This is a genomic window from Mycobacterium sp. (genome assembly GCF_965277065.1).
GTDB lineage: Bacteria > Actinomycetota > Actinomycetes > Mycobacteriales > Mycobacteriaceae > Mycobacterium.
Genome location: NZ_CBDIBT010000019.1, coordinates 1027136 through 1255333 on the forward strand (window position 1 = coordinate 1027136; position 228198 = coordinate 1255333).

224 protein-coding genes, 13 pseudogenes and 2 riboswitches (2 of these 239 only partly in view) are annotated in these 228198 nt (G+C 65.9%); of the genes and pseudogenes, 92 read left to right on the plus strand and 145 right to left on the minus strand.

Translation table 11 applies throughout. The features are described 5' to 3' along the window. Positions 1–728 carry the 3' portion of an o-succinylbenzoate--CoA ligase gene (gene menE, locus ACQY5A_RS22160; protein WP_428343284.1) on the plus strand. The gene continues 364 nt to the left of window position 1, outside the view, so 728 of the gene's 1092 nt are visible here — the last part of the coding sequence; its start codon lies off the left edge, out of view; it ends in the stop codon at positions 726–728. A gap of 36 nt (positions 729–764) precedes the next feature. Then, positions 765–2516, plus strand: coding sequence for an NAD-binding protein (locus tag ACQY5A_RS22165; protein ID WP_428342438.1), 1752 nt, complete (start codon positions 765–767; stop codon positions 2514–2516). Between the two features lies 1 nt (position 2517). Here the strand turns inward: ACQY5A_RS22165 and ACQY5A_RS22170 are convergent, their stop codons facing one another. Next, complete coding sequence (locus tag ACQY5A_RS22170; RefSeq protein ID WP_428342439.1) at positions 2518–3294, minus strand: S-methyl-5'-thioadenosine phosphorylase; 777 nt, start codon at positions 3292–3294, stop codon at positions 2518–2520. A gap of 39 nt (positions 3295–3333) precedes the next feature. On the opposite strand from ACQY5A_RS22170, the gene ACQY5A_RS22175 reads away from it, so the two are divergent. After that, positions 3334–4206: a 1,4-dihydroxy-2-naphthoate polyprenyltransferase gene (locus tag ACQY5A_RS22175; protein ID WP_428342440.1), complete on the plus strand. Its 873-nt coding sequence runs from the start codon at positions 3334–3336 to the stop codon at positions 4204–4206. A 7-nt stretch (positions 4207–4213) separates the two neighbouring features. Here the strand turns inward: ACQY5A_RS22175 and ACQY5A_RS22180 are convergent. Together ACQY5A_RS22180 and ACQY5A_RS22185 are read right to left on the minus strand one after the other, a co-directional pair. Then, positions 4214–5129: pseudogene (locus ACQY5A_RS22180) on the minus strand (NADP-dependent oxidoreductase). A 47-nt stretch (positions 5130–5176) separates the two neighbouring features. Next, positions 5177–5788, minus strand: coding sequence for a TetR/AcrR family transcriptional regulator (locus tag ACQY5A_RS22185; RefSeq protein ID WP_428342441.1), 612 nt, complete (start codon positions 5786–5788; stop codon positions 5177–5179). A 156-nt stretch (positions 5789–5944) separates the two neighbouring features. On the opposite strand from ACQY5A_RS22185, the gene ACQY5A_RS22190 reads away from it, so the two are divergent. From ACQY5A_RS22190 to ACQY5A_RS22205, 4 genes are read left to right on the plus strand one after another with little or no spacing between them, the layout of a single operon-like run. Beyond that, positions 5945–6835 (plus strand): NAD(P)-dependent alcohol dehydrogenase, encoded by an 891-nt coding sequence (locus ACQY5A_RS22190; RefSeq protein ID WP_428343285.1) that lies wholly within the window; start codon positions 5945–5947, stop codon positions 6833–6835. 50 nt (positions 6836–6885) lie between these two features. Next, on the plus strand, positions 6886–7944 hold the full coding sequence (locus ACQY5A_RS22195; RefSeq protein ID WP_428342442.1) for an NAD(P)H-binding protein: 1059 nt from the start codon (positions 6886–6888) through the stop codon (positions 7942–7944). A 15-nt stretch (positions 7945–7959) separates the two neighbouring features. Next, on the plus strand, positions 7960–8142 hold the full coding sequence (locus ACQY5A_RS22200; RefSeq protein WP_428342443.1) for a hypothetical protein: 183 nt from the start codon (positions 7960–7962) through the stop codon (positions 8140–8142). A 57-nt stretch (positions 8143–8199) separates the two neighbouring features. Further along, positions 8200–9066: an LLM class F420-dependent oxidoreductase gene (locus tag ACQY5A_RS22205; protein WP_428342444.1), complete on the plus strand. Its 867-nt coding sequence runs from the start codon at positions 8200–8202 to the stop codon at positions 9064–9066. 118 nt (positions 9067–9184) lie between these two features. Here ACQY5A_RS22205 and ACQY5A_RS22210 read toward each other — a convergent pair whose 3' ends face one another. After that, positions 9185–9514 carry a DUF4229 domain-containing protein gene (locus ACQY5A_RS22210; protein WP_428342445.1) on the minus strand — a complete coding sequence of 110 codons (330 nt, stop codon included), beginning with the start codon at positions 9512–9514 and terminating at the stop codon, positions 9185–9187. A gap of 47 nt (positions 9515–9561) precedes the next feature. Between ACQY5A_RS22210 and ACQY5A_RS22215 the strand changes: the two genes are divergently transcribed. Beyond that, a complete protein-coding gene (locus tag ACQY5A_RS22215) occupies positions 9562–9723 on the plus strand; it encodes a hypothetical protein (RefSeq protein WP_428342446.1) in 162 nt (53 codons plus the stop codon). A gap of 35 nt (positions 9724–9758) precedes the next feature. On the opposite strand, the gene ACQY5A_RS22220 is transcribed toward ACQY5A_RS22215, so the two are convergent. The 8 genes from ACQY5A_RS22220 to ACQY5A_RS22255 form a co-directional block, all read right to left on the minus strand. Next, complete coding sequence (locus tag ACQY5A_RS22220) at positions 9759–11042, minus strand: MinD/ParA family ATP-binding protein (protein WP_428342447.1); 1284 nt, start codon at positions 11040–11042, stop codon at positions 9759–9761. 89 nt (positions 11043–11131) lie between these two features. After that, positions 11132–12097 carry a c-type cytochrome biogenesis protein CcsB gene (gene ccsB, locus ACQY5A_RS22225; protein ID WP_428342448.1) on the minus strand — a complete coding sequence of 322 codons (966 nt, stop codon included), beginning with the start codon at positions 12095–12097 and terminating at the stop codon, positions 11132–11134. Next, on the minus strand, positions 12094–13638 hold the full coding sequence (gene resB, locus ACQY5A_RS22230) for a cytochrome c biogenesis protein ResB (protein WP_428343286.1): 1545 nt from the start codon (positions 13636–13638) through the stop codon (positions 12094–12096). Before resB ends, ccsB begins: the two co-directional genes overlap by 4 nt. 47 nt (positions 13639–13685) lie before the next feature. After that, positions 13686–14450, minus strand: a complete 765-nt coding sequence (locus ACQY5A_RS22235) for a cytochrome c biogenesis CcdA family protein (RefSeq protein ID WP_428342449.1) — start codon at positions 14448–14450, stop codon at positions 13686–13688. Beyond that, positions 14447–15040, minus strand: coding sequence for a TlpA disulfide reductase family protein (locus tag ACQY5A_RS22240; protein WP_428342450.1), 594 nt, complete (start codon positions 15038–15040; stop codon positions 14447–14449). Before ACQY5A_RS22240 ends, ACQY5A_RS22235 begins: the two co-directional genes overlap by 4 nt. Continuing rightward, the gene (locus ACQY5A_RS22245; RefSeq protein WP_428342451.1) at positions 15037–15645 is read right to left on the minus strand and encodes a histidine phosphatase family protein; all 609 of its coding nucleotides are present in this window, start codon (positions 15643–15645) and stop codon (positions 15037–15039) included. The genes ACQY5A_RS22240 and ACQY5A_RS22245 overlap by 4 nt, the downstream gene beginning before the upstream one ends. After that, complete coding sequence (hemL, locus tag ACQY5A_RS22250; RefSeq protein ID WP_428343287.1) at positions 15645–16976, minus strand: glutamate-1-semialdehyde 2,1-aminomutase; 1332 nt, start codon at positions 16974–16976, stop codon at positions 15645–15647. The genes ACQY5A_RS22245 and hemL overlap by 1 nt, the downstream gene beginning before the upstream one ends. Before the next feature lie 113 nt (positions 16977–17089). Next, a complete protein-coding gene (locus ACQY5A_RS22255; RefSeq protein WP_428342452.1) occupies positions 17090–17545 on the minus strand; it encodes a hypothetical protein in 456 nt (151 codons plus the stop codon). Between the two features lie 107 nt (positions 17546–17652). On the opposite strand from ACQY5A_RS22255, the gene ACQY5A_RS22260 reads away from it, so the two are divergent. Continuing rightward, positions 17653–18048: a nitroreductase family deazaflavin-dependent oxidoreductase gene (locus tag ACQY5A_RS22260; RefSeq protein ID WP_428342453.1), complete on the plus strand. Its 396-nt coding sequence runs from the start codon at positions 17653–17655 to the stop codon at positions 18046–18048. A gap of 2 nt (positions 18049–18050) precedes the next feature. Here the strand turns inward: ACQY5A_RS22260 and ACQY5A_RS22265 are convergent, their stop codons facing one another. The 5 genes from ACQY5A_RS22265 to ACQY5A_RS22285 all read right to left on the minus strand — a co-directional run bounded on the left by ACQY5A_RS22265 (position 18051) and on the right by ACQY5A_RS22285 (position 23492). Then, positions 18051–19874 carry an amino acid permease gene (locus ACQY5A_RS22265; protein ID WP_428342454.1) on the minus strand — a complete coding sequence of 608 codons (1824 nt, stop codon included), beginning with the start codon at positions 19872–19874 and terminating at the stop codon, positions 18051–18053. Between the two features lie 168 nt (positions 19875–20042). Next, positions 20043–20441: a nitroreductase/quinone reductase family protein gene (locus ACQY5A_RS22270; RefSeq protein ID WP_428342455.1), complete on the minus strand. Its 399-nt coding sequence runs from the start codon at positions 20439–20441 to the stop codon at positions 20043–20045. Positions 20442–20635: 194 nt separating this feature from the next. Then, a complete protein-coding gene (locus tag ACQY5A_RS22275; protein WP_428342456.1) occupies positions 20636–22012 on the minus strand; it encodes an amino acid permease in 1377 nt (458 codons plus the stop codon). 39 nt (positions 22013–22051) lie between these two features. Beyond that, positions 22052–22645, minus strand: a complete 594-nt coding sequence (locus ACQY5A_RS22280) for a helix-turn-helix domain-containing protein (RefSeq protein ID WP_428343288.1) — start codon at positions 22643–22645, stop codon at positions 22052–22054. Next, positions 22632–23492 carry an oxygenase MpaB family protein gene (locus tag ACQY5A_RS22285; RefSeq protein WP_428342457.1) on the minus strand — a complete coding sequence of 287 codons (861 nt, stop codon included), beginning with the start codon at positions 23490–23492 and terminating at the stop codon, positions 22632–22634. Before ACQY5A_RS22285 ends, ACQY5A_RS22280 begins: the two co-directional genes overlap by 14 nt. 124 nt (positions 23493–23616) lie before the next feature. Between ACQY5A_RS22285 and ACQY5A_RS22290 the strand changes: the two genes are divergently transcribed. Continuing rightward, on the plus strand, positions 23617–24504 hold the full coding sequence (locus ACQY5A_RS22290) for an alpha/beta hydrolase (protein WP_428343289.1): 888 nt from the start codon (positions 23617–23619) through the stop codon (positions 24502–24504). Here ACQY5A_RS22290 and ACQY5A_RS22295 read toward each other — a convergent pair. The 11 genes from ACQY5A_RS22295 to ACQY5A_RS22345 form a co-directional block, all read right to left on the minus strand. Continuing rightward, positions 24465–26630, minus strand: coding sequence for a heavy metal translocating P-type ATPase (locus ACQY5A_RS22295; protein WP_428342458.1), 2166 nt, complete (start codon positions 26628–26630; stop codon positions 24465–24467). The two genes, ACQY5A_RS22290 and ACQY5A_RS22295, sit on opposite strands and share 40 nt — an antisense overlap. Next, on the minus strand, positions 26627–26878 hold the full coding sequence (locus ACQY5A_RS22300) for a hypothetical protein (protein ID WP_428342459.1): 252 nt from the start codon (positions 26876–26878) through the stop codon (positions 26627–26629). Before ACQY5A_RS22300 ends, ACQY5A_RS22295 begins: the two co-directional genes overlap by 4 nt. Further along, the gene (locus ACQY5A_RS22305; protein WP_428342460.1) at positions 26875–27420 is read right to left on the minus strand and encodes a DUF3093 domain-containing protein; all 546 of its coding nucleotides are present in this window, start codon (positions 27418–27420) and stop codon (positions 26875–26877) included. Before ACQY5A_RS22305 ends, ACQY5A_RS22300 begins: the two co-directional genes overlap by 4 nt. Positions 27421–27467: 47 nt before the next feature. Then, on the minus strand, positions 27468–27908 hold the full coding sequence (locus ACQY5A_RS22310) for a hypothetical protein (protein WP_428342461.1): 441 nt from the start codon (positions 27906–27908) through the stop codon (positions 27468–27470). Next, positions 27905–28888, minus strand: coding sequence for a porphobilinogen synthase (hemB, locus tag ACQY5A_RS22315; protein WP_428342462.1), 984 nt, complete (start codon positions 28886–28888; stop codon positions 27905–27907). Before hemB ends, ACQY5A_RS22310 begins: the two co-directional genes overlap by 4 nt. Before the next feature lie 79 nt (positions 28889–28967). Beyond that, positions 28968–30620, minus strand: a complete 1653-nt coding sequence (locus ACQY5A_RS22320; RefSeq protein WP_428342463.1) for a uroporphyrinogen-III synthase — start codon at positions 30618–30620, stop codon at positions 28968–28970. A 38-nt stretch (positions 30621–30658) separates the two neighbouring features. Continuing rightward, positions 30659–31585 carry a hydroxymethylbilane synthase gene (hemC, locus tag ACQY5A_RS22325; RefSeq protein ID WP_428343290.1) on the minus strand — a complete coding sequence of 309 codons (927 nt, stop codon included), beginning with the start codon at positions 31583–31585 and terminating at the stop codon, positions 30659–30661. Positions 31586–31598: 13 nt separating this feature from the next. Next, the gene (locus ACQY5A_RS22330; RefSeq protein WP_428342464.1) at positions 31599–32942 is read right to left on the minus strand and encodes a glutamyl-tRNA reductase; all 1344 of its coding nucleotides are present in this window, start codon (positions 32940–32942) and stop codon (positions 31599–31601) included. Between the two features lie 97 nt (positions 32943–33039). Next, positions 33040–33300: a glutaredoxin family protein gene (locus tag ACQY5A_RS22335; RefSeq protein WP_428342465.1), complete on the minus strand. Its 261-nt coding sequence runs from the start codon at positions 33298–33300 to the stop codon at positions 33040–33042. A gap of 23 nt (positions 33301–33323) precedes the next feature. Beyond that, positions 33324–33764: a hypothetical protein gene (locus ACQY5A_RS22340; RefSeq protein ID WP_428342466.1), complete on the minus strand. Its 441-nt coding sequence runs from the start codon at positions 33762–33764 to the stop codon at positions 33324–33326. Between the two features lie 245 nt (positions 33765–34009). Next, entirely contained in the window at positions 34010–34741 is a 732-nt protein-coding gene (locus tag ACQY5A_RS22345) for a DUF5632 domain-containing protein (protein WP_428342467.1), read from the minus strand. A gap of 2600 nt (positions 34742–37341) precedes the next feature. Between ACQY5A_RS22345 and ACQY5A_RS22350 the strand changes: the two genes are divergently transcribed. From ACQY5A_RS22350 to ACQY5A_RS22400, 11 genes are all read left to right on the plus strand, one after another. Further along, a complete protein-coding gene (locus ACQY5A_RS22350) occupies positions 37342–38304 on the plus strand; it encodes a hypothetical protein (protein ID WP_428342468.1) in 963 nt (320 codons plus the stop codon). Between the two features lie 46 nt (positions 38305–38350). Then, entirely contained in the window at positions 38351–38662 is a 312-nt protein-coding gene (locus tag ACQY5A_RS22355; RefSeq protein ID WP_428342469.1) for a WXG100 family type VII secretion target, read from the plus strand. Then, positions 38655–38945 carry a WXG100 family type VII secretion target gene (locus ACQY5A_RS22360; protein WP_428342470.1) on the plus strand — a complete coding sequence of 97 codons (291 nt, stop codon included), beginning with the start codon at positions 38655–38657 and terminating at the stop codon, positions 38943–38945. Before ACQY5A_RS22355 ends, ACQY5A_RS22360 begins: the two co-directional genes overlap by 8 nt. Before the next feature lie 355 nt (positions 38946–39300). Then, on the plus strand, positions 39301–41538 hold the full coding sequence (locus tag ACQY5A_RS22365) for an ADP-ribosyltransferase (protein WP_428342471.1): 2238 nt from the start codon (positions 39301–39303) through the stop codon (positions 41536–41538). A 5-nt stretch (positions 41539–41543) separates the two neighbouring features. Then, positions 41544–42161: a hypothetical protein gene (locus ACQY5A_RS22370; protein WP_428342472.1), complete on the plus strand. Its 618-nt coding sequence runs from the start codon at positions 41544–41546 to the stop codon at positions 42159–42161. Positions 42162–42637: 476 nt separating this feature from the next. After that, a complete protein-coding gene (locus tag ACQY5A_RS22375) occupies positions 42638–44788 on the plus strand; it encodes an ADP-ribosyltransferase (RefSeq protein ID WP_428342473.1) in 2151 nt (716 codons plus the stop codon). Continuing rightward, positions 44785–45000, plus strand: a complete 216-nt coding sequence (locus ACQY5A_RS22380; RefSeq protein WP_428342474.1) for a hypothetical protein — start codon at positions 44785–44787, stop codon at positions 44998–45000. The genes ACQY5A_RS22375 and ACQY5A_RS22380 overlap by 4 nt, the downstream gene beginning before the upstream one ends. Before the next feature lie 17 nt (positions 45001–45017). Beyond that, the gene (locus ACQY5A_RS22385; RefSeq protein ID WP_428342475.1) at positions 45018–45209 is read left to right on the plus strand and encodes a hypothetical protein; all 192 of its coding nucleotides are present in this window, start codon (positions 45018–45020) and stop codon (positions 45207–45209) included. 63 nt (positions 45210–45272) lie between these two features. Further along, the gene (locus tag ACQY5A_RS22390; protein ID WP_428342476.1) at positions 45273–46202 is read left to right on the plus strand and encodes an HAD family hydrolase; all 930 of its coding nucleotides are present in this window, start codon (positions 45273–45275) and stop codon (positions 46200–46202) included. A 40-nt stretch (positions 46203–46242) separates the two neighbouring features. Beyond that, positions 46243–46755: an FAS1-like dehydratase domain-containing protein gene (locus tag ACQY5A_RS22395; protein WP_428342477.1), complete on the plus strand. Its 513-nt coding sequence runs from the start codon at positions 46243–46245 to the stop codon at positions 46753–46755. A gap of 35 nt (positions 46756–46790) precedes the next feature. After that, positions 46791–47663, plus strand: coding sequence for a cyclopropane mycolic acid synthase family methyltransferase (locus ACQY5A_RS22400; RefSeq protein ID WP_428342478.1), 873 nt, complete (start codon positions 46791–46793; stop codon positions 47661–47663). 4 nt (positions 47664–47667) lie between these two features. Here the strand turns inward: ACQY5A_RS22400 and ACQY5A_RS22405 are convergent, their stop codons facing one another. From ACQY5A_RS22405 to ACQY5A_RS22445, 9 genes are all read right to left on the minus strand, one after another. After that, complete coding sequence (locus ACQY5A_RS22405) at positions 47668–48729, minus strand: lysophospholipid acyltransferase family protein (RefSeq protein WP_428342479.1); 1062 nt, start codon at positions 48727–48729, stop codon at positions 47668–47670. Then, on the minus strand, positions 48729–49850 hold the full coding sequence (locus ACQY5A_RS22410) for an SDR family oxidoreductase (protein ID WP_428342480.1): 1122 nt from the start codon (positions 49848–49850) through the stop codon (positions 48729–48731). The genes ACQY5A_RS22405 and ACQY5A_RS22410 overlap by 1 nt, the downstream gene beginning before the upstream one ends. Before the next feature lie 31 nt (positions 49851–49881). After that, positions 49882–49983: a 30S ribosomal protein bS22 gene (locus ACQY5A_RS22415; RefSeq protein ID WP_003402602.1), complete on the minus strand. Its 102-nt coding sequence runs from the start codon at positions 49981–49983 to the stop codon at positions 49882–49884. Between the two features lie 244 nt (positions 49984–50227). Next, the gene (locus tag ACQY5A_RS22420) at positions 50228–50479 is read right to left on the minus strand and encodes a cell division/environmental response transcriptional regulator (RefSeq protein ID WP_428342481.1); all 252 of its coding nucleotides are present in this window, start codon (positions 50477–50479) and stop codon (positions 50228–50230) included. Positions 50480–50618: 139 nt separating this feature from the next. Then, the gene (gene proC / locus ACQY5A_RS22425) at positions 50619–51494 is read right to left on the minus strand and encodes a pyrroline-5-carboxylate reductase (RefSeq protein WP_428342482.1); all 876 of its coding nucleotides are present in this window, start codon (positions 51492–51494) and stop codon (positions 50619–50621) included. A 53-nt stretch (positions 51495–51547) separates the two neighbouring features. Beyond that, positions 51548–52363 carry a thioesterase family protein gene (locus tag ACQY5A_RS22430; protein ID WP_428342483.1) on the minus strand — a complete coding sequence of 272 codons (816 nt, stop codon included), beginning with the start codon at positions 52361–52363 and terminating at the stop codon, positions 51548–51550. 85 nt (positions 52364–52448) lie between these two features. Then, positions 52449–53288, minus strand: a complete 840-nt coding sequence (locus ACQY5A_RS22435; RefSeq protein ID WP_428342484.1) for a sugar phosphate isomerase/epimerase family protein — start codon at positions 53286–53288, stop codon at positions 52449–52451. A 17-nt stretch (positions 53289–53305) separates the two neighbouring features. After that, positions 53306–54277, minus strand: a complete 972-nt coding sequence (locus ACQY5A_RS22440) for a hypothetical protein (protein ID WP_428342485.1) — start codon at positions 54275–54277, stop codon at positions 53306–53308. Then, positions 54274–55275 carry a hypothetical protein gene (locus ACQY5A_RS22445; protein WP_428342486.1) on the minus strand — a complete coding sequence of 334 codons (1002 nt, stop codon included), beginning with the start codon at positions 55273–55275 and terminating at the stop codon, positions 54274–54276. Before ACQY5A_RS22445 ends, ACQY5A_RS22440 begins: the two co-directional genes overlap by 4 nt. 86 nt (positions 55276–55361) lie before the next feature. On the opposite strand from ACQY5A_RS22445, the gene ACQY5A_RS22450 reads away from it, so the two are divergent. Next, positions 55362–56177 (plus strand): hypothetical protein, encoded by an 816-nt coding sequence (locus tag ACQY5A_RS22450; RefSeq protein ID WP_428343291.1) that lies wholly within the window; start codon positions 55362–55364, stop codon positions 56175–56177. A gap of 4 nt (positions 56178–56181) precedes the next feature. Here the strand turns inward: ACQY5A_RS22450 and regX are convergent, their stop codons facing one another. The 6 genes and pseudogenes from regX to ACQY5A_RS22480 form a co-directional block, all read right to left on the minus strand. After that, positions 56182–56865, minus strand: a complete 684-nt coding sequence (gene regX / locus ACQY5A_RS22455; RefSeq protein ID WP_428342487.1) for a two-component sensory transduction protein RegX — start codon at positions 56863–56865, stop codon at positions 56182–56184. A 13-nt stretch (positions 56866–56878) separates the two neighbouring features. Beyond that, positions 56879–58117 (minus strand): sensor histidine kinase, encoded by a 1239-nt coding sequence (locus ACQY5A_RS22460; protein ID WP_428342488.1) that lies wholly within the window; start codon positions 58115–58117, stop codon positions 56879–56881. Positions 58118–58247: 130 nt separating this feature from the next. Continuing rightward, positions 58248–59000 (minus strand): phosphoglyceromutase, encoded by a 753-nt coding sequence (locus ACQY5A_RS22465; protein ID WP_428342489.1) that lies wholly within the window; start codon positions 58998–59000, stop codon positions 58248–58250. Between the two features lie 147 nt (positions 59001–59147). Then, positions 59148–59763 (minus strand): annotated as a pseudogene (locus ACQY5A_RS22470) (YbjN domain-containing protein). Then, the gene (gene mshA / locus ACQY5A_RS22475) at positions 59760–61100 is read right to left on the minus strand and encodes a D-inositol-3-phosphate glycosyltransferase (RefSeq protein WP_428342490.1); all 1341 of its coding nucleotides are present in this window, start codon (positions 61098–61100) and stop codon (positions 59760–59762) included. Before mshA ends, ACQY5A_RS22470 begins: the two are co-directional and overlap by 4 nt. 35 nt (positions 61101–61135) lie before the next feature. Continuing rightward, positions 61136–62437 carry an ROK family protein gene (locus tag ACQY5A_RS22480; protein ID WP_428342491.1) on the minus strand — a complete coding sequence of 434 codons (1302 nt, stop codon included), beginning with the start codon at positions 62435–62437 and terminating at the stop codon, positions 61136–61138. A 194-nt stretch (positions 62438–62631) separates the two neighbouring features. On the opposite strand from ACQY5A_RS22480, the gene ACQY5A_RS22485 reads away from it, so the two are divergent. Next, on the plus strand, positions 62632–63420 hold the full coding sequence (locus tag ACQY5A_RS22485; protein ID WP_428342492.1) for an SDR family oxidoreductase: 789 nt from the start codon (positions 62632–62634) through the stop codon (positions 63418–63420). Here the strand turns inward: ACQY5A_RS22485 and ACQY5A_RS22490 are convergent. Together ACQY5A_RS22490 and ACQY5A_RS22495 are read right to left on the minus strand one after the other, a co-directional pair. After that, on the minus strand, positions 63395–64714 hold the full coding sequence (locus ACQY5A_RS22490) for a L,D-transpeptidase (RefSeq protein ID WP_428342493.1): 1320 nt from the start codon (positions 64712–64714) through the stop codon (positions 63395–63397). The genes ACQY5A_RS22485 and ACQY5A_RS22490 overlap by 26 nt on opposite strands. 46 nt (positions 64715–64760) lie before the next feature. Continuing rightward, positions 64761–65825: a UDP-N-acetylmuramate dehydrogenase gene (locus tag ACQY5A_RS22495; protein ID WP_428342494.1), complete on the minus strand. Its 1065-nt coding sequence runs from the start codon at positions 65823–65825 to the stop codon at positions 64761–64763. 26 nt (positions 65826–65851) lie between these two features. Here ACQY5A_RS22495 and ACQY5A_RS22500 point away from each other — a divergent pair, with 26 nt between their 5' ends. Beyond that, positions 65852–66376 carry a DUF2505 domain-containing protein gene (locus ACQY5A_RS22500; protein WP_428342495.1) on the plus strand — a complete coding sequence of 175 codons (525 nt, stop codon included), beginning with the start codon at positions 65852–65854 and terminating at the stop codon, positions 66374–66376. Here ACQY5A_RS22500 and ACQY5A_RS22505 read toward each other — a convergent pair whose 3' ends face one another. Continuing rightward, positions 66377–66811 carry an SRPBCC family protein gene (locus tag ACQY5A_RS22505; protein ID WP_428342496.1) on the minus strand — a complete coding sequence of 145 codons (435 nt, stop codon included), beginning with the start codon at positions 66809–66811 and terminating at the stop codon, positions 66377–66379. It lies immediately after the preceding gene. Between the two features lie 103 nt (positions 66812–66914). Here ACQY5A_RS22505 and ACQY5A_RS22510 point away from each other — a divergent pair, with 103 nt between their 5' ends. From ACQY5A_RS22510 to ACQY5A_RS22520, 3 genes are read left to right on the plus strand one after another with little or no spacing between them, the layout of a single operon-like run. Next, positions 66915–67730: a carbon-nitrogen hydrolase family protein gene (locus ACQY5A_RS22510; RefSeq protein ID WP_428342497.1), complete on the plus strand. Its 816-nt coding sequence runs from the start codon at positions 66915–66917 to the stop codon at positions 67728–67730. Next, positions 67727–68662 (plus strand): LmeA family phospholipid-binding protein, encoded by a 936-nt coding sequence (locus tag ACQY5A_RS22515; protein ID WP_428342498.1) that lies wholly within the window; start codon positions 67727–67729, stop codon positions 68660–68662. Before ACQY5A_RS22510 ends, ACQY5A_RS22515 begins: the two co-directional genes overlap by 4 nt. A 13-nt stretch (positions 68663–68675) precedes the next feature. Further along, positions 68676–69797 (plus strand): LmeA family phospholipid-binding protein, encoded by a 1122-nt coding sequence (locus ACQY5A_RS22520; RefSeq protein ID WP_428342499.1) that lies wholly within the window; start codon positions 68676–68678, stop codon positions 69795–69797. Here the strand turns inward: ACQY5A_RS22520 and deoC are convergent. The 6 genes from deoC to ACQY5A_RS22550 form a co-directional block, all read right to left on the minus strand. Further along, a complete protein-coding gene (gene deoC / locus ACQY5A_RS22525) occupies positions 69794–70459 on the minus strand; it encodes a deoxyribose-phosphate aldolase (RefSeq protein ID WP_428342500.1) in 666 nt (221 codons plus the stop codon). The genes ACQY5A_RS22520 and deoC overlap by 4 nt on opposite strands. After that, entirely contained in the window at positions 70459–70890 is a 432-nt protein-coding gene (locus ACQY5A_RS22530) for a DUF2599 domain-containing protein (RefSeq protein WP_428342501.1), read from the minus strand. Before ACQY5A_RS22530 ends, deoC begins: the two co-directional genes overlap by 1 nt. 4 nt (positions 70891–70894) lie before the next feature. Then, the gene (locus ACQY5A_RS22535) at positions 70895–71158 is read right to left on the minus strand and encodes a DUF2516 family protein (RefSeq protein ID WP_428343292.1); all 264 of its coding nucleotides are present in this window, start codon (positions 71156–71158) and stop codon (positions 70895–70897) included. Between the two features lie 98 nt (positions 71159–71256). Beyond that, complete coding sequence (locus tag ACQY5A_RS22540; RefSeq protein WP_428342502.1) at positions 71257–71868, minus strand: heparin-binding hemagglutinin; 612 nt, start codon at positions 71866–71868, stop codon at positions 71257–71259. A gap of 58 nt (positions 71869–71926) precedes the next feature. Beyond that, on the minus strand, positions 71927–72319 hold the full coding sequence (locus ACQY5A_RS22545; protein ID WP_428342503.1) for a helix-turn-helix domain-containing protein: 393 nt from the start codon (positions 72317–72319) through the stop codon (positions 71927–71929). Between the two features lie 98 nt (positions 72320–72417). Next, a complete protein-coding gene (locus tag ACQY5A_RS22550) occupies positions 72418–73719 on the minus strand; it encodes a DUF445 domain-containing protein (protein ID WP_428343293.1) in 1302 nt (433 codons plus the stop codon). 254 nt (positions 73720–73973) lie between these two features. Here ACQY5A_RS22550 and ACQY5A_RS22555 point away from each other — a divergent pair, with 254 nt between their 5' ends. Both ACQY5A_RS22555 and ACQY5A_RS22560 read left to right on the plus strand, forming a co-directional pair. Then, positions 73974–74675: a TetR/AcrR family transcriptional regulator gene (locus ACQY5A_RS22555; RefSeq protein ID WP_428342504.1), complete on the plus strand. Its 702-nt coding sequence runs from the start codon at positions 73974–73976 to the stop codon at positions 74673–74675. Between the two features lie 17 nt (positions 74676–74692). Then, a complete protein-coding gene (locus ACQY5A_RS22560; RefSeq protein ID WP_428342505.1) occupies positions 74693–75706 on the plus strand; it encodes a prenyltransferase in 1014 nt (337 codons plus the stop codon). An 11-nt stretch (positions 75707–75717) separates the two neighbouring features. Here the strand turns inward: ACQY5A_RS22560 and ACQY5A_RS22565 are convergent, their stop codons facing one another. From ACQY5A_RS22565 to ACQY5A_RS22585, 5 genes are all read right to left on the minus strand, one after another. Then, entirely contained in the window at positions 75718–76605 is an 888-nt protein-coding gene (locus ACQY5A_RS22565) for a cyclopropane mycolic acid synthase family methyltransferase (protein WP_428342506.1), read from the minus strand. Between the two features lie 89 nt (positions 76606–76694). Further along, entirely contained in the window at positions 76695–77630 is a 936-nt protein-coding gene (locus ACQY5A_RS22570; protein ID WP_428342507.1) for a cyclopropane mycolic acid synthase family methyltransferase, read from the minus strand. 172 nt (positions 77631–77802) lie between these two features. Then, complete coding sequence (locus tag ACQY5A_RS22575; protein WP_428342508.1) at positions 77803–78663, minus strand: 3-hydroxybutyryl-CoA dehydrogenase; 861 nt, start codon at positions 78661–78663, stop codon at positions 77803–77805. A 219-nt stretch (positions 78664–78882) separates the two neighbouring features. Continuing rightward, on the minus strand, positions 78883–80169 hold the full coding sequence (aceA, locus tag ACQY5A_RS22580; protein WP_428342509.1) for an isocitrate lyase: 1287 nt from the start codon (positions 80167–80169) through the stop codon (positions 78883–78885). A gap of 261 nt (positions 80170–80430) precedes the next feature. Next, positions 80431–81225, minus strand: coding sequence for an acyl-ACP thioesterase domain-containing protein (locus tag ACQY5A_RS22585; protein ID WP_428342510.1), 795 nt, complete (start codon positions 81223–81225; stop codon positions 80431–80433). 170 nt (positions 81226–81395) lie between these two features. Here ACQY5A_RS22585 and ramB point away from each other — a divergent pair, with 170 nt between their 5' ends. Together ramB and ACQY5A_RS22595 are read left to right on the plus strand one after the other, a co-directional pair. Continuing rightward, a complete protein-coding gene (gene ramB, locus ACQY5A_RS22590) occupies positions 81396–82817 on the plus strand; it encodes an acetate metabolism transcriptional regulator RamB (RefSeq protein ID WP_428342511.1) in 1422 nt (473 codons plus the stop codon). Further along, complete coding sequence (locus tag ACQY5A_RS22595; protein WP_428342512.1) at positions 82814–83377, plus strand: carboxymuconolactone decarboxylase family protein; 564 nt, start codon at positions 82814–82816, stop codon at positions 83375–83377. Before ramB ends, ACQY5A_RS22595 begins: the two co-directional genes overlap by 4 nt. Here ACQY5A_RS22595 and ACQY5A_RS22600 read toward each other — a convergent pair. The 7 genes from ACQY5A_RS22600 to ACQY5A_RS22630 all read right to left on the minus strand — a co-directional run bounded on the left by ACQY5A_RS22600 (position 83368) and on the right by ACQY5A_RS22630 (position 87917). Beyond that, positions 83368–83658 carry a hypothetical protein gene (locus tag ACQY5A_RS22600; RefSeq protein ID WP_428342513.1) on the minus strand — a complete coding sequence of 97 codons (291 nt, stop codon included), beginning with the start codon at positions 83656–83658 and terminating at the stop codon, positions 83368–83370. The two genes, ACQY5A_RS22595 and ACQY5A_RS22600, sit on opposite strands and share 10 nt — an antisense overlap. A gap of 128 nt (positions 83659–83786) precedes the next feature. Then, positions 83787–84332, minus strand: coding sequence for a cupin domain-containing protein (locus tag ACQY5A_RS22605; RefSeq protein ID WP_428342514.1), 546 nt, complete (start codon positions 84330–84332; stop codon positions 83787–83789). Positions 84333–84527: 195 nt separating this feature from the next. Then, positions 84528–85922, minus strand: coding sequence for a dihydrolipoyl dehydrogenase (gene lpdA, locus ACQY5A_RS22610; RefSeq protein WP_428342515.1), 1395 nt, complete (start codon positions 85920–85922; stop codon positions 84528–84530). A 10-nt stretch (positions 85923–85932) separates the two neighbouring features. Further along, positions 85933–86091 (minus strand): hypothetical protein, encoded by a 159-nt coding sequence (locus ACQY5A_RS22615; RefSeq protein ID WP_428342516.1) that lies wholly within the window; start codon positions 86089–86091, stop codon positions 85933–85935. Between the two features lie 75 nt (positions 86092–86166). Next, on the minus strand, positions 86167–86610 hold the full coding sequence (locus ACQY5A_RS22620) for a nitroreductase/quinone reductase family protein (protein WP_428342517.1): 444 nt from the start codon (positions 86608–86610) through the stop codon (positions 86167–86169). Between the two features lie 63 nt (positions 86611–86673). Continuing rightward, complete coding sequence (locus ACQY5A_RS22625; RefSeq protein WP_428342518.1) at positions 86674–87399, minus strand: PIG-L deacetylase family protein; 726 nt, start codon at positions 87397–87399, stop codon at positions 86674–86676. A gap of 23 nt (positions 87400–87422) precedes the next feature. Continuing rightward, entirely contained in the window at positions 87423–87917 is a 495-nt protein-coding gene (locus ACQY5A_RS22630) for a MarR family winged helix-turn-helix transcriptional regulator (RefSeq protein WP_428342519.1), read from the minus strand. A 426-nt stretch (positions 87918–88343) separates the two neighbouring features. On the opposite strand from ACQY5A_RS22630, the gene ACQY5A_RS22635 reads away from it, so the two are divergent. The 3 genes from ACQY5A_RS22635 to ACQY5A_RS22645 are packed head-to-tail and all read left to right on the plus strand — an operon-like array spanning position 88344 to position 91270. Next, positions 88344–88994, plus strand: coding sequence for a superoxide dismutase (locus ACQY5A_RS22635; RefSeq protein WP_428342521.1), 651 nt, complete (start codon positions 88344–88346; stop codon positions 88992–88994). A gap of 47 nt (positions 88995–89041) precedes the next feature. Then, the gene (locus tag ACQY5A_RS22640) at positions 89042–90547 is read left to right on the plus strand and encodes an aldehyde dehydrogenase family protein (RefSeq protein WP_428342522.1); all 1506 of its coding nucleotides are present in this window, start codon (positions 89042–89044) and stop codon (positions 90545–90547) included. Between the two features lie 3 nt (positions 90548–90550). Next, positions 90551–91270, plus strand: a complete 720-nt coding sequence (locus ACQY5A_RS22645) for a dienelactone hydrolase family protein (protein ID WP_428342523.1) — start codon at positions 90551–90553, stop codon at positions 91268–91270. Between the two features lie 53 nt (positions 91271–91323). Here ACQY5A_RS22645 and ACQY5A_RS22650 read toward each other — a convergent pair. Next, positions 91324–91605 (minus strand): annotated as a pseudogene (locus ACQY5A_RS22650) (hypothetical protein); the annotation flags it as partial. Further along, positions 91589–92506 carry a sterol desaturase family protein gene (locus tag ACQY5A_RS22655; RefSeq protein WP_428342524.1) on the minus strand — a complete coding sequence of 306 codons (918 nt, stop codon included), beginning with the start codon at positions 92504–92506 and terminating at the stop codon, positions 91589–91591. The pseudogene ACQY5A_RS22650 and the gene ACQY5A_RS22655, both read right to left, overlap by 17 nt. A gap of 38 nt (positions 92507–92544) precedes the next feature. Here ACQY5A_RS22655 and ACQY5A_RS22660 point away from each other — a divergent pair, with 38 nt between their 5' ends. Further along, a complete protein-coding gene (locus tag ACQY5A_RS22660) occupies positions 92545–93192 on the plus strand; it encodes a TetR/AcrR family transcriptional regulator (RefSeq protein WP_428342525.1) in 648 nt (215 codons plus the stop codon). Between the two features lie 91 nt (positions 93193–93283). Here the strand turns inward: ACQY5A_RS22660 and ACQY5A_RS22665 are convergent, their stop codons facing one another. Genes ACQY5A_RS22665 through adh form a run of 4 tightly spaced genes read right to left on the minus strand, consistent with a single transcriptional unit; the run spans position 93284 to position 96191 of the window. Beyond that, complete coding sequence (locus ACQY5A_RS22665; protein ID WP_428342526.1) at positions 93284–93838, minus strand: hypothetical protein; 555 nt, start codon at positions 93836–93838, stop codon at positions 93284–93286. A 25-nt stretch (positions 93839–93863) separates the two neighbouring features. Next, positions 93864–94142 carry a putative holin gene (locus ACQY5A_RS22670; RefSeq protein ID WP_428342527.1) on the minus strand — a complete coding sequence of 93 codons (279 nt, stop codon included), beginning with the start codon at positions 94140–94142 and terminating at the stop codon, positions 93864–93866. Between the two features lie 28 nt (positions 94143–94170). Further along, positions 94171–94668 (minus strand): DUF779 domain-containing protein, encoded by a 498-nt coding sequence (locus ACQY5A_RS22675; RefSeq protein ID WP_428342528.1) that lies wholly within the window; start codon positions 94666–94668, stop codon positions 94171–94173. Then, complete coding sequence (gene adh / locus ACQY5A_RS22680; protein ID WP_428342529.1) at positions 94668–96191, minus strand: aldehyde dehydrogenase; 1524 nt, start codon at positions 96189–96191, stop codon at positions 94668–94670. The genes ACQY5A_RS22675 and adh overlap by 1 nt, the downstream gene beginning before the upstream one ends. Positions 96192–96324: 133 nt before the next feature. Between adh and ACQY5A_RS22685 the strand changes: the two are divergent. Further along, positions 96325–98339 (plus strand): annotated as a pseudogene (locus ACQY5A_RS22685) (prolyl oligopeptidase family serine peptidase). After that, positions 98336–99013: an LpqN/LpqT family lipoprotein gene (locus ACQY5A_RS22690; protein ID WP_428342530.1), complete on the plus strand. Its 678-nt coding sequence runs from the start codon at positions 98336–98338 to the stop codon at positions 99011–99013. Before ACQY5A_RS22685 ends, ACQY5A_RS22690 begins: the two are co-directional and overlap by 4 nt. Here the strand turns inward: ACQY5A_RS22690 and ACQY5A_RS22695 are convergent. Then, a complete protein-coding gene (locus tag ACQY5A_RS22695) occupies positions 99010–99513 on the minus strand; it encodes a hypothetical protein (protein ID WP_428342531.1) in 504 nt (167 codons plus the stop codon). The genes ACQY5A_RS22690 and ACQY5A_RS22695 overlap by 4 nt on opposite strands. 1 nt (position 99514) lies before the next feature. Then, the gene (locus ACQY5A_RS22700; RefSeq protein ID WP_428342532.1) at positions 99515–100867 is read right to left on the minus strand and encodes a molybdopterin-dependent oxidoreductase; all 1353 of its coding nucleotides are present in this window, start codon (positions 100865–100867) and stop codon (positions 99515–99517) included. Positions 100868–100971: 104 nt separating this feature from the next. Here ACQY5A_RS22700 and ACQY5A_RS22705 point away from each other — a divergent pair, with 104 nt between their 5' ends. Next, on the plus strand, positions 100972–101874 hold the full coding sequence (locus ACQY5A_RS22705) for a crotonase/enoyl-CoA hydratase family protein (RefSeq protein WP_428342533.1): 903 nt from the start codon (positions 100972–100974) through the stop codon (positions 101872–101874). Between the two features lie 5 nt (positions 101875–101879). Here ACQY5A_RS22705 and ACQY5A_RS22710 read toward each other — a convergent pair whose 3' ends face one another. The 5 genes from ACQY5A_RS22710 to ACQY5A_RS22730 form a co-directional block, all read right to left on the minus strand. Then, complete coding sequence (locus ACQY5A_RS22710) at positions 101880–103088, minus strand: MFS transporter (protein ID WP_428342534.1); 1209 nt, start codon at positions 103086–103088, stop codon at positions 101880–101882. A gap of 18 nt (positions 103089–103106) precedes the next feature. After that, positions 103107–104297, minus strand: a complete 1191-nt coding sequence (locus tag ACQY5A_RS22715; protein ID WP_428342535.1) for a class I SAM-dependent methyltransferase — start codon at positions 104295–104297, stop codon at positions 103107–103109. A gap of 59 nt (positions 104298–104356) precedes the next feature. Next, positions 104357–104938 carry a fasciclin domain-containing protein gene (locus ACQY5A_RS22720; protein WP_428342536.1) on the minus strand — a complete coding sequence of 194 codons (582 nt, stop codon included), beginning with the start codon at positions 104936–104938 and terminating at the stop codon, positions 104357–104359. A gap of 38 nt (positions 104939–104976) precedes the next feature. Then, on the minus strand, positions 104977–106707 hold the full coding sequence (locus ACQY5A_RS22725) for a cytochrome c biogenesis protein DipZ (RefSeq protein ID WP_428342537.1): 1731 nt from the start codon (positions 106705–106707) through the stop codon (positions 104977–104979). 112 nt (positions 106708–106819) lie between these two features. After that, complete coding sequence (locus tag ACQY5A_RS22730) at positions 106820–107338, minus strand: fasciclin domain-containing protein (protein WP_428342538.1); 519 nt, start codon at positions 107336–107338, stop codon at positions 106820–106822. Positions 107339–107630: 292 nt separating this feature from the next. Here ACQY5A_RS22730 and ACQY5A_RS22735 point away from each other — a divergent pair, with 292 nt between their 5' ends. The 7 genes and pseudogenes from ACQY5A_RS22735 (at position 107631) to ACQY5A_RS22765 (ending at position 114420) form a co-directional block, all read left to right on the plus strand. Then, entirely contained in the window at positions 107631–108932 is a 1302-nt protein-coding gene (locus ACQY5A_RS22735; protein ID WP_428342539.1) for an NAD(P)/FAD-dependent oxidoreductase, read from the plus strand. Further along, positions 108926–109621 (plus strand): annotated as a pseudogene (locus tag ACQY5A_RS22740) (DUF1365 domain-containing protein); the annotation flags it as partial. The gene ACQY5A_RS22735 and the pseudogene ACQY5A_RS22740, both read left to right, overlap by 7 nt. Positions 109622–109624: 3 nt before the next feature. Further along, on the plus strand, positions 109625–110893 hold the full coding sequence (locus tag ACQY5A_RS22745; protein ID WP_428343294.1) for a class I SAM-dependent methyltransferase: 1269 nt from the start codon (positions 109625–109627) through the stop codon (positions 110891–110893). Next, complete coding sequence (locus ACQY5A_RS22750) at positions 110890–111678, plus strand: DUF1295 domain-containing protein (RefSeq protein ID WP_428343295.1); 789 nt, start codon at positions 110890–110892, stop codon at positions 111676–111678. The genes ACQY5A_RS22745 and ACQY5A_RS22750 overlap by 4 nt, the downstream gene beginning before the upstream one ends. A gap of 35 nt (positions 111679–111713) precedes the next feature. After that, positions 111714–112274 carry a sigma-70 family RNA polymerase sigma factor gene (locus ACQY5A_RS22755; RefSeq protein WP_428342540.1) on the plus strand — a complete coding sequence of 187 codons (561 nt, stop codon included), beginning with the start codon at positions 111714–111716 and terminating at the stop codon, positions 112272–112274. Further along, complete coding sequence (locus ACQY5A_RS22760) at positions 112271–112966, plus strand: anti-sigma factor (RefSeq protein ID WP_428343296.1); 696 nt, start codon at positions 112271–112273, stop codon at positions 112964–112966. Before ACQY5A_RS22755 ends, ACQY5A_RS22760 begins: the two co-directional genes overlap by 4 nt. Positions 112967–112992: 26 nt before the next feature. Then, positions 112993–114420: an NAD(P)-binding protein gene (locus tag ACQY5A_RS22765; RefSeq protein WP_428342541.1), complete on the plus strand. Its 1428-nt coding sequence runs from the start codon at positions 112993–112995 to the stop codon at positions 114418–114420. Here the strand turns inward: ACQY5A_RS22765 and ACQY5A_RS22770 are convergent. Both ACQY5A_RS22770 and ACQY5A_RS22775 read right to left on the minus strand, forming a co-directional pair. Continuing rightward, positions 114385–115227, minus strand: a complete 843-nt coding sequence (locus ACQY5A_RS22770) for a hypothetical protein (protein WP_428342542.1) — start codon at positions 115225–115227, stop codon at positions 114385–114387. The two genes, ACQY5A_RS22765 and ACQY5A_RS22770, sit on opposite strands and share 36 nt — an antisense overlap. Then, on the minus strand, positions 115227–116762 hold the full coding sequence (locus ACQY5A_RS22775; RefSeq protein WP_428342543.1) for an aldehyde dehydrogenase family protein: 1536 nt from the start codon (positions 116760–116762) through the stop codon (positions 115227–115229). The genes ACQY5A_RS22770 and ACQY5A_RS22775 overlap by 1 nt, the downstream gene beginning before the upstream one ends. 94 nt (positions 116763–116856) lie before the next feature. On the opposite strand from ACQY5A_RS22775, the gene ACQY5A_RS22780 reads away from it, so the two are divergent. Beyond that, positions 116857–117690 (plus strand): SMP-30/gluconolactonase/LRE family protein, encoded by an 834-nt coding sequence (locus ACQY5A_RS22780; RefSeq protein WP_428342544.1) that lies wholly within the window; start codon positions 116857–116859, stop codon positions 117688–117690. A gap of 4 nt (positions 117691–117694) precedes the next feature. Here the strand turns inward: ACQY5A_RS22780 and ACQY5A_RS22785 are convergent, their stop codons facing one another. Next, positions 117695–118213 carry a mycothiol transferase gene (locus tag ACQY5A_RS22785; RefSeq protein ID WP_428342545.1) on the minus strand — a complete coding sequence of 173 codons (519 nt, stop codon included), beginning with the start codon at positions 118211–118213 and terminating at the stop codon, positions 117695–117697. A 10-nt stretch (positions 118214–118223) separates the two neighbouring features. After that, positions 118224–118397 (minus strand): annotated as a pseudogene (locus tag ACQY5A_RS22790) (VOC family protein); the annotation flags it as partial. 112 nt (positions 118398–118509) lie between these two features. Between ACQY5A_RS22790 and ACQY5A_RS22795 the strand changes: the two are divergent. Beyond that, entirely contained in the window at positions 118510–120231 is a 1722-nt protein-coding gene (locus tag ACQY5A_RS22795; protein ID WP_428342546.1) for an N-acyl-D-amino-acid deacylase family protein, read from the plus strand. Positions 120232–120314: 83 nt separating this feature from the next. Here ACQY5A_RS22795 and ACQY5A_RS22800 read toward each other — a convergent pair whose 3' ends face one another. Beyond that, entirely contained in the window at positions 120315–120692 is a 378-nt protein-coding gene (locus ACQY5A_RS22800; RefSeq protein ID WP_428342547.1) for a heme-binding protein, read from the minus strand. A 168-nt stretch (positions 120693–120860) separates the two neighbouring features. Next, positions 120861–122486 (minus strand): chaperonin GroEL, encoded by a 1626-nt coding sequence (groL, locus tag ACQY5A_RS22805; RefSeq protein WP_428342548.1) that lies wholly within the window; start codon positions 122484–122486, stop codon positions 120861–120863. Between the two features lie 272 nt (positions 122487–122758). Here groL and ACQY5A_RS22810 point away from each other — a divergent pair, with 272 nt between their 5' ends. Next, positions 122759–123010, plus strand: a complete 252-nt coding sequence (locus tag ACQY5A_RS22810) for an antitoxin (protein ID WP_428342549.1) — start codon at positions 122759–122761, stop codon at positions 123008–123010. Next, complete coding sequence (locus ACQY5A_RS22815; protein ID WP_428342550.1) at positions 123007–123429, plus strand: TA system VapC family ribonuclease toxin; 423 nt, start codon at positions 123007–123009, stop codon at positions 123427–123429. The genes ACQY5A_RS22810 and ACQY5A_RS22815 overlap by 4 nt, the downstream gene beginning before the upstream one ends. Before the next feature lie 50 nt (positions 123430–123479). On the opposite strand, the gene ACQY5A_RS22820 is transcribed toward ACQY5A_RS22815, so the two are convergent. After that, complete coding sequence (locus ACQY5A_RS22820) at positions 123480–124046, minus strand: TetR/AcrR family transcriptional regulator (RefSeq protein WP_428342551.1); 567 nt, start codon at positions 124044–124046, stop codon at positions 123480–123482. Between the two features lie 100 nt (positions 124047–124146). On the opposite strand from ACQY5A_RS22820, the gene ACQY5A_RS22825 reads away from it, so the two are divergent. After that, positions 124147–125058: an SDR family NAD(P)-dependent oxidoreductase gene (locus tag ACQY5A_RS22825; protein ID WP_428342552.1), complete on the plus strand. Its 912-nt coding sequence runs from the start codon at positions 124147–124149 to the stop codon at positions 125056–125058. On the opposite strand, the gene ACQY5A_RS22830 is transcribed toward ACQY5A_RS22825, so the two are convergent. Together ACQY5A_RS22830 and ACQY5A_RS22835 are read right to left on the minus strand one after the other, a co-directional pair. Continuing rightward, the gene (locus ACQY5A_RS22830) at positions 125055–125756 is read right to left on the minus strand and encodes a M24 family metallopeptidase (RefSeq protein WP_428342553.1); all 702 of its coding nucleotides are present in this window, start codon (positions 125754–125756) and stop codon (positions 125055–125057) included. The genes ACQY5A_RS22825 and ACQY5A_RS22830 overlap by 4 nt on opposite strands. Positions 125757–125778: 22 nt before the next feature. Continuing rightward, entirely contained in the window at positions 125779–126258 is a 480-nt protein-coding gene (locus tag ACQY5A_RS22835) for a VOC family protein (protein WP_428342554.1), read from the minus strand. Positions 126259–126509: 251 nt separating this feature from the next. Here ACQY5A_RS22835 and ACQY5A_RS22840 point away from each other — a divergent pair, with 251 nt between their 5' ends. Then, positions 126510–128201 (plus strand): DEAD/DEAH box helicase, encoded by a 1692-nt coding sequence (locus ACQY5A_RS22840; RefSeq protein WP_428342555.1) that lies wholly within the window; start codon positions 126510–126512, stop codon positions 128199–128201. Between the two features lie 4 nt (positions 128202–128205). On the opposite strand, the gene ACQY5A_RS22845 is transcribed toward ACQY5A_RS22840, so the two are convergent. Together ACQY5A_RS22845 and ACQY5A_RS22850 are read right to left on the minus strand one after the other, a co-directional pair. Beyond that, positions 128206–129648: a PH domain-containing protein gene (locus ACQY5A_RS22845; RefSeq protein WP_428342556.1), complete on the minus strand. Its 1443-nt coding sequence runs from the start codon at positions 129646–129648 to the stop codon at positions 128206–128208. Positions 129649–129692: 44 nt separating this feature from the next. Continuing rightward, entirely contained in the window at positions 129693–130175 is a 483-nt protein-coding gene (locus ACQY5A_RS22850) for a PH domain-containing protein (RefSeq protein WP_428342557.1), read from the minus strand. Positions 130176–130253: 78 nt separating this feature from the next. On the opposite strand from ACQY5A_RS22850, the gene ACQY5A_RS22855 reads away from it, so the two are divergent. The 4 genes from ACQY5A_RS22855 to ACQY5A_RS22870 are packed head-to-tail and all read left to right on the plus strand — an operon-like array spanning position 130254 to position 134955. Then, positions 130254–131177, plus strand: coding sequence for an SDR family NAD(P)-dependent oxidoreductase (locus tag ACQY5A_RS22855; RefSeq protein ID WP_428342558.1), 924 nt, complete (start codon positions 130254–130256; stop codon positions 131175–131177). 30 nt (positions 131178–131207) lie between these two features. Further along, complete coding sequence (locus ACQY5A_RS22860; RefSeq protein ID WP_428342559.1) at positions 131208–131921, plus strand: phosphatidylserine decarboxylase; 714 nt, start codon at positions 131208–131210, stop codon at positions 131919–131921. Beyond that, positions 131921–132787 carry a CDP-alcohol phosphatidyltransferase family protein gene (locus tag ACQY5A_RS22865; RefSeq protein ID WP_428343297.1) on the plus strand — a complete coding sequence of 289 codons (867 nt, stop codon included), beginning with the start codon at positions 131921–131923 and terminating at the stop codon, positions 132785–132787. The genes ACQY5A_RS22860 and ACQY5A_RS22865 overlap by 1 nt, the downstream gene beginning before the upstream one ends. Next, positions 132784–134955: an AAA family ATPase gene (locus tag ACQY5A_RS22870; RefSeq protein WP_428342560.1), complete on the plus strand. Its 2172-nt coding sequence runs from the start codon at positions 132784–132786 to the stop codon at positions 134953–134955. Before ACQY5A_RS22865 ends, ACQY5A_RS22870 begins: the two co-directional genes overlap by 4 nt. 3 nt (positions 134956–134958) lie before the next feature. Here ACQY5A_RS22870 and ACQY5A_RS22875 read toward each other — a convergent pair whose 3' ends face one another. The 5 genes and pseudogenes from ACQY5A_RS22875 to ACQY5A_RS22895 all read right to left on the minus strand — a co-directional run. Continuing rightward, positions 134959–135420, minus strand: a complete 462-nt coding sequence (locus ACQY5A_RS22875) for a GNAT family N-acetyltransferase (RefSeq protein ID WP_428342561.1) — start codon at positions 135418–135420, stop codon at positions 134959–134961. A 74-nt stretch (positions 135421–135494) separates the two neighbouring features. After that, on the minus strand, positions 135495–136259 hold the full coding sequence (locus tag ACQY5A_RS22880; RefSeq protein WP_428342562.1) for a class I SAM-dependent methyltransferase: 765 nt from the start codon (positions 136257–136259) through the stop codon (positions 135495–135497). Beyond that, on the minus strand, positions 136256–137230 hold the full coding sequence (locus ACQY5A_RS22885) for a methylenetetrahydrofolate reductase (RefSeq protein ID WP_428343298.1): 975 nt from the start codon (positions 137228–137230) through the stop codon (positions 136256–136258). Before ACQY5A_RS22885 ends, ACQY5A_RS22880 begins: the two co-directional genes overlap by 4 nt. 323 nt (positions 137231–137553) lie before the next feature. After that, positions 137554–138432 carry an SMP-30/gluconolactonase/LRE family protein gene (locus ACQY5A_RS22890; RefSeq protein ID WP_428342563.1) on the minus strand — a complete coding sequence of 293 codons (879 nt, stop codon included), beginning with the start codon at positions 138430–138432 and terminating at the stop codon, positions 137554–137556. Beyond that, positions 138405–138644 (minus strand): annotated as a pseudogene (locus ACQY5A_RS22895) (crotonase); the annotation flags it as partial. The gene ACQY5A_RS22890 and the pseudogene ACQY5A_RS22895, both read right to left, overlap by 28 nt. A 100-nt stretch (positions 138645–138744) precedes the next feature. Here ACQY5A_RS22895 and ACQY5A_RS22900 point away from each other — a divergent pair. Then, a complete protein-coding gene (locus tag ACQY5A_RS22900; protein WP_428342564.1) occupies positions 138745–139632 on the plus strand; it encodes an SAM-dependent methyltransferase in 888 nt (295 codons plus the stop codon). A gap of 4 nt (positions 139633–139636) precedes the next feature. Here the strand turns inward: ACQY5A_RS22900 and ACQY5A_RS22905 are convergent, their stop codons facing one another. The 6 genes and pseudogenes from ACQY5A_RS22905 to ACQY5A_RS22930 form a co-directional block, all read right to left on the minus strand. Continuing rightward, positions 139637–140293 carry an LON peptidase substrate-binding domain-containing protein gene (locus ACQY5A_RS22905; RefSeq protein WP_428342565.1) on the minus strand — a complete coding sequence of 219 codons (657 nt, stop codon included), beginning with the start codon at positions 140291–140293 and terminating at the stop codon, positions 139637–139639. After that, complete coding sequence (locus ACQY5A_RS22910; RefSeq protein WP_428343299.1) at positions 140293–141408, minus strand: glutamate--cysteine ligase; 1116 nt, start codon at positions 141406–141408, stop codon at positions 140293–140295. Before ACQY5A_RS22910 ends, ACQY5A_RS22905 begins: the two co-directional genes overlap by 1 nt. Positions 141409–141427: 19 nt before the next feature. Next, positions 141428–142126 (minus strand): superoxide dismutase[Cu-Zn], encoded by a 699-nt coding sequence (sodC, locus tag ACQY5A_RS22915; protein WP_428342566.1) that lies wholly within the window; start codon positions 142124–142126, stop codon positions 141428–141430. Positions 142127–142300: 174 nt separating this feature from the next. Beyond that, positions 142301–142993, minus strand: a pseudogene (locus tag ACQY5A_RS22920) (integrase core domain-containing protein); the annotation flags it as partial. A gap of 100 nt (positions 142994–143093) precedes the next feature. Beyond that, positions 143094–144347, minus strand: coding sequence for a DDE-type integrase/transposase/recombinase (locus tag ACQY5A_RS22925; protein WP_428342567.1), 1254 nt, complete (start codon positions 144345–144347; stop codon positions 143094–143096). 73 nt (positions 144348–144420) lie between these two features. Beyond that, positions 144421–145674: a DDE-type integrase/transposase/recombinase gene (locus ACQY5A_RS22930; protein ID WP_428342567.1), complete on the minus strand. Its 1254-nt coding sequence runs from the start codon at positions 145672–145674 to the stop codon at positions 144421–144423. A gap of 82 nt (positions 145675–145756) precedes the next feature. On the opposite strand from ACQY5A_RS22930, the gene ACQY5A_RS22935 reads away from it, so the two are divergent. Then, on the plus strand, positions 145757–147277 hold the full coding sequence (locus ACQY5A_RS22935) for an HNH endonuclease signature motif containing protein (RefSeq protein ID WP_428342568.1): 1521 nt from the start codon (positions 145757–145759) through the stop codon (positions 147275–147277). Between the two features lie 93 nt (positions 147278–147370). Continuing rightward, positions 147371–147823, plus strand: coding sequence for an SRPBCC family protein (locus ACQY5A_RS22940; protein ID WP_428342569.1), 453 nt, complete (start codon positions 147371–147373; stop codon positions 147821–147823). Positions 147824–147947: 124 nt separating this feature from the next. Here the strand turns inward: ACQY5A_RS22940 and ACQY5A_RS22945 are convergent, their stop codons facing one another. Together ACQY5A_RS22945 and ACQY5A_RS22950 are read right to left on the minus strand one after the other, a co-directional pair. Beyond that, the gene (locus tag ACQY5A_RS22945; protein ID WP_428342570.1) at positions 147948–148415 is read right to left on the minus strand and encodes a LytR C-terminal domain-containing protein; all 468 of its coding nucleotides are present in this window, start codon (positions 148413–148415) and stop codon (positions 147948–147950) included. 64 nt (positions 148416–148479) lie between these two features. Continuing rightward, positions 148480–148788 carry a DUF3263 domain-containing protein gene (locus tag ACQY5A_RS22950; RefSeq protein ID WP_428342571.1) on the minus strand — a complete coding sequence of 103 codons (309 nt, stop codon included), beginning with the start codon at positions 148786–148788 and terminating at the stop codon, positions 148480–148482. A 266-nt stretch (positions 148789–149054) separates the two neighbouring features. On the opposite strand from ACQY5A_RS22950, the gene ACQY5A_RS22955 reads away from it, so the two are divergent. From ACQY5A_RS22955 to ACQY5A_RS22975, 5 genes are all read left to right on the plus strand, one after another. Then, positions 149055–149648 carry a peptide deformylase gene (locus tag ACQY5A_RS22955; protein WP_428342572.1) on the plus strand — a complete coding sequence of 198 codons (594 nt, stop codon included), beginning with the start codon at positions 149055–149057 and terminating at the stop codon, positions 149646–149648. After that, a complete protein-coding gene (locus ACQY5A_RS22960) occupies positions 149648–150520 on the plus strand; it encodes an N-acetylglutamate synthase, CG3035 family (RefSeq protein WP_428342573.1) in 873 nt (290 codons plus the stop codon). The genes ACQY5A_RS22955 and ACQY5A_RS22960 overlap by 1 nt, the downstream gene beginning before the upstream one ends. A 10-nt stretch (positions 150521–150530) precedes the next feature. Further along, complete coding sequence (locus ACQY5A_RS22965; protein ID WP_428342574.1) at positions 150531–151391, plus strand: exodeoxyribonuclease III; 861 nt, start codon at positions 150531–150533, stop codon at positions 151389–151391. Between the two features lie 109 nt (positions 151392–151500). Beyond that, the gene (locus ACQY5A_RS22970; RefSeq protein WP_428342575.1) at positions 151501–151932 is read left to right on the plus strand and encodes a hypothetical protein; all 432 of its coding nucleotides are present in this window, start codon (positions 151501–151503) and stop codon (positions 151930–151932) included. A 45-nt stretch (positions 151933–151977) separates the two neighbouring features. Beyond that, entirely contained in the window at positions 151978–156408 is a 4431-nt protein-coding gene (locus ACQY5A_RS22975) for an HAD-IC family P-type ATPase (protein ID WP_428343300.1), read from the plus strand. Here the strand turns inward: ACQY5A_RS22975 and ACQY5A_RS22980 are convergent. Then, positions 156332–156523 (minus strand): annotated as a pseudogene (locus ACQY5A_RS22980) (hypothetical protein); the annotation flags it as partial. The gene ACQY5A_RS22975 and the pseudogene ACQY5A_RS22980 sit on opposite strands and share 77 nt — an antisense overlap. Here ACQY5A_RS22980 and ACQY5A_RS22985 point away from each other — a divergent pair. Then, positions 156467–156748, plus strand: a complete 282-nt coding sequence (locus tag ACQY5A_RS22985) for a hypothetical protein (RefSeq protein ID WP_428342576.1) — start codon at positions 156467–156469, stop codon at positions 156746–156748. The pseudogene ACQY5A_RS22980 and the gene ACQY5A_RS22985 overlap by 57 nt on opposite strands. Before the next feature lie 15 nt (positions 156749–156763). Here the strand turns inward: ACQY5A_RS22985 and ACQY5A_RS22990 are convergent, their stop codons facing one another. From ACQY5A_RS22990 to ACQY5A_RS23005, 4 genes are all read right to left on the minus strand, one after another. Continuing rightward, positions 156764–157102 (minus strand): STAS domain-containing protein, encoded by a 339-nt coding sequence (locus ACQY5A_RS22990; RefSeq protein ID WP_428342577.1) that lies wholly within the window; start codon positions 157100–157102, stop codon positions 156764–156766. Then, the gene (locus tag ACQY5A_RS22995; RefSeq protein ID WP_428342578.1) at positions 157099–161019 is read right to left on the minus strand and encodes a SpoIIE family protein phosphatase; all 3921 of its coding nucleotides are present in this window, start codon (positions 161017–161019) and stop codon (positions 157099–157101) included. Before ACQY5A_RS22995 ends, ACQY5A_RS22990 begins: the two co-directional genes overlap by 4 nt. Next, the gene (locus ACQY5A_RS23000) at positions 161016–161387 is read right to left on the minus strand and encodes an STAS domain-containing protein (RefSeq protein WP_428342579.1); all 372 of its coding nucleotides are present in this window, start codon (positions 161385–161387) and stop codon (positions 161016–161018) included. The genes ACQY5A_RS22995 and ACQY5A_RS23000 overlap by 4 nt, the downstream gene beginning before the upstream one ends. A gap of 87 nt (positions 161388–161474) precedes the next feature. Next, on the minus strand, positions 161475–162146 hold the full coding sequence (locus ACQY5A_RS23005) for an ANTAR domain-containing protein (RefSeq protein ID WP_428343301.1): 672 nt from the start codon (positions 162144–162146) through the stop codon (positions 161475–161477). Between the two features lie 123 nt (positions 162147–162269). After that, positions 162270–162380: riboswitch (TPP riboswitch) on the plus strand. On the opposite strand from ACQY5A_RS23005, the gene thiC reads away from it, so the two are divergent. The 3 genes from thiC to ACQY5A_RS23020 all read left to right on the plus strand — a co-directional run bounded on the left by thiC (position 162372) and on the right by ACQY5A_RS23020 (position 165524). Further along, on the plus strand, positions 162372–164009 hold the full coding sequence (gene thiC, locus ACQY5A_RS23010) for a phosphomethylpyrimidine synthase ThiC (protein WP_428342580.1): 1638 nt from the start codon (positions 162372–162374) through the stop codon (positions 164007–164009). It overlaps the preceding riboswitch by 9 nt. Positions 164010–164070: 61 nt before the next feature. Then, positions 164071–164901 (plus strand): bifunctional hydroxymethylpyrimidine kinase/phosphomethylpyrimidine kinase, encoded by an 831-nt coding sequence (gene thiD / locus ACQY5A_RS23015; RefSeq protein ID WP_428342581.1) that lies wholly within the window; start codon positions 164071–164073, stop codon positions 164899–164901. Next, positions 164901–165524, plus strand: coding sequence for an alpha/beta family hydrolase (locus tag ACQY5A_RS23020; protein WP_428343302.1), 624 nt, complete (start codon positions 164901–164903; stop codon positions 165522–165524). The genes thiD and ACQY5A_RS23020 overlap by 1 nt, the downstream gene beginning before the upstream one ends. 4 nt (positions 165525–165528) lie before the next feature. On the opposite strand, the gene ACQY5A_RS23025 is transcribed toward ACQY5A_RS23020, so the two are convergent. After that, the gene (locus ACQY5A_RS23025; protein WP_428343303.1) at positions 165529–166263 is read right to left on the minus strand and encodes a GAF and ANTAR domain-containing protein; all 735 of its coding nucleotides are present in this window, start codon (positions 166261–166263) and stop codon (positions 165529–165531) included. A gap of 109 nt (positions 166264–166372) precedes the next feature. On the opposite strand from ACQY5A_RS23025, the gene ACQY5A_RS23030 reads away from it, so the two are divergent. The 3 genes from ACQY5A_RS23030 to ACQY5A_RS23040 are packed head-to-tail and all read left to right on the plus strand — an operon-like array spanning position 166373 to position 168530. Further along, on the plus strand, positions 166373–166708 hold the full coding sequence (locus tag ACQY5A_RS23030) for a MerR family transcriptional regulator (RefSeq protein ID WP_428342582.1): 336 nt from the start codon (positions 166373–166375) through the stop codon (positions 166706–166708). Positions 166709–166755: 47 nt separating this feature from the next. Next, entirely contained in the window at positions 166756–168246 is a 1491-nt protein-coding gene (locus ACQY5A_RS23035; protein ID WP_428342583.1) for a flavin-containing monooxygenase, read from the plus strand. An 8-nt stretch (positions 168247–168254) separates the two neighbouring features. Then, entirely contained in the window at positions 168255–168530 is a 276-nt protein-coding gene (locus ACQY5A_RS23040) for a hypothetical protein (protein ID WP_428342584.1), read from the plus strand. Between the two features lie 46 nt (positions 168531–168576). Here the strand turns inward: ACQY5A_RS23040 and ACQY5A_RS23045 are convergent, their stop codons facing one another. The 5 genes and pseudogenes from ACQY5A_RS23045 to ACQY5A_RS23065 form a co-directional block, all read right to left on the minus strand. Beyond that, positions 168577–168918 carry a hypothetical protein gene (locus ACQY5A_RS23045; protein ID WP_428342585.1) on the minus strand — a complete coding sequence of 114 codons (342 nt, stop codon included), beginning with the start codon at positions 168916–168918 and terminating at the stop codon, positions 168577–168579. A gap of 80 nt (positions 168919–168998) precedes the next feature. Beyond that, positions 168999–169469 carry a lipoprotein LpqH gene (locus ACQY5A_RS23050; RefSeq protein ID WP_428342586.1) on the minus strand — a complete coding sequence of 157 codons (471 nt, stop codon included), beginning with the start codon at positions 169467–169469 and terminating at the stop codon, positions 168999–169001. Positions 169470–169587: 118 nt separating this feature from the next. Continuing rightward, positions 169588–170309, minus strand: a pseudogene (locus ACQY5A_RS23055) (AIM24 family protein). Positions 170310–170318: 9 nt separating this feature from the next. Beyond that, positions 170319–170573 carry a hypothetical protein gene (locus tag ACQY5A_RS23060; protein ID WP_428342587.1) on the minus strand — a complete coding sequence of 85 codons (255 nt, stop codon included), beginning with the start codon at positions 170571–170573 and terminating at the stop codon, positions 170319–170321. Between the two features lie 83 nt (positions 170574–170656). Next, positions 170657–171826, minus strand: coding sequence for a BTAD domain-containing putative transcriptional regulator (locus ACQY5A_RS23065; RefSeq protein WP_428342588.1), 1170 nt, complete (start codon positions 171824–171826; stop codon positions 170657–170659). 68 nt (positions 171827–171894) lie between these two features. Here ACQY5A_RS23065 and ACQY5A_RS23070 point away from each other — a divergent pair, with 68 nt between their 5' ends. Then, positions 171895–173745, plus strand: coding sequence for a serine/threonine-protein kinase (locus ACQY5A_RS23070; RefSeq protein WP_428342589.1), 1851 nt, complete (start codon positions 171895–171897; stop codon positions 173743–173745). An 8-nt stretch (positions 173746–173753) separates the two neighbouring features. Here the strand turns inward: ACQY5A_RS23070 and ACQY5A_RS23075 are convergent, their stop codons facing one another. The 6 genes from ACQY5A_RS23075 to thiO form a co-directional block, all read right to left on the minus strand. Continuing rightward, complete coding sequence (locus ACQY5A_RS23075) at positions 173754–175196, minus strand: M28 family metallopeptidase (RefSeq protein ID WP_428343304.1); 1443 nt, start codon at positions 175194–175196, stop codon at positions 173754–173756. A 97-nt stretch (positions 175197–175293) separates the two neighbouring features. Continuing rightward, positions 175294–176277, minus strand: a complete 984-nt coding sequence (locus ACQY5A_RS23080; protein WP_428342590.1) for an anti-sigma factor RsbA family regulatory protein — start codon at positions 176275–176277, stop codon at positions 175294–175296. A gap of 44 nt (positions 176278–176321) precedes the next feature. Continuing rightward, positions 176322–177071, minus strand: a complete 750-nt coding sequence (locus tag ACQY5A_RS23085) for an SGNH/GDSL hydrolase family protein (protein ID WP_428342591.1) — start codon at positions 177069–177071, stop codon at positions 176322–176324. 7 nt (positions 177072–177078) lie between these two features. Next, positions 177079–177840: a thiazole synthase gene (locus tag ACQY5A_RS23090; protein ID WP_428342592.1), complete on the minus strand. Its 762-nt coding sequence runs from the start codon at positions 177838–177840 to the stop codon at positions 177079–177081. Then, positions 177833–178030, minus strand: coding sequence for a sulfur carrier protein ThiS (thiS, locus tag ACQY5A_RS23095; protein ID WP_428342593.1), 198 nt, complete (start codon positions 178028–178030; stop codon positions 177833–177835). The genes ACQY5A_RS23090 and thiS overlap by 8 nt, the downstream gene beginning before the upstream one ends. Positions 178031–178103: 73 nt before the next feature. Continuing rightward, a complete protein-coding gene (gene thiO, locus ACQY5A_RS23100) occupies positions 178104–179120 on the minus strand; it encodes a glycine oxidase ThiO (RefSeq protein ID WP_428342594.1) in 1017 nt (338 codons plus the stop codon). Then, positions 179111–179220: riboswitch (TPP riboswitch) on the minus strand. It overlaps the preceding gene by 10 nt. A gap of 24 nt (positions 179221–179244) precedes the next feature. Between thiO and thiE the strand changes: the two genes are divergently transcribed. Next, positions 179245–179916 (plus strand): thiamine phosphate synthase, encoded by a 672-nt coding sequence (gene thiE, locus ACQY5A_RS23105; protein WP_428342595.1) that lies wholly within the window; start codon positions 179245–179247, stop codon positions 179914–179916. On the opposite strand, the gene ACQY5A_RS23110 is transcribed toward thiE, so the two are convergent. Then, positions 179888–180520 carry an NUDIX hydrolase gene (locus ACQY5A_RS23110; RefSeq protein WP_428342596.1) on the minus strand — a complete coding sequence of 211 codons (633 nt, stop codon included), beginning with the start codon at positions 180518–180520 and terminating at the stop codon, positions 179888–179890. The genes thiE and ACQY5A_RS23110 overlap by 29 nt on opposite strands. Before the next feature lie 224 nt (positions 180521–180744). On the opposite strand from ACQY5A_RS23110, the gene glnX reads away from it, so the two are divergent. Genes glnX through ACQY5A_RS23125 form a run of 3 tightly spaced genes read left to right on the plus strand, consistent with a single transcriptional unit; the run spans position 180745 to position 185287 of the window. Continuing rightward, positions 180745–182064 (plus strand): protein kinase G-activating protein GlnX, encoded by a 1320-nt coding sequence (glnX, locus tag ACQY5A_RS23115; RefSeq protein WP_428342597.1) that lies wholly within the window; start codon positions 180745–180747, stop codon positions 182062–182064. Then, positions 182061–183026 carry a glutamate ABC transporter substrate-binding protein gene (locus tag ACQY5A_RS23120; protein ID WP_428342598.1) on the plus strand — a complete coding sequence of 322 codons (966 nt, stop codon included), beginning with the start codon at positions 182061–182063 and terminating at the stop codon, positions 183024–183026. The genes glnX and ACQY5A_RS23120 overlap by 4 nt, the downstream gene beginning before the upstream one ends. Beyond that, positions 183026–185287, plus strand: coding sequence for a serine/threonine-protein kinase PknG (locus ACQY5A_RS23125; protein WP_428342599.1), 2262 nt, complete (start codon positions 183026–183028; stop codon positions 185285–185287). The genes ACQY5A_RS23120 and ACQY5A_RS23125 overlap by 1 nt, the downstream gene beginning before the upstream one ends. 88 nt (positions 185288–185375) lie before the next feature. Here the strand turns inward: ACQY5A_RS23125 and ACQY5A_RS23130 are convergent, their stop codons facing one another. After that, on the minus strand, positions 185376–186176 hold the full coding sequence (locus ACQY5A_RS23130) for a hypothetical protein (protein WP_428343305.1): 801 nt from the start codon (positions 186174–186176) through the stop codon (positions 185376–185378). 175 nt (positions 186177–186351) lie between these two features. Here ACQY5A_RS23130 and ACQY5A_RS23135 point away from each other — a divergent pair, with 175 nt between their 5' ends. The 3 genes from ACQY5A_RS23135 (at position 186352) to ACQY5A_RS23145 (ending at position 190920) form a co-directional block, all read left to right on the plus strand. Continuing rightward, positions 186352–187671 (plus strand): DUF1800 domain-containing protein, encoded by a 1320-nt coding sequence (locus tag ACQY5A_RS23135; protein ID WP_428342600.1) that lies wholly within the window; start codon positions 186352–186354, stop codon positions 187669–187671. 13 nt (positions 187672–187684) lie between these two features. Then, positions 187685–188878 (plus strand): DUF1501 domain-containing protein, encoded by a 1194-nt coding sequence (locus ACQY5A_RS23140; RefSeq protein WP_428342601.1) that lies wholly within the window; start codon positions 187685–187687, stop codon positions 188876–188878. Between the two features lie 470 nt (positions 188879–189348). After that, on the plus strand, positions 189349–190920 hold the full coding sequence (locus ACQY5A_RS23145; RefSeq protein WP_428342602.1) for a hypothetical protein: 1572 nt from the start codon (positions 189349–189351) through the stop codon (positions 190918–190920). A 1-nt stretch (position 190921) separates the two neighbouring features. Here ACQY5A_RS23145 and ACQY5A_RS23150 read toward each other — a convergent pair whose 3' ends face one another. From ACQY5A_RS23150 to fgd, 3 genes are read right to left on the minus strand one after another with little or no spacing between them, the layout of a single operon-like run. Next, positions 190922–192052 (minus strand): acetate kinase, encoded by a 1131-nt coding sequence (locus tag ACQY5A_RS23150; protein ID WP_428343306.1) that lies wholly within the window; start codon positions 192050–192052, stop codon positions 190922–190924. Between the two features lie 17 nt (positions 192053–192069). Next, positions 192070–194172, minus strand: a complete 2103-nt coding sequence (gene pta, locus ACQY5A_RS23155) for a phosphate acetyltransferase (protein WP_428342603.1) — start codon at positions 194170–194172, stop codon at positions 192070–192072. 5 nt (positions 194173–194177) lie between these two features. Beyond that, complete coding sequence (fgd, locus tag ACQY5A_RS23160; RefSeq protein WP_428342604.1) at positions 194178–195188, minus strand: glucose-6-phosphate dehydrogenase (coenzyme-F420); 1011 nt, start codon at positions 195186–195188, stop codon at positions 194178–194180. A 45-nt stretch (positions 195189–195233) separates the two neighbouring features. On the opposite strand from fgd, the gene ACQY5A_RS23165 reads away from it, so the two are divergent. Then, the gene (locus ACQY5A_RS23165; RefSeq protein WP_428342605.1) at positions 195234–195974 is read left to right on the plus strand and encodes an MBL fold metallo-hydrolase; all 741 of its coding nucleotides are present in this window, start codon (positions 195234–195236) and stop codon (positions 195972–195974) included. Here the strand turns inward: ACQY5A_RS23165 and ACQY5A_RS23170 are convergent. Genes ACQY5A_RS23170 through ACQY5A_RS23195 form a run of 6 tightly spaced genes read right to left on the minus strand, consistent with a single transcriptional unit; the run spans position 195971 to position 201366 of the window. Next, complete coding sequence (locus ACQY5A_RS23170; protein WP_428342606.1) at positions 195971–197314, minus strand: NtaA/DmoA family FMN-dependent monooxygenase; 1344 nt, start codon at positions 197312–197314, stop codon at positions 195971–195973. The two genes, ACQY5A_RS23165 and ACQY5A_RS23170, sit on opposite strands and share 4 nt — an antisense overlap. Continuing rightward, positions 197311–198432, minus strand: coding sequence for an LLM class flavin-dependent oxidoreductase (locus ACQY5A_RS23175; RefSeq protein ID WP_428342607.1), 1122 nt, complete (start codon positions 198430–198432; stop codon positions 197311–197313). The genes ACQY5A_RS23170 and ACQY5A_RS23175 overlap by 4 nt, the downstream gene beginning before the upstream one ends. Then, on the minus strand, positions 198429–199538 hold the full coding sequence (locus ACQY5A_RS23180) for an LLM class flavin-dependent oxidoreductase (RefSeq protein WP_428342608.1): 1110 nt from the start codon (positions 199536–199538) through the stop codon (positions 198429–198431). The genes ACQY5A_RS23175 and ACQY5A_RS23180 overlap by 4 nt, the downstream gene beginning before the upstream one ends. Next, a complete protein-coding gene (locus ACQY5A_RS23185; RefSeq protein ID WP_428342609.1) occupies positions 199535–200041 on the minus strand; it encodes a GNAT family N-acetyltransferase in 507 nt (168 codons plus the stop codon). The genes ACQY5A_RS23180 and ACQY5A_RS23185 overlap by 4 nt, the downstream gene beginning before the upstream one ends. Positions 200042–200085: 44 nt before the next feature. Next, a complete protein-coding gene (locus ACQY5A_RS23190) occupies positions 200086–200991 on the minus strand; it encodes a class I SAM-dependent methyltransferase (RefSeq protein ID WP_428342610.1) in 906 nt (301 codons plus the stop codon). Positions 200992–200994: 3 nt separating this feature from the next. Continuing rightward, positions 200995–201366, minus strand: a complete 372-nt coding sequence (locus ACQY5A_RS23195) for a DUF3054 domain-containing protein (protein ID WP_428342611.1) — start codon at positions 201364–201366, stop codon at positions 200995–200997. A 142-nt stretch (positions 201367–201508) separates the two neighbouring features. On the opposite strand from ACQY5A_RS23195, the gene ACQY5A_RS23200 reads away from it, so the two are divergent. The 5 genes from ACQY5A_RS23200 (at position 201509) to ACQY5A_RS23220 (ending at position 206482) form a co-directional block, all read left to right on the plus strand. Further along, on the plus strand, positions 201509–202057 hold the full coding sequence (locus ACQY5A_RS23200; RefSeq protein ID WP_428342612.1) for a Dps family protein: 549 nt from the start codon (positions 201509–201511) through the stop codon (positions 202055–202057). A 159-nt stretch (positions 202058–202216) separates the two neighbouring features. After that, a complete protein-coding gene (locus ACQY5A_RS23205; protein WP_428342613.1) occupies positions 202217–203314 on the plus strand; it encodes a ferredoxin reductase in 1098 nt (365 codons plus the stop codon). 15 nt (positions 203315–203329) lie between these two features. Further along, positions 203330–204733, plus strand: a complete 1404-nt coding sequence (locus tag ACQY5A_RS23210; RefSeq protein WP_428342614.1) for a fatty acid desaturase family protein — start codon at positions 203330–203332, stop codon at positions 204731–204733. A gap of 175 nt (positions 204734–204908) precedes the next feature. After that, positions 204909–205871: a ferritin-like domain-containing protein gene (locus ACQY5A_RS23215; RefSeq protein WP_428342615.1), complete on the plus strand. Its 963-nt coding sequence runs from the start codon at positions 204909–204911 to the stop codon at positions 205869–205871. Positions 205872–206062: 191 nt separating this feature from the next. Further along, entirely contained in the window at positions 206063–206482 is a 420-nt protein-coding gene (locus tag ACQY5A_RS23220; protein WP_428342616.1) for a hypothetical protein, read from the plus strand. Positions 206483–206499: 17 nt separating this feature from the next. Here the strand turns inward: ACQY5A_RS23220 and ACQY5A_RS23225 are convergent, their stop codons facing one another. Beyond that, the gene (locus tag ACQY5A_RS23225; protein ID WP_428342617.1) at positions 206500–206853 is read right to left on the minus strand and encodes a hypothetical protein; all 354 of its coding nucleotides are present in this window, start codon (positions 206851–206853) and stop codon (positions 206500–206502) included. A 71-nt stretch (positions 206854–206924) separates the two neighbouring features. On the opposite strand from ACQY5A_RS23225, the gene ACQY5A_RS23230 reads away from it, so the two are divergent. Then, entirely contained in the window at positions 206925–208109 is a 1185-nt protein-coding gene (locus ACQY5A_RS23230) for an acyl-CoA dehydrogenase family protein (protein ID WP_428342618.1), read from the plus strand. 13 nt (positions 208110–208122) lie between these two features. Continuing rightward, a pseudogene (locus ACQY5A_RS23235) lies at positions 208123–209270 on the plus strand (acyl-CoA dehydrogenase family protein). A 6-nt stretch (positions 209271–209276) separates the two neighbouring features. Here ACQY5A_RS23235 and ACQY5A_RS23240 read toward each other — a convergent pair. Both ACQY5A_RS23240 and ACQY5A_RS23245 read right to left on the minus strand, forming a co-directional pair. Further along, on the minus strand, positions 209277–209498 hold the full coding sequence (locus tag ACQY5A_RS23240; RefSeq protein ID WP_428342619.1) for a hypothetical protein: 222 nt from the start codon (positions 209496–209498) through the stop codon (positions 209277–209279). Between the two features lie 60 nt (positions 209499–209558). Continuing rightward, positions 209559–210350, minus strand: coding sequence for a hypothetical protein (locus tag ACQY5A_RS23245; RefSeq protein WP_428342620.1), 792 nt, complete (start codon positions 210348–210350; stop codon positions 209559–209561). Between the two features lie 326 nt (positions 210351–210676). Here ACQY5A_RS23245 and ACQY5A_RS23250 point away from each other — a divergent pair, with 326 nt between their 5' ends. Continuing rightward, complete coding sequence (locus ACQY5A_RS23250) at positions 210677–211534, plus strand: SDR family oxidoreductase (protein ID WP_428342621.1); 858 nt, start codon at positions 210677–210679, stop codon at positions 211532–211534. Here ACQY5A_RS23250 and ACQY5A_RS23255 read toward each other — a convergent pair whose 3' ends face one another. From ACQY5A_RS23255 to ACQY5A_RS23290, 8 genes and pseudogenes are all read right to left on the minus strand, one after another. Then, positions 211535–211870 (minus strand): YnfA family protein, encoded by a 336-nt coding sequence (locus tag ACQY5A_RS23255; protein WP_428342622.1) that lies wholly within the window; start codon positions 211868–211870, stop codon positions 211535–211537. It lies immediately after the preceding gene. Between the two features lie 3 nt (positions 211871–211873). Next, entirely contained in the window at positions 211874–213028 is a 1155-nt protein-coding gene (locus tag ACQY5A_RS23260) for a cellulase family glycosylhydrolase (protein ID WP_428342623.1), read from the minus strand. Between the two features lie 74 nt (positions 213029–213102). After that, the gene (locus tag ACQY5A_RS23265; RefSeq protein ID WP_428342624.1) at positions 213103–214770 is read right to left on the minus strand and encodes a hypothetical protein; all 1668 of its coding nucleotides are present in this window, start codon (positions 214768–214770) and stop codon (positions 213103–213105) included. Positions 214771–214903: 133 nt separating this feature from the next. Next, complete coding sequence (locus tag ACQY5A_RS23270; RefSeq protein ID WP_428342625.1) at positions 214904–216145, minus strand: O-succinylhomoserine sulfhydrylase; 1242 nt, start codon at positions 216143–216145, stop codon at positions 214904–214906. Then, positions 216142–216555 (minus strand): rhodanese-like domain-containing protein, encoded by a 414-nt coding sequence (locus ACQY5A_RS23275; protein ID WP_428342626.1) that lies wholly within the window; start codon positions 216553–216555, stop codon positions 216142–216144. Before ACQY5A_RS23275 ends, ACQY5A_RS23270 begins: the two co-directional genes overlap by 4 nt. 56 nt (positions 216556–216611) lie before the next feature. After that, a complete protein-coding gene (gene purT, locus ACQY5A_RS23280; protein ID WP_428343307.1) occupies positions 216612–217781 on the minus strand; it encodes a formate-dependent phosphoribosylglycinamide formyltransferase in 1170 nt (389 codons plus the stop codon). Positions 217782–217876: 95 nt separating this feature from the next. Beyond that, complete coding sequence (locus ACQY5A_RS23285) at positions 217877–218518, minus strand: PaaI family thioesterase (RefSeq protein ID WP_428342627.1); 642 nt, start codon at positions 218516–218518, stop codon at positions 217877–217879. After that, positions 218515–219812 (minus strand): annotated as a pseudogene (locus ACQY5A_RS23290) (adenylosuccinate synthase). The gene ACQY5A_RS23285 and the pseudogene ACQY5A_RS23290 overlap by 4 nt, the downstream one beginning before the upstream one ends. A 147-nt stretch (positions 219813–219959) precedes the next feature. On the opposite strand from ACQY5A_RS23290, the gene ACQY5A_RS23295 reads away from it, so the two are divergent. The 3 genes from ACQY5A_RS23295 to ACQY5A_RS23305 all read left to right on the plus strand — a co-directional run bounded on the left by ACQY5A_RS23295 (position 219960) and on the right by ACQY5A_RS23305 (position 222407). Further along, a complete protein-coding gene (locus ACQY5A_RS23295; RefSeq protein WP_428343308.1) occupies positions 219960–220586 on the plus strand; it encodes a peptidase M50 in 627 nt (208 codons plus the stop codon). 22 nt (positions 220587–220608) lie between these two features. Then, positions 220609–221388, plus strand: a complete 780-nt coding sequence (locus tag ACQY5A_RS23300) for a site-2 protease family protein (protein WP_428342628.1) — start codon at positions 220609–220611, stop codon at positions 221386–221388. 140 nt (positions 221389–221528) lie between these two features. Then, a complete protein-coding gene (locus ACQY5A_RS23305) occupies positions 221529–222407 on the plus strand; it encodes a cation diffusion facilitator family transporter (protein WP_428342629.1) in 879 nt (292 codons plus the stop codon). 5 nt (positions 222408–222412) lie between these two features. Here the strand turns inward: ACQY5A_RS23305 and ACQY5A_RS23310 are convergent, their stop codons facing one another. Next, complete coding sequence (locus ACQY5A_RS23310; protein WP_428342630.1) at positions 222413–222829, minus strand: DUF3151 domain-containing protein; 417 nt, start codon at positions 222827–222829, stop codon at positions 222413–222415. A 109-nt stretch (positions 222830–222938) separates the two neighbouring features. Between ACQY5A_RS23310 and ACQY5A_RS23315 the strand changes: the two genes are divergently transcribed. Then, the gene (locus ACQY5A_RS23315) at positions 222939–223790 is read left to right on the plus strand and encodes a hypothetical protein (protein WP_428342631.1); all 852 of its coding nucleotides are present in this window, start codon (positions 222939–222941) and stop codon (positions 223788–223790) included. A 37-nt stretch (positions 223791–223827) separates the two neighbouring features. Here ACQY5A_RS23315 and fbaA read toward each other — a convergent pair. Continuing rightward, positions 223828–224863 (minus strand): annotated as a pseudogene (fbaA, locus tag ACQY5A_RS23320) (class II fructose-bisphosphate aldolase). A 130-nt stretch (positions 224864–224993) separates the two neighbouring features. Here fbaA and ACQY5A_RS23325 point away from each other — a divergent pair. After that, the gene (locus tag ACQY5A_RS23325) at positions 224994–225647 is read left to right on the plus strand and encodes a DedA family protein (RefSeq protein ID WP_428343309.1); all 654 of its coding nucleotides are present in this window, start codon (positions 224994–224996) and stop codon (positions 225645–225647) included. Between the two features lie 11 nt (positions 225648–225658). Here ACQY5A_RS23325 and msrB read toward each other — a convergent pair whose 3' ends face one another. The 3 genes in view from msrB to ACQY5A_RS23340 are tightly spaced (at most 27 nt apart) and all read right to left on the minus strand, a layout consistent with a single transcriptional unit that may run on beyond the window. Next, positions 225659–226180, minus strand: a complete 522-nt coding sequence (gene msrB, locus ACQY5A_RS23330) for a peptide-methionine (R)-S-oxide reductase MsrB (RefSeq protein WP_428342632.1) — start codon at positions 226178–226180, stop codon at positions 225659–225661. Positions 226181–226207: 27 nt separating this feature from the next. Beyond that, positions 226208–227557, minus strand: a complete 1350-nt coding sequence (locus ACQY5A_RS23335) for a 3-oxoacid CoA-transferase (protein ID WP_428342633.1) — start codon at positions 227555–227557, stop codon at positions 226208–226210. Then, positions 227550–228198: the 3' portion of a glycoside hydrolase family 76 protein gene (locus ACQY5A_RS23340; RefSeq protein WP_428342634.1), read on the minus strand. Its footprint extends 482 nt past the window's final position; the window shows 649 of its 1131 coding nt (coding positions 483–1131); its start codon lies beyond the right edge, outside the window; its stop codon occupies positions 227550–227552. The genes ACQY5A_RS23335 and ACQY5A_RS23340 overlap by 8 nt, the downstream gene beginning before the upstream one ends.

The window sequence follows — 228198 nt, forward strand, 5'->3', positions numbered from 1 at the left end:
AACTCGGTCCGGGCCGGCGCTACACCTCGCTGGTCGCCACGCAGCTGGCCAAAGCGCTGGACCATCCCGCCGCCACGGAGGCACTCGCCAACCTGGACGCGGTGCTGATCGGCGGCGGCCCAGCCCCGAGACCAGTCCTCGACGCCGCGGCGAGCGCCGGTGTCACCGTGGTCCGCACCTACGGGATGAGCGAGACCGCGGGCGGCTGCGTCTACGACGGCGTCCCGCTCGACGGTGTCACACTGCGCATCGACGACGGCCGGATCCTGCTCGGCGGCCCGACGTTGGCCAAGGGCTACCGCAATCCGCCCGACCCCGATCCGTTCGCCGAAGCAGGCTGGTTTCGCACCGACGACCTTGGCATCGTTGACGATTCAGGAGCGCTCAGCGTTCTGGGCCGCGTCGACGACGCGATCAGCACCGGCGGGTTGACGGTGTTACCGCAGCCGGTCGAAGCCACGCTGCGGACCCATCCCGCGGTAGCCGACTGTGCGGTGTTCGGACTGACCGACGAGCGACTGGGCCAGCGGGTGGTCGCCGCCGTCGTGCTGACCAGTGGGTCCGCCGCACCCACGCTCGACACGCTGCGGGCCCACGTCTCACGCACATTGGATCAGACCGCCGCGCCGCGCGAGCTGCATATCGTGAAAGCCTTGCCGATGCGCGGCATCGGCAAGGTCGACCGCTCGGCGTTGATACGGCTGGCCACCGCATCTCGGATGACATAATGCCCTGGTGAACCGGCACGCAGGGATGGTGTGAGCATGCATCGCCACGTCATTGTCAGCGGTGACGACTCACTGGCGACGACGATCGCTGACGAGCTGAAGAACGCCGGCGCGACGGTGGTCAGGCTGGTCACCGGCGAAGAATCCGAAGCCGGGGTCGCCCGCGAGCTCACCCTGGCTGAGGTGTCCCATGCCCTGGCCGTCGTCTGCGCCGGCGATGACGATGCGGTGAATCTCGAAATCGCTTTGCTCGCAAGGAAAGCTAACCCTAACGTGCGCGTGGTGTCGCGGGTGGCCAACGATGTGCTGCGCGAGGCGGTCGCCAACGACAACGGTCCCGGCGCGATCTTCGACGTCGCCGAGCTGGCCGCCCCGGCGGTGGTCGAAGCCTGCCTGTCTCAGGACACCCACGACTTCGTCGCGGCCGGGCTGACGTTCGTCGTCTCGGGCACTACCGCGTCGCGCGAGGCGACGCTGCGCGAGCTCTACGGCGACTTGGCACCGGTGGCCGTCATCCACGGCGAAGACTCCCCCACCCCCGGTGAGCTGGACATCTGCCCCGGCCGGGATCAGCGGGTGCACGCGGGTGACTGGGCGATGATGATCGGCACCGCCGACGAGTTGGCCGCGCGCGGCATCCGGGTCCCGGACTCGTCGAGGTCGCGGTCGCGCCGGACGGTCTTCCGGCGCGCGTTGGACAATGTTCGCGGCGTCATCAACGACTTCAACCCGACGTTCTATCCGGTCGTCGCCGCGACGCTGGTGGTCTTGGTCACCGCCACGTTCGTGCTGCGCTTCGGCTACCGTCCCCCACCCAAGATGGGCTGGGTCGACGCGTTCTACTTCACCATCGAAACAATGACCACCACCGGGTACGGCGACTTCAGCTTCGTCAACCAGCCCACCTGGTTGCGGACATTCTCCACGCTGTTGATGTTCAGCGGTGTGACCACCACCGCACTGCTGGTCTCGTTTGTCGCTGACGTATTGCTTTCGCGCCGTTTCGTTTTCGCCTCGTCACGCCCTCGGGTCGGACATCTGCGCAATCACACCGTCGTGGTCGGGCTCAGTGGTCTGGGCATGCGGGTGGTCCAGGATCTGACCGCAGCCGGACACGACGTCGCAGTGATCGAGCGCGACGAGGACAACCGCTTCCTGTCCGCGGTGCGCGACCTCGACGTGCCGGTGATCTTCGGCGACGCCACGCTGCGCCAGACCCTGCAGGCCGCCAAGGTCGACCGCGCACGCGCCATCGCGGTGCTGACCCGCAACGACATGATCAATATCGAAACCGGCATCGTGCTGACCGAGATGCTCGGCAAGAAGACGGCGACCCGGGAGCACTACACCGACATACCGCTGATCCTGCGGGTGTACGACCGCACGCTGGGCTTCGCAGTGGCACAGCGATTCGGTTTCGAGAACGTCCGCTCCACCGTCGAACTGGCGGTGCCGTATTTCATCGGCGCCGCGATCGGCCTGCAGGTGCTGGGCACGTTCTCGGTGGGCCAGAGTTCGTTCGTGGTGGGCGGCATGCAGGTTGCCGCCGGCAGCGAACTGGACGGCCTGCGGATGTTCGAGCTGTCCACCCAGGCCCGGGTCATCGCGATCGTGACGTCTAACGGGCTGCTCAAGCTGCACCCGCGCCGCGACTCCCGGTTGCACGCCGACGACACCGTCTACCTGGTCGGCCCCTACCGCGAGCTGATCGACACCCTGCGACGGGGACGACCGCCGCGGCAGGCGGGCGCCGAGGACGGGCGCAAGCCGGCGTCCAAAGCCGGCTGACCTACCCCTCGTCGAACGGCAGCGGCATCCCGGTGTGCGACAGGCACTGCTGGCAGGTGTGCTCGGCGCCGACTCGGCCGACGGCTTCGCGAACGAGCTTCTTGAACGGCTCCATGTTCTTCGCGAACACGTCGATGACCTCGTCGACCTTCACCCCGCCGCCGGCCTCGATACCGGCATCCAAATCGGTCACCAAAGCAATTGCCGCATAGCAGATTTCAAGTTCACGGGCGAGCACCGCTTCGGGATAGCCGGTCATGTTGATCAGGGTGAAGCCCGCCGAGGCGAACCACCGACTCTCCGCGCGGGTGGAAAACCGCGGCCCCTCGATGACAACCATGGTCCCGCCGTCCACCACCTCGGGCAGCCCGGTGACCGCCGCGCGCAGCGTCGGGCAATAGGGGTCGGCGAACGACACGTGCGCCGCGCCGGAGTCGAAGTACGTGTCGGCGCGACGACAGGTGCGGTCCACCAGTTGATCGGGCACCACCACCGTCCCCGGACCGTGGTCGACGGTCAGGCTGCCGACCGCGCATGGCGCGAACACCTGCCGAACCCCCAGGGAGCGCAGCGCCCACATGTTGGCCCGGTACGGCACCTTGTGCGCCGGATACCGGTGGTCGACCCCGTGGCGGGGCAGGAAAGCCACCTCGTGGTCACCGATGGGACCCACCGTCACGGGGCCGCTGGGCTCGCCGAACGGCGTGTCCAAGCTGACGCTGCGGGCGGCCGAGTCGAAGAAGCTGTAGAAGCCGCTGCCGCCAATCACTCCAAGCACGGTGATCATTGTCGTGCACGCGCGTGACACGATCACAGGGTGGCCAGTCTTTCGCAGTGGATCGCCGGTGCGCGACCGCGAACCCTCCCCAACGCCATCGCTCCCGTCATCGCCGGCACCGGCGGAGCCGCCTGGCTGCACTCCGCGGTCTGGTGGAAGGCGCTGCTGGCGCTGGCCGTCGCGGTCGCTCTGATCATCGGGGTCAATTTCGCCAACGACTACTCCGACGGCATCCGCGGCACCGACGACAACCGGGCCGGCCCACTGCGGCTGGTCGGCTCGCGATTGGCGGCGCCGCGCTCGGTGCTCACGATGGCGCTAGCCAGCCTGGCCGTCGGCGCGGCGGCCGGGCTGGCGCTCGCGTTGACGAGCGCGCCGTGGCTGATCGCGGTTGGTGCGCTGTCTATCGCCGGGGCGTGGCTCTACACCGGAGGCTCGAAGCCCTACGGCTACGCGGGTTTTGGCGAAGTCGCGGTTTTCCTGTTCTTCGGTCTCGTGGCCGTGCTGGGCACCCAGTTCACCCAGGCGTCGCGGGTCGACTGGGTCGGGGTGGTCCTGGCCGTGACGACGGGAGCGCTGTCGTCGGCGGTGTTGGTGGCCAACAACTTACGAGACATCCCGACCGACGCGGAGTCCGGCAAGGTCACACTGGCAGTGCGGTTGGGCGACAAGGGAACACGCATCTTCTATCAGCTGCTGCTGGCCGGCGCTGCCGTCGCGACGCTGTCGCTGACCGCGGCGACGCCGTGGTGCGCGCTGGGACTGCTGGCCACTCCACTGGCGATACGGGCCGCAAAACCGGTGCGTAGCGGGCAGACCGGGCCCGCGCTGATCCCGGTGCTGCGCGACACCGGTCTGACGATGCTGGTCTGGTCGGTCGCGGTCGCGGCGGCGTTGTCCCTGACGGCTTGAGCCGACGCTAGGCGGAGACGGTCACGATCAGACGCCCAGCAACATGGCCTGCGGCGCTTGCCCTTTGGGCGTCAGCGGCGTGGTCGAGGGTATAGGTCTGCTGGATTGGCATCGACAGGCGTCCCTGCTGTGCCAGCCGGGCCGCCTCGGTGAACGCCGCCGCGGGGTCGAAAACCGTTCCGAATACCTGGGATATCTGGGCGCCGTAGTCGGGCGCGGAGATGTCGGCGATGGATACGACTTTTGTGGGGTCGCCCGTGAGCTCGATGAGCTCGGGGATGACCCCGGAGCCGGCGAGGTCCAGCGCAGCCTCGATGCCGCCGGGGGCGAGCTTGCGCACGCGGTCGATGAGCCCGGGCCCGTAGGTGGTTGGGGGTGGCTCCAAGGGAGGTGAGGTAGTCCTGGTTGCGGGGACCGGCGGTGCCGATCACCTTGATCCCGCGGTTCTTCGCGATCTGGATCGCGGCGGAGCCGACTCCGCCGGCGGCGCCGCTGATCAGCAGCGTTTGACCGGCCTGCACATCGACCAAGTCGATAATGCGGATGGCTGTCTCCACCGGGACGCCGAACCCCGCCGCCTCCTCGAAGGACAGCGCAGCCGGCTTGCGGGCCCAACTCTGCAGGACCGCGTACTCGGCGAAGGTGGCTGATCCCCTGCCAAAGACCGCGTCGCCGAGCTCGACATCGCTGACTCCGTCGCCGACTTCGTCGACGATGCCGGATGCATCCCTACCGGTCCCCGCGGGCAGGGCAAGCGGCATCTGTTCCTGTAGATGTCCGGCACGGACCTTCCAGTCGACGGCGTTCACACCGGCTGCGCGGACCTTGATCCGCACCTGACCGTCCAGGGCATGGGGCTCGCTGACTTCGACAACTTCCAAGACCTCAGGACCGCCGAAATCGCGGAATTGCACTGCTTTCACGATTCATTACCTCTCGCTGGGCTCGAAGCATCGAGGGTGGTCATGGCTCAGCCAGGGCTCGGTGGTCGTAGCCCGTCGCAGATGATGGCGAACAGATCACGCGGGGCCGCATTCGCGTGCGCCGCCGCCTGGCATGCCGCACCGATTAGCCACAACACCGTTATCGCCGACACCTCCGGGCGTACCGCACCGACGGATTGAGCTCGTCCCAACAGCACTCCGACGGCGTCGCCGAGTTCCTCTTTCGCCGCCGCGGCCTCTTCGTACCCCGCGCCTTGGCCCATCATCGCGAGCAGATCCCGTTTGGCGACGGCTTCCTCCATGAAGTGGTCGAGGAAGCCGAAGAAAGCGCCGCCGGGATCGTCCGCATCTTCGGCCAACCGCCGGGCCTCGACGAGGAGTGCCACGAAACGATCGACCATGATCGCCTCGACCAGCTTCTGCTTGGTGGGGAAGTGCCGGTAGAGGGTCCCGACGCCCACGCCGGCCCGCTCGGCGATGGCTTCGACGTGGACTTCTGTCCCCTCGGTTGCGAAGACCAACTCGGCCGTCTTCAAGATGCGGTCTCGGTTGCGCTGAGCATCGGCCCGCAACGGGCGCGTCGACGCGGCGATTGGCGAGTCGCCGTCCGCTGCTGCGTTCGATCTCTGATCCGACAAAGTTCTCCCTTGACAACCGGAGCGACGGCTCCGCATACTATAAACAGAAGCGGAATTACGCTTCCGATCCTATCAGAATCTCAGCCAAGGCAACTACTTCCAGATGGAGTCAAGATGAAGAGAATTCAGTATCACCACTACGGTGGCCCCGAACTCATGCACCTTGAGGACGTCCAGCCGATGTCGCCAGGCAAGGGCCAAGTGCTGGTCCGGGTGCGAGCGGCAGCCGCTAACCCGATGGATTGGAAGATCCGCAGCGGCGCGATGAAATTCATCACCGGCCGTCGCTTTCCCCGAGGATTGGGACACGACTTCGCCGGCACCGTGGTGGGCGTCGGCACGGGCGTCACCCGCTTCGAGGTCGGCGACGACGTGCTCGGCGCGATGAGCATGAAGGCATCGGGCGCATTCGCCGAAATGGTTGTCGCGGAAGAGAACCTGATCGTCATCAAGCCGGTGAGGCTGTCCTTCGAACAGGCTGCGGCCCTACCCACAGTCGGCGTGACCGCATTGCAGTGCGTCATCGACAAGGGCGAACTCCACCCCGGTGAGAGCGTCTTCGTCAACGGCTGCCTCGGCGGGGTCGGCCGAGCCGCGGCTCAGATCGCGCTGATGCACGGCGCGTACGTGGCAGGCAGCTGTCGCGACACCGCGATGGTTGATGCCAAAGCCCTCGGCATCTCTCCCGTGGTGGACTTCGACTTCGACCCAATGCGTCTCAAGGGCCAGTTCGACCTTGTGATCGATACCGCCGGGACCTTGTCATTCAGGGATGCCCGTGCGCTTCTCAAGCCACGCGGACGCATCGTCGACATCAACGCCACCCCCGCGAAGATGGCGAGGAGTCTGTTTTCGCGAGCCTTCAAGCCGTTATTCGCCAAGTACTCACCCGAGGCCCTCGAAACGGTCTCCGACGCCGCCGCGGGCGGCGAGCTGGCTATCCCGGTCGCTGGCGCGGCACCGCTCACACAGGCGATTAACGCGCTCGCCCATCTGGAGCGCGCTCACACGCCCACCGGCGGCAAGCTCGTCATAGTCCCGCAGTAACTATCTGACACAGAACAAACCTGACGTAAGAGCAAAGGAGTAGTGATCCCATGAGCGACGTCTGGATTTTAGGGGCCACCGGCAGGGTCGGTTCTGCCATAGCGCGGGACCTGACCGGCAAGGGTGTCTCAGTGACATTGGTGGGTCGCGACCGTTCGCGCCTGACCGCAGTGGCCGATTCGATCGGCGTCTCCATGGAGGTCGCCGAAGCCGCATCGGAGGAGGCAATTGCAGACCAGATCTCGGCCGCCGCACCGGCGGTGGTAGTCAACACGGTCGGGCCGTTCCGCCAAACGGCGCTGCCCATTGTCAGGGCTTGCGGGCCGGGCGGCTCGTATCTGGACTCCTCCAACGAGTTCGACTCCATCCGCCCACTCCTTGAACTGCACGACGAAGCTGTCAACGCCGACCGCTGTGTCGTCACCGGCGCCGGGTTCGGGGTGCTAGCCACGGAGAGCGTCGTGCTCAAGCTGTGCGATGGGCGACCCCCGGCCTCTCGTGTGCGGGTCGACGCCTTGGCCGCGGCCGAGAGCACAGGACCGCTCGGCCCGACCGTTGCTGCCAGCGTGGTCGACGGCCTGACCAGCGCAGGGCGCCGTTACGAGGACGGGAAACTAGTGCCGTACCGCTTGGGCAGCGACGTCGAGCAGCTCCACCTTCCGGATGGCTCGACTGTCGCGACAGTCGGCATGGCCAGTGGCGAGCTGGAAGCCGCTCAGCGGGCCAGCGGCGCCTCCTTCGCGGTCGCCGCATCGGATCAGGTCCCCAGCGGGGCCGTCGCGTGTGCGATCCTGCCGGTCTTGTCGAGGGTGCTGTCGGTACCGCTCGTGCGCCGTGCCGCTACCCGCGGGATGGCCAACATGAGCATGCCCGCCTCGGGCACGGACCGGAAGACATCCTGGGCGCACGCCCTTGTCGAGTGGGCCGATGGAACGGTTCGGGAGGGGTGGCTGCAAACCGGTGACGCCATGGACTTCACCAGCCAAGTGGGCGTGGAAGTCACGCAGAGCCTACTGAAGGGAGAGGGCCGACCCGGCGCCTACACCCCAGGTGCTCTCCTCGGACCCCAGCTTGCCGTTCGAGCCGGCGGCAGGTTTGTCCTCGACTAAGCGAGAGGAACGAAGGTGATTGACATTGCCGGAGACTCCAATGTCAACCGCGACGCTGAAATCGTCTCGGACGGCGCGGGATTGGGCGGCGACCTCGCTGAGGCGGACGACATCGCGACGACACACCTATATCTGATGAAGAACCGTTTCGTCACCTGCCTAGTCCTCACTGTCGCCGGAGGCGGCGTCCATGTCTGACGCAGCAACCGTAGGCGACCATCGTGATCACCGAAGGATGAAAGAAGTTGACTCGCAATGGAATTAGGCCTACATTTCTTCGACTTCCTGCCTGGCGGCCCGCAGAAGCTCGGACCCACCCTTGCCCGGACTGCCCAAACTGCCGAACAAGCCGGCGCGACAGTGTTCACCCTGGCCGACCACTTCTTTCAGATGGAGGCGGTCGGGCGCGCGCAGGATCCTTTCCTCGAGGGCTACACCAGCCTGGGTTTCCTGGCCGGACAGACCCAACGCATCACACTTGCGATGATGGTCACCGGCGCCACCTATCGATATCCTGGCGTGCTGGCTAAAACGGTCACCACCCTCGACGTGCTCTCGCATGGCCGGTCGATGCTCGGCATTGGGGCGGGATACTACGAACGCGAGCATCTCGCCCTGGGCATTCCCTATCCGCCGCCGGGCCAGCGGTCTGAAATGCTCGAAGAGACACTGCAGATCTGCGCGCAGATGTGGAGCGACAACGACGGCCCCTACTACGGCAAGCACTATCAATTGGCCGAGACAATCTGTGAGCCGCAACCGATTCGGCGCCCACCGATCCTCATCGGAGGTGACGGAGAGAAGAAAACACTGCGGCAGGTCGCCCAGTACGCCGACGTCTGGAACAGTACCGCGCAATCGGCCGACGAACTCGAGCACAAAATCGGCGTCCTGACCCGCCACTGCGAGATCGTCGGTCGAGATCCCGCCGAGATCCGCAAATCCGCGAGCTTGTTCGACCCCTTCCAGGACATCGACGGTTACCTAAGTACGCTGCACTGCTACTCCGCGCTGGGCATCGATCTGGTAACCACCGGCCCCCTGCCCGGCGATCCCGACCCGGTCGGCTTTGTCAAACGGCTGGGCGACGAGGTGATACCCAGACTCGCTCAGATCAGGTGACCAGATTCAGCGCCTCACAACCAGCAGCCGCCAACACCATTCGCGAGCGCAGCTCGCTCGCGCGCGTCGACACAACTTACCCGCAAGTGCACCGGTCTTCTCGACACGTTGACAGCAGTCAACCGGATGTGTCAGAACAGTCGTCGGGCGGCTCTTCACCGCGCAGCCGGGCCTGCAGCTGCTCGCGGTCGGCGCGACGACGGGCGGTCACCTGCTCGAGGCCGGCGGTGGCCTCCCGCCGCAGCGGGGCGAACAGCCACATGCCCAGCGGCATGGCGATGACCAAAGCGAACAGCAGCGCGATCACGATCGGAAGCTCGTGCACTCCGAGGGCCCGACCGATCCCGTAGATCACCGCGGCCAGCGCGGCCACCAAGCCCAACCGAGCGGTGACGTAGAGGAAAACACTGGCGATCGCACGGCTGGCCGAGCTCTGTCCGTTTGACACAGTGCGAGCCTAGGTCGCCGCGTATATTTAGACCAAGGAGGTGTTGAGTGCTGTACCTGCTCCTGGTCTTACTTCTCGGATCGATCGTCTACGTCGGTTGGCGCGCGGCCCGCGCACAGATGAACCGACCGAAGAGCCGCGTCATCGGACCCGACGACGATCCGGATTTCTTGTGGCGATTGAGCCACGGCGATAACCCACGCTCCTAGCGTGATTGCCCCGCTCCGCCTCAATCCCTGCGGCGCTAGATGAAGTGCTCGTTGGATCGCCGCTGATCGCTCGGAAAGCCTTCTGCAACAACGGCTGCCAGTTCGATGAGCGCTTCCCGGGTCTCCCGCTTCAACAGGTCCAGGTCGACCTCAGCGCCTTCTTCGAGATGCGGGTCGAACGGCACCAAGCGCACTGCGCGGCAACGCCGTGAGAAGTGATCGACCACTTTCTGCATGTCGACCTTGCCGGACCGTGGTCGCACCGCGTTGATCACCGCGATCGAGTTGCTCACCAGGTCTTCGTGACCGTGCGCATCGAGCCAGTCCAATGTCGCTGAGGCGCTGCGTGCGCCGTCGATTGATCCGGAGCTGACCACGACCAGCGCGTCGGCCTTGTCCAGCACCGACGTCATCGCCGAATGCAAAAGCCCGGTGCCGCAGTCGGTGAGCACCAGACCGTAGAACCGTTCGAGAATCTCCAGCGTCTGCGCATAGTCGTCGTCGCTGAAGGCCTCAGACATCGCCGGATCACTCTCGGACGCAAGCACTTCCAGCCGGCTGCGACCCTGCGAGGTGTAGCTGCGGACATCGCTGTAACGCTCGATGCCCTCGGCGTCGCGCAGCAGATGCCGCACGGTGGCCGGTGTCTCCAGCGGCACCTTCTGGCTCAAAGTGCCGCGGTCGGGGTTGGCGTCCACGGCCACCACCCGGTCGCCGCGAATCGAGGCGAAGGTCGCGCCCAACGTGGCGGTGATGGTGGTCTTGCCGACGCCGCCCTTCAGCGACACCATCGCGATGCGGTAGCAGCCACGCAGCGGCCGGTTCACCTGGACGGTGAGATCGTTGTAGCGGATCGTCCGCGGGCTCTCCCCGACGTTGATCAGCTGACCCGACAAGCGGTACAGCAACCGGCGCCAGCCCTCCGACGGCGCGGGCTTGACCTGACGCAGCAGGGTGCTGGTGGACAACTCCGGATACCGCGACGGCGGCAGGTTGTGCTGCGCTGCTCCGGCCTCCTGCCCGGGGGGCGGTGCGCCGTAGTTGCCGTAGACCCGTCGGGGGGCGTCGGCGGACTCGACGACCCGGGGAAGTCCCTGATACGGCGTCTCGGCCCAGGCGCGCGGTTCGACGCGGGTCTCCGGGAGCGGCGCGTTCTGCGTCGAGTTGTCGCCGAATCGGCGCTCGGTGCGGAATCCGGCGAACGCCCGCGTCGGCGGCTCGGGAGGCGGCGGCGGTGGTGGTGCGTGTGGCGGCAGTTCGGTCGTCGGATGCTCTCCGCGACGGCCGTCGTTCGGGTCGTACTGCGGATGGTCAGACACGTGAAAAATCCCCTCGTTGCGATACCCGGGACGAGCAGTCCTTTCGATCGAACATATCGCAGCCTCGACCGACGGCCTCCGGGCTGCGGTTATCCCACTCCGGCGTAGGAATGCAGGCCGACGGTGACCAGGTTGACGAAGAAGAGGTTGAACACCATGGCGACGAAGCCGACCACGTTGATCCAGGCCGCCTTGCGGTCCCGCCAACCGGCCGTCGACCGCGCGTGCAGATACGCGGCGTACACCACCCAGGCGATGAAGGCCACCGTCTCCTTGGGGTCCCAACCCCAGTACCGGCCCCAAGCCTCCTCGGCCCAGATCGCGCCGAAGATCACCCCGAAGCCGAAGACCGGGAAGCCGAAGATCGTGGTCCGGTAGGCGATCCGGTCGAGCGTCTGCGCGTCCGGCAGCCGCTGCACCAGCTGGGCCACCTTGCCCGGGGTGTCCGGCTCTGAGAGCCGGGAGGTGCGCAGCAGAAACAGGATGCTGGCGACCCCGGCGACCATGAACACCCCAGAACCCAGGCTGACCACCGAGACGTGGATGGGCAGCCAGTAGGACTGCAGGGCGGGCATCACCGGGGCGGCGTTGGTGTACAGCCACCGGCCGGAGACGGTCAGCAAAATGAGCACCGGCAGCAGCAGGAAGACCCACAGCGGTCGATATTGCGGACGGCGCAACATGATTGCGCCGGCGACCAGCCCGCAGAAGCAGGTCAGGTTGATGAACTCGTACATGTTGCCCCACGGCACCCGCTGGGTGGCCAGGCCGCGCAGCACGATGCACAGAAACAGCAGTCCGATGCCGGCGTAAACCAGCAGCAGCCCGGCCCGGCCGACGCGTTCGTCGAACGGTCGCCGCGGGGCTTGGGTCACCACGCCGGGGGCCGCGCTGTCCGCCCCGACGGCGACAAGCTCGCGGTCGGTCGCGCGGCTGCGCGTGTAGGCGAGCTCGACGGCCAGCAGCAGCAGGGCGACCACCATGATCACCACCGCCGACGTGAACGCCCAGTCGGAGTTGCGCGCCAGTCCGAGGTGGATATGCGTGGTATTCACGGGTTGCTCCTTCCGGTCGCGATCGGCTCGGCCGGCGCCTCGCTCAGGCCGTTTTCCAGCCGCTCGACGAGCCGCTCGAATTCGTCGCCCCAGCCGGCGTTGTCAGTCCGCGCCAAACCGCCTACCTGGACATTCACCGTACCCGCCGTCGCGGTCTCCAGCCGAATCCAGACCCGTCGTCGACGGATCACCAACGACACCACCAGCCCAGCCATCATCGCCATCGCCGACATCAGCACCCAGATCTGCCCCGGGTCGTGGGAGACCTGCAGGTTGACGAACGGCACGGCGCCATCGAAGCGCACGACCGTGCCCGCGGCGGGCCCCTGGTCGATGCGCACCTGCTGGCCGACCCGCAGGTTGACCCGCTTGACCCGGGTGATCCGGTGCTGGTCGATCAGTCGCGGATCCAGGTCGTACAGCGACTGCGGGCGGCCGCTGTCCAGGCCGGTGTCACCGGTGTAGATGTCAATGGCGACCGCAGGCGCGATCAGCGCCGGAAAGCTCGACGACAGCAGGGTCCCCTCGAGTTGCTCGGTGGGTGCCAGCAATCCGGTGATGGCGATCTGATGCTTGCGCCGTTCGGCGGCGTCGGGATAGGTCCCGGCGGGCGGGTCGATGCGCGCGACCCCGGAGGACAGCAACGTCTGCGCGTTGTCGGGCCGCCACTGCACGGTCGAGGTGCGGATCTGCCCGTCCGGGAAGACGACGCTGAACATCGGCGCGTAGCCGTGACCCTGCAGATACACCCGGTCGCCGCTAACGCGCAGCGGGTGGTTGACCTCGAGGCGGTACGGCCGCCAACTGCCGCCGTTCAGGTCGCGCCCGGCCTGATAGTCGATGTCGGCGGCGAACGACGTCGCTTGCCCCGACGGCAGATACTTGGCCTTGAAGTCGTTGACGCGCAGGCAGATCGGGTGCAGCGACGTGCCGTCGACGGTGTTGCCGGCCCGGAACGAGTCGAACACCGCCGGTGACGCCGAGCAGAACCCGGGTCCGCCGTCGGCGATGACGACGACGTTGCCCTCGTAGCCGAACAGCTTGCCGGCGGCCACCGCGACCAGCAGACCCAGCAGCGAGAAATGGAAGACCAGGTTGCCGAATTCGCGCAGATAGCCTTTCTCCGCCGAGATCTCGATGGTCTCGCCGCGCCGCACGGTCGTGCGCCAGCCGCGCAGCCGTTCGGTGAAAGTCTGGGTTAGCTCGTCGGGATCGCCGACGATGGTGGCGACGGCGTGCTTGGGCAGCCGGGACAGGTTGCGGGGTGCGGGCACCGGCGTCGCGCGCATGTTGCGGGCATGCTCGATCATCCGCGGGGTCAGGCAACCCACCAGCGACACGAACAGCAGCGTGTAGATCGCGCTGAACCAGAAACTGCCAAACACGTTGAACGCCTGCAGTTTTTCCAGTACCGGCCCGAGCTTCGGGTGAACGGCCAAGTACTCGTCGACCTTTCGGGCGTTGAGGCTGCGCTGCGGCAGCAGCGCACCGGGCATCGCGCCCAGCGCCAGCAGGAACAGCAGCACCAACGCGGTGCCCATCGATGTCAGCGCCCGCCAGGTGTTGCGGGCATAGGCGAGTAGCCGGCTCAAATCGGCAACCTCACATCAGAGACCAGCCCGTCACGCAGCCAGGACACGAAGTCACCCCAGACGCCGCTGACCAGGGCGACGCCCACCGCGATGAGCAGCACGCCGCCGAAGACCTGCAGCGCCCGGGTGTGACGGCGCAGCCAGCCGAGACCCGCGACGGCCGATGCCGACCCAAAGGCCAGCAGTACGAACGGAATTCCGAGGCCGAGGCAGTAGGCGATCACCAGGACAATTCCGCGGGCGACGCTGGCGCCGTCGGTCGCCGACGCCACGGTGACGACGCCGGCCAGTGTCGGGCCCAGGCACGGCGTCCAGCCCAACGCGAACACCGCCCCCAGCAGCGGCGCACCGGCCAGCGTCGACAGCTGCCGCGGCGCGAACCGGAATTGGCGCTGCAGCGCGGGGACGTAGCCCACGAACACCAGGCCCATCACGATGGTGATTGCGCCCCCGACCCGTTGCAACACAACCTGATTGGTGATCAGCGACGTGGTCATCCCCAACACGGCGACGGTGCCGAGCAGGAACACCACGGTGAACCCGGCGACGAACAGCGCCGCCGACCCGGCCACCCGCCACCGCGCGTTCGCTCCCGCATTGTCGGCCTCGTCGACGCCGACCACCGCGGCCAGATACGACAGGTAGCCCGGCACCAGCGGCACCACGCACGGCGATGCGAACGACACCAGCCCGGCCAGTACCGAGACCGCCAGTGCGAGCAGAAGCGGTCCGGCGGTGGCGGTTTCGGTGAATCCGCTCACTGCGACCCCGGTTCGGCTGCGATCCGCAGGACCACCGGCTGCAGATCGTCGGCGAGCACTTCGCGCAGGAACACCGCGGCCACCCGGTGGCTGCGGTCCAGCACCAGGGTGGACGGGATGACCGACGTCGGGTACTTGCCGCCGAACGCGATCATGGTCCGCATCGCCGGGTCGTAGATCGACGGGAAGGTCACCCTTCGGTCTTTGACGAAGTCCTGGGCGGCCTCGCGGTTGCTGTCGCGAACGTCGATGCCCAGCACGGCAACCCCGCTGCCGCGGGTGGCGTCGTACATGTGCTGCAGCGCCGATGCCTCGGTGCGGCACGGCCCGCACCATTGGCCCCAGACGTTGATGACGACGACCTTGCCGGCGAACTCGTCGAGCGACACGTTGCGCGACGGGTCCATCAGTTCCGGACCGGCGATCGGGCCCGGCCGGCCGCGGTGGTCGGGCGGGTCGTAGAGAATGTCGGTTTTGCCTCCGGGAGAGACGAATTCGAAGGTGCCGCCTTGCGCGACGGCGTCGTCACCGGTAGAGCAGCCGACCAGTAGGCCGGCCGCTGCGACGGCGACGAACGCCAGCTTGCTCAACTGAGTGCCGGCTCGCTGTACAGCACGTCGATCAGCCGATCGCCGTCGAAGACGAGCGAAGTCACCGAGCCCACCGCGCATTCGCGGCGGCGCGGGTCGTGCCAGAGCCGTTTGCCGGTCACCGACAGCCGGCCGGTCCACACCGGAAGCTGGTGGCTGACGCAGACGACTTCGTGCCCGGTGGCCCGCGCGCGGGCCTTATCGATCGCGGTCGTCATGCGGGCCGCGATCTGTTTGTACGGCTCGCCCCAGGACGGGGTGAAGGGGTTGCGGAGGTGCCACCAGAACCGCGGGTCGCGCCAGGCGCCGTCGCCGGGGCTCGCCCGCTTGCCCTCGAAGTAGTTGGCCGACTCGATCAGGTCGGGGTCGGTGTCGACGGTGAGATTGTGACGGGCAGCGATCGGCGCGGCGGTCTCCTGCGCGCGCTGCAGCGGGGAGGCGATGACGGCGACGATGTCACGCTCGGCCAGCGCATCGGCCACCGCCTGAGCCTGTCGATTTCCTTTGTCGGACAACCGAAAGCCGGGTAGCCGTCCGTAGAGAATCTGGTCGGGGTTGTACACCTCACCGTGGCGGATCAGGTGGACTCGGGTCTGTTCGGCCATCAGGGTGTGGTCTCCTTGGCGGCTGCTGCGGCGGTCGCGGCGGCGGGTAGAGCGTCGGCAATGCGGGCGAACGCGGCGTCGTCGAGCGCCGCCGAGACGAACCAGGCCTCGAATGCGCTGCACGGCGGATACACCCCGGCGTCGAGCAGCGCGTGGAAGAACGGCGCGAATCGCCATGTCTCGCTGGCGCGCGCCGCGGTGAAGTCGGTCACCGGCGCCTCGCCGAAGAAGACGCTGAGCATGTTGCCGGCCCGCGGAATTCGGTGTGGCACACCGGCCTCGGTCAAGGCGATTGACAGCAAACCGGCCAGCCGGTCAGCGTTGGCGTCGAGCGCGGCGTAGACCTTTTCGTCCGCGGCCCGCAGCGTCGCCAGTCCGGCGGCGACGGCGACCGGGTTACCGGACAGCGTGCCGGCCTGATACACCGGCCCGAGTGGGGCGAGTCGCTGCATCACATCGGCACGCCCACCGAACGCCGCGGCCGGCAGTCCGCCGCTCATTACCTTGCCGAAGGTGAACAGGTCGGCATCGACGGGATCGACGCCGTACCAACCACTTCGGCTGATCCGGAATCCGGTCATCACTTCGTCGATGATCAGCAGTGCGCCGTGCCCGGCGGTGATCTTTTTCAGCCCGGCGTTGAAGCCCGTCGCGGGTGGGACGACACCCATGTTGCCGGGGCTGGCCTCGGTGATCACGGCGGCGATCTGGTCGCCGAACTTTTCGAAGGTGTCGCGCACCGCGTCGATGTCGTTGTACCGCAACACGATTGTATCGGCGGCGGTCGCGCCGGTGACCCCGGGCGAGGACGGCAGGCCCAGCGTCGCGACGCCGGAGCCGGCGTCGGCCAGCAGCGCGTCGACGTGGCCGTGGTAGCAGCCGGAGAACTTGACGATTTTGGCCCGACCGGTGAATCCGCGGGCCAGCCGGACCGCGCTCATGGTGGCCTCGGTGCCGGAGTTGACCAGCCGGATCAACTCGACCGGCGCCACCCGGTCGATGATCTCGGTGGCCAGTTCGCTTTCACCGGGGGTCGGCGCCCCGAACGACAGCCCGGAGCGGGCGGCTTTGGTGACGGCGTCCACCACCGACGGGTGCGCGTGGCCGAGGATCATCGGCCCCCACGAGCAGACCAGATCGACGTAGCGGTTGCCGTCGGCGTCGGTGAGCCAGTAGCCGTTGGCTTCGGTGATGAAGCGGGGGGTGCCGCCGACCGCCTTGAACGCTCGTACCGGCGAATTCACCCCGCCCGGAATGACCGCGCTGGCAGCGTCGAACAGCTTCGACGAAACCTCTGTATGCACGACTCCAGTGTCCCAGCCGTACGGAATGGTTCGACTACAGGGTGTAGTTGTTCAGGCGATGACCCCATCAGCCACACCAGCCCCGTCACGTCGGGGATGATGCGTGTTCAAATTTGTGATCGCCGGCGATATCAGCCCAGCTAGATGGCGAGCTTCGGCACCACGCTGTGCAACTCCGGCGCGGGATGAGTCAGGCATCCAAGCCGTCGTTCCTCAGCCACGATCGCGGCTGCCTTGGCGTCGACGGCCAACTGCTGTAATTCACGGCGGCAGAGGTCGGCCACGATGAGGCCGTTCATGCGGGTGCACCACTGGACAACCGCGTCGTCATCGCTGGCTTCGGCGCCGGCGAAGAGCAGCGCGTGCAGCCCCTCGAGCTCCGCGTCGTCAAGCGTTTTCAGTGGGCAGCGTTCGCTGGTGGTGCCGCCGACGTCAACGCCGGTGGTCACCGACACCAGCCGGACCAGTAGGGCGTCGGACACCGACCCGGCCCACCGTGCGAGACCCGGATGGCGCGACCGCGACAACTGCGCACAGACACCGAGCAGTGTGGAGGTGGCCCCTTCGGGTAGCTCGCCGACGGCGGGATAAGTCATGTGTGATCCTCCTCATACTGGTGAAGAGGTATTCGGCGCCGAATTCGTCGTGGTTGGGTCCGGCAAGAGGGTTGAGGTCGGCGGCGGCGTAGGAGTTGGATGACGGTATGCAACTACCGCAGCGACTCGCCCGGTTCAACCGGCACGTCACCAATCCAATCCAGCGCATGTGGGCCGGCTGGGCCCCGTCGTTCGGCATCCTCGAGCACGTCGGACGGCGCTCCGGCAAGGCTTACCGCACCCCGTTGACGGTGTTCAACGCCGACGTCGACGGCAAGCCGGGCGTCGCGATCCTGCTGACCTACGGCCCGGACCGCGACTGGTTGAAGAACCTCAACGCCGCCGGTGGCGGGCAGATGCGCCGCCATGGGAAGACATTTCACGTCAGCAACCCGCGAACCGTCACCAAGGAGGAGGCGGCGACCCATGTCACCAGCGGGGCGCACCGGGTCTTCGCCAGGCTGCCCTTCGAACAGGCGGTGCTGCTGACCAAGACCGGCTGAGCTCAGCTCGCCGTCGCGCTGGAAACCACGTGGTGCATCGGGATCGGATAGGTCGCCGCGGCCCGCGCGGTCAGGTCGTCGCGCAGCCACGCGGAATGCTCGACCGGCAACGTCGAGATCACCAGCTGGTCGGGACGGAACTGCTCCACAGCCGTCGCCAGCGCGTGCTCCGGTCGGTAGTCGCCGAGTCCGCCTTGCGCGCGCAGATCGATGGCGCGCATCGCCGCAAGCATGTCGTCGAGGCGCTGCTGGGCTGCCTGGTGGGTGGCGTCCTCGATGTAGACCGGACCGATGTCGGCTTGGCCGGTATCGATCGGGCTGGCTGGAACGCAGACGAAATATTCTGCGTCGCGCCGAGGGTCGACGCGCTCCAGTTCATCGAAGAGCTCTCTGGCGGAGAGGGTTTGGTTCGCGAGTAGCAGTACTCGGGTGGCTGTGCCGGCCGGTTGCGCTTCGGGTTCGGCCGCCTCACGCCGACGTCGCAGCCGGCCGACGAGGTAGAGCGCGATCACCACCGACCACGACAGCAGACCGAGCCAGAGCTGGATGCGGACCGCACGATCGAACGCCATCAGCACCAGCGCACCGACGAGACAGGCGACCGTGATGATCGACAAGGTGGGAAAGAACCACATCTTCACAATGAGGTTCTCCGGCGGCGTGCGACGACGCAGCACGATCTGGGACAGCGCGATCACTAAGTAAATCGACAGCACGATCGCACCGGCCGAGTTGAGCAGGAAGCTGAAGACGGTGTTCGGCGCGACCCACGCCATGACCACGCAGATGAAACCCACGACCGACGACGCCAGGATTGCCACGTACGGCGATCCGCGCCGACCTACCTTGAGCAACTGGCGTGGGGCTTCGCGTCGGGCAGCGAGCACAAACAACATGCGCGACGAGGTGTAAAGCCCTGAGTTCAGACACGACAGCACCGCGGTCAGCACCACCGCATTCATGATGTCGTCGGCGGCCGGAAGTCCCATTACCTTGAACGCCGCCACGTACGGCGAGACGCTGATCTCGCGGGCGTTCCACGGCAGGATCAACGTCAACAGCAAGACCGAGCCGACGAAGAAGATGGCGATGCGGGCGACGACGGTGTTGGTGGCCCGTCGCACCGATCGCACGGGGTCCGGGGTCTCGGCGGCGGCGATGGTGGCGACTTCGGCGCCGACCATGGACGGGATCACCAGCGCGATCGCCCCGAAGACGGCGCCGACGCCCAGCGGAAAGAACCCGCCGTGTGCGGTGAAGTTGCTGAAGTCGTGATGACGATGCGGCCACAACCCCAGCACGAAGGCCGCGCCGAAGCCGAGAAAAGCCACCACGGTCGCCACTTTGGTTGCGGAGAACCAGAATTCGAACTCGCCGAACGACGACACCGAGAACAGGTTTGTCGCTGTCATGGTGGACAGCAGAATCAACGAGGACAGCCACAACGGCGCTGGGAACCAGTAGGTGATGACCTTCCCGCCGGCGATGGCCTCGAAGCCGACCACGACCACCCAGAAATACCAGTAGAGCCAGCCCACCGAGAAGCCCGCCCAACCGCCGAGGGCCTGGCGGGCATATTCGGCGAACGAACCCGTCGACGGGTTCGCGGTGGCCATCTCGCCCAGCATGCGCATCACCAGCGCCATCAGTACGCCGCACATCGCAAAGGTCAAAAAGGCTCCGGGCCCGGTCTTGCTGACCACGAAACCCGATCCCACGAACAGCCCGGCGCCGATCACGCCGCCGATGGCGATCATGTTGAGCTGTCGCTGCGACAACCCCTGATGTAACCCGGAAGCGTCCTGCTCGTCTGAAGCTGCAACCACTACGGCGTCTCCCCCTAAAACTGCGGCCGGTCACCGAACGGCTCAATGACGCGTGTCGATCGGTTCCTGCGTGCCCTTCCATCGACGACGGCAAACGACAGCGGCGCGGCTCTGGTCACCGACCCGAGTGGACCAGCTTCCGGCAAGGGGCCGGGCAGGCTTTGTCCGTCACGTTGTCGCAGTGAGTTCGAACACTGGGTGGTCCGCCGGATCAGGCAACTTGAGGAAGTAGCCGTTGACGGCTCTACCAGCCTTTTGTCGGTACGCGGTCAGGATCGGCCGGCGCTGCGAGGTGGGCGTTTCGTGCGCGACGTACGTCACGGCGCCGGACTTGTTGGTCAACGTGACGGTGGGATTCGCCCGGACGTTTTTGACCCACTGCGACTCCCCGCGTGTGGAGACCAGATAGCGGGTGCCACCGACGTCGACGGTAACGACGGGAATGTGTTGGGACTCCGCACTGCCCCGCCGCGTGACGGTCAGGGTTTCGCTGTTGCTGAGGCCGGTGGCCATTGCGATCCGGTTGAAGACCTTGACGGTGAACCACGGCGGCTTGAGGTAGGCCATACCGAGCGAGTTTTCATTAGATAGCCGACGACCGCAACGACTCGCCCGGTTAACCAGCTGAACACGGTGGGCTAGCGGTCTGTGGTCGCGTTTTCGAGACGGGGCCGCGTTGATACTCGGCAGCCACGGTGTGCCAAGCCCCGCCCGGGGGGTCCGGTCAATGGGTCTAGGCGCTCGGCGGCACCAACAGCGGGTCAGCCGTTGGTGACGGCGGGTATGCGCCACCGACGGGTGACGAAGTAGACCACGACGACGATGACCCAGGACAGCAGGCTAAACCAGAACTGCACGCGCGCGGTGTTGTCGAAGGCCATCTGGACCAGCACCGCGGCGATCCCGGCCACCGTCAGGATCGACAACACCGGGAAGAACCACATCCTGACTTTCAATTTATCCAGCGGTGTCTGTCGTCGTAACACGATCTGCGACAACGCAATCAGCAAGTAGACGAGCAACACGATGGCGCCCGACGAGTTGAGCAGAAACTGAAACACCGTGTTCGGGGCGACTCCGGCCATGATGACGCAGAGGAAGCCCACCACCGACGAACCCACGATCGCGAGGGAGGGCACTCCGCGCCGGCTGACTGTGAGCATCCGGGCCGGCGCTTCGTGTTGCCCGGCGAGCACGAACAGCACCCGGGATGCGGTGTAGAGGCCGGAGTTCAGACACGACAGCACCGCCGTGAGCACCACCGCGTTCATCACATGGTCGGCACCCGGGATGCCCATCTGCCTCAACGCCGCGACGAACGGCGACGAACCCGGCTGCACGGAGTTCCACGGCATGACGACCGTCAGCAGAAAGATCGATCCGACAAAGAAAATCGCGATGCGAGCCGCCACCGCGTTCGTTGCCCGCTGGACGGCGCGCTCGGGGTCGGGGGTCTCCGCGGCAGCGATCGTCGCGACCTCGGCGCCGACCATGGAGAAGATCACCACGACGATGGCACCGAAGGCGCCGTGCCATCCGTTGGGCAAGAACCCGCCGTGGGCGTGCAGGTTGGAAAGGTCGGCATGTCGGTGCGGCCACAGCCCGAAGGCATACATCGAGCCGAGCAACAAAAAGAGCAGGATGGCCGCGACTTTGATTCCCGCGAACCAGAATTCGAACTCGCCGTAGGAGGCCACCGAGAACAGGTTCGTCGCCGTCATCAATACCATCAAGATCAGCGACAGCAACCACAGCGGCGCGGGAAACCAGTAGGTGATGACCTTCGCCCCGGCGACTGCTTCGAAGCCGACGACGATCACCCAGTAGTACCAATACAGCCAGCCGACCGAGAACCCCGCCCAACCACCCAGCGCTTCGCGCGCGTATTCGGCGAACGAACCGGTCGAGGGATTGGCGGTGGCCATTTCGCCGAGCATCCGCATCACCAGGATGATCAGCACGCCACACAACGCGTAGGTCAGGAATGCGGCCGGTCCGGCTTTGCCAATCACGACGCCCGACCCGACGAAAAACCCGGCACCGATGATGCCCCCGATGGCGATCATCGTCAGCTGACGCTGCGACAAGCCCTGTTGCAGTTGCGATGTGGCGCCGCTCATCTCGTGGGTCTCCGGCATGACGGGACGCTAACACCTACGCGCGTGGCCGCGCTCGATTCATACCGGCACGGCGCGCAGCGCAGCGGGCAGGCTGGGCAGGAAATGGGTGGTGGCGAACGCGCGAATGTCGTCGTCGTCGACCATCCTCTGGCGGGCCGGCAACAACAACAGCATCGCTGCGTAACGCAGGATGGTGTCGGCCAGCTCATCCACCGCCGCAGCGCCGATTTGCTCAGCGAACCCGTCCGGGAAGATCACCCGCAACGCGGCGGCCATCCGTTCGACGGCGGCATCCCAGTGCTGGTTGGCCAATTCGAGCATCAGACCAGGCTCGTCGGCGAGCATCCGGGTCAGCACCCGGTGCTGGCGGAACCGCACGATCGAGAGCGTGAACGCCTCGACGTAGTAATTCGATTGCGGCCTGCCGCTTTTCAGCTCGTGGGCGATGTTGGCGAACAGGATCGCGTTTTCGCGGTCGATGACGGCGGCGACCAGGTCGTCGCGGTTGGCGAAGCGCCGGTAAATGGTGGTGCGGCTGACGCCGGCGCGGCGGGCCACGTCGTCGAGCGCCACCCGCCGGAAGCCATGCTGCTGGAATTCGACGACGGCCGCGTCGAGGATCGCGTTGGTGGCTGCGTCAACCCCGGGCATATCCGCCACGTGCAAAACCGTTGTAGCGCAGTCGCATCGGCAGATGGTCCCACAGCAGATTCACCGGCCGCGACCGCCATGCCGCGGCGAACCGCTGATAGCGGCGTTCCTGGCGATCACTCCAGGGCAGATCCAGCAGGGTCCTGGTCCGCGGCGGCATTCCGCCGGTGGTGAGGAACGCCGCAAGTGGGTTGAACACCGGAGCCACCACCCGCCACACCAGTGGCGACACACCCTTCGGGCACGGGAAGCCTTTGGTCACATATCCCACACCGTATTTCGCGGTCGGGTGCGCGATCATCACGCCTTCGATCATGTGATCCCAGTATTTCTCGAACTCCTGATAGTTCGCCGGCATCGGCCGCTCGCTGACGCCGTAGCGGCGGTACCAGGTCTTCGATTCGAGGTAGATCTGTTCCTTCTCGGCGTCGGTCAGGCGCTTGACGAAGGTGTCGGCGAAGTAGAGCACCTGCTCGACGAAGGTGGCGTGCGCCCAGAAGTAGGTGTCGGGGTCCAGCGCGTGATACCGGTCGCCGCTGGGCATCTCGCCTTTGATCTGGTGATGGAAGTCGCGGACCTGCTGGCCGGTGTTGTCGTCGTCGGACCCGTAGACGGTTTTGAAGATCGGCGGCAGCGACCGCTTGATGCGCGCGGACGTGTCGCTGAAGAACACCGAATGATCCAGCACGCCCTGCCCGAGTTCGGCCAGCATGTTCTGCAGCACGGCGGGACGCGGTCCGATCAGGAACATTCGGTTGTCGCCGAAGTACCGCCACACCAGCGATTGCGGCCCCAGCGGTAGCGCATCGGCGCTCTGCGCGGCCGAGGACTCACGCAACTCGGTCATGCGGAACAGTGTTACATATTTTGCACTTTGTACCAAGAGCAATGCTTGCGTTGGCAAAACGTGACCGCCATGTTGCCTTCGAATCCGGCGTGCCTCGGTGGGCACCGCTGCGCAGGACGGCAATATTGCGCTCGTGCCTGAGCTTTCCCGCCGTGCTGCGCTGCGCCTGGGTGCCAGTGCCGTAGCGGGAGCAGCGGGCATCTGGACGTTCGGTGCCCTGGTCGATCCGGAGCAGGTCCCGGCCGACCCCAGCCCCTTCGATCCCGCGTCGCCGGCGGGGCCGCCCGCGCCACCGGTCGCTGCTGAAATTCCGTTGCCAACCAAGGTATCCGGCTCGTTCGTCTCGGCTGCCCGCGGCGGCATCGTGACCAACTACATCATCGCCAGGCCGCCCGGTCAGATCGCGCCGCTGCGCCCGGTGATCGCGTTACACGGCGTGCGCGGCAGTGCCAAGCAGGTGATGAGCTTCGGCGTCGAACAGGTGCTCGACGATCTGGTCAAGGCGGGCCGGCCGCCGTTCGCGGTGGTCGCTGTCGACGGCGGCGACAGCTACTGGCATCGGCGGGCCGGCGGCGAAGACGCCGGCTCGATGGTGCTCAACGAGCTGATCCCGATGCTGTCGACGATGAACATGGACATCACCCGAGTGGGTTTCATCGGCTGGTCGATGGGCGGCTACGGCGCCATGCTGCTGGGCTCCCGGCTTGGTCCGGCGCGCACCGCCGGGATCTGCGCGATCAGCCCGGCGCTGTACCAGTCTTACACCGCCAGCACGTTGGGCGCATTCGACAGCTACGACGACTGGACGCACAACACCGTCTTCGGATTGCCTGCGCTGTCCACGATTCCGCTGCGGATCGACTGCGGCAACGACGACCGGTTCGCGCCGGCCACGCATCAGTTCATCGCCCAGCTGCGCACCCCGCCCGCCGGCGCGTTCGCGCCCGGCGGACACGACGAGGCGTACTGGCGTCAGCAGCTGCCGGGCGAACTGGCCTGGCTGTCATCCTGACTTGACAGTTCTCCAAATCGCTTGAGCCGCAAGCTGTTTGTTACGACCAGCAGCGACGAGCAGGCCATCGCCGCCCCCGAGATCATCGGGTTCAGTAGGCCCAAGGCGGCCAGCGGGATGGCTGCCGCGTTGTAGGCGAACGCCCAGAACAGGTTCATCCGGATGGTCCGCAGCGTGCGTGCGGACAGCCGCAGCGCGGTCAGCACGGTGCGGACGTCGGTGCGCATCAGGGTGAGATCGCCGGCGTCGATCGCCGCGTCGGCGCCGCTGCCCATCGCCATCCCGATGTCGGCGACGGCGAGGGCGACCGAGTCGTTGACCCCATCACCGACCATGGCCACCGTCCGGCCTCGGGTCTGCAAAAGCTGGATGGCGTCGGCCTTTTCGGTCGGCAGCACGCCGGCGATCACGTCGTCGGCGGCGATACCCACGTGCTCGGCGACATGCCGTGCCACCGCCGGGCTGTCGCCGGTGAGCAACATCGCGGTGATACCCATCGCCGTCAGGTCGGCGATCGCGGCGACGCTGTCGGGCTTGACCTGATCGGCCAGCGTGATCACGCCGCGGACCTGTCCATCCCAGGTCACCTGCACCGCCGTCTGGCGTGCCGTCGGCGGTGCCAGCAGGTCGACGCCGGCCAGCGACCCGACGCGGGACACGGCCACTTCCACGCCGTCGACCACGCCGACGACACCGGTACCGGGATCATTGACGAACTGGTCGGGGCCATCGCCGACCGGCAGGCCGCGGGCGCGGGCGGCCGCCACGATCGCCTCGGCCACCGGATGCTCGGACGCCGACTCGATCGCGGCCGCCTTCGCCAGCACGACGTCGGGCTCTTCGCCGGGCCGGGCCTCGATGTCGTACACCGCCATCGCGCCGGTGGTCAGGGTTCCGGTCTTGTCGAAGACGACGGTGTCGACGCGTCCGATGGTCTCGAGCAGCTTCGGGTCTTTGATCAGGATGCCCAGCTGTGCGCCGCGGCCGGTGCCGACCAGGATCGCGGTCGGGGTGGCCAGCCCGAGCGCGCACGGGCAGGCGATGATCAGCACCGCGACGGCGGCGGTGAACGCCGACGCCGACGGCTGTCCGGCGAGCAACCAGCCGGCCATGGTCGCCGCGGCGATCAACAGCACCGCCGGCACGAAGATCGCCGCGACCCGGTCGGCCGTCCGCTGGACGGGCGCCTTGTCGTTCTGGGCGTCGCTGACCAGCGTGGCCATCCGGGCCAGCTGGGTGTCGGCGCCGACTCGCGCGGCGCGCACCAGCAGCCGTCCATAGGTGTTGAGCGAGCCACCGACCACGGTGTCGCCGGCGTTCACGTCGATGGGAACCGGCTCACCGGTCATCGCCGACGTGTCCAAAGCCGTTGCACCGTCGACGATTACGCCGTCGGCGGCCACCCGCTCCCCCGGTCGCACCACCACCACATCGCCGACCTGCAGCTGCGAGACGGGCACGCGGACCTCGTCGCCATCACGCAGCACCGCGGCGTCCTTGGCGCCCAGATTCAATAGCGAGCGCAGCGCCGCCCCGGACGCACGTTTGGCCCGCGCCTCGGCGTAGTGACCGGCCAGCTGGAACACCGTGACCGCGGCCGCGACTTCGAAGTACAGCGGGCCCGAACCTCGCAGCACCAGGGCCGTCGACCAAAGGTAGGCGGCCAGCGTGCCCAGCGACACCAACGTGTCCATCGTCGTCGTGCGATGCCGTAGGCCGAGCAGGGCAGCGCGGTGGAACGGATAGCCGCCCCAGGCCACCACGGGTGTGGTCAGCGCCAGCGCCAGCCACTGCCAGCCGTCGAACTGCCACGCCATCACCATCGACACGGCCACCACCGGAATCGCCAGCAACGTCGAGCCGATGAGGCGCACCCGCAACTCATCTCGCGGCGCCTCGTCGGAGTGCCCGAGCGGATCGACGACCACCGAAGCGTGGTAGCCCGTCGACTCCACCGCGCGGATCAAGTCGCCGGCCGACACCTCGGACTCGTGCTGGACGTGCGCGCGTTCGAGCGCGAAGTTCACCGCGGCGCGCACCCCGTCGAGGCGGTTCAGCGCCCCTTCGACGCGGGCAGCGCAGGACGCGCAGCTCATGCCGCGCAGGTCGAGATCGGTGGTGGTCATGGCGCGGCGCGGCCGGCCCGCCGCAGCCGGGCGATGCCGACCACGGCCAGCATGCCGGCCAGCGCCGCGAGCAGCAGGGTCACCAGCAGCATCGACGGGTCATAGACCACTGACATGGTCACCGGGTGGTCCTTGAGCACGGGTGCGACGGCCACCGTGGAGCGCACCGCCGACCAGGCCGTCGCGCAGCCGACCGCCGCGGCGAGGGCCACCAGCAGTTCGACGACAGCGCGCGAACGGGCCATCACCAACGTGAATTCTTGTCGTCGTCGTCGGGGGGCTCGTTGGGTCCGACGCGCTCTTCGACCAGCGGGGTCAGCAGGTTGCGCAGATGACGGTGCCGGCGCGCCCACGCCTGGGCGGTGCGGCCGCCGGTGAGCCGCAGTCCGATTCCGGTGCGGCCCTTGGGCACCCCGACCAGCTCGCCGAGCGCGCGGGCGGACTGCCAGCGCTCGACGTCTTTCTTCGCGGCCAGCGGGTTGTCGGGTTCGGGGTACACCTTGAGGATCTCGGCTATTTTGATCGTCTCGGTGCCCTGGCGCAGGGTATGCGGGGTCAGCACGACCGAGGTGTGAATGCGGGCCGCTTTGACTTGCAGCGCAATGAAAGCCGACATCACCACCAGGAAGAACGCCGGAATGGAGATCTGCCAACCCGCGCCGTTGGACTTCTCGATCCACAGCATGATCCCGGCGGCAATCGGGCCGGCAAGCAGCCAGTACCAGGTGGCGCCGACCTCGCGGAAGAGCGGCGATGCTTTGGTGTCAGTCCCGGCAGTCACGTCATCCATCATCCCTGCCGGACCAGGGTTCGAATTATCTGGGTCATTGTCGGCGCTCACCTGGTGAAGTAGTCGTGTGAGTCGCTGCGGTGCAGCAGGAACATGCCCCCGGCGATCAGCACCGATCCGGTGATGCCGGCCGCGCCGCAGGCGACGGCCCATACCGGTGGCCAGGTGACGGTGAACAGCCGGATGGCGACGTAGACCACGGTCGCGATCGCCCCGCCCGTCAAAGTTGTTCGGGCCCAGCGGTATCCGGCCCGCATCAGGATCAGGAACGTCACCACCACGGCGCACAGCGCCCCGGTGAACAACCCCGATGCGATCAGCAGCGGCGTGGCGCCGTGACCCGTCGACGAGCCGAACAGGTCGGCGATGTAGCCCACCACCATCAGCGGCAGCGCCGCCAGCCACAGCCAGAAGCCGGTGTCGACGTCGATCGGCCGCTCGGGTGGCTCCGAGCCAGTCGGGGGCCAGTGCTCGAGGGGACCCGTCACGACAACCAGTTGGCCGCGGCGGCGGCCCAGTAGGTCAACACGATGTCGGCGCCGGCGCGCCGAATGCTGGTCAGCGACTCCAGTGCGGCGACCCGCTCGTTGATCCAGCCGTTGGCGGCGGCCGCGGCGATCATCGCGTACTCCCCCGACACCTGGTAGGCGGCGACGGGCACCGGCGAGATCTCCGCGGCTGCCTTGACGAGGTCGAGGTAGCTCATCGCCGGCTTCACCATCACGATGTCGGCGCCCTCGGCGAGGTCGAGACGCACTTCATGCAACGCCTCGCGGGCGTTGCCCGGCTCCTGCTGATAGGTGCGCCGGTCGCCAATCAGGCTGGAGCTCACCGCTTCCCGGAACGGGCCGTAGAACGCCGACGCGAACTTGGCCGCGTAGGCCAGGATGATCACGTCGGTGTGGCCGGCGGCGTCCAGGCCGTCGCGAATGGCCGCCACCTGGCCGTCCATCATGCCGCTCGGGCCGACCACGTGTGCGCCCGACTCAGCCTGCGCGACAGCCAGTTCCACATACCGCTTCAGCGTCATGTCGTTGTCGACCCGGCCGCGTTCGTCGAGCACGCCGCAGTGGCCATGATCGGTGAATTCGTCCAGGCAGGTGTCGGCCATCAGCACGGTCGAGTCGCCGAGGTCCTTGGTCAGGTCGCGCAGCGCGACGTTGAGGATGCCGTCGGGATCCGAACCCGCCGACCCGGCGGCGTCCTTGTCCTCGGCGCGCGGCACGCCGAACAGCATCAGCCCGCCCACTCCGGCGCTCACCGCCTCGGCAGCGGCGGAACGCAACGAGTCGCGGGTGTGTTGCACGACGCCCGGCATTGAGGAGATCGGTGCCGGCTCGTCGATGCCGTCGGCAACGAACATCGGCAACACCAAATGCCTTGGCTCCAGCGATGTTTGCGCCACCAACCGGCGCAGCGCCGGAGTCGACCGGAGTCGACGCGGCCGCTGCCGGGGGTAGGGGCTCATTCGCCCACGTTGACTCTGCGTCGAGGGCGGCCGCTACTCGAACTTCTGCGCCACTGACGCAGGGTCAACGCGCGAGAAGTCATCGCCTGCGGCTCTTCTTACGCGGCGGCGGCAGCGCACCCTCGGCACGCAGCCGGGCCGCGTGCTCGGCCAACGCCTCGATCAGCGGACCGACCGCCGCGGTTTCGGGTTGCACGTCGACGCGCAGGCCGAATTCGGCTGCGGTCTCGGCGGTTTTCGGGCCGATGCAGGCGACGATGGTGCGCGCGTGCGGCTTGCCGGCGATGCCGACCAGGTTGCGCACCGTCGAGCTGGAGGTGAAGCACACCGCGTCGAAACCACCGGTCTTGATCATTTCGCGGGTGGCCGCCGGCGGCGGGGCAGCCCGCACGGTCCGGTAGGCGGTGACGTCTTCGATCTCCCAGCCGCGTTCGCGCAGACCCTCGGCCAGCGTCTCGGTGGCGATGTCGGCACGCGGCAGCAGCACCCGGTTCACCGGGTCGAAAATGCTGTCGTAGTCCGGGAATTCGTCCAGCAGACCCAGTGATGACTGCTCGCCGGAGGGCACCAGTTCGGGGCTGATCCCGAACGCGCGGACCCGGTCCGCCGTCGACTCGCCGACGCAGGCGATCTTCACACCGGAGAATGCGCGGGCGTCGAGACCGAACTCGCCGAACTTCTCCCACACCGCGCGTACCGCGTTGGTGGAGGTGAACACCACCCACTGGTAGCGGCCGTCGACCAGACCCTTGACCGCGCGCTCCATCTGCGCGGGGCTGCGCGGCGGCTCGACGGCGATGGTCGGCACCTCGATCGGCAGTGCGCCGTGCGCGGTCAGCCGGTCGCTCATCTCACCGGCCTGGTCCTTGGTGCGCGGCACCAGCACCGTCCAGCCGTAGAGGGCGCGACTTTCCCACCAGTTCAGCTTGGCCCGGTTGGCGACCGTCTTGCCGATGGTCACGATCACCGGCGACGGTGCTGCCGCGTCGGCGCCGAGCAGCAGCGTCGAATCGGTCAGCCCGCCCAGCGTCGACTCCACCGAACGCTGCGCGCAGGTGGTGCCTGACGACGTCACCACGCAGGGGGTGGTGTCGGCCAGGCCGTACTCGATCAGCGTGCGCGCCGCGTCGGCGACATGTGACGACGTGGCCTGCAGGATCAGCGGACCCGGTCCGGCGGCCAGGGCTCCCCAGTCCACGTCACCGCGGACGTCGGCAACGGTGTGCGACGAGCCCAGCGGCAGACCGGCGTAGGTCGGCACCGCGTCGCTGGCGGCCAGGCCCGGCACGATCTCGAAGTGCAGGTGGCTGCGGGCCACGGAGTTCACCTCGGTGATCACCGAGTCCAGCGACAGCGGATCGCCGGACACCAGCCGGACCACGTCGGCGCCGGTGCGGGCCTCGGCGACCAGCGTCTTGGCCACCTCGGTGGGATCGCCCAAAGCGGGCCGGATGTCGGGTCCCACCGACATCACCGCGGCAGGTTGTTTGTCGGTGTCGGCACCCTCGCTGGTTCCGTTGTCCGACGGCGCAGCCTGCGCGGGCCCCGAGACTGGCGGCAAGTCCTTGCCGATCAGCGCCAAAACTGGCTCGGGCACGTCGGGATCAATGAACACCAGGGGGGCATTGGCCAGTACCGTTGCGGCCCGCATCGTCAGCAGAGCCGGGTCGCCAGGACCCGCCCCCACGAACATGATGCGGCCCGGCCTCGGCTTGCGCCCTCGCGTCGTCATCGTCGCTCCTACCTACTTATTTTGTTGGCGCGCTTGCCTTAACGCGCACTCGACATGACTTCCCGTGCACCCAAGTCGAACAGCTCGGCGGCCACCGAGAGCCCGAGCTCTCGTGCCCGATCCGGACTGCCGATCCCGGACGCGCGGATCACATCAGATCCGTCTAGCGCCGCCACACAGCTGCGCAGCGACAGCTCGTTGAAGATGTGGCCCTCCTCGTCGATGGACTCGACCACTTCCGCGATCGCCCCCACCGGCGCGGAACAACCCGCCTCCAGTTCGGCGAGCAGGGCACGCTCGGCGGTGACGGCCGCGCGGGAGTCCGCGTCGTCCAGCTCCGCCAGCAGTGTCGCGAGCCGGGAATCCCCGGAGCGGCACTCGATGGCGAGGGCTCCTTGAGCCGGCGCCGGCAACATCTGTACCGGCTCCAGCGTCTCGGTGACGGCGTCGAGACGTCCCAGCCGGGTTAGACCCGCCCGGGCAACCACGATCGCGTCCAAATCGCCATTGCTTACCCTGTTCAACCTGGTGTCTAGGTTGCCTCGTAGGGGGCGAATTTCCAAACCGAGACCCAGTGCTCTAAGCTGCGCGGCCCGTCGCGGGGACGATGTGCCCACAACTGCGCCGTTCGGCAGCTCTCCCAGCACCAACCCGTCGCGGGCCACCAGCGCGTCCCGGGCATCCTCGCGGGGCGGGATGGCGGCGATCACGAACCGCGCATCGTGGGCGGTCGGCAGGTCCTTGTAGGAATGCACTGCCATGTCGACCTGTCCGTCGTCGATGGCTTCCCTTAGCGCGGCGGTGAATACACCGACACCGATGTCGGCGATCGGCTCCTGGGACTGGTCCCCTGCAGTGCTGACGATCACCAATTCGGCCTGATGACCCTTGGCCAGCAGGGCATCTCGAATGATGCCGGCCTGGGTGGTGGCCAGCACGCTGCCACGGGTACCTATCCGGATCACGTCGGCCAAGCGGCTACTCTGCAGAATCTGTTGGGACAGAGGGCAATTCGCCCGCGGTAGCGACGGCGTCGACCGCGGTCTGGTCGAGCTCGAACAGCTCTCTCAGCGCTTCGGCGTAGGCGTCGCCGCCGGGCGCCCTGGCCAGTTGCTTGATGCGCACGGTGGGTGCGTGCAGCAGCTTGTCGACGACGCGGCGCACGGTGCGGGCGACCTCGTCTTTTTGGGCAGCTTCGAGACCCGGGAGCCGGTTCTCCAGGCGCAGGAGTTCGGCCTCGACGACGTCGGCGGCGCGCTGGCGCAGCGCGGTGACGGTCGGGGTGACCTCGGCCATCCGCTGGCCGGCCAGGTAGGTGGCGACCTCGGCGGCGACCATGTGGCGGGCGGCATCGGCGTCGGCCGCGGCAGCTCTGGCGGAGGGTTCGCGCTGGATGCGGTCCATGTCGACCACCCAGACGCCGGGCAGCCCCGAGACTGCCGGGTCGACGTCGCGCGGCATGCCCAGGTCGCAGATCACCAGCGGGGTGTCCTCGCGGCGTCCGGCGGTCAGCGCGTTGTGCACGTCGGCCAGCGACACCACCGGGCGCACTGCGCCGGTGCAGCTGACGACGACGTGGGCTTCGGCTAGCGCGGTGGACAGGTTGTCCAGGCTCAATGCCTCAGCCGAGGTGCCGGAGTCGCGGATCTTCCGGGCCAGCCGCTGCGCGCGGGGCAGCGACCGGTTGACGACGTAGACGTTGTCGATGCCGGCGCGGGTCAGGTGGCCGACCGACAGCGCGCCCATCGCTCCGGCCCCGACGACGACGGCCGTCTTGCCCTGCAGGCCCTCGAGCTTTGCCTCAGCCATGCCGAGCGCGACGGAGACGACGGATGCGCCCGCGGCGTCGATGCCGGTTTCGGAGTGCACCCGCTTGCCGACCGCCAGCGCGCGCTGGGCCAGCTCATGCAGGGTGCGGCCAACGGTGCGGTTGGCCTCGGCGGCGGCGTAGGCGCGACGGACCTGGCCCAGCACCTGCTGCTCGCCGATGACGGCTGAGTCCAGGCCGCTGGCGACGGCGAAGAAATGCTCGACGGCCGCCTCGCTGTAGCGGACGTAGGCGTATTTGGTGAGTTCAGGCACCGTCATGCCGGATTGGTCGGCGAGCACCTGGCCAATGGCCGACAGGCCGCCGTGGAAGGCGTCGACGACGGCGTAGACCTCGACGCGGTTGCACGTGGAGAGCACCATGGCCTCGGTTACCAGCGGCGACTGCATGACCCGGTCGACGAGTTTGACTTGCTCGGATTCGTCGGTGCTGAGCTGCTCCAAGACGGAGACCGGTGCGCTGCGGTGCGAGACACCGAAAAGCAGGACGCTCACGGCTGAATCACCTGGCCTGCTCCCTTGCTAACACCGGTGAATTGACTGCTGTCCACCGTAGACGGTTACCTGATGGGCCACCAAATTTGTGTGGTGTTTAACTCTTGGCCAGGTCCCGGCGCAGGCGAGGCTCGTCGAGCTCCCAGTAGCTGTGCTCGCGGCCGTCGAGCAGGACGACGGGCAGCCGGTCGCCGAATTCGGCTCGCAGGGCGGTGTCGCCTCTGGTGGCTTCGGCGTCGACGTCGGTTTTTGTCAGATCGAAGTCGAGCTCTTCGGCCAGTGGCTTCAGCTGCGCGTGGACGCCGTCGCAGATCGTGCAGCCCGCGCGGGTCAGCAGCTGGACGTGACGGCGGGTCATGAGATCCAGTGTGTCAGTTGAGTTCATTTGCACTGGCGTTCGATCATTGCGCCTGTTTGATTAATCGCCGCGAGCGTTGGCGCAGTGTCGTCGGAAGCGAGGCCCTCCAGTGCTAGGTCTTGGAACATTCCGGCAATCTTGCGTGTGGCCGCCGCAAGATCCGTTGCTGTGGCGGGCTCGTCGGCCAATGCGGTAAATAAATGCGCGCTACCGACTACGTAAACCTGCCGCATGTTCACCGCAACTGCGAGTTGTGCAGTTGGGTCGTTGCCACCGGTTCTCGACGCATTGGTGTCGACGGCATGGTGAATTTTCGCGTATGCGGCGCACACTCTCGACTGGGCATCGAAGACCTGCTGGCTGCTAAATGTGGGCGTTAATGGAGCAACCGCATCTCTGTCCTGCACCGGCCTCAGCCACGCGGCAACCGCCGCGCCGACAGCGACGAGAGTGATGACAAACATAACAGCGACTTGCCATCGGGCGGGGTCGTGCGGCGGTTGCGCTGGCGGCCAAGGCATCTGCGGGCCTTGCGGGTGGGGAGGGAATCCGGGTGCAGGAGTATTCGACATGCGCCGGATGCTAACGCCAACGACCGGCTGAAGTTCTCCGCTTGGAGGTCGGTCCGGATCTGACCACATAGACGAGATCACCGGCTACCTCATTGCGATGCAAGGACGACGCTAGCGAAGAACCCGTTTTTGGTTCGTCATCGCTGCTGCCCACTGACGCTCGTCATACATGCTTGAAACCAAGCCAAGTGATAATTAGCGTCACTCCTGTTGCCGCGTACCAATGCTTCGATAGCCGCCAGAAGTTGCCAATTGCCCAGGTCTTTGGGGTCCACTTCGTCGGGATAAGCGGCGACCACACGCTCACCAATGTCATCGAGATATTGGCGCAATTTTTCGACTTCAGGACCATCCACTCCGGTACCAGACGACGCCGCCTTCGCGAGAGTGTGCGCCATTCGGGGGAGTCCGTCGCGGAATAGTGTCGCGCTGCCGAGTTCCCAGCCAAGTTCCTCGATCTCCGGCGCGTGCCGGGGACGCGGCGAGGTGGGCACCGGCTCATTTGCTTCAGGAACATAGCGGTCTGGTGTGTGGGTGACCGCCAATTTCACTTCACCAAGCAGCACTTCGAGGTCACCGCGCCGACGGCCTGGCTCCAACAGCGTGACCGCGGAAGGAATGTCGATACCGGGTGGGATCCAGCCGCCCGCCAGATCAGCGACGAGCACCGTCGTATCGTCAGGGCGATCTCCCGCAGCCCATGCAAGGCGCGGCTCCTGGCGAGCAACCGCATCAACGATGCGCTGCAACCGATTTCGTTCTGTTGCATCAGCCGAAACCGCACCTGCGACAGCCCCGCCGGCGCCTGCCATGACCGCTTTGCCCGCAAATCCAATGGGCGCAGGCGGCTGGGTCAGCTGCGAGGGCACGGGACGAGCCGCTGACGCACCTTGAGAGACGGTCCCTGAGCCAGCAGCAGGGCTGGTCGCGGGCGAGGCCGGCGGCGGTGTCGGGTTGGGCGCTGGAGGAGGGCTCGGCGAACCGGCGGGTGCCGACGCTGCTGCGGGCCGCAAATCCGAGCCATAGGAAGGCAACGCGCCCCCCGCGTAGGAGGTTGACGGAGGCGCCGTCGTGGACGGCGCATAACCCGTATTTGTCGTCGACGCCGAATTCATCATCGGCGACGCGGACTGAGAACTGTAGGACGATGACGACGCTTGCGGCGTGGATGGCTGCTCGCTGGGAATCGGCGAATGCCAATCGCCCGCACCGGCTGTCGGCGCAGTAGTCGGCGATACCGGCGTCGACGCGACCGGTGGTGTAGTGGCAGCCGCTGGCGCGACCGCGTTAGCCCCCGGCCCTAGCCCCATGTCAGCGTGGTGCGTCCACTCACCCGAGCCGAAGCTGGGCGGCGGCCCGCCCTGGAACCCGCCTCCGTTGAAAGGCATTCCAGGTGAGCCCGAGGGCGATCCTCCACCAAAGTTGGAAAACCCCTGGCTGAACATCGGCGCCGGTGCGGCTTGCGGCGCCGCGGGTGAGGGGGCCACCGGCATCGAATTAGGTCCGGAACCTTGCACTACGGGCTCAGCATGGGGTGATATTGGCGGTGGCGCAGGGTTGTACCCAACATTTTGCGCTACCGGCTTTGGATCCGGAGCGAGTGCGGCCACTGGGTTTACGCTGTTGCCATGCGCGACTGGTTCCGCGCCGGGCACGTTGGTAGGGGATGCTCCCGGTGGAGCGGGGGGCGCCGGCGCGCCAGGTGGCGATGGTGGGGGCGTGAGCCCGGGGGTGGTCGTTTGGTATCCCACTGATCGCGTAAGCGACCCTCCCGACGACGAATTGGCGCCCGCAGCAACACCTCCACCACTAGCTGCCCCGCCCGACACTCCAGGCGCTGCGGGATTGACCCCCGTGGGCACGCCAGCACTTCCACCCGCTCCCACCGACGGGTTGACCACCGCAGGCACTGAACCACCACTAACGGCGCCGCCACCCGGCAAACCCGCTACGGCCGGATTCACGCCCGGCACCGCGCCACCAGCAGCCGCTCCAACACCAGCGGCTCCGCCCGACAGACCACCCGTCGCTGCACCCGATAAACCAGACACCGCCGGATTCACCCCTGGCACCGCACTACTACCGCCAACGCCCGACAGATCCTGGCTGCTAAGCATGTCTTTAACAGTGGGTTCTATGCCTCCGGTTCCGCGCGATCGGAATAGTTGACCCATGTCAATGCCGTTGGAACTGGCGAATTGGCGAAATGACTGCCCGGCAGCCTCCTGGTCCAGAATTCGCTGGCCTGCATCGCCTATGTCGCCGCCGCAGCTGGCGGCGGCGAGGTTAGCTTCTTGTTGTCCTCGGCCGATCGCTTCCAGAATGTGAGGCATCTTCACAACAACAGGCTCTTTGGATTGCAAGATTTGCTTAATTTCCTGGTTGTAGCGGTCCGCTATGTCAGTTAAATTCTCCCTGAGGTTGTGTACGCTGCTGAGCGCCGATGAATACGAGTCCTTTTTCACACCATTCTTCCGTGCAACATCCCGCGCGAGCTGCTCACCGTCGTCGAACAGTTGAACTAAGTGGTCCGCGGTTTTGCCCTCTTGCATGGCGAGCGGTCCGGTTTTCGCGGCATTAAGCAAATCTGCAATATTGTGGTGAGCTTCGGCGATTTGGCCTCGGTTCTGAACCCACGCATTAAGACCTGCAATGGTCACATCGCTAGGCCATTGATGCCCGACGATCAAAGTCGACCACTCGCCTGGAGGACCCTCGCTCGCCAGCATCATTTGCACAGCCCTTGGATAGCCAGCGCAGTCCCATTCGCGGCATCCTGCTCGGGCACTGCCGTATCGGACGCGAGATTGTCAAGTGTAAGCACTTGGAACACGTCAGCAAGTTTTCGCGTCGCCGCGGCTAGGTCAGATGGGGTTGCTGGTTCATTAGCGAGTGTGGTGAACAGGTATGCGCTACCTGCTTCGTATATCTGCCGCTCGTTTATAGCCACAGCCAGTTGAGCGGTCGGGTCGTTGCCACCTGTTCGCCCCGAGTTCGTGACACTCGCGTGATGGACTTTCTCGTAGGCCGCACATACTTTCGACTTTGCTTCGGCTATTTCTTGCTCGCTGTACGTAGGCTTCGGCGGAGTCGCTGACGTGTCGCGCGGGATCGGCCGCAACCAGGCCGCGACTGCCGCCCCGACGGCGACCAGGGTGATCAGGAGCATCACGAACAACGGCCACCGCGCGGGCCTGTTCAGCGGAACCGGGCCCGGCGGCCCCCACGGACCCGTCGGTGGTGGCCCAGGGGGAAACCCGACGGGTCCCGGCGCCGATCGATACCCGGTGGGAGGCGGTTCCGACATGAAAGCGATGGTATCGCTGATCGACGTTTCCGGTATTCAACTTTCCGGCGAAGCGCCTACCGCCTCACAGAGGTCACGATGAAGTGAATAGCGGCATGGTTAATCGGCGATATCATTGCCGAATGCGCCGTCAGGCAAGACGGGCGATCCAGTAGCGCGGTGATGAGAACCGCGACCACAGCAGGCATCCCTACATGGCAGGAGATCGCGATGGCGGGCGGTGACGAACTCCGCATCTACGTCGAGCAACTCGCGCAGGCCCTGCAGCACAACATGCCGCCACCACCCATCCCGGCCGACATGCCACCCGGGGCGATTTCGGAAATCGACATGCTCCTCGCAGGCCTCGGGATGGCGGGAAACTCTGGCGACCCGACCGATACAGCCGCGGGCCATGCCGGGTTCGAGCAGCGCGGCCAGAAGACCGGCGAGGCCATGGCCAAATTCCCTGCGGGCGAACAAGATTCAAGCAAAATGATGGAACAAATGTTGGGCACTGTTCAGCAGCTACCCCAGCAGGCGGTGCAAACCTTCACCGGACTGTTCCAAGGGTTGTCTCAGCCGCTCAACCAGGTCCTGCAGCAGGTCTCGCAAATCAGTTCCCAGCTGACCAGCACCTTGGGTAAAGCCGGACAAGGCGTCGGTGCCGCGTCGTTGCCTGCCGGTGCGCTGGGCGACGCGCTCGGCGCCGGCGGCGCGGCGATGGGCGCTGGCGGAGCGGGTGCAGGGCTGGCCGGCGCCACCACCCCGGCCGGAAACCTCGGGCCGCCACCGACTCCGACAGCCGGCACTGTTCCGATGTCCTCGCAGCAGGCACCCGTTACGTCGCCACCTAACACCGAAGGAGCCGGTGCCCGTGGGCAAATGGGCGGCGGCATGCCGATGATGCCGCCCGGCGCCGCAGGCGGTGCCGCCAGTGGGGGCGACAGCAAAGCCGAGACCAAGCGCGTCGTCCCGCCGACGGTGAAAAACGGCGCCCCCGTCCAGGGGCGCATCACTACTCCACCGAACGCGCCGGAAGTGGTTAGACGAGTCGCCGGCAAACCGATCGCCAGCCGTCGCATCCTGCCCCCGGATAGCAAACTCGACGACGACGCCGACGAGGTCGACCGCAACGGCCGATAGTCAACGGTGAATTGTGTCGGGCGCAGCAGGTCGTTAGGTTTCGGATATGGCCGATCGCGACGCCCTGCGGGTCCAACCCGAGGTAATGCAGACGGCCTCACAGGCGTTGGCGAGCGCGTCCAGGGATTTGCACGCCAAGCTCGCCGATCTCGATGGTCAAGTCCGCGAAATGCTCTCCGGCTGGCAAGGGGGATCAGGTAGCGCGTACGGCGATGCCTGGAATCTCTGGCACAACGGCGCCGCAGAAGTGCAGTTGGGACTAACAACTTTGGCGAAAGCTGTTGGCATTGCGGGAAGTCAATTCGAAGCGCAGGATGCAGCGGCTCAGCAGACGGCGGAAGGCATCTACCGTGGCTGACGCCTTCAGCGTCGATCCCGCCGCCTTGGAAGACGCGGCCAGGAGAATGGGCGATTTTGTCCGCTACGCCGAAAGCGTGGTTGCTGAAATCGATTCACTGGTAACACATCTGCACGGCACGTGGTCGGGCGAGGCGGCCGCAGCTCATGCCGAGGCGCACCGACACTGGGCGCGCGGTGAGGCAAACATGCGAGAGGCTTTGGCCCGACTGACGGCTGCGGGCGCCGCAGCCCATCACAATTACACCGGCGCGATGAACGCGAATACCAGCATGTGGTCGTAATCCTGTGGCGCCACTCGCGGTCGATCCAGAGGCATTAGACGGCGCCGGGTCGACCGTAATCTCAACGGGCGAGGGCCTGGGGGCCGTCATGTCGACGTTGACGACTGAGCTGACTGGATGCAACGGAATGGCTGGCGACGATCCAGCGGGTGCCGAATTCGGGAACAGCTACAACTCCGCAGCGTCGAAACTGCTCGAGGCGATGTCGACGACCCGAAATGGGTTGTGTCGCTTGGGAGACGGTGTGCGAATGTCGGCCCACAACTATTCAACAGCCGAGGCCATGTCGAATATCTCCGGACACGGTCAGCCGCCTCCCGGTCCACACCCAACCGGTTCCATTTCGGCGCAATCAGTGCCGTCCGCAGTCGGCAGCGGCGTCGGTGCTCCGGCCGGCTGGGGCTGGGTGTCCAAGTACATCGGAATGATCTGGCCCAGTGGCGATTCAGCCAAACTACGGGCTGCTGCCGCCGCGTGGATAAGCGCCGGCACGGGTTTCGAGGTCAGCGAGATAACGGGCGCCGCCGGGCCCATGTCGACAATCGGCGCCCAGCAGATCCCCGAAGGATCGGCGATCGGAGCGGCATTCGCCGATGCCAATCGCAGCGCCGCCGCAATCCTGCAGCAGTGCAACACTATTGCCATTCAACTCAACTCCATGGCAGCACGAATCGACTCGGTCCATGCGGCGATCCTGGATCTACTATCGCGGATCTGCGACCCGCTGACCGGGATCAAAGAGGTCTGGGAATTTCTCACTGATCAAGACGAAGACGAGATCAAGAAGATCGCCCGCGACATTCGCACAATCGTCGACCAGTTCACCGCAGAGGTTCAGGCGCTGAGCCATCAGATCGCTATAGCTGTCACCGAGGCAAGCACGATCCTGGGCACTATGAGCCGCTACGCGGACAAGGAGTGGGACCAGTTCCTGCACCACACCGATGTGGGCAGGGCGCTCAACCAGGTAGGCCAGTACGGAAAAGGGATCGCCGAATCAGTTGGCGGCCTGCTCAAAGACGGTTGGACCTACGGCCCGATGCGAGCTCAAATCGACCCGCAAGGCTCTTACCAATCATGGCAAGAGCTAGTCCACGGGATGGCTCCGCTCGTCGGCCTTGGCGACGATCACGCACCGAGCGTCGCGCAGTCATGGAAGGACCTAGGGAAGAACGCCGTCCATTGGGACGAGTGGAAGACCAACCCCGCCGAGGCGGCCGGTAAAAGCACATTCGATCTGGCAACCCTGCTCATTCCGGGCGGCGGCGAAGCGGCTGCGGCAGCCAAGGGAGGTCGTGCCGCTGCCGATACGGCTGAGGCCGCGTCCGCGGCCAGTCGCGCGGAATCCGCCGCGACTAGAGCGCTCGAAGACGCGCCAAAGCCGCACGCCCCCAACGCGGAGCCGCGCCCGTCCACTCCGCCCCTCGACCGCCCGCCACCACCAAAGGACACACCGGCCGCGCCAGGCGCGACCAAGCCGGCTTCCGCTCCCGCCGATGGTCCGACACCGCACGGTCCCACCGAGTCGAGGCCGCCGACGCCGGGACACGCCCCGGCTGGACCCGCGCCCGCAGAGCGTTCCCCCGCACCGACTGATGCGACACCTCGCGAACCAGCGCAAGCCACTCAACACTCGCCCCGCGAACCAATTCCACCCGCCGAACGGCCGATTGCCCACGACCCAGCGCCCAGCCACCCCGGGCAGACTGAGACAACGCCGACTGCCCATTCTGCGCCGCCGGAAGCCAACTCCCGCCCGCTCGTCCATAACAACAACTCGGTGCCGCCAACGGCCCCGCCGGACGCGGCGATAGAAGCCGGCCGTAATTTCCACCCGCCGACCACGGAAGCCCTGCTAAGCGAAGTCGCGGTCGGCGGGGAACCGACAGCAGCGGCCCACGCCGGTTCACACGAACTCGTCGGACACGGCGGACATCCCGGTGAAGGAGGATCGCACCACGCAGGCGACCATCCGGGCGCTCCGCATGCTGGAGATGGGGCGCCCAACTCCGATAGGCCTCACGGCGGCGACGACCATGACGGACCCCACAGCGACGGCGGCCCGCCGGACCCCGACGGGCCGGATGACCCGCCCCCGCCGCTGCATCGCGACGAACCACTTCCGACGAAGGAGCTGTTAGACAAATACGAGGGCGAGAACGATCCAAATAATCCAGGTCGATTGTTCGCGCCAAAGACAGTGCACTACATGTCTCCAGGGGAGCTCGAGGAGAGTCGACTCTTCGCCCGGGACGGCTTGCTGCATCGGGCAGCAGACGGGATGCCCTTCGACACGCAACAAGCAGCTACCCACTGGTCAGGACAAGGGCGAGCGATGTTTGTGATGGACGAGCACGGCAACTTATACGCATCGGTCGAACAAGACGTCGGCCGACTGCATCACTCGAGCTTTCTCGGTGGCAAACCTGTGGCGGGAGCTGGCGAGCTCGAGGTGCGCGATGGTTTACCTGTGTTGATCACCCGCAAAAGTGGCCACTACCTCCCCACCGAGGAACAGTTATCTCAGGTGCGCGATATGCTCAGTGAACAGGGGATCGACGTCAGCCGAGTAATTTTCGGAAGTGGGTTCTGAGCACCATGACATCGAGTCGGACCGCGCCGCAATGGCGGGAGTACATCAATCAAATAACTTATGGAACCGATCTTCGAGCACCTGTCGATGATTCGCTGCTAAGCCGTCTTGCGGATGAGCTGATTCGACAGCGGTATTTTAGGGATCCCGTCGAGACCTACTATCAGGCGGCGATCGACGCGCTGCAGTCCAGCGAAAGTGTCCGGCTCGATGACGATCAGGACGAAGGCGCCGTCCGCGACCTGCTCAACCGTTTGTTGCGCGAGCTCGACGAACGTCGGCCGTGGCCTGAGCCGCCGTTCAGGTCGCTCCCGATCGACGTATGGCAGGTATTACAGGATGCGCCAGTGATCGGTCGGCTATTGGCGTATCCGATGGATGTGCAGGCCCGTCTTTATCGGAGTTTCTCGGGCGGCGAGTCGAGCAGTCCGCAGTCGCGGATTATCGTGTTGCGCTTGCGGTCAGGTCAAGAGGTCGGTTTACGCGCCGCTTCGTTTTCGGAGCCGCACGTGGACATGTACAGCACGTCTGATCCAGAGTCGACTCGCGCGGCCTTCCAGAACCTTACCGGCCTTGATGTACAACCGCCGGATCCTGACGAGGGGCTCAAGACTAGACATTGAGGTCACGCCGCCGCGACTACCACGAACCCCGTGAGCTACGTCAGGCTGTTCGACGAAACCATTGTCAGCGTCACCGGTCGGTTCATCGGGCCGCTCTCCCGACATCCTGACAACTTGGAAGTCGCTCTGCTACCTGCCACGCTGCTAGCTCCCGTCGGCTCCGTGGCAGTTAGTGGGATCGATAACGACGTGGTGCTTCTCGCCGAGACCGGTGCGGCGCCTGGGCTTCCAGCCGACTTGCTGGAACTTAAACAGGCGGTCGGCGAACAAGTAGGTGCCGCTTTACTGCGGGAACCCATCACAGTCCATTCGCCTGGCCGATTCTCTCCTCCGCGCGCGTAGCTGGCTGTTTGCGCGCCGCCAACTCCGCGACTGCCTCGACAGACTCAGGGTGAATTGTGCGAACTTCATGACCTCGTTAGCTTTGCGATCGTGGACGGGCGCGACACGTTTCGGGTAGGACCCGTAAGAAGCTGATGGCACCGCTCACCGTCGATCCGGTGGCGCTGGATAACGCTGGCGCCGCGGTCATTTCGGTCGGCGAGGGCTTAGGGACCACCGTCTCAACACTGACCACCGCGCTCGCCGGGTGTCACGCGATGTCCGGAGACGACCCAGCCGGTGCGGCCTTCGGCCACAGCTACGACAATTCGGCATCCAAACTGATCGAGGCGATGGCTACCACCCGCAATGGGTTGTGCCGCTTGGGCGATGGCGTACGCGTATCCGCGCACAACTACTCCATCGCCGAAGCGAACTCAAATATCTCCGGACACGGCAATCCCCTCCCGGGCCCGCATCCAACCGGAGCGATCTCAGCCGGCTCGACACCGTCGTCTGTCGACCACGGCACCGGGCCACCGGCAGGCTGGGGCTGGGTCTCCAAATACATCGGGATGATCTGGCCCACCGGTAATTCAGCGAAGCTGCGTGGAGCAGCGGCGGCGTGGACCATTGCCGGCACCAACTTCGAGGTCAGCGAGATAACCGGCGCCGTCGGACCGATGAGCAGCATTGGCGCTCAACAGATCCCGGAAGGCCCGGCGATCACCGCCGCGTTCAACGAGACCCATCGTTGCGCAGCCGGAATCCTGCAGCAGTGCGCGACCATCGCGACGCACCTCACGTCCTATGCGACCAAGATCGACACGGTTCACGCGGCGATCATCGATCTGCTGTCACGCATCTGCAATCCGCTGACCGGGATCAAAGAGGTCTGGGAATTCCTCACCGACGAGGACGAAGACGAAATCAAGAAGATCGCCAACGACATTCGCATCATCATTAATCAGTTCACCGCGGAAGTCGATGCGCTGCGCCAACAGGTCGCGACTGCACTCACCGAAGCGAAGACGATCCTCGGCATCATGACCCGCTACGCCGAGAAGGAGTGGGACCATTTCCTGCACGCCACCGAGGTCGGCCGGGCATTGGACCATCTCGGGCAGATCTGCAGCGGGGTACTTTCGGAAGCGGAAAGCACCGTCAAGGGTTTTTGGAACCTCAATCCCGTGCGAGCCTTTCTCGACCCAAAAGGCTTCTCGCACTCTCTGTCCGGCGCTATCCAAAATTTCGAATCACTCACCGGATTAGACGGCGAGCAAAAACTCGAGGAGTCGTGGAAGGAACTCGGCAAAGACGTCGTTCACTGGGATGAATGGGCGACGAACCCGCTCAAAGCCGCGGGCGAATCCGCATTCGATCTCGGCACACTGTTACTCCCAGGCGGCGCGCTATCGAAACTCTCTAAATTCGGCCACGTCGCAGCGGACGTCGCCGAGACCCCAAAGGGGCTTCGTCTGCCCACACCGGGTCGTCTGCCCAACCCCGCGCCGCCGCGGAACGATCCGCCGAAAGGCGGTCAGCCGGAGCCCGCACCGAGGCCAAAAGGCGCACTGCCACCGTACGGGCTCACTGAGTCGAAAACGCCGGCCGAAACGAAGGCTCCATCTTCACCTTCTAAGCACTTAGCCGAACCAGGCGCTCCCGCAGGGCATCCACTCTTATCGACATCCGCTCACGCCCCAGCCGACCACGCCGCCACACCGCCCGCAGCTCTTACTCCCGGCCCACCGCACGGCGGCGCACCCAGCGGCCTCTCACCGCAGTCACCAACGCTCGACCATCACGGACCCGTTGCCCACACCCCGCAGCCATTGACGACTGGAGATCTATCAGCGCTGGCCGATTACACTGGCCTGGGACACGAGGACCTAAACGACGCGCTGAGGAACGGCCCTGTGGATGCATCTCAACAGGCTCGTGTAGACGCCCTAAATCATGCGTTGGAGAAATTGCCCGCGCACGAGGGCTCAGTTTTCAGGGGCACAAACTTGCCACCCGACGTGCTTGCGCGATACCAGCCGGGCGCCGTCGTAACCGAACCCGCATTCTTCAGCACCTCCGTTGATCCCGCCGTGGCTCGATCCACGGCCTTCGCCGGGAACGTCGAATTCAAGATTCTGTCGAAGACAGGGCGAGATATCTCCCTAATCTCGCAATTTTCCAGTGAGCAAGAAGTGCTGTTTCAAACTGATAGACACTTTTACGTGCTAGATCGAAGACTCGATCCAGTCACGGGCAGGACAATAATCGAGATGCTTGAGCGAGAGGGAGTTGAGCAGTGAGCGAAAGAATTGCCGGAAAAATCTTCTCAACACCCGAAGAAGCCGGTGTGACCCCGCCGACCGAAGAGGAGATTGCTCACGCGCGCAAATTATTCGACGAAGCTCAGGAGAAGATGGACCGCTTAACCGAAGCGGACCTTTGGCCAGAAGTTTCCTCGAAGTTTTGGGACGACACGTCCGGCACCGAGTGCGAAGGCTGGCAGGACCGTTAGATCCGTGGCCGAAAAAATTGCCGGAAAGAGTATTTTCCACCCCCGAGGAAGCCGGTGTAACCGCGCCGACCGACGCCGAATTGGTCGAACTACGCAAGCTGTTCGACGAGGCTCAGGATCGCGTCGATCGCCTTAATGAGGCCGACGAGTGGACCGAAATCTCGCCGAAATTCTGGGACGACATGTCCGGCACCGAGTACGAGGGCTAGCGCGACCGCTACACCTCGCCGCCAACCCCAACCCAACGCGCTACGGCCGGATAGTGTGACACCGTGACCGCTTCCGGCAGCCCGGGCACTGTCGAACCCGGCCCTCATACAGAACCCGAACCCGCTGAGCAGCAACTAGAGACGCCGACCGGCAACGCCAGCGCCGAGCGGGCGCTCGAAGACGTCCACTCCGACGAAGCGCCGAAACCCGAGTTGCCGCCCGTCGACCTCACCGCCGCCGCGTTCTTCGACGTCGACAACACGTTGGTGCAGGGCTCGTCGCTGGTTCACTTCGGCCGCGGGCTGGCCGCCCGCAAATACTTCACCTACCGCGACGTGCTCGGCTTCGTCTACGCGCAGGCCAAATTCCAGGTCCTCGGCAGGGAGAACAGCGACGACGTCGCCGCCGGCCGCCGCAAGGCGCTCGCCTTCATCGAAGGCCGGCCCACCGAAGAGCTGATGAGGCTGGGTGAAGAGGTCTTCGACGAGGTCATCGCCGACAAGATCTGGGAAGGCACTCGCGATCTGGCCCAGATGCATCTCGACGCCGGCCAGCAGGTCTGGCTCGTCACCGCCACGCCCTATGAGCTCGCGATCACCATCGCCCGCCGCCTCGGCCTGACCGGCGCACTGGGCACCGTCGCCGAATCCGAGAACGGGGTCTTCACCGGTCGGCTCGTCGGCGACATCCTGCACGGCCCCGGCAAGGCGCATGCCGTGCGCTCGCTGGCCATCCGCGAAGGCCTCAACCTCAAACGCTGCACCGCCTACTCCGACAGCTACAACGACGTCCCGCTCCTTTCCCTCGTCGGAACAGCGGTAGCGATCAACCCCGACGCCGCTTTGCGCGATTACGCGCGCAAACGCGGCTGGGAAATCCGCGATTTCCGGACCGCCCGCAAGGCCGCCCGGATCGGCGTACCGTCAGCTCTGGCACTGGGCGCGGCGGGCGGCGCTCTGGCCGCGGTGGCATCTCGCCGGCAATCGCGCTGATAAGCTGCGCCGCTGAACCCATAAGAGTGGAGAGCAGCGCATGTCCTTGCCCGCAGGCACCGAAGGCCTGATCGGCACTCACTACCGGTATCCCGATTACTTCGACGTGGGCCGCGAAAAGGTTCGCGAGTTCGCCGAGGCGATCCAGAACGATCACCCGACGCACCACTCCGAGGAAGCCGCAGCCGAGGTCGGCTACGACGCCACAGTGGCGCCGTTGACCTTCCTTGCCGTCGCTGGACGTCGTGTCCAGAACGACGTCTTCACCAAGTTCGACATTCCGATCAACATGGCTCGCACGCTGCACCGCGACCAGAAATTCCTGTTCCACCGGCCGATCAAGGTCGGCGACAGGCTGTACTTCGACACCTATCTGGACTCGGTCATCGAGTCCCACGGCACGGTGATCGCCGAAATTCGCAGCGAAGTCACAGACGTCGACGGAAACCCAGTCATCACCAGTTTGGTGACCATGCTCGGCGAGTCGTCCAATCCTGACGCGAACGCAGAAGCGACAATCGCGGCAATTGCATCCATCCGCGCTGGCGCTTAGGGTCAGCCGGAGCCTTTCAGGGGGAGTCCCACATCATGAGCACCGATCTCACACCGCACTTCGACGACGTCCAGTCGCACTACGACCTGTCCGACGAGTTCTACCAGCTGTTTTTGGACCCGAGCCAGACCTACAGCTGCGCCTACTTCGAGCGCGACGACATGACGCTCGAGGAAGCTCAGCGCGCCAAGGTTGACCTGTCGCTGGGCAAACTGGGCCTGGAGCCCGGCATGACGCTGCTCGACGTGGGCTGTGGCTGGGGTGCCACGCTGCGCCGCGCGATCGAGAAGTACGACGTGAACGTGATCGGTCTCACGCTGTCCAAGAACCAGGCCGAGCACGTGCAGAAGTCGTTCGACGCGCTGAACACCGAACGCTCACGGCAGGTGCTGCTGAACGGATGGGAGCAGTTCCACGAGCCCGTCGACCGGATCGTCTCGATCGGCGCGTTCGAGCACTTCGGCTTTGAACGCTACGACGACTTCTTCAAGATGGCGTGGGACGCGCTTCCGGCGGGCGGCACGATGATGCTGCACACCATTGTCGTCCCGACCGAGCAGGAACTGGAAGACCGCGGCATCAAGATCACCATGACCCGGGCGCGGTTTGCCCTGTTCATGATGCAGGAGATCTTCCCCGGCGGCCGCCTGCCGACCGTCGCCATCGTTGAGGATCACGCCAAGAAGGCCGGCTTCAAGGTCGACCTCGTCCAGCCGCTTCGCCTGCACTACGCGCGGACCCTGGACTTCTGGTCCGCGGCGCTGGAGGCCCGCAAAGACGAGGCGATCAAGATCCAGTCCGAAGAGGTCTACGAGCGCTACATGAAATACCTGAGCGGGTGCGCCAACCTGTTCCGCGAGGGCGCCTGCGACGTGGCCCAGTTCACCCTGGTCAAGCCGGCAGAGTAAAGCCTCAGCCGAAGAACATATTGCGACGGCCGGCCAGCAGTCGATACAGCGTCTGCTGGATGGTCTCGCGCACCTGATCGGTCAGCTCGAAGGTGACCATCGGATCCTCGGCGTCGGCACCCTCGTAGTGCGCGGTGTCGATCGGCTCACCGAAAGCGATATGCCACTTCGACGGCAGAGGCACCAGCCCGGCCGGTCCGGCCAGCGGGAAGAGCGGCGTGATCGGGAAGTACGGCAGCCCGAACAACCGCGCCAGCAGTCGCACGTCGGTCAGCATCGGGTAGATCTCCTCCGAGCCGACGATCGAGCACGGAATGATCGGCGCCTTCGCGCGCAGCGCGGCACCGACGAACCCGCCGCGGCCGAAGCGCTGCAGCTTGTAACGGTCCTTGAAGCGCTTACCCAGCCCCTTGTAGCCCTCCGGGAACACCGCGGTCAGCTCACCCGCGGCCAGCAGCCGGTGCGCGTCCGCAGTGCACGCCATGGTGTGGCCGGCCTTGCGGGCGGCCGCGCTCACCACCGGCATGTCGAACACCATGTCGGCGGCAAGCAGACGCAGATCGCGGTGTGCGGGGTGGTGGTCGTGCACGGCGACCGAGGCCATCAGCCCGTCGAACGGCAGCACGCCGGCGTGGTTGGCCACCACCAGACCCGCGCCGGTGTCGGGGAGGTGCTCGATGCCGCTGACCTCGACGCGGAACCACGACTTGAAGAAGAACCTCAGCAGCGGCCGCACGATTGCGTCGTTGAAGTGCGGGTCGAACCCGAACTCGTCGACCTGGTAGTCGCCGGCGAGCCGGTGTCGCAGGAAGTCGGCGACGGCACTGACCTTCTGGACAAGCTCGTTGCTCGGCTGCTCAATATCGGCTCCGGCGCCAGCACCGCGACGGTGCTGATCGATTTCACGTACGACTGCGGCGATCTCGTCGGCCGAGGCCCTGGTGTCGGGCTCGGAGAGCAAGGAGGGGTGTTGGCGGGAGGCGCGTTGCCCGGCGCGTCGCTGAGCCGCTGCACGGCCTGAATTCCCGTGCAGCGGAATGACTTTCGCTTTCGAATCGCCCGGCATCAGTAACCTCCTCCCGGCTCTTGATCGATTTTGGATCGGCCACCGAGGCGCTGCACTGCGGCCACGGTCCGACCTTCAATGGAGCGTACCCATTCAGGGTCGATAATGGGAGTCAAGGCGCGACCGCGCACGTAATCGTCAAAAGCCTCCGCAGTCGACCACTTGGGGTGGTATCCGAGCTCCTGTGCCATCCGGGTGGTGTCCATCACCCGGCCGTACCTCAGGTAGTCGAGCTGCTCGCGGCTGATGGCCACATAACGGTTGGCACGCCGCAGCGAATCCAGCGCCGAGAGCCCAAATCCCGGTAGCGGCAAGGCAACTCGGCCAGCCCGCCGGATCGCCTGCGACAACATGATGATCCCGCTGGCGCCGACGTTGAAGGTTCCTGGCTTGCCGGCCATCACGGCGCGCTCCAAGGCGCCGAGCGCATCCTGCTCGTGCAGCAGTTGCAGCCGGGCGTCGCGGCCCAGCACCGTCGGGACCAGCGGCCCAGCCAGGTAGCGCGACAGGGTGGTCTCCATGGCCGGACCGATCATGTTGGCCAGCCGCAGGATGGTCACCGAGATGTCCGGTCGCCGCCGGCCGAGCCCACGCGTGTAGCCCTCGATGTCGAGGCTGTCCTTGGGAAAGCCCTCCCGGAAGGGTCGACGGCTGCTGCTGTCCTCGGTGAACAGCACCGGGTCATGCGGGTTGGACCCGTAGACCTCCGAGGTCGACTTCAGCACGACGCGCCGCACCGAGGGCGCCTTCTGGCACGCGGCGAACAACTGCATCGCGCCCAGCACGTTGATTTCCTTCAACGCCGCCCCGCCGCCGGATCGCGGTGCGAACGACGCCGCCGCCGCATGGACGACGGTGTCGACGTCCCCATTTCGGATCACCTTGGCAACAAAGGGATTGCGGATGTCGGCGCGCACGAACTCGGCGCGGCCCATCCGGCGCAGCATGTCCTTGCTGGGCGCGACGGCATCGACGGCGATCACCCGATTGATCATCGGGTTCTGCGCCAATCGAGCGGTCAGATAACCGCCGAGAAATCGACACGCACCGGTGACCAGCACAACTTTTGGATAGTGCACGGTATCGGTGCCGGTACCCGATTGACCGTCCGACGAGTCCACCTGGCTAGCCTAGCGACGGCAGCAGCAAGAGTTACTTACCGAGTTTTCTGCGCTGCACCCGGGTGCGGCGAAGCAGCTTACGGTGCTTCTTCTTCGACATCCGCTTGCGGCGCTTCTTGATTACTGAACCCATAACTCCGCTATCTGTACTGGATTGCTCGACTTCTCTCGCGACGCTGCGCGTCCCGCGTCGTCGTCGAGCGGTGGCGGCCCGAGTCCGCCGTGGCCGGGCATGTGCAACAACGCGGTCACTCTACCCGCCATGGCAGCCCGAACACCAAAAGCGCCGAGTGTGCATCCAGGGCGGCGACACGCCGACGCGGGCCACCCTGAGTGCACACTCAACGTCATGGGCGCACACCCATCGTCGCCGAACGCTAGCCGGCGTCGAAGTAGGACGTCTCCAACATGTCGTGCACGGCTTTTGCGTGCACGCGGAAGGACCGGCCGACACGGACGGCCGGCAGCTCTCCGTTGTGAACCAACCGGTAGACCGTCATCTTGCTGACTCGCATCAGTGCTGCCACTTCCGCAACCGTCAGAAACTGCGTCCGGGGCTGCTGGCCGTCTGCGGAACTCGTGTCTCGTCCCGATTTCCCGCCAGCCGATGGCCCGTTCATAGACGTCATCGCAACCCAATCAATCAGGCTCCTGCAGTCCCAGCGGCTTCCCCTCCGCTGGCACCAACAGATGCATACCAACTAGGAGAATAGCGGGACTAGTGTGGTTATTGCGACGGGTGATAGCAATTAAATAAAATTCTATAAATTACTCAGATGTAATTCTTAGCTGCTCAGACCGGGTTTTTGCGGCCTTTACGGCCTCGTTGACAGCCGCTCGCAAACCGTGCTTTTCCAATTCCTGCAGCGCAGCGGCCGTTGTGCCGCCGGGCGAGGTAACAATGGCGCGCAGCCGCGCCGGGGTGGTGTCCAGCGACAGGTCGCGCGGGGATTCCGCACCCGTTCCGCGGTCCTGTTCCATGCGGTCCAGCAAAAGCGCCGCCGAGCCCGCCATCGTCTGCGCCACCAGCTCCGTCGCCACCGCGCGGGTCAGCCCCATCCCGACCCCGGCATCCACCAACGCCTCGATCATCAAGAAGAAATACGCCGGACCCGACCCGGAGACGGCCGTGACAGCGTCCATGTGCTCCTCAGAGACCGTCAGCACCGCTCCGACCGAGTCGAACAGCGCTGCGACCTCCTTGAGCTGCTCAGGGGTCGCAAAACGGCCCGCAGAGATGGCGCTGATCCCGGCGCCCACCAACGCCGGCGCATTGGGCATCGCCCGCACCACCGGAGTGCCGGCCAGCAGCTTGGATTCCAGGTACGCCGTCGTCACGCCCGCTGCGACGGTGATGAACACCTGATCCGGGCTGTCTTGGGCGGCGTCGGCGGCCACCTTGCCGATCTCGCCAATCGTCGATCCGACGTCGGACGGCTTGACTGCGATGATCACGAACGTCGCGTTCTCCACCGCGTCGGGCAGCGAGGTCACCAGCACGCCATAGGTGTCGGCGAGGTAGCGCGCGCGGTCGGGCATGCGCTCGGCTACGACGAGGTCTTTGACCTGCCGTCCGGCCCGGAGCAAGCCCGACAGCAGGGCTTCGCCCATACTCCCCCCACCGACAAGCGCAATTCTGGCCATTCGCTCAGCATGGCAGACCTGTGCGACTTTTTCGCCAGGGCCGCGCTCGAAAGCTAGGGCGCGGGCACCATCGCCAGCTGACGGCTCTGCACAATGATGCGGCCTTGGGAGTCGACGACGGTGTGGTCTTCGTCGAACCAGTCCTGGCCGATCTGCACGCAGGTGCACACCACCCGCAGCCAGCCGTCGGCCGGCAGGCCGCGCAAGTAGGACGTGAGCTGCACGGTCGGCGCCCAGCCGGTGCGGTTGACGGCGAAGCTCACCGGCGCCGAAATGTCTCCACACATCAGCGCGAACAGCACGTCAGGGGCGACGTCGCGCGGGCGAACCCAGTTCTGAATCACCGGCGGCCGGCCGTCGGTGGAGATGCCCAGCGTCGAGGTCAGCGTCCGCACCTCGCAGCCCTCGGCCAGATTCACCAGCCCGGACAGCCGGTGACCGGGGCCGATGGGTAGCACGTCGTCGGGCGGTTCGGGATCCATCAGGCCGACCGCCGGGTTTGCCGAGAGCAGCGGTGGCGCCATGTGCTCCGGCTCCCCCAGCGTGACGACGGCATGCACGGCGGCGCGGTCATTCTGGATCAGCTCGACATCGACCACGCTGATCCGGCGTCCGCGCTTACGCATCGAGGTGACCAGCCGCATCGGGCCGGGATCGGGTGCCGACAGGAAGCTGGCCGAAACCGCAACCGGCTCAACGGGTCCGCCGTGGGCGGTGCGAGCGGCGTTGGCGCACAACGCCACCATCGCCCCGCCGTGCACTTTGGGCCCGATGGTCCAGTACTTGTTGAGCTCGCCCTCGTAGACGCTGTGCACGCCGTCGGTCTCGATCTCGCGAAGCTCCATCGCCTCGGTGAATAACGCGGTCAACGTGTCGACGTCCCTCCCGGTTTCATGGCGCCGCTCCTCGTCCCTATCTCGAATCGCACTGCCCTGTTCATCGTCGCCAGCGCAGTCAACGCAACAGGTGCGTGCGGGCGAATTGCAGCGACTCGGCCAGCATGGCTTCGCGCTCGTGGACCGATCGCGCCGACGACGTGGACACCTCCAGCACCACGTGGCCGGCGAAATCGCCGCCGGCCAGCAGCTGGCACACCTCGACCACCGGCTGGTTGCCGCGACCAGGCGTCAGGTGTTCATCGGCGGGCAGGCCGGTGCCGTCGCACAGATGCAGATGCACCAGGCCGGAGCCCATCCGCTCCGCCATATCCAGCGCATCGGTGCCCGCGGTCGCGGAGTGCGACAGATCCAGCGTGTAGTGCGCGTGATCGCCGTCCAGCGGGTCGTAGGACGGGGCGAACGCCGAGATCCCCGGCCCGGGGCCACCACCGCGCCGGCGCATCCGCTCCATGCTCTGGCCCGGGAAGAACCGGTCGGTCCGGAACGGGAACATGTTCTCCACGGCCACCAGCACCTCGCCGGACGCCTCCAGCTCAGCCACCTGATCGCTGAAGCCCTCGACGTAGCGGCGTTGCCAGCGGAACGGCGGATGTACGACGACGGTCTGGGCACCCAGCTTCTCGGCGGCCCGCACGCTGCGGTCCAGCTTCGTGATCGGGTTGGCACCCCAGACCCGTTGCGAGATCAGCAGGCACGGCGCGTGCACCGACAGCACCGGCACCCCGTAGCGCCGCGAGAGTTTGGCCACGGCGTCGATGTCCTGGCTGACCGACTCGCCCCACACCATCAGCTCGACACCGTCATAGCCGAGGTTGGCCGCGAATTCGAAAGCGGCCTCGGTCTTCATGGGATAGACCGAGGCCGTCGACAGACCGACCTTGATTGCGGGGCGCACGTGGAATCTGTTGCGGCTTAGCCGGATTGCAACAACGCTAGCGGGCCCAGCGTGACCAAGGCCCCCACCGCGACGGCGATCAGCGTGCTGCCGATGTCCTCGGTCCTACGCACCACCCGCACGCCGACTACCAAGCCGAGGATGACGAGAACCGAGAGCACCAGGGCGACGATGTTGTTCCATCGCCACAGCTGGTCGAACGCGATGAACAAGCCCGCACCGAAAGCGACAGCCAAAAACGATTGCAGCACAACAGTTCCGGTGAACCGGAGGCTGTCCGACCGTGACCAGGTGTGCTCGCCGAATTCGTCGTCGGGGTAGTCCTCCTCCTCGGCGACGTCGTCGATGTCGTGGTAGCCCGCATCGTGCGCGCCGCCGTCGTCGCCGACGGACTGCAGATACGAGCGCACGTATGCAGAGTCTTCGACGGCCGGCTCGGCGTCACGCACGTCGGTGTCCATCACGTCCACCGACATACCGGCGTAGTCCTCGAGCGGATCGGGGTTCATGCCTTCGGCGCCGGACCGGTCGCCCGTCTTGTCCTCGCGCGACTCGGCCCGATCGGCCTCGACGCGCACGTTGTTGCGTACCGGCCGTGGATAGGAGCTGCGCTGCAGTCGCGGTTCGCGCGTCGTGGCCGCCGCCTCACGGGGCCGGGGCGGTGCGGATGGGGGCCAACGCGGCTCAGGCTCCGACCAGAACCCCTTCTCGGCCGGCTCCTCGGCAGGCGCCTCGACGACCTCGTCGCGGACGCGGGCGGTGCCGTTGGCGCGGTGCGCGTGCGATTCCGGGACCCGGTGCTCTTCGGCGTCGGGATCGGTCTCGTCGGTGATGATGGGGATCTCACCGGTCAGCTCGGCGACGGTGACCGCGTCGGAGTTTCCACGACGGCGGCGACGGCGTGCCGGGACCGGGGCACCGAGCGTGCCGTTCTTGGCGAGCAGCTCGGCAACCGAGATGGGTCGGGTGGTGTCGTTGGGTCCGGTCATTTCTTGCCGCCGTTCCGGTTGGCTCGCTGGCTACCAGCATCCCGCACGGACGTCTCCACGAAGGCGGTTCCGTCGGCCTCGCTATCGAGTTTGCGCAAGATGAGACCCTCCCGTAGGGCCCACGGGCAGATGTCCACCGTTTCAATCGAAAGCGCTCGCATACTTGCCTCTGCGACCAGAGCTCCCGCCACAATCTGCGGCGCTCGCTCGGCGCTCACCCCTTCCAGTTCTGCACGGTCAGCGGTCGTCATCCTAGATATGAAAGATATGAGTTGTCTGAGGCCATTCGCCGTTAAGGTGCGCTTTACCCGCGGCCCCGCGGCCGACGGCGCCGCACCGGTGAGCCGGGCCAGCGACCGGAACGTTTTCGATGTTGCCACGGCCAGGTCGGGGCTCCCGGCATCGAGCGTTTTCTCGGCGGCGTCGGCCAGTTCGGCGTCCAGCCAGTCGCGCAGCATGCCGACACTCCGACGGCCGGGCGGGTCGTCGCTGAGCCACTCGCGGGTCAGCCGTCCCGCACCCAGCGGCAGCGACATCGCGACCTCAGGCTCCTCGTCGACACCGTTGGACAGCTCCAGCGAGCCGCCGCCGATGTCGAGGTTGATGATCCGGCCCGCGCTCCAGCCGTACCAACGGCGAACCGCCAGAAACGTCAGCCGCGACTCGTCGACCCCGCGCAGCACCTGCAGCTGCACGCCGGTCTCCTTGCGGACCCGAGACAGCAGATCGTCGGAGTTCTTGGCGTCGCGCACCGCCGAGGTGGCGAATGCCATCAATTCGGCGCAGCCGGAGCTGTCGGCGATCTTTTCGAACTCCTCGATCGTCTCGATCAGCTTGTCGGCGCCCTTGCGGGTGATCTTTCCGGAGTTGTCGATCGACTCGGCCAGCCGCAGCGTGGCCTTGGTCGAACTCATCGGCGTCGGGTGCCCGCCGCGTCGGGCGTCGACCACAAGCAGGTTGACCGTGTTGCTGCCGACATCGAGAACACCTAATCGCACGAGACACAACTTAGTCCGGCGACGATGCGTGCCGCGTAGCGGCACGTTGCGAAGTCGGATAACACGCACCTGAGCGTGTGAGCCGCATGACGCTGGATTGGTCTACCGTGAAAACTGTGTCAAGTTCGCAGCCAAGCCACCCCGGTGAAGTCGAATTGGACTTCGTCCGTGAGTGGGTGGAGTTCTACGACCCCGACAATCCCGAGCACCTGATTGCCGCGGATCTGACCTGGCTGCTGTCGCGGTGGACGTGCGTGTTCGGCACACCGGCATGCCAGGGCACGGTCGAGGAGCGTCCCGACGACGGGTGCTGCTCGCACGGCGCCTTCCTGTCCGACGACGACGACCGCGCCCGTCTCGACGACGCTGTGTCCAAACTCACCGACGCCGATTGGCAGTTCCGCGACAAGGGTTTGGGCCGCAAGGGTTATCTCGAACTCGACGAGCACGAGGGCGAGGAGCAGTTCCGCACCCGCAAATACAAGGGCGCCTGCATCTTCTTGAACCGGCCGGACTTCGCCAACGGCCAGGGCTGCGCGTTGCACTCCAAGGCGCTGCAAATCGGCGTTCAGCCGTTGACGATGAAACCGGATGTCTGCTGGCAGTTGCCGATCCGCCGCAGCCAGGAGTGGGTGACCCGCCCGGACGGCAGCGAGATCCTGAAGACCACAGTCACCGAATACGACCGCCGCGGCTGGGGCGCCGGCGGTGCAGACCTGCACTGGTACTGCACCGGCGACCCAGCCGCCCACGTCGGTGCCGACCAGGTGTGGGTGAGCATGGGCCCCGAGCTGACCGAACTGCTCGGCGAGAAGGCCTACGCCGAGCTGGCCGCAATGTGCAAGCGGCGCAGCGGTTTAGGCCTCATTGCCGTGCACCCGGCGACAAGGGCCGCCGAGTAGCGCGTCAGCCCTCCAGCTTGTAGCCCAGCCCGCGGACCGTCACCAGGTGGATCGGGTTGGCCGGGTCGGACTCGATCTTGGACCGCAGTCGCTTGACGTGAACGTCGAGGGTCTTGGTGTCGCCGACGTAGTCGGCACCCCACACCCGGTCGATCAACTGTCCACGCGTCAACACCCGGCCACTGTTGCGCATCAGGTACTCGAGCAGGTCGAATTCCTTGAGCGGCAACGTGATCGACTCACCGTTCACCGAGACGACGTGACGTTCGACGTCCATGCGCACCGGACCGGATTCCAGCACACCGTCGGTGACTTCGGAGTCGTCGTCGCCACCGCGGCGCAGCACCGCCCGGATCCGCGCGATCAGCTCGCGCGCCGAATACGGCTTGGTGACATAGTCATCGGCGCCCAATTCGAGGCCGACCACCTTGTCGATCTCGCTGTCACGAGCCGTCACCATGATCACCGGCACGCTGGAACGCGACCGCAGTTGCTTGCACACGTCGGTGCCCGACATACCCGGCAACATCAGGTCGAGCAGCACGATGTCGGCACCGGCCCGGTCGAACTCGGCCAGCGCGGTTTGGCCATCGGTAACCACGGTGGCCTCGAAGCCCTCCTTGCGGAGGAGAAACGCCAGCGGGTCGGCCAGCGACTCTTCGTCCTCCACGATCAGCACACTGGTCATCGGCGCGATTCCATCATCGGTGTAGTTCTTCCTCTCGTTGGGGCTCCCGTACGGGCTTCATAGGGCGCGATTCGCGCTCGGGTAACAGGTCTGACGGGTCGAGTTCGCCCGCGTAGGCCGGGATCGACAGGGTGAACGTCGATCCAGTGCCGAGCTGGCTCCACAACCCGATGCTGCCGTTGTGGTTGGCCGCGACGTGCTTGACGATGGCCAGCCCCAGCCCGGTGCCGCCGGTGGCGCGCGAGCGGGCCTTGTCGGCGCGGAAGAACCGCTCGAACACCCGCTCCTGGTCTTTGCGATCGATTCCGATACCGCGGTCGGTGACAGCGATCTCGATGTTGTCGCCGCGGCGGCGCCGGCTGATCGACACCAGGGAGCCGCGCGGCGAGTAGGCAATCGCGTTGGACACCAGGTTGGCCAGCGCGGTGACCAGCAGGGCCTGCTCGCCGTGCATCTGCAGGCTGCTGGCGTCGTCGGTGCGCACCACAATGTCGGCGTTGTCGGCGGGCACCTTGTGTCGCGAAATCGCTTCGGCAACAACGTCATCGACGTCGACGGCGCCCATGTCCGGCATGCGCTCGGCGCCCTGGAGCCGGGACAGCTCGATCAGCTCGGTGACCATGCTGCCCAGCCGGGTGGCTTCGACGAGCACCTTCTCACCGAACCGCCGCACCGTCTCGGGGTCGTCGGCAGACGACAGCAGCGCCTCGGCGAGCACCGACATCGCACCGACCGGCGTCTTCAGCTCATGGCTGACATTGGCGACGAAGTCGCGGCGCGTCGCCTCCATCCGGGCGTACTCGGAGTGGTCGTAAACGAAAACCACGGCGAACCGGCGATCCTCCTCGCTGAGCAGCCGCGCCTGGCCGTGCACCGACAGGCCCGCCCGGCCCGGCACCTGCCGCTTGCCCGGCAGCAGGTCGAACTCGACATCGGCGCCGTCGGCCAGCGTCTTGCGGGCCGCTTTCCACGCCTCGTCGTCGAGCTGCCGCTCGCGGACCAGACCCAGCTCTTTGGCCCGGCCGTTGTGATAGACCACGTCGCGGTGCCGGTCGACGACGGCGGCCCCCAGGGGCATCAACGCGACGATGCGGTCCAGCATCTGCGCAACGGTGATTCCGGCCGATTCGACCGCCACGCGTTGCCGTCGCTCGATCGCCCTCGGCGCCCAGCGGGCACCGACGGTGACTCCCACGGCCAGGGCCGTCAGAAACAACACCCCGGCCAGTGACAGGGCCGAGAACACGGTCACGTCACGAGCTTACAAACGCGGTGAACGCCAACCCAGCAGCACAAGGCCAAAATCGGTCATGTCACACGCTACGAGACAGGTGTTCGGGGTCCGTTCACCCCGTGTTTGCTCAGTTGCTGGGGTCGGCCCCTTATTTGGCACCTTGGCTGGCCACGGCCGCCGCGCCAGCGGCCGCGGCATCCGGGTCGAGGTAGCTGCCGCCGGTCATTAGCGGACGCATATCGGCGTCCAGGTCATAGCGCAACGGAATCCCGGTGGGGATGTTCAAACCGGTCACCTCGTCGTCGGACATACCGTCGAGGTATTTCACCAGGGCGCGCAGCGAGTTGCCGTGCGCCGCGATCAGCACGGTCTTGCCGACCCGCAGGTCAGGGATGATCACGTCGGTGAAGTAGGGCAGGAAGCGGACGACCACGTCAGCCAGGCACTCGGTCAGCGGGCCGCCGCCGATATCGACGTAGCGGGGGTCGGCGTCCTGGCTGTATTCGCTGCCCTTCTCGATGGGCGGCGGCGGGGTGTCGTAGCTGCGTCGCCAGGTCATGAACTGCTCGTCGCCGTACTTTTCCTTGATCTCGGTCTTGTCCAGGCCCTGCAGGGCGCCGTAGTGCCGCTCGTTGAGCCGCCAGGTGCGGTGCACCGGGATCCACAGTCGGTCGGCGGCGTCCAGGGCAAGATGGGCGGTGCTGATCGCGCGGCGCAGCAGCGAGGTGTAGAGCACGTCGGGCAGCAGGTTGTGCTCGGCGAGCAGTTGCCCCCCACGGACCGCCTCGCCACGGCCTTTGTCGGTCAGGTCGACGTCCACCCAGCCGGTGAACTGGTTACTGGCATTCCATTCGCTCTGGCCGTGACGGAGCAGAACCAGCGTCGCAGCAACCTCTCCCATGCCCGAAAGTCTCTCACGCGTCGCAGGACGGCCGCCGAGCGTAACGCCATGGTGAGATCCGGACGGAGATTTCGCAGTGGCGTTACGCGCGTGAGGCGTGAAGCGGGTCAATCATCGTCGTCTTCGAGCCCAATGCTCGACTCCTCCTCATCGCGCTTCGCGCTCAGCATCGTCGTCTTCGAGCCCAATGCTCGACTCCTCCTCATCGCGCTTCGCGCTCTGCATCGTCGTCTTCGATCAGATGCGCGAACGCCTCGAGGTTCTTCAGCGACTCACCGCGCGAGACCCGCCACTCCCATTCCTTCTGGATCGACGAGCGAAAACCCAACTCCAGCAACGTATTGAAGTCGGCATCAACCGCTTCGAGCACCTGCCCGAGCACACGGTCGATTTCGGCGGCGTCCACCGCTGTCAACGCCATCCGGCCGACAAGATAGATATCGCCGACGTTGTCGAGGGTGTAGGCGACGCCGTAGAGGCGGCGGTTGCGCTTGAGCATGAATTTGTAAACGCCCTCATGGTTTTCGTCGGGCTTGCGGCAGACGAACGCCTCGACGCGCACCGAATGCTCACCGATACTGAGGATGGTGTTGGTCTTGAGCCGGCGCTCACCGGGCAACTCCACGATCAGCCCGGGCAGTCCGCCGTGGGCGCCTTGGTGTCGGGAGTAGGTCAGGTCGTTGGTGTCGAGGGTGTCTTCGATCATCTGCTGGACCTGGGTGATCGGCCGATCGCCGTTCGAGCCGTTCGCGCTCACACTCATGCCCACGCCTTGCGTCGTGACGTCCGCCGGCCGGCCTGCGCTGTCCGCCGCGTCGACGGGAGGCCGCGAACCGCACGGCGGGCGGTGAAGTCGCCGATCGCGCGTCGGTAGCTGGTCAGCAGCGCGTCGACGGTGTTATCCCAGGAGAAGGTGGCCGCGTGCTCGACCGCCGAACCGCCGAAGGTTGGCCGTCCGAGCCGCAGCGTCTCGTCGATGGCGTGCGCCCACCGGTGTGCGTCGTGGCCGGCCACCAGCGTGCCGGTCACCCCGTCACGCACCGCCACCGGCAGCCCGCCGACGGCGGCTGCGACCACCGGCGTCCCGCTGGCCTGCGCCTCGAGCGCCACCAGGCCGAACGATTCGGAGTAGCTCGGCACCGCAACCAGGTCGACGGCCTGAAACACGGTGGCCAGATTTTCCCGCGATTGCGGAGGCAAGAAGCTCACCCGGGTGGAGATACCCAATTCGGCGGCGAGTCGAACAAGCCCGTCCGGAATCGCCAGCCCACTGCCGGACGGTCCGCCGACGACCACGACGTGCACCCGCGGGAGTTGGGCCGCCGCGCGCAGCAACACGTCGGGACCTTTAAGCGGCTGGATGCGGCCGACGAACGCGACCACTTGCTGATCGGTGGGCAGCCCGAGCTTGTCCCGGGCGGCGCGGCGGTCGCCGGGACGGAACATGTCCAGGTCGACGCCGGGATGCGCGATGTCGATCCGGGCGGGGTCGGCGTGATGCAGCGAAATCAGTTGCGCCGCTTCATCATCGGTGTTGGCGATCAGCCGGTCGGCCTCGTCGACCACCTGCTGCTCACCCACCGTGCGCAGTGGCGGCTCCGGTGTGTCACCCTCGGCCAGCGCGGCGTTCTTGACCGCGGCCAGCGTGTGCGCGGTGTGCACCAGCGGCACCGACCACCGGTCGCGGGCCAGCCACCCGACCTGACCGGACAGCCAGTAGTGCGAGTGCACGATGTCGTAGTAGCCGGCCTCGTGGGCAGCCTCCGCCCGCAGCACACCGGCTGCGAACGCGCACAACTGAGTCGGCAGGTCGTATTTGTCCAAGCCCTCGAACGGCCCGGCCGCCACGTTGCGCACCAACACACCGGGGGCCACCCGCGCCACGGGCGGATCGGTGGACGCCGTGGCCCGGGTGAAGATCTCCACCTCGACGCCGCGGCGGGCCAGGTGCAGCGCGCTCTGCAGCACGTAGACGTTCATCCCGCCGGCATCTCCCATGCCGGGCTGCGCAAGCGGCGAGGTGTGCACCGCCAGCACGGCGACGCGACGCGGCTCGGTCAGCTCTGAAGTGTCCGGCCGGGAGAAGTCAGTAGGGGCCACCCAGCCATCTTTGCAGCACCGGGTGGAGGCGCAGGTCAGGCGGGTGTCTCGACGTCAACCTCGTAGACAGGCGCCGGCGGCGCGGCCCGGCGCATGGCGCCCAGCGGGTCGGAGTACAGCCCGGCCAGCGACACGACGCCGGCGCCGGATTCCTGCACCCGGTTGCCGAAGGCGGTCACCCGGATGTCGCGCGCGGGCAACACCAAGCGGGCCTTGTAGGCCTCCTCCACCCTGGCCATGCCCTCGGGATATTCGGTGAATGCCTGCCCACCGACGACCAGGTCGTCGGGGTTGAGCAGATCACGCAGCAGCGCAACAGATTCGCCGAGCACCCGGGCCCGTTCGTCGAGCAGTTCCTGGGCCTGCTTGTTGCCGCCGCGGGCGAGCTTGAGGACCTCGGTCACCGTGCCGCCGCCGGAGGCGCCGTTGTGGGCCGGCAGGATGCGCAGCCGGCGCGCGGCGGCCAGCACGGCCTCGTCGCTGACGGTCGACTCCAGCAAACCCGACCCGCCGAGCAGCTCCGACTGCGCGGGCAGGTTGGTGATTGTGCCGGGCCCGCTGGCCGGGCTGTGCACCCGACCGTCGATCATCAGCGCGTAGCCGACCGTTTCGCGGGCGTAGACGTAGAGACTGGTCGACGAGTTCGGCCCGAAGCGGCGCATACCGAGCAGCAGCTCGGCGGCTGCCATTGCGTCGACGTGTGAGGCCACCGAAACCGGCAGCTCCAGTGCCTCGGCGATCGCCGGACCGACCGGCGCGTCCCGCCAGCCCAGCCGGGCGTGGTCGACATGGCCGCTGGCGGCGTCGACCGTGCCACCGATCGCGACGCCGACCCAGAGCGCGCGCCGACGATGCCAGCGCCGCAGGTAGCGACGGGCGCCGTCGGCCAGCGCGGCCAGCGCGGGACCCTGAGCGGTACGCGGCGTCGGGGTTTCGACGGCGTCCAGGGTGCGGCCGAACAGGTCGGTGGCCACGATGCTGGTGGTCCGGGCGCCGACGTGGATACCCAGCGTCAGGAACGGCTCATGGTTGACCTCGACGGGCACCCGGGGACGTCCGATCGCCCCGGAGACGGCCAAGTCGGCGCGTTCCCGCAGGATTCCGGCGTCCAGCAGGGCGATGACCTGGCGGTTTACCGTCGCAATCGACAGCGAGCTGACCTGGGCGATGACGTCACGGCCGATCGGGCCTCGCAGCCGTACGGCCCGGAACACCGACGATGCGGCGGCGTCAGAGAGCTGAAGCGAGGGCGCCACTACGCGGTGGCGTCCGGGACCTCGTCGACGAGCGGCCGCGAGGGGGTTGTGCTGGTGTGAGGTGAAAGTTGTTGAACGCATTGGTGTGTCCTTGTCCGAGTTCCGATGGCGGGTCTGTAGCCGCACACCGTCGCGAGCGCTTTTGCGCTCAGCTCAGGCGCGGCTGATTGCGCGGCGACAACACGCGCAGCCCGCGCAACAACACGCGGGTAGACAGCCGAACAAGGTGCTGGAGTACACGTAAGGAATTTAGCACGGTTACTAAGGTGATTCAGATGGGTTCCTCTGATCCACGTTCGACGTCCTCCCCCCGCAAATCCGGCGATTTACCCGTTGCCGTCGTCACCGGCGCCAGCTCGGGTATCGGCGAAGCGACCGCGAGAACCCTTGCTGCGCAAGGCTTTCACGTCATAGCAGTGGCCCGTCGGGCTGACCGGATCAGCGCGCTGGCCGCCGAAATCGACGGAACGGCGATTGTGGCCGACGTCACTGACGACGCGGCCGTGGAGTCGCTGGCCGGCCGACTGAATCGAGTCGACGTGCTGGTCAACAACGCCGGCGGCGCCCGGGGCCTGGCCCCGGTTGCCGACGCCGACCTCGAACATTGGCGCTGGATGTGGGAGACCAACGTACTGGGCACGCTGCGGGTCACCCGCGCTCTACTGCCCAAGCTGATCGATTCCGGCGACGGCCTGATCGTGACCGTCACCTCGATCGCGGCGTTGGAACTCTACGACAACGGCTCGGGCTACACCTCCGCCAAGCACGCCCAGGGCGCGCTGCACCGCACCCTGCGTGGCGAGCTACTCGGAAAACCCGTGCGGCTCACCGAGATTGCACCCGGGGCGGTCGAGACGGAGTTCTCGCTGGTGCGCTTCGACGGCGACGAGAAGCGCGCCGGCGCGGTGTACGACGGGATCACACCGCTGACGGCGGGCGACGTCGCCGAGGTGATCGGCTTCGTGGCGTCACGCCCCTCGCACGTCGACCTCGACCAGATCGTCATCCGGCCGCGCGATCAGGCGCCGGGTAGCCGGTTCAACCGCCGGGCCCCGCAGGGCTAGTTTCCGTGGTCGGGGTTCCCGACAACGTCGGCGCATCGCGCGGGGTGGCCGGGGCGCTGCGCGGAATCGCCACCGGAGCCGGCTTTGCTCCACTCGGCGGTGGCAGCGCCGACATCCCCACCCAGGTGTTCCAGTCGACTGCCCAGTCCCAGATGTCACCGTCGGAATAGGACAGCTCGATCCGGCTGCCAGTCACTTCGACCGGATCACCGTAGATCGCGCTGGCGAAGTACTGCTCGGCGTCCGACGTCGACAGGTTGACACAGCCGTTGGTGACGTTGCTGTTGCCCTGCGCGCCGGCGCTCGAGGGGTTGGCGTGGATGAATTCGCCATTGTTGGAGATCCGCACCGCCCACCGTTCGTGGACGTGGCTGTAGCCGGCGGCCGGGTTGGACATGTAAAAGTCGGAGTGTTTCTCGCTGACCACGTGGATGCCGTTGCGGGTGACGTTGCGGGCCTTGTCCCCCTCGCCGTAGCTGCAGGGAAAGTCCATGATGACACCCTCGTCGCGGATCACCTGGATGCGGTGCGAGGAGATCTCGGCCTTCACCACCTGGCGGCGGCCGACATCGAAGTTCAGGCTCATGTCCTGCTTGCCGTAGGCGCCGTCGCCGAAAGCCAGCCCGTAGAGCTTGGCGTCGACGTTGACCTTGGTACCGGCCGGGTAGTACTCGCGGCTGCGCCAGTGCACGCGGGCGCCGCCGACTTCGTCGGGCAGCCACGCCCAACTTCCCTCGACGGGCGGTTCGGTGGTGATCTTCAGCGTCCGCTCGACGGCGGCCTTGTCCGCGATGGGCGCGTCGAACTGGATGATGATCGGCGTCGCCACCCCGACGGTCTGCCCGTCGGCAAGCTGGAATCCGCCATCGACGACCTTGGTGGGCGCGACGGTGGTGATCTCACCCTTCACCGCGATGGGCTTGCCGTCGTGGCCTACGGCGGAGCCGGTCCAGGTGTACGTCACGTCGTAGCCGAGCGGCTCGGTGAGGGTGTAGAGCGTGCGATCCCGGTTGAGGGCGCCGGCGACGACCTTGCCGTCGGAGTTGGTCAGCGCGACATGCTGGAACCAGCCGTCGCGCACCTCGACACTGATCGGCGCGGTCGGCAGCACCTTGGTCGATTTGTCGGCCGGCCGGAACGTCAGCGCGGCTTCGGCCGGCGGTTTGGCCTTCTCGGACTGCTTGGTCGATCCGCCGACGCAGGCCGCCAGCACGTTGGGCGCGAAGACGCCGACCGCCAGGGTCGCCAGAGCCCGGCGTCGGTTGACCGGCGAATGGCCGCGCGCTGTGCTCACGACATCAAGATACCGGCGGAAACGACCCTCCTCTTACGGGCGGTACCTACAGGACGCACCCGACCAGCACCGGTTCGGTCACCAATGTGACGTCAAACACATCGCGAACACCGTCGCGCACAGCGCGGGCCAGCGCAAGCACGTCGTCCGTGCCGGCCTCGCCGCGATTCGTCACAGCCAGCGCATGCTTCGTGGACAGCCGGCAGGGTGCGTCCTCGGCCGCCGGGTAGCCCTTGCCGAAGCCGGCCTGCTCGACGAGCCAGCCCGCGGACAGCTTGACGCCGTCCGGGGCCGGATAGTGCGGCACCGGGAGATCCGCCTTATCGGCCAGTTCACGGTAAAACTGCTGTGTGACAACGGGATTGGTGAAAAACGAGCCGACGCTCCAGGTGTCTTGGTCGGCCTCGTCGAGCACCATGCCCTTGCCAATGCGCAGGGCGAGCACCGCCTCGCGCACCGCGGCCGGGTCGGCGCGCTCACCGGCCGTGGCGTTCAGTGCGGTCACCAGCTCGCCGTAACGCAGTGGCGCGCTGCGGCCAGTGCGGTCCAGCGCGAACTCCACCTCCAGCACGGTCGCCGCGTCGGATTGCTTGAGCACGCTGGTCCGGTACCCGAAACCCAGTTCGTCGGCCGCCGCCCAGCGCACCTGGCCGCTCCGACGGTCCAGCACCCGAACCCGGGTGATGGTGTCGGCCACCTCGACGCCGTAGGCGCCGACGTTCTGCACCGGGGTGGCGCCCGCCGAGCCGGGAATCCCCGACAGGCACTCGAGTCCACCGAGCCCGGCGCCGATCGCCGCGACGACCACGTCGTCCCAGACCGCACCCGCCTCGGCCCGCAGAACGTTGCCGTCCACCCGAATGTTGTTGTTGGCCAACCGGACTACCGTCAGGTCAGTCATTTCGTCGGCGATCACCACGTTCGAGCCACCGGCGAGCACCAGCAGCGGCTGAGCGCCCTGAGTGTCGAGATGACGCAGTGTCGCAACCACCTGCTCGGTGCTGGTGCAGGTGATGACCCGCGATGCGACTGGGCCGACACGCAGCGTGGTCAACGGCGCCAGCGGCACGTTCGCCTCGACGCGCGCTCCAGTGAAAAGCGTTCCGACCACGAGACGTAACGGTAGCCTGACCTGCTATGCCGCGGTCGTTCGACATGTCCACCGACTATGCGGCCACCGTCGAAGCGGTTCTGCATGCTTTCAGCGAAGAGCAGTACTGGCTTGCCCGGCTGACCGATTCGGGGGCTGACGACTCGACGCTGGATTCGATGGAGATCGGTGGCCCGTCTGGCGACGACGGCAGCATCGACGTGGTCACCACCCAGGTGCTGCGCGCGGATCGGATGCCGGCCGTGGTCACCCAGTTCCACCGCGGCGATCTGCGCATCCGCCGCGAGGAACGCTGGGAGCCGATCAGCGACGGCTCGGCGACCGCGACGGTCACCGGATCGATCCTGGACTCGCCGGCGTCGTTGACCGGCATCGCGGTGCTGGAACCGCTGCCCGAGTCGGGCGGCGCGCGGTTGAAGTTACGGGCCACCGTCGAAGTCCGCATCCCGCTCGTCGGCGGCAAGCTGGAGAACTTCATCGGCAGTCAGCTGGTCGAGCTGCTGATCCGCGAGCAGCGCTTCACGACGACGTGGATCGGCGAGAACGCCTAGCTAGGCGTGGCCTTCCGCGGCGTCGACGGCGCCGTTCAGCAGTTCGCCGATGACCCGCTTCATCACCGGTGTCAGCAGCCAATCGAGGCCAGGGATCTTCGGCGTGGACTGCAGGTGCCAGCTGACCTCGGTTCCGCTGCCGGCCTCTCGCAGCGACACCGTGCCGACGTGATCCCGCACCGGTGCGCCGGAGACCATCTTGTAGGCGTATCGCGTGGGCCGCTGGTAGTCGATGATCTCTTCGACGAAAGCGGGTCCGATCGCTTCGATGCGCCGGACCGCGCCGACACCGTTGGGCGCGGGCGTTCCCTCCCGATCCAGCGTGCTGCGGCGGGCCGCCTTCACGTAGTTCGCGATACCGCGGTGATCGGTCAATGAGTCGAACACCGCCTCGATCGGTGCCGTCGTGGTCCGGGTCAGGGTGAAGTCGATCATGGCGATGATTCTGGCATGGCCGTCGCGAGCGTCGACTTGATGGGAAGAATCGCGCGATTTCACCCGACAACTCGACGCTCGTTAACGTTCTAGGCTGGCACCCATGCGAGTCGCGGTGGCACAGATCCTCAGTGGCACCGACCCGGCCGCCAACCTGCAGCTGGTGCGGGACTACACCGGGCAGGCCGTCGACGCCGGTGCGTCGTCGGTGGTGTTCCCGGAGGCGACGATGTGCCGGTTCGGGGTTCCGCTGGCCCCGATCGCCGAGCCGGTCGACGGGCCGTGGGCCGACGGGGTGCGCCGCATCGCGGCCGACGCCGGCATCACGGTGGTGGCCGGCATGTTCACCCCGGCCGACGACGGACGGGTGCACAACACGCTGCTGGTGACGGGTCCCGACACCGACGCCCACTACGACAAGATCCACCTCTACGACGCGTTCGGGTTCAGCGAGTCCACCACCGTCGCGCCGGGCACCCAGCCCGTCGTCGTCGACGTCGACGGTGTCGGGGTGGGCCTGACCACCTGCTACGACCTGCGCTTCCCGGAATTGTTCAGCACGCTGGCCTGCCGCGGTGCCCAGCTGATCGTGGTCAGCGCGTCGTGGGCCGCCGGCCCGGGAAAACTCGAGCAGTGGACGTTGCTGGCCCGCGCCCGCGCCCTGGACTCCACCAGCTTCGTGGTCGCGGCCGGACAGGCCGACCCCGGCGAGCCGCTGGCCTCCAGCGCGCCGACCGGAGTCGGCGGCAGCCTGGTGGTGTCGCCGTTCGGCGCGGTGGTGGCCTCGGCCGGCACCGGCCCGCAGCTGCTGACCGCAGACCTGGCGCTTGAGCAGGTGGCGAAAGCCCGCGAGACAATCGCGGTGCTGCGCAACTCCACAGCGCTCGCTCATCCGGATAAGGCAGAATCGCCCAAATGACGAATCCGCAGGGGCCCCCGCACCAGGACCCGTCGTCGCCCTGGTCTCGTCCCGGCGAACAGAGTTCGCCCACTCGCCCGGTGCCGCAGGCCGAGTACGCGTACCCGCCGCCGACGCAGGAGTATCCGGCCAACGCGACGGTCGAACAGCCGGCGCCGCAGGACACCGCCGAACCCGCGAAAGCCAAGCGCCGCTTCCGCTTACGCGGCGACCCCGTGTCGATCATCCTGGTGCTCGTCATCGTCGCCGCGCTGGGTATCGCCGGCCTGGTGGGCGGGGAACTCTATGCCCGCCACCGCGCCAACAGTGTCGTGGCCGCCGCAACCCAGTGCGTCACCCAGGACGGCGCCACCGTGTCGTTCGGCTCGAGCCCATTCCTGTTGCAGCACTTGACCGGTCACTACAAGGACATCACGATCCACACCGCAGGGAACAACATCAAAAACGCCAAGGGTATGAAGGCCGACATCGAGATCGACGACGTCGATCTGCACGGTAACGCCGATTCCAAGGGCACCATCGGCAAGCTGGATGCCAACATCACCTGGACGTCGGAGGGTATCCAGGAAACCGTGCAGAACTCCCTGCCGTTCATCGGCGGTCTGGTCAGCAGCGTCACGACCGACGCCAGCGCCGGCACCATCGAGCTCACCGGGGCGATGGGCCTGGGCGGCGTCACCGTCAAGCCTGTGGTCGCCGACGGCAAGCTGACGCTGCAGGTCTACAAGGTCAACGCGCTGGGCGTCCTCATCCCCCACGAGACCGCGCAGACCGCGCTGAACACCTTCACTGCGGCGTTGCTCAGGCAATATCCACTGGGCATCCAGGCCGACAGCGTGCAGGTCACCAATGACGGTGTGGCGGCGCACTTCTCGACGCACAACGCGTCGATTCCCCAGGGCGGGCAAGACCCGTGCTTCGCTCATGTCTAAGGCAGGCCGCTTGATGACCAATCCACCGGTACCCCCGGGCAACGAGCCGCCTGAGCGCGGCCGCCCGCCCCGGCCCGCCGGGCCGCCCAACCGCGGCTTCCCGCCACGGCGTAGGCCCTTGCCGCCGTCGGAATCGCCGACGCGCCACATTCCCCAACCTCGGCCGCCGCAGCCTTCGGCTCGTGACGTGCCGCGGCCGCAGCAGCCCGGGCGACCGCCCGGCCGTCCGCAGCAGCCCGGTCCGCCTCCGCAGCAAAGCCTGCCGCCCAACCCGCGGGCGCAGCAGCCCGGTCCGCCGCCACGTCCACACGAACAATTGACCACCCGCATTCCGACAGCGACGCAGCCCCCGGCGCCCGCGGAGCCGAAGGAAACCGGCGGACGTCGCCATTTCGGCAACCGGACGTCGCTGTTGTTATTCCTGCTGATCGTGGCGCTGCTCGTCGTCGCAGTGCCGATCGGTGCCGAGCTATACGGTCGCCATCTCGCCGCCAGCAAGGTGGCCGACGCGGTGCAGTGCGAGGTGCAGGACAGCGCCAGCGTGTCTTTCGCCGCAACCCCGCCGGTGCTGTGGCAGTACCTCACCAGCCACTACACCGACATCTCCGGGCAGACCGCGGGCAATCAGGTGCGATCGGCCAAGGGCATGAAGGTGAGCCTGGACATCCACGACGTCAACCTGAACAGCACAAACAACTCCAAAGGCACGATCGGGTCGCTGAACGGCACCCTCACCTGGTCCGCGGATGGCATCAAGCAGTCGATCCAAGACGCCGTCCCGGTGCTGGGCAAGCTTGTCGCCGGCGATGTCTCCACCAACCCCGGTGACGGCACCGTAACCTTGAAGGGCTTTCTCGACAGCGCCACGGTGAAGCCGCAGATCGTCAACAATGGACTGTCGCTGAAGGTGGTCACCATGAGCGCGCTGGGATCCGGCATGTCGACCGGCACCGTCCAGAAGAACCTCGACGACCTCACCTCCAAGGCGACCCAGAACTATCCGCTCGGCATCCATGCCGACAGCGTCAAGGTCACCGACAGCGGGGTGGAGGCGACGTTCTCGTCCACCAATGCCACGATCCCGGCGTCGTCGTCTCAGCCTCAGTCTGGTCAGGACTGCTTCAGCGGGGTCTAGCCGAGGCCGTCGAGCACCGCGCGGGTGCCTGACAACCCGAGCCGCGTGGCGCCTGCGTCGAGCATCGCGATCGCGGCCTCGGCTGTGTGGATGCCACCGCTGGCTTTGACGCCCAGCCGCCCGCCCACCGTGTCGGCCATCAGCGTGATGGCCTCCGGGGATGCGCCGCCCGCGGGATGGAAACCCGTTGAGGTCTTGACGAAGTCGGCGCCGGCATCCTCGGCGGCACGACACACGGCGACCAGCGTGTGCTCGTCGGCAAGCGTCAACAGGGCGGCAGATTCGACGATGACCTTGAGCACAGCGCCGGGGACAGCGGCGCGCACCGCCGCGATGTCGGCCCGCACGGCCTCGAACTCACCGGCAAGCGCCGCGCCGACGTCGATCACCAGGTCGACCTCTACCGCACCCGCCGCGACGGCCAGCGCCGCTTCACGCGCCTTGAGCTCGGAAAGGTGCTTGCCAGAAGGGAATCCGGCGACCGCGGCAACGGGAACGCCGGCATGGATCGCGTGCTCCACCATCGGCGGCGAGACGCAGACGGCGTAGGCGCCCAGCGCCGCAGCCTCCTCGGCGACGGCGGCGACGTCAGCCGCGGTGGCCTCCGGCTTGAGCAGCGTGTGGTCGACCAACGCGGCGACCTGCGCTCGGGTCCATGCCATCAGAACGGCTCGCCCGGACCGCCGGGATTGCAGCGGGTGTCGACCATCGTCGTCTCGTCGACGACGGGCCGCCACGGCTCCAGATTCCAGCTGACCTTTCCGGGCTGTGCAGCCTCGGCGAAATCCCAGTGGCAGAGGAATTGGTCGTGCATGCCCGGGGTGTCCGCCTGCGGCGCCAGCGCGAGCACCTCGGCCCACGCCTCATCGGCCTCAGGGCTCGGAGACCCGAGTCCCTTGGAGGCCACCCGGCCCGACGTCGTCGGGTAGACCCGGAGGCTGGACAGCTGACTACCCTCGGACCACTGGGCCCAGAGAACGTGGTCGACGAACGGCGGCGGGTACGGAAATGCGTTCGGCCCCGGGTCCGCGGACGCGGGCGCAACACCCGCCAGCGCGCCGAGGACCGTCGCCGCGAGGATCAGAGCTCGCATGTAACTATCGTGACTTACCTTGGATCTCAAGGAGTTTGGGCCGCACATCGACCAGGTAGACACCGGCCGCGCAGGCGCCGATGGTCGCGCCCAGCGCGCTGAGCATCATGGTCAGCGGAACGGAGACGCCCAGGATCATCAGCCACACCGGCTTGGTCATCTTGTCGGCCGCCGTGTAGGCGTCGGTCCGCTGCATTGCCGCGTGCACAAAGGCATAGAGCGCTGTCATCGCCACGGCGACCTGCAAGATCAAAAGGACGCTATTCACCAGACTCACCCGTTAAGCGTAAGCGGGTGCCGCCAGAAACGTCGACTCCGAGTCACCCGGGCGGGGTGACTCGGAGTCGAGTGGTCAGGCCGGTCCGTTTACTTCTGGGTGACCTTCTTGGCCGGAGCCTTCTTGGCCGGAGCCTTCTTGGCGGGCGCCTTCTTGGCCGGAGCCTTCTTGGCGACAGCCTTCTGGGCCTTCTTGGCGGCCCCTTCGGTCTTCTTCGGCAGCTCGATGCCCACCAGCTTGGCGGCGCGCTCGCCGACCGCACGGGTCTGCGACGCCACGGTGCCCAGCGCTTCCTGAGTCAGCTCGACCGCCTGCTCGACGTAGCCCTCGGCGCGCTCCGACACGTCGTCCAGACCGGACTGGCTGCGCAGGCGCTCCAGGGCGGCTTCGCCTCGCTCGACCAGCTCGTTGTAACGCGAGGTCGCGGCCTCGACGTAGCCCTCGGCGGCGCTACGCAGCTCGTCGGCGGTGAAACGGTCACGCAGGTCGCGCAGCTGCTCGGGCAGTTCCTCCTGCAGCTTGGTCAGGCGAGCGCGACTCTCTTCGACCCGGCCGCGGGTGTCGGTGCGGGTCTCCTCCGCACGGTCACGCAGCTCGGTGAGCAGGTCGTTGACCGTGGCCAGGGCCAGGTCAGCGGCGCCCAGTGCGGCAAGCAGGGGAGCCTTCAGGTCGTCGATGGACGGGTTGTTGTTGTCCGCCATGGTGTTTCCTTTCGTCGTTCTCGTTGTGCGTCAAGGGTTGAGCGTTGGGTGTCCGGGTTTATGCAGGGTTGATCTCCTCCCGGGCAGCCTCGTTTTGTTGAACGAAGGACGTGTAGATGTCGAGCAAGACCTGCTTTTGCCCTTCGGTGATCGTCGTGTCGGTGACGACGGCGTCACGGACCTCGCTCTTCGGTCCGGGTTCGAGCATCCCGGCCTGGACGTAGAGCACTTCGGCGGAAACCCGCAATGCCTTGGCGAGTTGGTTGAGCACGCCGGCCGAAGGTTTGCGCAACCCGCGCTCGATCTGGCTGAGATACGGATTGCTGACGCCGGCTTTTTCGGCCAGCTGCCGAACCGAAACCTGTGCCGCTTCACGCTGTGCTTTGATGAAGCTGCCGATGTCCGACGCAGCGGTCGTCACCACAGCAGCAAGGTTTTCTTCCTGCGGCATGGCTACTCCCTCGAGTCCTGAGCGTCGACGTTTTTCGGTGCGAACGCGACTCACGGTAGCTAACAGGTGCTAGCTTTTGCAAGCACTGTGAGCTGGGCTCAGAAGACCAGCTGCCCGACGGCGTAGATCACGAGCCCGGCCAGCGACCCCACGACGGTGCCGTTGATCCGGATGAACTGCAGGTCACGGCCTACATGCAGCTCTATTCGCCGACTGGCCTCTTCGGCGTCCCACCGCTCGATGGTCTCGGTAATAATCGCTGTGATCTCCACCCCATACTGGGCGACCAAATGCTCAGCCCCCCGCACGATCCAGTTATCGACTTTGTCGCGTAATTCCGCGTCATCGCGTAGCGATTCCCCTAGCCGAACCACTGCGTCAGCAATGCGAGAGCGCAACGTGCTGGACGGATCGTCGACCCCTTCGAGCACCAATCGCTTGAGTGTTTTCCAGGCCGTCGCGGCGGCGTTGGTCACCTCTTCGCGCGACATCAACTGATCCTTGACCGCCTCGGCCCGGGCGATCGTCGCGTCGTCGTTCTGCAGGTCGTCGGCGAACTCGAACAGGAACCGGGTCGCCGATCGGCGTAGCTCGTGTTCGGGGTTGCGGCGGACTTTGTCAGTGAAGTCCATCAACTCACGGTGGATCCGGTCGCCGACGAGGTGGTCGATGAATCGCGGCGACCAGGTCGGCGAATCCCGCTCGATCACTCGCTGAATCACCTCTCCGGCATTCAGCGACCACTGGAACGCCCGGTCGGCGAGCAGCTGGATCAGCGCTTCCTGGCGGTTCTCGGCCAGCAGCGTGGACAGCACCCGCCCGACCGGCGGTCCCCACTGCGGTTCGGCGATGCGCCGCACGATCATTCGGTCGATCACCAGCTGCACGTCTTCGTCGCGGAGCAGTTCGACCAGGACGCGCAGTATGGTGGCCGACTCGGCGGCGACCCGCTCGGCGTGGGAGGTATCGGACAGCCATTTGCCCAGCCGGCCCGGAATCTCCGCGTCGCGCAGCTTGGTGCCCACCACCTCCGGTGACAGGAAGTTCTCCCGCACGAAGGTGCCGAGGCTTTCGCCGAGCTGATCCTTCTTGCGCTTGATGATCGCGGTGTGCGGGATCGGGATGCCCAGCGGGTGGGTGAACAACGCGGTGACGGCGAACCAGTCCGCGAGCGCGCCGACCATCCCGGCTTCGCCCGCGGCCCCCAGGTAGCCGACCCAGGTGGCGGCTCCGCCGCCGGACTGCGCCCACCGGCAACCGAGGAATATCGCGGTGGCGCCGATCAGGAAGCTCAGCGCGACCATCTTCATCCGCCGAAGACCCTGGCGCCGCTCCGCGTCGGCTTGCGGGTCGGCCCCGGCGAAGGACTCCGCGATGGACGCCGGCTTGCCGGGCGGCAGCGGTGCCGATGCCGCGCGGTGCCTGGGTCCCGGAGCGGGTGTCCCGTTCAGTCCGACTGCCACTCCACCATCATCCGCTATCGATGACGCAATCCGGTGACGGCGGCGGCGCCGGACCTGCGCCTCGGCGTTCAGATTTTCGTGGTAACTGTTACCGTCCCGCCCGCGAACCACCGTTGCCTGAGGTACAGACAAGAAATCGCCAGAAATAAGCCGTACTATCGAGAACGACGACAGGATAGGAACCGGCAATAGTGGCACAGCAGGTCTCCACCGCAACGGTGAAAACCGACGGCCGGAAGCGACGTTGGCACCAGCACAAGGTGGAACGCCGCAACGAGCTGATCGATGGAACGATCGAAGCGATTCGTCGTCAGGGCCAGTACGTCAGCATGGACGAGATCGCCCACGAGATCGGCGTCTCCAAGACGGTCCTGTACCGCTATTTCGTCGACAAAAACGATCTGACCACGGCGGTGATGATGCGGTTCGCGCAGACCACGCTGATCCCCAATATGGCCTCGGCGCTTTCGTCGAACCTGGACGGCTTCGAGCTGACCCGGGAAGTCATCAGGGTTTATGTCGAAACCGTCGCGAACGAACCGGAGCCGTACCGGTTCGTGATGGCCAACAACTCCGCCGGCAAGAACAAGGTGGTCGCCGATTCCGAGCGGATCATTGCCCGCATGCTGGCGGTGATGCTGCGCCGCCGCATGCGCCCCGAGGGGATGGATCTCGGCGGTGTGGAGCCCTGGGCGTACATGATCGTCGGCGGCGTCCAACTGGCCACCCACTCCTGGCTGCTGGACCCGAGAATGACCGCCGACGAGCTGATCGACTACCTGACGATGTTGAGCTGGAGCGCGCTGTGCGGGATAGCCGAGGTCGCCGGCTCGCTGGACAAATTCCGCGGCCAGCCGCATCCCTCGCCGATTGTGCCGCCGCTGATCGACTAGCGGACTAAGTTGCGGCCATGAGTAACGCAACGACGCGGTCTCTTTTCAGCTCCTGGGCATACGCCCTGCGCACCACCAATCCCCCGCCGGACAGGCCGGTCGACGCGGTCACCCGATGGCTGGTCGTCACCCGCGCGGCAGTACTGCCGATGACGCTGTTCGCCGGTCTGGTCGCCGCGCTGCTCGCGGTCGGTCAGCCCGGATTGGATTGGCGCTGGCTGACTCTCGCTATTGTCGGAATCCTGTTGGCGCACATCGTCAACAACCTGATGAACGATCTGTACGACACCCAGACCGGCCTCGACAGCGAAACGTATCCCCGGGCTCTCTATGCCCCGCACCCCGTGCTGTCGGGGTTGGTCACCCGCCGCACCCTGCTGGCCGCGATCGGCCTGGTCAACCTCGCCGATCTGGCCATCCTGATCGTGCTGACGTTCGCACGCGGTTGGCCGGTGGTGGCGTTCGCGCTGTCCGGGTTCGTGCTCAGCTTCGCCTACACAGCTCCGCCGTTGCGGCTGAAGAAGCGCGGCCTCGGCGAGCCGGACGTGTTCGTGGTCTGGGGCCCGCTGATGGTCTGCGGTACCTACTACTCCGCGGTGGGCCACGTCGGCTGGCCGGTGCTGCTGGCCTCGCTGCCCTACGGCCTGCTCTGCACCACGGTATTGATGGGCAAGCACACCGACAAGATCCCCTACGACGAGCCGCTCGGCATTCACACGCTGCCGGTGCTCTTCGGCGAAGCCCGGGCCCGAGCGCTGACGCTGGCGATGATGGTCGGCTTTTACCTGCTGGTACTCGCGGCGGTGCTGGCCAGGGCGATGCCGTGGACATCGCTACTCGTGGTGTTGGCGCTGCCCCGCCTGATCAAGGTGTGGCCGTACTTCCGCCGGCCGCCGCCCGATGAACCGCCGGCCGACTTTCCAGTCTGGCCGCTGTGGTACGCGGCGCTAGCGTGGCTGCACGTCCGCCAAGCCGGCGCGTTGCTGGTGGCGGGCCTGGCGATCGGCGCTTACGTACCCGGGCTCAGGTGAGCGCCCGGTCGTCAGCTCTTCACCAAAGTGAATTGACCGACCTCAGAAACGTTGCGCTGGAAGAAGTCTGAGCAACCGATCAGGTAACGCATGTAGCGGTCGTAGACCTCGACGGAAGTCGCCGCGATGGCTTCCTCGCGTGCCGCCTTCAGCTTGGTGGTCCAGGTGTCGAGGGTGCGGACGTAGTGCGGCGTCATCTTCTGCACGCGCTCGATTGAGAAGCCGGCGTCGGCCGAGTATTCGATGACATCCTGGTCGGAGGGAACGGCGCCGCCGGGGAAGATCTCGGCCGCGATGAACCTCATGAATCGAAGGTCGCTCATCGTGATCGGGATGCCCATCTCCGGCCAGCGCTTGAGCGGGTGGCCCATGATCGTCTGCAGCACCATCCGGCCATCGCCGGGCATGACGCGGTAGCAGAGATCGAAGAACGCCTTGTAACGCGATTTGGGGAACGCCTCGAATGCCTCGATGCTGACGATCCGGTCGACCGGCTCGTCGAACTCTTCCCATCCGCGCAACAGCACGCGTCGCAAGCGGGAGCTGTCGACCTGATCGAGAATCTGCTGGCCCAGCGCGTGCTGGTTCTTGCTCAAGGTCAGCCCGATGACGTTCACGTCATGCTTCTCGACCGCGCGCTTCATCATGGCGGCCCAGCCGCAGCCGACGTCGAGCAGTGTCATTCCGGGCCGAAGGCCCAACTTGCCCAGCGCGAGGTCGATCTTGGCGATCTGCGCCTCTTCCAACGTCATGTCGTCGCGCTCGTAGTACGCGCAGCTGTAGGTGCGCGTCGGGTCCTGGAACAGGCCGAAAAATTCGTTGGAGGTGTCGTAGTGCGCTTGGACGTCCTCGTAGGCCGGCCGCAGATTCGACGACCCCTCCGACCCGCTGTCCGTCATCTGAGATGGGCCTTTCGCAGATATCTCGTTCAGGTCGTTAGGTTCTGCTGTTGCGAACGATTTGTTATAGCTCACTTTTCTCGATCCGGCTACGCGGGGGCTTTTTCGCAGGTGAATTGGCAGACGTCGGTGTACCCCTGGCGGAACAAGTCGGCGCAGCCAGTCAAATACTTCAGGAAACGCTCGTAGATTTCTTCGGACGTGATCGCGATTGCCTCGTCCTTCTTCGACTCCAGGTTGCTGGCCCAGGTGTCCAGGGTGCGCGCATAGTGCGGGCGCAGCGGTTGTTTCAGCGTCACCGAATATCCCGCCTTGACCGCGCTGTCTTCGACCTGTGCGCCCAGCGGCAGGCGACCGCCGGGGTAGATCTCGTCCATGATGAATTTGATGAAGCGCACCCGCGACATCGTCAAAGGCAGCTTCCGCGCTTTGATCTCTTCGTCACTTGGAATGATGATTGTGTGCAGCATCATCACGCCGTCGTCGGGCATCAAGTTGAACGTCTTTTTGAAGTAGTCGTCGTACTTGTTGAAGCCGAAGTGTTCGAACGCGCCAATGGACACCACACGGTCGATCGGCTCGTTGAAGTCTTCCCACGGCTGCAGGCGCACTTCCATGCTGCGCTTGGTGTCGATGTTCGGGAACCGGTTCTTTTCGATGTGCTGCTTCTGGTTCTCCGAGAGTGTCAGGCCGATGACGTTGACGTCGTACTTCTCGACCGCGCGCTGAATGGTGGAGCCCCAGCCGCAACCAATGTCCAGCAGCGTCATGCCAGGCTTCAGCCCGAGCTTTCCCAGCGATAGGTCGACTTTGGCCAGCTGCGCCTGCTCGAGCGTGTAGTCGTCCTTCTCGAAGTACGCACAGCTGTACGTCTGAGACGGGTCCTGCCACAGCGCGAAGAAGTCATTGGAGATGTCGTAGTGGAACTGGACTTCCTTCTTGTCCGAGCCGCGAGTCTGCGACGCAGACTTCGACAACCACTGGGACTGAGCGCTGGGCGTTGCATTTGAGGTATCTGACACCATTTGTTGTCCTGAACAATCGGATTTGGAAGAGCATGTGAGAGCGTGCCGGTCGCTTGACACTGGGGTAGAGGTTACGCCCCACCGGCGCGAAGCAACGTTAGCCGCTGGCGCCAGTCTAATGTGGCGCCGGCATCTTCTGAAACCGGAGCCGCCTGCCGTCGCTGCGCGGAAGCTAGTAGTTATAGAACCCTTTGCCGGATTTCTTGCCGAGCTGGCCGGCCTCGACCATGCGCTGCAGCAACGGCGGCGGCGCATAGTGCGCGTCTTTGAACTCGTCGTACATCGCCTCGGCGATCAACTTCACCGTGTCGAGCCCGATCAGGTCAGACAGCCGCAGCGGACCCATCGGATGCGACAGTCCGGCGACGATCGCGGTGTCGACGTCTTCCACCGACGCGACGCCGGATTCCACCATCCGGATGGCCGACAGCAGGTAGGGCACCAGGAGCGCGTTCACGACAAACCCGGAGCGGTCGCCACAGCGAACCACCGTCTTACCGAGCACCTCGCTCGCGAACTGCTCGACGCGCGCCACCGCCGCGTCGTCGGTGACCAGCGTGCTGATCAGCTCGACGAGCGGTAGTACGGGTACCGGATTGAAGAAGTGCAGACCGAGGACGCGGCCCGGATTCTTGGTCGCCGCAGCGATTTTCATGATCGGGATGCTCGAGGTGTTGGACGCGAGCACCGCGGCGGGGTCGGTGATGATCTCGTCGAGCTCGGCGAAGACCTTCGCCTTCACGGCTTCGTTCTCGACGATCGCCTCGATGGTCAGTTGGCGGTCGGCGAGGTCGGACAGCGTGCTGGTGTAGCGCAGTCGCTTGCACGTCGCATCGCGCTCGTCGGCGGCGAGCTTGCCCTTGCTGACGGCCCGCTCCAATGACGACTCGATCCGGGCCTTGCCCGCGGCGGCGAGCTCCTCGGTGGGCTCGAAGACCACCACGTCGGCTCCGGCCTTCGCCGATACCTCCGCGATGCCCGCACCCATCTGCCCGGCGCCGATGACGCCAACCCGCTCAATCGCAGTGCTCACTGTCGACAATGTCCTCTCGATACGGTCAGGCCCCGCCCAGGGTTTCCGGGCGGGGCCTGCGCTGTCAACTTCTCCTACGGCGAGCAGACACAGACTCGCACGATCTGGATCGCAGCAGTGCGATTCCGCGTCTGCTCAGCAGAAGTGACTGACCGCGCATCGTCAGTGGCTCCGACCTTTGGTTCCACTTCCTCCTCGCGGCCCAGTGACCGCGCATCGTCAGTGGAACTGGCCCTCTTCGGTCGAGCCCGCGAGCGCGGTGGTCGACGAGGTCGGGTCCACGGTGGTGGCGATCCGGTCGAAGTAACCGGCGCCGACCTCACGCTGGTGCTTGGTGGCGGTGTAACCGCGCTCCTCGGCCGCGAACTCGCGCTCCTGCAGCTCGACGTAGGCGCTCATCTGGTTGCGGGCGTAGCCGTAGGCCAGATCGAACATCGAGTAGTTCAGGGCGTGGAAGCCGGCCAGCGTGATGAACTGGAACTTGAAGCCCATCGCGCTGAGCTCTTTCTGGAACCGGGCAATGGTCGAGTCGTCCAGGTGCTTGCGCCAGTTGAACGACGGCGAGCAGTTGTAGGCCAGCAGCTGGTCGGGGAACTCGCTCTTAACGCCCTCGGCGAAGCGGCGGGCCAGGTCGAGGTCCGGAGTGCCGGTCTCCATCCAGATCAGGTCGGAATACGGCGCGTAGGCCTTGGCGCGGGCAATGCAGGGCTCGAGGCCGTTGCGCACCCGGTAGAAGCCCTCGGACGTGCGCTCACCGGTGACGAACGGACGGTCGCGCTCGTCGACGTCAGACGTGATCAGCGTGGCGGCCTCGGCGTCGGTGCGGGCGATGACGACGGTCGGCACGTCAGCGACGTCGGCCGCCAGGCGAGCCGAGGTCAGGGTGCGGATGTGCTGCTGGGTCGGGATCAGCACCTTGCCACCGAGGTGTCCACACTTCTTCTCCGAAGCCAGCTGGTCCTCCCAATGCGAACCGGCGACACCGGCTGCGATCATCGCCTTCTGCAGTTCGTAGACGTTGAGCGCGCCACCGAAGCCCGCTTCACCGTCAGCGACGATCGGCGCGAGCCAGTTCTCGATGGAGGTGTCGCCCTCGACTTTGGCGATCTGGTCGGCCCGCAGCAGCGCGTTGTTGATCCGGCGGACCACCTGCGGCACCGAGTTGGCCGGGTAGAGGCTCTGGTCCGGATAGGTGTGGCCGGAGAGGTTCGCGTCGCCGGCGACCTGCCAACCGGACAGGTAGATGGCCTTCAGTCCGGCGCGCACCTGCTGGACGGCCATGTTGCCGGTCAAGGCGCCGAGCGCGTTGACGAACTCCAGGTCATGCAGCTGGCTCCACAGCACCTCGGCGCCGCGACGGGCCAGCGTGGACTCCTCGACGACCGAGCCCTGCAGGGCCACCACGTCGGCCGGGCCGTAGGTGCGGGTGATGCCCTTCCAGCGGGGGTTGGTGTCCCAGTCCTTCTGGATCTCTTCGGGGCTCTTCGGTGTGCCAACGCTCGACATGACGTTCTCCTCAAAGTTAATGATCTGAGGACCCGAGATTTCCAGTCTTGCTAAGGACCCCAGCACTGTTGCTGACTTGCTAACACGAAGATGGCATAGGCCAGCGACCCAGGTCCACCTCTTTTTGTGCAAATTTTGGCTAGGGGTGCGGCGGTTTTTGCGAAGCTTGCGAAGATCGAATCAACTGAACCGGTTCAGCCGTTACCCATGGGTAACTCAAATGCGCAGGTCAACCCGGACGTTTGCATAACGCTCGTACGGTTAGATCGGATAGATCGCGGCGAGCGCTTTCACCTCGTCGCCGACTGCATATGTGAGCGTTCTAACAGTGCGATCCGCGAGGGTCTCGCCGAACCGATCCGTGGAGCCGGCCGGGTGCACGTGCGAGATGATCTCCAACTTGTTGCCGAGCGCGACGGCGGCATCGTGCTCGATGGTCACCCGCAACGGCGCTTTGAGTAGCTCCGGGTTCGACGAGAGGTAGTCCTCGACGACGCTCCAGTACACCGAGTTGTTCATGTGATCGAAGAAGTCGATGTCGGTGAATCGGACCGGAAACTCGTGAATCTCCGCCGCGTCCGCGCGACTGCCTGCCTTCAGGTACGCCTTCCAGCGCAATCGTTTGACGTCAGTGGTCTTCCCCAGGCCCGCAAGAAAGTCGTCCGCGATGCGTGCCGGGGTCTTGGTGTCGCGGTTGAAGTTGATCCAAAACGCCTCGGACTCCAACAGGCCGCCCTTGCGACCGTCGATGCGGACCCTCATCTCACACCACCGGTTCGACGTTCCCGAGCACCACCGACGCATCCGCAACATGTCGCCGAACTCGATCGGGCGGATTACATCGATCATCGTCCGGCGGACAATCCAGAGCGGATGGGTCTCTTCGAACCCCAACTCACGCAACTGATCCTGCCCGATGTCCACGATGTGGCGGGCGGCGGAGTCGAAGCGGAGTCGCCCATCGCGGTCGATGTCGGCGACGCGCAGCGGCCATTCCCGGTCGAAGACATCGGGATGCCCGTCAGGCACCGGCATCATCACTTTGTCCAAGCTCACGGCGTCACTCTCTGCTGCTCGTCCCGCCGGACCGCGCCGCATCACGGCACGCTGCCCGGGCCAACCTCCCCCAATCATCGATGATGCCAAACGACCACGACGTGGCGGTAACCCCGGCCGCCGTGCAAATTTTGCTAACTGCGTCTTCGCAACGCTAGTACGCTGGCCGAATGGCCAAGACCTTCGTTGGCTCGCGCGTCCGCCAGCTCCGCAGCGAGCGCGGATTCAGTCAGGCCGCGCTGGCGCAGATGCTGGAGATCTCCCCCAGCTATCTCAACCAGATCGAGCATGACGTCCGGCCGTTGACGGTCGCGGTGCTGCTGCGCATCACCGAGATGTTCGGTGTCGACGCCACGTTCTTCGCCTCGCAGGACGACACCCGGCTGCTCGCCGAGTTGCGCGAGGTCACCCTCGACCACGATCTCGGCGTCGAGGTGGACCAGTCGGAACTGGCCGACGTGGTCAATGCGCATCCGGCGCTGGCCCGCGCCCTGGTCAACCTGCACCGGCGCTACCGGCTCACCACGACGCAGCTCGCAGCGGCCACCGAGGACCGGTTCTCCGACGGCAGCGGTAGCGGCTCGATCACGATGCCGCATGAGGAAGTACGCGACTACTTCTACGAGCGGCAGAACTACCTGGACGAGCTGGACACGGCCGCCGAGGAGCTCACGGTGCGCATGCGCATGCATCGCGCCGACCTGGTCCGCGACCTATCCGACCGGCTGACCTCGGTGCACGACGTCCGGATCAAGCGAATCGACCTGGGCGAGAACATCCTTCACCGCTTCGACCCCGCGACGAGGACACTGGAGATCGGCGGGCATCTGCCGTCGGGCCAGTACGCGTTCAAGCTCGCCGCGGAGTTGGCCTACCTGGAGCACGGGCCGCTGATCGACCGGCTGGTTGACGAGGGCAGCTTCACCAGCGACGAATCCCGCAAGCTCGCCCGGCTCGGACTGGCCAACTACTTCGCCGCGGCAACCGTGCTGCCGTATCGGCAGTTTCACGGGGTCGCCGAGAATTTCCGCTACGACGTCGAGCGGCTGTCGGCGTTCTACGCGGTCAGCTACGAGACCATCGCTCACCGGCTGTCCACCCTGCAGCGGCCCTCGATGCGCGGCGTGCCGCTGTCGTTCGTCCGCGTCGACCGCGCAGGCAACATGTCAAAACGTCAATCCGCCACAGGTTTTCACTTCTCCTCGGCGGGCGGCACCTGTCCGCTGTGGAACGTCTACGAGACGTTCGCCAACCCGGGCAAGATCTTGGTGCAGATCGCTCAGATGCCGGATGGCCGCAGTTATATGTGGGTGGCCCGCACTATCGAGCGACGCACATCCCGGTATGGTCAGCCCGGAAAGACCTTCGCGATCGGGTTGGGCTGCGAACTCCGGCACGCCCATCGGCTCGTCTACTCGGAAGGACTCGACTTGTCCGGCGACCCAGCCTTATTGGCTACACCGATCGGCGCGGGCTGCCGGGTCTGCGAACGTGACACCTGCCCGCAGCGCGCATTCCCGGCGTTGGGTCGCGCACTCGACCTCGACGAACACCGCAGCACGGTCTCGCCGTATCTGGTGAGGCACCCATGAGCCAGCAAATCGGTCGTATTCCGTCCGGGCGCTTCCGTGAACTGGGTCCAATCAACTGGGTGATCGCCAAGCTGGGCGCCCGCACGGTTCGCGCACCGGAGATGCACCTGTTCACGACGCTGGGTCAGCGACGGTTGCTGTTCTGGGCCTTCGCGTTCTACGGCGCCCGATTACTGCGAGGCCGGCTGCCGCAGAGGGACACCGAGCTGGTGATCCTTCGGGTGGCGCACCTGCGCGATTCCGAGTATGAGTTGCAGCACCACCGCTGGATAGGCCGGCGTCGTGGACTCGACGACCCGACGCAGCAGTCGATCTTCGCCTGGCCGAACACGTCCGGAAACGCCGGCGGTCTCACCGATCGCCAGCAGGCACTGCTGCGCGCCACCGACCAGTTCATCTTGAGCCGGTCAATCGACGACGAGGTGTATCAACAGCTTTCTCATCACCTCGACCGGCGTCAGCTGATCGAATTCTGTTTGCTCGCAGGGCAATACGACGGTCTGGCCGCAACGATGTCGGCCCTGCAGATTCCGCTGGACCACCCGGGCGATCACAAGTAGGTGTCGGCCAGCACCAGCACGGTCAGCAGAACCGGCAGAACCGGCAACCCGAACGCGAACGCCGCCAGGGTGAGGTTTCCCCTTGCCCGCACCCGCCGTCCCCACAGCACCGCGACAAGCGCGAGTACCGCCGAAGCCGCCAGCACGATCGGACCCCACTTCCCCGCCGTGGTCAGGAAATCTCCGATCGAAAAAGCGATCAGCCACAGCACATAACCGGCGAGAACGCCGCCGAGCGCAGCCCACACCGATTCCGCTCGCACCGCTCTAGACCTGGCCACCCCGCTATGCTAGCCCGCGGGGTCGGACCGTCCGCCGCTGAATGTTTCACGCCGAATTCGCCGACGACTGACCTCAACCACTACCGCCTGCACGGTCTTCGGAAAGGCAAGCAACGCGGCGAGGTCGCTTACGGGCGACCGCTGCTACCTCTAGGAATGCGGTCGCCGGGGCTGACCCCGCCCTTCGGCTGTGACCAGCTCTTGTCGGCCTGAACGCACCAGTAGTTGTTGTAGAACAGACGGAACATCTCCTCGCTGGGTGGCGGGAAGTCCTTCGGCGGTAGCCCACGCGCCGCAGCGGGGGTCCCCGACCCTTTGATCACCTGTTCAAACCCGGCCGGGGTGTAAGCGTTGAGCACATGGCAATCCGTCATCGACGTGAACACGTGCACCGTGTTACGCGGTATCCAAAGCGAATCGCCGGGCCCGGCAGTGAAGCGATCAATGCCGACAGTGAAGTCGATTTTTCCTTCGATCACGTAAAACCACTCATCGATGAAAGCGTGGACGTGTGGAATCGGGCCTGATCCTTCACGCATAAACTGCTCGATGAGTGAGAAGCTGCCGCCGGTGTCCTCACCGTCGACCAGGATGTACCAAACAATGTCAATCAGCCAGTAAGCAGGCGCATTCGCCCGGCTTTTGGCGAAGGGCGCACTGATCTCGGGAATCATATCTGGCCACCTAACCTATTCAATAGTGCCGCCCGATCGGTTCGAAGCGACGTACGCAGAGGCACCGCACAACTAGTTCGGCCGCGAACTAGTATGCCGGGTGGCAGCCTGCTTAGCGAGTTTTTCGATGCGTGGCTGATCGAGATCGACCAAGCTGCGCTCATTGCGGCAAACCTGCGCCCTCGCGAAGGCGATTCAGAAGTTGATCATGTGCCCGGTCAGTCCGTGGAAGCACTCCTGCATCGCCTCCGACATCGTGGGGTGGGTATGAACGTTGCGCGCCAACTCGTTTGCGGTCAGGTCCCACTTCTGGGCCAGCGTCAGCTCGGGCAGCATTTCGGCAGCGTCGTGGCCGACGAGGTGCCCGCCTAGCAGTTCGAGGTGTTTGCCATCGGCGACCAGCTTCACGAAGCCACTCGGGTCGCCGACACCGTGCGCTTTGCCGTTGGCCGTAAACGGGAACTTGGCCACCACGACCTCGTAGCCCTCGTCGCGGGCCTGCTGCTCAGTGAGCCCGAAGCTGGCCACGTTCGGCTGACAGAACGTCGCACGCGGCAGCATCCGGTAGTCGCCTAGCGCCAAAGTCTCTGCGCCGGCGATGGTTTCGGCGGCGACGATGCCCTGCGCCTCGGCGACGTGGGCCAGCTGCAGCAGGCCGGTGACATCGCCGATCGCGTAGACATGGTCGATGTTGGTGCGCATGTATTCGGTGATCGCGATTGCCTTGCGGTCGGTCAATTCGACCCCGAGCTTGTCCAGCCCGAAGCCGTCGACGTTGGGCACAAAACCGATGGCCTGCAACACTTTCTGCGCCTTGAGCTCTTCGGTCTTGCCGTCCTTACTGACGGTCACCGTGACCACCGAGCCGTCGTCGGCGATCGAATCGACCTTGGTTCCGGTGAGGATCTTGACGCCCAGTTTCTTGTACTGCTTCTCGATTTCCTTCGAGACGTCGATGTCTTCGTTGGGCAGCGCCCGGGGCAGGAATTCGACGATGGTCACGTCGACGCCGTAGTTCTTGAGCACGTAGCCGAACTCGATGCCGATGGCCCCGGCGCCCGCGATGATGATTGACTCCGGCAACTCGCGGGTCAAGATCAATTCTTCATAGGTGACAACGTTTTTCGACAGCGAGGTACCCGGGACCAACCGGGTGCTGCTGCCGGTGGCGATGATGACGTTGTCGAACGTGACCGTCTCGGTCCCACCGTCGTGAAGTTCGACGTCCAGCCTGTGGGCGTCGGTGAACCTGCCGTAGCCGTGGATCTCGGTGATCTTGTTCTTCTTCATCAGGAAGTGCACACCGGCGACCCGACCCTCGGCCACCTTGCGGCTGCGGTCGTAGGCGGCGCCGAAATCGAACGTCACCTCGCCGCTGATGCCGAAGATCTTGGCTTCCTTGGTGAAGATGTGCGCGAGTTCGGCGTTACGCAGCAGCGCCTTGGACGGGATGCAGCCGACGTTGAGGCACACTCCGCCCCAGTACTTCGGTTCGACAACGGCGACATTCAAGCCCGCCTGCGCGGCACGGATAGCCGCCACGTATCCGCCGGGTCCGGCGCCGAGGACGACAACGTCATAGTGGGTCACGGCAACCACCCTAACGGCCGAGCGCCGGGTACCGGGCGGCCAACCATTCGTCGATCTTGTCGTAGAAGCGCTCGGCGACGTGCAGGCTGCGCTCGGGCGCGGCACTGAGCCAGCCGCCGGCAGTGAATACGCTGGTGATGGCGGCGGGAAGCGTCCCGGTCAGGTGCACCCACCCGTCGGTCCAGTCGACGCAGCGTGGGCGACCACCCGCCGGCCGGCCCGCCTTGCGGCACCGTCCCTGTCGCTAATTGAGCTTCACCTCGAACACCGGTATGACCCGGTCGGTCGACGTTTCATACTCGCCGAATCCCGGTGCCCGCTGCTTGATGATGTCAAAGATGCGATCCCGCTCGGGGCGAGGCAGTTCGGCCGTGGTGGCGCGCGTGGCCGGCTTGGCGCCGATCTCGATGCGGACCTGCGGATTACCGCGGATGTTGGCCACCCACGCCGGGTTCTTATCCCTGCCCGCCGCTGATCCGACGATGAAGATCTTGCCGTCGATATCGAAGTAGCCCACGGGATTCACGCGCTGGGTTCCGGTCTTGACGCCGGTGCTGGTGAGCAGCAGCAGCGGGAAGCCTTCGAACTGGCCGCCGACCTTACCTCCGTTGGCGCGGAATTCAGCGATGTTCTGCTCGTTGAACGATCTCTCCGATTCCATCACCGATTTACTTTCGTCAGTGCTCATCGCTTCCATACCTTTCTCGACTTCATTGGGTTAGTCATCGGCGTCGTTGCACGCTGAGGACGTTCACGGGTCAATGACTTCGAACGCTGCGGCCAATGGAGTACCCAGTCGGCGACCGGCCTGCTCGGCAAATGTACGCAGCATGGGTACCGGGTCACGCTCGGGACCGAGAGCGGCGAGGTAGACACGGTGCTCAGCGAGCGAAGCCAAGCCCACGTCAAAGGTGTCGGTGATGTCGACGGCGTGAGTAGCCTGCGGCGACGCCGCGACGGCGATCATCGAGACTCCTTGCCAAGCTGGCGAATTCGACTCAATTCTGTCCGAGAACACCCAGCGGTTAGCCGCGTCACGCACCGCGTCGATGGCTGCCAGCCCAACCGCGCGGTGATCGGCCATATTGAACGCACCTGGACCGAACCGATCATGGTGGTTCGCGGTGAACACCACCTCCGGACGATGCCGACGGATAGCAACAGCGATGTCGCTGCGCAGATCAAGGCTGTAGGTGATGGTGCCGTCCGGATAGCCCAGGAACTCGACGGTATCCACCCCCACCATGGCGGCAGCGGCCCGCTGCTCCGCCTCCCGAAGCGGTCCGGCTTCATCGGGATGCCGATCGTCGATCCCTGCCTCGCCGCGGCTGGCCAACAAATAGCCGATCCATTTGCCCTGCCTGGTGAAATGCGCGACAGTCGCGGCCATTCCGTACTCGACATCGTCGGGGTGCGCGACCACCGCCAGCGCTCGTTGCCAATCGCCCGACAGACGCTGCAACGGCGAATCGTCCATCGGGGCTCCTGTTGCTCCGATTGCTAGCCGCGCGTGCTGACGTTGCGCGGAAGCTGACCTTGGATTGTTCCGAGCTTGCGCCACACTCGGCGCAGGTCGGCGAGGTCTTGCTCTGTGAGCTGGTCTAAAAACTGGCTGTGAATCGATGCGGTGATGGTCTTGTTCGCCCGGCGCAAAATCTTCCACCCCTCGGCGGTGATCGCGGCGAAAGCACCGCGACCGTCGATGTTTGCGGCTGATTCGCGTTGCAGTAGGCCAGCTGCCTCGAGGCGCCCGACAACACCGGTGAGCCCGGAGCGGGTGATCATCACCCGTTCAGCGAGCTCACTCATCCTCAACCGCTGCCCGTCCGCCAACGCGATGTGACGGAGTACGTCGTAGCTCGTCAGGGGTAGCCCATGCTGATGTTCTAGTTCTTGGCTCATCACGGTCATGATCAGCTTGTGGATGCGTAGCAATCCACCCCATGCCTCACCGTCACCAGCAGACAAGGTGATCAACTCGTCGGCTACGGACATCTGTGCAGTTTAGGTTGTCGCGCCATGCCCGCGCCGAACTCGACGGTGAGCGCAACCGTGTCGAGGGGTGGCCGGGCGGCGCGCGTAGCGAAACCAGCCATGCAGGGCGCGTCGGACGCTCGATTCACTCGAAGTTTGATTCGCGTTCAAACAACGCGTGCAAGGCAGCTAACACTCGTCCAGTGGCCGATCAGTTGCGGATATTTGCGGGAGAATGTCGGCCGAGTTCGAGGTCGTATGTGGGATTGACCGACACAGATTCTCGACATAGATTATACATATCGTTCGCGCGCGAACTTGTTTTGACCTACCGCGCTCCGGCTGTAGCTCTGAAGAGGAGCAAAGTGCCACAGGACCGAACCGGTATGTCACCGCACACCGGGGGCGTCAAAGTTGAGTAACGACATCGATGCTGAAGGGTCGGGGGTGTCTCGACCGGCAGACCAGCAGTATGTGTTGGCACCGCTGCCATATGCCTACGACGCACTCGAGCCGTTTATCGACGCGCCGACGATGTTGCTGCATCACGAGTTTCATCACCGCGGTTACGTCGACAGACTTAACGCAGCGATTGCCGGCTACCCGCAACTGCATGGGATGACAATCGAGGACCTGTTGCGCCGGCTGGAGGACGTGCCCGCAGAGATTCGCCAAAGGGTGCGTGAGCAGGGCGGCGGGCACGCCAACCATCAGTTTTTCTGGAAGATCATCGGTCCGCCACGCGCCACTGTCCCGGCGGGCAGGTTGGCTGAGGCGCTCGACCACGACTTCGGCGGCCTGCATGAGTTCCAGAAACGGTTCAGCGACGCCGCCGCGGGCGTGTTCGGCTCGGGGTGGGCGTTTCTGGTGATCAACCCCGACTCGCATGGCCTGGAGATCATGACATTGCCCAACCAGGACAGCGTGCTGCTCCACCAGCGGCCCGGTCTTTTAGCGTGTGACGTGTGGGAGCACGCCTACTATCTGCGCTACCACCAGCGGCGCAGCGATTACCTCGACGCGTGGTGGCACGTCGTCGCGTGGGACGTGGTCTCTCGGCGGCTGGACAACTTCTTCGCCGGAAAACAACAGCTCTAACACTCACGGGTCGAGAGACCCATCGTCACGCCGGAAAGGCCAAATGGATGTCCACAGCCACTAAATCTGCTGCGGTCCAGCCTAACTCCGGCGACCTGTTCGACCTCGAACAAGTGCGCGGCGCGATCTACAGCAACGGCTGGGTGCCGGGCGACTCCACCGTCGACGTCATCGAACCGGCTACCGGTGCGACACTGGCCACCGTCGGGCTGGGCTCTGCGGCCACCATTGCCAAGGCCGCCGAATCGGCCGCGCAGGCGCAGAAAGAGTGGGTGAACGTGCCGCCGGAAGAGAAGCGCAAGCTGTTCATCCGCGCCGAAGCGGTGATGCGCGACTTCGCCGAGGACTACACCGAATGGGTGGTGCGTGAGGTCGGCGCTCCCCGGTCGAAGGCTCGCTTCGAAATCGAGTTTCTCGCTGACGAGTTCTTGGAAGCCGCCGCCTATCCCACCCAAAGCCACGGCCAGATCCTGGCCGACCGCGCCAACCGGCTCAGCTACAGCCTGCAAATTCCCTTCGGCGTCACTGCGGGCATCACTCCGTCGAATGTGCCACTCACGCTCGGATCACGCTATGTCGCACCGGCTTTGGCCACCGGTAACGCGGTGCTGCTCAAGCCGCACAAGACCGCCATCATGTCCAGCGGCTTCGTGTTCGCCCGCGTGCTGGAAGAAGCCGGCTTCCCCGACGGGCTATTTCACTGCATCCCCGCCGAAGGCGCCGACGCCGAAGCGTTCGAAACCGACCCCAATATCTCGATGGTGCACTTCACCGGTTCGACGGCCACCGGCGCACGCGTCGCCGAAGCGGCCAGCCGCACCCTCAAGCACGTCTCGATCAGCGGCAGCGGCAAAAATCCGTTCGTCGTGCTCGATGACGTCGCCGACTTCGACGCGATGATCTCGGCAGCACTGTATGCGTCGTTCTATTTCTCCGGCCAGGTGTGCATGGCTGCGGGACGCCACCTGGTGCACCGCAGCGTGATGGACCGCTACCTCGACGCCTTGGGCGTGGCGGCGAAAAGGCTTGTCGTCGATGATCCCTGGGCTAATCCGGACGCCGACTACGGCCCGATGACCCTGCCCGGGGCAGTGGACCGGATGGACGCGATCGTCGCCGACGCCGTCGACAAGGGCGCGACTCTGCATCTGGGCGGCGCCAAAAAAGGGCCCTTCTACCCGCCGACCATCCTGTCCGGCGTGGCGCCGGGGATGCGCGCCTGGGACGAAGAAATCTTCGGGCCGATCGCGGCGATCACCGCGTTCGACGACGACGACGATGCGATCGCACAAGCCAATGACACGGCTTACGGCTTGAGCGCGGCGGTATTCGGTTCCGAGCAGCGCGCCACCCGTGTCGGGTTGGCGATCGAATCGGGCATGGTGCATGTCAATGACAAACCGGTCGACGACGCCGCCTACGTACCGTTTGGTGGGATCAAGCAATCCGGCAACGGCGGCCGCTACGGCGCCGGGGTCAATTGGGCTGAATACACTCACACCAAATGGATTACGATCTCTGCGACCGCCAGCATCGTGCCTTTTGGTCACTGACACGTGACGACTGGGCGCACACTCGTCTACCACGACGGCGCACAAGAGCTGACTGGTTACTACGTCAGCCCCGCCAGCACGCCGGCACCCGGAGTGCTGGTGGTGCCTACCTGGTTGGGCATCACCGACTCGATCATCGTCCGCGCCCAACGTCTTGCCGATGCAGGATACTGCGTCCTGGCCGCCGACGTCTTCGGCGGTCCGACCGATATCACGGGTGGCCCGCGACCCGTGGTGGCGCCGTTTCGCAATGACCGCCGCTATCTTCGCCGGCGAATCAGCGCGGGGCTGAACGCATTACAAGCCCAGCCTGAATGCGAGGAGCACCGCATCGCGGCGATCGGGTACTGCTTTGGCGGCAGCGCGGCGCTGGAGCTGGCCCGCGACGGCGCACGGCTGCGCGGTGTAGTCAGCTTGCACGGCGAACTCGACACCCCGCTGCCCGCCGCTCCTGACGATGTCCACGCCAAGCTGCTCGTCCTCACCGGCGACGACGACCCCGTCGTGCCGTTTAACGCCATTGCCGGTTTTCGAACCGAAATGCGTTCAGCACAAGCCGATTTCGAGATCGTCATCTACAGCGGCGCCAAACACAGTTTTACCGGTGAGGGCTCACTAGGTGCCGACCGCACCCCGGAAGCGGTGCTGCAGCCACAAGCCGACGCCCGGTCCTGGCAGCGCATGCTCGACTTCCTCGCCGAAGTGCTCACGACTGAGCAGTAGTCGGGAACGGCTCCTGGGGCGGTCATCAAGGCGTGATAGGTCCGACCGAGACTGCCCTCTGGTAAAGCTGCCAAGCTGTCGAGATCGTTGACAACGACACCTAGGTCGGGATGCTCTGCCAAGATCCGGGCGCCATCGGGGTGGTTCCGCATCTGAGTCACTTTGCGGCTGAATTCCGGACCGCGAAATGCGTAGTCGATCTTGGAGATGCTGGCTACCCCACCGATGCTGACCGGATTTACCGCCCAACGTGCGATGGCTTTCATTCCCGCCAGCGGTCGGACCCGGAAGCTGGGCGCAGCAGGTGAGGCGGTCATATCAGCCCGCGGCGTCATGCTGCGCTCGAGTCAGCGGCCAAGACGGGCGCATGGGTTCTGCGAGCTGAGCGAAGTAACCCTCAGATGTCGGAGTGTTGATGCCGTACGTCGTGGGTCTGCGGTCGGCGGGCAGATAGAAGGTGCCGAAGACGCGGTCGAGAATAGGCCAACCAAAATTCTTGTTCAGCACACCGGGTTCGTTGGCGTGGTGCCAGTGATGGTATTCCGGCGTAGGAATCCAGTGGCTGAGGCGGCGCAGTCGCCAGCGCACGTTGGCGTGAATGAGGACGTCGTTGATGGCGAAAATGATTCCAGCAATACCCAACTGAGTTGGCCCAAAGCCGGCCAAAACCAGTGGTGCGGTCACCACGAACCCGCCGAAGAATCCTTCCAACGGATGCAGTCGGGTCGCGGCCAGCCAGTCCAGGCGCTGCGAACTGTGGTGGACGGAGTGAAACCGCCACAAAAACGTCCAGTGATGGGCCAGCCGATGTTCCCAGTAGTAAGTGACGTTGAAGGCGGCGAAAGTCACCGCAGCATCGGCCCACCCGGGCAGGCGATGCAACGCATGGGTGAGCGGCGCAAGGGCGATCGGATGCAACAGCACCCAGCACAGTGCGGCCGCAGCGATGATGGCCCCGGTTTTCAAGGTGTTGGAGAACAGGAAGTGCAAGATGTCGGTGCCCAGCCCCGGCCGCGTCATTCCGAAGGGATGTCGGCGCCAGCGCCGCTCGACCGGCACTAAGACGGCAAGCCCGATCAAGAGTCCAGCCGCCGGTCGATAATCGACGACGATGCCTACCGTGACCAACGCGGCAATCAGCGCGGTTTTGCCTGGGCCACCGAGCGCCTCGATCACCCGGGAGCGATGGCCCACCGGCGCTGCGCTGTCGCCTTCACGTGCTGACGCGCCGTTCATGAAAGCAATGCTATGTTTCTGAAACGATGGTTTCAAGAATGAGTTTGCAATCGTTCGCCGCGGAACAATGCGACGACGGGTCGGTGCAACCTGACCCCGAGGGCCGCGTCGGTCGCCGACGTGCCGCGACCCGCGCCAGGCTGCTCCGCGCGGCTCAAGAGCTGATCAGCAGCGGCGAAGCGGTGACCGTCGCGGCAATCGTCGCCCGTGCTGACATCGCGCTGGCCAGCTTCTACACCCATTTCGCTACCAAAGAGGACCTGCTGGACGAGCTGGTCGCCCGAACCACCGGCGATCTTGCGGGCAGATTTCACCGCTTGCCCGACGATGCGGACCCGGCGGTGGCACTGGCCGGCGCGGTGCGTCAATTCTGGGCTTGGTTCACCGAAGACCCTATCCGCGGACGCTATGTGCTTGAGGCCGCGCGAGCTAGCCGTACGCTGGCCGGAACACTGGGGCTGGCGCTAGCCACGCTGATCGAACATGGCCGCCGTACCGGTCGATTCCGCATCGCCAGCACCGCGGCGGCCGCCTACATGATCGGCGGCGGCTTGATGGGAGCAACCCAGGGTCAAGTCACGAACCGACTTGGCTCCAACATTGACGTCGAGCTGGCGACCCAAGCCTTGCAACTACTCGGTCTGCCTCCGGACGACGCCGCAACAGCCGCTCGCGATTCGGATTAGGCGAGCCCGCGACGACGCCGCCCGACCGAATGCGGGGTCGTGATCTCGGGCGCGATGACAGCCGCGTGGCTTCTGTCTCGCACTGCGTTGCTCAGTACGGCAGGATGCCCGCTGCGCAGTGCTGTTGGCTGTGCTCGCAATAGAACTTGCCGTATACCGGCGCCGCAGCGACCACCGAGGCGAACACCGCCGAGACCATCGCGATCGCCAGCGCCGACACCAGTGGCCGGTCGGGCACCATCGCCAGGATCAAGCCGGCGACCGTGCACGCCACGACGTAGGCCAGCACCACGAAGACCACCACCGTTTTGTGTTTGGAGGCGTCGTGGCTCCACCAGTAGTACAGGCCGGCCCCGATGGCACCGGCGGGAACCCAGACCGCGAGCAGCACCAGGATGAACTTCCACCACTTCAGATAGTGGTACGGGCCGGCCCCCACCGCCGGAATCGCTTCGGACGGCGGAGCGTCGGTCTCGGTGTAGGCGGTCGGGATGACGCCGCTGGCCGGTTCCTCGACCGCCGCGTCCGGCCGTCGGTGCCACCATCGGCGCCGACGAGGCGACGGCTCGGGTTCGATCAGCTCGGGCTCGGCTCGCTGTTGCATGCCGGTATCGAAGGTCGGGGTGTAGCGCTCGGTCAGAGGCATCGACTCAGTCTCGACGCGTTCGCTGTCAGCCACGGGTCACGACCTCGACCAGAGCGAGCACACCGAAGTACCCCGGCGCCACCGCGAGGACAAATGCGCCCAGCGCGGTCAGCCATCGGCGTCGGGCCATCAGAATCACCAGCAAGCCCACCACGCTGGGGAATCCGACCACCAGCGCGATCGCTACGTCCGGTCGCATGCGGGCATGGTCCACAGTCAGCGCGGCGGCGCCGCCCAACAGCCCGGCTGCGACACCGAGCAGCATCGCGCTGGTCAAAAGCCAGGGCCGCGGCAGCGGGATCACGATTCAAAGATACTGCCGTGACCGCTCGCTACGGGGTTACCGGCGCGGCGCGCCCTGCTGGTACTGGACAGGCGTCGACGGCCGCTGCCACCACCGGCGCGCGCTCCGGCAGCCGCTCACCGCGCTCGTAGTCGGCTCCGGTGATGAGCGCAGCCGCCGACAGCTCCGCGTTCTCGCTCTCGGAGAAGGCCCGTCCGCGGGACAGGAACCGCTTGCCTTCGGGCGCTTCCAGGCTGAACCCGCCGCCCCGGCCGGGCACCACGTCGATGACGAGCTGGGTGTGCTTCCACGCCTGGAACTGCGGCCCCGAAATCCACACCGGCACCCCGTCGTCCCCGGTGTCCAGGACGCCGAGCAGCACGTCGCGGTCACCGATGATGAAGTCGCCTAGTGCGTAACACATCGGCGACGATCCGTCGCAGCAGCCGCCGGACTGATGAAACATCAACGGGCCGTGCTGTTCTCGCAGCTGACCGAGCAGCTCGGCGGCAGCAGACGTCACGACCACCCGGTGCGGCGCCTTCATCAGAAGAAGCCTTGGGCCTTCTGCGAATACGACACCAGCAGGTTCTTGGTCTGCTGGTAGTGGTCCAGCATCATCTTGTGGTTCTCCCGTCCGATGCCGGACTGCTTGTATCCGCCGAACGCGGCGTGCGCCGGGTAGACGTGATAGCAGTTGACCCACACCCGACCGGCCTGGATGTCGCGGCCGGCCCGGTAGGCGGTGTTGCCGTCGCGGCTCCACACTCCAGCGCCGAGCCCGTAGAGAGTGTCGTTGGCGATCGAGATGGCGTCGTCGTAGTCGGAGAACGACGCCACCGAGACCACCGGCCCGAAAATCTCCTCCTGGAAGATCCGCATCTTGTTGTTGCCGGCGAAGATGGTCGGTTGCACGTAGAAGCCACCGGAGAGGTCGCCGCCCAGTTCGGCGCGCTCGCCGCCGGTGATGACCTTGGCGCCTTCGTCTTTGCCGATCTCGATGTAGGACAACACCTTTTCCAGCTGGTCGTTGGAGGCCTGCGAGCCGACCATCGTCTCGGTGTCCAGCGGATCGCCCTGGCGGACCGCTTTGGTGCGGATGGCCACCAGCTCGAGGAACTCGTCGTAGATGTCGGCCTGCACCAGGCTGCGCGACGGGCAGGTGCACACCTCGCCCTGGTTGAGGGCGAACATGGTGAACCCTTCCAGCGCCTTGTCCTGGAAGTCGTCGTGGGCGGCCATCACGTCGGAGAAGAAGATGTTGGGGCTCTTGCCGCCCAGCTCCAGGGTGACCGGGATCAGGTTCTGGCTGGCGTACTGCATGATCAGGCGCCCGGTGGTGGTCTCGCCGGTGAACGACACCTTCGCGATCCGGTTGCTCGACGCCAGCGGCTTACCCGCTTCGGCGCCGAAGCCGTTGACGACGTTGACCACGCCCGGGGGCAGCAGATCGCCGATCAGCGACATCAGGTACAGCACCGACGCCGGGGTCTGCTCGGCGGGCTTGAGCACCGCCGCGTTGCCGGCGGCCAGCGCGGGCGCCAGCTTCCAGGCGGCCATCAAGATCGGGAAGTTCCACGGGATGATCTGCCCGACCACACCCAGCGGCTCGTGGAAGTGGTAGGCGACGGTGTCGTCGTCGATCTGGCTCAGCGACCCTTCCTGGGCGCGGATCGCGCCGGCGAAATACCGGAAATGGTCTGCGGCCAACGGAATGTCGGCGGCAAGCGTTTCCCGGATTGGTTTGCCGTTGTCCCAGACCTCGGCCAGCGCGAGGGCATCCCGGTTCTCGTCGATCCGGTCGGCGATCTTGTTCAGGATCGCAGCCCGCTCGGCCGGCGCGGTCTTGCCCCACGCCCGCGCCGCGCCGTGAGCGGCATCGAGCGCCTTCTCGACATCGGCGCCGTCGGACCGCGCCACGTCGCAGAATGCCTGACCGGTGACCGGCGTCAGATTCTCGAAGTACTTACCGCCGACCGGGGCTACCCACTCGCCGCCAATGAAGTTGTCGTACCGCGATTCGAAGGACATCAGGGCCCCATGGGAACCCGGTCGTGCGAAGACGGTCATTTTGCCACTCCTCTTCATCGCCAGACGGTGTTACACAGCTCACACTACCGCCGCGGCTCAATCTCCCCGCGGGCGTAACGCCCTTGCGAAGTCAGGGCCGATCTCTCGCAGTGGCGTTACGCTCGGCGGACTTATGTCTGCTGACGAATCGAACGACCCCTATCTGTGGCTGGAAGACGTCCTCGGTGAGGGACAGCTCGACTGGGTACGCGCCCGCAACGACCCGACGGTCGCCCAGTTCGCCGGTGAGGAATTCGACCGGATGCGCACCGAGGCACTCGAGGTGCTCGACACCGATGCCCGCATCCCCTACGTGCGCCGTCGCGGCGACTACCTGTACAACTTCTGGCGCGACGCGGCCAACCCGCGCGGGTTGTGGCGCCGGACACCCTGGACAGCTACCGCAGCGATGCCACCGACTGGGACGTACTGATCGATGTCGATGTATTGGCCCGCGACGACGACGAGAACTGGGTCTGGTCGGGTGCCATCGTCATCGAGCCCGAATTCGACCGGGCTCTGGTCAATCTGTCCCGGGGCGGCGCCGACGCGGCCATCGTGCGCGAATTCGACCTGCAGACATGCGAATTCGTCGACGGCGGTTTCCAGCTTTCGGAAGCCAAGACGCAGATTGGCTGGGAAGACCCGGACACTGTGTTGGTCGGCACCGACTTCGGGCCCGACTCACTGACCGAATCCGGCTACCCCCGCATCGTCAAGCGGTGGCGCCGTGGCACGCCGCTGCGGGACGCGGACCTGGTCTTCGAGGGAGCCCGCACCGACGTCAGCGTCGGCGGGTCGGTCGATCGGACACCGGGTTTCGAGCGCACCTTCGTGTCCCGTTCCACCGACTTCTGGAACAGCGAGCGTTATGAACTGCGCGGCTCGGAACTGATTCACATCGACGTCCCCTCGGACGCGAGCAGCCTCTCCATCCACCGCGAATGGCTGTTGATCGAACCGCGCACCGACTGGACCTTCGGCGCCACCACCTACCCCGCAGGCTCTTTACTGGCAGCCAACTACGACGAATTCCTCAGCGGCGGGCTCGCACTGACCGTGGTCTTCGAACCTGACGCGCACACGTGCCTGCACCAGTACGCCTGGACCCGCGACCGGCTGCTGCTGGTCACGCTGGCCGATGTCGCCAGCCGGGTCGAGATCGTCACACCGGGCAGCTGGGAACGCGCTCCGCTGGCGGGCATCCCGGCGGCGACCGAGAGCGTGATCGTCGCGGCCGACGACACCGGCGACGAATTCTTCCTCGACTCCAGCGGCTTCGACAGCCCATCGCGTCTGTTGCGGGGTACCGGCGACGAGCCGCTCGAGCAGATCAAATCCGCACCTGGCTTCTTCGATGCCGAAAACCTCTCCATCGAGCAGTATTTCGCGACGTCCAAGGACGGCACCGCGATTCCGTATTTCGTGGTCCGGCCCGGCGACGCGGAGGGCCCCGGTCCGACCTTGCTTTACGGCTACGGCGGATTCGAGAACTCCTACACCCCGGGCTACAGCCCGGTGATGGGCCGGCTGTGGCTGGCCCGCGGCGGCACCTACGTGTTGGCCAACATCCGCGGCGGTGGCGAGTACGGACCGCGTTGGCACACCCAGGCGATGCGCGAGGGCCGTCACCTGGTGGGTGAGGACTTCGCTGCGGTGGCAACCGATTTGGTGGACCGTCGCATCACCACGGTGCCGCAGCTCGGCGCGCAGGGCGGCAGCAACGGTGGGCTGTTGATGGGCATCATGCTGACCAAATACCCGGCGTTGTTCGGTGCGCTGGTGTGCCAGGTACCGCTGCTGGACATGCGCCGCTTCCATCTGCTGCTGGCCGGCGCGTCGTGGGTGGCCGAATACGGCAATCCCGACGATCCGGCCGACTGGAAGTTCATCGCCGAATACTCGCCGTATCAGAATATTTCGACCACCGCGCACTACCCGCCGGTGCTGCTCACCACGTCCACCCGCGACGATCGGGTCCATCCCGGGCATGCCCGCAAGATGACCGCCGCGCTGGAGGCGGCCGGCCACCGAGTCTGGTACTACGAGAACATCGAGGGCGGTCACGCCGGCGCGGCCGACAACGCCCAGAGCGCTTTCAAAACGGCGCTGAGCTTCGCGTTCCTGTGGCGGATGTTGGGTACTTGACAGTGAAAGTCATGAAGGTGTGGTGTGGTGCGATGCGCGTGCCGTACATGCTGTGGGCGACAGTCACCGCTCTGGCGTTGCTGGCGGCGCCTGGTTGCTCGAAAGTGGTCACCGGAAGCGCAACCTTGGACCCCCACGCGCCGCGACCCAAACCCGGTCAATGCGAGCAGGTTTCAGCTCCGCTGACGGCGATCGACTCCCGCGCTGCGGGTGAGCCGCAGCTGAAGATCCCGCAGCCGACCGGTTGGGAACGCGCCTCGATGCTCGATTCGGACGTCATCCGCTTCACAATGAGGAACAAGGACCTGGAAGCCGACAGCTTCATGCCCACCGCGGTGGTGACCCTCGAATCCGTGCCCGCGACTAGCGACAACCAAGCGATCTTCGACCAGGAACGTGCGGCGTTGGTCGACCGTCTCGGCGCCACCGATGTGCAGACGCTTTCGACAACCCGCTGCGGCGACGAGGCGGAGTTGGTCGATTACGACGCCCCCAGCATGGGCCGGATTCCGCCGCGTAAGGCCAGAACACTCATGGTGGCGGGCACCTTCCATGACAACACCTTCGTCTCGACGGTGACGGTCCAGTCGACCGAGCCGGGCAACAACACCTACACCCGCGACACCGACACCGTCCTGACCGGATTCCAAATGCTTGCTCCCGCAGTGGGTTAACCGGTTCTCCTGGCGAGCAAGACGCTCCGGATGCCATATGCCAGGGCACTGACGCCGAACATGATCGCCGTCAGCATCAACCATCGGCCGACAAACGGCTCCTGGGTCAATCCGGTGTCGTCGGAATACAGTGACGCACCCTGCCGAATGATGCCCGGGAAGAAGATGATGAGAAGCAGGCCGGAGCCGAGCGCCGGCACGCGCACATAATTGCGGACCGGGACCCTACGTTCGCCGTGGATAAGAGATCGCGAGTCCCGGGTCCCGAGAATCCTGTCAATGAGGGCGTAGATCGGAAATACGACGAGGTCGTGGGCCAGGAACGCCGCAAGGAACCACACCGCCATCGAGTGCCACCACGCGCCTTCGGGCTTCCATAGCGTGGACGGGGTGGCCGTGACAACCACGTAGCCGAACAGCGCGAATCCGGCAAGCATGGTCAAAAGGTGCAGCGGGTGAGATCCGTAGACTTTGCGAAACGCAGCCAAGCTCGACGTCATCTCAGTTCGCCTCGAAACTAATAGATTTGACCCACTTGGTGTTGTGGACACCGTTGATCGCGGGCACCATGATCCGCGCCGGATAGCCGTGGTCCAGCGACAGATCCGCGCCGTTGACTCGCAACGCAAGTAGCGAATCCGGATGGCTGATCTGATGGTGTTCTAGCGTCGCGTGGTTGAATTTGCCCTTTTTGCCCAACGACCCCACGGCGGCCGAGCGGGGCGCCGGCACGCCGGCCAACCGTGCCAGATCCGCCAACCGCACTCCGCTCCAGGCTTGGACCGTGGACCAACCCTGGACGCAGGCAATGGGCAAGCGCGCGCCGTGTTGCGGCATCGCGGCCAACATTTCGCGGTTCAGCACTACCGGCGCCGGCCCACCCCGCAGCGTCAACCGCCAACTCGGCCCGGTGGTAGCCGGGTCGATTCCCACTCCTTTCGCGGTCTTGTTGATCCGGAAGTCATTGGGCCCCTTGCCAGTCACATCGCCGGGAGGCAGCAGGAGCGGAAGGTGGCGCGCGATACCGCCGATCGTTTGGCCTATGGTGACCAACGCAGTCAGCAGCACGCCGCCGCCGACGAGTGCCAGTGCACCCCGCCGGCTCATGGTGGCCGGTGCCGGGTCTTCGGCAACCAGCCCGTGGTCGCCGGGCTGCTCCGGTTTCGTGTCGGAGGTGTTGGTGCGCAACACCTCTCGCATAGAGCGGGACCGCAGTCCCGCCACCATGCGCGGAAATTTCAGGCTGACGTGCATGACGAAGCCGGCAATGAAGACCCAGGCCCCGTAGTAGTGAGCGGGAAAGAAACTGAAACCGTAGATGTAGTCGTACTGGATGTAGAGCACGCCGGTGGCGATCTCGAACAGAATCCCGCCGACCAGCATGGCCAGCGACAACCGTTCCAGCAACTTCGCGATTGAACGTGCCGGCGGCCAGGCGAACAGCTTGGGAATCACCGACCACAATTTGGCCAGCACCACCGGAATCAGCACCAGCCCAAGGCCGACATGTAAACCTTGGCTCAGGCGGTACAGCCACACCGGACGGGTCGGCCAATCAAATGTCGGGAGTTTGAGCCACCCCACATCGACCGGAACCGATGTGCCGAATTGCGGCGCATAGACGATGTAGGACACCAGGCCGGTCAGGGTCACGATCGGCAAGGTGACCAGCAGTACCGAACCGAACACCGATGTCAGCCAGAGGCCTCGAATCGGGCTGCGAAATCGATGCAACCGATCGAACCCGGGCGGACGATGTCGATCGATGGTCCGCCACAACCACACCGGGAAGCCGTAGTCACTCGTATCGGTCGGGGCATCCGGCTGCGGCTGCCGGTGGTCGGACTCACTCATGGTGTTTCGCCGCGGCCATTATTCATTGGTACCCGGCTGCCCCAGCGATTACACCAGCGGCGCTGCCTCTTGACCGACGCCTCGCAAACCGCTTCGCTTCGGCTATGCCGACACCCGAATTCGAGACGCTGCTGTACTCCACGGCCGAGTCCGTCGCGACGATCACGTTGAACCGCCCCGACCAGCTCAACACCATCGTGCCGCCGATGCCCGACGAGATCGAGGCCGCCGTCGGCCGTGCCGAGCGGGATCCGGCGATCAAGGTCATTGTGCTGCGGGGAGCGGGCCGTGCCTTTTGCGCCGGTTACGATTTCGGCGACGGCTTCCAGCAGTGGGGGGAGGCGATGAACAGCGGGGGGCGCTGGGATGCAGGCAAGGATTTCGCGATGGTCACCAGCCGCGAGACCGGACCGCATCAGAAGTTCATGGCAATCTGGCGGGCCTCCAAACCCGTGATCGCGCAGGTGCACGGCTGGTGCGTGGGCGGTGGCAGCGACTACGCGCTGTGCGCCGACCTCGTGATCGCCAGCGAGGACGCCGTGATCGGCACTCCCTACAGCCGGATGTGGGGTGCGTACCTGACCGGAATGTGGCTTTATCGGCTGAGCCTGGCCAAGGTCAAGTGGCACTCGCTGACCGGCCGGCCGCTGAGCGGCGTGCAGGCCGCCGAGGTCGAGTTGATCAACGAAGCGGTTCCGTTCGAGCGGCTGGAGGCCCGGGTAGCCGAAATCGCCGCCGAGCTGTCGCGAATCCCGTTGTCGCAGTTGCAAGCTCAGAAGCTGATCGTCAATCAGGCCTACGAGAACATGGGCTTGTCATCGACCCAGACGCTGGGTGGCATCCTCGACGGACTGATGCGCAACACCCCGGAGGCGCTCGACTTCATCCAGACGGCCGCCACTGACGGCGTTCGAGGCGCCGTGCAGCGCCGCGACGGGCCGTTCGGCGACTACAGCCAGGCGCCGCCGGAGCTGCGGCCCGACCCCTCGCACATCATCACGCCCTGACCGGGCTACAGCCGAGTGCCACGAGTGTGTAACGGCACCAACGGCAGAGCCACCAGCGGGAAGATCGCACATACCGCGAAAGCCAGAGGGTACCCAGACGCTACGATCAGCACGGCGAACAGCGGAGGCGCGGCGGCCACCACGAGCCGCTCGAAGGTGTTCTGGGTGGCCAGCGCCCACCCGCTCCAAAACGGTCCGGCGAGCTCGGGAATCGTGGTGAACGGCAACCCGTTGTCGCCGGCGATCGCCGAAGCGACGACCATCAATGGCACGGCGGCGAATCCCCAGCCGGCATTGTCGGTGAGCGCCAGCACCATCATGACGACGGCGGTCGCGACGGAGATGATCCGCAGCGGCCGCATCCGCGAACCGATGCTGTCGGACCACCGCCCCGCCGCGACCCGGCCTAGGGCACCGAGTATTTGCGAAAGTCCCACCAGCGCACCGGCCCACACCATCGACATGCCGTGCGAGCCGATGAACCAGATCAGCATAAACGTCAACACCACCGGTTGAGGCACCATCAGTAACGCCGACGCCGCGTGGATGCGCCACAGCACCGGCTTGCGGTAGAGGTCGCGCAGTTCCTGGAATTCGACTTTCGTCTCATGGGGGCGCGGCGGGTCGTGAACACCAAATCCGCAGGCCACTGCAGCCACCGCGCACAGCACCGCCGGAAACAGCAGCGCCAGCGACAGGTTCCGCTTGGCCAACTCGGGCATCACCAGAGCGGCCACCGCGATGCCCAGCGGCTGCGCGGTCTGCCGGATCCCCATCACCTGGGCCCGCTGGTCCTCGGCGAACCAGCCCGTGACCAGACGGCCGCTGGCGGCCAGGCAACTCGCGGCCGCCATACCTCCGAGGACGAGGAATATCCCGACCATCCGCATCGAGTCCGCAGATGCTGCGGCGAAGCCCGCCGCAGCGGTCATCGACAGGCCCAGGGTGAGCACAATTCGCTCCCCCACCCGGTCCAGCAGATAGCCCCAGGGGATCAACGTCAACATCATGCCGAGGTTGGGCATAGACGCCAGCAGGGCCGCTTCGACCAGGCTGGCGTGGTGCTTTCCCACCAACGCGGGAATCAGGAAGGCGGCGCCGTTGATGAAGACGTTGGCGCACAACGACGCTCCTTGCGAGACACCCAGCATCGACCAGCGCCGCACAGGGCTGGCCGACGCGACTTCGGTCGCTATTTCGTCTTCGGTGGTCAATGCGTCGACCTTCCAGAGTCAGCGGGCGAGCAGGATCTGATCGACACCCATGCGGCCCTGCTCGAACGCCAGCCGTCCACCGGCCAGGTAGAGCCGCCACACTCGGGCGGCTTCCTCGCCGATGAGATCCACCGCGGCGTCCCAGCGCTTTTCGAGGTTGGCGATCCAGGCATCCGCAGTGCGCACGTAGTGCTCCCGCATGGCCTCGACGGCAAGCAACCTCAGGCCGGACTCCTCCAGCAGCGCGACCGTCTGACCGACCGGGCGCATGTGCATGTCGGGCGCGATGAACGATTCGATGAATGGTCCACCGCCCGGGTGGTTGCCGCGTCGCGACATCTGCTGAACGAGCACGCGGCCGCCAGGCCGCACGCTTTTGTACAAGGTGCTCGCGTAGGTCGGGTAGTTGCTCTCGCCGACGTGCTCGCCCATTTCGATGGACGCGACAACGTCGAACGGCCCGTCGGTCAGCGCCCGATAATCTTGGACGCGGATCTCGACCCGGTCGTTGAGTCCCCGCTCAATGCGAGCCGTGTCGATGTAAGACTTCTGCTCCCGCGAAAGGGTGAGGCCCACGACCTGAGCCCCGTAGTGCACCGCGGCATGCAAACTCAAGGAGCCCCAACCACATCCGACGTCGAGGAGCCGCATGCCGGGTCGCTCCTGCAGGCCGATCTTCTGACAGATCCGGTCCAGCTTCTCGGATTGGGCTTGCGCCAGGGTGGAATTCGCTTGCGGCGATTCCCAGTGTGCGCACGAGTAGGCCATCGAGGGGTCGAGGATCAACCGGTAGAAATCATTCGAGGTGTCGTAGTGATGGCTGATCGCCGCCCTGTCGCGGGACAGGCTGTGCAGTCGACCGCGCATCCGGGCCTGAGTCGCAGGCGGCGGCAGCGGAGCACCAAAGGCGCCCAACCGCGCTGCCGCAACGAACAGACGTCCCAGCACTGCCGGCGAGGGCTTGACCGGTCCCAGTCGGCGTTCGCCGATCTGCGACCAGACATGGCTCAGCGCCGCCCCGAGGTCACCGTCCACGTCGATGTCGCCAGACACATACGCCTGTGCGGCACCGAGTTCGCTTGGGCGCCAAGCCATCCGGCGAAGTGCCTTCGGACTGCGCAGCCGCACCACCGGTGCGGACTCATCGCCTGCGACGCTGCCGTCCCAGGCGATGAGTCGAACGGGAAGCTCCCCTCCGATCAGCGGCATGATGGCCGCCGCCAGTGCGGGAGCAACCGCGTTAGCCTTGACCGTTAGAGTGCCGGCTCTCACTGTCCGGGTGGCATCATCACCGTGTCGATCATGTACACCTGCGCGTTGGCGGTGGGCACGCCGCCACAGACCACGTTCGAGTTGTTGGCTTTGAGGCTGTTGCCCGAACCGGTCACGTTTACCGCCGCGCCCTGCACGGAGTTGTGCGATCCGTCGACTTGGGCCGGGCTCAGCTGACCGGGAATGACGTGATAGGTCAGGATGCTCTTCAGCATGTCCGAGTTGGTCTTGAGCTGGTCGATCGTGCTCGCCGGCAGCTTGTTGAAGGCGGCGTCAGTCGGCGCGAACACCGTGTACTGGCCGTTGTTGAGGGTGTCGACCAGGTTGACGTTGGGGTTGAGCTGACCCGACACCGCCGCGGTCAGGGTGGTGAGCTCGGGATTGTTGGACGCGGCGACTGCGACGGGGACCGAAGACATACCGGTCACCGATGCGGGACCGTCAGGGTGCATGGCAACGTAGCCGGCACAACCCGGACCAACGGGTGCTGCCGCTGCGGGCACGGAGGTGGCTACGAGGAGACCGATGACGCCAGTCGCGATACCGGTCGCTGGGATGAGTTTGCTGTACATGTTCATGTCCGGTGATTCGGAGCCCGGCGCGTTACGGATTGGTATCAGCCGTAGGTAAAGGAAAACACCTGCACGCCCTGACTGGGGTGGACCTGCAGTGATCCCCGGGTGACGTCTTTGCCGTCGGCGATCTGGTGAGCCTGCGGGGGCCCGTCGACCGGCAGCGTCGTCGTCTTGCCGTCGCGCGTCACAACAAGATTGCCGGTGCCGCCGACGACGATGTAGACATTTTTGGCCTGGTAATTCAACTCGATGCTCGACGCGTCGCTGTCGGCCGTCGCGCCTTGATAATCCAGCTGCCACGGTCCCTGTAAGGCGAACGAATCATCGCGCAGCTTCTGCGGCAGCGAAAAGTCCGATCGGCCTTCGTCGTACGTGCCAGTGCCGGCGTAGTTGATGACTTTGCCCACTCCGAAGTAGGTCTCGGGCGTCAGCCCGCCCTGCGGTGTGGTGTCGGGTACGTCTACCGCGGGAGGCAGCGCAGCTCCGTTGTGCGCGTTGCCGATCAGCTCGCGGATCAACTTCTCGGTGCCGTTGTAGTCGCCTTCGCCGAATTTGATGTGGCGTACGGTGCCGTTGGCGTCGATGAGATATTCGGCGGGCCAGTACTTGTTGCGGTAGTTCGTCCACGTCGAGTAGCTGTTGTCCAGCGCGACAGGATAAGTGATCCCGAGATCGGCGGCGCCCTTTTCGACGTTGCCGGTCACCCTCTCGAACGCGTACTCGGGAGTGTGCACACCGATGACCTCAAAACCCTTGTCACGGTACGTCTGATACCAACCCTTGACGTGCGGGATGGCGCGCTGGCAGTTGATGCACGAGTAGGCCCAGAAGTCGATCAGGACCACCTTGCCGTGCAGCGCATGCAGGTCGATCGGCGCGTTACCGGGGGTGTTGAACCACGCGTTGATGCCTTTGAGGTCGGGCGCCTGGCCGCAACTCTGCAGCGTCTCGGACTGGTCGTAGCAATTCGCCAGATCCTTGTTCTGGTCGTTGACGATGCCGCCGAGTTGCTTTTGCAGGTCCTTGTTGTTGCCCAACTTGTCTTCCAGCGAATGGGTGTAGTCGGGGACGGCCCGCTGCAGCATTGCCGGCAGATTGAACACGAGCGCCACCGCCAGCAGGATCGTCACAACACCCGCCGTGATCCGGATCCCGCGCTGACGGCGCCGAAAAGCATTGACCCGCTCGGCAACCCGTTGCCCGGCCAGCGCGAAGAACAGCAGCGGCACGGCCGTGCCCACCGCGAAAGCCACCGTCAGGATGATGATCGGCAGGCCGATATTCGCCGTCGCACCCGCCACCACAATCGCCGCCAGGATCGGGCCGGCGCACGGCACGTACAGCACGCCCAACGCCAGACCGAGGCCAAATCCCTTGGTGCGAGTGGCAATCTGCTTCTGCGGAATGCGGGCGAACGGCCGCTCCAGCACCTGTTCGAACTGCGGGAAGATCAAACCCAGGCCGATCGCGACCAACGCCACCAACGCGACCCAGCGAATCGCGTCCTGTGGCAGATGCAGCAGCGACAGCAACGCCGAACCGGCCAGCGTGACGATGCTGAAACTCAGCACCAGACCGCCGATCACTCGATATGGCCGCGAGACATCACGTTTCGGCTTGACCGCGACTGCGACCCCGCCGTCGCCCGGCTCGGCGGCGACGTCTTGGGCCTGCGTCCCCGAGAAGAAGATCACCGGTAGCACCGGGAGTATGCACGGCGAAATACCCGTAATCAGGCCTCCGACCAGACCGATCAACGCAATAGACACCATGCTGATTATTCGCCACCGGCAGGCTCTTGGACTGGTACATCGGCCCCAAAAAGGCGATAAGGCAGCCCGGCGAACCGGACTGCCTTATCTCGCGACGGTCGATGACCGCTACTTAGCTGGGTGGCACCAGCACAGTGTCGATCATGTATACCGTCGCGTTGGCGGTGTGCACCCCTCCGCACACCAAACCTGCGTCGTTGACCTTGAGGTCGTTGCCCTGGCCGACCACGTTCACCTCGGCGCCCTGCAGCGTCTTGTGCGCGCCGTCAACCTTGGCCGGGCTCGCCTGGCCTTGCACCACGTGGAAAGTCAAGATGCTCTTCAGCTTCTCGGCGTTCGTCTTGAGCTCGTCGATGGTCGCCGGCGGCAGCTTGTCGAACGCGTCGTTGGTCGGAGCGAAGACCGTGTACTGGCCGTTGTTCAGCGTGTCGACCAGGTTCACCTGGGGGTTCAGCTTCCCCGACAGCGCCGCGGTCAGCGTAGACAGCAGCGGGTTGTTGGACGCCGCCGTCGCGACCGGGTCTTGCGACATTCCAGTCACCGAGGCCGGACCGGTCGGGTGCAGCGCCGCGTAGTCAGCGCAGCCGGAGCCGATCAGGTCGGACGCGGGCGCGGCGGGCGCACCCGTCATCGCGCGGGGCCGCACTGCTGGTCGCCGAGCTCGAAGTAGCCTGCTGCCCGGAGTCTGATTTGTTACTCGAACATGCCGAGAAGCCCACGGCGGCAAGCGCCGCAAGGCCGATGGCAAATGTCCTGGTGTGTACGTCCTTCATTTCCGCTTTGGCTCCTTTGTCAAAGGCGGCGGGCCCCGCCGCTTTAGGTGTCGTACATCCGGTGATTCGGAGCAGCGGCCGCCTCGGACGGCCCGCGAAGGTGACGTCGGTCACGGGCATCCACTCGCGCACCCGCTCCGAATACCTCACGTGCCTGAGCCAGAAGGTCGGTCTATCGCTGTTGTCGGCAGCGGTGTAGCCGGTCTGACAGCAGCATTTGTGTTGTCCGGTCGTGACCGGGTCACCCTGTACGAAGCTGATGCCCGCCTGGGCGGTCACGCCCATACCCACACGATCGAACGCGGCGACGGCAGCGTCATCGGTGTCGATTCAGCTTTCCTCGTCCACAACGACCGCACGTATCCGACGCTGTGCCGTTTGTTCGACGAACTCGGGGTGCACACCCAGGAATCCGACATGTCGATGTCGGTGCGAGTAGAAGCCAGCGGCCTGGAGTACGCGGGGGCGCGCGGCGCCAGAGGACTTTTCGCATCGTGGCACGCGGCACATCCCCGTTATCTGCGAATGCTGGGTGAGGTCACCCGCTTTCACCGCGCCGCGCGTCTGGTGCTCAGCGACGACGGCGACGCCGATGACCTGGAGACCCTGGACGCGTTTTTGCGGCGACACCGGTTTTCGGCATTCTTCATCGCGCACTTCATCACGCCGTTAGTGGCGGCAGTGTGGTCCTGCAGCAGCAGTGACGCGTTGCGCTATCCGGCGCGCTACCTCTTCGTGTTTCTCCGCCACCACGGCATGCTGTCGGTCTTCGGCTCACCGACATGGCGGACGGTGACCGGCGGTTCCGCGCGCTACGTGCAGGCCACCGCCGAACGTCTGCACGAAGTCCGCGTGGGAAACCCGGTGCGTGCGCTGCGCCGACTGGCTGAGGGCGTGCAGATCGACGCGGGCGACGGGCCCCCGCAGATGTTCGACGCCGTGGTGGTGGCCGCACATCCCGCTCAGGCGCTCGCGCTCCTCGACGCTCCCTCCCGCCAGGAGCGGGACGTGCTCGGCGCGATCACGTACTCGACCAATCACGCGCAGTTGCACACCGACGAGTCCGTCCTGCCCCGGCGCCGGAACGCTCGCGCATCGTGGAACTACCTGATCCGGCCGAACGACGACCACGTGCTGGTGACCTACGACGTGAGCCGGCTGATGCGCATCGATGCCGACCGTCGTTTCCTGGTGACACTGGGCGGCCACGACCGGGTCGATCCGTCGTCGGTGGTCGCCGAGATGTCGTACGATCATCCGCTCTACACGCCGGAATCCGTTGCCGCGCAACGTTTACTGCCGACCCTGGGCGACGACCGCGTGGTGTTCGCGGGCGCTTACCACGGCTGGGGGTTCCACGAGGACGGTGCCGCGTCCGGGCTCCGGGCAGCTCAACGGCTCGGCGCTGACTGGCCGGCGCATTTAGCACGCGCGGAGGCAGTGGCATGCTGACCCCGGCGATCTACCACACCACGATCACACACGACCGGCAGGCGCCGGTGCGGCACTCGTTCGAATACCGCAGTTACAGCTGGTATGTCGATCTCGACGAATTGCCTTCGCTGCCTTGGTGGTTGCGGCCGTTCGCCCAATTCGATGCGCGGGACCATCTCGCCGGCCATCCGGGTCAGTCGCTGCGCGACCGGGTGGACGCGTACCTGGCCGAGCACGGCGCGGTCCTGCCCGGCGGGCGTATCACCGCGTTGCTACAGGCGCGCGTGCTCGGTTACGTGTTCAACCCGATCACCGTCTTCTGGTGCCACGATCGCGAGGGAGAGCTGCGGCACGTCATCGCCGAGGTACACAACACCTACGGGCAGCGCCACGCCTACCTGATACCGCCGGCGAGCAAGCCGCAGCCGGTCGCCAAAAAACTTTACGTCTCACCGTTCAACCGGGTCAGCGGTCACTACCAGGTTTTGGCGCCGCGCCCTGACAAGCATCTGGACGTGGTGGTGTCGCTGCACGACGGCAGCAAACCGGCATTCGTCGCGAGACTGCGCGGCACCCATCGTCCTGCGACGCTGCGGCACGTCACCCGTATGCAGATCGTGTCTCCGCTGGCACCGCTGCTGGTGGCTTTGCGCATCCGCATCCAGGGAATCGCGTTGTGGCTGCGCCGAGTGCCGGTGGTGCCACGGCCCATCCCGGTCATTCACAAGCACTCGCCGGCAATAGATCCCGAGCGTTGGCCGGCAGTTGCCAGGGTGCCTTCCGGGCCCCGCGCCGCCGCGTCGGCGATCGTCGCCGAGCGATTGTTGCGCAGTGTCGCCGACCGGCTGCCGGTGCGATTCAGCTACCCCGATGGCACGGTGATCGGTGCGGGCGATGCGGCGGCGCCGACATTGAGGATCAACCAACCGGACCGGCTGGCTCGCCGGATCGGACGGCACGGACTGATCGGCTTCGGTGAGTCCTACATGGCCGGCGAATGGGAATCCGACGATCTCACCGGAGTGCTGACCGTGCTTGCCAGGGACATGGCCACCCTGGTGCCGCCGGCATTACAACGGCTGCGACCCATCGTTCTTGCCTCCCAACCATATTCGCGGAATCGAAGCCGCGGCGACGACCGCCGCGCCATTGCCGCTCACTACGACCTGCCGAGCGATCTGTTCAGCGAGTTCCTCGACGAGACCATGACGTATTCGAGCGCGGTGTTCGATCACCGTCCTGCCGCGTGGCCCGATCTCGCGGACGCGCAGCGCCGAAAGATCGACCGGCTGCTCGACTCGGCGAAGGTCGGTCCCGGCACCCAGGTGCTCGAGATCGGCACCGGATGGGGCGAACTCGCCATCCGCGCGGCCGCGCGCGGAGCGAACGTCCGCTCGCTGACCCTCTCGGAGCGCCAGCAGCGGTTGGCCCGCGAGCGGGTGGCGGCGGCGAGCCTGTCCGATCGGGTGCAGATCGACCTGCGCGACTACCGGGATGTGGGCGGCAACTACGACGCGGTGATCTCCGTGGAGATGATCGAGGCAATCGGATTCCACGCCTGGCCGGAATACTTCCGCACGATCGATCACCTCCTGCGGCCGAATGGGCGATTCGCCATACAGACGATCACGATGCCGCACGACCGGATGCTTGCGTCGCGAAAGACCCACACCTGGATTCAGAAGTACATTTTCCCGGCCGGGTTGATTCCATCGACGGACGCGATCTCCGAGATCACCTCGCGACACACCGCTTTGCGGACAGTGGAGATGCAGTCGCTGCGCGCAGACTACGCAGAGACGTTGCGACTGTGGCGGGAGCAGTTCATGCAGCGCCGCAGGACGTTGTCGCACATGGGCTTCGACGAGGTGTTCTCGAGAATGTGGGAGCTGTACCTGGCTTACTCGGAGGCCGGATTTCGGTCGGGATACCTCGATGTTCATCAGTGGACATTCGCACGTGCGGCGCGTCAGCGATGATCGTCGACTTCGCCATCGTTTCCGGGGCGTCAGCCGCGGCGCTGGTCGTCATGTTCACCGTCACCTTCGGCATCGCCCGGCGCATCGGCCGCTACAACGTTGTCGATGTCGCCTGGGGGCTGGGCTTCCTCGCCGTCGCGGCGATCGCCGCGATTCTCGGCCACGGCGACCCGACGCGGCGGTGGCTGCTGCTGGTACTGGTCGCGATCTGGGCGCTGCGGCTCAGTGGGTACATCCACCGGCGGTCGGTGGGCAAGGGCGAGGATCCGCGTTACGCCGATCTCCTGCGCGACGCCGGCGTCGGCCAGGTCATTCGCAAGGTCTTCGTCGTACAAGGCTTCGCGATCTGGTTCATCTCGCTGCCGTTGCAGCTCTCCGCGGTCTGCGGCGCAACGCCCCGTCCGTTGCTGGCAGTCACCGTGGCCGGCTTCGTGGTGTGGCTGGCCGGTCTCGGCTTCGAAGCTGTCGGCGACCGTCAACTGCGGGCGTTCAAAGCCGACCCGTCGCACAGCGGCGTGGTGATGGACCGCGGGCTGTGGGCGTGGACGCGTCACCCCAATTACTTCGGTGATGCCACCGTCTGGTGGGGCCTGTGGTTGATCACCATCGCTGGTTGGCGGTCGTTGACGACGGTGCTCTCTCCGGCGCTGATGACCTATTTCCTGGTTTGGGTCACCGGCGCCCGTTCTACCGAGAAGTACATGAGAGGCCGTCCTGGCTTCGCCGAATACCAACAACGGACATCGTTTTTCATTCCGCGTCCGCCCCGATCGGCACGAAAATGACGACTCTCGTCGCGGAATCGCTAGGCTACCGACCGATGACCGAATCGAGGCACGGCAGCGATCTGGACGCATTGCTGTACCAGGTGGCGCGCCGCGACACCGATGCGTTCGCTGCGCTCTACGACCAAACCAAGTCACGGGTCTACGGACTGGTCACGCGGGTGCTTCGGGACGCCGGGTACAGCGAAGAGACCACCCAGGAGATCTACCTGGAAGTGTGGCGGACCGCCGCCGCCTATGACTCAGACAAGGGCTCGGCGCTGTCCTGGCTGATGACCATGGCGCACCGCCGCGCCATCGACCGGGTCCGCTCTGAGCAGGCAACCGGTCAGCGCGAGGCCCGCTACGGCGCGGCCACCGTCGAACGGTCCGGCGATCTTGTCGCCGAGTCCGCGATCGACGCCGACGAGCGGCGGCGGGTGGCCGCCTGCCTGGACTCGTTGACTGACGTACAGCGACAGTGCATCGACCTCGCCTACTATGGGGGATTGACCTACGCCGACGTGTCGCAGCGGTTGTCGGCAAACCTGTCGACGATCAAATCGCGGATGCGTGACGCACTGCGCAGTCTGCGTGGATGTCTGGGGGTGCCATGACCGAGCCGACCGGATTCGACCTGCTCGAGCTGGCGACGCCCTATGCGCTGCAGGCCATCTCCGACGCCGAACACGCGACCGTCGACCGGCAACTCACCGCGGCCGCGGCACCTGTCGCCAACGCCTTCAGAGCCGAGGTGCGCGCCATCCGGGAGACGATGGCCCTGGTGTCCGCAGTGACCGCAGTCGAACCACCGACGGGCCTGCGCACCGCCGTCCTTGCGGCCGCACAGTCAGAGGCGCCACGTCTACTTCGTTGGCGCACACTCGTGCTGGCCGCGGCGGCCGCGATCATCGTGGCGTTGGCCGCATTCGGAGTCGGCGTCGCGATGCGACCTGCGCCTTCGCCCACCATGACCGAGCAGATCATGGCAGCACCCGACAAGCGCACGGTCTCCGGTCAACTGGCCGGCGGGATCGCCACGGTGGTGTTCTCCCGAAACATGAACGCCGGTGTGCTGACGCTGAACGACGTGCCGCCACCGTCGCAGGGCACGGTGTATCAAATGTGGCTGATCGACGACAAGGGCCCGGCCTCCGCCGGCACGATGGATCCCGCCGCCGTGGCGCCGTCGAAGCCGCACCTGCTGCGTGATCTCGGACGATCCGGCATGTTGGCCTTTACCGTCGAGCCCGGATCTGGCTCACCGAAGCCGACCGGGTCGATCATCGCCAAACTGCCGTTGGGCTAGCCTGTCCGCAACAGGGGGGAACAGGCGTGACGACGATTGACACGGATTATCTGGTTGTCGGTGCGGGCGCGATGGGAATGGCGTTCACCGACACGCTGGTGAGCGAGACCGACGCACAGGTGGTGATCGTCGACCGCGGTCATTCGCCAGGCGGCCACTGGAATCGCGCATATCCATTTGTCCGGCTGCACCAGCCCTCGGCCTACTACGGCGTCAACTCCCGCGGGCTGGGCAGCGACAGCATCGACCAACTCGGCTGGAACGAAGGTCTCTACGAGCTGGCCACCGTCGGCGAGATCTGCGCCTATTTCGAAAAGGTGATGCACCAGGACCTGCTGCCCAGCGGGCAGGTGTCCTACTTCCCGATGGCCGAATATCTGGGCGAGGGCCGTTTTCGCGCGCTGGCCGGTGGCGACCACACCGTCAATGTCCGCAAGCGGATCGTCGACGCGACCTACCTGCAGACCACGGTGCCCTCGATGCGCCCGCCGGCCTACGACGTCTCCTCTCGCGTCGACTGCGTACCGCCCAACGACCTGCCGGCCTTCGCGGTCGGGCGCGAGCGCTTCGTCATCGTCGGCGCCGGCAAGACCGGTATCGACGCGTGTTTGTGGTTGCTGCGCAACGGCATTCCGCCCGAGCGGCTGACCTGGATCATGCCGCGCGATTCGTGGCTGATGGATCGCGCCAACATCCAGCCGGGCCCGCAGTTCTTGGAGCGGTTCCAGTCCGGCTTCGCCCATCGACTGGTCGCGATCGCCGCCGCCACCGATGTGGCCGATCTGTTCGACCGCTTGGAGGACTGCGGCAACCTGCTGCGCCTGGACTCGGCGGTGCAGCCGACGATGTATCGCTGCGCGAACGTGACCAAGACCGAGCTGGAGCAGCTGCGGCGGATCACCGACGTGGTGCGAATGGGACGCGTGCAGCGCATCGAGCCCGGCAAGGTGGTGCTCGACGACGGCGAAGTCACCGTCGAGGGCTCGGCGTTGTACGTCGACTGCAGCGCCGATGGCCTGGAAAAGCGGCCGGCAGCAACTGTTTTCGACGGTGACCGGATCACGTTGCAGAGCATCCGGGGCTGTCAGCAGGTATTCAGCTCAGGCATGATCGCCCACGTCGAGGCCGCTTACGGAGATGACGGGGCGCGAAACCGGCTGTGCCAGCCGGTGCCTCACCCCAACACCGACGTCGACTGGCTGACCACGACACTCGCCGAGCACCGCAACCAGATCAGCTGGTTCTCCGACCCCGAGCTGATGAGCTGGCTGGGCCAGGCGCGGCTGGACCTGATGCGGCACATGTACGCCCCGCTGATCGGCAAACCGCAGGAAGTGCGCGACAAGGTATTCGGAATGATCACCGCGGGGCTGATTTCGGCCAACGAAAAGTTGGACGCCCTATTGGCCGAACACCGTTCAGCTTCTCCGCAGACCGCCTACGCCGGCCACTAGCACGCCGAGCAGCACCAGCGCGCCGCCCGCGGCCAGCGTCAGATCGAGCCAGTCATGCAGGCCGGCCTCGGCCTGCCCGACCATGACGTCGGCGATCCCGCGGATACCGCCGGTGGTGTTGTTCAATGTGTCGTTGAGTGGGTATCGCGCCAGTTCGATAGCGACCCACCCCGCGGCCCCGACCAGCAGCGCGGAGACGCCCAGGCCGGCCAGTGCCCGGCCGCGGCTGCGTGCCGCGGCGAACGTCAACAACGCGAAGACGCCCGCGAGCGCGCCTACTCCGATGCTCGCCCAGCGACCCCAGGTGGCCAGCGGCCGTAACTCGCCTGGCCGCAACACCTTCGGCGTCGATACCGTGACCGGAACCCGGACCGTATCGGGCACCTTCACGTTGTAGCCGGCCAACAGCTGCTCGAACGCGGTGTCCTTGAGCATGCCCGCGAGGTCGACTACCCACTGGTCACCCTCGGACTGCGTGTGGGCGCCGGTGAACATCCAGTCGTGCGCCAGCCGATTGGCGTCGGCGAACTGCGCCGGAAAGTCGGGCCCGGCGGTGTATCCCGCCGCCACGGCGTGCACTTGCGCCGAGTCGACGTGGTGACTGCTCTTGTTGATCAGAACTGTTGCCCTGGTGGCGAGTTCAGCCGCGACCGCCGCTTGCAACGCTTTGTCACCGGCCGCCTTCTGGGCCATTGCCGTGTAGCCACCGGCGTCGACGACGTGAGTTTGCGTCCACACCGTCGGCACGGCGACTGCCAGCGCTACCGTGGTACACAGCCACAGCAGCACCGCGAGCGCGAATCGCACTACTTGGCGGTACGGCGCGGACGCGAGAGCGCCATCTTGGTCATCAGCTTGTTCGTCCGCCGCAGCGCCTTGAGCGAATTGTTGTAGTAGTTGCCGCCCGCACCGACATTGGTGCGCGGCGTCACCACAGTTTCGACGCGACAGAACTTGCGCAGCCCGTCGGCGCCGCCGAATCGCGCGCCGATACCCGATGTCTTCCAGCCGCCCATCGGGGCCGTCGTGCACATCAGGTTGGTGATCACGTCGTTGATGTTGACCGCTCCGCAATCAAGCTGCAGTGCAATGTCTTTGGCTCGGTCGGCATCGCCGGAGAACACCGAGGCGCTCAACCCGTACGGACTGTCGTTGGCCAGCCGGATCGCTTCGGAGACGGAATCGACCTTCATGATCGGCAGCGTGGGACCGAAGGTTTCCTCGGTCATGCACGCCATCGAGTGGTCGACGTTGACCAGCACGGTGGGCGGGTAGAAGCTCCCCGACGTGTCGGTGCGCTGGCCACCGGTCAACGCGCGGGCTCCAGCCGCCACCGCGTCGCGGACGTGGCGTTCGGTGACCGCCAGTTGCTGCTCGTCGATCAGCGCACCCACGGTCTTCCCTTCGCCGGCGCCGACCTGTAGCGACTGGACGTCGCGCACCACGGCTTTGACGAACTGGTCGTAGACGGAGTCCAGGACGTAAACCCGCTCCACCGAGACGCAGGTCTGGCCCGCGTTGAACATCGCTCCCCAGACCGCGGCGTGTGCGGCAAGGTCGATGTCGGCGTCCTCGAGCACGATCATCGGGTCCTTGCCGCCGAGTTCAAGGCTGACCGGGGTTAGCCGGCGGGCGGCGCGTTCCATCACTTTGCTTCCGGTGGCGCTGGACCCGGTGAACTGCAGGTAATCGACGGTGTCGACGACGGCCTCGGACACCGCACGGGCGCCCTGGGCCAGCTCGAACACCTCGGGTCCACCGGATTCCTGCCAGCCTCGGCGCAGCACCTCGGCGGTCAACGGGGTGCGCTCCGACGGCTTCAGCAGCACCGCGCAACCCGCGGCCAGCGCGCCGAGGCCGTCCATCAGCGCGTTGGCGACCGGGTAGTTCCACGGCGCGATGATCCCGACGACCGCCCGCGGCCGGTAGTGCAGGGTGATCTTCTTGATCGCCATGAAAGGCAGTGCGGCTGGCCGCTTTTCGGGCGCCAGCGCCTTCTCGGCCGTTCTGATGTAGTACGAGATGATCATGATCAGCATCGGCACTTCCTGTGCCGCGTCGACGGCCGACTTGCCGGTCTCTTTGATCAGCAGCTCTTCGATCTCGCCGCGGTGATCGTTCAGCCACACGGCGAACCGGGCCAACACCTTGCTCCGACCGGCGGCTCCGCGCTGCTCCCACTCGTGCTGAGCCGCGCGCAGCCCGGCGACGATGGTGGGCACATCCGCGGCGTCAGTCCACTGCACCTGGCCGGCGACGGCGCCGGTCGCGGGGTTCGTGATGGTGCCGGTGCCGGAGAAGTCGGCGTCAGTCGCGGGGGTAGCGGGTGTGATCGTGGTCATAGCAGCCATAGTAGCCGCCCGCCGCTCAATCTCGACAGGTGTCAAGTTCGGCAGGCGGCCGATGAGTTCGTCTCGACCGGGCAGTCTTACCGCTATGACCGTCTTGATGGAGGGGATCACGTTTGGTGAATCGCCCCGCTGGCATGACGACCGGGTTTGGTTCTCCGATTGGGGCGCGCATCAGGTGATCGCGCTCGATCCCCGGGGCGGCCACGAGGTCGTGGTCACCGTCGAGTCGTTTCCGATGTGCATCGACTTCTTGCCCGACGGGCGGATGCTGGTCGTGGATTCGGCGCAGCGGCGCCTCCTCCGTCGCGAAATCGACGGCTCGATGGTCGCCCACGCCGATTTGTCATCCGTCTCGAAGAAACCGTGGAATGACCTCGTGGTGGACGCGCGAGGCAACGCGTACGTCAACACGATCGGCTTCGACTTCCCCGGTGGGGAGCCGGCACCCGGAAGCGTCGCACTCGTGACCCCGACCGGGGCCGTCCGCACGGTCGCCGACGACCTCGCCTTTCCCAACGGCATGGCGATCACCGCCGACGGCGAAACGTTGATCGTGGCCGAGTCCTATGCGAATCGGCTCACGGCCTACGACATCGGTCGCACCGGCGACCTGACCCGACGGCGGACGTGGGCGGAGACGGGAGACGACCACCCCGACGGCATCTGCATCGACGCCGACGGGGCCGTCTGGTACGCCGACGTGGGCAACCGGCACTGTGTGCGGGTGCGCGAGGGCGGCGAGGTTCTTGACACGGTCGAACTCGACCGAGGCGCGTTCGCCTGCATACTCAGCCGCGGCGATCAGCACCCACAACTCTATGTCGTGTGCCAGGAGTGGGGCGCCACGACGCCGCCACCGGAGCCGACCGGGCGGGTCGTCGTGTTCCCTGCCCCAGCGCCCGGCGCGGGAAGACCTTGAGAGCTTAGGCCGGGTCGGGCGCGATGCCGAGCAGGTAGGCGGCCTGGCCGAGGTGCTGGGCGCAGTCGTCGACGATGCTGACGATGCGCGCGCTGGCGGTCACCGGCGGGTCCCAGTTGTGGTCGACGACGCGCTCCAAGTCCGCCGCGGTGACGCCGGCGACGAACTCCAGCGTCACCTCGTGGACCGCGTGGTAGTAGCCGGCCAGCAGATCCGCCGGCGCCCGCACCTTGGCGACCTCGCTGGGGCCGTGGCCGTAGCCCGAGTCGTTGGGCGGCAGGTCGAGCCCGAAGCGGTCGACCCATCCCCCGGATTTCCACACCTGCTCGACGCCGGCGATCGGGGCGAGCTGGATGTCCTGGACCCGCGCGCTGTGCCAGATCAACCAGGCGATGCTGTTCGTGCTGGGCGACGGGCGGTAGTTCGCCTGGCCGTCGGTCAGTCCATCGGTCAACTCGTCGACATGCTCGATCAGCCGAGTGAACGCGTCGCGCAACAACTCTCGAATCGCAGAGTCAGACATACTGGTGACCCTACGCGTGGCAGACGGCTTCGACATTGTTGCCGTCAGGGTCCCGGACGAAGGCCGCGAAGTAGCCCTCGCCGTACTCTGGCCACAGTCGCGGGGCGTGCAGCGACTCGGCGCCCAGCACGCGGTCGTAGAACTCTTGGGACTTGGCACAGTCCTTGCAATTGATACCTAGGTGATCGATCACTGGCACCGCTCCTCCTCATCGCTTCGCGCTGCATCGTCGCCGGCGCAAATCGATCACGGTTCGATCCTGGCATCCGTGGCCGACACGGTCGTAGATTATTTAGATGACCTACGACCTGATAATCCGCAACGGCACCATCGTCGACGGGCTGGGCGGTGAACCGTTCGTCGGGGACGTCGCCGTCCAGGACGGCGTGATCGCCGCGGTCGGCCACGTCAACGGATCCGGCGCCACGCAGGAGATCGATGCGACCGGGCTGCTGGTCACGCCTGGCTTCGTCGACCTGCACACGCACTACGACGGTCAGTCGATCTGGTCGGACCGGTTGACGCCGTCGTCGGCACACGGGGTGACCACCGTGGTGATGGGCAACTGCGGCGTCGGCTTCGCACCGTGTCGGCAGGAAGACCACGACGTACTGGTCGACGTGATGGCCGGCGTGGAGGACATTCCCGGTGTGGTGATGACCGACGGCCTGCCGTGGAACTGGGAGACCTTTCCGCAGTACATGGACGCCCTGGAGGCGGGACAACGCGATATTGACGTAGCGGCGTATCTTCCGCACTCGCCGCTGCGGGTGTACGTGATGGGCCAGCGCGGCGCCGACCGTGAACCGGCCACCGCCGACGACCTGGCCGCGATGCGAAAACTGGCCAAGGAGGCGATCGAGGTCGGGGCGTTGGGCTTCGCCACCTCGCGGTTCACCATCCACAAGACCGAGAGCGGATCGCCGATCCCGAGCTACGAAGCGGCCCGCGAGGAGATCGAGGAGATCGCGCGCGGCGTCGTCGACGGCGGCGGCGGGCTGCTCCAGTTCGTGCCCGACATTCCTGCCGGCGGCTATCAGCCGGTGCTGCAGACGGTGTTCGACGTCGCCGAGGACGTCGGGCTGCCGGTGACCTTCACGCTCGTCGTCGGCAATGCCGGCGACCCCACCTGGCCGGACGCCGTCACCATGATCGAGAAGGCCAACGCCGCCGGTGGCGATGTGACGGCGCAACTGCTGCCGCGGCCGATCGGGCTGATCATCGGATTGCAGCTCACCGCCAACCCGTTCGTGCTGTATCCCAGCTACCGCGAGATCGCGGACCTGCCGCTGGCCGAGCGCGTCGCCGAAATGCGCAAACCCGAGGTCCGCGCCCGCATCCTCGCCGACAAGCCCGGCGACGGGCATCCGCTGCTGTTCGTCACGCAGATGTGGGACTGGATTTTCCCGCTGACCGACCACCCCAACTACGAGCCCGACCCAGCGGACAGCATCGGCGCCCGCGCGCGAGCCAAAGGCATCAACCCGATGGAAGAGGCCTACGACCGGTTGCTCGACGACGACGGCCGCGCCATGCTGCTGGTCGCGACCAGCAACCTGGAGAACAACTCACTGGACACCGTGGGCGAATTGCTGCACCGCGACGACGTCGTGCTCGGTTTGGGCGACGGCGGCGCGCACTACGGAATGATCTGCGACGCAAGCTATTCCACGTACTTTTTGGCGCACTGGGCGCGCGACCGTCGATCCGGCCGCTTCGAGGTGTCCGAGGCGGTCCGGCGACTCACCTCGGTGCCGGCGCGCGTTGCCGGGCTGGCCGACCGTGGCCGGATCGCCGTCCGATATAAGGCCGACCTCAACGTGATCGACCACGCGGGCCTGCAGCTGCACAAGCCGGTGATCATCCACGACCTGCCGGCCGGCGGGCGTCGCCTCGATCAGACCGCCGAGGGGTATGTGGCCACCATCGTCACCGGTGAGGTGATCGCCGAGCACGGTGTGCCTACCGATGCGCGGCCGGGCAAGTTGATCCGCGGCCGCCAGTCGGTGCCAGCCTGACGGGCACGCCGAGTGTGCAGGTGGTGAGAGCGGAAGAACCGGCGTAACGCCGCACAGAACCTGCACAGTCGCGCCGCCGAAAGTCAGTTGGCCGACAGCGCGTCGAACAGGGCGGCCAACTGGTCCGGCGACACCGCCGTGTTGCACCTGCCGCGCAGGTCGAGCAACGGCTGCGCGATGCCCTTCAACTCCAGCGCCTGACCGGGGTGGCTGATGAAGTAACCGCGGACCGAGGACTTCGCGTCGGCGGGCGGTTGGTTGACCGCGGCGGTCAGCACGTTGTTGGCATCCGGGTGGGTGTCGAGGTATCCGCTCGCCGAGTTCAGCACCCCGCTGGCGGTCGCCGCCACACCGCTGGCCGAGCACGGATCAGGAGCGGCGCCGGCGGTCGGCGTAACGATCAGACAAAGCACGCAGCCGGGGACCACTCCAAAAAGCGTGTGCCGTAACGATTTTCCCATAATGCCGTCCCTTCGTCCCCAACTGTTTAGAACATTCAGTACATCAGTTACCCAGAAACACGAAAAACCCGGCCCCACGCAGGGACCGGGCTTCTCGTGTCTCTTACGGACTTACTTTGATGGTTCGTTTCCTCCTCAGGCCGCCGCGCGGCCTGCATCGTCGTTGAACTAGAAGTCCATGCCACCCATGCCACCGGTCGGGTCGCCGGCAGGAGCGGCGGCCTTCTCCGGCTTGTCGGCCACGACGGCCTCGGTGGTCAGGAACAGCGCCGCGATGGACGCCGCGTTCTGCAGCGCCGAACGCGTCACCTTGACCGGGTCGGCGACGCCCGCCTTGAGCAGGTCCTCGTACTCACCGGTGGCGGCGTTGAGACCGACACCCGGCTTGGAGTTGGCGACCTTCTCAGCGACAACGCCGGGCTCGAGCCCACCGTTGAAGGCGATCTGCTTCAGCGGAGCCGACAGCGCCACGCGCACGATGTTCGCGCCCGTCGCCTCGTCACCGGTGAGGTTCAGATCGTCCAGCGCAGGAGCCGACTGCAGCAAGGCCACGCCACCACCGGCGACGATGCCCTCCTCGACGGCCGCCTTGGCGTTACGCACGGCGTCCTCGATGCGGTGCTTGCGCTCCTTGAGCTCCACCTCGGTGGCAGCTCCGGCCTTGATCACCGCAACACCGCCGGCCAGCTTGGCCAGGCGCTCCTGCAGCTTCTCGCGGTCGTAGTCGGAGTCGCTGTTCTCGATCTCGGCGCGGATCTGGGCGACCCGGCCGGCGATGGCGTCGGAGTCACCGGCGCCCTCGACGATGGTGGTCTCGTCTTTGTTGATGACCACCTTTCGGGCTTGACCCAGCAGCGAGATGTCAGCGGTCTCCAGCGAGAGGCCGACCTCTTCGCTGACGACCTGGCCACCGGTCAGGATGGCGATGTCCTGCAGCATGGCCTTGCGGCGGTCACCGAAGCCCGGCGCCTTGACGGCGACAGACTTGAAAGTGCCGCGGATTTTGTTGACGACCAGGGTCGACAGCGCTTCGCCCTCGACGTCCTCGGCGATGATCAGCAACGGCTTGCCCGACTGGATGACTTTCTCCAGCAGCGGCAGCAGGTCCTTGACCGTCGAAACCTTCGACGAGACCAGCAGGATGTAGGGGTCCTCGAGGACCGCTTCCTGACGCTCGGCGTCGGTGACGAAGTAACCCGAGATGTAGCCCTTGTCGAAGCGCATACCTTCGGTGAGCTCGAGCTGCAGGCCGAAGGTGTTCGACTCTTCGACGGTGATGACACCCTCGTTGCCGACCTTGTCCATGGCCTCGGCGATCAGCTCGCCGATCTGGGTGTCGCCGGCCGAAATGGCAGCGGTGGCCGAGATCTGCTCTTTGGTCTCGACCTCTTTGGCCGACTTCAGCAGGGTCTCGGTGATCTTCTCGACGGCCTTCTCGATGCCGCGCTTGAGGCCCAGCGGGTTGGCGCCGGCCGCAACGTTGCGCAGGCCCTCTTTGACGAGCGCCTGTGCCAACACGGTCGCCGTGGTGGTGCCGTCACCGGCAACATCGTCGGTCTTCTTGGCGACCTCTTTGACCAGCTCAGCGCCGATCTTCTCGTAGGGGTCCTCCAGGTCGATCTCCTTGGCGATGGACACACCATCGTTGGTGATCGTGGGAGCGCCCCACTTCTTCTCCAGGACGACGTTGCGGCCCTTGGGTCCCAACGTCACCTTTACCGCGTCGGCGAGGGCGTTGAGACCCCGCTCGAGGCCGCGACGGGCCTCTTCGTCGTACGCAATTGTCTTAGCCATTGCGAAGTGATTCCTCCGATTAGGGGGTGACACGTTCTTGGGCCGGGCGCAGTGCCCGCGACGGACGACCGCAGTTGTGTACGGACTGCGCTCTCACCGTCCCGACCTAGCACTCACCGGTCGGGAGTGCCAGTGTCATTTTTAGCACTCGGCTATGGCGAGTGCAAGGACGGCCCCGCAACGATGCAGGCCGCGCAGGGGGGTGAGGAGGAGTCAGGGCAATAAGAACAGCCCGATCAAGACATCAGAATTGTTGATGTTATGATGCGCTAATGCGCACTACCGTGACCCTGGATTCCGACGTCGAGTTGAGACTGCAGCAACTGATGCGCTCCCGAAGCTTGACCTTTAAGGAAGCAATCAACTCTGCGCTGCGCACCGGCCTAGGTATCACCCGGTCGGCCGATGTCGTGTTCGACGTGTTCGACCTCGGCGAGCCCCTGGTTGATATGACGCATGCGAGTCGGCTGGCCGCCGCCCTGGAAGACGAGGAAATCGCTCGCAAGTTGGCCGTTGGACGGTGAACATCGTTGATGTCAACGTCCTGCTGTACGCGGTCAATCGCAGTTCCACCCGGCATCAGCAAGCGCACGACTGGCTTACTCGTCAGCTGGTCGGGACCGGCACCGTCGGTTTTGCCTGGACGGCCTTGCTCGGGTTCGTCCGGATCGGGACCAGCCCATCGATCTTGCCGAATCCGATGACGAGCGGTCAGGCATTCGACACCGTCGACGCCTGGCTGGCTGCGCCCGCCGCTGTCATCGTCGAGCCGACGGTAAGGCATCGAGCCATTCTCCGTGGCCTGATTGCGGATGCAGGTACGGCAGGCAATCTGACTAATGATGCGCACCTGGCCGCGCTAGCGATCGAGTACGGCGGTGCAGTGGCGACCTTCGACCGCGACTTCGAGCGGTTCGGCATCGATGTAGTGACACCGCAATAGGGCCCGCGCCGCGGCGAAGTAAGGCTCAGACGGGCAAATCACGAGGGCGCCTATCGTGACGGGCGTAAACCATCGATGACGACGTCGGTCACCCGCGCGGCCCGCGCTTTGTCGTAGCCCTGCATGGCCTGGCACCCCACCATGAGCGCCTTGATCTCGGGCACGTCGACGTCGGAACGGACAGTCCCGGCGCCCTGCGCGGCCACCAGCAACTCGCCGAGCAGGCAGCGGAACGCCGCGTCTGCGTCGGGTGCGGCGGAGTCGACGTCGATACCGAGACCGCCGAGCGCCTCGACCAGACCCTGATCGGTGGCACCGAAATCCAGGACCATCGACCGCAAAAAAGCGAACAGCGCCTCGCCGGGCCCCGGCTCGTCCAGCAGTGCGTGACCCGCGGCGATGATGTGCTGTAGACGGCTTTCAACGACCGCAGCGAACAGATCCGCTTTCGTCGGAAAGTGCCGGTAGACGGTGCCGGCACCCACGCCCGCGCGACGGGCGATCTCGTCGATCGGCACCGACAGGCCTTCGGCCGCGAACGTCTCGTAGGCGGTTTCCAGCACCCGAGCACGGTTGAGGGCCGCGTCGGCGCGCAATGGTCGAGCGGGTACAGACATCACGACACCTAAACATTTGACAAAACGGGGCGCACGTTCCGTATAGTCTAACCCAACCGGAGCGAACGCCCCGTTTACCTTACAGCTTAGGGAGCTATCCATGTCCACATGGACTACCGCCGACATTCCTGACCAGTCCGGCCGCGTCGCCGTCATCACCGGCGCCAACACCGGACTCGGCTTCGAGACCGCAGCCGCGCTGGCCGAGAAGGGTGCGCACGTCGTCCTCGCGGTGCGTAATCTCGACAAGGGCAAAGACGCCGCATTGCTGATTCAGCGGCGCTCCCCGAATGCCGACGTCGCGCTACAAGAACTCGACCTGACATCGCTGGAGTCAACCCGCGACGCCGCCGAGCAGCTTCGCGCCAACCACGACCGCGTCGACCTGCTGATCAACAACGCCGGCGTGATGTACACGCCGAAGGGCAACACCAAGGACGGTTTCGAGCTGCAGTTCGGCACCAACCACCTCGGCCACTTCGCTTTCACCGGGCTGCTGCTGGACCGGCTGCTGCCGGTAGCCGGGTCCCGGGTCGTCACGGTCAGCAGCGTCGGCCACCGCATCCTGGCCGACATCCACTTCGACGACTTGCAGTGGGACCGCAGCTACAACCGGGTCCGGGCCTACGGGCAGGCCAAGCTGGCCAACCTGCTGTTCACCTACGAGCTACAGCGTCGGCTTGCCGCGCGGGGCACCACGATTGCCGCGGCCGCTCACCCCGGCTTCTCCGACACCGAGCTGATGCGCCACATACCCTCGGCGCTGATGTCCGTCTTCAATGTCGCCGCCCCGTTGATCACCCAGGACGCGGCCGCGGGCGCGCTGCCCCAACTGCGCGCCGCCACCGACCTGGCCGTGCAGGGAGGCCAGTACTACGGGCCGGACGGCTTCGCGCAGTCGCAAGGCCACCCCAAGGTCGTTGAGTCCAGCGCGAAGTCGCACGACGCCGAGCGGCAGCGCAAGCTGTGGACCGTCTCCGAAGAACTGACCGGGGTGACGTTTCCGGTCTAGGCCCGGTCCGAGCCTAGATCGAGCAGTTGCTCGTGGAAGCCACCGAACCGCTGCTGCGGATCGATCAGATGTATTTCGAGAATCCAGTGGCACTGACGGCCGCTGGGGTCGCGTCGCCGCATCGGTTTGGTGGAGCCGGGCATGACGTACCACTCGGTGCGCGTGCCGGGAATCTTCTTGTGCGGGAATTCCCCGACTAGATGACCGGCAATGTGACTGCCCCAGCCGAACCCCTCGTCGCGGGCCAGTTCGACTGTGGTGTCGAATAATTCGGCCCCGGTGACATCCGGGTGGTCGTCGAAGTAGTCGCGGCCGGCCTGCCATACCCGCGGTAGCGCGTCGCGGAGGGCTAACTTGTCCGGGTCGTCGCCGAGGACGAAGGTGCGACCGAAGTCCGCTTCCCATTCCTCGAAGATCGGACCCAGGTCGAGAAACACGATGTCGTCGTCGGCGACGACGCGGTCCGGCGGATGTTCCTTGAACGGCTGCAGGGTGTTCGCACCGGCGCGCACGATGCGCCGATGCCAGTGCCGGGTGACACCGAGCAGGTCTGCGGCCAACGCGTTGATCTCGTCGGACAGTTCCTTCTCGCCGACGCCCGGGCGGATCAGCCCACGCTGTTCGATCTCGTCGAACAGCTGCGCGGCTTTGGCCTGAGCGTCCAGAAGCCGCTCGGCGCGCACACTCTCGTCGGTCACCGCACCGATGCTACGGACGGCGTCAGGACCACTGCGCGAAGTAGGGCCGCTCCGGCTTGCTCTTCTCCACGAGGATGAACACCACACCCCATGGGTCGATGAACCATGTCGTGCGGACTCGGGCCACGTCCGCGATGCCGTCGACGAGAAAGCGCACGCCCTTGGCCTCGAGTTCGGCTCGGGTGGTGTCGAGGTCCTCGCAGATGAGCCCCACGTGCGACAAACCGTGGTCGGTGAGGGCCGCGGCACTGCGCTGGTCGCCGCCGGCGACCCCGAGGTACTCGATCACCTCGAGAACGCGATCACCGTCGTCGTCGAAACCGACGATCGCCGCCTTCATGGTCGGATCGGACACCAGCTGGCCCATGTCGTCGCGAATTGCGTCACCGGCCATCACATACGGCGGCGACAGCACGCGCAGGCCCAACACGTCACGGTAAAACGCCACCGCCGCCTCGCAGTCGGGTACGCACACGCCCGCATGGGCCAGTCCGGTAATCACGATCTGAACACTGTCAAAAGTCTGGTCATTGCACTAGGGGACGCGCCTTCGAGGTCACGAGGGAAGCGGCGCCGGTTCGCGCCGTATACGATCAGCACGCCGACTCGAATGCCGCGTTGCATGCGCTTTTGCGGATCGAAAACAGGCGCTGTTGTGTTCGGCACACTGCTGCGACTCGCCGCCGTCCTGCGAAGATGCAGGCCCCGATGTCCTTGCCCTAGACTGCATCTCGATCAGATTGGAGTCCACGGGTGCGGGCAGTTGGAGCGCCCAGCACCCGGGCTTTGCGGGGCTGGCAGCGGCGAGCCTTGGTGCGTTATCTGAGCGCCAAACCACGGGATTACCTGCTGGTCGCGACCCCCGGTGCCGGCAAGACCGCGTTTGCTCTGCGCATCGCTGCCGAGTTGCTGGCCGACCGCACCATCGACGCGATCACCGTGGTGGTGCCCACCGAGCACCTCAAGGTGCAGTGGGCGATGGCGGCCGCGGTCGACGGCATCGCGCTCGACCCGAGGTTCAGCAACAGCGCGGCACACACCTCTGCGGAGTACCACGGCGTGATCGTCACCTATGCGCAGGTGGCCAGCCACCCGACCCGGCACCGGGTGCGCACCGAGGGTCGACGCACGCTGGTCATCTTCGACGAGATCCACCACGGCGGCGAAGCCAAAAGCTGGGGTGATGCGTTGCGGGAGGCGTTCGACGACGCCACCCGCCGGTTGGCGCTGACGGGCACGCCGTTCCGCAGCGATGACTCCGCGATCCCGTTCGTGCGCTACGAACCGGACGCCGCCGGGCTGATGCGGTCGCAGGCCGACCACACCTACGGCTACACCGACGCACTCGCCGACGGCGTAGTGCGCCCGGTGGTGTTCATGGCGTACTCCGGGGAAACCCGGTGGCGGGACAGCGCCGGTGCGGAGTACACCGCACGACTCGGTGAGCCGGCCAGCGCCGAGCACACCGCCCGCGCCTGGCGCACCGCGCTGGACCCGACCGGCGAGTGGATGCCTGCCGTCGTCACGGCGGCCGACACCCGGCTGCGGCAGCTACGGGCCGGCGGAGTTCCGGACGCCGGTGGCATGGTGATCGCGTCGGATCAGCAGGCCGCCCGCGCGTATGCCGTTCTGCTGAAACGGATTACCGGCGAAGAGCCGACCGTGGTGCTGTCCGACGATCCGGGCGCGTCCAAGCGCATCGCACAGTTCTCGGCGAGCACGACTCGCTGGCTGGTCGCGGTGCGGATGGTCTCCGAAGGTGTCGACGTGCCACGCCTTGCGGTCGGCGTCTACGCCACCAGCGCCTCCACTCCGCTGTTCTTCGCGCAGGCCATCGGACGGTTTGTCCGGTCCCGGCGGCCCGGGGAGACCGCGAGCGTCTTCCTGCCGTCGGTGCCCTCGCTGCTGCTGTTGGCCAGCGAGTTGGAGGCGCAGCGCAATCACGTTCTCGGCCAACCACATCGGCAGAGCGAGACCGACGAACTCCCCGACGCGCGACGGCGCCAGGACGAGCCGTCTGAGATGGACAACACATTCGAATCGCTGGGCGCCGACGCCGAATTGGATCAGGTGATTTTCGACGGCTCGTCGTTCGGTACCGCCACCCCGGCCGGCAGCGACGAAGAGGCCGATTACTTGGGGATACCCGGCCTGCTGGACCCCGGGCAGATGCGAGAGTTGTTGCGCCGCCAGCAGGAAGTGCAGTACGACCGCCGCAGCCGCGACGGCGTGACCAAGGCCGAACCAGTTACCCGGCATGGTCAACTGCGAGACCTCCGTCGCGAGCTCAACGCGCTGGTGTCAGCGGCCCACCATCGACTTGACAAGCCGCACGGCTGGATTCACAACGAATTGCGCCGGCTCTGCGGTGGGCCACCGGTCGCCGCGGCCACCAGCGAGCAACTCGCTGAGCGCATCATCGCGGTGCGCGGGCTGACGGCGTAACGATCTAGCGGATCGCCCAGATGCTGTCGGCCACCCATGGCGACGCCTCCGCCGCGATCGACCACACCAGGTCCGCCGGCACGTCGATCAGCGGATAGCGCTTGACGCCCGCGGCCGTGGCCGCAACCAACGTGGCGACCTTGGCCCGGCGCTGGAACGGCGTCTGGCGCAGGGTCCAGCTGATGATGCCTGCCGTGGCGAGGCAGTCGCGGCGGCGTTCCACGCTGCCGGATCGCACCACCAGCCAGCCGTCGTGAACCCGGTGACCTAGCGCGCCGATCCGGTCGACTGCCAATAGCGCACACCACGCCGTCACCGCGATCCAGGCGGGCCAAACCCAAAGGGGCACAGCGGATTTCCCGGCGACAGCAGCGGCCACAGCCAGCCCGGCACCGGCCAGCACCGGCAGCCCGAGCGCCCGCGTCCAGCGTCGGGTCGCGGCCCGTCGGCCATGACCGCGAAGCGGCCCGGAGACGACCTCGGCGTCACCGACCAACTCGGTCAGCACCGCCTCCGCCGTGGCCCTCGGACACGGCGGTAGCAGCACCGACGCCTCACCGGCGCCGTGCACGCCCGTCATCACCGCATCCAACCGGGCGCCGCCGAACATCCGCACCAACAGCGGTTGGCGCAGCGTTCCGCCGCGCAACCTGCTCATGTCGTACGAGCGTTCGCGAAGCCGCAACAGGCCGTGCCGCAGGTGTAGGACGTCGGCCTGACGCAGCAGCACCAGGTTGCCGTAGGTGAGCAGCGAGCGGAGCACGGCGAGCAAGACCGATGCGACCAGAACCGCGCCGGCGATGATCGCGACGGTGGTGGTCGGCCCCAACCGATCGGCGTCGTCGAGTACCGACTTGACGATCCGTGAATGCTGGAGTGGCCCAACAAATCCGCTCTCGTAAATCACACCGGCCGCGGCGCCCAGCGACAGCAGACCAGACACGCTCAGCGGCGAATACCGCAACCATGCCGGCTGCCAGCGAGCCAGCACCGTGTCCGCCGGCGACGACTCCGCGGTCGTCGGGTCGGCCTGCTCGATCACGTCGGCCAACAGGATCGCCTTCAACCGCGGCACCTGACCGACTTCGACGGCGTTGAGCTCGAATCCCCCGGATCGATTCTCGCCCTTGGCTTCCTGGCCGGTGCTCACCCGCACCACGGCCAGACCCATCACCCGGTGCAGTAGGCGTACGTCGCTGCTCACCGTGCGAATCCTGCTGAGCGGCAACGACAACACCTTGCGTTGCAGCACCCCGGTCCGCAACTGCAGTTGGTCGGCGTCGATGCGGTAGCTGGTGGTGACCCAGCGCGCCACACCGACCACGACCGTGTACCCGAGTACCGCGAACGTCCAGGACTGATTGCCGGTGGTCGTCCCCAGCACAATGGCACCGATCAGAAACGGCAACTCGCGCAGCAGTTCGTACACCGGGTGAACCAGCAACATCCTGGGACTCAGCCGCTGCCAGGCAGTTTCACCCCGGGCGGGGGTCACGTCGCGTCCCCGGCACCGATCGCTGCGATGTCGGTCAGCTGTCCGACGAGATGGTCGGCCACGTCGACGTCGAGCGCGACGATGTGTACCGCACCGGCGGACGAAGCCGTGGTGACGGTGACGTTGGCCAGTCCGAACATCCGGTCCAACGGGCCGCGGTAGGTGTCGACGGTCTGCACCCGCGAGATCGGCGCGATGCGCCGCTCCTGGATCAGCCATCCGGTGCGGGTGTATACCGCTTGCGGGCCGAGTTCCCACCGGTGCACCCGGTAGCGCCAGACCGGAACCACCGCCGTCGCGATGACGGCGCCGAGCACGGTCACGACGCCGATCACGAGGTGCAGCCACTCCATTCGCTTGTCGAACTCGAACCATGCGACTTGCCCGACAGCCAGCAGCAGCCAGGGAAAGATTCCGCCGACCGCCCATCGCAGCGGCGCCCGGCGGCTCGGCAGCTGAGCGGGATCAACCATGTCCACGCCACGAGGATGCCACCGAGCACAGTAGGCCGACAGCGACACGACGAGACCGGTGGTCGATGGGTATCGTTTTCTCCGATGAGTTCCGACGGCAAATGGACCACCAGCGACATACCTGACCAGCGCGGCCGGGTGGCCATCGTCACCGGCGCGAACACCGGCCTGGGCTACCACGCCGCCGCCGCGCTGGCCCAGACCGGCGCCCACGTGGTGCTGGCGGTGCGCAACCTGGAGAAGGGCAACCTCGCACTGGCGCGCATCGTGGCCGCCTACCCCGACGCCGACGTCACGTTGCAAGAACTCGACCTCAGCTCGCTGGCCTCGGTGCGCGCCGCCGCGGCGGCTCTGCGCAAGGCCTACCCGCGGATCGATCTGCTGATCAACAACGCCGGGGTGATGGGGACGCCCAAGCAGCTCACCGATGACGGCTTCGAAATGCAGTTCGGCACCAACCATCTGGGCCACTTCGCCCTGACCGGGCTGCTGCTGGACAACCTGCTGCCGGTGCGGGGCTCGCGGGTGGTGACGGTCAGCAGCACGGGCCACCGGCTGCGCGCAGCGATCCACTTCGACGATCTGCAGTGGGAACACCGCTACGACCGGTACGCCGCCTACGGCCAGTCCAAGCTGGCCAATCTGTTGTTCACCTACGAGTTGCAGCGCCGGCTGGCCGATCACCACAAGAACACCCTCGCCGTGGCGGCCCACCCCGGCTCGTCCAGCACCGAGCTGGGACGTAGTGTGCCCACGCTGATGAAACCGCTGTTCGTCTTGGCGGGCGCGCTGCTGTTCCAGGGCGCGGCGATGGGCTCGCTGCCCACACTGCGAGCCGCCACCGACCCCGGCGTCGAGGGCGGGCAGTACTACGGGCCCGACGGCCTCGGCGAGCAGCGCGGCCACCCCAAGGTGGTCTCGTCCAGCGCGCAATCGCATGACGAAGACCTGCAGCACCGGCTGTGGACGGTGTCGGAGGAACTGACCGGCGTCACGTATCCGGTCTGACAACCCTCGCGGCTCTTCTAGGATGACCGCGTGGCACGACGTCCCCGCACGACCACCGAGAACCCGACGATCAGTCCGCAGCACGTCTTGTCGCTGCTGCGCTCGACCGTTCCACCCGTGCACCCCGCGGGTCTTCCGTTCATCTCCGCCGGCCTGGGATTGGCCCTGGTCGGCCGCCGCTCCCGGTGGCTGCGCCGAGCCGGCCTGCTGGCCGCCGGCGCCTGCGCCGGCTTCTTTCGGCACCCACCCCGGGTGCCGCCCACCCGCCCCGGCGTCGTTGTCGCACCGGCCGACGGCCAGGTGTGCCTGATCGAGTCGGCCGCGCCGCCGCCCGAGTTGGCGATGGGCGACGCGGAACTCACCCGGGTCAGCATCTTCCTGTCGGTGTTCGACGCCCACGTGCAGCGGGCCCCGGTGACCGGTGAAGTGATCGCCGTGCAACACCGGCCGGGTCTGTTCGGCTCGGCCGATCTTCCCGCCGCCAGCGACAGCAACGAGCGCAACAGTGTGCGGATCCGCACCGCGGGCGGAGTGGACATCGTCGCTGTACAGGTCGCCGGCCTGGTGGCGCGCCGCATCGTCTGCAACGTCCGCGTCGGCGACAAGCTCTCGATCGGCGACACCTACGGCCTGATCCGGTTCGGCTCGCGGCTGGACACCTACTTGCCCGCCGGCTCCCAGGTGTCGGTCAGCCTGGGTCAGCGCGCGATTGCCGGCGAGACGGTGCTGGCCGAGCTGCCGTGATTACCAGCAATAAGCCCCGAAGCAGACGGGTGGCCCCGCTGCGCATCCTGCCCAGCTCGATGAGCGTGCTGGCAATCTGCGCCGGGCTGACGTCGATCCGATTCGCGCTGGAAGGTCAGCCGTATGTGGCGATCGCGCTGATTGCCGCGGCCGCGATCCTCGACGGACTCGATGGCCGGGTGGCCCGGGCCCTGGATGCCGAGTCGCGGATGGGCGAGGAGATCGATTCACTGGCCGACGCGGTGAACTTCGGAGTGGCCCCCGCGGTTGTGCTCTACGTGACAATGCTGCCCGGGCTGCCCGCAGGCTGGGTTGTGGTCATGTTGTATGCGGTGTCAATCGTGTTGCGGCTGGCCAGATTCAACGCGTTGCTCGACGACGTTAGTCAGCCGTCGTTCACCCGGGAGTTCTTCGTCGGCGTGCCGGCACCCGCCGGCGCGATCTGCGCGCTCGGACCGCTGGCGGCCAAGCTACAGTTCGGCTCGGGCTGGTGGACGTCGCCATGGTTCGTCTGCACCTGGATCACGGCCTGCTCGATGCTGTTGGTCAGCCGGCTGCCGATGCGCAAGATGCACGCCGTCTCGGTGCCGCCGAACCTGGCCGCGCTGCTGCTGGCCGGGCTGACCATCGTCGCCGCCGCCGCGTTGCTGTTTCCCTACATCCTGATCATGGTGATCATCGCGGCCTACCTTTGCTACATCCCGTTCTCTGTGCGCAGCCACCATTGGCTGGCCGCGCACCCCGAGGCGTGGGGCGAGAAACCCAAGCAGCGGCGCGCCACCAGGCGTGCGATCCGCCGGGCGCAGCCCAGCCGCCGCCGGTCGGTGGCGCGACTCGGGCTGCGCCGGCCGACCGGCCGGACATGACTTCTGGCGCTCAGCTGACTCTGACCGCTCGGCTGAACACCTCTGCCGTCGACTCTCGCCGTGGCGTTATTCGCTTGCATCCCAATGCTATTGCCGCGCTCGGCATTCGGGAGTGGGATGCGGTGTCGATCACCGGCGCACGGACCACGACGGCGGTGGCCGGTATGGCCGGCCCGCAGACGCCGATCGGCACCGTGCTGCTGGACGACGTGACGCTGTCCAACGCCGGCCTGAGCGAGGACACGGCTGTGATCGTGGTCGCGGCAACCGTCTACGGCGCGCGGTCGGTGACGCTGAGCGGTTCGACGCTGACCACCCAGTCGGTTCCGTCGACGACGTTGCGACAAGCCTTGCTGGGCAAGGTGTTGACCGTCGGCGACGCGGTGTCGCTGCTGCCGCGCGATCTGGGCCCGGGCACCTCGACGTCGGTGGCGACGCGTGCCCTGGCCTCCGCGGTGGGCATCAGTTGGACGTCGGAACTGCTGACCGTGACCGGAGTGGACCCCACCGGCCCGGTGAGTGTGCAGCCGAATTCGTTGGTCACGTGGGGCAACGGGATCTCCGGCGGAACCCGCGCTACCGAACCGGAGCCGGTGATCGCCAAGGCGTCAGCGCTGACCGTCAACGACCTGAAGGGCGTCAGCGCGCAGGCGGCCAAGTTGACCGAGTGGCTCAAGCTTGCCCTCGACGAACCGCATCTTCTGCAAACTCTGGGCGCCACAACCAATTTGGGCGTGCTGGTGTCAGGCCCCGCCGGCGTCGGCAAGACGACGCTGGTCCGGGCGGTGTGCGCCGGGCGACGACTGGTCGAGCTCGACAGCCCCGAGGTCGGGGCGCTGGCCGCCGCCGACCGCCTGCAGCGCGTGGTCGCGGCGGCGTCGAAAGCGCGCGGTGTCGACAGTGGCGGCTCAGTGCTGCTCATCGCCGACATCGACGCACTGCTGCCGGCCACGACCGAACCCGTCGCGACGCTGATCCTGGCCGAGTTACGCAAGGCCGTCGCTGCGCCGGGCGTGGCGCTGATCGTGACCTCGGCCGTCCCGGAAAACCTCGACCCCCGCCTGCGCGCCCCGGACCTCTGCGACCGCGAACTGGTGCTGAGCCTGCCCGATGCGCCGACCCGTATCGCGCTGCTGCAGAGCCTGCTGAAGACCGCACCGACCGAGGACCTCGAACTCGGCGAGATCGCGGATCGGACACCAGGTTTCGTGGTCGCGGATCTTGCCGCGCTGGTGCGCGAGGCGGCATTGCGCGCAGCGGGGCGCGCCAGCTCGGACGGCAGCGCACCGAAGCTCACCCAGGATGACTTGCTCGGCGCGCTCACCGTCATCCGGCCGCTGTCCCGCTCGTCGACGATGGAGGTGTCGGTCGGCTCGATCACCCTGGCCGACGTCGGCGACATGGTCGAAACCAAGCAGGCCTTGACCGAGGCCGTGCTGTGGCCGCTGCAGCATCCCGACACCTTCGCCCGCCTCGGTGTCCAACCACCGCGCGGAGTGCTGCTCTACGGCCCACCGGGATGCGGCAAGACGTTCGTGGTGCGCGCGCTGGCCAGCACGGGACGGCTTTCGGTGCATGCCGTCAAAGGCTCTGAGCTGATGGACAAGTGGGTCGGCTCGTCGGAGAAGGCGGTTCGCGAATTGTTCGGCCGCGCGCGCGATTCGGCGCCGTCGCTGATCTTCCTCGACGAGATCGACGCGTTGACGCCGCGGCGCGGGCAGAGCACCGACTCCGGTGTCACCGATCGGGTGGTGGCCGCGCTGCTCACCGAACTCGACGGCATCGAGCCGTTGAACGACGTCGTCGTGATCGGCGCCACCAATCGGCCCGACCTGATCGACCCGGGCCTGCTGCGGCCCGGTCGGCTGGAAAAGCTCGTCTTCGTCGAACCGCCGGATGCGCAAGCGCGAGTGGACATCCTGCGCACGGCCGGCAAGTCGATTCCGCTGCGCGACGTGGATCTGGACGCTTTGGCCGCCGACCTGGACGGGTACAGCGCCGCCGACTGCGTGGCGCTGTTACGCGAGGCCGCGCTCACTGCCATGCGGCGCTCGGTCGACGCGGCCGAGATCACCGCCGCTGACGTCGCCGCAGCGCGCGAAAACGTGCGTCCCTCTTTGAATTCCGCGCAACTGGCCAACCTGCGGGCGTTCGCCGCGGAACGCTGAACCTTACACGGAGCGACGGTAGTAAAAGCTGGGCTGATCTTGCCCTGCCTCGGTAGCGGTATAACCGTGGCGCTCGTAGAAACGATGCGCGTCGGTGTCGGCGCCGTCGACCGCACTTTCGATCAGCCGGCTGCCACGCTCGCGGGTGAGCGATGCCACCGCGACCAAAAGCGCCGAGCCGATGCCGCGCCCGCGAACCTCCGGTACGACATACAGCTCGTCGACGAGGACGATGGGGCCGTCGTACCAGACGTTGGGGCGCAATGTCAGCAGCACAACCGCGACGGCGGGATCTCCTACAAGAAAAGCGACTACATCGGTACCGGCCAACAGGGGGCGCAGTCGGGTGGCTAATACGTCGGGCCCCGGTGTGGGCTCGTGATATTCCCGGTTGAAGGCGTCGAGCAATCGTGCCACCGTCTCGGCATCTGATGACGTCGCCGCTCGCGGTGCGGGGAAGCTCATGTGGGCGAGTATGGACGATACGTGTCGCAGTTGCTTGGGCCGACGAGCGGCGGCGGGGCGGTTCACCGACCACGCTAGCCAGTCGCACGATGTCGTAACGAAAACACATGCGGCACAATGGTGGACTCCCCGATCAGCTGTCCGATGAGATTGGTTTGCCGCTCGGCGACCTGCCATGCACGCTCGTTGCCGTACCTCGCTTGCAGTTCGGATTCAAATGTCTGCACTCGCTCCTGCCAGTGCGTCGGGGGATCCCAGATGTCGGCGGCGCTGCGCCACGCGTCGACGTACAGATCTGCCTGATGGATCAACTCGCTGAGCAGTTCGATGGTCGGGAAGAAGCTGTTGTCGGGCTCCCCGGCCGGTGACAGCTCGTCGGCGACCAGGACCAGCAGCCCGATGCGGCCGGGCGGGCGCACCACTCGGCGTAATTCGCTGAGCAACTCCAACTGCGACTCGGTCGTGCAGAGCACTCCCAGCGTCCATGCCGCATCGAATGCGCCATCGGCGAACGGCAACACGGCGGCGTCGGCGCGTATCGCCGGGAAGCCGAATAAGGCTCGGGACGCGTGATTTCCGCCGGCCTGCGGCTCCACCAGAGTCGGCCGAACGCCGCGATGTGCCGCCGCGTACGCTGCCGGTCCGCCTACGCCGGCACCGCAGTCCAGCAACGTCTCACCCGAGCCAAGATCCAGCTGATCGAGGAGCCAGTCGAGGACGGCCGGGCTTCCGCTGCCGCGGCAGCCCGCCGGGATGTGGAAATCCTGACCTAGATCCTTGGCGACGGTCGCGGTCCATTCGGCCATGGTGTCGAACTCGGCGTCCGCCGACTCGCTCACGCGGCATGCTCCGCGCGGATCCGGACGCCGACCTCGGCCTTGATCTCGGCGCCGCGGCGACTACCCGATGCCGACGCCAGACCGGACAGGTTGACTCCGTCAATACCCGGAATTTTTAACAACTCTCGCGCCTCGGTTACCGCAGCCTCGATCCCGGCCTCGACTGAATCAGGCGCGTTGACAACCCCGTCGACGACCGCGGTGTCCAGCTCCAGCCCGGGCAGGCCTTGCAGTACCGCGGCTGAAACGGAGTCGGTGAACACCGCTACCGCGGCCACAACCGGAATGTGCAGTCCGGCTGAACGCGCGTCATCCATGAACGCCGACAATGCCGACGCCGACGAAACATGGTTGAGCACAGCCAGACTCGCGCCGGCCCGCTGCTTCTCGACCAGCCGCGCGCCGCGGGCATGAACCGGTGGCGCGGTGGGCGTTTCGGGAACGGCGGCGATCATGTCGAGGGACGCGGCCAGCGCAACCAGCCGCGGGCCGTCCAGGTCGAAGGTCTGGGTGACGTCGGGCCGGACATCGTAGCCGCGCCCATCCCCGGTCACGCAGAACACCGTCGTCGCCCCGTTGAAGCGAAGGCCCCGCAACTCCTGCTCCAAAACAATGCGATTGCGGTCGCGGCATGACAGCGTGATCCACGGCTCCACTCCTTGCTCGAGCAGCAACCGGCTCATCACCGTCGGCGGGAAATCCGGGCGATTCTGATGCTCGCCCACCAGCACGGCGTCGCAGCTGCGCGCCAGCGTGGCCGCGGTCGCCGCGACGTCGGCGGCGTCGAACGGAGCGCAGCTGAAATCGCTGAGGATTAGCGGCGCCGGCACTGTTGGAACATGGGCCGCAGGGTCGGGCCAGGGCACGATGTCGGTGAAACTGCAGGGACCTGAACGCATTTCACACTGACCATCGGGCAGTACGCCACCGCATGGCCCGAATTGCATGCGTTTGGGGCATTCGAGGTCCATCATTTCCCCGAACAGTTACCCGCAAACGCGCAGCTGAAAACAACGTGGCCGTTTCTCCAAGACCGCCACTAGGCAGTCGTCCTACCCTTTCGACCATGACCGACGCGAAAGATATCGCCCGCCAGTCTTTCCGGCTCATGGAAACCGGCTACGCCGAATTGGCTCAGCGGATCATCGCGATGGCTGCGTGATGCGTTTTCGAACCTGCGCTCTGAGATTCGTCGAACCCTCGGAAAAAGGCGACACCGCGACGGCCGGATCACCCGCCATCGCGCGGTCCGCGACGATCTCGGTGTACTACTGCAACTCGGCTGGAAACCGTCTTAGAGCGGCGGGCCGTCGCCTTCGAGCTGAATGCGCACCAGCGCCTCATCGTGCGCGGCGGTGACGAACAGCTCATCGTAGCGGCGGCCACCGATGCAGACGTTGGTCGGCAGCGATCCGGCCGGCAGCGCGACGGTCCCGATACAGCGGCCCCAGGCGTCGATCACATCGATGCGATCGCCGCCGGTCAGCGCCACCCAATAGTCGCCGGGAGTGCTTACGGCCATACCGTCGGGCCAGCCGTCGACGAAGGTGTGCAGCAGCTCGGGCGCTCCGATGGGCCGGTAGTCGGGCGCAGTCATCGCGTAGGACAGCAGCTCCGACGAAACTGTGGCCGTCACGAGCAATGTCGAGCCGCCTTGATCGAAGCCCAGGCCGTTGATGAACACCGGCCCGTCGTCGATGATCTGCTGCGTCTCCCCCGACCCGACGTCGGTCGCATACACGTGCCCAGGCAGCCCCCCTCCAGGTGCGCTCATGTCGAATTTGCCACGCGTGTCGGTGATCCAGAGCCGTCCGTCCGGTCCGAACGTCAGATCGTTCGGCGCACCCAACCCCTCAACCAGGTACTCGACCTGGGTGCCGCGGATCACCTGAACGCCCGGCTCGGCGGGACCGCTTGCGCCCCACACGCCGCCGTTCTGCGCGACGTACAAGGTTCCGTCCGTGCCACAGGCCAAACCGTTCGGCCCTCCGCCAGTGTCGATGCGTTCGAGCGGGCCACCGCGCGGGTCGACGATGTAGACGCAGCCATGGCTGATCGACGTCAGCGCCACGCGATCGTCGGGCAGGCACACCGGACCCTCGGTGAATCCGAGGCCCTCTGCCATCAGCTCGATCTGCATGCCCACTACTCCGGATCCGGTAGCGGGCTCCACTCGGCCGACAGTCGCGCGCTGAACCGGGGAGCCCGCCGCTCCAGGTAGGCGTTGACGCCCTCGCGAGCGTCATCAGTCCCCATCACCCTATGGTGCAACTGGGTTTCCAGCGAGGCCACTTGCTGCGGCGTGTAGCCGTTGATCGCCGTATCCCACAGCAGCCGCTTGCTCAACGCTGCCGACATCGGCGCGATGTTGGTCGCGATGTCGCGGCCCCGCATACCAAGCAGGGAGTTCCGATCTTCATTAGCCTGGGTTCTGTCCGACAGCGTGGTCGCCCTGTTCAGCACTGCCGCGAAAGCGAGATCGGCCATGGCCATCACACGGACCGACGACGACAGCTGGGACATCACCGAGGGCGTCGGCGCGACGGCTCTCGGTGTTGCCATGGCCCGCGCCGCTGAATCCGATTGCGACTGCCCGCTGTTCACCGACCCCTACGCCCAGCTTTTTGTGGACGCCGCCATCGCACGCGGCTGGGACTCTTCCGATGTGGGCAGGCACCTACCCCTCGTCCAGGGGTACGCCGCAGCCCGCACCAAGTGGTTCGACGAGTACTTCATCGCCGCTGCCGCCAACGGCATCGACCAGGTCGTGATTCTGGCCGCGGGCCTGGACGCCCGCGCCTGGCGGTTGCCCTGGGTGTCCAGCAGCGTGGTCTACGAGATCGACCAACCTCAGGTGCTGGCGTTCAAAGCGGAGACGCTGGAAGCCCGCAACGCCCGCCCGGCCGTCCGGTATCGGCCGGTGCCGATCGATCTGCGGGCCGATTGGCCGACGGCACTGCAGGAAGCGGGTTTTGACCCGTCGACGCCGACGGCGTGGTCTGCCGAGGGGCTGCTGCCTTACCTGCCGGCAGCCGGTCAGGATCTGTTGTTCGACCGGATTTTGGAGCTCAGCGCCAGCGGTAGCCGGATCGCGGCAGAAGTGTTGCACCCGAACGCCTTCGACCAGGACTACCTCGAGCGGGGTCGTGCATTCCTGGGCGACGACGGGCTGGACCTTCCGGGGCTCTTGTTCAGCGAGGAACGCGCCGACCTCCGACATTGGCTGACCGACCGAGACTGGGCGGTCACCGCGATCGAGGCGCTGGATCTGCTTAGGCGCTACAACCGGACGCCGGCCGACGACCTCAAGGATCTGGCGCCTCGCAGCGTTTTCCTCGAAGGACGCCTGCACACGGTTCCGCGCTACGCCTGACGGCCTACTGTGAGAGCTGGAATTCGATGATCGCGGCGACCGAATCCACCGCCTCGCCCAGCGCCGTCAGCCGAGCGTGGGCCGTCGGGGCGGTCAGCACGGAGTAACGGTCGGCCGGCCCGATCGGGATACGGGATGCCAACGCGTACAACCGTTCTCCGGCATCGGAAAAGTCGAAGCCGGAGCCGAGCACTTCTTGGCGATCCGGCACTGGGAAGTCGCGGGCGTTGGCAATCCGCTCGAAAAGAGCCATCATCCGGTCTTCGAGGGCTTCGAGCTGGCCTGCGCTGACCGACTCTCCCGGCTCGTCGGGCCACTCCTCGACCACGGCCCGCGGGTAGGGGTCATCAGGTAGCCACTCGCACACCTTGATCCGCTCGGCCGTCTCACAGCGCAGCATGAATCGACCCGAATCGGCGACTTCGACGCATTCGGCGATCCTGGCCACCGTGCCGACGTCGCAGCGCATGTCGCCGCCGCCGACCTCGCGACCCTGCGAGATCAGCACCACACCGAACCGGGGGCTGTTGTCCCGCATGCAGTCTCGTACCATCTCGGCGTAACGAGGCTCGAAGATCTGCAGCGGCAGATCCTCCCCAGGCAGAAATGCCGATTGCAACGGAAACATTGCCAGGCGGCCGAATTCAGTTGCGGACCCCATCAGATCTTCAATTCGGCGACCAGCGCATCGACGACGGCGCGCAGATCTCCGTCGTGCTCCTCGGCGACCCGCCGCTGCCGTTGATACGACGCCCCGCGCCGGGGTATCTCGGCCACCGCGGCCAATTCGTCCGCGCAATCCAATGACGCGGCAACGGGTTCCAGCCGGTTCAGCAGCTCGTCGAGGTCCTCGGTGACCAGGCGCTCGTTGCTGTCCGCGTCGAGAATGATGATGGCGTCCAGCCCGTAGCGGCCCGCGCGCCACTTGTTTTCCTGGTTGTGCCACGGCGGCATGGTGGGCAGCGTCTCACCGGCGTCCAGTCGCCGCTCGAGATCCACCACCAGGCAGTGCGTCAACGCAACCAGCGCGCCGAGTTCGCGGATGTTGGACACCCCGTCGCAGACCCGCACCTCGAGGGTTCCGTTGTGCGGCGACGGACGAACGTCCCACCGCACCTCGTTGACGTCCTCGATGATCCCGGTCTTCTTCTGGTCGTGAACGAAACCCTCGAACTGGTCCCACTTTTCGAACTGGAACGGCAAGCCGGCGGTGGGAAGCTGCTGGAACATCATTGCCCTGTTGCTGGCGTAGCCGGTGTCGTCGCCAACCCACCAGGGCGACGAGGCGGACAGCGCCAGCAGATGTGGATACCAGTTGAGCAATGCCGACATCACCGGCATCACCTTGTCCGGCGAGGAAACCCCGATGTGCACGTGGACTCCCCAGATCAGCATCTGGCGGCCCCACCACTGGGTGCGCTTGATCAGTTCGGCGTATCGCGGCGCATCGGTCAGCTGCTGCGTGGACCAACTCGCGAACGGATGGGTCCCCGCGCCGAACAACTCCATGTCACGCTCGCGGACGATCGGCAGAACGGATTTCAGCGTGGATTGAAGATCGTCCATCGCCTGAGCGGTGGAGTCACAAATGCCGGTGACGATTTCCACCGTGTTGCGCAGCAGTTCCTTGTGTACGTGTCTGTTTTCCCCGATTTCGGCGAAAACCGCCGTGGCTTCGTTGCTCAGGTCGCGCGTCTGCGCGTCGACGAGCGCGAACTCCCATTCGACGCCAAGTGTCGGGCGGGGCGATGACGCGAAGTTCACCCTGATAGCGATACCCCTGTCCGATGAGGAACTAACCGGAGCCGATCACACCGCAGGCCACCCGCTTGCCGGCGTCGCCAGTCGACATCGTCGTCTGGTCGGGTCCGGGTGCGCCGTTGACCTGGTTGTAGCGGTCTGCCGGGATGTTGCCGAAGTTGTCGGCGCCGGCGTGGATCATGATCGCGGTTCCCGCACCGGCAAGCAGGTCGGCCTTGGTGAACCCATCAGTGGTGGTTTCGAGCAGTCCACTGCCGTCCTTGCGCACTTGCAACGAGGTCAGGTCGCCGCTTTCGTGTACGCCGTTAGCCATGAAGTGCCCGCCCGCGGACAGGAAGTCACCGGGCGCACCACCGGTCGGAGCGGTGGAATTGGCCTCGCATTTGCCGACCGAGTGGATGTGCACGCCATGGAAGCCGGGGCTCAGCTGGCCGGTCCCGGTGGTCTCGATAGTGATCGTCACGTAGCCCTGATTGAACTCGAACTTCGCGGTGGCGATCTTCGTGCCGGTCGGCCCGTTCAGCTGTGTAGTCAGACTGTCGGTCCCGCCCTGCTGACCGGTGGGCTCCGCACTCGATGGCGCTGGCGAGCCGGTCCAGATCGGCGGCTGAGTGCCGGGAGAGGTCGCCGGCGGTTGGTTCGGCTTGCAGGCGCTCATCAGCGCGGCCGAGGTGGCGAGTGGGATTAGAGAAGCGGCGGCGGCCACTTTGCGGCTCCGGGCGGACTTAAGCATGGGGAGAGCCTATCTCGACGACGAGGCGGGTAGGAACGACCCATTGAGGAGCGGGATCAATCAAACCGAGCCGCTGTTGTCCGGCGATCAGCCGACGGCTCAGTCTTGTCGGAGTGTGATGTCTCAGGACATCGGTGACAGTTCTGCATCAGGACATCGGTGACAGTTTGTGTGTCAGGACTTCGGTGACGGTTTCCCGGGTTTGGGACGTTGGCCGCGGGGTCGTCCGTTGCCGACGTATTTGGTGCCGGGTGTGGGTCGAGTGTGCTCGGCAAGGACCTCGCCTTGAGTATCGGTCACGATTATCTTGTCGCCGTCGGTGAAGACCAGGACCCGCTCGAAGGCGCGTTGCACGTCGACCATGTAGGTGACCGAGTCCAGCCCGATGGTGCCTGCGGTGGTCACCCTTCTTACGCGGGCGCCGTCGGGCAGGTCCACCAATGCTCGTGGCGCGGGCCGCGGGAGTGGTGAGGGCCGGTCGAACAGCGCCCGAACGTGTTTGGGGCGTGGCGCGTCGGCTTTCGGCGTAGCTTCCCATGCGGTCAGCGGTGTGACGCGCCCAGGGAGCCCCTGGTGGGGCCGTTCGGTGTTGTAGATGTGGTCGAACGCGTCAACCTGAGCTTGGAGTCCGGCCAGCGTGTCGGCCAGTGGCTGCTTGTCCAGATAACGGAACAGCGTCTGGTGGAAGCGTTCGTTCTTTCCCTGAGTGGTCGGCTTATAGGGCTTGCCGGTGATCGCTTCGACCCCGAGTGCACGTGCGTGTTGGACGAGTTGACCGATGTAGCCCCGGCGGGACGGGTTTAGGGCAGCCCCGTTGTCGCTCAGGAGCCGTTGGGGCACCCCGTGGGCGGCCACCGCCTTGTCAAAGGGCGTCAGTCAGACCGAGGGTCACCACCAGCGGCGAACGGGCAAGACCATCCTCACCCGAACCGGTTTAACAGAATCAATGTCGGCCTGTTGCCTCACGTCAAGATGCGCGCGAAGGGGGATTCGTTGCCTCACGTAAACGTGCGCGCTTGTTGATTGGAGCTGTGGCGCCGGGTGCGGCTTTGCTGGTTGCGAGGGTGAACAGCTGGGCGGTGAGGGCTTGGACCTGGCGTTGGGTGGCGGCAGGATTGATCAGCGAGTAGGTCCGGGTTAGCGCCACGATGCGTTCCACGGTCATGGTGGGGTGATCGATTGCGCGATGAAATGGGGTGGTGGCGGTGTCGTGTTTCTTGGACACTTTGGCCCCTACGCGGACCTTGGAGATCAATTTCTGCTGCGGGTAGAAGTAGTTGGTCAGCCTGGAGTGCAACTGCCAGATCTCGTTGAGTAGCAACAGTTCTGCAGGGGTGTCGTAGCGATGGTAGCCGACCACGATGCGCACCACTGCCCAGTTTTTCTGCTCGACGTAACAACCGTCGTTCTTATTGCCCGGTCGTGCACGGGTGAAGGTGATCTGGCGTCCTTGGCACCATCCCAGCAGGTGGTCGTTGATGAATTCTGATCCGTTGTCGCAGTCCACGCCCAGGATCGGGAACGGCATTTTGCGGGCGATGTCATTGAGTGCTGCCAGGACGCATTTGGCGGTCTTGTCCGGCACCGAGCGATTCTCGGTCCAGCCGGTAGCGATATCGGTGACCGTCAGCGTGAACACATGGCCTCCACCCCGGTTGCCGCCGTCATGCCAGACCAAGTCGATCTCGACGAACCCCGGTCGAGCGTCGTCCCACTCGGCCCAGGTGCGCACCGGGATCTGGCTTTTGAGCAGCGACCCCGGCTTTGTCCCCACACGTCCCCGCAGCCGGCATTTAGCTCGCTGATCAGCCAGCCGGCGATCGATGGTGGCTGCCGACATCGACGCCAGCAGCTCAGCGGTGCCTTCGTCGATGGACAGCTCACCGAAATGACGCAGCACTGCCACCAGTTCGCCCAGCATGGGCGCGAGCCGTTTGCCGGCCGGCATTCCCAGCACTGCCCAGCAGACCGTCAAAGCCGCGATGACATCGGGCCCGTACTTCACCGGCCGCGGACTGCGCGGCGCAACGATCTTAGGCAGCAGCGACGCTGCAAGCGCCTTACGCGCATGGTTTCGATGCCACCCCGTATTGGCGCACAACTCATCCAGAATCCGACTCTTACCGCGCTTGCTCGCCAGCTGGTAGCGGGCTGCAGCCGCCTCAGTGATTGCTCTGCGCTCTGCCAACGTCAACCCCATCCACTGGGCGTACGCGCGCATTTTCCATGAGGCAACGAAGCACCCTTTCGCGCGCATTTCTGACGAGTCAACGCGGTCGGCCTGTTGCCTCACGTCAAGATGCGCGCGAAGGGGGATTCGTTGCCTCACGTAAACGTGCGCGCTTGTTGATTGGAGCTGTGGCGCCGGGTGCGGCTTTGCTGGTTGCGAGGGTGAACAGCTGGGCGGTGAGGGCTTGGACCTGGCGTTGGGTGGCGGCAGGATTGATCAGCGAGTAGGTCCGGGTTAGCGCCACGATGCGTTCCACGGTCATGGTGGGGTGATCGATTGCGCGATGAAATGGGGTGGTGGCGGTGTCGTGTTTCTTGGACACTTTGGCCCCTACGCGGACCTTGGAGATCAATTTCTGCTGCGGGTAGAAGTAGTTGGTCAGCCTGGAGTGCAACTGCCAGATCTCGTTGAGTAGCAACAGTTCTGCAGGGGTGTCGTAGCGATGGTAGCCGACCACGATGCGCACCACTGCCCAGTTTTTCTGCTCGACGTAACAACCGTCGTTCTTATTGCCCGGTCGTGCACGGGTGAAGGTGATCTGGCGTCCTTGGCACCATCCCAGCAGGTGGTCGTTGATGAATTCTGATCCGTTGTCGCAGTCCACGCCCAGGATCGGGAACGGCATTTTGCGGGCGATGTCATTGAGTGCTGCCAGGACGCATTTGGCGGTCTTGTCCGGCACCGAGCGATTCTCGGTCCAGCCGGTAGCGATATCGGTGACCGTCAGCGTGAACACATGGCCTCCACCCCGGTTGCCGCCGTCATGCCAGACCAAGTCGATCTCGACGAACCCCGGTCGAGCGTCGTCCCACTCGGCCCAGGTGCGCACCGGGATCTGGCTTTTGAGCAGCGACCCCGGCTTTGTCCCCACACGTCCCCGCAGCCGGCATTTAGCTCGCTGATCAGCCAGCCGGCGATCGATGGTGGCTGCCGACATCGACGCCAGCAGCTCAGCGGTGCCTTCGTCGATGGACAGCTCACCGAAATGACGCAGCACTGCCACCAGTTCGCCCAGCATGGGCGCGAGCCGTTTGCCGGCCGGCATTCCCAGCACTGCCCAGCAGACCGTCAAAGCCGCGATGACATCGGGCCCGTACTTCACCGGCCGCGGACTGCGCGGCGCAACGATCTTAGGCAGCAGCGACGCTGCAAGCGCCTTACGCGCATGGTTTCGATGCCACCCCGTATTGGCGCACAACTCATCCAGAATCCGACTCTTACCGCGCTTGCTCGCCAGCTGGTAGCGGGCTGCAGCCGCCTCAGTGATTGCTCTGCGCTCTGCCAACGTCAACCCCATCCACTGGGCGTACGCGCGCATTTTCCATGAGGCAACGAAGCACCCTTTCGCGCGCATTTCTGACGAGTCAACGCGGTCGGAGCCTTCGTGCATAATCGAAAACATGTTCGAACAAGGGTCAGGCTTGGCGTCGTCGCCGGAGGTGATAGCCCGTTTCGATGAGCTGTTCGAGCGTCGTTACCCGACGCGCACCACGGAGTCGGCCGCATTGCTGGATCGAATCGGCGCATCCTGGCGTGCGCAGAATCGCGGCGCCGCCGCGGGGTTGACGGCGATCGGTGATTTGTTCGCGTATCGACTGACGCGTTGCTCGGACACCGAGGACTGGGCCGTCGACACCGAGGCGGCGGTGTGCGCCGAGGTGGCCGCCGCATTGCGCATGAGTCAGGCTCTCGCGGCGAGCCAACTGCGTTACGCCCGCGCGATGCGGGAGCGGCTGCCGAAATTGGCTGACGTCTTTCGAGCCGGTGGCATCGATCAACGGACGTTCGCGACGATCGTGTATCGCACCGACCTGATCACCGACAGCGAGGTACTCGCGACCGTCGATGGCCAGCTCGCCGTGGCCGTGGAGCGTTGGCCATCGATGACGCGCAGTCGGCTGGCCGGACACATCGACAAGATCGTCGCCAAGGCCGACCGTGATGCGGTGCGGCGACGCACCGAGCGACGTAACGAACGAGAGGTGTGGTTCGACGACATCGGCGACGGCCTGTCAGAGATCCACGGCAGCCTGCTCACTCCCCTAGCACGCGCCGTAGACACGCGGCTCACCGCGTTGGCCGCCACGGTGTGTGAGCACGATCCGCGCACTCGCGAGCAACGCCGTGCCGACGCGCTGGGCGCTCTCGCCACCGGAGCCGATCGCCTGGGCTGTCAATGCGGACGAGATGACTGTGCTGCCGGAAAACGTTCCGCCGCAACATCGGTGGTGGTTCACGTGATCGCCGAGGCCGCGGCCGGCGACGCGGGCTACAGGTCAGCCTCTGAAGTACGCGCCGACGGGCTGGTCGGGCCCGAGCTCATCGCCGAGTTGGCCGCTCACGCGAAGCTGGTGCCCCTTATTCATCCACTCGATGCCACACCCGAGCCGGGATACCTGCCGTCGAAAGCACTCGCGGATTTCGTGCGATGCCGGGACCTGACGTGTCGCTGGCCGGGTTGCGACCACCCGGCATTCGACTGCGACATCGACCACAGCATCCCCCACGCCGACGGCGGGCCCACCCATGCCTCGAACCTGAAGTGCTACTGCCGTACTCATCACTTGGTCAAGACGTTCTGGGGTTGGCGTGATCGGCAGTTGCCCGACGGCACAGTCATTCTCGACTCGCCGTCAGGTAAGACCTACGTCACCACACCGGGCAGCGCGCTGCTGTTTCCCAGCCTGTGCTCGCCCACCGGCGATCTGCGGCCACCGGAACCCCGTGCGCCAGAGGACTACTGCGACGAGCGGACCGCGATGATGCCCAGACGCCGGCGCACCCGTGGACAAGACCGCGCCTACCGGATCAGCACCGAGCGGCAACAAAACCACCGTGCGCGCACGACCCGCCGGGCCCGCCGCCTCAGTTACTTCGATCTGGGCCCGCCGGGGCCCGGCGACGATCCGCCGCCGTTCTAGCGGCGGGTCCACTTCACGCAGGGATGACCACGAGCGCGGGTGGTTTGTCTGAATCGCCCGACTAACTGGGCTCCGGTAGTACGTTCCGGCAGCATGAATGGATCTGTGTCATGCCGGGTCGAGCAACTGACGAGCGCGAAACCTGAAGCGATATATGACGTACTGATGGATGTCGAGCACTGGTCGGATTTCATGCCGACGGTATCGGCCGCGCAGTGGGAGCAGCGCGGAGAGCCTGACACAGCAAAGGGTGGTGTTAGGCGGATGCGCATCGGGCTGAGCGATATACGCGACCTGATCGTCGATGGCACCCGACCGCATCACCACGCCTACGCCGCATCGCTCCCCTGGTACATGCTGCTCAAGGATTACCGGGGTGATATCCGGATTGAAGAAGCTGCGAACGGGTCCCGCATCGTCTGGACGGTGACGTGCGTGTCGCGCATTCTCCCGGAGAAATCAGTGCAGTCGGCGCTCGAAGCGTCCTATGCGCGATTAGCGGCGGCGCTGGCGAACGAAGCGGAGGGCACCACGCGGACTGAGTGAGGCGCACTGAGGTTGCCTGATCAGCAGTTGGCTGACCGCACAGTCGTTCTCGACTCCTCAACGGGAAAGACCTATGTCGCCCCGGCAGTCAGCGACGACGATCCGCCGCCGTTCTATCGGCGCGTCAGCCAGCGACGACGACGATGACGCCGGGCGGCTGATCGGAGACGTCCGGCGTCCGCGCCGCGACCGGTGCTTTGAGAATCTTGCCGATCGCCTCGGCGGTTTCCTGTTCGCCGGCAGCACTTCCGAAGTACACCGTGGTGGCCGACACCTTGGGCAACGTCAGGTTGCCGATTTCGGTGACGTTGTAACCGCCCTGCTTGATCTGGTCGGCGGCCTTACTGGCGATACCCGCCTGGCTGGAAATGTTGTAGACCCGCACGTCGGACTTGGCCGCCGCGACCTTGGTCGTCGTCTTGGTCGCTGCTGAGGTGGTGGTCGCGCTCGCCACCGATGAGTCGTCGTCGGTGTTGCTGCCCGATCCCAGGGCCTGAAACCCGACCAGCAAAAAGATGACGCCGAGAAACAGCAGCACCATCACCATGGCCCGCAAAGGGAGCCCAGTCGAGTCGGGAACGCGCTCATTCATTGACGTCACTGTATCCAGGAGTGCGGGAAAACCCACGCCGACGCCCGGTGAGCAGGCAAAATTCTCAGGTGAGCTCGAACCCCAGCCGTCGAGCGGCCCGCGCCTTCTGGCGGCTGGCGCGCAGTCGACGGAGACGTTTCACGAGCATCGGATCGGCGGCTAATGCCTCGGGTCGGTCGACCAACGCATTGAGCACTCGGTAATAAGCCGTGGCCGACATTCCGAACAAATCTTTGATCGCTTCTTCTTTGGCGCCGGCGTATTTCCACCATTGGCGTTCGAAGGCCAAAATGTCGTGTTCGCGGCGAGTCAACCCATCGGCGAGTCCAGAGTCGTCTCCCGATCGATTAGCCCGCGCCATGGCGCTGTCCATATCGCTTCCTCGACCCTTTCGGCAAATCTCGAATGCTCGCTGCTCCGGCGATTATTCAACCACGCCGACAACTGTTGACCTGTAAGCCAGACCCGCGAGTCGGCCGACTACGTGAGGTTGCATGCCGCACGACTACTCCGCAATCGCGGCAGATCGTCGGCACGCTCGCTTTGATTGCCCGCCTCCTCCTCAGTCCGCCATGCGGAATGGTGGCGGGTGCAGCGCCCATGCGGACTGCATCGTCGGCACGCTTAAACTCTGCGGTCATGGCTGTCGAACCAATCCGCATCGTGGGAGATCCCGTCCTGCACACTCCCACCACCCCGGTGCGGGTCGCAGCAGACGGTTCGCTGCCGGTTGACCTGGCCGATCTGATCACGAATCTCTACGACACCATGGACGCCGCGTTCGGGGTCGGCCTGGCCGCCAACCAGATCGGCGTCAACCTCCGGGTCTTCGTCTACGACTGCGCCGACGAGCGCGGACAGACGCCACGACGGCGCGGCGTGGTCGTCAACCCGGTGCTGGAAACTTCCGAGGTTCCCGAGACGATGCCCGACCCCGATGACGACGACGAGGGTTGCCTGTCGGTGCCCGGCGAATCGTTTCCCACCGGACGTGCCGACTACGCCAAAGTCACCGGGCTCGACGCCGACGGCGCCCCGGTAACCCTGGAGGGCACAGGGTTATTCGCACGCATGCTCCAGCACGAGACCGGCCACCTGGACGGCTTCCTGTATCTGGATTGCTTGATCGGACGCCACGCCCGCTCGGCCAAGCGAGCAGTCAAATCGCACGGCTGGGGAGTTCCCGGATTGTCCTGGACGCCGGGCGAAGGACCGGATCCATTCGGCCACTGATGGTTTCGTGGCCGGAGCTCGGCACGAGGGTATCGGTGCGTTACCGCCGGCCCGCGGGGTCGGTGCCACCCCTGACCGACGTCATCGGTCATCTACTCGAGACCACGCCTCTGGTGCGGGTGCAAACGAAGGCGGGCGAGGTGGTGCATTTCGCCCCCGAAGATGCGGTCACGCTGCGCGCGCTCAGCGATACTCCGGTGCGCGCCTCGGAGATTCGCGCACTCGAGCATGCCGACGCCATGGCCTGGCCGGGCGTCGAACAGCACTGGCTGGACGGCTGGCTGCTGCGTGCCGGGTACCGCGACACCTACGAGGCGAATTCCGCTGTGCCACTGGAAAGATTCGCCAGCCACGCGGCGATACCGGCGATCGTCGACTGGTATCGAAGCCGCGATCTGACTCCGCGGTTGTCTGTCGCCGACCGACTGCTGCGACTGCCCGACGAAGGCGAGGGCGCCAACTGGGTGTTGGTGCGCGACGTGCATCCCGCCGAGCCCGATCGATCGGTACGGCTGCAACCCGAGCCGAGCGCCGTCCACCTGCGCGACATACCCATCGACGAGTTGACGGCCGTCGCCGGCGGCGAGCTGATCTTCGGTACCTACGCCGACGCGGCCGCAGCGCGGGCCACGGTCACCGACTCCCCCGACGGCACTCGGTGGGTCGGCCTATCGACGATTCAGACGACCGCAGACCCCGACGCGGCCCACGCAGTGTGCGAGGCAGTGTTGGCCTGGGGAGCGTCGCGCGGCGCGACCCGGGCGTACCTCCGGGTCCGCGACGGAGATCGCGCCGCCGCGGGACTGGCCCGGTCGCTGGGGTTCGTCCTGCACCATCACGCACGCTTCATCACGGTCGCGGCGCTCACGTAGGGTCTCAGCCGTGCGGATAGCGACCTGGAATGTGAACTCGATTCGCACCCGGCTGCCCCGAGTGCTCGATTGGCTGGAGCGAGCCGAGGTCGACGTGCTCGCCATGCAGGAGACCAAGTGCTCCGACGAGCAGTTCCCGACGATGCCCTTCCTCGAACTCGGCTACGAGGTCGCGCATGTCGGTGTCAATCAGTGGAACGGTGTCGCGATTGCGTCGCGGGTCGGTCTCGACAACGTCGAAGTCGGTTTCGACGGCCAGCCGACGTGGAGCAGCAAACCGCGGGATGATCGCAAGGTCGGCGAAGCCGGGCGCAGCGGGTCAGCCCAACAACCGGATGTGGCCGCCGCTGCCGAAGCGCGCGCGCTGGCCGCCACCTGCGCGGGGGTGCGGGTATGGAGCCTCTATGTACCCAATGGCCGCACCCTGGACGATCCGCATTACATCTACAAGTTGAATTGGCTTGCCGCCCTGCGTAATACTGCCGAGGGATGGCTACGCGACGACCCGTCGGCGCCGATAGCGCTGGTCGGCGACTGGAACATCGCTCCAACCGACGACGACGTTTGGGATGTGGACTTCTTCGAGGGCGCCACCCATGTCTCCGAACCGGAGCGCACAGCGTTCGCCGCGATGATCGATGCTCAATTCACGGATGTGGTAAGGCCTTTCACACCGGGCCCCGGCGTCTACACCTACTGGGACTACACCCAGCTGCGATTCCCGAAGAAACAAGGGATGCGTATCGACTTCATCCTGGGCTCACCCGCGTTCGCCAGCCGGGTCGCCGATGCGCAAATTGTTCGGGAGGAACGTAAAGGCAAAGGTCCCAGCGACCACGCACCGGTTTTGGTAGATCTTCACAGCATTTGATGGATAAAAATGCGCCGGCTGGGTATTCATCCGCTGTTCATTTACCGATCAAGGTCATAGGATTGCCGTCACCGGATCATGGATCTTTACCTAAAGCCAGGGAGTCATCATGGGTGTCGTTGACGGCGCCGTACGCAACGTAAGCCGGACGGTCGGCCGTGCCGCCACAGCAACCACCGCCACCGCCGGCGCAGTGGGGGGTGCAGCGGTCAACGGCGTCGTCGGCGCAGTGACCGGAGCGGCGGCCGGTGTGCAGAAGGGCATCGACAGCGGCAGCCATTCCACGCCGGCGGCCGCCCTCACGCTGGGTGCCCTCGGCGTTGCCGGCCTCGTCGAGTGGCCGATCTTATTGGCGGTGGGCGGCGGAGCCTTGCTGCTACGACGGCTGAGCAACGCGCGCTCCGACGGTCCCGTCGCATCGGTGACCTCTGTCAAGGCGGCTCCCGCCAAGTCGACCAACTCCGCACGGCCGCGCAAGACGCCGGCCAAGCGGACCCCGGCGCGGCAGCCGGGCAGCGCCAAGTCGCGCACCCGCCGCTGATGTTGTCGAGTAGATAGCGTCGACTTGGTACGAGCACCCTTTCCGCTGCGCGCGGTCACGCTGGGCTTGCAGGCAACATCTGCACTGGTCAGCACCGGCCTGACAATGGCGGCCATCCCCGTCCGCGAAGGCGCGCGAGCGCTGTCCGTCGGACTGCCCGCACCCACGCTGACCCGGCACAGCTGGCTCGGTCGTGGCCGCGCGTGGATCGAGGTCCGCGGCCTCGACGGTCCGGACGGCGCAGAACTCGGACGCTTCGTCGTCGACGCCGTGCGCGCCCGGCCCGGCGTCAAATCCGTCAATGTGAACCGCCCACTGTCGCGGATCGTCGTGCACTTGAGCACCGATCAGGTCTCGTTGCGTGACATGTGCCGCGATGTCGATGCAGCCGAAAGGCGTTGGCAGGCAAGCGGTACCGTCGACGAAGAACGTCACGACACCCGGCCGAAGCCACTGCCCGGCGATGGCCTGCTGCTCGCCACCAATGCGCTGGGGGTCGGCGCGACCGCGGTCGGCGTCAGCGCTGCCGTCGTAGGCCGGGTGCTGCGATGGCCGCATCTGTTCAACGGCGTGGAGGCGCTGGTGGTGGCCGTCGACTATCAGCCTCGGCTGCGCCGATTGCTCGAAGACAACATCGGCCACTCGGCCACCGACGCCGTGCTGTCGGTGTCGATGGTGGTGGCGCACGTGCTGGAGCTGTCACCGGCGTCGCTGACCGTCGACCTCGCGATGGAAATCCTCAAAGCCGCCGAATTCCAGGCTGAAGCGCGAGCCTGGAGTCGCCACGAGCCGGCACTGGCCCGCCATGCCGAGCATCCGGAGGTGCACCCGTCGTCGCGGCCGGTCCCACTGGCCGACGGCCCTGTCGAGCGGCACGCCCGGCGCGCCGCGCTCATTCAGTTGGCCGGGACCGCGGCCGTCGGCGCCTTCACCCGCAGCCTGGCGATGGCCTCGACGGCGACCCTGGTTACCGCTCCGAAGGCGACCCGGACCGCGCGTGAGTCGTTCGCCGCGGCGCTGGGTCAGGGACTGGCCGAGCGACACGCGGTGCTGCCGTTGCAGCCGGAGAAACTCCGCTGGCTCGACCGCGTCGACGCTTTGGTGATCGATCCGCGGGTGTTGTGCACCAACACTTTACGTGTGGTTCGAATTCGGGGTGCCGACGAAGACGAGTTGTCGCCCGCGTGGAACCGCGCGCAGTTGCTGCTGGAGAAAAAGGGTCTCACCGTCGGCTGGCATCCGCTCGATGCCGAGATCGAGGCGTTGATCGGCCCGACCCACGATCCGCTGGCCTCGGCGGTGCTGGCCGAAGCGCGGCGGTCCGGTTTGAATCTGATCTCGGTCGACGTCGAGGATCTCGGCGAGTTGCAGCCCGCGTTCGACGAGCTCCGGCCCTCGCAGCGGGAGTCCATCGACGTCGCGCTGGTCACCGCGCTGGCAGACCTGCAAGAGTTGGGCCACACCGTTGCGGTCCTCTCATCTTCTGCCGCACAAGCACTTTCGTCAGCCGATGTCGGCTTGGGCCTGATGCCCAACTCCGATTCCGAACCGCCGCCCTGGACTGCAGATCTGATCCTGAACGATCTCGACGGCGCCTGGCGCCTACTGCACGCGATCCCGGCCGCCAAATCGGCGAGTCGGCGTGGCATCGAAATAGCCACCGGGGCAACGGCATTAGGTGCGCTGCTGATGGTTCCCGGTGTGCGCGGTCGCGGACCGGGCCCGGTGACGACGGGCGCGGCCGCCGGTCTGCTGTCGGGATACCTGATCGCCCGCGGCGTGCTGCGCGCGCCGACTCCGCTGCCGGCGCAGAGCAACGAATGGCATGCGTTGTCGATCGATCAGGTCCGCAAGATGTTGCCGCCGCCGGACGCCGAGCAGGAAGTGCACCAACGGCACGGCTTGGCCACCCGGGCGATCGACACGGCCCAGCGCGGTGCCGAACTGACCGACCGTCCGCGTCAAGCGGTCTGGCACTTCCTCAAAGCGGTGCGCGCCGAGTTGTCCGACCCGCTGACCCCGGTACTGGCGCTCGGCTCGGCCGCCAGCGCGGTGCTGGGCTCGCCGGTCGACGCGGTGCTGGTCGGATCGGTGCTCACCGGAAACTCCATCCTGGCGGCCAGCCAGCGACTGCGCGCCGAAAGCCGACTGAATGAGCTTCTGGCCCTACAGATTCCACCGGCCCGGAAGGTGGCGACCGGCGCCGACGGTTCGCTCGTCTACACCGATGTGAAGGCCGCGCAGCTTCGGCCCGGTGACATGATCGAGGTACGCACCCACGAGGTGGTCCCGGCCGACGCCCGGCTGATCGAGGAAGAGGACCTCGAGGTCGACGAGTCCTCGCTGACCGGTGAATCGCTCCCGGTGGAAAAGCAGGTCGACTCCACGCCGGGCGCCGTTCTCGCCGAGCGCCGCTGCATGCTCTACGGCGGAACCACGATCGTCGCGGGCACCGCGATGGCCCTGGTGACCGCCGTCGGCGCCGACACCCAGGCACGCCGCGCCGCCGAACTGGTCTCCAGCGAGCTTCCCCAGATCGGTCTCGAACATCAGCTCAGCCAACTGACCAACCGGGCCTTCCCGGTCAGCGTCACCGGCGGGCTGCTGGTCAGCGGTCTGGGTTTGTTGCGGGGCAGGGGTTTACGCCAAGCCGTGGCCAGTGGCATCGCGATCACGGTGGCGGCGGTGCCCGAAGGCATGCCGCTGGTGGCGACCCTCGCGCAGGCGGCGTCCGCCCGGCGACTGACGAATTACGGTGCGCTGGTTCGCGTCCCGCGGTCGGTGGAAGCGCTCGGTCGCATCGATGTGGTGTGCTTCGATAAGACGGGCACGCTGTCCGAGAACCGGCTGCGGGTGTCGCAGGTGCATCCCGCCGAGGGTTACTCGCGCGATGACGTGCTGCGCTTCGCGGCGAGTGCGGCACCGGACGCCAACGGCGGGCCGCAGGTGCACGCGACCGACCGCGCGATCATCGAGGCCGCAAAGCCGGTAGCCGACGGCATCGACGTCTCAGCGCACCTGCCATTCCGCTCGGGCCGGTCGTTCTCGGCGTCGGTGTCCGGCGATGAGTTGACCGTCAAAGGCGCTCCCGAGGTCGTGTTGGCCGCCAGCAACGGCATCGGTCCCGACATCGAGGCGACCGTGCGTGGGCTGGCCGCCGAAGGGCTGCGGGTGATCGCCGTCGCGCGGCGCCGGCTGACCCCGCAGCAGGTCCAACTGGTCGCCGAGGACGAGGACGCCATCGCAGACCTCGCCGGTGGCGAACTGTCGCTGGCCGGATTCCTCGGGCTGTCCGACACCCCGCGAGCCGAAGCACCCGCCCTGCTGGCAGCACTCGCCGGACGGGACATCGGCATCCGGTTGATCACCGGCGACCACCCGATCACGGCCGCGGCGATCGCGCGGGAACTGGGAATGTCGGTGACCGCGGACCAGGTCATCAGCGGCGACGAATGGGATGCCATGTCGCGCAAGGATCAGGAACGGGCGGCCACCGAGCGGGTGATCTTCGCCCGGATGTCGCCGGAGAACAAGGTGCAGGTCGTCCAGACGCTGGAACGCGCCGGGAAGGTCTGCGCGATGGTCGGCGACGGCGCCAACGACGCCGCCGCGATCCGTGCGGCCACCGTCGGGATCGGCGTCGTCGCCCGCGGCAGCGATTCGTCGAGTGTCGCAGCCGACGTGGTGTTGCTCGACGCCCGGATCGAGGCGCTGCTGAACGCGATCGACGAAGGCCGCGAGCTCTGGCGGCGGGTGCAGGCCGCGGTGTCGGTGCTGCTCGGCGGCAACGCGGGCGAGGTCGCGTTCGCGATCATCGGCGCCGCGATCACCGGCGATTCGCCGCTCAACACCCGCCAGTTGCTGCTGGTGAACATCTTCACCGACGCGCTGCCCGCGGCGGCCTTGGCGGTCAGCAAGCCCAGCGGTCCGGCACGGACCGAAGGCCGCGGCCCCGACGAGCGGGCGCTGTGGCAGGCGGTCGCGATCCGCGGCACCACCACGGCGGCGGCAGCGACGGCGGCGTGGGCGATGGCCGGTGTCACCGGACGCCCGCAACGGGCGTCGACGGTGGCGCTGGTCGCGTTGGTGTCAGCGCAGCTGGGTCAGACGCTGCTGGACTCGCGTACTCCGCTGGTGGTGTTGACCGCCGGCGGCTCGCTGGCCGTGATGGGGACGCTGATCAGCACCCCCGGCATCAGCCAATTGCTCGGTTGTACTCCACTTGGCCCGCTCGGCTGGGCGCAGGCGCTGGGCTCAGCCGGGGCTGCGACCGCCGCGGTGGCCGTCGCGTCCCGTGTGTTCGCCGAGAAGCGGCCCGCGGAGCCGGAGGCCGTCGATCGGACTCCGACCGAGTCGCCACGACCTCCACGGCGCCGAAGCGCCACAGCACCGCGTACAACTGGGTCAGCGGAACGGTCAGCAGGCCCGCCACAGCTCCGCCTAGTGGGTCGGCGAGAGAATCGGTCGTCGACATGACGCCAACGATGGTCGCACCACCAGTCACAATGGCAACGCTGACATTACCGAAAGGCAAATGATGGCCGAAATGAAGACGCGGCGCGACACCTCGCAAGCGGATGCCGTGGCCCATATCCGGGAAGGCGAAACGTTCGCGATCAACCTGCCGCTCGTCGGGCAGGTCGAGATTCCACGGCCCGAAGCGCTCGCCTATTACGGCGGTTTGGTGGCTCTAGCTGCATTCGAGCTCATCGACTGGCCGGTCGCCGTGGTCATCGCGGCCGGCCACCTGCTGGCCAGTAACCACCACAACAAGCTGCTGGAGGAGCTCGGCGAGGCCATTGAGGACGCCGAGTAGACGTCGCGTCCGAAGTCAGCCGGCACCTTTCAGCGCTTTGCGCGCCGCCTTGGCGTCGTGATGAATCGGCATGCACATCAGCTCGGCCACCCGGTACATGAAGCTGTCGGGCGCCAACACGATGACGATCTGGTCGTCGGCGAGCAGTCGATCCAGGGCCGAGAACCCGGCGCTGTCCAGGTACTTGACGCTGCTGAGCTGCAGGATGATCGGCCTCGCACCCGAGAGGTCGCGCACCGATCGGGTGAACTCGACGACATTGGACGCATCGACCTCGCCGGTGACGGCCACTTCGGCGGGTGCTGACGGGCCCTGGTCCTTCAGTGTTTCCAGCTGGAACTCCGCGCGGCTCATGTCGTGCGGCCTTCCACCAGACCCTTGTCCGGCAGGATCGCGCCTTCGAACGTCAACGTGATCCGGGTGCCCGCAGCGGTGCGCACGGTTCGCACGCCGTCGGCGAGGCCGTTGATCATGGTCAGCCCGCGACCACGTTCCAAGCTGCGCTGACTGGCCGACGAATCGCCCGACCACTGACCGGCATCGCTGACCGTCGCGGTGACGGTCTGGCCGCGGACGAACGCTTCGATCGACACCGTCATGCCGACATCGCCTCCGCTGCCATGCTCGATGGCATTGGTCACCGCCTCTCCAGTAGCCAGCAGGATGTCGGATTCCCGCCGCGGGTCCACGTCGATGCAGGAAAGCCAGTCCCGCAACCGATGTCGCGCACCGGCGATGTGGTCCAGCGACGCGGACACCACGGTGGCAAAACTACGCGCCGAGCTGTGGCATGGACGCAGTGCCAGCAAAACGACGTCGTCGGTGTAGCCGCCGGCCGGGGCCATCCGCTCGAGCAGCTCGTCGCACAGGTCGCCGACCGGAAGGTCGGCGCGATATGCCGCCGCGCCCTGCAGCCTGGTGAACCCGTGGTCGAGCCCCTCGCCCGGCCGTTCGATCAGTCCGTCGGTGTAGAGCAGGATCACGCTGCCCGGCGGCAGTTCATGGAGTGCGGTGTTGGCCTTCAGCGGGCTTTCCCAGGCGGCCACCGGAGGGCGCCGACCATCTGTCAGGTACACCGGCGCTTGGTCCGGGGTCACCAGCAGCGGATAGGGATGTCCCGCACAGGAATAGCTGATACGGGCGACGCCGTCCCCGGTCTCGGGGTCCGAGCCGTCGTCGATCACCGCGTAGCTGACCGTCGCGCAGCGCGCACCCGGCACGGTCGCCGCATACCGGTCCAAGGTGGCCAATACCGTGCCTGGGTCCGCGTCGGTCAGTGTGCTCGCCGCGACGCCTGCCCGTAGCCGGCTCATCGCGATTGCGGCAGGCAGTCCGTGCCCAACGACGTCGCCGACCGAAATGGCAATCTGCCCTTGCTGTTCCAGCGGCACAACCAGATACCAGTCGCCGCCGACGCGCATTGCCTCGCCACCGGGCTGATAGACGGCAGCGACCACCGCCGCCGTCGAGCCGTGGTCGAGGTCGAGCAGATGGTCCTGGAAGTCGACAGCGATCCGGTGTTCCCGTTGCACGCTGCGGATGCGTTCGACGGCCGATTGGGTGATCTTGGCAACCTGTGCGGCCCAATCGAGTTCGGCGGGATCGAAGTCCTGAGGTGACGACCACAACATTCCGAGGGAACCGATGATCTTGTCGTCCAGACCCCGCAGTGGCTGGCTGATACACGATCGCACCGCGTCCACCGTCTCGCTCACCACGTGACGGTAGCGTGAGCTCAGGTTGAGCGTATCGGTGATGATCATCGGTTGACCGGTCCTGATGACATCGACGGGCACGATCGGGGTGTCCATCGACGCGATGTGGTAGCGGTCGCGGATTTCCGGGGGGACCGGTGAACCGTATTCGAATCGCAGCTTCTTGCCGTCGGCGTCAAGCAATCCCAGGCAGATGATCGGCGCTTCGCCCATCCCCAACGTAGCGCCCTGCAGCGCCTCGACGATCGCCGCCCCCGAGTCGGCGGCCTGCAGAGCCGCCTCGAGTTGGGCGAAGTCCAGCGCGATTTGCGCTCGGGCGTCACTGGATCGCCGATTGGCGCGTTCACGCGCCGCGGCGGACACCCGCGCCGCTACCCGATCGATCAAATCCTGTGATCGGAACGGCTTCGGTAGATAGTCGTCGGCGCCGCCGGCGAATCCTTCGCTGATCGCTTCCGCGCCCGCCCGGGCTGACAGCATCAGCACCGGGGTGGCGGCCAGCGCCGGATCGGCACGGATAGCCTCGATCAGTTCGAAGCCGTTCAGTCGCGGCATCATCACATCGGTGACGACGACGGCCGGGCGCAGCTTGCGGATGGCCTCGATGGCTTCCTGTCCATCCGCGACCAGCGCCGTTCGCCAGTGCGCCGACAGCACGCGCTCCAAATGCGCTCGCATATCGGCGTTGTCGTCGGCGATCAGCACCACATCGCGCGCGTCTGGTGCGAGGGCGATGTCGCTGGGCGACGACGGTCGCGATGCGATCCACCCGTCCGCTTCGGCGATATAGGGGCTGTCCAGCAACGCGGTGGGCGAATGGTCGACCGGTATACCGTGCACCGACCGGGGCAACCGGATGGTGACAACGGTGCCGCGCCCCAATTTGCTGTCGAACTCCACTGTGCCGTGTTGCAGGTCGACGAGGCCCTGCACCAACGACAATCCGATTCCGGTGCCTTCCACGCTGCGTCCGTGGGCGCCCTCCGCGCGAAAGAACCGCTCCCCCAAGCGCTTCAGGTCCGCTTCGGCAATGCCGACGCCGGTGTCGCGAATCATGATGCGGCAGAGGGACGCATCGCTTCGCGCCGTCACGGTGATGGAGCCCGCCGTGGTGTACTTCACCGCATTGGACAACAGATTGCCCACGATCGTCTCCCACATTGCCGGATCGACGTCGGCCAGCACCGAGCGACAGTCGAGCATCAACTCCAGGCCGGCCCGCTCGCACAGTTCGGAGAACGACGACGCGATGTGCGAGGTCAGCGCGCCGATATCGGTGCACAGCAAATTGGCGGTGGCGCGGCCGGCCTCGATCCGGGAGAAATCCAGCAACGAGTCGACCAGCCGTTGTAAACGGCCCGCGTTGCGCCGCGCGATGCTGAGCTGATTCTCGATCGCACTGCCGGGACTGCTGTCCGACAGCGCATCCTCGAGCGGACCGAGCAAAAGCGTTAGCGGCGTGCGGAACTCATGGCTGACGTTGGTGAGGAAGGCCGTTTTCGCACGGTTCAATTCGGCGAGCGCGTCCGCCCGCTCCCGCTGCTGCTCGTAGGACACCGCGGACGCCATCGCCGAGGACAGCTGGTCGGCGAGCAACTGACAAAAGCCGACGTACTGGTCGTCCAGCGGGGCGAGCGGATTCGTCCCGACCAGCAGCGCCCCGGCGGTCGGTCCCTCGCCCAGCGGCAGCAGCAGCGCATGGTCTGGGCAGCCGTCGCCCAGCGCGTCGTGGACACCGTCGATCATCGCGGCGACGTTGTCGATGACCTGGGCTTCCGACCGGGCCCGCGGCACCGTCGCGGATTTCGTCAACTTCGCTAGCGTCGGTGGCAGCAACGACAGCACCGATGGCGTCGCCGCTCGCAGCGTGACTTCGGTGGTCTCGGGATCACCGACATACGCCGCGACGAACGGCACGTCGGCGGGTCGGGCGGCGCACACCGCAACGGCGGCCCGCAATGCGTCATCAATCGTGTTGGTGTCCATGACGGCCGATGCCACCGTGTTGAGCAACTGAAGTCGGCGTTCACTCAACACCCGCTCGGTGGTCTCGAACGACGGGCAGATGATTCCGAAGGTCGTGCCGTCCTCGCCGAGCAGCGGGCTGTAGGTGAAGGTGAAGTAGCGCTCCCGGCGACGGCCTGCGGTCAGGATCCGCAGCATCAAGTCGCGCGACCACGTCGCTTTTCCGGTTTCGATGACGCCGTTGAGCATCGGACGGACCGGTTCCCACACATCCCACCAGGCGTACTGCCCACGCTGGCCCAGCGCGGCCGGGTGCCGGTCGCTGAGGATCGGGATGTATGCGTCGTTGTAGATCAGGAACAGTTCTTCGGTGTCGAGCCACAACACCATCGGAAAGCTGGACATCAAGACCATGGCGATCACCGACCGCATTTCCGTCGGCCATGATTGCGGCGGCCCGAGCGGGTGTGCGGTCCAGTCGAACTCGGCGAAGCGTCGGCCCATTTCCCCGCCGCGCGCTACTGCGGCGGCGAGGTCAGGTGGCAGGACTTTCGGATCGCGTGGCCATCCGCGGCGTTGCTCCCCGCTCACGACCCCTGCTCGGACTCACGGCCCTCCAATGCATTCGGCAAGGAGGGGTACAGGTCGAGCAGGCTGTCCAAGTTCGTCACCTCGATCGGGCGAACCACCAAGTCGTTCTCGGCGACCAACCGTACCGAGATACCGGCGCGCAAACCCTGTTTGTGGGTGTCCAGCACGGCGTTGAGCCCGGCGCTGCCGAAGTACGTCACCCCCTGCAGATCGAGGATCAGCAATCGGGACTCGTGGCCGCCCGCCTGCTGCAGCGCGGACTCCAGCTTCGACCTGAATTCGCTTGCGGTGCTGGAATCGATTTCCCCGGTGACATGCACCAGCACAGCGTCGGGTCGACCCTCAGAGTCGACCGCCAACAGTTCCATCGCGCCCACCCGCTTCGCCGCACTCAGCTGGATGCAAGTGCCCCGACTTGTCGTCCACCGTTCGACCGAGCCTAACCGGCAGTGACGTCACGTGGTGGATTCACCCGGAATACGCTGATGGACGGTCAGCAGCAGATGGTCGAAGGCGGCTTGTACATCCGCCGACGGCGCTGGCTGCGTGGACATTTCGGTGATGAGCTGTTTGACCAGCGAGCGCAGCTTGGTGTTGGTCTCCTGCGATCGCCAGCGCAACACACTGAACGCTTGCTCCGGGCTGACCCGGTAGACGGCCATCAGGATGCCTTTGGCTTGCTCGATGACGGCGCGGGCCTCGAACAGGTCCGGTAGCACCTCGTCGAGGGCCACCTGCCGGGTCTCGACGAAGGTGGCGGTGAGGTCGAGGTAGTAGCCGGCGGTCCCGACGACCGCGCCGGTCGGGTCGGACACCCGGTCGGCCACCACGATCGCGTCGTGCTCGATGCCGGCCGTGTCGATGAAGCGATGACGGCTGGAAAACGAGCTCCGGGACAACAACGCCCGGTCCTGCAGATCCTGAACATGACCCCGGTCGTCGGGGTGCTTGTGCGACATCAGTAGCTCGGTCGTCGGCTCGACCGCCCCGGGTTCGTAACCGTGCATCCGGGCCAGCTCGTCGGACCATTCCCACCGTTGGCCGACGAACCAGAAGCGGAACGAGCCGACGCCGGGTTTGTCCGCGTCGACGGCCGGCCACCGGGCGGGCCAGGCCTCGGCTCCAATGCTTGTTTCGGCCCCCTCGCGCACAGTGAATATCCTTCCACCGATACCAGACCTTGCCTACCGATTCCGGGCCACCTGATCCGGTAAGGCTGCACGAAGCGCGCACTGCGCTAGCGTGGGGACATCCATCACAGCGGGAGCGCACGCCCGGTGCGCTGAGAGGACGGCTCGGGGCCGTCGACCGTACGAACCTGATCGGGTAATGCCGACGTAGGGAGACGACACATGACCGATTTAGCAGTCGAACCGACCGTGACCACCGGCCCGATTGCCGGCAGCGCCAAGTTCTACCGGGAGCTTGAAATCTCCCCCGGCGGGCCTGCCGCCAAGGTGCCGTTCCGGCGGGTCAACCTTTCCAACGGCGAACACTTCGACCTCTACGACACCTCGGGCCCCTACACCGACGCCGACGCGGTGATCGATGTGACGACCGGCCTGTCGGCGCGCCCGGGCGTGGTTCGCGACCGCGGCACCCAGTTGCAGCGGGCCCGCGCCGGTGAGATCACCGCCGAGATGGCCTTCATCGCGGCGCGCGAACAGATGCCGGCCGAGTTGGTGCGCGACGAGGTCGCTCGTGGGCGTGCGGTGATCCCGGCCAACCACAACCACCCCGAGAGCGAGCCGATGATCATCGGCAAGGCGTTCGCGGTCAAAGTGAACGCCAACATCGGCAACTCGGCGGTGACGTCGTCGATCGCCGAAGAGGTCGACAAAATGGTGTGGGCTACCCGCTGGGGTGCGGATACCATCATGGACCTGTCCACCGGTAAGGACATCCACGCCACCCGCGAGTGGATCATGCGGAACTCGCCCGTGCCGGTCGGCACGGTGCCGATCTATCAGGCGTTGGAGAAGGTGGACGGCGACCCGACCGAGCTGAACTGGGAGATGTACCGCGACACAGTGATCGAGCAGTGCGAGCAAGGTGTCGACTACATGACTGTGCACGCCGGCGTGCTGCTGCGGTACGTGCCGCTGACCGCTAAGCGGGTGACCGGCATCGTGTCCCGCGGCGGCTCCATCATGGCCGCCTGGTGTCTGGCGCATCACCAGGAATCGTTCCTGTACACCAACTTCGAAGAGCTCTGCGACATCCTGGCGCAATACGACGTCACCTTCTCTCTCGGTGACGGGTTGCGGCCCGGCTCGATCGCCGACGCCAACGATGCCGCGCAGTTCGCCGAGCTGCGCACGTTGGGCGAATTGACCAAGATCGCGAAAGCCCATGGCGTGCAGGTGATGATCGAGGGTCCGGGCCACGTCCCGATGCACAAGATCGTCGAGAATGTTCGGCTGGAAGAGGAGCTGTGCGAGGAGGCCCCGTTCTACACACTGGGACCGCTGACCACCGACATCGCGCCGGCCTACGATCACATCACCTCGGCGATCGGCGCAGCGATCATCGCCCAGGCCGGCACGGCGATGCTGTGCTACGTGACGCCCAAGGAGCACCTCGGCCTGCCCGACCGCAAGGACGTCAAGGACGGGGTGATCGCTTACAAGATCGCCGCGCACGCAGGCGATCTGGCCAAGGGCCATCCGCACGCCCAGGAGCGCGACAACGCCCTGTCGACGGCTCGTTTCGAATTCCGGTGGAACGACCAATTCGCGCTGTCGCTGGATCCGGACACCGCCCGGGAGTACCACGACGAAACGCTGCCGGCGGCGCCGGCCAAGGCCGCGCACTTCTGCTCGATGTGCGGGCCGAAGTTCTGCTCGATGCGCATCACCCAGGATGTCCGGGACTACGCGGCCAAGCACGGACTCGACAGCGAGGAAGCCATCGAGGCAGCCATGGCCGAGAAATCGGCCGAGTTCGCCAAGCACGGTAACCGGGTGTATCTGCCTCTTGCCCAGCAGTGATGCCGCGGATGTGGCAGAAATGTTCAAGCCGGGCGAATCGGGTCGGCGCTCATCGAGCCCAGTGACTTACCTTCCGCTGGCGCCGCCCGGGGCGACACCGCTGCGGGTGCTGACGATCGCCGGATCCGACTCCGGCGGCGGCGCAGGGATGCAAGCCGATATTCGGACCTGCACCCTGCTCGGCGTCCACACACTGTGCGCCGTGACCGCGGTGACGGTGCAGAACTCGTTGGGCGTCAAGGACTTCCATTGCGTTCCGTCCGAGGTGGTCGCCGCTCAGATCGCCGCGGTGTGTGACGACATCGGACTGCAGGCCGCCAAGACCGGGATGCTCGCCTCGGCCGAGATCATCGGAGCCGTCGCGCAGAGCTGGCGCGAACACGGTGCGGGCGTAGCACTGGTGGTCGACCCGGTATGCGCATCGATGCACGGCGACGCGCTGCTCGACGAGGATGCGCTGAATTCCTTTCGCGCCGAACTGTTTCCGCTGGCGACTCTGGTGACACCGAACCTGCACGAGGTGCGGCTGCTAGTGGACATCGACGTCGTCGACTCGAGCAGCCAAGCCGACGCGGCTCGCGCACTGCATGCGCTGGGACCGAAATGGGCCATGGTCAAGGGTGGACATATGCCCGGTTCGGCCAGCAGCACCGATTTGTTGTTCGACGGCAACGAATTTCACGAGTACGAATCGCCGCGAGTGAACACCGGCCACGACCACGGCGCCGGCGACACGCTGGCCGCGGCGGTCGCGTGTGCGCTGGCGAACGGCTATCCCCTGATCGACGCCGTCTCGTTCGCCAAGGGCTGGGTGACCGAATGTCTGCGGACCTCCTATCCACTCGGACACGGCCACGGCCCGGTCTCTCCGCTGTTCAGGCTGCACTCGTGATCGACCTCGAGCAGATCGCGGGCATCGCCCACGAACCCCACGGCACGCCTGCCGGTGTGGTGGTGCTGACGCACGGGGCCGGCGGCAATCGGGAATCGCCTCTGCTGCAACGACTTTGCGACGAGTGGGCCCGACGCGGCTGGCTGGCGGTCCGCTACGACCTTCCGTACCGGCGGCGACGGCCCAAAGGCCCGCCGTCGAATTCAGCAACCAGCGATCGGGCCGGCATCGTCGAGGCGATCAACGTGTGCCGCGAACTAGCGGACGGCCCGGTGATCGCGGGCGGACATTCCTACGGCGGCCGGATGACCTCGATGGTGGTCGCCGGGCAAGAAGCGCAGGTCGACGTGCTGACGCTGTTTTCCTACCCGGTGCATCCACCGGGTAAGCCCGAACGTGCCCGCACCGAACACCTACCCGACGTTGCGGTGCCGACGGTATTCACCCATGGCACATCGGACCCGTTCGGTACACCGGCCGAGGTAAGTGATGCCGCGGCACTGATCGCCGCGCCGACCCAGATCGTCGAGATCGCCGGCGCCCGCCACGATCTGGGCTCCAAGACCCTCGACGTGCCCGGGCTGGCCGTGGCGGCGGCACTACGCCTGCTCGGCCGCGGCTAGCCACTCAGACCGCGGGACGGTTGCGCGTACGCACCACGTCGGCCGCGATGTCGGCGAGCTTGACGTTGGTCGCCTGCGACGTCTGACGCAGCAGACCGAAGGCATCTTGGTCGGAGACGTCGTTCAACACCATCAGCATGCCGATGGCTTTCCCGATCTCGCGACTGCTGGCGAGTCCGCGTCGCAGTGAGGCGGCATCCTCACCCTGCGCCACGGCATTGGTGGCGACCGTGGCGAACGCGCCCAATAAGTGCGCATGCTCGATGGACCGCTCGTCGAAGGCATGGGGCCTGTCGGAGAACAGGTTGAGTGCGCCGATTCGGGACCGATCGACCGGCACCTGAACGCTCAACGCACCGCGTACCGGGGTGTCAGCGAGCACACGGCTGGTCAACGCCGGCCACCGGTCGCCCGAGGTCAGGTTCGTCTCGATTTGAGCGGTGCGCTCTTCGATGGCGTCGAGACAGGGTCCGCTGCCGAGCGCCAACTCCAGCTTGTCGATGTGGCGCGCGATGCCATCACTGACGGCCGCCGTGCTGAAAGCGCCGTTGTGACGGATCATCAGGCTGGCGTGGTCGCATCCGGGGATCGTCAGCGTTGCCGCCACACATATCGCGGCGTAAATCTCCTTCTGCGATGCGGCCCCGCGGGCGATGTCGGCGAGGGACGTGAACACGCCAGGTAGATCAACGGGTGTACGCGAGGGCATGACAACCTCCTGATCCTCGAGATCCTTCATCGGTCGCGCCAATTACCTATGCTGTCTGGCAAAGATTTTATATACCACCTGCCATGGCAAGTCGCAAGTATGGTAAAAAGGTTTCCTGCAGCCGTCACCAAGGATGATTTTGACGAACGATCACGCTGACACTCAGGACCAGCCCGCCGCCAGCCAAGGGGTCTACGGAATCTCCGTGGCCGCGGAACTCTCCGGTATCCCCGTGCAGTCGTTGCGCCTCTACGAGAGCCACGGCCTGCTCACCCCGACTCGTAGCGACGGGGGCACCCGCCGCTACAGCGCCGACGACCTGGCACGCCTGCGACGAATCGGCCGATTGGTCGCCGACGGAGTCAACATCGCCGGCATTGGACGCATCCTCGACCTCGAGGACGACAACGCGGCACTGGCCGCCGAGAACCGCGGATCCGGTGAGAAAGCGGGGCGCAGGCCCGCATCCGGTTGAGCCACGGCAATTACCAGTACCACGGGTACCGGGTATATTGTCGTCCCATGAGTTCGGAGCAGTTCGAGGCACTCGTCGTCGGGGCCGGCTTCGGCGGTATCGGGGCGGCAATTCAACTGAAGCGCCTGGGTATCGACGACTTCGTCATCCTCGACCGAGAGAACGACCTCGGTGGAACCTGGCATGTCAACCACTACCCGGGACTGGCTGTCGACGTCCCCACCACCACCTACTCGTATTTCTTCGAACCGAACCCGAACTGGTCGCGGTTGTTCACCCCGGGCCCGGAGATCAAGCAGTACGCCGCCGGGGTGGCCGACAAGTACGACGTGCGCCGGCACATGCGGTTCAACACCGTCGTCGAGAGCGCCCGCTGGGATGACGAGACCCGTCGCTGGCAGGTCGCGCTGTCCGGTGGCGACGTGGTCTCGACGCGCTACCTGATCACCGCCACCGGGTTCCTGTCTCAACCGAAAACACCCGACATTCCGGGGATCGCGACATTCCAGGGCAAGGTCATCCACACCACCGAATGGGAGGACGACTTCGATCCCACCGGGAAGCGCATCGGCATCATCGGGACCGGCGCCACCGCCGTGCAGCTGATTCCGAAGCTGGCCGACAAGGCCGCCGACCTCACCGTCTACCAGCGCACTCCGATCTGGGTGGCGCCGAAGGTCGATTTGCGGTTCTCGGAGCGGGCCAAAAAGCTTTTCGCGCATCTGCCGTGGACACAGCGGGCGATCCGCGCGATCACCGACACCATCTACGAGCTGATGATCACCGTCGGCCTGGTGCGATACCGGGTCCCGCTGAACCGTCGGCTCAACATCTCCGCGATGGATCTGTGCAAGATCAACCAGTTCATCGCGATTCGCGACAAGGAACTGCGCCGCAAGCTCACCCCCGACTACGACCTCGGTTGTAAGCGACCGACGTTCTCCAACACCTATTTCCGCAGCTTCACCAAGCCGCACGTCCACCTGCAGGCCGACGGCATCGACCGCATCGACGCCGACGGGATCGTCAACGCCGACGGATCGAAGACCCACATCGACACCCTGGTGCTGGCCACCGGATTCGACCTGTGGGAGGCCAACTTCCCGGCCATCGAGGTGATCGGTCGCGACGGCCGTAACCTCGGAAAGTGGTGGCGTGACACGCGATTCCAGGCGTATCAGGGCGTGTCGATGCCCTACTTCCCGAACTACCTGAGCCTGGCCAGCCCGTTCGCCTTCCTGGGACTGAACTTCTTCAACACCATGGAATACCAAATGCGGTTGATGGAGCGGCTTTTCGCCGAGCTCAGACGTCAGGACGCGGACACCTTCGAGGTGACCGAGGAGGCCAACGCGCGCTACCTCGACCGGATGACGGAATTGCTGGGTGATTCGCTGTGGATCCTCGGCAACTGCGCCACCTCGCGCTCCTACTACTTCAACCCCAGCGGAGAACCGTCGCTGTTGCGGCCGATGGCCACCTCGACGGCACTCGAGGAAGCGTCGAACTTTCCGCTGAGCGACTTCGCGATCAGCTAAGGAGAAGCATGTCGCGCAAAAGTAATCGCATCGCCCGCTTTTCGGGCCTGGCCCTGGCCGGCGCCGGCCTGGCTCACTTCACCAGCCCGGGGTTGTTCGAGCCGATCACCAAGTCGGCGTTCCCGCGCAACACCCGCCAGCACGTCTACACCAACGGGAGCATCGAAACGGTGCTCGGGCTGAGTTTTGCGAGTCGGCAGACCCGCAGCCTCGGTGTGGTCGGGATCATCGGATACCTCGCGTACCTGGGCGGCAGTACCATCCGCCAGTCTCAAAAGACGTAGGCACCGATGCTGCTGCTGGCCGAGATCGTTTGAGCCGCAACTGTATTCAGATGCTGGAGATGATCCGGCTGCGCTCGGCGGTGTATTCGTCGTCGGACAGGGCTCCGTTGGCGCGCAGGTTCTCGATCTCCTGCAGCCGCTGCGACTTCGTCGGTGCAGGCGAGGCGGGGGTGAACGCGCTGAAATTCTGGCTGAAGCCGTTGAGCATGCCGAGCCTCAACAACACGACGAGCAGGCCGATGCCTCCCGCCGGCAGGCAGAGGAAGAGCATCCAGCTGCCGGGCAGGCCCATCTCGGTCAGCGCGGCGAAGCGCACCACGAACGAGACGGCGAACAGTGCGGCGATCGCGGCGGCCACGATGATGACGGGTTTGTTGTTGTTGTTCATGAGGTTGTTCCTTTTGGTCGCAGGGATACCGAACGACCGCCGGGTACGCCTGAGCGGTACGTACCCGGCGGTCGGCGGCGTCAGGGGCAGGTGACGTCGAGTTCGAACGGCTTGTTGACCGGTCCACCCATCGGGTTGGCCATGTCGACGCCGCTGGCGGTGCCGCTGATCTTGTACGAGCTGCCGTCCTTAGTGGCATCGGCCTTGCCGGTGGTGCCGCCGACGCCCAGTGACACACCGTTGACATTGCCCAGCGCAACGGATTTGACGACCGGCGGTGTGGCGTCCGACAGTACGGCCCCGATGCCCGTGGGCGTTCCGGGAGACCCGCCGGCGATGGCGATGTTCACCGAGCCGGCAGCCTTGGTGCAGGCAACCTGGCCCTTGACGTTTTGGTCTTTGCCATCGACGACCACCTTGGTGTTCGACGCTCCGGCGGGTGCGACTGCGGCGTTGCCGACGCTGGTGGCCTTGTCGCCGTGTGAGCAACCCACCATCACCGTGGCGAGGGTGGCCGCCGTGCCGGCCATGATCAGGACTTCGCGTTTCATTGTTGGCTCCTTGTTTGTATTGCTGACGTGGTGCGTAATCACTGTGCGGGACTGGGCTTCATGGATCCTTAATGCGGATCCGCCGGCTGACCGCCAATTGGCTCGCAGGTCAGCACGCTCACGTCGACGCGTCAGCTGACATGTCCACGTACATCGACTGCAGACCGATGCGACCGGGCCCGGTGAACCGATTGAAGACGAGATTTCCGGTGCCACCGAACATTCCGGTGCGCAATCCGTAGACTTGCGGCTCCATCCGGACACCCTCGTCGCGGTAGATCCAGCTCCCGGGCTCGACATCGATCTGTTCACCGGGCGCCAAGACCTTCTCGAAGACGTTGCCGTATCCGTGTAGCCACACCACGCCTTCCGAATCTGCTGCGGCGAACCGGTCCACGAAGAAGCCGGTCGAGCCGAACAGCATGTTCCGGACCCCTTTTGGCGGCTGAACCCATATTCCACATTGCCAGTGGCCGCGAGGTATTGGTGTTCTCGCACCTCGATGGCGGCGCCGGGGCGCAGATGCAGCGGAAAGACGTGCCCGGTGCCGTCGCGGGAGAACGCAACCTGGCCCGGTCCGCGCGCCTCGGTCATGAACAGCTGCGTGCCGGCGACCATCCGCTTGAGCGCGCCCTTTCCCCTGAGCCCGATGTCGAGCCCAGGGTCCTTCCACAAAATCACGTGGTGCTCGAAGAACACCGGCACGCTGCCGTCGAGCCAGAGGTGCAGCACCGGAACCAACTCTCCGTCGATGCGGTAGAACACGCCTGGGGCGCGCCCGTCGGCGACGGTGGTGGGCAGTAGCTGCGGAGGCTCGGGTCGATAGGCGGAATTGATCATCGTCCCGGCTCAGGGGCGCTTGGCGTAGCGCGTGAGGAAGGCGGTGGCGGCAACCGTCGCGACGACGCCGATCACGCCCCACAGCACGATGGAGAACACCAGTGACCCGAACAGGAAGTCGTACGTGAGCGAGAGGTAGATCGACCACAGCACCCGGTAGAGGCACCAAAAGGCAAGCAGCCCTATGCTGATCCCGATCATCAGGCTGCGGTTGCGATCGATCCGGTCGATTTGTTCTTCGATGTTGGGGGGCAGAATCTTCATGCGCGTTGTCCTTTCGTGAGGTCGCGGTGCTGCGGTGGAACACCTGCGCTTGCTCACTGTCCGGGACAGCGCTTACTGGATCCTTAATGCGACGGAGGGTCGGCGCCGGTGTCGAGGATGAATTCCTCGTCGCCGATCCGGACGCGATCGCCGTTGTGCAGTTCGGCGCTGGGGTCGATGCGGGTACGGCTCACCCGGACTCCGTTTGCCGAACCCAGATCGGTGATGAGCATCGTGCGACCGTCATCGGCGATGACGGCGTGGTGGCGGCTGACCTTGGCATCGGACAGCACGATGTCGTTGTCCGGGCTTCGGCCGATCCGGGTGGCCGTGCCGGTCAATGCATGGCGCCGCCCGTCCGCGCCCACCAATGCCGCCACCACGGAGCGCCGGACGCGGATTGCGTTGTCCGACTGCGCGACAATGGTGTCCTCGGCGTGGGTCTGGGCGACCTTGCGCGCATCCAACGGCTCTTGGCGCAGGATCCGCTCGTACAGCTCGCGGATCGTCCAGCCTGGGTCGATACCCAGGTCTTCTGCCAGCAGAGCTTTCAGCCGCAGGTACGCATCCAGAGCGTCCGATTGGCGGTCAGCCAGGTAGTAGGCGGTAATCAGCTGCGCCCACAACGGTTCTCGATACCCATGCCTGGCGGTCAGCGCCTCGAGCTCGGAGATCACGGTATGTGGCCTCCCGCAGGCGATTTCGGCCTCGGAACGCGCGATGTAGACCAATACGCGTTCCTCGTCGAGGGCCGCGGCCAGAGTCTCCACGAAGTGAAAGTCGCTCAGGTCCTCCAGAACCGGGCCGCGCCACTGATCGAGGGCTGCCACTAGGTGCTGGCCGGCCTCCTCGAATTGTGCGGCGGCGGCGGCCTGCACTCCGGCATTTCGCGCGGCGATGAAGCGGCCGAAGTCGTACTGATCGTCGCTGATCGACAGCTGATAGCCCGGCGGCATGCTGGCCAGCACGGAACGGTCGATGCCTGCGTCGTTCATCAGCCGGCGCAGGTTAGAGATGTAGGCATGCAAGGTGGCCCGCGCTCCCTGCGGGGGCCGTTGATCCCATGCGGCACCGATGAGCGAGTCGATGCTCACCGGCCGATTCGCATTGACGATCAACATCGCCAGCACCGCACGCTGCTTCGGCGTGCCCAATGGCACCGGTTGATCGCCCATGCGCACCTGCAACGGGCCCAATACGCCGAACTGAGCTGTCGCAAAGGACAGCCCAGTACCCAACTCGTCGGCCATCATGAGGTTTCCGCGTTCACCAGGTTCGCCAGCTAAACAAAAGCAGCATAGCTTCCGGATAGGATCTGCCCATGCCGGTCTCGGTAGGCGAAGCGTTCGCGGGGTACACGATCCTGCGCGTCCTCGGCGCGGGCGGTATGGGAACGGTGTATCTGGCCGCTCATCCGCGGCTGCCGCGCCAAGATGCGCTGAAGGTGTTGCCACCGCAATGGACCGCCGATCCGCAGTACCGTGAGCGGTTTCTGCGCGAGGCAGATCTGACCGCCAGCCTGTCGCATCCCAACATTCTGGGTGTCCACGACCGCGGCGAACATGACGGGCAGTTGTGGATCTCGATGGACTACGTCGGGGGCACCGATGCGTCCCGGCTGGTACGTGAGCACCACCCGCAAGGATTGCGCCCCGGTCAAGCGGTCGAGATCGTCACCGCCGTTGCGTCGGCGCTGGATTACGCACACCAGCAGGGGCTGCTGCACCGCGACGTCAAACCGGCCAACGTCCTGCTCGATCCCAAGGCGCAGCGAATCTTTCTGGCCGACTTCGGTATTGCGCGTCTCATCGACGACCCGGCCGGGCTGACCGCGACGAACATGGCGGTCGGCACCATGGCCTACGCGGCACCCGAGCAGCTGCGGGGCGAACCTCTCGACGGGCGCACCGACCAGTATGCGTTGGCCTGCACAGCATTTGACCTGTTGACGGGCGCGCCACCGTATGTCGATTCCAACCCTGCGGTGGTGATCACCAAACATGTTGCGGCTCCTATACCGTCGCTGGGGGAACGTCGTCCGGAATTGGCCGCGCTGGACCCGGTGCTGGGCAGGGCGATGGCGAAGTCGCCCGCAGATCGGTTCGCCAGCTGCGGAGAGTTCGCCAGGGAGCTGAACTACGCCCTGAACCCGCCGTCCGGTTACGTACCGAAGGCTCCCCCACCGCCGAGCGCGCCCGGGCCGGCACCTACACTGATGACCCCGACACGACGGGTAACGCGGCCGAAACTGATTGCCTCACTTGTGGTCAGCGCGTTGATACTCGTGGCGGCCGTGTTCGCCGGCATGCTGTTGATCCAGCGTCACGATCGGGCCGCGACCGCTCCGTCGGCCGCCACCGTCCATACGTTTTCCGGCACCTACCGTGCCGACTACGGTCCCGGCACCGACCTCGAGGGCAAACCGGCCGTCGGCGCACCGCCGATGACGGGCACCTGGGACGTGCGCTCCAACTGCGGCGCGGGCGGCTGTATCGCGACGGCCGCCTACACCGGTGGCAGCGGAATCGTGCTCGTCTCGAACCTGGTCTTCGACCAGGTCGGCGCCAATTGGGTTGCGGTGGGCCTTGGTTCGACGTCCTGCAATGACGCACCCTCCGAGGTCTGGGTGGTCTTCACCCTGCAACCACAACCCGACGGCACCCTGACCGGCGAAACCACCCGGTCCACCATCAACAGTTGCAGCGCGGCCAAGCGCACCGTGACCTTCACCCGCACCGGCGATCCCGATCTCACCAAGGTCCCCGACCCGGCGTCCTTGCCGCCACGGGCGGCATCTCCGTCGACAGCGCTGCACGGCCGCTACCACGAGACGATCACCTACGCGAACGGTGGCTCGGCACCGGGGCAGGACGATCTCACAGTCCGCACCGTGTGCCTGCGAACCGGCGATCGTTGCATGAGCCTGTTCCATGCCATCGACGGCGTTGTGCCGCTGGTGTTCGGCGGCGGGAAGTGGACCCGCGACGACGAGGGCACCGTGCCCTGCAATACCGGCGGGACCGCGCAGATCAAGCTGAGCGCCGAGTATCCGTTGCCCGACCCACTGCAGGATCCGATCCCTGTGCTCACCGGTCACGGCCACAACGAGACAACCGGGAGTACCTGCGCCGGAGTCGATTTCGAGGACAAGTTCGAACGCACCGGCGACTGAGTCGCGGCTTACTTCTTGGTGAGCTGGTGCCGGGTACGGTCTTGACGGACCGGGACGCCGTTGCGGCCGGACAGATCCTGCGCGTAAAGGCCGGTCGCGTAGGCGACCCCACCGCCGTTGATGCCCAGCTCACCGCGGTCGATGTGCTCCAGGGTGTCGGTGCTCTTGTGGTAGTTCGGGTCGAATGGCTCGTCCGCGGGACCACCCCACAGCTTGGCTTCATCCGCCGACTTCTTGGTCTCGGCGCCGGAGAACAGCCCGCCCGCCGGGACGCCTGCGGCGGTGAAGCCGTCGTAGTCGGATCTGCCGTCGAACCCGGTGTCCTGCGGGGTCTTTCCGGCGGAGTTGAGGTAGGCGGCCAGAGACCGCTCGATGCCGGCGGAACCCTCGGGCACAACCGGGTTGCCCCGCTGGTCGGCCGGCAGCGACTGATCCCCGTCGTAGGTGAAGTAGCCCGGGTTCGGCGAGGCGAGCATGTCGAAGTTGAGATACAGCGCGATGTCTTTGAGCGCGTTGACATCCAACGACTGCACGTACTTCCGCGAACCGACCAACCCGAGTTCCTCGGCACCCCAGAAGCCGAACCGCACCGCGTTGTGAACCCCCGGCGCGTTGCCCAGCTGCAAGGCGGTTTCCAGCACCGCGGCCACACCGGATCCGTTGTCGTTGATGCCGGGCCCCTCGGGGACGCTGTCGAGGTGTGCCCCGATCATCACCACGTCGCTGCTCGAACCGGTCTTGGTCTGCGCGACCACATTGCGGGCCGAGACGGTCTTGGTCTCGGCAACTACCTGCACTGTCGCGGGACCCGCGATCGTGCGCAGCAGCGCGCCATCGGTTTTGGTGACGCCGACGACCGGGATCTTGACCTCGTTGGCCTCGCCCAGGGTGCCGGCGATGTGCTCCTCGACGACGTTGTCCGCCAGGACAACAGCTACCGCGCCTTTCTGCGCGGCGGCGACGGCTTTCTGCGCAAACGGGCAGGTCCCGCGTTCCACCATCACCACGGCACCGTTGACCGGGAGATTGTCGAAGTCGGTGGGATTGCAGCCCGGACTTCCATCGACCGGGAGCGCGACCAGCGGGCCGGTGACCCCGACCGGCGGGGTACCGAGGCTGTATTCCAGGGCCCGCGCTTCGACCTTCTTGTCGGCAACAGTCACCGACCCCGGGTCGGCATGGAACACGTGCGCATCGAACTGCATCGTCTGTACGTCAAAACCCTTGTCCCGCAACTTGCCCACCACGTAGTCGACGCTGGCGTCGTAGCCAGGAGTGCCGACCGCGCGGGTGCTGTTGTTGGCATTGGCGATGTCCTGCAATTTCGTCAGGTGGGCCATCATCGCGTCCGTGGTGACCCGGCCGCGCAGCGAGGCAGCGAAGTCCGGTGCCGAGATCGGTTTCATCGAGTTGGCGTTGTCGGAGGATGAACATCCGCCGGTTGCCAGCATCAATGTTGCGACAGTGACGAGCAGGGTTTTTGATTTGGTAGCCATCGCGCCCCAGGTTAGACGCAGGCGTTGGCTCGTACCTTGCATGTGGCCCGTGTCAGCTCGCCGCTTCGGTGGGGTCTTCGCGCCGCAGATAGGCGTGGACGGTGGTTCCGGCGGAGGTGGTGTGCGTGCGCAACAGGTCGGCGATCGCGTTCACCACGAACAGTCCGTACGGGCCGGCGCCGGCCGCGCCCGGCGGCCGGCGTCCCGCCAGCGGGTCCGCCCAGTGGCCCGTGTCGCGTGCCTCACACACCACGAACCCGCTGTCGTACCAGAACGCCAGCTCGCACGGGCCGCCGGCGTGATCGAGGCTGTTGGTGGCCAATTCGGTGGTGACCAGCAGGAGGTCGGCGACCCGATCCGGGGCCATCCCGAGCAGCCGGCCGTAGCGTTCGGCGGATTTGCGAGCGCCGGCCAGGTCGTGCGCGTGCTCGACGGTGTAGGTCACGGCGGCCGGACTGGTCACCAAAGGTTGATTGCACTGTTCGAGCGCGGTGTCGACGGCATATTCCGGACTGTGTCGGCGAGACCCGCCCTGCCAGAGCTGCGGATGGGTGAGGCGGACGTGCGCCAGGACGCTCTCGTGCAGGCACGATGCGTCGTAAGGGCATATGCCGGTGATGCTCGAGCCCGAGAACGCGATGTTGGCCAGCGCCTCGTGCTGCATGCAGGCGAGGTACTCGTGTTCCGTTCGGCCCGCCCAGGCCGATTCGGCGACGATGCGGACATGCTGGCCCGGGTGGCGCTCGACGAACGAGTATTGCCCGGCGAGAATCCGCCCGGGATTGCGGCCGAATTCGACCATGTCGGCCATCGTCACGTCATCCGCGTCGTCGCCCAACGCACAACGCAACGCATCCAGCCGGTCTCCCGGCACCGCGATCAAAATGGCCTGCCCCTGCGCCAGCCCTTCGAGGACAAAGTTCACCAGCGAATCCACGTATTCGCGCTCTGATTCGTAAAAGAGCGCCGAATGGTCGAAGCCGCGACGGTGCACGTGTGCTCTCGGTGTCGTGTCGACGGAGGAATCCCCCGGCATTAATTGCAGCATGTCGAACGTTGAGTTACCCAGGCGGTCAAAAACTAATCAGCCGCTGCCGAGATCAGGTCGGCCACCGCCCGCATACCTGCTGCGTTGGGGTGAAACGGCGCGGGGCGCCACGGGAGCGGCCAACCTGCCGCGACGGTCCAGGGATCTGGCGCCCAGGCATGGTGATTCCGGCTCGCCTGGCCCGCGCGCACGACCTCGCATCCGGTGGCCTCGGCGGCCTGCGCGGTGGCGTCTTCGAGACGTGTGGCAATCAGCCGACCCAGCTCGGCGTGATCGGCCCACAGCGGAGCCGCGGGTGCACCGGCTGCCGGCAACAACGTGAGGTAGTCGACGAACATCACCCGGGCAAGTGGCGCCCGCCGACGCACCGCGGTGCCAACGGCGCTCAAGGCGTCGACGATCCCGTCGAGCGCTTCGATGCGCGCGTCGCGGTCGAGGAGTTCGCGGATGGCGGGCAGCCTGCGCGCCACACTGGGCAGCGAGGCCGCCATCAGCAGCGGAACGTATCCGACGTCGTTGCCGCCGATTGTGATGGTCACCACAGCTTCGGAGCCGTTGAGTGCCGCGATCTGCGGCGGGGCGCGGCGCTGGCGCTCGGTGAGCACGTTCGCGGTGGTAGCGCCGGAGAAGGTGACGTCGACCAGGTCGAGGCCGAGCTGCTCGGCAACCAGGTGGGCATAGTTTCGCGCGGAGCGGCCCGATCCGAACGGCGCACCCGGCGCGGTCGGCCGGATCCCCGGCCCGGCAGCCATCGAGCTGCCGAGCGCGACGTATCGGCTCATGCTTCGTTCAGCTGCCCAACGGGCTCGACGCCTGAGCCCAGAACCTTTTCGGGATGCGCCCGGCGCGCCGGGCCAGATAACCGGCGGTGACGGCGGCAGCCATCGCCGCGGCCATCGTGGGAGGATCGGCGGCGCGGGTTACCGCGGTGGCCAATAGCACTGCGTCGCAACCTAATTCCATCGCCAGCGCGGCGTCACTGGCCGTTCCGATGCCGGCGTCGAGCACGACGGGGACGCCGGCTTGAGCGACGATCATCTCGATGTTGTGCGGGTTGGCGATTCCCAGGCCGGTCCCGATCGGCGAACCGAGAGGCATCACTGCCACACATCCGGTGTCTTCCAGCCGTTTGGCCAGCGCCGGGTCGTCGTTGGTGTAGGGCAGTACCACGAAGCCGTCGTCGACCAATTGCTCTGCGGCACGGACCAATTCGATTGCATCGGGCAGCAGGGTACGATCGTCGGCGATCACTTCCAGCTTGACCCATTCGGTGCCGAGCGCCTCGCGGGCGAGTTGCGCGGTGAGCACTGCTTCGGCGGCGCTGCGGCAACCCGCGGTGTTAGGCAGCGGTGTGATGCCCAGGCGGCTCAGCAGATCGAGCATGCCGGTGCCACCTTCCGAGTCGACGCGTCGCATCGCGACCGTGGTCAACTCGGTTCCGGACGCAACGAGCGCTTCTTCGAGGACGGCAAGGTTGGCCGCTCCCCCGGTGCCCATGATGAGCCGCGAGGCGAAGCTGCGCCCCGCGATGGTCAGCTTGGAATCAGCCACCCTGCACCGCCGTGACGACCTCGATGTTCGCGCCGTCGGAAAGTGTTGTGGCCCAACTCGATCGTGGTAGGACGGCTTGTTCGACGGCGACCGCGATGCCGCGGTCCGGATAGCCCAGAGACTGCAACAACGCCGCGACGGTCATGTGATCGTCGACCTCGAGATCGTCGGCATTGACGCGCACAATCATCTGCGCCGCTCCTCTCCCCCGCAAGCGGGAGGTGCCCCCACATCGCTCTCTTGCTCTGCATCGTCGCCGGCGGTCATCTCTGTGCTCCAACCACATTGAGTTCGGACATAATCTGTTCCGCCGTCCAGGGCGCCAGCAGGAAACCCGACCGACCGTGCCCGGCGGCGACCAGAGTGCTCGCATCCAGACGTCCCACCAACGGTAGGTTATCCGGCGTCATCGGGCGTAAACCGGCGACGCATTCGGCGAACTCGTATTCGCCGAGCGCCGGCATCACCGTGCACGCATCGTCGAGCAGATCCCGCACTCCGGATACCGTGGGCGCGGTGTCGCGGCCGTGCTCGTACTGGCTGGCGCCGACGACCACACCGTCGATGCGTGGCACAACGTACACCTGACGTCCGTGCACGCGGGCGCGAATGACCCGCTGCGGCAACGGCATACATCCCTTGCGCCAGCGCAACCTCAGCACTTCGCCTTTCACCGGCCGAATCGCCAGGCCCGGCCACAACGACGGGGCGTCGACACCGTTGGCGATCACGACCGTGTCGGCCGCGACGGACGACACGTCGGTGACCGGCCCGGCCCACTCGACGCCGAGCTGTTCGCAGGCCGCCGCCAGTCCGTCCAGCAGGGCACGATTGTCGACGGCGAGTTCGGTCGGCGCCCGGAAGCCGTGCCGAATGCCTTGTGCCAGCATCGGTTCCACCTCGCGCGGCGCCGACTCCCACACCACCGGATGTCCCTGCGCGGACAGCCAGTCCGCGACCGTGCGCAGGTCGGCCAGATCAGCGCGGTCGACGGCGACCACCAACGACTCCCGTGCGGTGATCACCTGAGCGGGCAGGCCCTCGGTGAATCCGCCGTCGCGCCATAGCCGCAGCGAATCCAGGCCGAGCTGCAGCAGTCGCTCCTCGCCCGGCCAGCCCTCGCTGTGCGGTGCCAGCATTCCGGCGGCCACCCACGACGCGCCGGGTAGCCCGGAGCGGTGCACCCGCACCGACCAGCCGGCCTGAGCAGCGCGGCGCGCAACCGACAGCCCGATCACGCCGCCGCCGATGACGGCCAGCGATCCCAAGTCCGATGGCATCTCCCGCTCCCTTCGCCGGCATGATCCGGATCAGGTTCGACGGTAAGGGCTGGCGCGCCCACTCTCAGACCCCGTACCAGGGACTCCCGTGTCGGACACCCACGGTAGTCGTTAGCGTCTCCGTGTGCACCAACCATGCGACCGGCTCGCCAGCGCACGCCTCTACCTCTGCACCGACGCCCGCCGCGAGCGCGGTGACCTGGTCGAATTTGCCGACGCCGCGCTGGCCGGCGGGGTGGACATCATTCAGCTGCGCGACAAAGGGTCGGCCGCTGAGCAGCGGCTGGGTCCGCTGGAAGCGCGTGCGGAGCTGGCAGCGCTCGAGGTGCTCGCCGACGCCGCGCGCCGACACGGCGCACTGCTGGCCGTCAACGACCGTGCCGACATCGCGCGCGCAGCCGGAGCCGCCGTGCTGCACCTGGGCCAGGACGACCTGCCGCTGACGGTGGCGCGTGACATCGTCGGGCCGGACACGCTGCTCGGCCGGTCGACGCACGACGCCGAGCAGGTCGTCGCCGCGATCGCCGAGGACGTCGACTATTTCTGCGTCGGGCCGTGTTGGCCGACTCCCACCAAACCGGGACGCGCCGCACCCGGGTTGGCGCTGGTGCGGTCGACCGCCGGGCTGGCGTGCGACAAGCCGTGGTTCGCCATCGGCGGCGTCGACGCGGATCGCCTGCCGGAGGTGCTGGCGGCCGGCGCGCGGCGGATCGTCGTCGTCCGGGCGATCACCGCCGCGGAGGATCCGCGTGCCGCGGCGCAGCGGCTCAGTTCGGCACTTGCAGCAGCGAGCTGATCCGCGAGCTCAGCTGCGACGGCTCGTGGTCGGGCTGGCCGGCGGTGCACCAGATGAAAACGCCCTGCTCGATCTCGATCGTGCGCGGCAGGTTGCGACGCAGCTGATCGTCATGGCTCAGCGGCAGAATCTCGGCCGCGGTGCGCAGCCGCTGCCAGCTGGCCGCGAATCCGGGGTGTAGCGGCAGCGCGTCCACCTCGTCCTCGCCGACCCAGCGCATCTCGGCGCTCTCGAAGTTCGGCTCGGTCTGCAGCTGTTCGGCCGCATCGGCGACGACGGTGGTGTACGTCCAGAAGTGGCCATTGGCCGCAGAAATCTCAGCGGTGACCACGGTCGCGCGCACTGACACGTACCGGTCCAGCAGGCCCGCTTCCTCGTGAGCCTCGCGGACCGCGGCTTCTTCGGGGCTCTCATGGCTGTCGCGGGCGCCGCCCGGCAGACCCCAGGTGCCCCCCTGGTGGCTCCACGGTGCGCGGTGCTGCAGTAACACCGCCGGTGATCCGTCCGGTCGCGGCGCCCGGAGCAATAGGCCGGCCGCCCCGAATCGGCCCCAATACGGGTTGCCGGTGTCGGACACCACCCATCCGTCACCGTCGCCGCGCACGCGTTCAGGATAAGCGCGCTCGGCGACGATGCGGGCCGCGAAGGGGCCCGAGGAGGAGCCGAGCAAACAAGTAGAAGCCCTGAATGGTGCGGCATGTGTCGCAGACCGGTAACGAGTCGGGAAATCTGAGTAAGCAGGTCCCCGCATCTCAGGAAAAGGCTCTTAGACTCCACTTAATACCGTTCGCGACATCCACACGCCCGAAAGATGAGGTCCGAACAGACGTGACCGTTGAGTTGGCGCACCCGTCGACTGAGCCGCTGGGTTCGCGGTCGCCGATCGAACCGGCCCACCCCCGGTGGTGGTTCGTGGCGACAACGCCCGGCCGCATCCTGTCGATCGGTCTCGTGGTGGCCATCCTCGGTGGTCTCAGCGCGTTCGCCACCTCGACCACCATCAATCAGCGACAGCACGCGCTGACGACCGTGCTGAGCCACACCGAGCCGCTGGCGTTCGCAGCCGGGCGGCTCTACACCACGCTGTCGGTGGCCGACGCGGCCGCCGCGACGGCCTTCATCGCCCAGGCCGAGCCGCGCACCGTCCGGCAGCGCTACGAGCAGGCGATCACCGACGCGGCGGTGGCCGTGACCAGGGCGTCGAGTGGTCTCACCGACGAGCCGCTGGTCCAGTTGCTCGGGCGGGTCAACGCCGAGCTGGCGGTCTACACCGGGCTGATCGAGATCGCGCGAACCAACAACCGCGGCGGCAATCCCGTCGGTTCGTCGTACCTGTCTGAGGCGTCGACGCTGATGCAGTCGTCGATTTTGCCGGACGCTGCGCGGCTCTACAGCCAGACCTCGGAGCGAGTGGACACCGAGACCACGGCCTCGACGCAGATTCCCGCCCCGGTGATCCTGGTCGTATTGGCCACGGCGGTATTCGGCGCGTTCTCGCACCGATGGCTGGCACGGCGCACCAAGCGGCGGATCAACCCCGGTCTTGTCGCCGGTGCGCTGGCAATTCTCGTTATGGTGGTGTGGGTGGGAACCGCGCTCGCGATCTCCACCAGCGGCAGCCGGAGCGCCAAAAACACTGCGGCGGAGTCACTGAAGACGATTACCAATCTGTCCATCAGTGCGCAGCAGGCACGTGCCGACGAGACATTGTCGCTGATTCGGCGCGGGGACGAAGAGGTCCGGAAACAGTCCTTCTACGAACGTATCGACGCCATGCACAAGCAACTCGACGAGTACCTCGCTCGTGGCGACGCCGTGGACAAGAACGATTTGCAGGGCGCCGACCAAGTGCTGAATCAGTGGCGCCGCGCCGATGACCGGATCAACGCCTACATCGCGGTCGGTAATTACCGGGCCGCCACTCAGGTCGCGTTGGGCAGCGGCGAGGACGACTCCACCCCTGCCTTCGACAAGCTCGACCGCGCCCTGGTCAAGGCGATGGAACAGAGCCGCCACGAACTGCGCGAAGACGTCTTGAATGCACGACGAGGACTGTCCGGCGCGACCGTGGGCGGCATCGTGCTCAGCTTGGGCGCTGCGGTGGCGGTCGCTCTCGGCTTGTGGCCGCGATTGATGGAGTACCGATGAGGCTCCGGATCTTGTGGATCGCCGTGACCCTGACGGCGCTATTGGCGGGCTGCAGCGAATCGGGTTCGATGGTGGTACCGCCTGCGCCGACGTTGCCGCCACCCACTCCGGCCGGCATGCAGGAGATGCCGGCCCAGCCCCCGCTGGCGCCGGACAAGACCGCCGACAATTGCAATCCCACCGCGAGCCTGCGCCCGTTCGACAACCCCGCCGACGCCGACGCCGCGGTGGCCAACATCCGGGCGCGCGGCAGGCTGATCGTGGGCCTGGACATCGGGAGCAACCTTTTCAGCTTCCGCGACCCGATCACCGGCGAGATCGTCGGCTTCGACGTCGACATCGCCGGCGAGGTGGCCCGCGACATCTTCGGCAACCCGTCGCAGGTGGAGTATCGGATCCTGTCGTCGGATGAGCGCATCACCGCGCTGCAGAAGGGCGAGGTCGACGCCGTCGTGAAGACGATGACGATCACCTGCGATCGGCGCAAGCAAGTCAACTTCTCCACCGTGTATCTCGATGCCTCCCAACGCATTCTGGCCCCACGCGACTCGCCGATCACCAAGCCGGCCGACCTTTCCGGCAAGCGGGTCTGTGTGGCGAAGGGCACCACGTCACTGCACCGGATCCGCGAGATCGCGCCGCCGCCGATCGTGGTCGAGGTGGTCAACTGGGCCGACTGCCTGGTGACGTTGCAGCAGCGGCAGGTCGACGCGGTGAGCACCGATGACTCGATTCTGGCCGGGCTGGTTTCGCAGGACCCCTACCTGCACATCGTCGGGCCGAATATGGGCACGCAGCCCTACGGCATCGGGGTCCAGTTGGACAACACCGGACTGGTCAAGTTCGTCAACGGAACCCTGGAGCGGGTGCGCCGCGACGGTACGTGGAATACCTTGTACCGCAAGTGGTTGACGGTTCTGGGCCCCGCGCCTGCGCCGCCGAATCCGAGGTACGTGGACTGATGGCCGAGCAGTCGGAAGATCTGGACGGCCAGGACGCGGACGACGTCGGTCCGGGAACCCAGCCTGCCGATGCGATGGTGGACTCGTCCGCTCAGAGTCGCCCGATCGCCACACAGGCGATTTTCCGCCCGGACTTCGACGAAGATGACGACGACTTTGCCGGGGCGCTCGGCGATACCACGCCCACGGCCCGGACGAAACCCGCCACCCGCGCTCCGGTTCGCCGGCTAGGCGGTGGCTTGGTCGAGATTCCACGGATCCCGGACATCGACCCACTCGAAGCGTTGATGCCCAATCCGGTTGTGCCGGAGTCGAAGCGCTTCTGCTGGAACTGTGGACGCCCGGTGGGTCGCTCCAGCGAGGACGAAAGGGCCCAATCGGAGGGCGACTGCCCGTATTGCGCAAGCCCGTATTCGTTTCTGCCGCAGCTCAATCCGGGCGATGTGGTCGCCGGCCAGTACGTCATCGAGGGTTGCATCGCCCATGGCGGGCTTGGCTGGGTGTACCTGGCGCTCGACCGCAACGTCAACGATCGCCCGGTCGTGCTCAAAGGTCTGGTGCATTCCGGCGACGCCGAGGCGCAGGCGATCGCCATGGCGGAGCGGCGATTCCTTGCCGAGGTGGTCCACCCGTCGATTGTGCAGATCTTCAACTTCGTCGAGCACACCGACCAACATGGCGAACCGGTCGGCTACATCGTCATGGAATACGTTGGTGGGCAGTCACTCAAACGGCGCAAGGGTGACCGGCTGCCAGTCGCCGAAGCGATCGCCTACGTCCTGGAAATCCTCCCGGCCCTGAGCTACCTGCATTCGATCGGTCTGGTCTACAACGACCTGAAACCGGAAAACATCATGCTCACCGAAGAGCAGCTCAAGCTGATCGACTTGGGCGCGGTGTCGCGGATCAACTCGTTCGGCTACCTGTACGGCACACCGGGTTATCAGGCACCCGAGATCGTGCGGACCGGCCCGACGGTGGCGAGCGACATTTACACCGTCGGCCGCACCCTCGCGGCGCTGACGTTGAAGCTGCGCGCCCGCGGTGGCCGCTACGTCGACGGCCTTCCCGAAGATGACCCGGTGCTGGCCGAGTACGACTCGTTCGGCCGATTACTGCGCCGCGCAATCGATCCGGATCCGAGTCGGCGTTTCGGCAGCGCCGAAGAGATGTCCGGTCAGCTCTCGGGTGTGCTGCGTGAGGTCGTCGCACAGGACACCAGGGTGCGACGGCCGAGCCTGTCGACCATCTTCTCGCGCAGCCGCGCGACGTTCGGCGAGTCGCTGTTGGTTGCTCACACCGACGTCTACCTCGATGGCCATGTGCACTCGGAGAAGTTGACCGCCAAGGAGATCGTCACCGCGCTGCAGGTGCCGCTGGTGGATCCGGCTGACGTCGCCGCGCCGCTGTTGCAGGCGACCGTGCTGTCGCAGCCAGTGCAGACCCTGGATTCGCTGCGTGCATTCCGCCACGGCGCAGTGGATTCCGAGGAGATCGACTTGTCGGACTCCGTCGAGCTGCCGCTGATGGAGGTTCGCGCTTTACTGGACCTCGGTGATGTCGCCAAGGCCACCCGCAAGCTCGATGACCTGGCCGAGCGGGTGGGGTGGCGCTGGCGGTTGGTGTGGTATCGCGCCGTCTCTGAATTGCTCACCGGCGACTACGACTCGGCGAGCAAACATTTCAGCGAAGTACTGGACACTTTTCCCGGCGAGCTGGCGCCGAAGATGGCCCTGGCCGCGACCGCCGAGTTGGCCGGCACCTCCGACGAACACAAGTACTACGAAGAGGTGTGGAATACCGACGACGGGGTGATCTCGGCTGGCTTCGGGCTGGCCAGGGCTCAGTCGGTCGAGGGTGATCGAGGCGGGGCAGTGCGCACGCTCGACGAAGTCCCGGCTACATCAAGGTATTTCACCACAGCGCGACTGACCAGCGCCGTGACGCTACTGTCCGGCCGGTCGGCCAGCGAGATCACTGAGGACCAGATCCGCGATGCGGCCCGACGGGTCGAGGCACTGCCACCCACCGAGCCGCGGGTGCTGCAGATCCGCGCGCTGGTGTTGGGTAGCGCGTTGGACTGGCTAGGCGAAAACCAGGCCAGCACCAACCACATCCTCGGCTTCCCGTTCACCGAACACGGTCTGCGACTGGGCGTCGAGGCGTCACTGCGTGGCCTGGCGCGGGTGGCGCCCACCCAGGCGCATCGCTACAAGCTGATCGACATGGCGAACCGAGTTCGGCCTACCAGCACCTTCTAACTGGGCCGCCTCGCTCATCTGCGCGCCTAGTGTGAACGCTGGGCGGGTTTTTCGTCATTTTCCCGCCCTAGGTTCACACTGAAAGCCCTCAACTCACAGTCGATCGTCGTACATCCAGTGCAGAACCGACCCGATGCAGTATCGCGGCGGGACGGTCGCCTGCCACCACTCGAATCACGATCCAACCCATTCGCTGCAACGTCTCCAACCGCCGAATGTCTTTGCGATACTGGGACAGGTCACTCCGGTGGTGCTCACCGTCATACTCGACGGCCACCATGTAGTCGCGCCAACCCATGTCCAGGTAGTACGTCCCATGTTCGGTTATCACCATTATTTGAGTCTGCGGCCGCGGAAATCCGCCTTCGATGAGAAGTAGCCGCAAATACGTTTCCCGCGGCGACTGGGCTCCTGGGTCGAGGAGTTCGAGCACCATGTCGAGGTTCCGCAAACCGCGCGAACCAGGATGCCGGCTGGCGATATTCGCAACACTGTCGCGCTTCAAAACTGTTGCTCGCGAGAGTGCATCCAAGTGTGCGATAGCCCTGCGGCACGGTTGAAGTCGGCCAATGTCGAACGCCGTGCGCTCCGGTGTAGTGGCCAGCATGCCGGCAACAGTCATGACTTCGCCCTCGAGCAGGGTGTCCCGTCGAGTGCGCACTCCGCGTGGTGGGCGATTATTGCGGTGGATGAGCTCGACGGTGACGTCCTCGTCAATCCACTTGGCCCCGTGCAGTGCAGCGGCCGCAACGCCGGAGATAACTCCCTCGCGGCGAGTCCAAAGCCAAGCTGCCGCGATCCGTCGGTCAAGCGACGTCGGGATGTTGTTGGGCAGATATACACCCGGAACCACCAGTCGGTGTTGTGTCCGCAGCCGATGCCTGTTCATGATGCCGCGCGACAGCGCCTCGCTCCCAATAAACGGCTCATCGGCCTTCGACTCCACGCCGTGGAGAGTCGCACGGACGGCGGGGCTGGCATCTGATCCTGTCCACAGGTTCCCAGTAATGCCTGGTGACCAGTATCGCAAGCAAAACGCAAGGAAACTCCGGCACAGTTGCACCATGGCCGGCCAGTCAGATGGGTGGATCACCACCGCGCGCGTGCTTCGCCGGATCGGGTTCGGAACGACCGGTGCGCAGGTTGACGCCGTGGCTGCCAAAAATTGGCCAAACTATGTCGACGCCGCCCTGGGTGCAGACCCCGAGGCGGACCCCGGCGCCCGTGCGACACCGATGCCGACGTTGCCCGTTCTGCGCGGCCCCGGAAAGGGAGCCGGTGTCGCCGCCCGCAAAGAGTTCAATCGCCAACGGTCCGACCAGATGACCGAGCTGTCGGGGTGGTGGTTGCGGCGAATGGTCACGGTGCAGCAGCCTATTCACGAGAAACTTACGTTGTTGTGGCACAACCACTTTGCCACGTCGGCCGAGAAGGTGCGGTCCGCCTCGGACATGGCGGCCCAGAACCATAAGCTACGCACCCAGTCGCTCGGCGATTTCCGGACGCTCGCTTACTCCATGTTGACCGACGCCGCGATGATGCACTGGCTGGATGCTCAGACCAGCACAGCGAAGGCGCCCAACGAAAATCTCGCACGAGAATTCATGGAGTTGTTCGCGCTCGGGCACGGCGACGGCTACAGCGAAGACGATGTCCGCCAAGGCGCACGGGCATTGACCGGGTGGACCATTCGACCCGCCACCGGACAGACCATGATGGTGCCCAACCGCCACGACCACACGGCCAAGACGATATTCGGGGTCACCAAAAATTTCGACGCGGGCGGGTTCGTTGACGCCGTTCTGGCCCAGCCGAAATCGCCGCAGTACGTTGCCGGACGACTCTGGCAGCAGTTGGCGTCTGACACCCCGCCGTCGCCGCAGGCGCTGGATCGGTTTGTCGCCGCGTTTGGTGCTCGCCGCGACTTGCGGGCGCTGACTCGTGCAATTCTCACCGACGGTGAATTCGTCGCCAGTCGAGCGGCGATCGTCAACACGCCGGTCGAGTGGCTTATCGGGGTGATGCGGACACTGCAGGTCCCCATCGACAACGCGGCGCGGCCGAAAATGGTCGGCTCCACGTTGCGGGCGCTGGGCCAGCGTCCGTTCTACCCACCCGACGTCGGTGGCTGGCCCCATGGCCGGGTCTGGATGTCCACCGCCAGCGCCGACGTGCGAATGCGGGCCGCCAGCCAACTCGCGCGTGCGGGAGACCTCTCCACCGTCGAAGACGCCTCGGCTGACGACCGGATCGATGCCGTCGGTTATCTGATCGGGGTTGGCGCATGGACAGACCGGACCGTTAAGGCCCTGAACCCGTTGGTGGGCAAGCCAGTTCAGCTGGTCGCCGCCGCCGTCAACACGCCTGAATACCTGACGTCGTAACGGGGGAATGCCGATGCCTGAATTGAATCGCCGTAAGTTTCTGCTCGCCAGCGCCGGCGTTGGCGCGGCAGGTCTGTTGTCGAGTGCCTGCTCTGTCAGCTGGCCCCAGCTGATGAAGGAGGCGCAACAGCGACCGCTGGCCGAGGGCGCCGGCGTGCTGGTGCTCCTCACGATGTACGGCGGCAATGACGGGATCAACACCCTGATCCCTTACGCCGACAACGCTTATCACGACGCCCGGCCCGAATTGGCCTATGCCCCGGGCGATGTGCTGCACTTGGACGACCAGCTAGGGCTCAATCCGGCACTGAAGGGCCTGGCCCGGCAGTGGAATGACAAGAATTTGGCGATCGTGCGCGGCGCAAGCTACCCGAAACCTGACCACAGCCACTTCCGGTCGATGGACATCTGGCAGACCGCGTCGCCGTCCGAACCAGTCCCAACCGGGTGGATCGGCCGCTGGCTCGACGCCACCGGCAACGACCCGCTGCGTGCCGTCAACATCGGCTCGGTGCTACCACCGCTCGCCGTCGGTGAAAAGTGCACGGCGGCAGCGCTAACCGCGTCCGAAAAACCCGAGCAGGCAGACGGCTTCGCCGCGACGATGGATGCACTCGGTATCAACGACCCCAACGACACGTCAGCGATGGCTGCGGTCTGCGACGCCTACCGCGCCACTCGCACCACAGATACCGCCTTCGGCCAGCTCAAACCACCAAGTGGAAAGCACAACTCGCTGGCCGGCCAACTCGGCATGGTGGCGTCGGCGGTTCAGGCGCGGGTGCCCACGCGGGTATACGCGGTGAGTCTGGGCGGATTCGACACGCACGCCAACGAACGCGAATCCCAACAGCGCCAGTTGCAGACGCTCGACGAGGCGATGACCCCGTTCCTGCAGCAAATGGCCGGTGATCAGTACGGCAAGAATGTTGTCCTGCTTGCATATTCGGAATTCGGGCGACGAGTGAGGGCGAATGCTTCGCAGGGCACAGACCACGGCACCGCCGGCCCGGTGTTCGTCGCTGGAATGCCGGTCAAGGGCGGCTTCTACGGCGACGAACCCAGCCTCACCGACCTCGACAATGGCGACCTGAAAGCCACCACCGACTTCCGCGATGTGTACTACGAATTGCTGACGAAAACGCTGCAGACCGATCCCACACCGTCGGTGGGGGCCGGTCGGCGGAGTCTGGGATTTCTGGCTTAAGGTGCTCGCCGAGTCACATTGCTAAAGCGGCCACGCGGATTGCTGGCCCTTTGATGAGTGCCCCTCTGCAGGGAAAAACAGCCCCGCGATGGCTACAGCTGTTACACAAGCCCGCGGAAGGTTTTTCCATGATTCCGGACGTTGGCAGTTCACCTCGGTGTGCAGATCGCGCACCTCGTGCTCGAGTCGCATGGTGAACCCTCAAGTGTTCGGAAAGTTAACTGAGAAGTTTCTGAGTCGAAAATGCGAATTCTTCAGCTTCATCTCAGCTACGCTGCATCCGACCAAACGGACGAAACCTCCAAGGAGTACCGATGCAGCGATCGTCTCGTCCCGCACTCGCGACTGGCGTCGCCGTCGTCAGCGCTGGTCTCATTGCCATCGGTCCGGCAGCCACGCCGCTTCCAGAGATCCAACACCGAGCGGTGCAACTCACCACCACCGAAGCCGGCGACATCAACTTCCCGGAGGTGGGTTGGAACGACATGGTCGCGAACACCACGGCCAACTGGAACGGGCTGATGGATATGTACGACCACACCACCGCTATATATTCGCTGCCTGAAGCGGTGTACTCGCAGGGTCTGACGCAGGTCTTCAACGACGTGTCGACAGATGCACAAGAGTTGGCCAAATATTCAGCCGCGCTATCGGCGTACAACGAAGCGGTGGCGGCGCAACTCGGGGAGCTGCATCCAACGGGCACGCTCCCGCCCATTCCCACGTTTCCGGATCTTTACAACGACCCGGTGCTCAACCCGGTATCAGCACTGACCTTGCTCGTGCAGAACAGTCTCAGTTCTGGTTTTGGCGCGAATGCCGCCGAGGTCGGGTTGACCGGCGTTTACCAGAACATGCTGCCGTCTATCAATGACGTGAGCACTCAATTCAGCAGCATCTCCACGCAGGTGGAAAACCTGTTCACCGGCGGCAGCTTCTCGATGGGCACGATTGACACTGACTTCACGAACATCGGGACCGACATAACCAATATCGACAACTTCCTTTCGCTGGCGCCCAGCACGCTGCTGAACGACTACCTCAACGGTTATCAAGTGCAGTCGGCCGCCCCGGACCCGCTCGCCGGAACGGTGCCGTCCATCGGCGACGCGTACACGCTCAACGCACCCTTCACCGCCAATGACAACGTCTCGATTACCCCGGAGTTCGGTCTGCTCACCAATCCAGATGCCGTCTTCACCACTGACACCAGCGGTTTCGGTGACGGCACCGCCTCGAGCTTCCTGGGCACCTCGCCGCTGGAAACGGGCACGCTCGCCGCATTGCTGCAGTCCGAGCAGACGCTTTCGGACGAGCTGCTGACGGTCACGTCGACGGTGCCCGGCAGCGGCGTAACGGCTCCGGATCCGACCGGTGTGCTGACTATCTTGGGCCCCGACACCCTGAGCTTCAATCTCGACCTGTCGCAGATACCAGTAATCGGTGATGCGATCACCTTCATCAACGACGACGTTATTCCGGCCCTCAACGGCACGCTGACAACCGCAGTCAATGCGGTCAACACCGCGATCAGCGGGCTGAATGACACGATCGCACCCGTCGTCAATGGCGTCATCGACATCTACAACGGGTGCGTAGAAAACACTATTTGCGGTGGGGCACTTGACCTTTTTGCCGGCCATGACGTGAGCACCATCTCTACGCTGGGCAGCAACCTCATTCCAAGCATCCCGACATCAGACATCCCCACGATCAACACCATCGACCCAAATGTGGGCGACACCTTCAATCTCCCGGGTATCACGGAGCCTGGAGTGCCTGCATACGTTATGGATCTCGCTAACAACGAGATGGCGAGCTTGGGTAGCATCGCCGGCCTCGCCGCACCGGTAACCGGAACAGTGAGCAGCGAGGGCATCGGCAACTTCCTGGCTCCGGATCCATTCATGAATCTGGGGACGTTATTCGATTCCACATTGGCGAGCATCTTCGCGGACACGCCGCTCACCTTCACGTCCACGCTGCCGCTGGATTGGACGAACCTGGTGGCGGAGAGCCTGCAAAGTCTGTTCACCACTTGAGCTAGACCACGCTCAAGCAGTCCCGCGCGATCGCCAACTCCTCGTTGGTGGGGACCACCAACACCGTGATCGGCGAGGTATCAGTCGAGATGCGTCGAGCACCCTTGTCGGGCCGGGAGTTTCGTTGCTCGTCGATCTCGATCCCCAGGCCGCCCAGACCGCTGAGCGAGTCCAAACGCACCGCGGGCGCGTTTTCTCCGACGCCGGCGGTGAAGCTGATCGCATCCGTCCGGCCCAGGATGGCCAGGTAGCCGCCGACGTACTTGCGCAGTCGATGAATGAACACGTCGTAGGCCAACTGCGCTGAGCTGTCGCCGGATTCAATCATCTCGCGCAGCCGGCGGAAATCCCGTTCACCGGCCAGCCCCAGCAACCCGGAGCGGTGGTTGAGCGTTGACTCGATGTCCTCGACGCTCACGCCGGCCTCGCGATACAAGTAGCCCACGATGCCCGCGTCGATGTCACCGCTGCGGGTCCCCATCACGAGGCCTTCCAGCGGAGTCAGACCCATCGAGGTCTCGACTGCGCGCCCACCGCTGATCGCCGAGGCTGACGCGCCGTTACCCAGATGCAGCACAATCTGATTCAGCTCGCCGCGCGGCCGCTCCAGGAAGGCCGCAGCTTGTTCGCTGACGTAGCGGTGCGAGGTCCCGTGAAATCCGTATCGGCGGATATGCCACTTTTTCGCCAGCTCCCGGTCGATGGCATAGGTCGCCGCGGCGGCCGGCAGGTCGTGGAAGAACGCGGTGTCGAAAACCGCGACATGCGGCACCTGCGGCAGCATCGCGCGGGCGACTTGGATGCCCTGCACGGCAGGCGGATTGTGCAGCGGCGCAAGCATCGACAGGTGCTCGAGCTTGGCGATGACCGTGTCGTCGATGACGGTCGGCCGGTAGAAGACCGCCCCGCCGTGCACCACCCGGTGCCCCACGGCGGCCAGCCCGCAGGCGTTGAGGTCGATACCGCCGTCGGACAACGCCTCGAAGGCCACCTGCAGCGCCGCGCCATGGTCGGGGACCGTCGAGCCCGGCTCACCGATCTGCTCGACGGTGCCGTCGGCCAGCAATTCACCCGAAACCGGTTCGGTCAGTTGATATTTCAGCGATGACGAGCCAGCGTTCAGCACGAGCACCACCGGCGTGCGGCTGCTCACTGAATACCCTGGGCCTGGATCGCGGTGATCGCGACCGTGTTGACGATGTCTTCGACGAGTGCACCGCGGGACAGGTCGTTCACCGGCTTGTTCAAGCCCTGTAGAACCGGACCGATGGCAATCGCTCCGGCGCTGCGCTGCACCGCCTTGTACGCATTGTTGCCGGCGTTCAAGTCGGGGAAGATCAGCACGGTGGCCTGACCGGCCACCGGTGAGCCGCTCATTTTGGTGGCCGCAACGGTCGGCTCGACGGCGGCGTCGTACTGAATCGGTCCTTCGACTAGTAATTGCGGTTCACGGCTGCGCACCAATCCGGTTGCCTCCCTGACCTTGTCGACGTCAACTCCGGTGCCGGACTCGCCGGTGGAGTACGACAGCATGGCGATGCGCGGTTCGATGCCGAACTGCGCGGCCGTCGCAGCGGCGCTGATCGCGATGTCGGCAAGCTGCTCGACGGTCGGGTCAGGGACGATCGCGCAATCTCCATAGGCCAGAACCTGATCCGGCAGGCACATCAGAAACACACTGGACACCGTCGAGATGCCGGGGGCGGTGCGGATGATCTCGAAAGCCGGACGAACGGTGTGTGCGGTGGTGTGCGATGCGCCGGACACCATCCCGTCGACATAGGAGTTGTGCACCAGCATGGTGCCGAAATACGACCCGTCGTGGATGATCTCGCGGGCTTGTTCGACGGTGACCCCCTTTTTGGCGCGAAGCTTTGCATACTGCTCGGCGAACTGGTCGCACAGATCACTTGTTCGCGGATCGAAAACCGCGGCGCCATCCACGTTGACCCCGAGTTCAGCGGCGCGGGAACGGATCTGGCTCTCGTCGCCGAGAATCGTCAGATCGGCAATCCCGCGCTGCAGCACTCGGCCGGCGGATTTGAGGATCCGGTCGTCATCGCCTTCGGGCAGCACAATGCGCTTACGATCCGATCGGGCTTGTTCGCGCAACTGGTAGGTGAACATCTGCGGCGTGGTCACCTTGGGGATCGGGATCGCCAACTGCGCCAGCAGGTCCGTGAGGTCGACGTGACTCTCGATCAGCTGTATCGCGGTGTCGATTTTGCGCTGCGACGAGGCGGTGACCCGGCCCCGGGCCGACCCGACCGCGGTAGCGGTGTCGAACGTGCCCAGCGTGGTCGCGATGATCGGCAACCGCAGCCGCAGCCCCGCCACCAGCGACCCGGTCGAATGATGCAACTCGAAGCCACCGTTGAGGATGATGCACGCCAACGACGGAAACCCTTCAGCGGCATGGGCGCTCGCCGCGGCAAGCACGACGTCCGAGCGGTCACCGGGCGTCACCACCGCCACCGCCTCGCCCAACCGCTCGAGTACGTGATCGGCGGTCATGCCGGCGACCACGACGCCCATCACCTCGCGGCTCATCAGTGCGGTATCGCCGCTGAGCAGTGTGCCATCGACCGCGGCCTGCAGATCGGCGACTGTCGGCGCTACCAGCAGCGGCTCGTCGGGCACGGCGTAGGTCTTCGGTGTGAGACTTCGAAGAGCCTCGGTGATCGCGGTCAATTGTGCTGGCTCGCAACGGTTGGCGATAATGGCCGCGGTGTGGGCGTGCTGGGTGTTCAGCTCGGCCAAGCACACCTCGACGGCGTGGACGACTTGATCGGCGGTGCGATCCTTGGCCCGGATGGCCAGCACCACCGGGACGCCGAGGTTGACCGCGATGCGAGCGTTGACGCCCAGTTCGGCGGGGCTGGCCCCTTGTCCCAGGTCGCTATGATCACTGCCGACGATGACGACCGCATCGCAGTCGTCAGCCATCGCGTGATAACGCTCGACGATGTCGTCGATGGCGGCATCACGGTCGGCATGCAACTGCTGGTAGTCGACACCGATGCAGCGCTGGTAGGGCAGGTCCGCGGTGCTGTGCGCCAGCAGCAGGTCCAGGATGTAGTCCCGATCCTCATGCGCTGGCGTCGACCCGCTGCGCCCGGCACGCGTAATCGGCCGAAACACACCGACTTTGGCGACCGTGGCGGTCAGTCGATGCAGAATACCCAGCGCGATCGCCGATTTGCCGCTATCGCCTTCGGGCGCCGCAATATAGAGCCCAGTGGCGTTGGGCATTCGGGTCAGCCCAGCCGTCGTAACCGGGGCTCGAGATCCCTCTGGAACAGCTCCAGGAACCGGCGCTGGTCATGACCCGGTGCGTGGAACACCAGGTGGTTGAGGCCCCACTCCACGTAGTCCTTGACCTTCGCGACGGCCTCGTCGGGATCGGAGGCCACGATCCAGCGCTTGGCGACCTGTTCGATCGGAAGCTCGTCGGCGGCTTTCTCCATTTCCAGCGGGTCGTGGATGCTGGTCTTCTGCTCGGCGGTCAGCGACAGCGGCGCCCAGAAACGGGTGTTCTCCAGTGCCAGTTCGGGATCGGTGTCATAGGAGATCTTGATCTCGATCATCCGGTCGACGTCTTGCGCGTTCTTGCCCGCGGCCTCGGCGCCCTCACGCATGGCCGGGATCAGCTTGTCCTTATAGAGCTCCTCGCCCTTGCCGGATGTGCAGATGAAGCCGTCGCCCGCACGGCCGGCGTACTTGGCCACCTGCGGACCGCCCGCGGCGATGTAGATCGGGATACCGCCCTCGGGCACGTCGTAAATCGAGGCGCCCTTGGTGTGGTAGTACTCCCCCTCGAAGTCGACCCGGTCGCCCAGCCACAGTTCGCGCATCAGCCGCACCGACTCGCGAAGGCGCGCGTAGCGCTCCTTGAACTCCGGCCACTCCCCTTCGTAGCCGGTGGCGATCTCGTTAAGCGACTCGCCAGTCCCGACGCCGAGGAAGATGCGGTCCGGATACAGACACCCCATGGTCGCGAACGCTTGCGCGATCACGGCCGGGTTGTAGCGGAACGTCGGCGTCAACACCGAGGTGCCCAGTTGCAACCGCTTGGTGCGTTCGCCGACCGCCGTCATCCAGGCCAACGAGAACGGCGCATGCCCACCCTCGTGCCGCCACGGCTGGAAGTGGTCACTGACCGTTGCGCTGTCCATGCCGTGCGCCTCGGCCTCGACCGCCAGCTCGACGAGTTCTCGCGGGGCGAACTGCTCCGCCGACGCCTTGTATCCAAGTTTGAGTTCAGCCACGCTTTGTTTCTACTCCCTCTGGTGGTGCGACCTAGACTCCGGGATATGGCACCTGTCATGCAAGCCGTCACCGAACACGTGCACCTCGCCCAGGGCGGGGCGGTCAACTGGACGCTGGTCACCGATGAGCGCGGGGTCATGCTGATCGACGCCGGCTATCCGGGCGACCGGGACGACGTGCTGGATTCGCTGCGGCAGCTGGGATATCAGCCCGGCGACGTGCGCGCCATCCTGCTGACCCACGCCCACATCGATCACCTCGGCTCGGCGATCTGGTTCGCCAAGACCCACCGCACTCCGGTCTACTGCCACGCCGACGAGGTCGGCCACGCCAAACGCGAGTATCTGGAGCAGGCCTCGCCGATCGATGTGGCGATGAATCTCTGGCGACCGCGCTGGGCGCGGTGGACCGCCCACCTCGTGCGCGATGGCGGATTGAGCCGCGAGGGCATCCCGACCACCCAACCCCTGACTGCCGAGGTGGCCGCGGAGCTGCCCGGCAACCCGACGGCCATCCCGACTCCCGGTCACACCGGCGGACACTGCTCGTTTGTGATTGACGGCGCGCTCATCAGTGGCGACGCGCTGGTGACCGGACACGCTCTGCTGCCGCGCAGCGGCCCGCAACTACTGCCCGAGTTGTTCAGCCATGACCAGGACGGGTGCATCCGCAGCCTGGCCGCTCTCGCCCTGTTGGACACCGAGATCCTGGTGCCCGGCCATGGCGATCTGTGGAGCGGCCCGATCCGCGAAGCGACCCAACAGGCGACCGCGCTGGCGCGTTAGAGCTCAGTCAGCCCGAGGTGCTCGCGCAGCGTCGTGCCGCTGTATTCGGTGTAGTACCCTGAACGCTCCTGCAGCAGGGGCACCACGTGGTCGACGAACTCGTCGAGACCATGCGGGGTCAGGTGCGGCACGAAGATGAACCCGTCGCAGGCGTCGGCCTGGATGTAGCGGTCGATCTCCGCGGCGACATGCTCGGCGGTGCCGACGAACTGCTCCCGGCTGGAGACTGCGATGATCAGCTCGCGGATCGAAAGGTTTTCAGCCTCAGCGCGTTCGCGGTAGCGGCGGGCCACCTCGATCGGGTCGCCATGCCGCACGCGGCCCTGGGTGATGCTGGTGTCGCCAGTCGGATCGTCGGCCGGCAGCGGGCCGTCGGGATCGTGTTCGGACAGGTCGCGACCCCAGACTTGCTCGAGCATCGCGATCGCTGTCGGGCCGCTGACTTGCTGGCGGCGGATGTGGTGCGCCCGGTCGTCGGCTTCCGCTGCGGTGTCGCCCAGGACGAAGCTCGCCGCTGGAAAGACCTTGAGCTCGTCGGGGTTTCGCCCGAAGGAGGCCGCCCGACCCTTCACATCGGCGTAATAACGCTGGCCGTCTTCCAGCGACCCGTGCAGGGTGAACAGCGCGTCAGCGTAGTGCGCGCCGAAGTTTCGGCCTTCGTCGGAATCGCCGGCCTGCAACAGGATTGGATGTCCCTGCGGCCCGCTGGGCAGTGTCGCCAGTCCGCGCACGTCGAAGTGCGGGCCATGATGCTCGACCACGCCCACCCGGTCGGGAGCGGCGTAAATTCCGGCCTCGATGTCGGCCCGCACAGCATTGGGCGCCCAGCTGTCCCAGAATTGGCGGGTGACGGCGAGAAACTCCTCGGCCCGCTGGTACCGGTGGGCATGGTCGAGGAAGCCGCCGCGCCGGAAGTTCTCTCCGGTGAACGCATCCGAGGAGGTGACGATGTTCCAGCCGGCCCGCCCGTCTGACAACTGGTCGAGGGTGGCGAATTGCCTTGCCACCTCAAAGGGTTCGTTGAACGTGGTGTTGATCGTCCCGGTCAGGCCGAGCCGGTCGGTGACCGCGGCCAAAGCCGCCAGCACGGTGAAGGTGTCCGGCCGGCCCATCACGTCGAGGTCGTAGATCTGTCCGCGATGCTCGCGCAGCCTTAGGCCTTCGGCGAGGAAGAAGAAGTCGAACAGTCCACGCTCGGCGGTACGGGCCATCTGCTCGAACGACGCGAAGTCGATCTGACTTCCCGATTGCGGGTCGGTCCACACCGTGGTGCTGTTGACCCCCGGAAAATGGGCAGCGAGATGAATGGGCTTGCGCTGCTTTCCTTCTCGGACGTTCATGCGCTGATTCCCCAGCGCTTGGCCAGCAGCTCGTGTGAGCGCAGACGGGCCTGGTGGTCGTGGGTCACCGATGTGACGACGAGTTCGTCGGCTCCGCTCAGGCGTTGCAATGCCGACAGCCGTTCGGCGACCTCATCCGGGTCGCCGACCAATTGCGTCTTCAGCCGGTCCTTGACCACCGGTAGCTGCTCATCCGTCAGCGGTCGGTAGTCGCCGGGAGCCGGGTAGGGCACCGCACCGACCCCGGTACGAATCGAGTACACCCACTGCCCGTAGCCGGCCGCGAGTTCCTTTGCAGTAGCGCTGTCCTCGGCGACGACGACATCGGCGGACACCACTACGTAGGGCTCCTGCAACGTCGCCGACGGGACGAACGTGTCCCGGTAGGCCTCGATCGCTTCCAACGCCGTCGCCGGGGTGATGTGGTAGCTCGCGACGAACGGCAGACCGTGCGCGCCGGCCAGCCGCCCGCTCTGCCCTCTCGTGCTGCCAAAGATCCACGGCGTCAACCCGGATCGCTCCCCCGGCACCGCGTGCACGTCGAAGCCGCCGGCTTCGAACGAGCCGTCGAGCAACGCGAGGATGTCGCGCAGCTGGTCGGCGAAGTCGGGTGCGACGGCCTCCGGCTGCTGAAGTATCTCCATCGTCGCCAGCACACGATCGGTGTCGAGCAGCCCGCGCAGGTCGAACGGCAGCGGGATCACCACACCGTCGACTTTGCGCCACTGCCGCGGCGGACGATCCTTGGCCGACGGATGCTTCGGCTTGAACCCGGTGTCGCGGCGCTGGCCGCGGCCCAGCCCGAGATCGATCCGGTCCGGATAGAACGCGTCGAGGATGCCGAAGCTCTCGACGACCGCGGGAGCGGTGGTGTGGCCCAGCTGGACCGCGGCCGACCCCACTCGAATCGTGGTGGTGGCGGCGGCGATTTGCCCGATCAGCACGGCGGGTGCCGAGCTGGCGACGCCGACGAAGTGGTGCTCGGCAATCCAGTATCGGCGGTATCCCCACTGCTCTGCGTGCTGAGCCAGATCGATGGTGTTGTGCAACGCCGTCGTCGCGTCGCTGCCGGCGCTGATCGGTGAGAGGTCCAGAATGGACAGTGGGACGGTGTTCATGCGTTCACCTTCGCGTACCGGTTGGGTGCGTCGGGCAGGCCGAGTCGCTGACGCAATGTCTCGCCTTGGGTGTACCCACTGCGAAACACCCCTGCGCCCTGCAGCAGTGGAATTACCTCGTCGACGATCACCGGGAGGTCGGTGCTGTTGACGGCCGGCCGCAGCCGGACGCCGTCGACACCCAGCTGTTGCCAGCCCAGGATCAGATCCACCACGTCGGCGGCGCTGCCATCGAATATCAAGGCGTCTGAGCCGAATTCGGTGTCACCGCCGAACGTCACCACCACGTCGGCGTAGACCTTCAGGTGCTGGCCGCCGGCTGCCTTGACCTCGTCGAGAATCGCATCGAGCGACGCATTGTCGGTCGGCGTGACGAACACCAGATCGGCACTGGCCGCGGCGAATTCGTAGACGCGCGGCGCGTGCGCCAACGCAGCCACCACCGGCTGGCCTTGCGGCGAACGCGGGGTGATCGAGGGGCCTTTCACCGAAAAGTATTTGCCACGAAAGTCGATGTAGTGCAGCTTTTCCCGGTCGACGTAGCGCGCGGTCTCGGCGTCGCGGATGATCGCATCGTCCTCCCAGCTGTCCCACAAGCGCCGTACCACTTCGACGGCGTCGACGGCCTCGTCGAACAATTCGTTGGCGTCGGCGGAGGCATCGCGCCGGCCGAACAGCGCGGCCTCGTGGGCCGTCGAACTCACCCGTGGCTGCCAACCCGCTCGTCCGTGCGACACGTGGTCCAGCGTCGCGATCGCTTTGGAGATGTGGAACGGCTCGGTGTGGGTGACGGTGGCCACCGGGATCAGACCGATGTGGGCAGTGACCGGGGCGATCCGCGCCGCGACGAGCACGGCGTCACCGCGGCCGGCCAGCCGCCGTGGGCTGAGGGGTTCGCGGCGCCCCGGCTGGGGTTGCAGGCTGTCGTCGATGGTGAGGAAATCCAGCAGCCCGCGCTCGGCGGTGGCGGCCAGGCCGGCCCAGTACCGCCCGGACAGCACCGAGTCCGTCGTGGAATTGGCGGCCAACGTGGGTCGCCATGCGTGCGGGTGCCATCCGTAGCCGTCGAGCGCTACGCCGAGGTGCAGATCGTCGGGGCGGGTCACGAGAGCACCTTCACAAAGGCGATCGGGAACACCGGGCCGCGCGACGGCAGCGGTTCGGGAAGTCGCGTGTAGCCCGCCGCCTCGTACAGCGCCTCCGCCTCGGGTTGGCGGTGACCGGTTGTCAGGTAGACCCGCTGATACCCACGTTCGGCGATGGTGTTCTCCAACTCGATCAGCAGCGCGGTCGCATGGCCGGCGCGGCGGTGGGCCCGGTCGGTCCAAATCCGCTTGAGCTCGGCAGTGTGGGCGTCGAATCGCTGAAAAGCGCCGCCGGTGACAGGCGCGCCATCGAGTTCACCGACCAGAAAACCACCGTCGGGCGGCGCGAACTCCGCGGTCGGAACCGACGTCAACCAGGCCATGACGGTCGGCGTCGTGCTCTCGTAGCGATGCGCGTACTCGAGCGCCAACTCGTCCAGCAGCGGCTGGGCCCTGGGATCGTCCGCGGCCACCGCGAGAAAGCGGAGCTGCTGCGCATGCGCGGGTCGGCTGGGTGGCGGCATCACTACATTTCTAACGTCTCGCCGTGGTCAGCATTCCGGCGCGACTAGGTGAAGACTGCGCGGACATAGCGGCCCGCCACCGGCGCACCCTTAAGATCCTGACGACGTAAACCCGGCAGGCCGGTCGCTGTGAACAGCTGCTGGAGTTCGGTCACCACCGTTCGCCATCCGAGTGCGGCCAAGGATTCCGCGGCATCGTGATGCTCATTGGGGTAGGTGAATTCCGTCATGTCGCCCTGATACCCACACCGTCGCCAGCGCTTCGCCAGCGCGTGTTCCTGGCTCAGTAAACGCGGCTGGGTCTCCGGTAAGTAGTCGGCCGCGGCCCGACTTCCGGGAGCACTCAACGCCGTGACGTTGTTGAGCAGCCGGTCTTGGACCGCCGGCGCCAGAAATCCGACGAGCAGCCCCTCGGCGATCCACACGGTGGGCTCGCCTGCGTCGAAGCCGATCCGCCGAAGGGCTTCCGGCCAGTCCCGGCGGAGGTCGATGCCGACCGCACGTCGGTTGGCGGTCGGGCCGGCGTCCATGCCACGCAGGGTCTGGGTCTTGAAGTCGATCACCTGCGGCTGGTCGATCTCGTACACCGTGGTGCCGGCCGGCCACCACAACCGGTACGGCCGGGCATCCAACCCCGACGCCAGGATCACCACTTGCCGGATCCCGGCCCGGCACGCGTCGGTGACGAAGTTGTCGAAGAACCGCGTCCGAACCGCGAAAAGGTCTGTCAGCAAAGCCATTCCGTTGTCGTCACCCAGGTCACTGAGCGCCAGTTCCCCACTGGCCACCTTGGTGAAGAAGTCCAGTCCTACCGCACTGACCAGCGGCTCGGCGAAGGGATCATGGATCAGCCCCGCCCGGTTCGCCAGCGCCCTCGCCGTCGCCACCAACGTGGCGGTGGTTCCGACACCGGTGGCCGGACCCCAGGTGTCGTGGGCTGTGCGCGACATATCTCAGGCCGACTCCACTGGGCGCCCGAACTGGGCGATCGCTCGCCAACCGAGCAGCAGCAGAGCGGTGACCGTGGCTGCGACGACGATGAAACTGCCGGCCACACCGGCGGAGGTTGCCTTGCGCAGTGATAATCCGACCGCCACAGCGCTCAGCCACACGACCACGCCGGTCGGATACACCGCGGATGGCCGGCGCCAGGCTTGCGACAACAGCCACCCCAGCACGGTCCCACTCAGAAAGGGCCAGGCGGTGGTCGCGATGCCGGCGATATTGAGGCCTTCGTCGTGGCTGCGCCGCCCGACGGCGCAAAACACCAGTACGCAGGCCACATCGATGCCCAACCACACCGGACTCCGCCGCGGACTCGCCATGCCACGAGGTTACCGGGACCGCTTGCGCCGGGAATCGGGTTCGGATTGACGATCGCGCCGCCCGGGTACACCTGCCCTAGGCCAAAACTCCCCACGCACAGTTGGTGAGCGCATCTTGTGGTCGACAATGGATGGAAAAATAATGCCACGCTTCACAATTCCGGGCCTCACCGATGCAGAAGGCACCGAGATCGCTGAGCTCTTGCAGAAACAACTCAGCGCTTACAACGACTTGCATCTGACGCTCAAGCATGTGCATTGGAATGTCGTGGGGCCGAGCTTCATCGGCGTTCACGAAATGCTCGACCCCCAGGTCCTGCTGGTACGCGGCTATGCCGATGAGGTGGCCGAGCGTATCGCGACGCTGGGCGCATCCCCGAAGGGCACTCCCGGAGCGATCATTGCGGATCGAACCTGGAACGACTACTCGCTGGGCCGCGATGTCACCGGAGCGCACATGGCAGCGCTAGACCTGGTGTACGCGGGCATCATCGAAGACACCCGGAAAAACGTTGAGCGGCTTGAAGATCTGGATCTGGTCACCCAGGATCTGCTGATCGCGCACGCCACCGAGCTGGAGAAGTTCCAGTGGTTTATTCGCGCGCATCTGGAGAACGCCGGTGGCAGCCTCAGCAATGCGGGCGCCAAGACGGAGAAGGAAGCGGCTCGCAGCGCAGTAGACGCCGCGTAAGCGACGGCAGCGTTTCGGTCCACCTCCTCGCCAGCCGGCGAATTTGGTGAACGTTCGTCCTGGTCTTTACTGCGCGCAATTTTCATCAAATATGCTGTCCTGTCTACCTAATTAGTCAATCTGATTGCATTCAGTGCACAAGTGTGTACTGTTGGAGCCATGGCAGAACGCGGTGCACAACCTACGGTTCCACGCGGTCGCCGGCTGTTTCTCCGTGCCGTGCGGCAACTGTTCAGTCCGCTGCGTCCCGACGATTACCTCGAGATGATCAACCCGCTGTGGACGACCAAGGAATTGCGGGGGAAGGTCGAGCGGGTAGAGCCGCAGGGCTCGGAAGCGGTCAGCGTGCTGATCAGACCCGGCTACGAATGGGTGGGTCACAAGCCGGGTCAGTACGTGCGGCTCGGCTTGGTCATCGACGGCCGCTATCACTGGCGGGCGTATTCGCTCACATCTGACCCGGCACCTGACGACGGCTTGATCAGCGTCACGCCCAAGAAAGTGGACAGCGGCGTTGTCTCGCCCTACCTGGTGGAGAGGATCCAGCCCGGCGAAGTAGTGCGGCTCGGCGAAGTGGAAGGTGTGTTCACCCTTCCCGAGCAGCCGCCGCCCAAGATGCTTTTCATCAGCGCGGGCAGCGGTATCACGCCGATCATCAGCATGCTGCGCAGCTTGGACCGTCGCAACGAGATCGGCGATGTCGTGGTCATTCACTCTGTCAGCACGCGCGAGCAGACCATGTTCCTCTCCGTCCTCGAAGACCTCGACGCGCGTCACGAGCACCTGCGGTTGGATCTGCGGCTCACCTCCGAGCGCGGTCGGATGTCGACGGGTGACCTCGACGAGGTGTGCCCGGACTGGCGCGAACGCGAGGCATTCTGCTCGGGGCCCGGCGAACTCCTCGACGCGCTCATCGAACACTGGAAAGACAACGGCGATCCCGATCGGCTGCACTTCGAACGATTCCAGCCGAAGATCAGCGGTGATGGAGCTGAAGGCGAGGGAGGCGAAGTGTCCTTCCTCGAAAGCGAGACAACCGCTGAGTGCGGTGGTGGCACACCAATTTTGGAGGCCGGTGAGAAAGCCGGTCTCAACCTGGCTTACGGGTGCCGCATCGGAATTTGCCACACCTGCGTCGGGACGCTCAAGTCGGGCAAGGTTCGTGATCTTCGCTCCGGCGAGGTAAGCGAACCCACCGAGCAGGACATCCGGATCTGCATCAACTCCGCTGAAGGCGCTGTCGAACTCGCCCTCTGATCGAAAGGAAACACGGTGACAACTGTGGAAAGCCCGCTCGCTCGGCTGAGCGAACAGGAACTCGAAAAACTCGCGAAGGAACTCGACGCGATTCACGACGAGGTGTACGCCGACCTCGGCGACCGCGACCGGCACTACATCAAGGCAGTGATCAAAGCCGAGCGCCAGATCTTGGTGGCCGGGCGCGTGCTGTTGCTTGCGTCGCGGTCGAAAACCGCCTGGGTGCTCGGCACCGCGTGTCTGGGGACGGCAAAGATCCTGGAAAACATGGAGATCGGCCACAACGTGATGCACGGCCAGTGGGATTGGATGAACGATCCCGATATCCACTCATCGGTGTGGGATTGGGATACCGCCTCGACCGCGGCCGCCTGGAAGCACTCGCACAACTACATCCACCACACGTATACGAATATTTTGGGTAAGGACAAGGATCTCGGATACGAGATCATGCGCATCGACCCCGCGCAGAAATGGAAGCCCGCCAACCTCGGGCAATTCTTTTACAACGCGCTGCTCACCGCGCTGTTCGAGTGGGGTGTGGCGATCCACGACCTGAACATTCAGGCCATCCTGGCCGGCAAAAAGCCGAAGTCGGAACTGCGCAAAGACTTGAAAGGGATCGGCGGCAAGGCCCGAAAGCAGATACAGAAGGATTACGTGGGCTGGCCGGTGGTCAGTGCCGGCGCCTTCGCGCTCGCACAGCTGGCCCTACGCGGCCGGATCGATCGACCCGCGAAATCCCGTATCGGCCGGCGACTTCGCACGATATCCGCCGAGGGCCGGCTCGGCGCCACGGCAAGTCTTGCCGACCGGTTCCTGCCCGGCGTGGAAAGCACATTTTTGCGGACCCTTGCCGCCAATGCGCTGGCCAACTTCATCCGAAACGTGTGGTCGCACGCCATCATCTTCTGCGGCCACTTTCCGGATCAGACCTACACCTTCACCGAAGAAGAGGTCGAGGACGAGACGCGTGGCGGCTGGTACGTGCGCCAGTTGGTCGGTGCCGCCAATATCGACGGCAGCCCACTCTTTCATCTCATGAGCGGCAATCTGAGTTTCCAAGTTGAACACCACCTCTATCCCGATATGCCAAGCAGCAGGTACTCGGAGATCGCGCCGAAGATCAAAGACATCTGCGAGCGCTATGGATTGCCGTACAACACCGGGCGATTCTCAAAGCAATGGTTCTCGGTGCACCGCACCATCTTCCGGTTGGCGTTCCCCGGCGGGAAGCCGCGCCCGAAACCCGGCCCCTACCAAGGCGAGGAACGACGCGTCGGCAACCATACTTCAAGCGAAGCGACGCAATTCCGCGGCCGACTGCCGGCCGAACATCCAGATGCCGGCCCTGAGCATGTCTCGTCCGGCGTCGAGGTTGACCCGCCGCCACGCGGAAAAGACCGACGCGACGCGTGATTAGACGGGCCGGCCAGATCGGATCGTCGAAATCTCTTATATTTTAACTAATTCGGCACTGATGACATTTGTCACATCTGCCCGGTGCCCGGTTGCCGTGCGTTGGATCGGGTAGCCACCACCTACGTCGTTCCCACCGATTGACTAAAAACAAACCTATAGGAGCAGTTCTTACGTGACTACACCCGATATCAGTTCCCTACTTGCACAACTGCGCACCGTTTTAGACCTGACGAACACCGAAATTCAGATCGCGGAAACGCGTGTCGCTCAAGCCCGCACCGACGCGGTGCGTCGCGAACTGACCCAGAACGCCGCCAACGGCCGCGACCGTGCAGTGGCCATCGCGTCGGCGATCCGTGACCTCGGCGGCTTCCCCGATGTGATCGGCCCGTTCCTGGGGCGTGCAGGCGCTGCGGTCAAGGCTCTCACCGAGCAGGCTCAACCGTTCAGCGAGGCACTGCTGGGAGACCTGGCCCTCGAGGACCAGTTGCTCGATCGCTCGCGCTACATCAAGGCTCTTGCTGTCGCCGCCGAGCGCTCCGACATCGAAGCCCTGGCTACGCGCCTGGTGACCGCGCACTCCGCGACGGTCGAATGGATCACGACGGTTCTCGCCGAAGACGCACTCGGTGGGCCGGCCGCTTTACGTCGCAGTCCCATGCAGGCAGCTGCCGGGTCAGTCGTCAAACTCGTTAACCTGCCGGTCAATTGGTCAACCCGCGGTGTCGACCGCGCCGTGGAAGCTGTGCGTTCCACCGCGCCGGCGCTGAACAGTTTGTTCAGCCGCGGTGCGCACGCCGGCGATGTGGCGGCCAAAGCCGCAGTCGCCGCGCGGGATGCGGCGCTGCAGTCCGCGGAAAAAGTTTTCCGCGACGAAGGTAGCGCCCAAGTAGCCGATGCAGTCCATTCGGCACGTAGCGTCACTGGTGTGCTGAGCGCCGACGAGTTGCCGATCGAGAACTACGACGAGCTCAACCAGAACGAGGCGGTGGCTGCGATCAAGGAGCTGACTGCGCCGCACGATATTCGCGCGATCATTGCCTACGAAGAGTCCAACAAGGAGCGTGCGCGCGTCGTGTCGGCCGCCCAGACCCGCGTAGCCGCTATCGCCCAAGAGGTTGTCGGCATCAGCTGACACTTCTGACGCAACCCTGACAAGAGCCCCTACAGCGAGCCGCCGGCTGTGGGGGCTCTTTCATGGTCCCGAGCCGGGAGATGTTCGAGGCGTTAATTACGGTCAGCCAGGCGCCAAAAGGCTGCTGAAGTGTTGTTCGCAGGGGTGACTGTGTCAGCCGTCATCCGAAGGAAGGCCTATTGTTGAAAAATGTGACCATTGCAGACCACATGCCTGATTCGCTGCTCGCGGCGATGGCGAAGGCGGACATCCCTACCGCGAATCATCAATTCATCCGTCTGATCACTACCTCTGTCGGCATCACCGAATGTCGAGCGATGGTGCGCGCCGGCAAGCCCTACGTCATAGCCAAAAGGCGCGACGGACTCCCCGATCTGCATATCTTCCACGGTTACACGACCGGCTTCACCACCGAACAGGAGATCGCCGGCGTCGCGGGCAGCGGCGCCGGGTACGGGCCCAGTTCACGCAAGGGAACCTGGTACGTCGAGCATCCGCAGAATCAGGTGCGCCCCAGCGGGAAGCGTTCCGCCGACGTTCGGCGTGAGGGCAGCTTCTGCGGCTGCGGCATGCAGTTGTCGCTGACCGGTGTGTGCGTCAACTGCAACTAGCACTGTGGCTGAACGCTTTACGGGACCCGCGTCCACGGTTGGCAGTTCTGCGACTCGAAGGCTTTGACTCCGGTGTTGATATTCGCGAACATCGGACCGACCGACGTGTTGGTTTGCAGGACATGATCTTTGGCCGCGTCGGGGGTGCTGTAGGTGAACCACGAGCACATCGAGTCCTGGGTCGGCACGTTATTGATCCATACGCCGAACGTCGACCCGGACCCGCCGGTCCGATAGAGACCCGGCACGATATCGGATCCGACGACGAAAAAACCGTTCCCCGGGATCGGGTCGACCGGATCGGCAACGGCCGGCGGCGCGAGCGCGAGAGTCAGCAGCAGCACGGCCGATACTGGGAGTAATGAGGGCATACCGCTTCCCTTCAAGCCGGTTCCCCCTACGGCAGCCTAGGCCTTCTTTCTTTCGGTGGCAGTATGAGGCCATGAGCACCGGCACACCTTCCGCTTTCAATCCGCAGGACCCGCTTGGCCTAGACGCGTCGCTGTCCGACGACGAGATCGCCGTGCGTGACACGGTTCGCCAGTTCTGCGCCGAGCACGTCCTCCCCCACATCGCGGAATGGTTCGAGATCGGCGACCTGCCGGTCCGCGAGCTGGCCAAACACTTCGGCCAACTCGGCCTGCTCGGCATGCACCTGGAGGGCTACGGCTGCGGCGGGGCGTCGGCCGTGCACTACGGGCTGGCGTGTACCGAGCTGGAGGCCGCCGACTCCGGAATCCGGTCGATGGTCTCCGTGCAGGGTTCGCTGGCCATGTTCGCGATCTGGCGGTTCGGCTCCGAGGAACAGAAGCAGCAGTGGCTGCCCGGTATGGCCGCGGGCGAGCTGCTCGGCTGCTTCGGGTTGACCGAGCCCGACGCCGGATCCGACCCCGCCGCGATGAGCACGCGGGGGCGCCGCGACGGGTCGGACTGGGTTCTCAACGGTCGCAAGATGTGGATCACCAACGGGTCGGTCGCCGACGTCGCGGTGGTCTGGGCGGTCACCGACGACGGCGTGCGGGGCTTCGTCGTCCCCACCGATACGCCGGGGTTCTCCGCGAACACCATCCATCACAAGCTCTCGCTGCGGGCATCGATCACCAGCGAGCTGGTCCTCGACAGCGTTCGCCTGCCCGCCGACGCAATGCTGCCGGAGGCGCAAGGTCTCAAGGGTCCGCTGTCGTGCCTGTCCGAAGCGAGGTACGGGATCATCTGGGGCTCGATGGGCGCCGCGCGTTCCGCGTGGCAGGCCGCGCTGGACTACGCCGGCGAGCGCACTCAATTCGGCCGGCCGATCTCAGGCTTCCAGTTGACCCAAGCCAAGCTCGTCGACATGGCCGTCGAGTTGCACAAGGGCCTGCTGCTGGCGCTGCAGTTGGGACGGCTCAAGGACAGCACCGGTCTGCGCCCCGAGCAGGTCAGCTTCGGCAAACTCAACAACACCCGCGAAGCGATCGAGATCTGCCGGACGGCGCGAACTATATTGGGCGGCAACGGAATATCACTGGAATATCCGGTGATCCGGCACATGGTGAACCTGGAGTCGGTGCTCACTTACGAGGGCACTCCGGAGATGCACCAGCTGATCCTGGGCCAGGCGTTCACCGGCATCGACGCCTTCCGCTGACGGGAGTGACCCGATGAGCGCACGGTTGGAGTACACCCCCGAGCACCGGCAGTTCCGCGACCTGGTGCACGACTTCGTCCAGCAGACCGTCGTCCCGGCCCACGAGCAGTGGGAGAAGGCCGGCTGCGTGGACCGGTCGCTGTTCACCGAGGCCGGCAAACTTGGGCTGCTGGCGTTCTCGGTCCCCGAGGAGTTCGGCGGGCCGGCGTCGAGGACTTTCGCTACAACGCGATCGTCGTCGACGAGCTCCAGCGGGCCGGGGCGGCGGCCGAGGCCATCGCGTTGTCGCTGCAGAACGACATCGTGCTGCCGTATCTCACCGACCTGACCACGCCCGAGCAGAAGCAGCGCTGGCTGCCCGGAGTCGTCACCGGAGAGACGGTGATCGGTATCGCGATGACCGAACCGGGGGCCGGCAGCGACCTGGCCGGCATTCGCACCACTGCGGTGCGCGACGGTGATCACTATGTGGTCAACGGCGCGAAAACCTTCATCTCCAACGGTCAGACCGGAGATGTGTTCGTCGTCGCCGCGCGCACCGGCCCGGACCGGCACAAGGGTCTGTCACTGTTCGTCGTCGACCCGGATACGGCGGGCTTCAGTCGCGGCCGGAATCTGGAAAAGATCGGCCTGCACGCCCAGGACACCAGCGAACTCAGCTTCACCGACATGCGGGTTTCGGTCGCCGATCTGCTCGGCGAGGAAGGCCGGGGCTTCTATCAACTGATGAACAACCTGCCGCAGGAGCGGTTGTCGCTGGCCGTCGGCGCGGTGGCCGCCGCCGAGGGCGTCCTGGCTGAAACGTTGAATTACGTCAAGGGGCGCAAGGCTTTTGGTTCACCCATTTCGGGCCTGCAAAATACTCAGTTCGTGCTCGCGGAGCTGGCGACGGAAATCGATGTCGCACGTACCTATCTCGACGACTGCATCGCCGAGCATCTGGCCGGCGAGCTGACGGCAGCGCGGGCGGCGCGGCTGAAATGGTGGACCACCGAACTTCAGGTGCGGACCGCCGACCGGTGTCTACAACTGCATGGTGGATACGGCTACATGCGGGAGTATCCGGTGTCGCGTGCGTTCGTCGATGCCCGCATCCAGACGATTTACGGCGGGACCACCGAGATCATGAAGACGATCGTCGCCAAGGACCTCGGGATCTGAGACGGCTCAGGCGCTTTCGCGGTGGATGCGCGACATCCCGCTGACGCCGGGGACGACCGCAGCTTCGAGCGGCGACGCCAGGCGCTCGGCCGCGCCGACCAGGATCAGCGATGCCGCGGTGTGGGAATCGACCTGCCATTGCGATCCGCCGGCGTACTTGAGCAACTTGTCGCGACTTTCGACATCGGTCGCGAACATGATCCAAACGGGTTCTGAGCTGTTATCCATGGTGGTTACCTTTGTGAGTTTTGCGGACTGGGCGTATGTCGAAAGATTGGGAGTCACTCGCTAAGCCACCTCGACGGTGTGCGAAAGGACGAGTTGCGCCGGGGAGGACGGGACCAGGCTGGAAAAGTCGGCGCTGACCTTCGCGCGGCGGAATTGCTCATGGAGCAAATCCTTTGTCTCACTGACGATTTTGCCGAGCTGGCCGGGCACCGCGTGGGTGACGAAGTCGCGCCGGTTCCACCACATCATCTTGGTTCGGTAGTGCTCGTTGGGATACGGCGTCGCCGGGATAGTGGCCACCACAGAGCCAGACGACTGCCAGCTGTTCAGCACCGGCGTGGCGGCCGTGCACATGGTGTATTGGAAATCCAGCATCACCATCATGTAGAAGCAACTGCGCGCCAGGGCACGGGTGAGAAGCGGATTTCGGTCAGCGGCATCGGTCACCCAGCCGGTCTTCATTTCCAGCACCCCGTAGGGCACCCGCTCGGAGATGATTTGTCGGACGTCCTGCTGGCCCGGCTGGCCCGCCCACTCCGCGACGGCATGGGATTGGTCGGCCGAGCGCAGCGCGATGGCCCGGTAACCGCCGACCACGCGGCCCGAGTCGCCGACTACGGCGCCGAACATGATCGTGTCGTCACCGCTGCGCAGCGCCTCGAGGTCGAGGGCACATTCGACTCCACGCTTGCTGTAGCTGCGAACGGCGCCGGCCGCGTAGTCGGCCCACAGCTCGGGGTCGACCGAGGGCTGCGAGATGACAAGGGTGCCGTCGATGTCGGGATCGGGCCAACTGAAGCTTTGATTGAGGGAGAATCCTCGGACAGCGGTGCCCACGGATGCTGGTCTCATCGGTCTCCTCTACCGGCCACAGACTGACATCATGCCAATCTCCTATATTTCATTCGTTTAGTATCGTTTATAACGTAAGAGATATCAGACAGTATCTGTTCGCGCAATAGTCGGTCGATCCGACTACTTAGACGAACAAAAGCTGAGTTTTAGCTATGTAATTTGGCATCCACTATTTGCCGGCGCAGCACCGTCAGGCAGCTCATCAGCGACGATCAGCCCGACCATCGCTCGCTGTGGCGGGGCCAAGGCGGACTGCTCTGGCCCCCTCAGGCAGCCACCCAGGCCGGTTCCGCACCAGACTTGACGCCTGTAAAGTCCGTCGAATGAACAACATCAGGGGCAAGACCATCGTCATCACCGGCGCGGCCCGCGGCATCGGTTACGCGACCGCGCAGGCGTTACTGGCCCGGGGCGCCCGGGTGGTCATCGGCGACCGGGACCTCGATGTGCTCGAAAGCGCCGTCGCGGGTATCAGCACCCTGGGACAGGTGACCGGCCATCCCCTCGACGTCACCGACAAAGAGTCCTTCGCGGCCTTTCTCGACAAAGCCCGCGCCGACGGCGGAGGGCACATCGATGTGTTGATCAACAACGCCGGCGTGATGCCAGTCGGCCCGTTCCTCGATCAGTCGGCGCAGGCGATTCGCTCGTCGATCGAGGTGAACCTCTACGGCGTGCTCACCGGCTGTCAGCTGGTGCTGCCGGACATGGTGAAGCGCCGCAGCGGACACATCATCAACATCGCATCGCTGGCGGGCATGGTCGCCGTGCCTGGCCAGATCGTCTACGCCGCAACAAAATTCGGCGTCGTCGGGTTGTCGACCGCGATGGCTGACGAATTCGCGCCGCAAGGTGTCAAAATCTCCGCGGTGCTGCCGACTTTCACCAACACCGAACTGATCGCGGGAACAACGCCGTCATCCGCGCAGAAGCCGGTCGAGCCGGCGGAGATCGCCGCGGCGATCGTCAAGGTTCTCGACAAGCCGAAATCCCGTGTGTCAGTTCCTAGTTGGGGTAAGTCATTCGCCGCCGTGACGACACTGATGCCCGACCGCGGTCGGCGCTGGCTCAACAAGAAGATGGGCAACGACACGGTGTTCCTCAACTTCGACTCGAGCGCCCGCCATAGCTATGAGGACCGCGCGCAGCACGCGACCGGAGTCGTCGAACACCAGGAGTGATCAGCGTCCGCGCGGCGCGTACATGATCACGCCGACACCGGCCAGGCAGACGGCCGCGCCGATGATGTCCCACCGGTCGGGCCTGAATCCGTCCAGCGCCATACCCCACGCCAGCGAGCCGGCGACGAACACGCCGCCGTAGGCAGCCAGCACGCGACCGAACTGCGAGTCGGGCTGGAAGGTTGCGACGAAACCGTAGGCGCCCAAGCTGATTACACCCAATCCCGCCCAGATCCAGCCGCGGTGCTCGCGAATACCCTGCCATACCAGCCAGGCACCGCCGATCTCCAGAATCGCAGCCAACGCAAAAAGCGCGATCGACCTGGCGACTGCCATGCCCTAGCCGACCGTTGAAACGCTCAGGGATCTGATGGTCTGGGATTCGCTGTTCTGGAATGCCGTTCCGTCCGGCCGCAGCAGGTCGTGGAACCACACCTTCGGGACCGCCGAGTACGGGTGCTTCCAGGAATCCCAGGGGAAATAGGTCTGCGTCTTGCCGGCCACCAGACCCCAGTTGATCGCGCCGACATTGTGCCGCTTGGCAATCGGCAAGATCGATTCGATGGTACTGCCCTGCGGGCGGGCCATGTACTCGGTGCACAGTATCGGGCGGCCGTGCGGGGTGAGCTCACCGACACGCGACTCGAACGCCGACGGCCCGGCGTAGGAGTGGAAGCTGATCACGTCGGAATTGGCCAACTGGATGTTCTGAATTGTGGTGCGACTGACGGCATCTGCCCACTCACCGTCCCACACGCCGCTGGTCAGCGGCTGGCGTGCGTCGACGGAGCGCGCCCAGGTGAACACCTGAGGAAGCAGGTCGGCCACCCGGTCAAGCTTGTCGCCGCGCTCGACGTTGGCGTACTGCGGCGCGGGATTGTCGGGTTCATTCCACACATCCCAACCCAAAACCCGGTCGTCGTTACGGAACTGGGTCATGACGCCGGTGACATAGTCCTGCAGAGTCCGGGTGTAGCTTTTGTCGTCGATGCGGTCGGCACCAGGACCCTGCACCCAGCCGGAGTTGTGCACCCCGGGGGTCGGGGCATGTTGGCGACCCACCTGGGGGTGCGGGTCCCAGCAGGAGTCGAACAGCACGAAGAGCGGTTTGATGCGGTGGCGGGCCGCGATGCCGACGAACTGCGCCAAACGGGTTTGGAAGCCGCGCGCATCCTGAGCAAACAACTGGTCGTGCAGGAAAACCCGTACCGTGTTGAGTCCGTGCAAACGGGCCCAACCGAGTTCGGTGTCGATGCGACGCGGGTCGTAGGTGCCCGGCTGAAACATCTCGAGTTGGTTGATCGCGGTGGAGGTGATGAAGTTCGCGCCGACGGGCCAGCCCTGGGCTTGATACCAGCGGTTGGCCCGATCGGATGACCACCGACTCGACTCGGCGGACGCACGTGGCGGCTCAGCGGAGGCGCGTGGCGCCTGCGCCAGAGCCGTGCCCGCGGCCAACAACAACGGCAGCTTCAGCACAGTGCGGCGATACACAAAGCGACGATAAGTGGCCCACCACGACGTTCCCGGTATTGCGCGAGCGCGTCGCGCGAGTCGTTATCAGGCCGTCACCAAACGGGGTCGGTGGAGGATGCGAGCATGCGCTCGATGGTCAGTGCCCGGGCGCCGGCCGACAGCGACGTCGCCGCCGAGGTGGCGATCATCGCCCAGCGGCCGGGCACGACGGCCACCTCCTCGCAGGGCTGTTCGGCAGTCGAGAATTCCGCGACCAACTCGCGGATCCGTGCGGCGCTTTCCGTCGCGTCGGGGCTCAGAACGCGGGTGGCAGCGCCCGCGCCGATCGCGGGATGGCGCGCCATGAACTCCCGCAGGAACAGCGCACCAGTGACTTTCGGGTTGATGTCCTGGACAGCGGCCATCACGGTATCGCCGAACACGCCGCCCACGGTGCCGACGGCAAAGTCGATGCCGCAGTGCAACAAACCCAGTCGCCGGTGCAGGTGGGCCATCGTCGTGTGCAGCCCGCTGTAAACCTTTGCGTCCAAGCCGAGGCCGTCCCACTCCGCGCGGCCGACGAACAGGTTGCCCTTCCACGACGTGCCTCGCATGAACTGCAGGGTGAGCCCGTCGAGCAACTCCCCGGAGCGCACGTGCGCCGACGGTGTGGTCAGCACCCGTTCGCCGTCGACGTCTCTATCGAAGTAGGTGACGTGCGCCTCGAGAACTTGATCCCCGCCCTGCTTCCAGGCGGTGGCGGCGAGCTCTTCGAGCCGCCCAGCGTCGTCGAGTTCGATACCCGGGGTGATGCGTCCGCCGTTGCCGCCGTCGGAGGGCTTCAGGCAGGCACGGTCAAGCCGGTACCGGTCTTGCAGAAGCGCGCCTGCCCGGAGCAGATCGCGACCGAAGGCATGACGGTCCGGCTGCCAGGTGACGGTGTAGCCGGGCAGCACCGGAAGCGGTGTTCGGAGAGCCGCGAACGCGGGGCTGGCTCGATGCTCGTGTTCCAGGACGATCGCGCCCGGTTGACCCGCCACCTCGGTGTCGAGCCCCAGCGCGGACCCGACGGTGGGATGCAGCATCCGCTTGCCGTTCCACACACCGAGACGGAAGTCGTTGGCGTCGACGCGAATTCGGTCCAGGCCGGAGGTACGGGCCAACCAGGTCACCAGTAGCTGGAACTCGGGCTCGAAGTCGTAGGGGCAAACCACAACCGAGGGATGTTGGCGCAGAAACGTAATGACGTGCCGCATGACCGGATCGCGGTCGCCACCGTCGACCGCGCGGCGCAGCAGCGCCTGCGACATGTAGTAATAGTCAGCATCTGGAAGAGTCAGTCGCTGAACACCTTTCGCCGTCCTACCGCGGCGCCACGGGCGGGTCCGGCCGACGACGAGATCGCCAGTGCGCGCGAGATAGAGACCGCGGGTCTCCACATAGGTCGTGAGGTCCGATACCGGCCTTCCCTCCACCATTGCGGTGAGATCGGTTTCGAAGCTGTTGGCGTAGGGAGTGGTCGAGTGCACCAGAAGGCGAGGCTGGCGATGACCGGGCGAGGCGAATTCGATGTGCTCACCCACCAGGGCGGGCAGCTCGTCGGGTTCGATCGACAACAGCTTGCGCGTCGCGATGGCGAAGTCGGTGTCGTCGAATCTCAGCGGGCCCGCGTAGCTTTGCCAGGCGATTTCGTCGCCGTCCACAATGACGGCCCACTCGTAGAAATCGCCGGTCAGCGGATGAGGTGATGTCCGTGGCCGGGTGATGCAGGAAGTACGCACCATTCCACTATGGCGTCGAACGGCCTTGACACATCGAATCAACGGGAAAGTCCAGCCAACAACACAGTGAACAGACAGGTAATCGCCTGCGGGATAGATCGATTCCGATCACCAGCGAATTCCCAGCAGTCTGCTAGCTCAAAGCCCTGTCGATATCGGTGATGAGATCGTCGGTACCCTCCAGCCCGACCGAGATACGAACCACCCCGTCGCCCAAGCCAATAGCGGCTCGGCCTTCGGGGCCCATCGCACGGTGGGTTGTCGTCGCCGGATGCGTGACAAGGGATTTCGAGTCACCCAGATTGTTGGAAATGTTGATCAGCTGCAGCCCGTCGAGCACCTCGAAAGCGCGCTGCTTGGCCGCGCTGTCCGGCACGTCGAGTTCGAACGTCACGACCGTGCCGCCGCCGGACATCTGCCGCTTGGCCAAATCGTACTGCGGGTGCGAGGTGAGGAACGGGTAGCGGACCCACCGCACCGCCGGGTGGCCCTCCAGATACTCGGCGATTCGCTGCGCCGAGTTGTTTTGATAGTCGACCCGAATTGCCAGTGTTTCCAGGCCTTTCAGCATCACCCAGGCGTTGAAGGCGCTCATCGCGGGTCCGGTGTGCCGCATCAGTTTCTGCACCGGGCCGTCGATGTATTCCGTGTCGCCGAGGATGGCGCCGCCCAGCACGCGTCCCTGCCCGTCGATGTGCTTGGTGCCCGAGTAGACCACCACGTCGACGCCGAGCGGAAAACCCTGCTGCAACAACGGAGTCGCAAAGACATTGTCCAGCACAACTTTTGCTCCGGCTGCGTGAGCGATCTCGGAGACGGCGACGATGTCGACCAGCGACTGCATCGGGTTGGACGGCGTCTCGAAGAAAACGGCCCGGGTTGGCTTGGAGGGGTCGGTGAGTGCCTTCTCCCACTGCGACAGATCGTCGCCGTCGACGAACTCGACGTCGACCCCCCAGCGCGGCAGGATCTCGCTACACACCACGAAACACGAGCCGAAAAGACTGCGGGCAGCCACAAGTCGATCGCCGGCGCCCAGCAACGCACCCAACGAGGTGAAAACCGCTGCCATTCCGCTGGCGGTGGCGAATGCGGCTGGGGCGCCCTCGATCAGACGCAGACGCTCCTCGAACATGCTGATCGTCGGGTTGCCGTAGCGCGAGTACACGTAGCGGTCGACCTCACCGGTGAACGCCTTCTCCGCCTCCGCCGCGGAGCCGTATACGTAGCCCGAGGCCAGAAACAATGCCTCGGAGGTCTCTTCGAACTGCGACCGCAGGATCCCGCCGCGCACGCCGATGGTCGCCTGGCTGACGCCCTCGGGCAGCGGCTCGGGTATGCGGACCGAAGGCACGTCCGGGCCGGGAGTGCTCACGTCTGCTTCCAGGGCAAACCGATTGCGCGCCAACCCCGTCCGCCTCGGTGGCTGTCGCCGTCGAGCTGGCCCTCGAAGCCGTCGATCACGTTGTAGGACGGGGTGATGCCGGCCTCGGTGGCGGCCTCGGCCGCCCCGATCGAGCGATTACCGGAGCGGCACAGAAACACAACCGCGCGATCGTCACCGGCCGGGACATGCTCGAGCAGGTCGCCGACGAAGTTGTCGTTGCGCTTACCGTCAGCGGCGTTCCACTCGATGTAGACGACCTCGCGCCCCAGGCTGGCCAGGTCGGGGACACCGACAAATCGCCATTCGGCGTCGGTGCGAACGTCGACCAGAACCGCCTCGGGGTTTTCGCTGAGTAGCTTCCACGCCTGCTCGGGGGTGATATCTCCTGCGTAGCTCACCCGCGTGAGTCTCGCATATCCAGGCGTCGCGACGATTGCCGGGGAAGCCGGGTGCGTTACCAGAGCCTGCGCAGCGCGGCCGACGCATTCCGGGCTCGACCGCGGGCGGTTGTCACGTCAGCGGCGGTCACGACGACCGCCCCCAGCGGACGCCGCGCCTCGGACTCATGGCGAGTGAACACCCGCACATCGCTCTCGGTGGTGCGCAGGGCATCGCCGAGCGCTCCGGTGGGCGAGGAGCCTTGGGAGCGCGGCACAGCGCCATCGATGCCGGCGTAGATCACCTCGGCCGCGCCCGGCGAAATCATGATGGTGTCGGTCGGAAGCCCGAGGATGGCCCGCGCCTGCAGCTCGATCTCCGACAACCGTTGCGTGCGCACGGTGACCAGTCCGCTCTCGAACGGCCGGGCGGTGACATCGCTGAAGTACACCTCGTCGCCGCGGACCATCAGCTCGACGCCGAACAGGCCGCGCCCGCCGAGCGCCTTGACGACGCGGGCCGCGATCGACTTGCCGGCGTCCAGCGCCGCGGGGCTCAGGTCTTGCGGCTGCCAGGATTCCTGCACGTCCCCGATGGCCTCGCCGTGGCCGATCGGCGCACAGAAGTCCAGCGTCGGCCCCGACGGGCCCTCACTGCGTACCGTCAGCAACGTGACGTGGACGTCGATCTCGACCAGGGTTTCGGCCAGCACCCGGCTGTGCGCCAGCCGGCCACCGGCGGACACCGCCCGCCGCCAGGCCGGTTCGAGGTCGCCGGGCATCAGGACAACCGACTGCCCTTCCCCGCCGACGGCGCTCACTGGTTGCACCCGCAGTGGGTAGCCGGCGTGGTCGGCGATGGCCCGCAACTCGTCAATCGATCCCGCGAACCAGAACGGCGCAGTCGGCAGGCCGAGTTCGTCGGCGGCCAGCCGTCGCATGCCTTCCCGGTCGGCGGTGAGCCGTGCGCAGCGCGCGGTCGGGACAAATTCCGCGGCTCCGCTGTCGGCGGCGGCGGTCAACGCATTGGCGGCCACCGCATCGGATGCCGTCACCACGAAATGCGGCCGCAGCCGCTTGATCGCGGCGCCCAGCTCGTCGGCGTCGGTCATGTTGATCACCAGCGCCTGATCGGCCACACCGTGTGCCGGCGCGTCGGCATAACGCTCGACGGCGATCACGTGGGCGCCCAGGCGCTGCAGGGCCACCGCCAGTTCGCGGCTGAACTCTCCGGACCCCAGCAACATGACCGTCGGCCGGTCGGCGTCGCTGGGCTGCTGCGTCGACTCGTTCTGCGGCGTGGTCACGGTGCTCAAGGATAGGTGGGCGGGCTGAGGGTGGGTCAGGGCTGGCCCGGCAGCAACCGGATCATCAGGCCGTTGGCCTCGGCCAGCAGGGTGTCGCCGTCGAGCAGTTCACCGCGGACGAACGCCTTGCGGCCCTCGGTCGCGGCGACATGACCGCGGACCACCAGCTCGGTGTCGGTCGGAGTGACCTTGCGGTAGTCGACGTGTAGGAAACCGGTTCGGCTGATCGGCCGGGCGGCCGCGTGCACCACCATCCCGAAGACGTGGTCGAACAGCAGCGGCAGCACGCCACCGTGCACCGCGCCGTTGCCGCCGACATGGAACCGGCTGAAGTAGCCACGCATCTCGACGCCGTCCGGGTCGTACCTGCTCATCGTCCACGGCGGCAACAGCAGGCTGCCCATTCCGGGCAGTTGCGGTGATCGGCCCGCCGGGGCCTGGCCTTCGGGCGCGGTGAACGGTGCCAGCTGACCGGCCAGCGCTTCGGCGTGCTCGGCGGCGTCGTTCCAGAGGTCGTCGGTGGGGTCGGCGGACACCGCCAAATCCTGCAAGCGCCGCATGGCCGCGACGAACCGGCCGAAACCGGGGCCCGGACTGGCCGCGCCGTATTCCGGGAAGCCGCCGTGATGGTCGTAGTCGGGGTCGAGTTGATCCGGTCGCTGTTCAGAATCTGTCACGGGCGAGCCGCCAGAACGTCGCGACGCACGATGGTCTGGTCGCGACCCGGGCCCACGCCGATGCACGAAATATGAGCTCCGCCAAGCTCTTCCAGCCGCAGCACGTAGTCACGCGCCTTCGCGGGCAGGTCGTCGAACTCGCGGGCCTCCGAGATGTCTTCCCACCAGCCGGGCAGCTCTTCGTAGATGGGCTCGGCGCGGTGCAGATCGCTCTGGGTCATCGGCATCTCGAGGTCTCTTTGCCGTCGACGCGGTAGCCGACGCACACCGGCACCGTCTCCAGGCTGGACAGCACGTCGAGCTTGGTGAGGAAGTAGTCGGTGATGCCGTTGACCCGGGTGGCGTAGCGGGCGATCACCGCGTCGAACCAGCCGCAACGGCGGCGCCGGCCGGTGGTCACACCGAACTCACCGCCGGTCTTGGACAGGTATTCGCCGTTTTCGTCGAACAACTCGGTCGGGAACGGGCCCGAGCCGACGCGCGTGGTGTAGGCCTTCAGGATTCCCAGCACGGTGGTGATCCGGGTCGGGCCGATACCGGAGCCCACGGCCGCGCCGCCGGCGGTCGGATTCGACGACGTCACATAGGGATACGTGCCGTGGTCGACGTCGAGCAAGGTGCCCTGCGAACCTTCCAGCAGGATCGTCTCGCCGGCCTCCAGCGCGTTGTTGAGCAGCAACCGGGTGTCGGCGATGCGGTGCTTGAAACTTTCCGCCTGCTCGAGCAGGGCGTCGACGAGGTGGGTCGCGTCCAGCGCTTTGCGGTTGTAGATCTTGACCAGTACCTGGTTCTTGAATTCCAGTGCGGCTTCGATCTTGTGGGTGAGCACCTCGTGGTCGAGCACGTCGGCGGCCCGGATCCCGATGCGGGCGATCTTGTCCTGGTAGCAGGGCCCGATGCCGCGGCCGGTGGTGCCGATCTTCTTGTTGCCCATATACCGCTCGGTCACCTTGTCGATGGCCACGTGATAGGGCATCAGCAGGTGTGCGTCCGCGGAGATCAACAGCTTCGAGGTGTCGACGTTGCGGTCCTCGAGGCCCTTGAGCTCGTCGAGCAGCACACCCGGATCGATCACCACACCGTTGCCGATGACGTTGGTGACGCCGGGCGTCAGCACTCCCGAGGGAATGAGATGCAGCGCGAAGTTCTCGCCATTGGGCAGCACCACGGTATGCCCGGCGTTGTTGCCACCTTGATAGCGAACGACCCATTTGGTGCGGCCGCCGAGAAGGTCGGTGGCCTTGCCCTTGCCCTCGTCGCCCCATTGGGCGCCGATCAGGACGATTGCCGGCATGGCTTGCTCCCGTTAAATCCCACGTATTGAGGCCGCTTATTGTGGTCCAGCCGGTGACCCACACTAGACCTGCGACGATGCGGGTACCGAAGGACCCGCTGAGGAGCGGGGCCATCAGACCCAGCTCAGCCGTTTGCGAGGAAGCTCCTGAATACCCCACAGACAGTCGTGTTGGCTTTCGGCGGTTACCGGCCGCGCTCGCTGCGGGGGCTGCCGACTGTCGATCCCGCTGACGTCGACACGACGCTGGCCGATGCGCGGCGGGTGGTGGTGGTCGGCACCGACGCCGACCTGGCGTCAGTGCTCACCCGGCTGCTTCGTAAGGAGCTGCTGAACGTCGAGGTCGCGTACGTGCCGCGCCGACGCACGCCCGCCACCCGGGCCTATCGCCTGCCATCCGGCCGTCGGGCGGCCCGCAGGGCTCGGCGCGGGACGGCCCAACGGGTACCGCTGATCCGCGACGAGACCGGCGCCGTCATTGTCGGGTCGGCCGTCTGGCGACCCGCCGGCGGCGAGCAACTGGTGCGCGGCGAGGCCGTCGTGGACGACGCGGTGCTCTTCGACGGCGGCGTGGAAGAAGTGACGGTCGAGCCGACGGTGGCGTTGCCCGGGTTGCGGGCCCGCGTGTCCGGCACACGGCGCTGGCTGATCGGGCGGGCCGCGCAGCTGGGCAGCCTCGAGGCCTCGGTGATCCGCGACGGGGTGGCCGCGCCTCGACCGGCGCGCCGGTCGACGATCTACCGGAACACCGAGGGTTGGTTAGCCGTCCGATAACACCCGTCGGTAGTTTCGTCTGGTGAGCGCCCGTGACTTGCACCAGTCGGTGCGGCCCAGCCCGGTCTTCTGGGCGATCCTCGGTGTGGCTGTCCTCGGCGGCGGGTTGGCCTACTGGGTCGGCGACGACGTCGGGCCGCTGGCCTACGCCGGAGTGTTCATCCTGGTGATCGCCGGCTGGGTGGTGTCGCTGTGCCTGCACGAGTTCGGGCACGCCTTCACGGCCTGGCGATTCGGTGACCGCGATGTCGAGCTGCGCGGCTACCTGGACATGGATCCGCGGCGGTACGTCAGCCCGGTGTGGTCGATCGTGGTGCCGATCGCGATCACCGCGATCGGTGGGATCGGGCTGCCGGGAGCGGCGGTGTACGTGCGGACGTCGTACATGTCCGCCAAGCAGCGCACGCTGGTCAGCCTGGCCGGTCCGACGGCGAACCTGGTGCTGGCCGTCCTGCTGCTCGAGGTGACCGACCTGTTCTTCGACCCGCGACACCCGGTGCTGTGGGCCGGGGTGGCGTTCCTGGGCTTCCTGCAGATCACCGCGCTGCTGCTGAACCTGCTGCCGATTCCCGGCCTGGACGGCTACAACGCGCTCGAGCCGCACCTGAGCCCAGAGACCCAGCGGGCATTGGCGCAGTTCAAGCCGTACGGCTTTCTGCTGCTGTTCGTGCTGCTGCTGGCGCCGCCGCTGAACCAGTTGTTCTTCGGGCTCGTCGACGACGTCTTCGAGCTGTCCGGGGTGCCGGGATTGCTGTGGCGGATCGGCGCCAATCTCACTCAATTCTGGCGTCACCTGACCTAGGCCCGATCGCGGGCACCATCCAGATCGACACCTGCGCGGAAAACTTCGAGTAAAACCCGAGCTGACGTCGATTTCGGCGCAAGCGACGTCAGCGCGAAGCGTCTTGCCATACATGCGTGAAACCGCATATATTTCTGGCCATGGGTGCCGGACACGATCACGCCAGCCCGGGCACGCCCGCGCCGAGGCTGGCGATCGCCACCGCACTGCTCGGCGGATTCTTCTTCGTCGAACTCACCACGGCGCTGCTGATCGGCTCGATCGCGCTGCTGGCCGACGCCGGCCACATCCTGACCGACGTCGCGGCCACGTTCATGGGCCTGTGCGCGGTGATCCTCGCCCGGCGCGGGAGTAAGTCCGCGGCGCGCACCTACGGCTGGCATCGCGCGGAGGTGTTCACCGCCGTCGCCAACGCCGTCCTGCTGATCGGGGTGGCCACCCTCATCCTGCGCGAGGCGATCGGGCGAATCGGTCAGGCACCGGAAGTGCCGGGCATCCCGATGATCGTCGTCGCGCTGACCGGGCTGGCCACCAACGCCGCCGTCGCCCTGTTGCTGCGTTCGCAGTCGACCGAAAGCCTGGCCGTCAAGGGCGCCTACATGGAGGTGGTCGCCGATACCGTCGGCAGCGTCGGCGTGCTCATCGCCGGCATTGTCACCGTCACCACGCACTGGCCGTACGCCGACGTGGTCGTCGCCGTCCTGGTCGCGCTGTGGGTGTTGCCCCGGGCCCTGTCGCTGGCCGCGGGCGCACTGCGCATCCTGTCCGAAGCATCGCCGAGCCACATCGACGTCGACGAATTACGGGCCGCGCTGGCCGCGGTCGATGGCGTGAGCGAGGTGCACGATCTGCACGTCTGGACGCTGGTGCCCGGCAAGGACATGGTGACCGCTCACTTGTCCGGTGGCGACAATTCGGCGCGGGTCCTTCTTGCGGCCCAGGCGGTGCTGGCCGCGCGGGGACTCGATCACGCGACGATCCAGATCGAGCCGCCCGGCGACTGCTCAGTGGGCCTCTGACGCCTTTAACTCAGGCCGAGGCCTTCGCGGGCGGCTGGGTCGCAGTCGTCGAGCAGGTCCAGACACCGCGCCTGCTCGTCGGTCTCACCGATCGCGTCGGCCGCACGCGCCAGCGCCGCCACGCATCGCAGGAAACCCCGATTCGGTTCGTGGGAGAACGGGACCGGGCCGAAGCCCTTCCACCCGTTGCGGCGCAACTGATCCAGGCCACGGTGATAACCCGTGCGGGCGTAGGCGTAGGCGGTGATCGCCTTGTCGTCGTCCAGCGCATCCTCGGCCAACGCCGCCCAGGCGACCGACGCCGACGGGTGCGCCGCGGCGACGGCGGTCGGGTTGTCACCGGCATCCAGTTGGGCTTCGGCGTCCGGGTCACCGGGCAACAAGGTCGGATCGGGTCCCAGCAGATCTCGCATCGGCGTCATGGCGCCATTGTGCCGTGCGACGGAACAGAGGGTGCCATGACGCCGATGACTGCCGTCGGGTCGCTAAGCTTCAGACGGTATTTCGAAACCGAAGAGGACAGCAGCGCATATGCCCAATCCATCAGGGTCTGACCGCGACAACACCTCGGACTCGGCCGACCCAGGCGCCGCGGGTGTCCCGGTGCGATCCGAGGCCGACACCGCTGTCGAACCCGCAGCCGGCGCGGACGAAAAAACGACCGAGAGCCCGCACGGGGCGGACCCCGCGACCGAGGTGATCGGACCGGCCGGTTTGGAGCAACAGCCGCCGATCCCCCACCTTCAGCCGGGTGAACGTCGCTTCACCGCCCCGGGTTTCGACGCCAAGGAAACCGCGATCATCAACGCGGCCAACGACCCGGCCACCGAGGTTTTCGCGCAGGGCAGGCAGCCCGTCGCCGGCGAACCGCAGTCGAGAACCGCTACGCCGCAACTGATTCCGCCTCGGCTGGGGTCCAAGTTCCGGCCGTCAGGTCAGCGGAGCTGGGGTTGGGTGCTGGCGCTGATCCTGATCATCCTGGCGCTGGCCGCGATCGCGGTGCTGGGCACCGTGCTGTTGACCCGCAAGGCCAGAACGTCCAGCGCGTCGCAGGAAGACAAGGTTCGCAACACCATTCAGAGCTTCGACGCCGCCGTGCAGACCGGCGATCTGACCAAGCTGCGCAGCCTCACCTGCGGGAGCATGCGCGACGACTACGTCAACTACAACCAGCGCGAGTGGAGCGACACCTATCACCGCGTCGCGGCGGCCAAGCAGTATCCCGTCGTCGCCAACATCGACCAGGTGGTCGTCGACGGAACCCACGCCGAAGCCAACGTCACCGCGTTCATGGCGTACGCGCCGCAAACCCGCTCGACTCGCAGCTTCGATCTGCAGTACCGCGACGATCAGTGGAAAATCTGCGAATCCAGTTCCAGCTAAAGCTCATTGGGCAGCGGGTCAGTCCCGGGCCACCGGCTCAGCTGGAGACGGACTTGCCGCTGCTGTGCAGGTCGTCGCAGGCCTCCACGACCCGCTCGGTCATCGCCGCTTCGGCCTTCTTGAGGTAGCTGCGCGGGTCATAAACCTTCTTGTTGCCCACCTCGCCGTCGACCTTCAGCACACCGTCGTAGTTGGTGAACATGTGCGCGGCCAGCGGCCGGGTGAACGCGTACTGGGTGTCGGTGTCGACGTTCATCTTCACCACGCCGTAGCGCAGCGCCTCTTCGATCTCCGACTTCGCCGAGCCCGAGCCGCCGTGGAAGACGAAGTCGAACGGCTTGGTGCCGTCAGTCAGGCCCAGCTTGGCCGACGCCACCTTCTGGCCCTGGTCGAGGATGTCGGGACGCAGCTTGACGTTGCCCGGCTTGTAGACGCCGTGAACGTTGCCGAAGGTGGCGGCCAGCAGGTAGTGGCCGTGCTCGCCGTGGCCCAGAGGCGTCGATGGTCTTCTCGAAGTCTTCGGGGGTGGTGTAGAGCTTGTCGTTGATCTCGGCCTCGACGCCGTCTTCTTCGCCGCCCACCACGCCGATCTCGACCTCGAGGACGATCTTGGCGGCGGCGGCCAACTTCAGCAGCTCCTGCGCGATCTCTAAATTCTCGTCGATCGGCACGGCCGAGCCGTCCCACATGTGGGACTGGAACAGCGGGTTCCGACCGGCGGCCACCCGCTCGGACGAGATCGCCAGCAGCGGACGCACGTAGGTGTCCAGCTTGTCCTTGGGACAGTGGTCGGTGTGCAGGGACACGTTGATCGGGTACTTGGCCGCGATGACATGGGCGAATTCGGCCAGCGCGACCGCACCGGTGACCATGTCTTTGACGCCCAGGCCGGAGGCGAATTCAGCTCCGCCGGTGGAGAACTGGATGATGCCGTCGCTGCCGGCATCGGCGAAACCCTTGATGGCGGCGTTGACGGATTCCGAGCCGACGCAGTTGATCGCCGGAAAGGCGTACTCGTTGTCCTTGGCGCGTCGCAGCATCTCCGCGTAGACGTCTGGCGTTGCGATGGGCATGCGGTTTCCTTCCTGACGTGTGGCATCAGTATCGCAATACCTTCGGCGGGTCCGCAGCCTGCCCGGGAAGGGCGGCCGTCAGCACCGGTATCTTGAAACACGTGAAATCCACGAGGAAGCATTAGTGGCTATGCCCAACATCCTCGATCCGATGTACTGGATCGGTCCTCAGGGACTGTTCGCTTCGGCCGTCTTGCCGACGATCCTGGCCATCGTCTTCGTCGAGACGGGTCTGCTGTTTCCCCTGCTCCCTGGTGAGTCGCTGCTGTTCACCGGTGGTCTGCTGGCCGCGCACGGCACGCTCGACATCTGGGTGCTGGCCCCGGCCGTTGCATTGACCGCGGTGCTCGGCGATCAGACCGGCTACTTCATCGGCCGCCGGATCGGGCCCGCGCTGTTCAAGAAGGAAGACTCGCGCTTCTTCAAGCAGCATCACGTAACCGAGTCGCACGCCTTCTTCGAGAAATACGGGCCCGCGGCGATCATCCTGGCCCGCTTCATGCCGTTCGTCCGGACCTTCACGCCGGTGGTTGCCGGGGTGTCCTACATGCGCTACCCGGTGTACCTGGCGTTCGACATCGTCGGCGGCGTGCTGTGGGGTGGCGGCGTCACGGTCGCCGGCTACTTCCTCGGAAATGTGCCGCTCATCCACCAGAACCTGGAAAAGATCGTCCTGGGCATCTTGTTCGTGTCGATGCTGCCGGCGTTCATCGCCACCGGCCGGGCGTACCTGAAACGCCGTCGGGCAGCCCGCGACGACAAGACGGTGACCGTCGCCGACTGACACGGGCGCGGCTAGGCCGCGCGGAAGCCCATCGCGACCCCGTTCATGCAGTAGCGCAATCCCGTGGGCGCTGGCCCGTCGTTGAAGACGTGGCCGAGGTGCCCGCCGCAGCGGCTGCACAGCACTTCGGTGCGCGCCATTCCCATGCTGTTGTCCTGCTGCTCGAGGACGGCGTTGTTGAGGACCCGGTAGAAGCTCGGCCACCCGGTGCCGCTGTCGAACTTGGTCGTCGACGAGAACAGGTCCTGCGCGCAGCCGGCACAGGTGAAGGTCCCGGTCCGATGCTCGTCGTTCAGCGGGCTGCTGTAGGGCTGCTCGGTGCCCGCATTGCGCAGCACGTCGTACTGCTGTGCGTTCAGCAGCTGGTGCCACTCCACGTCGGAGTGGTTGACGTCGAACGTCTTCGCGGGTGTTTTCGGCGCACCCGATGCGGTGCACGCCAGCACCGATCCGGTGGCGGCGAGAGCGCCGGCCACGGCGGTGCCGAACAAGACCTGCCGCCGGCTCAGGACCGGGCTGTGTGGTGTCGTCATCTTTTCCACCATAGCCACGTGCGGCCGTCAGACGGCGACCGTGAAATCGCAGCCCGTCTTGGCGCGGACGTCGGCGACGGTGACCCCGGGCTGCAGTTCGATCAACGTCAGACCATGATCAGGCTCGACGTCGAAGACGCACAGGTCGGTGATGATCATGTCGACCACGGCCTTGCCGGTGACCGGCAGCGAGCACTGCTTGAGGATTTTCGGGCTACCGTCCCTGGCGGTGTGGTCCATCACGACGATCACCCGCTTGACGCCGGACACCAGATCCATTGCCCCGCCGGGGCCTTTGACCATCTTGCCCGGCACCATCCAGTTGGCCAGGTCGCCGGTTTCGGCGACCTCGAGGCCGCCCAGGATGGACAGGTCGATGTGGCCGCCGCGGATCATCGCAAACGAGTCGGCGCTGCTGAAAAAGCTCGACCCGGGCAGGCTGGTGACGGTCTGTTTGCCGGCGTTGACGAGGTCGGGGTCGACGGCGTCCTCGGTCGGGTAGGCGCCGATGCCGAGCAGACCGTTCTCGGACTGCAGCGTGACCTTGATTCCGTCGGGGATGTAGTTGGCGACCAAGGTCGGAATGCCGATGCCCAGGTTGACGTAGTAGCCGTCGCGCAGCTCTTGGGCGGCGCGCTGGGCCATCCGCTCGCGGATCGGGCTGTCGTTCTTCAACGCCGCGCCGCCGCTGGTGGTGCGGAATTCGATGCGCTTCTCGTAGCCCGCGCCTTCGATGATCCGGTCGACGTAGATGCCGGGGGTGTGGACCAGGTCGGGGTCCAGCTCGCCGACCTCGACGAGTTCTTCCACCTCGGCAATGGTCACCGTGCCGCAGGTGGCGATCATCGGGTTGAAGTTGCGAGCCGTCTTGCGGTAGATCAGGTTGCCCGCCTTATCCCCTTTCCAGGCTTTGACGATGGCCACATCAGCCCGAATACCTTCTTCCAGAACGTATTCGGTGTCGTTGAAGACCCGGGTGTCTTTGCCCTCGGCGAGGTTGGTGCCGAATGCCGTGCGGGTGTAGAAGCCGGGAATGCCTGCGCCGCCGGCCCTTAGCTTCTCGGCGAGAGTCCCCTGCGGCGTCAGCACGAGGTCCAGTTCACCGGCCAACACCTGGCGCTCGAACTCCTTGTTCTCGCCCACGTAGGAGGCGATCACCTTGCTCACCTGACGCGCCTTGAGTAGCAGCCCCATGCCGAAATCGTCGACGCCGGCGTTGTTTCCGACGATGGTGAGATCGTTGACGCCGCTGTCCACCAACGCCTGAATCAGGTTTTCCGGAATCCCGCACAGTCCGAAACCGCCTGCGGCGATGGTGATTCCGTCCTTCAGCAGGCCGTTCAGCGCCGACTGGGCATCGGCATGCACTTTACTCATCGCTATTCCCTTCATCGACAACGCCGGCGGTCACGGCGTAGGCGGCCTCCATCAACATCCAACCGGACAGCTGCACCGACAGATCGCGCTCGGGGATCTCCGATGCGGTGACGGCGCCGGCGACGAACTGCGCCTGCTGCCCACCGGCCGTCGGCAACTCAGCGGTCTCATCCCAGGACGGGCCGAACAGTGGCAGTCCTTCCACCGACTGGCGGTTGTCCCAGGCGGCCTGCGCCGACGACAGCACCAGCTCGCGGGCGGTCTCGCGGGCGGTGACATCGGCGGCCGAATCGCCGGGCAGGCCGGTGGCGACGAACGCCAGGTAGCGGGCGGTGATGCCGGAGAACAGCCCACCGTCGCCGCCGCCGGTGCCGCGCAGCACCCCGCCGGCCGCCATGTGCTGGTCGACCGCGGCGACCAGGCGATGCACCCGCGGCGCGTGCCGCTCGTCGTGCGTGCGCGCGGCCAACTCGGTCTCCAGGCCGAGCACCACTCCCTGGCAGTAGGTGTACTGCGCGCGGACCAGCGAGCCGGCCTTGATGCCGTCGAACACCAGGTGCGACTCGGGGTCGATCAGGGTCTCGTCGATCCAGTCCGCCATCTGCTGGGCGCGCCGCAGCCGGTCGCCGTAACGGGCCAGG

Bases quoted from the DNA above. Each gene is read 5' to 3' on its own strand.
- ACQY5A_RS22165 (WP_428342438.1), top strand. From the start codon at position 765: ATGCATCGCCACGTCATTGTCAGCGGTGACGACTCACTGGCGACGACG.
- ACQY5A_RS22190 (WP_428343285.1), top strand. From the start codon at position 5,945: ATGCACCTTGAGGACGTCCAGCCGATGTCGCCAGGCAAGGGCCAAGTG.
- ACQY5A_RS22195 (WP_428342442.1), top strand. From the start codon at position 6,886: ATGAGCGACGTCTGGATTTTAGGGGCCACCGGCAGGGTCGGTTCTGCC.
- ACQY5A_RS22205 (WP_428342444.1), top strand. From the start codon at position 8,200: ATGGAATTAGGCCTACATTTCTTCGACTTCCTGCCTGGCGGCCCGCAG.
- resB (WP_428343286.1), bottom strand. From the start codon at position 13,638: ATGGGCACCGCGTTGGTGCTGCTGTTCCTGCTGGCGCTGGGCGCGATG.
- ACQY5A_RS22245 (WP_428342451.1), bottom strand. From the start codon at position 15,645: ATGGCCGAACAGACCCGAGTCCACCTGATCCGCCACGGTGAGGTGTAC.
- ACQY5A_RS22255 (WP_428342452.1), bottom strand. From the start codon at position 17,545: ATGACTTATCCCGCCGTCGGCGAGCTACCCGAAGGGGCCACCTCCACA.
- ACQY5A_RS22260 (WP_428342453.1), top strand. From the start codon at position 17,653: ATGCAACTACCGCAGCGACTCGCCCGGTTCAACCGGCACGTCACCAAT.
- ACQY5A_RS22270 (WP_428342455.1), bottom strand. From the start codon at position 20,441: ATGGCCTACCTCAAGCCGCCGTGGTTCACCGTCAAGGTCTTCAACCGG.
- ACQY5A_RS22275 (WP_428342456.1), bottom strand. From the start codon at position 22,012: ATGCCGGAGACCCACGAGATGAGCGGCGCCACATCGCAACTGCAACAG.
- ACQY5A_RS22280 (WP_428343288.1), bottom strand. From the start codon at position 22,645: ATGCCCGGGGTTGACGCAGCCACCAACGCGATCCTCGACGCGGCCGTC.
- ACQY5A_RS22285 (WP_428342457.1), bottom strand. From the start codon at position 23,492: ATGACCGAGTTGCGTGAGTCCTCGGCCGCGCAGAGCGCCGATGCGCTA.
- ACQY5A_RS22295 (WP_428342458.1), bottom strand. From the start codon at position 26,630: ATGACCACCACCGATCTCGACCTGCGCGGCATGAGCTGCGCGTCCTGC.
- ACQY5A_RS22305 (WP_428342460.1), bottom strand. From the start codon at position 27,420: ATGGATGACGTGACTGCCGGGACTGACACCAAAGCATCGCCGCTCTTC.
- hemB (WP_428342462.1), bottom strand. From the start codon at position 28,888: ATGAGCCCCTACCCCCGGCAGCGGCCGCGTCGACTCCGGTCGACTCCG.
- ACQY5A_RS22320 (WP_428342463.1), bottom strand. From the start codon at position 30,620: ATGACGACGCGAGGGCGCAAGCCGAGGCCGGGCCGCATCATGTTCGTG.
- ACQY5A_RS22335 (WP_428342465.1), bottom strand. From the start codon at position 33,300: ATGACCCGCCGTCACGTCCAGCTGCTGACCCGCGCGGGCTGCACGATC.
- ACQY5A_RS22340 (WP_428342466.1), bottom strand. From the start codon at position 33,764: ATGTTTGTCATCACTCTCGTCGCTGTCGGCGCGGCGGTTGCCGCGTGG.
- ACQY5A_RS22350 (WP_428342468.1), top strand. From the start codon at position 37,342: ATGAGAACCGCGACCACAGCAGGCATCCCTACATGGCAGGAGATCGCG.
- ACQY5A_RS22355 (WP_428342469.1), top strand. From the start codon at position 38,351: ATGGCCGATCGCGACGCCCTGCGGGTCCAACCCGAGGTAATGCAGACG.
- ACQY5A_RS22370 (WP_428342472.1), top strand. From the start codon at position 41,544: ATGACATCGAGTCGGACCGCGCCGCAATGGCGGGAGTACATCAATCAA.
- ACQY5A_RS22375 (WP_428342473.1), top strand. From the start codon at position 42,638: ATGGCACCGCTCACCGTCGATCCGGTGGCGCTGGATAACGCTGGCGCC.
- ACQY5A_RS22395 (WP_428342477.1), top strand. From the start codon at position 46,243: ATGTCCTTGCCCGCAGGCACCGAAGGCCTGATCGGCACTCACTACCGG.
- ACQY5A_RS22400 (WP_428342478.1), top strand. From the start codon at position 46,791: ATGAGCACCGATCTCACACCGCACTTCGACGACGTCCAGTCGCACTAC.
- ACQY5A_RS22405 (WP_428342479.1), bottom strand. From the start codon at position 48,729: ATGCCGGGCGATTCGAAAGCGAAAGTCATTCCGCTGCACGGGAATTCA.
- ACQY5A_RS22415 (WP_003402602.1), bottom strand. From the start codon at position 49,983: ATGGGTTCAGTAATCAAGAAGCGCCGCAAGCGGATGTCGAAGAAGAAG.
- ACQY5A_RS22420 (WP_428342481.1), bottom strand. From the start codon at position 50,479: ATGACGTCTATGAACGGGCCATCGGCTGGCGGGAAATCGGGACGAGAC.
- proC (WP_428342482.1), bottom strand. From the start codon at position 51,494: ATGGCCAGAATTGCGCTTGTCGGTGGGGGGAGTATGGGCGAAGCCCTG.
- ACQY5A_RS22440 (WP_428342485.1), bottom strand. From the start codon at position 54,277: ATGACCGGACCCAACGACACCACCCGACCCATCTCGGTTGCCGAGCTG.
- ACQY5A_RS22450 (WP_428343291.1), top strand. From the start codon at position 55,362: ATGACGCTGGATTGGTCTACCGTGAAAACTGTGTCAAGTTCGCAGCCA.
- regX (WP_428342487.1), bottom strand. From the start codon at position 56,865: ATGACCAGTGTGCTGATCGTGGAGGACGAAGAGTCGCTGGCCGACCCG.
- ACQY5A_RS22465 (WP_428342489.1), bottom strand. From the start codon at position 59,000: ATGGGAGAGGTTGCTGCGACGCTGGTTCTGCTCCGTCACGGCCAGAGC.
- ACQY5A_RS22480 (WP_428342491.1), bottom strand. From the start codon at position 62,437: ATGCGTTCAACAACTTTCACCTCACACCAGCACAACCCCCTCGCGGCC.
- ACQY5A_RS22485 (WP_428342492.1), top strand. From the start codon at position 62,632: ATGGGTTCCTCTGATCCACGTTCGACGTCCTCCCCCCGCAAATCCGGC.
- ACQY5A_RS22500 (WP_428342495.1), top strand. From the start codon at position 65,852: ATGCCGCGGTCGTTCGACATGTCCACCGACTATGCGGCCACCGTCGAA.
- ACQY5A_RS22505 (WP_428342496.1), bottom strand. From the start codon at position 66,811: ATGATCGACTTCACCCTGACCCGGACCACGACGGCACCGATCGAGGCG.
- ACQY5A_RS22510 (WP_428342497.1), top strand. From the start codon at position 66,915: ATGCGAGTCGCGGTGGCACAGATCCTCAGTGGCACCGACCCGGCCGCC.
- ACQY5A_RS22515 (WP_428342498.1), top strand. From the start codon at position 67,727: ATGACGAATCCGCAGGGGCCCCCGCACCAGGACCCGTCGTCGCCCTGG.
- ACQY5A_RS22520 (WP_428342499.1), top strand. From the start codon at position 68,676: ATGACCAATCCACCGGTACCCCCGGGCAACGAGCCGCCTGAGCGCGGC.
- deoC (WP_428342500.1), bottom strand. From the start codon at position 70,459: ATGGCATGGACCCGAGCGCAGGTCGCCGCGTTGGTCGACCACACGCTG.
- ACQY5A_RS22530 (WP_428342501.1), bottom strand. From the start codon at position 70,890: ATGCGAGCTCTGATCCTCGCGGCGACGGTCCTCGGCGCGCTGGCGGGT.
- ACQY5A_RS22540 (WP_428342502.1), bottom strand. From the start codon at position 71,868: ATGGCGGACAACAACAACCCGTCCATCGACGACCTGAAGGCTCCCCTG.
- ACQY5A_RS22545 (WP_428342503.1), bottom strand. From the start codon at position 72,319: ATGCCGCAGGAAGAAAACCTTGCTGCTGTGGTGACGACCGCTGCGTCG.
- ACQY5A_RS22560 (WP_428342505.1), top strand. From the start codon at position 74,693: ATGAGTAACGCAACGACGCGGTCTCTTTTCAGCTCCTGGGCATACGCC.
- ACQY5A_RS22565 (WP_428342506.1), bottom strand. From the start codon at position 76,605: ATGACGGACAGCGGGTCGGAGGGGTCGTCGAATCTGCGGCCGGCCTAC.
- ACQY5A_RS22570 (WP_428342507.1), bottom strand. From the start codon at position 77,630: ATGGTGTCAGATACCTCAAATGCAACGCCCAGCGCTCAGTCCCAGTGG.
- aceA (WP_428342509.1), bottom strand. From the start codon at position 80,169: ATGTCGAGCGTTGGCACACCGAAGAGCCCCGAAGAGATCCAGAAGGAC.
- ramB (WP_428342511.1), top strand. From the start codon at position 81,396: ATGGCCAAGACCTTCGTTGGCTCGCGCGTCCGCCAGCTCCGCAGCGAG.
- ACQY5A_RS22595 (WP_428342512.1), top strand. From the start codon at position 82,814: ATGAGCCAGCAAATCGGTCGTATTCCGTCCGGGCGCTTCCGTGAACTG.
- ACQY5A_RS22605 (WP_428342514.1), bottom strand. From the start codon at position 84,332: ATGATTCCCGAGATCAGTGCGCCCTTCGCCAAAAGCCGGGCGAATGCG.
- ACQY5A_RS22620 (WP_428342517.1), bottom strand. From the start codon at position 86,610: ATGAGCACTGACGAAAGTAAATCGGTGATGGAATCGGAGAGATCGTTC.
- ACQY5A_RS22625 (WP_428342518.1), bottom strand. From the start codon at position 87,399: ATGGACGATTCGCCGTTGCAGCGTCTGTCGGGCGATTGGCAACGAGCG.
- ACQY5A_RS22630 (WP_428342519.1), bottom strand. From the start codon at position 87,917: ATGTCCGTAGCCGACGAGTTGATCACCTTGTCTGCTGGTGACGGTGAG.
- ACQY5A_RS22640 (WP_428342522.1), top strand. From the start codon at position 89,042: ATGTCCACAGCCACTAAATCTGCTGCGGTCCAGCCTAACTCCGGCGAC.
- ACQY5A_RS22655 (WP_428342524.1), bottom strand. From the start codon at position 92,506: ATGAACGGCGCGTCAGCACGTGAAGGCGACAGCGCAGCGCCGGTGGGC.
- ACQY5A_RS22660 (WP_428342525.1), top strand. From the start codon at position 92,545: ATGAGTTTGCAATCGTTCGCCGCGGAACAATGCGACGACGGGTCGGTG.
- ACQY5A_RS22665 (WP_428342526.1), bottom strand. From the start codon at position 93,838: ATGCCTCTGACCGAGCGCTACACCCCGACCTTCGATACCGGCATGCAA.
- ACQY5A_RS22675 (WP_428342528.1), bottom strand. From the start codon at position 94,668: ATGAAGGCGCCGCACCGGGTGGTCGTGACGTCTGCTGCCGCCGAGCTG.
- adh (WP_428342529.1), bottom strand. From the start codon at position 96,191: ATGACCGTCTTCGCACGACCGGGTTCCCATGGGGCCCTGATGTCCTTC.
- ACQY5A_RS22695 (WP_428342531.1), bottom strand. From the start codon at position 99,513: ATGACGTCGAGCTTGGCTGCGTTTCGCAAAGTCTACGGATCTCACCCG.
- ACQY5A_RS22700 (WP_428342532.1), bottom strand. From the start codon at position 100,867: ATGAGTGAGTCCGACCACCGGCAGCCGCAGCCGGATGCCCCGACCGAT.
- ACQY5A_RS22705 (WP_428342533.1), top strand. From the start codon at position 100,972: ATGCCGACACCCGAATTCGAGACGCTGCTGTACTCCACGGCCGAGTCC.
- ACQY5A_RS22715 (WP_428342535.1), bottom strand. From the start codon at position 104,297: ATGCCGCTGATCGGAGGGGAGCTTCCCGTTCGACTCATCGCCTGGGAC.
- ACQY5A_RS22720 (WP_428342536.1), bottom strand. From the start codon at position 104,938: ATGAACATGTACAGCAAACTCATCCCAGCGACCGGTATCGCGACTGGC.
- ACQY5A_RS22725 (WP_428342537.1), bottom strand. From the start codon at position 106,707: ATGGTGTCTATTGCGTTGATCGGTCTGGTCGGAGGCCTGATTACGGGT.
- ACQY5A_RS22730 (WP_428342538.1), bottom strand. From the start codon at position 107,338: ATGACGGGTGCGCCCGCCGCGCCCGCGTCCGACCTGATCGGCTCCGGC.
- ACQY5A_RS22750 (WP_428343295.1), top strand. From the start codon at position 110,890: ATGATCGTCGACTTCGCCATCGTTTCCGGGGCGTCAGCCGCGGCGCTG.
- ACQY5A_RS22755 (WP_428342540.1), top strand. From the start codon at position 111,714: ATGACCGAATCGAGGCACGGCAGCGATCTGGACGCATTGCTGTACCAG.
- ACQY5A_RS22760 (WP_428343296.1), top strand. From the start codon at position 112,271: ATGACCGAGCCGACCGGATTCGACCTGCTCGAGCTGGCGACGCCCTAT.
- ACQY5A_RS22775 (WP_428342543.1), bottom strand. From the start codon at position 116,762: ATGACCACGATCACACCCGCTACCCCCGCGACTGACGCCGACTTCTCC.
- ACQY5A_RS22780 (WP_428342544.1), top strand. From the start codon at position 116,857: ATGACCGTCTTGATGGAGGGGATCACGTTTGGTGAATCGCCCCGCTGG.
- ACQY5A_RS22785 (WP_428342545.1), bottom strand. From the start codon at position 118,213: ATGTCTGACTCTGCGATTCGAGAGTTGTTGCGCGACGCGTTCACTCGG.
- ACQY5A_RS22795 (WP_428342546.1), top strand. From the start codon at position 118,510: ATGACCTACGACCTGATAATCCGCAACGGCACCATCGTCGACGGGCTG.
- ACQY5A_RS22800 (WP_428342547.1), bottom strand. From the start codon at position 120,692: ATGGGAAAATCGTTACGGCACACGCTTTTTGGAGTGGTCCCCGGCTGC.
- groL (WP_428342548.1), bottom strand. From the start codon at position 122,486: ATGGCTAAGACAATTGCGTACGACGAAGAGGCCCGTCGCGGCCTCGAG.
- ACQY5A_RS22810 (WP_428342549.1), top strand. From the start codon at position 122,759: ATGCGCACTACCGTGACCCTGGATTCCGACGTCGAGTTGAGACTGCAG.
- ACQY5A_RS22820 (WP_428342551.1), bottom strand. From the start codon at position 124,046: ATGTCTGTACCCGCTCGACCATTGCGCGCCGACGCGGCCCTCAACCGT.
- ACQY5A_RS22825 (WP_428342552.1), top strand. From the start codon at position 124,147: ATGTCCACATGGACTACCGCCGACATTCCTGACCAGTCCGGCCGCGTC.
- ACQY5A_RS22845 (WP_428342556.1), bottom strand. From the start codon at position 129,648: ATGTTGCTGGTTCACCCGGTGTACGAACTGCTGCGCGAGTTGCCGTTT.
- ACQY5A_RS22855 (WP_428342558.1), top strand. From the start codon at position 130,254: ATGAGTTCCGACGGCAAATGGACCACCAGCGACATACCTGACCAGCGC.
- ACQY5A_RS22870 (WP_428342560.1), top strand. From the start codon at position 132,784: ATGACTTCTGGCGCTCAGCTGACTCTGACCGCTCGGCTGAACACCTCT.
- ACQY5A_RS22875 (WP_428342561.1), bottom strand. From the start codon at position 135,420: ATGAGCTTCCCCGCACCGCGAGCGGCGACGTCATCAGATGCCGAGACG.
- ACQY5A_RS22885 (WP_428343298.1), bottom strand. From the start codon at position 137,230: ATGGACCTCGAATGCCCCAAACGCATGCAATTCGGGCCATGCGGTGGC.
- ACQY5A_RS22900 (WP_428342564.1), top strand. From the start codon at position 138,745: ATGGCCATCACACGGACCGACGACGACAGCTGGGACATCACCGAGGGC.
- ACQY5A_RS22905 (WP_428342565.1), bottom strand. From the start codon at position 140,293: ATGGGGTCCGCAACTGAATTCGGCCGCCTGGCAATGTTTCCGTTGCAA.
- sodC (WP_428342566.1), bottom strand. From the start codon at position 142,126: ATGCTTAAGTCCGCCCGGAGCCGCAAAGTGGCCGCCGCCGCTTCTCTA.
- ACQY5A_RS22925 (WP_428342567.1), bottom strand. From the start codon at position 144,347: ATGCGCGCGTACGCCCAGTGGATGGGGTTGACGTTGGCAGAGCGCAGA.
- ACQY5A_RS22930 (WP_428342567.1), bottom strand. From the start codon at position 145,674: ATGCGCGCGTACGCCCAGTGGATGGGGTTGACGTTGGCAGAGCGCAGA.
- ACQY5A_RS22935 (WP_428342568.1), top strand. From the start codon at position 145,757: ATGTTCGAACAAGGGTCAGGCTTGGCGTCGTCGCCGGAGGTGATAGCC.
- ACQY5A_RS22940 (WP_428342569.1), top strand. From the start codon at position 147,371: ATGAATGGATCTGTGTCATGCCGGGTCGAGCAACTGACGAGCGCGAAA.
- ACQY5A_RS22945 (WP_428342570.1), bottom strand. From the start codon at position 148,415: ATGAATGAGCGCGTTCCCGACTCGACTGGGCTCCCTTTGCGGGCCATG.
- ACQY5A_RS22950 (WP_428342571.1), bottom strand. From the start codon at position 148,788: ATGGACAGCGCCATGGCGCGGGCTAATCGATCGGGAGACGACTCTGGA.
- ACQY5A_RS22955 (WP_428342572.1), top strand. From the start codon at position 149,055: ATGGCTGTCGAACCAATCCGCATCGTGGGAGATCCCGTCCTGCACACT.
- ACQY5A_RS22960 (WP_428342573.1), top strand. From the start codon at position 149,648: ATGGTTTCGTGGCCGGAGCTCGGCACGAGGGTATCGGTGCGTTACCGC.
- ACQY5A_RS22970 (WP_428342575.1), top strand. From the start codon at position 151,501: ATGGGTGTCGTTGACGGCGCCGTACGCAACGTAAGCCGGACGGTCGGC.
- ACQY5A_RS22985 (WP_428342576.1), top strand. From the start codon at position 156,467: ATGATGGCCGAAATGAAGACGCGGCGCGACACCTCGCAAGCGGATGCC.
- ACQY5A_RS22990 (WP_428342577.1), bottom strand. From the start codon at position 157,102: ATGAGCCGCGCGGAGTTCCAGCTGGAAACACTGAAGGACCAGGGCCCG.
- ACQY5A_RS23000 (WP_428342579.1), bottom strand. From the start codon at position 161,387: ATGGAACTGTTGGCGGTCGACTCTGAGGGTCGACCCGACGCTGTGCTG.
- thiC (WP_428342580.1), top strand. From the start codon at position 162,372: ATGACCGATTTAGCAGTCGAACCGACCGTGACCACCGGCCCGATTGCC.
- ACQY5A_RS23025 (WP_428343303.1), bottom strand. From the start codon at position 166,263: ATGAAGGATCTCGAGGATCAGGAGGTTGTCATGCCCTCGCGTACACCC.
- ACQY5A_RS23035 (WP_428342583.1), top strand. From the start codon at position 166,756: ATGAGTTCGGAGCAGTTCGAGGCACTCGTCGTCGGGGCCGGCTTCGGC.
- ACQY5A_RS23040 (WP_428342584.1), top strand. From the start codon at position 168,255: ATGTCGCGCAAAAGTAATCGCATCGCCCGCTTTTCGGGCCTGGCCCTG.
- ACQY5A_RS23045 (WP_428342585.1), bottom strand. From the start codon at position 168,918: ATGAACAACAACAACAAACCCGTCATCATCGTGGCCGCCGCGATCGCC.
- ACQY5A_RS23050 (WP_428342586.1), bottom strand. From the start codon at position 169,469: ATGAAACGCGAAGTCCTGATCATGGCCGGCACGGCGGCCACCCTCGCC.
- ACQY5A_RS23060 (WP_428342587.1), bottom strand. From the start codon at position 170,573: ATGAAGATTCTGCCCCCCAACATCGAAGAACAAATCGACCGGATCGAT.
- ACQY5A_RS23065 (WP_428342588.1), bottom strand. From the start codon at position 171,826: ATGATGGCCGACGAGTTGGGTACTGGGCTGTCCTTTGCGACAGCTCAG.
- ACQY5A_RS23070 (WP_428342589.1), top strand. From the start codon at position 171,895: ATGCCGGTCTCGGTAGGCGAAGCGTTCGCGGGGTACACGATCCTGCGC.
- ACQY5A_RS23075 (WP_428343304.1), bottom strand. From the start codon at position 175,196: ATGCTGGCAACCGGCGGATGTTCATCCTCCGACAACGCCAACTCGATG.
- ACQY5A_RS23080 (WP_428342590.1), bottom strand. From the start codon at position 176,277: ATGCCGGGGGATTCCTCCGTCGACACGACACCGAGAGCACACGTGCAC.
- ACQY5A_RS23085 (WP_428342591.1), bottom strand. From the start codon at position 177,071: ATGAGCCGATACGTCGCGCTCGGCAGCTCGATGGCTGCCGGGCCGGGG.
- thiS (WP_428342593.1), bottom strand. From the start codon at position 178,030: ATGATTGTGCGCGTCAATGCCGACGATCTCGAGGTCGACGATCACATG.
- thiO (WP_428342594.1), bottom strand. From the start codon at position 179,120: ATGCCATCGGACTTGGGATCGCTGGCCGTCATCGGCGGCGGCGTGATC.
- ACQY5A_RS23120 (WP_428342598.1), top strand. From the start codon at position 182,061: ATGAGGCTCCGGATCTTGTGGATCGCCGTGACCCTGACGGCGCTATTG.
- ACQY5A_RS23125 (WP_428342599.1), top strand. From the start codon at position 183,026: ATGGCCGAGCAGTCGGAAGATCTGGACGGCCAGGACGCGGACGACGTC.
- ACQY5A_RS23130 (WP_428343305.1), bottom strand. From the start codon at position 186,176: ATGAACAGGCATCGGCTGCGGACACAACACCGACTGGTGGTTCCGGGT.
- ACQY5A_RS23135 (WP_428342600.1), top strand. From the start codon at position 186,352: ATGGCCGGCCAGTCAGATGGGTGGATCACCACCGCGCGCGTGCTTCGC.
- ACQY5A_RS23140 (WP_428342601.1), top strand. From the start codon at position 187,685: ATGCCTGAATTGAATCGCCGTAAGTTTCTGCTCGCCAGCGCCGGCGTT.
- pta (WP_428342603.1), bottom strand. From the start codon at position 194,172: ATGCCCAACGCCACTGGGCTCTATATTGCGGCGCCCGAAGGCGATAGC.
- ACQY5A_RS23165 (WP_428342605.1), top strand. From the start codon at position 195,234: ATGGCACCTGTCATGCAAGCCGTCACCGAACACGTGCACCTCGCCCAG.
- ACQY5A_RS23170 (WP_428342606.1), bottom strand. From the start codon at position 197,314: ATGAACGTCCGAGAAGGAAAGCAGCGCAAGCCCATTCATCTCGCTGCC.
- ACQY5A_RS23175 (WP_428342607.1), bottom strand. From the start codon at position 198,432: ATGAACACCGTCCCACTGTCCATTCTGGACCTCTCACCGATCAGCGCC.
- ACQY5A_RS23185 (WP_428342609.1), bottom strand. From the start codon at position 200,041: ATGCCGCCACCCAGCCGACCCGCGCATGCGCAGCAGCTCCGCTTTCTC.
- ACQY5A_RS23190 (WP_428342610.1), bottom strand. From the start codon at position 200,991: ATGTCGCGCACAGCCCACGACACCTGGGGTCCGGCCACCGGTGTCGGA.
- ACQY5A_RS23195 (WP_428342611.1), bottom strand. From the start codon at position 201,366: ATGGCGAGTCCGCGGCGGAGTCCGGTGTGGTTGGGCATCGATGTGGCC.
- ACQY5A_RS23200 (WP_428342612.1), top strand. From the start codon at position 201,509: ATGCCACGCTTCACAATTCCGGGCCTCACCGATGCAGAAGGCACCGAG.
- ACQY5A_RS23205 (WP_428342613.1), top strand. From the start codon at position 202,217: ATGGCAGAACGCGGTGCACAACCTACGGTTCCACGCGGTCGCCGGCTG.
- ACQY5A_RS23225 (WP_428342617.1), bottom strand. From the start codon at position 206,853: ATGCCCTCATTACTCCCAGTATCGGCCGTGCTGCTGCTGACTCTCGCG.
- ACQY5A_RS23230 (WP_428342618.1), top strand. From the start codon at position 206,925: ATGAGCACCGGCACACCTTCCGCTTTCAATCCGCAGGACCCGCTTGGC.
- ACQY5A_RS23240 (WP_428342619.1), bottom strand. From the start codon at position 209,498: ATGGATAACAGCTCAGAACCCGTTTGGATCATGTTCGCGACCGATGTC.
- ACQY5A_RS23245 (WP_428342620.1), bottom strand. From the start codon at position 210,350: ATGAGACCAGCATCCGTGGGCACCGCTGTCCGAGGATTCTCCCTCAAT.
- ACQY5A_RS23250 (WP_428342621.1), top strand. From the start codon at position 210,677: ATGAACAACATCAGGGGCAAGACCATCGTCATCACCGGCGCGGCCCGC.
- ACQY5A_RS23255 (WP_428342622.1), bottom strand. From the start codon at position 211,870: ATGGCAGTCGCCAGGTCGATCGCGCTTTTTGCGTTGGCTGCGATTCTG.
- purT (WP_428343307.1), bottom strand. From the start codon at position 217,781: ATGTTGCTGGGGTCCGGAGAGTTCAGCCGCGAACTGGCGGTGGCCCTG.
- ACQY5A_RS23305 (WP_428342629.1), top strand. From the start codon at position 221,529: ATGGGTGCCGGACACGATCACGCCAGCCCGGGCACGCCCGCGCCGAGG.
- ACQY5A_RS23310 (WP_428342630.1), bottom strand. From the start codon at position 222,829: ATGACGCCGATGCGAGATCTGCTGGGACCCGATCCGACCTTGTTGCCC.
- ACQY5A_RS23315 (WP_428342631.1), top strand. From the start codon at position 222,939: ATGCCCAATCCATCAGGGTCTGACCGCGACAACACCTCGGACTCGGCC.
- ACQY5A_RS23325 (WP_428343309.1), top strand. From the start codon at position 224,994: ATGCCCAACATCCTCGATCCGATGTACTGGATCGGTCCTCAGGGACTG.
- msrB (WP_428342632.1), bottom strand. From the start codon at position 226,180: ATGACGACACCACACAGCCCGGTCCTGAGCCGGCGGCAGGTCTTGTTC.
- ACQY5A_RS23335 (WP_428342633.1), bottom strand. From the start codon at position 227,557: ATGAGTAAAGTGCATGCCGATGCCCAGTCGGCGCTGAACGGCCTGCTG.